At 41.8% G+C, this 218,799-nt stretch carries 203 protein-coding genes, 1 pseudogene and 1 CRISPR repeat array; of the genes and pseudogenes, 99 read left to right on the forward strand and 105 right to left on the reverse strand.

Annotation, left to right across the window (positions count from 1 at the left end):
- The first annotated feature begins 38 nt into the window (after positions 1-38).
- From LC608_RS06425 to LC608_RS06440, 4 genes are all read left to right on the forward strand, one after another.
- Positions 39-890 (forward strand): hypothetical protein, encoded by an 852-nt coding sequence (locus LC608_RS06425; RefSeq protein ID WP_229552739.1) that lies wholly within the window; start codon positions 39-41, stop codon positions 888-890.
- Positions 891-892: 2 nt separating this feature from the next.
- A complete protein-coding gene (locus tag LC608_RS06430) occupies positions 893-1,144 on the forward strand; it encodes a hypothetical protein (RefSeq protein ID WP_229489781.1) in 252 nt (83 codons plus the stop codon).
- Between the two features lie 440 nt (positions 1,145-1,584).
- Entirely contained in the window at positions 1,585-6,135 is a 4,551-nt protein-coding gene (locus LC608_RS06435; RefSeq protein WP_229552740.1) for an ATP-binding protein, read from the forward strand.
- A gap of 103 nt (positions 6,136-6,238) precedes the next feature.
- Positions 6,239-7,141 (forward strand): ABC transporter ATP-binding protein, encoded by a 903-nt coding sequence (locus LC608_RS06440; protein ID WP_229552741.1) that lies wholly within the window; start codon positions 6,239-6,241, stop codon positions 7,139-7,141.
- 2 nt (positions 7,142-7,143) lie between these two features.
- Here LC608_RS06440 and LC608_RS06445 read toward each other — a convergent pair whose 3' ends face one another.
- Positions 7,144-7,824 (reverse strand): tetratricopeptide repeat protein, encoded by a 681-nt coding sequence (locus LC608_RS06445; protein ID WP_229552742.1) that lies wholly within the window; start codon positions 7,822-7,824, stop codon positions 7,144-7,146.
- A gap of 736 nt (positions 7,825-8,560) precedes the next feature.
- Here LC608_RS06445 and LC608_RS06450 point away from each other — a divergent pair.
- The 3 genes from LC608_RS06450 (at position 8,561) to LC608_RS06460 (ending at position 10,341) form a co-directional block, all read left to right on the forward strand.
- Positions 8,561-8,887 carry a YbjQ family protein gene (locus LC608_RS06450; protein ID WP_100900674.1) on the forward strand — a complete coding sequence of 109 codons (327 nt, stop codon included), beginning with the start codon at positions 8,561-8,563 and terminating at the stop codon, positions 8,885-8,887.
- A 357-nt stretch (positions 8,888-9,244) separates the two neighbouring features.
- Positions 9,245-9,877, forward strand: a complete 633-nt coding sequence (locus tag LC608_RS06455) for a hypothetical protein (RefSeq protein ID WP_229552743.1) — start codon at positions 9,245-9,247, stop codon at positions 9,875-9,877.
- Positions 9,878-10,077: 200 nt separating this feature from the next.
- Positions 10,078-10,341 (forward strand): PQ-loop domain-containing transporter, encoded by a 264-nt coding sequence (locus LC608_RS06460; RefSeq protein WP_229552744.1) that lies wholly within the window; start codon positions 10,078-10,080, stop codon positions 10,339-10,341.
- Positions 10,342-10,464: 123 nt separating this feature from the next.
- Here LC608_RS06460 and LC608_RS06465 read toward each other — a convergent pair whose 3' ends face one another.
- Entirely contained in the window at positions 10,465-10,725 is a 261-nt protein-coding gene (locus LC608_RS06465; RefSeq protein ID WP_190938991.1) for a hypothetical protein, read from the reverse strand.
- An 85-nt stretch (positions 10,726-10,810) separates the two neighbouring features.
- Positions 10,811-11,494, reverse strand: coding sequence for an iron-sulfur cluster biosynthesis transcriptional regulator SufR (gene sufR / locus LC608_RS06470; RefSeq protein WP_229552745.1), 684 nt, complete (start codon positions 11,492-11,494; stop codon positions 10,811-10,813).
- A 250-nt stretch (positions 11,495-11,744) separates the two neighbouring features.
- Here sufR and sufB point away from each other — a divergent pair, with 250 nt between their 5' ends.
- The 6 genes from sufB to LC608_RS06500 all read left to right on the forward strand — a co-directional run bounded on the left by sufB (position 11,745) and on the right by LC608_RS06500 (position 18,255).
- Positions 11,745-13,184, forward strand: a complete 1,440-nt coding sequence (gene sufB / locus LC608_RS06475) for a Fe-S cluster assembly protein SufB (RefSeq protein ID WP_193945658.1) — start codon at positions 11,745-11,747, stop codon at positions 13,182-13,184.
- 92 nt (positions 13,185-13,276) lie between these two features.
- A complete protein-coding gene (gene sufC, locus LC608_RS06480) occupies positions 13,277-14,068 on the forward strand; it encodes a Fe-S cluster assembly ATPase SufC (RefSeq protein ID WP_094351745.1) in 792 nt (263 codons plus the stop codon).
- Complete coding sequence (gene sufD, locus LC608_RS06485; protein WP_229552746.1) at positions 14,068-15,438, forward strand: Fe-S cluster assembly protein SufD; 1,371 nt, start codon at positions 14,068-14,070, stop codon at positions 15,436-15,438. The genes sufC and sufD overlap by 1 nt, the downstream gene beginning before the upstream one ends.
- A 14-nt stretch (positions 15,439-15,452) precedes the next feature.
- A complete protein-coding gene (locus LC608_RS06490) occupies positions 15,453-16,715 on the forward strand; it encodes a cysteine desulfurase (RefSeq protein ID WP_229552747.1) in 1,263 nt (420 codons plus the stop codon).
- A gap of 223 nt (positions 16,716-16,938) precedes the next feature.
- Positions 16,939-17,571, forward strand: a complete 633-nt coding sequence (locus tag LC608_RS06495) for a Uma2 family endonuclease (protein WP_229552748.1) — start codon at positions 16,939-16,941, stop codon at positions 17,569-17,571.
- 51 nt (positions 17,572-17,622) lie between these two features.
- Complete coding sequence (locus LC608_RS06500; RefSeq protein ID WP_229552749.1) at positions 17,623-18,255, forward strand: Uma2 family endonuclease; 633 nt, start codon at positions 17,623-17,625, stop codon at positions 18,253-18,255.
- Here LC608_RS06500 and LC608_RS06505 read toward each other — a convergent pair whose 3' ends face one another.
- A complete protein-coding gene (locus LC608_RS06505) occupies positions 18,256-19,122 on the reverse strand; it encodes an HNH endonuclease (protein ID WP_229552750.1) in 867 nt (288 codons plus the stop codon).
- A 25-nt stretch (positions 19,123-19,147) separates the two neighbouring features.
- Between LC608_RS06505 and LC608_RS06510 the strand changes: the two are divergent.
- Positions 19,148-19,333, forward strand: a pseudogene (locus tag LC608_RS06510) (addiction module protein); the annotation flags it as partial.
- A 35-nt stretch (positions 19,334-19,368) separates the two neighbouring features.
- On the opposite strand, the gene LC608_RS06515 reads toward LC608_RS06510, so the two are convergent.
- On the reverse strand, positions 19,369-20,067 hold the full coding sequence (locus LC608_RS06515; RefSeq protein ID WP_229552928.1) for a Uma2 family endonuclease: 699 nt from the start codon (positions 20,065-20,067) through the stop codon (positions 19,369-19,371).
- Positions 20,068-20,180: 113 nt separating this feature from the next.
- Between LC608_RS06515 and LC608_RS06520 the strand changes: the two genes are divergently transcribed.
- From LC608_RS06520 to LC608_RS06540, 5 genes are all read left to right on the forward strand, one after another.
- Entirely contained in the window at positions 20,181-21,755 is a 1,575-nt protein-coding gene (locus LC608_RS06520; protein ID WP_229552751.1) for a CPBP family intramembrane glutamic endopeptidase, read from the forward strand.
- Between the two features lie 723 nt (positions 21,756-22,478).
- Positions 22,479-22,754 (forward strand): TM2 domain-containing protein, encoded by a 276-nt coding sequence (locus tag LC608_RS06525; RefSeq protein ID WP_100900662.1) that lies wholly within the window; start codon positions 22,479-22,481, stop codon positions 22,752-22,754.
- Positions 22,755-22,880: 126 nt separating this feature from the next.
- Positions 22,881-23,090, forward strand: coding sequence for a hypothetical protein (locus LC608_RS06530; protein WP_229552752.1), 210 nt, complete (start codon positions 22,881-22,883; stop codon positions 23,088-23,090).
- A 135-nt stretch (positions 23,091-23,225) separates the two neighbouring features.
- The gene (locus LC608_RS06535) at positions 23,226-25,697 is read left to right on the forward strand and encodes a cation-translocating P-type ATPase (RefSeq protein ID WP_229552753.1); all 2,472 of its coding nucleotides are present in this window, start codon (positions 23,226-23,228) and stop codon (positions 25,695-25,697) included.
- 192 nt (positions 25,698-25,889) lie between these two features.
- Positions 25,890-26,387 carry an FHA domain-containing protein gene (locus LC608_RS06540; protein ID WP_229552754.1) on the forward strand — a complete coding sequence of 166 codons (498 nt, stop codon included), beginning with the start codon at positions 25,890-25,892 and terminating at the stop codon, positions 26,385-26,387.
- A 72-nt stretch (positions 26,388-26,459) separates the two neighbouring features.
- Here LC608_RS06540 and LC608_RS06545 read toward each other — a convergent pair whose 3' ends face one another.
- Positions 26,460-26,807: a hypothetical protein gene (locus tag LC608_RS06545; protein ID WP_229552755.1), complete on the reverse strand. Its 348-nt coding sequence runs from the start codon at positions 26,805-26,807 to the stop codon at positions 26,460-26,462.
- A gap of 202 nt (positions 26,808-27,009) precedes the next feature.
- Here LC608_RS06545 and LC608_RS06550 point away from each other — a divergent pair, with 202 nt between their 5' ends.
- Entirely contained in the window at positions 27,010-27,930 is a 921-nt protein-coding gene (locus LC608_RS06550) for a TIGR01777 family oxidoreductase (RefSeq protein WP_229552756.1), read from the forward strand.
- 143 nt (positions 27,931-28,073) lie between these two features.
- Here LC608_RS06550 and LC608_RS06555 read toward each other — a convergent pair whose 3' ends face one another.
- The 3 genes from LC608_RS06555 to LC608_RS06565 all read right to left on the reverse strand — a co-directional run bounded on the left by LC608_RS06555 (position 28,074) and on the right by LC608_RS06565 (position 29,457).
- Positions 28,074-28,319, reverse strand: a complete 246-nt coding sequence (locus tag LC608_RS06555; protein WP_229552757.1) for a hypothetical protein — start codon at positions 28,317-28,319, stop codon at positions 28,074-28,076.
- A gap of 169 nt (positions 28,320-28,488) precedes the next feature.
- Entirely contained in the window at positions 28,489-28,911 is a 423-nt protein-coding gene (locus tag LC608_RS06560) for a M48 family metallopeptidase (RefSeq protein WP_229552758.1), read from the reverse strand.
- Positions 28,912-29,100: 189 nt separating this feature from the next.
- Entirely contained in the window at positions 29,101-29,457 is a 357-nt protein-coding gene (locus LC608_RS06565; protein WP_012407303.1) for an iron-sulfur cluster assembly accessory protein, read from the reverse strand.
- A gap of 328 nt (positions 29,458-29,785) precedes the next feature.
- On the opposite strand from LC608_RS06565, the gene LC608_RS06570 reads away from it, so the two are divergent.
- The 4 genes from LC608_RS06570 (at position 29,786) to LC608_RS06585 (ending at position 35,964) form a co-directional block, all read left to right on the forward strand.
- Positions 29,786-31,423 carry a hypothetical protein gene (locus LC608_RS06570; protein ID WP_229552759.1) on the forward strand — a complete coding sequence of 546 codons (1,638 nt, stop codon included), beginning with the start codon at positions 29,786-29,788 and terminating at the stop codon, positions 31,421-31,423.
- 2,140 nt (positions 31,424-33,563) lie between these two features.
- Positions 33,564-33,740, forward strand: a complete 177-nt coding sequence (locus LC608_RS06575; RefSeq protein ID WP_229552760.1) for a CopG family transcriptional regulator — start codon at positions 33,564-33,566, stop codon at positions 33,738-33,740.
- Between the two features lie 274 nt (positions 33,741-34,014).
- Complete coding sequence (zds, locus tag LC608_RS06580; RefSeq protein WP_229552761.1) at positions 34,015-35,454, forward strand: 9,9'-di-cis-zeta-carotene desaturase; 1,440 nt, start codon at positions 34,015-34,017, stop codon at positions 35,452-35,454.
- A gap of 66 nt (positions 35,455-35,520) precedes the next feature.
- Complete coding sequence (locus tag LC608_RS06585; protein ID WP_229552762.1) at positions 35,521-35,964, forward strand: SRPBCC family protein; 444 nt, start codon at positions 35,521-35,523, stop codon at positions 35,962-35,964.
- Between the two features lie 315 nt (positions 35,965-36,279).
- Here the strand turns inward: LC608_RS06585 and LC608_RS06590 are convergent, their stop codons facing one another.
- The 4 genes from LC608_RS06590 to LC608_RS06605 form a co-directional block, all read right to left on the reverse strand.
- A complete protein-coding gene (locus LC608_RS06590; RefSeq protein ID WP_229552929.1) occupies positions 36,280-36,471 on the reverse strand; it encodes a type II toxin-antitoxin system HicB family antitoxin in 192 nt (63 codons plus the stop codon).
- 64 nt (positions 36,472-36,535) lie between these two features.
- The gene (locus tag LC608_RS06595) at positions 36,536-36,772 is read right to left on the reverse strand and encodes a 2Fe-2S iron-sulfur cluster-binding protein (protein WP_229552763.1); all 237 of its coding nucleotides are present in this window, start codon (positions 36,770-36,772) and stop codon (positions 36,536-36,538) included.
- Positions 36,773-36,848: 76 nt separating this feature from the next.
- Entirely contained in the window at positions 36,849-38,327 is a 1,479-nt protein-coding gene (gene cobQ / locus LC608_RS06600; RefSeq protein WP_229552764.1) for a cobyric acid synthase CobQ, read from the reverse strand.
- A gap of 297 nt (positions 38,328-38,624) precedes the next feature.
- Positions 38,625-39,026 (reverse strand): Npun_F0494 family protein, encoded by a 402-nt coding sequence (locus LC608_RS06605; RefSeq protein WP_229552765.1) that lies wholly within the window; start codon positions 39,024-39,026, stop codon positions 38,625-38,627.
- 195 nt (positions 39,027-39,221) lie between these two features.
- Here LC608_RS06605 and LC608_RS06610 point away from each other — a divergent pair, with 195 nt between their 5' ends.
- A complete protein-coding gene (locus LC608_RS06610) occupies positions 39,222-39,659 on the forward strand; it encodes a peroxiredoxin (RefSeq protein ID WP_229552766.1) in 438 nt (145 codons plus the stop codon).
- Positions 39,660-39,737: 78 nt separating this feature from the next.
- Here LC608_RS06610 and LC608_RS06615 read toward each other — a convergent pair whose 3' ends face one another.
- The 5 genes from LC608_RS06615 to LC608_RS06635 all read right to left on the reverse strand — a co-directional run bounded on the left by LC608_RS06615 (position 39,738) and on the right by LC608_RS06635 (position 44,930).
- Positions 39,738-40,133 (reverse strand): hypothetical protein, encoded by a 396-nt coding sequence (locus LC608_RS06615; protein ID WP_229552767.1) that lies wholly within the window; start codon positions 40,131-40,133, stop codon positions 39,738-39,740.
- Between the two features lie 36 nt (positions 40,134-40,169).
- Positions 40,170-41,057, reverse strand: coding sequence for an ABC transporter permease (locus LC608_RS06620; RefSeq protein WP_100900645.1), 888 nt, complete (start codon positions 41,055-41,057; stop codon positions 40,170-40,172).
- Between the two features lie 95 nt (positions 41,058-41,152).
- Positions 41,153-42,172 carry an ABC transporter ATP-binding protein gene (locus LC608_RS06625; RefSeq protein ID WP_229552768.1) on the reverse strand — a complete coding sequence of 340 codons (1,020 nt, stop codon included), beginning with the start codon at positions 42,170-42,172 and terminating at the stop codon, positions 41,153-41,155.
- Between the two features lie 135 nt (positions 42,173-42,307).
- Positions 42,308-43,291: a choice-of-anchor A family protein gene (locus LC608_RS06630; RefSeq protein ID WP_229552769.1), complete on the reverse strand. Its 984-nt coding sequence runs from the start codon at positions 43,289-43,291 to the stop codon at positions 42,308-42,310.
- A 157-nt stretch (positions 43,292-43,448) separates the two neighbouring features.
- Positions 43,449-44,930, reverse strand: coding sequence for an aminotransferase class I/II-fold pyridoxal phosphate-dependent enzyme (locus tag LC608_RS06635; protein WP_229552770.1), 1,482 nt, complete (start codon positions 44,928-44,930; stop codon positions 43,449-43,451).
- Between the two features lie 60 nt (positions 44,931-44,990).
- Here LC608_RS06635 and LC608_RS06640 point away from each other — a divergent pair, with 60 nt between their 5' ends.
- The 3 genes from LC608_RS06640 to LC608_RS06650 all read left to right on the forward strand — a co-directional run bounded on the left by LC608_RS06640 (position 44,991) and on the right by LC608_RS06650 (position 46,354).
- Complete coding sequence (locus LC608_RS06640) at positions 44,991-45,335, forward strand: DUF6883 domain-containing protein (protein WP_229552771.1); 345 nt, start codon at positions 44,991-44,993, stop codon at positions 45,333-45,335.
- Positions 45,322-45,582, forward strand: a complete 261-nt coding sequence (locus LC608_RS06645) for a DUF4926 domain-containing protein (RefSeq protein WP_229552772.1) — start codon at positions 45,322-45,324, stop codon at positions 45,580-45,582. The genes LC608_RS06640 and LC608_RS06645 overlap by 14 nt, the downstream gene beginning before the upstream one ends.
- Positions 45,583-45,646: 64 nt before the next feature.
- Positions 45,647-46,354 (forward strand): M15 family metallopeptidase, encoded by a 708-nt coding sequence (locus LC608_RS06650; protein ID WP_229552773.1) that lies wholly within the window; start codon positions 45,647-45,649, stop codon positions 46,352-46,354.
- Positions 46,355-46,536: 182 nt separating this feature from the next.
- Here LC608_RS06650 and LC608_RS06655 read toward each other — a convergent pair whose 3' ends face one another.
- Both LC608_RS06655 and LC608_RS06660 read right to left on the reverse strand, forming a co-directional pair.
- Positions 46,537-47,010, reverse strand: a complete 474-nt coding sequence (locus tag LC608_RS06655; RefSeq protein ID WP_229552774.1) for a TspO/MBR family protein — start codon at positions 47,008-47,010, stop codon at positions 46,537-46,539.
- Positions 47,011-47,193: 183 nt separating this feature from the next.
- On the reverse strand, positions 47,194-47,667 hold the full coding sequence (locus tag LC608_RS06660) for a TspO/MBR family protein (RefSeq protein ID WP_229552775.1): 474 nt from the start codon (positions 47,665-47,667) through the stop codon (positions 47,194-47,196).
- A 328-nt stretch (positions 47,668-47,995) separates the two neighbouring features.
- On the opposite strand from LC608_RS06660, the gene LC608_RS06665 reads away from it, so the two are divergent.
- Together LC608_RS06665 and murF are read left to right on the forward strand one after the other, a co-directional pair.
- Positions 47,996-48,565, forward strand: a complete 570-nt coding sequence (locus LC608_RS06665) for a DUF3611 family protein (RefSeq protein ID WP_229552776.1) — start codon at positions 47,996-47,998, stop codon at positions 48,563-48,565.
- Positions 48,566-49,643: 1,078 nt separating this feature from the next.
- Positions 49,644-50,999, forward strand: a complete 1,356-nt coding sequence (murF, locus tag LC608_RS06670) for a UDP-N-acetylmuramoyl-tripeptide--D-alanyl-D-alanine ligase (protein WP_229552777.1) — start codon at positions 49,644-49,646, stop codon at positions 50,997-50,999.
- On the opposite strand, the gene LC608_RS06675 is transcribed toward murF, so the two are convergent.
- The 7 genes from LC608_RS06675 to LC608_RS06705 all read right to left on the reverse strand — a co-directional run bounded on the left by LC608_RS06675 (position 50,968) and on the right by LC608_RS06705 (position 57,141).
- Entirely contained in the window at positions 50,968-51,165 is a 198-nt protein-coding gene (locus LC608_RS06675; RefSeq protein ID WP_229552778.1) for a hypothetical protein, read from the reverse strand. The two genes, murF and LC608_RS06675, sit on opposite strands and share 32 nt — an antisense overlap.
- A gap of 178 nt (positions 51,166-51,343) precedes the next feature.
- The gene (locus LC608_RS06680) at positions 51,344-51,679 is read right to left on the reverse strand and encodes a hypothetical protein (protein ID WP_229552779.1); all 336 of its coding nucleotides are present in this window, start codon (positions 51,677-51,679) and stop codon (positions 51,344-51,346) included.
- A 205-nt stretch (positions 51,680-51,884) separates the two neighbouring features.
- Positions 51,885-52,286: a fasciclin domain-containing protein gene (locus tag LC608_RS06685; protein WP_229552780.1), complete on the reverse strand. Its 402-nt coding sequence runs from the start codon at positions 52,284-52,286 to the stop codon at positions 51,885-51,887.
- Positions 52,287-52,478: 192 nt separating this feature from the next.
- Positions 52,479-53,795 carry an FADH(2)-oxidizing methylenetetrahydrofolate--tRNA-(uracil(54)-C(5))-methyltransferase TrmFO gene (gene trmFO / locus LC608_RS06690; RefSeq protein WP_229552781.1) on the reverse strand — a complete coding sequence of 439 codons (1,317 nt, stop codon included), beginning with the start codon at positions 53,793-53,795 and terminating at the stop codon, positions 52,479-52,481.
- A gap of 554 nt (positions 53,796-54,349) precedes the next feature.
- Positions 54,350-55,066, reverse strand: coding sequence for a Uma2 family endonuclease (locus tag LC608_RS06695; protein WP_229552782.1), 717 nt, complete (start codon positions 55,064-55,066; stop codon positions 54,350-54,352).
- A 64-nt stretch (positions 55,067-55,130) separates the two neighbouring features.
- A complete protein-coding gene (gene panB / locus LC608_RS06700) occupies positions 55,131-55,901 on the reverse strand; it encodes a 3-methyl-2-oxobutanoate hydroxymethyltransferase (protein ID WP_229552783.1) in 771 nt (256 codons plus the stop codon).
- A gap of 127 nt (positions 55,902-56,028) precedes the next feature.
- Positions 56,029-57,141, reverse strand: coding sequence for a two-component regulator propeller domain-containing protein (locus LC608_RS06705; protein WP_229552784.1), 1,113 nt, complete (start codon positions 57,139-57,141; stop codon positions 56,029-56,031).
- A gap of 815 nt (positions 57,142-57,956) precedes the next feature.
- On the opposite strand from LC608_RS06705, the gene LC608_RS06710 reads away from it, so the two are divergent.
- The 7 genes from LC608_RS06710 (at position 57,957) to LC608_RS06735 (ending at position 63,192) form a co-directional block, all read left to right on the forward strand.
- Positions 57,957-59,387 (forward strand): form I ribulose bisphosphate carboxylase large subunit, encoded by a 1,431-nt coding sequence (locus tag LC608_RS06710; protein ID WP_229470486.1) that lies wholly within the window; start codon positions 57,957-57,959, stop codon positions 59,385-59,387.
- 100 nt (positions 59,388-59,487) lie between these two features.
- On the forward strand, positions 59,488-59,895 hold the full coding sequence (locus tag LC608_RS06715) for a chaperonin family protein RbcX (protein ID WP_100900844.1): 408 nt from the start codon (positions 59,488-59,490) through the stop codon (positions 59,893-59,895).
- Positions 59,896-59,941: 46 nt separating this feature from the next.
- Positions 59,942-60,280: a ribulose bisphosphate carboxylase small subunit gene (locus LC608_RS06720; protein WP_229552785.1), complete on the forward strand. Its 339-nt coding sequence runs from the start codon at positions 59,942-59,944 to the stop codon at positions 60,278-60,280.
- Between the two features lie 249 nt (positions 60,281-60,529).
- On the forward strand, positions 60,530-61,156 hold the full coding sequence (locus tag LC608_RS06725; RefSeq protein WP_229552786.1) for a GDSL-type esterase/lipase family protein: 627 nt from the start codon (positions 60,530-60,532) through the stop codon (positions 61,154-61,156).
- Positions 61,157-61,216: 60 nt separating this feature from the next.
- Positions 61,217-61,444 (forward strand): type II toxin-antitoxin system Phd/YefM family antitoxin, encoded by a 228-nt coding sequence (locus LC608_RS06730; protein WP_229552787.1) that lies wholly within the window; start codon positions 61,217-61,219, stop codon positions 61,442-61,444.
- A gap of 133 nt (positions 61,445-61,577) precedes the next feature.
- The gene (locus LC608_RS37480) at positions 61,578-61,826 is read left to right on the forward strand and encodes a type II toxin-antitoxin system VapC family toxin (protein ID WP_374108379.1); all 249 of its coding nucleotides are present in this window, start codon (positions 61,578-61,580) and stop codon (positions 61,824-61,826) included.
- 91 nt (positions 61,827-61,917) lie between these two features.
- The gene (locus LC608_RS06735; protein ID WP_229552788.1) at positions 61,918-63,192 is read left to right on the forward strand and encodes a ribulose bisphosphate carboxylase small subunit; all 1,275 of its coding nucleotides are present in this window, start codon (positions 61,918-61,920) and stop codon (positions 63,190-63,192) included.
- A gap of 405 nt (positions 63,193-63,597) precedes the next feature.
- On the opposite strand, the gene LC608_RS06740 is transcribed toward LC608_RS06735, so the two are convergent.
- Entirely contained in the window at positions 63,598-63,894 is a 297-nt protein-coding gene (locus LC608_RS06740) for a hypothetical protein (RefSeq protein ID WP_229552789.1), read from the reverse strand.
- Positions 63,895-63,922: 28 nt separating this feature from the next.
- Entirely contained in the window at positions 63,923-64,390 is a 468-nt protein-coding gene (locus tag LC608_RS06745) for a VOC family protein (protein ID WP_229552790.1), read from the reverse strand.
- 76 nt (positions 64,391-64,466) lie between these two features.
- Between LC608_RS06745 and LC608_RS06750 the strand changes: the two genes are divergently transcribed.
- The gene (locus tag LC608_RS06750; RefSeq protein WP_229552791.1) at positions 64,467-64,940 is read left to right on the forward strand and encodes a DUF4385 domain-containing protein; all 474 of its coding nucleotides are present in this window, start codon (positions 64,467-64,469) and stop codon (positions 64,938-64,940) included.
- 45 nt (positions 64,941-64,985) lie between these two features.
- Complete coding sequence (locus LC608_RS06755; RefSeq protein WP_229552792.1) at positions 64,986-65,171, forward strand: hypothetical protein; 186 nt, start codon at positions 64,986-64,988, stop codon at positions 65,169-65,171.
- Between the two features lie 271 nt (positions 65,172-65,442).
- Here the strand turns inward: LC608_RS06755 and LC608_RS06760 are convergent, their stop codons facing one another.
- From LC608_RS06760 to LC608_RS06770, 3 genes are all read right to left on the reverse strand, one after another.
- Entirely contained in the window at positions 65,443-66,462 is a 1,020-nt protein-coding gene (locus tag LC608_RS06760) for an aldo/keto reductase (protein WP_229552793.1), read from the reverse strand.
- A 372-nt stretch (positions 66,463-66,834) separates the two neighbouring features.
- A complete protein-coding gene (gene petJ, locus LC608_RS06765; RefSeq protein ID WP_229552794.1) occupies positions 66,835-67,170 on the reverse strand; it encodes a cytochrome c6 PetJ in 336 nt (111 codons plus the stop codon).
- Positions 67,171-67,225: 55 nt separating this feature from the next.
- Positions 67,226-67,450, reverse strand: a complete 225-nt coding sequence (locus LC608_RS06770; protein ID WP_229552795.1) for a hypothetical protein — start codon at positions 67,448-67,450, stop codon at positions 67,226-67,228.
- Positions 67,451-67,638: 188 nt separating this feature from the next.
- On the opposite strand from LC608_RS06770, the gene LC608_RS06775 reads away from it, so the two are divergent.
- Positions 67,639-68,439, forward strand: coding sequence for a histidine kinase (locus LC608_RS06775; protein WP_229552796.1), 801 nt, complete (start codon positions 67,639-67,641; stop codon positions 68,437-68,439).
- Positions 68,440-68,826: 387 nt separating this feature from the next.
- Here LC608_RS06775 and LC608_RS06780 read toward each other — a convergent pair whose 3' ends face one another.
- From LC608_RS06780 to LC608_RS06795, 4 genes are all read right to left on the reverse strand, one after another.
- Positions 68,827-69,018, reverse strand: a complete 192-nt coding sequence (locus LC608_RS06780) for a YqaE/Pmp3 family membrane protein (RefSeq protein WP_094353212.1) — start codon at positions 69,016-69,018, stop codon at positions 68,827-68,829.
- A 133-nt stretch (positions 69,019-69,151) separates the two neighbouring features.
- Positions 69,152-69,547: a phage holin family protein gene (locus tag LC608_RS06785; RefSeq protein ID WP_229552797.1), complete on the reverse strand. Its 396-nt coding sequence runs from the start codon at positions 69,545-69,547 to the stop codon at positions 69,152-69,154.
- A gap of 276 nt (positions 69,548-69,823) precedes the next feature.
- Positions 69,824-70,165 carry a 2Fe-2S iron-sulfur cluster-binding protein gene (locus LC608_RS06790; RefSeq protein WP_229552798.1) on the reverse strand — a complete coding sequence of 114 codons (342 nt, stop codon included), beginning with the start codon at positions 70,163-70,165 and terminating at the stop codon, positions 69,824-69,826.
- Between the two features lie 13 nt (positions 70,166-70,178).
- The gene (locus LC608_RS06795) at positions 70,179-72,338 is read right to left on the reverse strand and encodes a Tex family protein (RefSeq protein WP_229552799.1); all 2,160 of its coding nucleotides are present in this window, start codon (positions 72,336-72,338) and stop codon (positions 70,179-70,181) included.
- Positions 72,339-72,875: 537 nt separating this feature from the next.
- Between LC608_RS06795 and LC608_RS06800 the strand changes: the two genes are divergently transcribed.
- From LC608_RS06800 to LC608_RS06830, 7 genes are all read left to right on the forward strand, one after another.
- Positions 72,876-73,130 (forward strand): hypothetical protein, encoded by a 255-nt coding sequence (locus tag LC608_RS06800; protein ID WP_229552800.1) that lies wholly within the window; start codon positions 72,876-72,878, stop codon positions 73,128-73,130.
- 1,789 nt (positions 73,131-74,919) lie between these two features.
- Complete coding sequence (locus tag LC608_RS06805; protein WP_229552801.1) at positions 74,920-75,333, forward strand: EamA family transporter; 414 nt, start codon at positions 74,920-74,922, stop codon at positions 75,331-75,333.
- A 3-nt stretch (positions 75,334-75,336) separates the two neighbouring features.
- On the forward strand, positions 75,337-75,693 hold the full coding sequence (locus tag LC608_RS06810; protein ID WP_229552802.1) for an EamA family transporter: 357 nt from the start codon (positions 75,337-75,339) through the stop codon (positions 75,691-75,693).
- A 91-nt stretch (positions 75,694-75,784) separates the two neighbouring features.
- Positions 75,785-77,089 (forward strand): NAD(P)/FAD-dependent oxidoreductase, encoded by a 1,305-nt coding sequence (locus tag LC608_RS06815; RefSeq protein WP_229552803.1) that lies wholly within the window; start codon positions 75,785-75,787, stop codon positions 77,087-77,089.
- 39 nt (positions 77,090-77,128) lie between these two features.
- Positions 77,129-77,956: a glycosyltransferase family 2 protein gene (locus tag LC608_RS06820; protein WP_229552804.1), complete on the forward strand. Its 828-nt coding sequence runs from the start codon at positions 77,129-77,131 to the stop codon at positions 77,954-77,956.
- Between the two features lie 266 nt (positions 77,957-78,222).
- A complete protein-coding gene (locus LC608_RS06825; RefSeq protein WP_229552805.1) occupies positions 78,223-79,695 on the forward strand; it encodes a TldD/PmbA family protein in 1,473 nt (490 codons plus the stop codon).
- A 244-nt stretch (positions 79,696-79,939) separates the two neighbouring features.
- Entirely contained in the window at positions 79,940-81,280 is a 1,341-nt protein-coding gene (locus LC608_RS06830; RefSeq protein WP_229552806.1) for a TldD/PmbA family protein, read from the forward strand.
- 70 nt (positions 81,281-81,350) lie between these two features.
- On the opposite strand, the gene LC608_RS06835 is transcribed toward LC608_RS06830, so the two are convergent.
- The 6 genes from LC608_RS06835 to LC608_RS06860 form a co-directional block, all read right to left on the reverse strand.
- On the reverse strand, positions 81,351-81,791 hold the full coding sequence (locus tag LC608_RS06835) for a pentapeptide repeat-containing protein (protein ID WP_229552807.1): 441 nt from the start codon (positions 81,789-81,791) through the stop codon (positions 81,351-81,353).
- A gap of 202 nt (positions 81,792-81,993) precedes the next feature.
- Positions 81,994-82,986, reverse strand: coding sequence for a pentapeptide repeat-containing protein (locus LC608_RS06840; protein WP_229552808.1), 993 nt, complete (start codon positions 82,984-82,986; stop codon positions 81,994-81,996).
- A 71-nt stretch (positions 82,987-83,057) separates the two neighbouring features.
- The gene (locus LC608_RS06845; RefSeq protein WP_229552809.1) at positions 83,058-83,948 is read right to left on the reverse strand and encodes a hypothetical protein; all 891 of its coding nucleotides are present in this window, start codon (positions 83,946-83,948) and stop codon (positions 83,058-83,060) included.
- 543 nt (positions 83,949-84,491) lie between these two features.
- The gene (locus LC608_RS06850; RefSeq protein WP_229552810.1) at positions 84,492-85,544 is read right to left on the reverse strand and encodes an aspartate carbamoyltransferase catalytic subunit; all 1,053 of its coding nucleotides are present in this window, start codon (positions 85,542-85,544) and stop codon (positions 84,492-84,494) included.
- A 73-nt stretch (positions 85,545-85,617) separates the two neighbouring features.
- Complete coding sequence (mgtE, locus tag LC608_RS06855; RefSeq protein ID WP_229552811.1) at positions 85,618-86,970, reverse strand: magnesium transporter; 1,353 nt, start codon at positions 86,968-86,970, stop codon at positions 85,618-85,620.
- A 661-nt stretch (positions 86,971-87,631) separates the two neighbouring features.
- The gene (locus LC608_RS06860; protein ID WP_229552812.1) at positions 87,632-89,641 is read right to left on the reverse strand and encodes a cytochrome-c peroxidase; all 2,010 of its coding nucleotides are present in this window, start codon (positions 89,639-89,641) and stop codon (positions 87,632-87,634) included.
- 569 nt (positions 89,642-90,210) lie between these two features.
- Between LC608_RS06860 and LC608_RS06865 the strand changes: the two genes are divergently transcribed.
- Complete coding sequence (locus tag LC608_RS06865; protein ID WP_229552930.1) at positions 90,211-91,005, forward strand: DUF2993 domain-containing protein; 795 nt, start codon at positions 90,211-90,213, stop codon at positions 91,003-91,005.
- 359 nt (positions 91,006-91,364) lie between these two features.
- Here the strand turns inward: LC608_RS06865 and LC608_RS06870 are convergent, their stop codons facing one another.
- The 8 genes from LC608_RS06870 to LC608_RS06905 form a co-directional block, all read right to left on the reverse strand.
- Complete coding sequence (locus LC608_RS06870; RefSeq protein WP_229552813.1) at positions 91,365-92,756, reverse strand: UDP-glucose/GDP-mannose dehydrogenase family protein; 1,392 nt, start codon at positions 92,754-92,756, stop codon at positions 91,365-91,367.
- Between the two features lie 147 nt (positions 92,757-92,903).
- Positions 92,904-93,854: a UDP-glucuronic acid decarboxylase family protein gene (locus LC608_RS06875; RefSeq protein ID WP_229552814.1), complete on the reverse strand. Its 951-nt coding sequence runs from the start codon at positions 93,852-93,854 to the stop codon at positions 92,904-92,906.
- A 568-nt stretch (positions 93,855-94,422) separates the two neighbouring features.
- The gene (locus LC608_RS06880) at positions 94,423-96,561 is read right to left on the reverse strand and encodes a cation:proton antiporter (protein ID WP_229552815.1); all 2,139 of its coding nucleotides are present in this window, start codon (positions 96,559-96,561) and stop codon (positions 94,423-94,425) included.
- Between the two features lie 143 nt (positions 96,562-96,704).
- Positions 96,705-97,361, reverse strand: a complete 657-nt coding sequence (locus LC608_RS06885) for an HAS-barrel domain-containing protein (protein ID WP_229552816.1) — start codon at positions 97,359-97,361, stop codon at positions 96,705-96,707.
- 65 nt (positions 97,362-97,426) lie between these two features.
- Complete coding sequence (locus LC608_RS06890) at positions 97,427-97,624, reverse strand: NAD(P)H dehydrogenase subunit NdhS (protein WP_109007085.1); 198 nt, start codon at positions 97,622-97,624, stop codon at positions 97,427-97,429.
- Positions 97,625-97,712: 88 nt separating this feature from the next.
- The gene (rodA, locus tag LC608_RS06895) at positions 97,713-99,026 is read right to left on the reverse strand and encodes a rod shape-determining protein RodA (RefSeq protein WP_229552817.1); all 1,314 of its coding nucleotides are present in this window, start codon (positions 99,024-99,026) and stop codon (positions 97,713-97,715) included.
- Between the two features lie 179 nt (positions 99,027-99,205).
- Positions 99,206-100,276, reverse strand: coding sequence for an Mrp/NBP35 family ATP-binding protein (locus tag LC608_RS06900; protein WP_229552818.1), 1,071 nt, complete (start codon positions 100,274-100,276; stop codon positions 99,206-99,208).
- Positions 100,277-100,541: 265 nt separating this feature from the next.
- Entirely contained in the window at positions 100,542-101,066 is a 525-nt protein-coding gene (locus LC608_RS06905) for an SRPBCC family protein (RefSeq protein ID WP_229552819.1), read from the reverse strand.
- A gap of 731 nt (positions 101,067-101,797) precedes the next feature.
- Between LC608_RS06905 and hemF the strand changes: the two genes are divergently transcribed.
- Positions 101,798-102,838 (forward strand): oxygen-dependent coproporphyrinogen oxidase, encoded by a 1,041-nt coding sequence (gene hemF / locus LC608_RS06910; RefSeq protein ID WP_229552820.1) that lies wholly within the window; start codon positions 101,798-101,800, stop codon positions 102,836-102,838.
- A 275-nt stretch (positions 102,839-103,113) separates the two neighbouring features.
- Entirely contained in the window at positions 103,114-103,482 is a 369-nt protein-coding gene (locus tag LC608_RS06915) for an STAS domain-containing protein (protein ID WP_012411454.1), read from the forward strand.
- A gap of 81 nt (positions 103,483-103,563) precedes the next feature.
- On the opposite strand, the gene LC608_RS06920 is transcribed toward LC608_RS06915, so the two are convergent.
- The gene (locus LC608_RS06920; RefSeq protein WP_229552821.1) at positions 103,564-104,166 is read right to left on the reverse strand and encodes a chromophore lyase CpcT/CpeT; all 603 of its coding nucleotides are present in this window, start codon (positions 104,164-104,166) and stop codon (positions 103,564-103,566) included.
- A 205-nt stretch (positions 104,167-104,371) separates the two neighbouring features.
- On the opposite strand from LC608_RS06920, the gene psb29 reads away from it, so the two are divergent.
- A complete protein-coding gene (gene psb29, locus LC608_RS06925; protein WP_229552822.1) occupies positions 104,372-105,079 on the forward strand; it encodes a photosystem II biogenesis protein Psp29 in 708 nt (235 codons plus the stop codon).
- 88 nt (positions 105,080-105,167) lie between these two features.
- Here psb29 and LC608_RS06930 read toward each other — a convergent pair whose 3' ends face one another.
- The 3 genes from LC608_RS06930 to LC608_RS06940 form a co-directional block, all read right to left on the reverse strand.
- Positions 105,168-105,530, reverse strand: a complete 363-nt coding sequence (locus LC608_RS06930; RefSeq protein ID WP_229552823.1) for a phage holin family protein — start codon at positions 105,528-105,530, stop codon at positions 105,168-105,170.
- Positions 105,531-105,812: 282 nt separating this feature from the next.
- Positions 105,813-106,511, reverse strand: a complete 699-nt coding sequence (locus LC608_RS06935) for a biopolymer transporter ExbD (protein ID WP_229552824.1) — start codon at positions 106,509-106,511, stop codon at positions 105,813-105,815.
- A 42-nt stretch (positions 106,512-106,553) separates the two neighbouring features.
- Complete coding sequence (locus LC608_RS06940) at positions 106,554-107,282, reverse strand: MotA/TolQ/ExbB proton channel family protein (RefSeq protein ID WP_229552825.1); 729 nt, start codon at positions 107,280-107,282, stop codon at positions 106,554-106,556.
- A 366-nt stretch (positions 107,283-107,648) separates the two neighbouring features.
- Here LC608_RS06940 and LC608_RS06945 point away from each other — a divergent pair, with 366 nt between their 5' ends.
- Complete coding sequence (locus tag LC608_RS06945) at positions 107,649-107,975, forward strand: YkvA family protein (protein ID WP_229552826.1); 327 nt, start codon at positions 107,649-107,651, stop codon at positions 107,973-107,975.
- Positions 107,976-108,072: 97 nt separating this feature from the next.
- Here the strand turns inward: LC608_RS06945 and LC608_RS06950 are convergent, their stop codons facing one another.
- On the reverse strand, positions 108,073-108,450 hold the full coding sequence (locus LC608_RS06950) for a GxxExxY protein (RefSeq protein ID WP_229552827.1): 378 nt from the start codon (positions 108,448-108,450) through the stop codon (positions 108,073-108,075).
- A gap of 86 nt (positions 108,451-108,536) precedes the next feature.
- Positions 108,537-111,743: a glycoside hydrolase family 15 protein gene (locus LC608_RS06955; RefSeq protein ID WP_229552828.1), complete on the reverse strand. Its 3,207-nt coding sequence runs from the start codon at positions 111,741-111,743 to the stop codon at positions 108,537-108,539.
- 320 nt (positions 111,744-112,063) lie between these two features.
- Between LC608_RS06955 and LC608_RS37485 the strand changes: the two genes are divergently transcribed.
- On the forward strand, positions 112,064-112,465 hold the full coding sequence (locus LC608_RS37485; RefSeq protein WP_374108378.1) for a hypothetical protein: 402 nt from the start codon (positions 112,064-112,066) through the stop codon (positions 112,463-112,465).
- 187 nt (positions 112,466-112,652) lie between these two features.
- On the opposite strand, the gene LC608_RS06965 is transcribed toward LC608_RS37485, so the two are convergent.
- Positions 112,653-112,874, reverse strand: a complete 222-nt coding sequence (locus LC608_RS06965) for a type II toxin-antitoxin system HicB family antitoxin (protein ID WP_229552829.1) — start codon at positions 112,872-112,874, stop codon at positions 112,653-112,655.
- 2 nt (positions 112,875-112,876) lie between these two features.
- A complete protein-coding gene (locus LC608_RS06970) occupies positions 112,877-113,488 on the reverse strand; it encodes a hypothetical protein (protein ID WP_229552830.1) in 612 nt (203 codons plus the stop codon).
- A 208-nt stretch (positions 113,489-113,696) separates the two neighbouring features.
- Here LC608_RS06970 and LC608_RS06975 point away from each other — a divergent pair, with 208 nt between their 5' ends.
- Entirely contained in the window at positions 113,697-113,951 is a 255-nt protein-coding gene (locus tag LC608_RS06975; RefSeq protein ID WP_229552831.1) for a hypothetical protein, read from the forward strand.
- A 64-nt stretch (positions 113,952-114,015) separates the two neighbouring features.
- On the opposite strand, the gene LC608_RS06980 is transcribed toward LC608_RS06975, so the two are convergent.
- Together LC608_RS06980 and glyA are read right to left on the reverse strand one after the other, a co-directional pair.
- Entirely contained in the window at positions 114,016-115,266 is a 1,251-nt protein-coding gene (locus LC608_RS06980) for a competence/damage-inducible protein A (RefSeq protein WP_229552832.1), read from the reverse strand.
- 129 nt (positions 115,267-115,395) lie between these two features.
- Positions 115,396-116,679, reverse strand: a complete 1,284-nt coding sequence (glyA, locus tag LC608_RS06985; RefSeq protein WP_229552833.1) for a serine hydroxymethyltransferase — start codon at positions 116,677-116,679, stop codon at positions 115,396-115,398.
- Between the two features lie 580 nt (positions 116,680-117,259).
- On the opposite strand from glyA, the gene LC608_RS06990 reads away from it, so the two are divergent.
- Complete coding sequence (locus LC608_RS06990; RefSeq protein WP_229552834.1) at positions 117,260-118,351, forward strand: exostosin family protein; 1,092 nt, start codon at positions 117,260-117,262, stop codon at positions 118,349-118,351.
- Between the two features lie 100 nt (positions 118,352-118,451).
- On the opposite strand, the gene LC608_RS06995 is transcribed toward LC608_RS06990, so the two are convergent.
- Entirely contained in the window at positions 118,452-121,232 is a 2,781-nt protein-coding gene (locus tag LC608_RS06995; protein WP_229552835.1) for a pitrilysin family protein, read from the reverse strand.
- Positions 121,233-121,740: 508 nt separating this feature from the next.
- Between LC608_RS06995 and LC608_RS07000 the strand changes: the two genes are divergently transcribed.
- The 3 genes from LC608_RS07000 to LC608_RS07010 all read left to right on the forward strand — a co-directional run bounded on the left by LC608_RS07000 (position 121,741) and on the right by LC608_RS07010 (position 123,180).
- A complete protein-coding gene (locus LC608_RS07000) occupies positions 121,741-122,223 on the forward strand; it encodes a hypothetical protein (RefSeq protein ID WP_229552836.1) in 483 nt (160 codons plus the stop codon).
- 278 nt (positions 122,224-122,501) lie between these two features.
- On the forward strand, positions 122,502-122,756 hold the full coding sequence (locus LC608_RS07005) for a YlcI/YnfO family protein (RefSeq protein ID WP_229552837.1): 255 nt from the start codon (positions 122,502-122,504) through the stop codon (positions 122,754-122,756).
- On the forward strand, positions 122,749-123,180 hold the full coding sequence (locus LC608_RS07010; RefSeq protein WP_229552838.1) for a type II toxin-antitoxin system VapC family toxin: 432 nt from the start codon (positions 122,749-122,751) through the stop codon (positions 123,178-123,180). The genes LC608_RS07005 and LC608_RS07010 overlap by 8 nt, the downstream gene beginning before the upstream one ends.
- A 166-nt stretch (positions 123,181-123,346) precedes the next feature.
- On the opposite strand, the gene LC608_RS07015 is transcribed toward LC608_RS07010, so the two are convergent.
- The 3 genes from LC608_RS07015 to LC608_RS07025 form a co-directional block, all read right to left on the reverse strand.
- Positions 123,347-125,440, reverse strand: coding sequence for a prolyl oligopeptidase family protein (locus LC608_RS07015; RefSeq protein ID WP_229552839.1), 2,094 nt, complete (start codon positions 125,438-125,440; stop codon positions 123,347-123,349).
- Between the two features lie 204 nt (positions 125,441-125,644).
- Positions 125,645-125,860, reverse strand: coding sequence for a DUF2839 domain-containing protein (locus tag LC608_RS07020; protein WP_229552840.1), 216 nt, complete (start codon positions 125,858-125,860; stop codon positions 125,645-125,647).
- Positions 125,861-126,019: 159 nt separating this feature from the next.
- Positions 126,020-127,576: an ATP-dependent DNA helicase gene (locus LC608_RS07025; RefSeq protein WP_229552841.1), complete on the reverse strand. Its 1,557-nt coding sequence runs from the start codon at positions 127,574-127,576 to the stop codon at positions 126,020-126,022.
- 146 nt (positions 127,577-127,722) lie between these two features.
- Between LC608_RS07025 and LC608_RS07030 the strand changes: the two genes are divergently transcribed.
- Positions 127,723-128,685 (forward strand): M48 family metallopeptidase, encoded by a 963-nt coding sequence (locus tag LC608_RS07030; protein WP_229552842.1) that lies wholly within the window; start codon positions 127,723-127,725, stop codon positions 128,683-128,685.
- A 459-nt stretch (positions 128,686-129,144) separates the two neighbouring features.
- Positions 129,145-129,570, forward strand: a complete 426-nt coding sequence (locus LC608_RS07035; protein ID WP_229552843.1) for a hypothetical protein — start codon at positions 129,145-129,147, stop codon at positions 129,568-129,570.
- Between the two features lie 144 nt (positions 129,571-129,714).
- On the opposite strand, the gene LC608_RS07040 is transcribed toward LC608_RS07035, so the two are convergent.
- Complete coding sequence (locus tag LC608_RS07040; protein WP_229552844.1) at positions 129,715-130,155, reverse strand: Uma2 family endonuclease; 441 nt, start codon at positions 130,153-130,155, stop codon at positions 129,715-129,717.
- 127 nt (positions 130,156-130,282) lie between these two features.
- Positions 130,283-130,690 carry an IS200/IS605 family transposase gene (tnpA, locus tag LC608_RS07045; RefSeq protein ID WP_229552845.1) on the reverse strand — a complete coding sequence of 136 codons (408 nt, stop codon included), beginning with the start codon at positions 130,688-130,690 and terminating at the stop codon, positions 130,283-130,285.
- 24 nt (positions 130,691-130,714) lie between these two features.
- On the opposite strand from tnpA, the gene LC608_RS07050 reads away from it, so the two are divergent.
- Together LC608_RS07050 and lysS are read left to right on the forward strand one after the other, a co-directional pair.
- Positions 130,715-131,974 carry a transposase gene (locus tag LC608_RS07050; protein ID WP_229552846.1) on the forward strand — a complete coding sequence of 420 codons (1,260 nt, stop codon included), beginning with the start codon at positions 130,715-130,717 and terminating at the stop codon, positions 131,972-131,974.
- 215 nt (positions 131,975-132,189) lie between these two features.
- Positions 132,190-133,875, forward strand: coding sequence for a lysine--tRNA ligase (lysS, locus tag LC608_RS07055; RefSeq protein ID WP_229552847.1), 1,686 nt, complete (start codon positions 132,190-132,192; stop codon positions 133,873-133,875).
- A 302-nt stretch (positions 133,876-134,177) separates the two neighbouring features.
- Here lysS and LC608_RS07060 read toward each other — a convergent pair whose 3' ends face one another.
- Together LC608_RS07060 and LC608_RS07065 are read right to left on the reverse strand one after the other, a co-directional pair.
- On the reverse strand, positions 134,178-134,633 hold the full coding sequence (locus LC608_RS07060) for a DUF29 domain-containing protein (protein WP_229552931.1): 456 nt from the start codon (positions 134,631-134,633) through the stop codon (positions 134,178-134,180).
- Positions 134,634-134,940: 307 nt separating this feature from the next.
- Positions 134,941-135,537: a glyoxalase-like domain protein gene (locus LC608_RS07065; protein WP_190735826.1), complete on the reverse strand. Its 597-nt coding sequence runs from the start codon at positions 135,535-135,537 to the stop codon at positions 134,941-134,943.
- Between the two features lie 196 nt (positions 135,538-135,733).
- Between LC608_RS07065 and LC608_RS07070 the strand changes: the two genes are divergently transcribed.
- Together LC608_RS07070 and LC608_RS07075 are read left to right on the forward strand one after the other, a co-directional pair.
- A complete protein-coding gene (locus tag LC608_RS07070; RefSeq protein WP_229552848.1) occupies positions 135,734-136,363 on the forward strand; it encodes a sigma-70 family RNA polymerase sigma factor in 630 nt (209 codons plus the stop codon).
- A 97-nt stretch (positions 136,364-136,460) separates the two neighbouring features.
- Positions 136,461-137,543: a tetratricopeptide repeat protein gene (locus LC608_RS07075; protein ID WP_229552849.1), complete on the forward strand. Its 1,083-nt coding sequence runs from the start codon at positions 136,461-136,463 to the stop codon at positions 137,541-137,543.
- A 65-nt stretch (positions 137,544-137,608) separates the two neighbouring features.
- Here LC608_RS07075 and LC608_RS07080 read toward each other — a convergent pair whose 3' ends face one another.
- Both LC608_RS07080 and LC608_RS07085 read right to left on the reverse strand, forming a co-directional pair.
- A complete protein-coding gene (locus LC608_RS07080) occupies positions 137,609-138,277 on the reverse strand; it encodes a hypothetical protein (protein WP_229552850.1) in 669 nt (222 codons plus the stop codon).
- A gap of 373 nt (positions 138,278-138,650) precedes the next feature.
- Entirely contained in the window at positions 138,651-140,117 is a 1,467-nt protein-coding gene (locus tag LC608_RS07085) for a cell wall metabolism sensor histidine kinase WalK (RefSeq protein ID WP_229552851.1), read from the reverse strand.
- 523 nt (positions 140,118-140,640) lie between these two features.
- On the opposite strand from LC608_RS07085, the gene ppk1 reads away from it, so the two are divergent.
- Positions 140,641-142,821 (forward strand): polyphosphate kinase 1, encoded by a 2,181-nt coding sequence (gene ppk1 / locus LC608_RS07090; protein WP_229552852.1) that lies wholly within the window; start codon positions 140,641-140,643, stop codon positions 142,819-142,821.
- 190 nt (positions 142,822-143,011) lie between these two features.
- A complete protein-coding gene (locus LC608_RS07095; RefSeq protein ID WP_229552853.1) occupies positions 143,012-143,428 on the forward strand; it encodes a response regulator transcription factor in 417 nt (138 codons plus the stop codon).
- Positions 143,429-143,557: 129 nt separating this feature from the next.
- Here the strand turns inward: LC608_RS07095 and LC608_RS07100 are convergent, their stop codons facing one another.
- Complete coding sequence (locus tag LC608_RS07100; protein ID WP_229552854.1) at positions 143,558-143,731, reverse strand: hypothetical protein; 174 nt, start codon at positions 143,729-143,731, stop codon at positions 143,558-143,560.
- Positions 143,732-144,039: 308 nt separating this feature from the next.
- On the opposite strand from LC608_RS07100, the gene LC608_RS07105 reads away from it, so the two are divergent.
- Positions 144,040-144,609: a DUF2854 domain-containing protein gene (locus LC608_RS07105; protein ID WP_229552855.1), complete on the forward strand. Its 570-nt coding sequence runs from the start codon at positions 144,040-144,042 to the stop codon at positions 144,607-144,609.
- 335 nt (positions 144,610-144,944) lie between these two features.
- Here LC608_RS07105 and LC608_RS07110 read toward each other — a convergent pair whose 3' ends face one another.
- On the reverse strand, positions 144,945-145,205 hold the full coding sequence (locus LC608_RS07110) for a chlororespiratory reduction protein 7 (protein WP_229552856.1): 261 nt from the start codon (positions 145,203-145,205) through the stop codon (positions 144,945-144,947).
- Positions 145,206-145,801: 596 nt separating this feature from the next.
- Here LC608_RS07110 and LC608_RS07115 point away from each other — a divergent pair.
- Positions 145,802-146,002 carry a hypothetical protein gene (locus tag LC608_RS07115; RefSeq protein ID WP_229552857.1) on the forward strand — a complete coding sequence of 67 codons (201 nt, stop codon included), beginning with the start codon at positions 145,802-145,804 and terminating at the stop codon, positions 146,000-146,002.
- Positions 145,990-147,015: a PleD family two-component system response regulator gene (locus LC608_RS07120; protein ID WP_229552858.1), complete on the forward strand. Its 1,026-nt coding sequence runs from the start codon at positions 145,990-145,992 to the stop codon at positions 147,013-147,015. Before LC608_RS07115 ends, LC608_RS07120 begins: the two co-directional genes overlap by 13 nt.
- Before the next feature lie 196 nt (positions 147,016-147,211).
- Here LC608_RS07120 and LC608_RS07125 read toward each other — a convergent pair whose 3' ends face one another.
- Positions 147,212-148,417, reverse strand: a complete 1,206-nt coding sequence (locus LC608_RS07125; RefSeq protein WP_229552859.1) for a histidine kinase — start codon at positions 148,415-148,417, stop codon at positions 147,212-147,214.
- A 574-nt stretch (positions 148,418-148,991) separates the two neighbouring features.
- Here LC608_RS07125 and LC608_RS07130 point away from each other — a divergent pair.
- Positions 148,992-149,210 carry a hypothetical protein gene (locus LC608_RS07130; RefSeq protein ID WP_229552860.1) on the forward strand — a complete coding sequence of 73 codons (219 nt, stop codon included), beginning with the start codon at positions 148,992-148,994 and terminating at the stop codon, positions 149,208-149,210.
- Between the two features lie 331 nt (positions 149,211-149,541).
- On the opposite strand, the gene LC608_RS07135 is transcribed toward LC608_RS07130, so the two are convergent.
- Positions 149,542-150,417, reverse strand: coding sequence for a phosphodiester glycosidase family protein (locus LC608_RS07135; RefSeq protein ID WP_229552861.1), 876 nt, complete (start codon positions 150,415-150,417; stop codon positions 149,542-149,544).
- 300 nt (positions 150,418-150,717) lie between these two features.
- Positions 150,718-150,971: direct repeats of the CRISPR family, unit length 37 nt; unit sequence GTTGCAAAACACCTTATCCCTTATAGGGATTGAAACT.
- Between the two features lie 43 nt (positions 150,972-151,014).
- Here LC608_RS07135 and LC608_RS07140 point away from each other — a divergent pair.
- Positions 151,015-151,335, forward strand: coding sequence for a hypothetical protein (locus LC608_RS07140; RefSeq protein WP_229552862.1), 321 nt, complete (start codon positions 151,015-151,017; stop codon positions 151,333-151,335).
- A gap of 282 nt (positions 151,336-151,617) precedes the next feature.
- Here LC608_RS07140 and LC608_RS07145 read toward each other — a convergent pair whose 3' ends face one another.
- Positions 151,618-153,786, reverse strand: coding sequence for a PAS domain S-box protein (locus LC608_RS07145; RefSeq protein ID WP_229552863.1), 2,169 nt, complete (start codon positions 153,784-153,786; stop codon positions 151,618-151,620).
- Between the two features lie 593 nt (positions 153,787-154,379).
- Here LC608_RS07145 and LC608_RS07150 point away from each other — a divergent pair.
- The 7 genes from LC608_RS07150 (at position 154,380) to LC608_RS07180 (ending at position 161,401) form a co-directional block, all read left to right on the forward strand.
- Positions 154,380-155,156: a DUF4198 domain-containing protein gene (locus LC608_RS07150; protein ID WP_229552864.1), complete on the forward strand. Its 777-nt coding sequence runs from the start codon at positions 154,380-154,382 to the stop codon at positions 155,154-155,156.
- Positions 155,157-155,824: 668 nt separating this feature from the next.
- The gene (locus tag LC608_RS07155; protein ID WP_229552865.1) at positions 155,825-157,168 is read left to right on the forward strand and encodes an adenylosuccinate synthase; all 1,344 of its coding nucleotides are present in this window, start codon (positions 155,825-155,827) and stop codon (positions 157,166-157,168) included.
- Positions 157,169-157,237: 69 nt separating this feature from the next.
- The gene (locus LC608_RS07160; RefSeq protein ID WP_229552866.1) at positions 157,238-157,843 is read left to right on the forward strand and encodes a 50S ribosomal protein L25/general stress protein Ctc; all 606 of its coding nucleotides are present in this window, start codon (positions 157,238-157,240) and stop codon (positions 157,841-157,843) included.
- A 99-nt stretch (positions 157,844-157,942) separates the two neighbouring features.
- On the forward strand, positions 157,943-159,472 hold the full coding sequence (locus tag LC608_RS07165; protein WP_229552867.1) for an AAA family ATPase: 1,530 nt from the start codon (positions 157,943-157,945) through the stop codon (positions 159,470-159,472).
- 161 nt (positions 159,473-159,633) lie between these two features.
- Positions 159,634-160,140, forward strand: a complete 507-nt coding sequence (locus LC608_RS07170; protein ID WP_229552868.1) for a hypothetical protein — start codon at positions 159,634-159,636, stop codon at positions 160,138-160,140.
- 154 nt (positions 160,141-160,294) lie between these two features.
- Positions 160,295-161,086: a YdcF family protein gene (locus LC608_RS07175; protein WP_229552869.1), complete on the forward strand. Its 792-nt coding sequence runs from the start codon at positions 160,295-160,297 to the stop codon at positions 161,084-161,086.
- A gap of 93 nt (positions 161,087-161,179) precedes the next feature.
- Positions 161,180-161,401, forward strand: a complete 222-nt coding sequence (locus LC608_RS07180) for a hypothetical protein (protein ID WP_100897176.1) — start codon at positions 161,180-161,182, stop codon at positions 161,399-161,401.
- Positions 161,402-161,406: 5 nt separating this feature from the next.
- Here the strand turns inward: LC608_RS07180 and LC608_RS07185 are convergent, their stop codons facing one another.
- Positions 161,407-161,628, reverse strand: coding sequence for a ferredoxin-thioredoxin reductase variable chain (locus LC608_RS07185; RefSeq protein ID WP_374108380.1), 222 nt, complete (start codon positions 161,626-161,628; stop codon positions 161,407-161,409).
- 907 nt (positions 161,629-162,535) lie between these two features.
- Between LC608_RS07185 and LC608_RS07190 the strand changes: the two genes are divergently transcribed.
- Positions 162,536-162,796 (forward strand): hypothetical protein, encoded by a 261-nt coding sequence (locus tag LC608_RS07190; RefSeq protein WP_229552871.1) that lies wholly within the window; start codon positions 162,536-162,538, stop codon positions 162,794-162,796.
- 29 nt (positions 162,797-162,825) lie between these two features.
- Positions 162,826-165,375, forward strand: coding sequence for an S-layer family protein (locus LC608_RS07195; protein WP_229552872.1), 2,550 nt, complete (start codon positions 162,826-162,828; stop codon positions 165,373-165,375).
- A gap of 116 nt (positions 165,376-165,491) precedes the next feature.
- On the opposite strand, the gene LC608_RS07200 is transcribed toward LC608_RS07195, so the two are convergent.
- Entirely contained in the window at positions 165,492-165,935 is a 444-nt protein-coding gene (locus LC608_RS07200; RefSeq protein WP_229552873.1) for a molybdopterin-binding protein, read from the reverse strand.
- A 475-nt stretch (positions 165,936-166,410) separates the two neighbouring features.
- Between LC608_RS07200 and LC608_RS07205 the strand changes: the two genes are divergently transcribed.
- Complete coding sequence (locus tag LC608_RS07205) at positions 166,411-167,856, forward strand: deoxyribodipyrimidine photo-lyase, 8-HDF type (RefSeq protein WP_229552874.1); 1,446 nt, start codon at positions 166,411-166,413, stop codon at positions 167,854-167,856.
- 181 nt (positions 167,857-168,037) lie between these two features.
- On the opposite strand, the gene LC608_RS07210 is transcribed toward LC608_RS07205, so the two are convergent.
- From LC608_RS07210 to LC608_RS07230, 5 genes are all read right to left on the reverse strand, one after another.
- Positions 168,038-168,298: a hypothetical protein gene (locus LC608_RS07210; RefSeq protein WP_229552875.1), complete on the reverse strand. Its 261-nt coding sequence runs from the start codon at positions 168,296-168,298 to the stop codon at positions 168,038-168,040.
- 223 nt (positions 168,299-168,521) lie between these two features.
- Positions 168,522-169,499 (reverse strand): hypothetical protein, encoded by a 978-nt coding sequence (locus LC608_RS07215; protein ID WP_229552876.1) that lies wholly within the window; start codon positions 169,497-169,499, stop codon positions 168,522-168,524.
- 92 nt (positions 169,500-169,591) lie between these two features.
- A complete protein-coding gene (locus LC608_RS07220; RefSeq protein ID WP_229552877.1) occupies positions 169,592-170,812 on the reverse strand; it encodes an MFS transporter in 1,221 nt (406 codons plus the stop codon).
- A gap of 763 nt (positions 170,813-171,575) precedes the next feature.
- The gene (locus LC608_RS07225; RefSeq protein ID WP_229552878.1) at positions 171,576-172,478 is read right to left on the reverse strand and encodes a hypothetical protein; all 903 of its coding nucleotides are present in this window, start codon (positions 172,476-172,478) and stop codon (positions 171,576-171,578) included.
- A 163-nt stretch (positions 172,479-172,641) separates the two neighbouring features.
- Positions 172,642-174,045 carry a calcium-binding protein gene (locus tag LC608_RS07230; RefSeq protein ID WP_229552879.1) on the reverse strand — a complete coding sequence of 468 codons (1,404 nt, stop codon included), beginning with the start codon at positions 174,043-174,045 and terminating at the stop codon, positions 172,642-172,644.
- Positions 174,046-174,692: 647 nt separating this feature from the next.
- Between LC608_RS07230 and LC608_RS07235 the strand changes: the two genes are divergently transcribed.
- Positions 174,693-174,926 (forward strand): hypothetical protein, encoded by a 234-nt coding sequence (locus LC608_RS07235; RefSeq protein WP_229552880.1) that lies wholly within the window; start codon positions 174,693-174,695, stop codon positions 174,924-174,926.
- Positions 174,919-175,200 carry a hypothetical protein gene (locus LC608_RS07240; protein WP_229552881.1) on the forward strand — a complete coding sequence of 94 codons (282 nt, stop codon included), beginning with the start codon at positions 174,919-174,921 and terminating at the stop codon, positions 175,198-175,200. Before LC608_RS07235 ends, LC608_RS07240 begins: the two co-directional genes overlap by 8 nt.
- Positions 175,201-175,467: 267 nt before the next feature.
- Here the strand turns inward: LC608_RS07240 and LC608_RS07245 are convergent, their stop codons facing one another.
- The 3 genes from LC608_RS07245 to LC608_RS07255 form a co-directional block, all read right to left on the reverse strand.
- Positions 175,468-176,685, reverse strand: a complete 1,218-nt coding sequence (locus tag LC608_RS07245; RefSeq protein ID WP_229552882.1) for a glycosyltransferase family 4 protein — start codon at positions 176,683-176,685, stop codon at positions 175,468-175,470.
- Between the two features lie 373 nt (positions 176,686-177,058).
- Positions 177,059-177,691: a response regulator transcription factor gene (locus LC608_RS07250; protein ID WP_229552883.1), complete on the reverse strand. Its 633-nt coding sequence runs from the start codon at positions 177,689-177,691 to the stop codon at positions 177,059-177,061.
- A complete protein-coding gene (locus tag LC608_RS07255; RefSeq protein ID WP_229552884.1) occupies positions 177,688-178,524 on the reverse strand; it encodes a S1C family serine protease in 837 nt (278 codons plus the stop codon). The genes LC608_RS07250 and LC608_RS07255 overlap by 4 nt, the downstream gene beginning before the upstream one ends.
- A 71-nt stretch (positions 178,525-178,595) precedes the next feature.
- Here LC608_RS07255 and LC608_RS07260 point away from each other — a divergent pair, with 71 nt between their 5' ends.
- Positions 178,596-178,964: a hypothetical protein gene (locus tag LC608_RS07260; RefSeq protein WP_229552885.1), complete on the forward strand. Its 369-nt coding sequence runs from the start codon at positions 178,596-178,598 to the stop codon at positions 178,962-178,964.
- Positions 178,965-179,001: 37 nt separating this feature from the next.
- On the opposite strand, the gene LC608_RS07265 is transcribed toward LC608_RS07260, so the two are convergent.
- Positions 179,002-179,913, reverse strand: a complete 912-nt coding sequence (locus LC608_RS07265) for a S1C family serine protease (protein ID WP_229552886.1) — start codon at positions 179,911-179,913, stop codon at positions 179,002-179,004.
- Positions 179,914-180,331: 418 nt separating this feature from the next.
- On the opposite strand from LC608_RS07265, the gene LC608_RS07270 reads away from it, so the two are divergent.
- Together LC608_RS07270 and LC608_RS07275 are read left to right on the forward strand one after the other, a co-directional pair.
- Positions 180,332-181,186: a uroporphyrinogen-III synthase gene (locus tag LC608_RS07270; RefSeq protein ID WP_229552887.1), complete on the forward strand. Its 855-nt coding sequence runs from the start codon at positions 180,332-180,334 to the stop codon at positions 181,184-181,186.
- A 145-nt stretch (positions 181,187-181,331) separates the two neighbouring features.
- A complete protein-coding gene (locus LC608_RS07275; protein ID WP_229552888.1) occupies positions 181,332-181,631 on the forward strand; it encodes a ferredoxin in 300 nt (99 codons plus the stop codon).
- A gap of 227 nt (positions 181,632-181,858) precedes the next feature.
- Here LC608_RS07275 and LC608_RS07280 read toward each other — a convergent pair whose 3' ends face one another.
- The gene (locus LC608_RS07280) at positions 181,859-182,305 is read right to left on the reverse strand and encodes an Hsp20/alpha crystallin family protein (RefSeq protein ID WP_229552889.1); all 447 of its coding nucleotides are present in this window, start codon (positions 182,303-182,305) and stop codon (positions 181,859-181,861) included.
- Between the two features lie 489 nt (positions 182,306-182,794).
- Between LC608_RS07280 and LC608_RS07285 the strand changes: the two genes are divergently transcribed.
- Positions 182,795-183,115 (forward strand): multidrug efflux SMR transporter, encoded by a 321-nt coding sequence (locus LC608_RS07285; RefSeq protein ID WP_229552890.1) that lies wholly within the window; start codon positions 182,795-182,797, stop codon positions 183,113-183,115.
- Between the two features lie 521 nt (positions 183,116-183,636).
- Here LC608_RS07285 and LC608_RS07290 read toward each other — a convergent pair.
- Positions 183,637-184,710: an iron ABC transporter permease gene (locus LC608_RS07290; protein WP_229552891.1), complete on the reverse strand. Its 1,074-nt coding sequence runs from the start codon at positions 184,708-184,710 to the stop codon at positions 183,637-183,639.
- Between the two features lie 27 nt (positions 184,711-184,737).
- On the opposite strand from LC608_RS07290, the gene LC608_RS07295 reads away from it, so the two are divergent.
- Complete coding sequence (locus LC608_RS07295) at positions 184,738-184,986, forward strand: hypothetical protein (protein WP_229552892.1); 249 nt, start codon at positions 184,738-184,740, stop codon at positions 184,984-184,986.
- Positions 184,987-185,016: 30 nt separating this feature from the next.
- On the opposite strand, the gene LC608_RS07300 is transcribed toward LC608_RS07295, so the two are convergent.
- Complete coding sequence (locus tag LC608_RS07300) at positions 185,017-185,640, reverse strand: 4Fe-4S single cluster domain-containing protein (RefSeq protein WP_229552893.1); 624 nt, start codon at positions 185,638-185,640, stop codon at positions 185,017-185,019.
- Positions 185,641-185,822: 182 nt separating this feature from the next.
- Between LC608_RS07300 and LC608_RS07305 the strand changes: the two genes are divergently transcribed.
- Entirely contained in the window at positions 185,823-187,016 is a 1,194-nt protein-coding gene (locus LC608_RS07305) for an NAD(P)/FAD-dependent oxidoreductase (protein WP_229552894.1), read from the forward strand.
- A 104-nt stretch (positions 187,017-187,120) separates the two neighbouring features.
- A complete protein-coding gene (locus tag LC608_RS07310) occupies positions 187,121-187,768 on the forward strand; it encodes an HAD family hydrolase (RefSeq protein WP_229552895.1) in 648 nt (215 codons plus the stop codon).
- Positions 187,769-188,040: 272 nt separating this feature from the next.
- On the opposite strand, the gene LC608_RS07315 is transcribed toward LC608_RS07310, so the two are convergent.
- Complete coding sequence (locus LC608_RS07315; RefSeq protein ID WP_229552896.1) at positions 188,041-188,295, reverse strand: DUF433 domain-containing protein; 255 nt, start codon at positions 188,293-188,295, stop codon at positions 188,041-188,043.
- Positions 188,296-188,561: 266 nt separating this feature from the next.
- Here LC608_RS07315 and LC608_RS07320 point away from each other — a divergent pair, with 266 nt between their 5' ends.
- The 3 genes from LC608_RS07320 (at position 188,562) to LC608_RS07330 (ending at position 193,886) form a co-directional block, all read left to right on the forward strand.
- Positions 188,562-189,422 (forward strand): Tab2/Atab2 family RNA-binding protein, encoded by an 861-nt coding sequence (locus LC608_RS07320; RefSeq protein WP_229552897.1) that lies wholly within the window; start codon positions 188,562-188,564, stop codon positions 189,420-189,422.
- 334 nt (positions 189,423-189,756) lie between these two features.
- On the forward strand, positions 189,757-191,070 hold the full coding sequence (locus tag LC608_RS07325) for a TldD/PmbA family protein (protein ID WP_229552898.1): 1,314 nt from the start codon (positions 189,757-189,759) through the stop codon (positions 191,068-191,070).
- Between the two features lie 209 nt (positions 191,071-191,279).
- Positions 191,280-193,886 (forward strand): chloride channel protein, encoded by a 2,607-nt coding sequence (locus LC608_RS07330; RefSeq protein ID WP_229552899.1) that lies wholly within the window; start codon positions 191,280-191,282, stop codon positions 193,884-193,886.
- Positions 193,887-194,056: 170 nt separating this feature from the next.
- Here LC608_RS07330 and LC608_RS07335 read toward each other — a convergent pair whose 3' ends face one another.
- The 8 genes from LC608_RS07335 to LC608_RS07370 all read right to left on the reverse strand — a co-directional run bounded on the left by LC608_RS07335 (position 194,057) and on the right by LC608_RS07370 (position 204,571).
- A complete protein-coding gene (locus LC608_RS07335; RefSeq protein ID WP_229552900.1) occupies positions 194,057-194,251 on the reverse strand; it encodes a hypothetical protein in 195 nt (64 codons plus the stop codon).
- A gap of 543 nt (positions 194,252-194,794) precedes the next feature.
- On the reverse strand, positions 194,795-195,094 hold the full coding sequence (locus LC608_RS07340; protein ID WP_229552901.1) for a WGxxGxxG family protein: 300 nt from the start codon (positions 195,092-195,094) through the stop codon (positions 194,795-194,797).
- Positions 195,095-195,457: 363 nt separating this feature from the next.
- Positions 195,458-197,515, reverse strand: a complete 2,058-nt coding sequence (locus LC608_RS07345) for a serine/threonine-protein kinase (RefSeq protein WP_229552902.1) — start codon at positions 197,513-197,515, stop codon at positions 195,458-195,460.
- Between the two features lie 426 nt (positions 197,516-197,941).
- Entirely contained in the window at positions 197,942-198,994 is a 1,053-nt protein-coding gene (locus tag LC608_RS07350; RefSeq protein WP_229552903.1) for a serine/threonine-protein kinase, read from the reverse strand.
- 435 nt (positions 198,995-199,429) lie between these two features.
- Entirely contained in the window at positions 199,430-201,664 is a 2,235-nt protein-coding gene (locus LC608_RS07355) for a glycoside hydrolase (protein ID WP_229552904.1), read from the reverse strand.
- 77 nt (positions 201,665-201,741) lie between these two features.
- A complete protein-coding gene (locus tag LC608_RS07360) occupies positions 201,742-201,972 on the reverse strand; it encodes a NifU family protein (RefSeq protein WP_100897064.1) in 231 nt (76 codons plus the stop codon).
- Positions 201,973-202,402: 430 nt separating this feature from the next.
- Positions 202,403-204,163, reverse strand: a complete 1,761-nt coding sequence (locus tag LC608_RS07365; protein ID WP_229552905.1) for a cell wall metabolism sensor histidine kinase WalK — start codon at positions 204,161-204,163, stop codon at positions 202,403-202,405.
- Positions 204,164-204,334: 171 nt separating this feature from the next.
- Positions 204,335-204,571, reverse strand: a complete 237-nt coding sequence (locus LC608_RS07370) for a hypothetical protein (protein ID WP_229552906.1) — start codon at positions 204,569-204,571, stop codon at positions 204,335-204,337.
- Positions 204,572-205,156: 585 nt separating this feature from the next.
- On the opposite strand from LC608_RS07370, the gene lepA reads away from it, so the two are divergent.
- Positions 205,157-206,968 carry a translation elongation factor 4 gene (lepA, locus tag LC608_RS07375; protein ID WP_229552907.1) on the forward strand — a complete coding sequence of 604 codons (1,812 nt, stop codon included), beginning with the start codon at positions 205,157-205,159 and terminating at the stop codon, positions 206,966-206,968.
- Between the two features lie 290 nt (positions 206,969-207,258).
- Here lepA and LC608_RS07380 read toward each other — a convergent pair whose 3' ends face one another.
- Positions 207,259-207,504, reverse strand: a complete 246-nt coding sequence (locus LC608_RS07380; protein ID WP_229552908.1) for a hypothetical protein — start codon at positions 207,502-207,504, stop codon at positions 207,259-207,261.
- Positions 207,505-207,749: 245 nt separating this feature from the next.
- On the opposite strand from LC608_RS07380, the gene LC608_RS07385 reads away from it, so the two are divergent.
- Both LC608_RS07385 and LC608_RS07390 read left to right on the forward strand, forming a co-directional pair.
- Positions 207,750-208,937 carry a glycosyltransferase family 4 protein gene (locus tag LC608_RS07385; RefSeq protein WP_229552909.1) on the forward strand — a complete coding sequence of 396 codons (1,188 nt, stop codon included), beginning with the start codon at positions 207,750-207,752 and terminating at the stop codon, positions 208,935-208,937.
- Between the two features lie 371 nt (positions 208,938-209,308).
- Positions 209,309-210,376 carry a cyanophycinase gene (locus LC608_RS07390; protein WP_229552910.1) on the forward strand — a complete coding sequence of 356 codons (1,068 nt, stop codon included), beginning with the start codon at positions 209,309-209,311 and terminating at the stop codon, positions 210,374-210,376.
- Here LC608_RS07390 and LC608_RS07395 read toward each other — a convergent pair.
- Together LC608_RS07395 and LC608_RS07400 are read right to left on the reverse strand one after the other, a co-directional pair.
- Positions 210,342-210,875 carry a hypothetical protein gene (locus LC608_RS07395; RefSeq protein WP_229552911.1) on the reverse strand — a complete coding sequence of 178 codons (534 nt, stop codon included), beginning with the start codon at positions 210,873-210,875 and terminating at the stop codon, positions 210,342-210,344. The two genes, LC608_RS07390 and LC608_RS07395, sit on opposite strands and share 35 nt — an antisense overlap.
- Positions 210,876-210,961: 86 nt before the next feature.
- Entirely contained in the window at positions 210,962-211,741 is a 780-nt protein-coding gene (locus LC608_RS07400) for an SDR family oxidoreductase (RefSeq protein WP_229552912.1), read from the reverse strand.
- 753 nt (positions 211,742-212,494) lie between these two features.
- On the opposite strand from LC608_RS07400, the gene LC608_RS07405 reads away from it, so the two are divergent.
- The gene (locus LC608_RS07405; RefSeq protein WP_229552913.1) at positions 212,495-213,451 is read left to right on the forward strand and encodes an aldo/keto reductase; all 957 of its coding nucleotides are present in this window, start codon (positions 212,495-212,497) and stop codon (positions 213,449-213,451) included.
- Here LC608_RS07405 and LC608_RS07410 read toward each other — a convergent pair.
- The 4 genes from LC608_RS07410 to bcp form a co-directional block, all read right to left on the reverse strand.
- Positions 213,399-214,607 (reverse strand): cysteine desulfurase family protein, encoded by a 1,209-nt coding sequence (locus tag LC608_RS07410; RefSeq protein WP_229552914.1) that lies wholly within the window; start codon positions 214,605-214,607, stop codon positions 213,399-213,401. The two genes, LC608_RS07405 and LC608_RS07410, sit on opposite strands and share 53 nt — an antisense overlap.
- Positions 214,608-214,612: 5 nt before the next feature.
- Positions 214,613-215,239, reverse strand: a complete 627-nt coding sequence (locus tag LC608_RS07415; RefSeq protein WP_229552915.1) for a restriction endonuclease subunit R — start codon at positions 215,237-215,239, stop codon at positions 214,613-214,615.
- A gap of 75 nt (positions 215,240-215,314) precedes the next feature.
- Entirely contained in the window at positions 215,315-215,968 is a 654-nt protein-coding gene (locus LC608_RS07420) for a type I restriction endonuclease (protein WP_229552916.1), read from the reverse strand.
- 109 nt (positions 215,969-216,077) lie between these two features.
- Positions 216,078-216,557 carry a thioredoxin-dependent thiol peroxidase gene (gene bcp, locus LC608_RS07425; RefSeq protein ID WP_229552932.1) on the reverse strand — a complete coding sequence of 160 codons (480 nt, stop codon included), beginning with the start codon at positions 216,555-216,557 and terminating at the stop codon, positions 216,078-216,080.
- 100 nt (positions 216,558-216,657) lie between these two features.
- Here bcp and LC608_RS07430 point away from each other — a divergent pair, with 100 nt between their 5' ends.
- Together LC608_RS07430 and LC608_RS07435 are read left to right on the forward strand one after the other, a co-directional pair.
- On the forward strand, positions 216,658-217,461 hold the full coding sequence (locus LC608_RS07430) for an FAD-binding domain-containing protein (RefSeq protein WP_229552917.1): 804 nt from the start codon (positions 216,658-216,660) through the stop codon (positions 217,459-217,461).
- 526 nt (positions 217,462-217,987) lie between these two features.
- Positions 217,988-218,799: reverse transcriptase N-terminal domain-containing protein (locus tag LC608_RS07435; protein ID WP_229552918.1), on the forward strand; the 812-nt coding region annotated here is incomplete at its 3' end.

Below are 218,799 nucleotides of genomic sequence, written 5' to 3' on the forward strand. Positions count from 1 at the left end.
CCACTTTCCAATTTTCCAATGGCTTTTGAGAACAGCTCATGGGCAGAAATTTAAAAATTACAATTGCAGCTATTTTAACTTTGGCGATCGCTGGATGTGCTTCTGAAGATACACCACAAGCGATCAACCCTGCGCCAATTCTCAAAATAGCAGCAAAGTCGCCAGCAACAGATCAATCCTTTAAGAATCCAGTGATACCTGCCAAACAGATTTCACAAATTACTCCTGCATCTGCTAATTTGATTCAATCCACTAATGCTACAGAGCGGGCACGGTTTGTTCAGGTATCAAAAGACCGGGCTGACCCGTTTGCACAACTTTTCGGGCAAACGGTTCTCGGAATGCCTAAAACATCTGTAAGACCTGTTCCCGTGGTGCCTAAGCTACCTACTCCATCGATAGTAGTCCGAAAACTTCCAACACGCAGCATAGCTTTAAATCAGAAAAAAAATAACATTGCTTCTGTACCAAAAAAAGTTAATCCTACTTTGACTTCAGTCTTGCCTAAGGTTTTACCTCAAGTTGTCCCCAACCCCGCTTTAGTATCTGTATTGCCAGCGCCAGCACAACCTGAGTTAGCAAAGGCAGTTGTTGTGACTGGTGTAGTTCTAATTAGTAAGGAACCACAGGCAATTATCAAAGTACCGGATGAGCCGACGAGTCGCTATGTGCAGGCGGGACAGCGATTAGCAAATGGCGTACTAGTTAAACGGATTGAAATGAATCAGGGCTACAATCCGATCGTGATTCTGGAACAATATGGTATTGAAGTTGCCAAAATGGTAGGAGAAGGGGCTGTCAATCCAACGCCGTCAGCTGCATCTGCTAGCGGCAATCCTGTTTCAGTGACAACGCCCCCCTCAGATCCTGTTAATGTTGGAGCTTCATAAAGATGGAGACTAAGGAAAAAATTGAATTTGCTGGTTTGCCTTTAGCTGTCTATAGAGAGATAGCAGCTCATTTACATCAAGTCGAAGGGGTAGAAGTGGAGTTAATTCCCCAGTCATCCCAAGAGTTTGATTACAATCAAAGTCAAATTGGTGGCTTGTGTATCTCGTGGACAGCAAACTCTGGTTTAGAAAGTCGGCAACGAGTTAACCAAATTTTGGCTTACTATCAAAATCGCTATATGAATCCTATTTGATTTGTGAAAATTCAAACCTTAGATTCCCGATTTTTCCAAGAAGTCGGGAATTTTGTTGTTCACGAATGACTAAGTAGAGCTATAGTGTATGACGACTTCTTACTAATTCTTTGTGCAGTTTCACAAAGAATTAGTAAGACAACTTGCTCTGAACAAATTATTCGGGAGCAACCTCACAGGTAATCGGTTTCAGTTAATATCAAAAAAGGCAGGAGGCAGGAGGGAAATCTCTCCCATAAAGGGAAGACGTATGAAAGGGGCATATCTTTTCTCGTGCTACGCATCTTGCAAAGAATATTTTTAATTTTTTGCCCACAATTCGGCTTAGTTTGTACCTTCTTCTTCCTCCAGCCTCCTGCCCTGTGCCTGTCTTCTCATCAAATTATTGAATTTAGCTGAAAACTTGCGTACTCAAAAACTAGCAATCAGGACTAGCAGCGATGGCATCTGAAGGAGAAAGTCTAGCTGTTAACAGTGTTTTTATTGAAGGTGGCGAAATTGGAAGCCTGATGCGATCGCTCGATTGGTCGCAGACTGCTTTAGGTTATGTAGCTGATTGGCCCCAGAGTTTACGGAGTGCTATTAGCATCTTGCTGGCTTCTAAAGCTCAGATTTGTCTCTTCTGGGGTTCGGAGTTAATCACAATTTATAATGATGCCTATCGCCCTGCCCTTGCCTCAAAACATCCTTGGGCGCTCGGCCGCCCTGCCCATGAAGCGTGGAGCGAAGTTTGGAATGTTGTAGAACCTTTACTCAAAGGAGTTGTTGCGACAGGAGTTGCATTCTGGGCGCAAGATTATTTATTTTTCCTGAATCGACACGGTTACATTGAAGAGACTTACTTCGATGTCTCCTACGACCCCGTGCGAGATGAAAGCGGGAAAGTTGGCGGAGTTTTTTGCATTGTTAGTGAAACAACAGGACGAGTGCTGGGCGATCGCCGTTTACAAACTCTGAGCTTACTAAGTAGAGAAACGGCTCAAGCAAAGACGGTAGAAGCGGCTTGTCTCTCTGCAATTCAAGTCTTAGCAACTAATTCTCATGATATCCCTTTTGCCATGCTGTATGAGGTGGAGGCAGATGGCAGCAATGCAAAGCTGGTTGGAACTACTCCAATCGAGGAAGCAGGAACAATTCTATTGAGAGTGAATTTAACTCAACAGAGCGATGCATGGAAACTCGCACAAGTTTATCATACCGGGGAAGCAGCAATCGTTGATGATTTGACAACTCGGTTTGGAGCTTTGCCCACAGGAGCTTGGGACAAGCCCCCCTCTGCTGCTTGGGTCGTGCCGCTCATCCCAGCTGGACAACAACAAATCGTTGGATTGCTGGTATTGGGTATCAATCCCCACCGGGCTTTTGAGGAGGAGTACCGAAAGTTCTTCGATTTGCTGGTAGGCAACATGACGATCGCGATCGCTAATGCCCGTGCTTATGAAGAAGAACGCAAGCGACTGGAGGCATTAGCAGAACTGGATCGAGCCAAAACCACCTTCTTCAACAACGTCAGCCACGAATTTCGCACTCCCCTAACGCTGATGCTATCGCCACTGAAAGAGGCGTTAACCGAATTAGATGGAATTATTCCACCCAAAGCGCAAGCGCAATTAGAGATGGTGCAGCGCAATGGCACACGGCTGCTCAAGCTAGTCAATACGCTGTTAGATTTCTCGCGCATTGAAGCCGGACGCAGCATAGCTAGTTATGAACCAATTGATTTAGCTACTTATACCGCAGAACTGGTAAGTATTTTCCGATCTGCTGCTGCCTCGGCGGGACTGCAATTAATTGTGGATTGTCCTCCCCTAGCAGAACCCGTTTACGTAGACCGCGAAATGTGGGAAAAGATTGTATTAAATCTGCTCTCCAATGCATTGAAGTTTACCTTTGTTGGAGAGATTGCAGTTTCTTTGCGCTCAGTCGGGATGATGGTGTCATTGGTAGTGCGGGATACTGGTACTGGGATTCCCACAGATGAGCTTCCCCGGTTATTTGAGCGGTTTTATCGAGTTAAAGGTGTCAAAGGTCGCACCTTTGAGGGTACGGGCATTGGGCTGTCGCTAGTGCAAGAATTAGTCCAGATGCATGGTGGGACAATTACCGTTGATAGCACCTTTGGTCAAGGCAGTACATTTACTGTTCAATTGCCAACTGGGACGGCTCACTTACCCCTAGATTGCCTCAATGCTAGCCAAAGCAGTGTTTCTACTGCTTCTGGAGCAATGTCTTATGTTGAGGAAGCTTTAGGGTGGCTCCCGAAAGAAATTCTTGAAGAGGAAGAATTTTCCCCTGCTTCTTCTGCCCGGATTCTATTGGTGGATGACAACACCGATATGCGGAATTATTTGCGACGGATTCTTAGCGAGTACTACAAAGTAGACGTGGCAATTGAAGGTGAAACTGCTTTAACTGCGGCATACAACGATCCGCCTGATTTAATCCTCAGCGATGTCATGATGCCAGGAATGGATGGCATTGAGTTGCTGCGGCAGTTACGGGCTGATTTAAGAACGCGCGAAATTCCCATTCTGCTACTGTCTGCCCGGGCTGGAGAAGAATCGGCAGTGGAAGGATTGGAGTCTGGGGCAGATGATTACTTGGTGAAGCCATTCAGCCGACGGGAATTACTGGCACGGGTTGCCGCCAATTTAGAGTTAGGACGAGTGCGCCTTGCTGCGAGTCAGCAACGTTTTCGTTTTCTGGCTGAATCCATTCCCCAAATGGTGTGGACGGCTGATGCAATTGGTTGGGTAGATTATTACAGCCTTCGCTGGCTTGACTACACTGGGTTGACGCTAGAGCAAATCCAGGGGTTCGGTTGGCAGAACCTCATCCACCCAGAAGAACGAGAACATACTATCTCAGTGTGGACTCAAGCCGTTCAAATGGGCACAAGCTACGAGGTTGAACATCGCTTGAGACAGGCAGATGGAACCTATCGTTGGCATCTCACCCGTGCTTTACCAATGCTGAATGAAAACAGTCAAATTATTCGCTGGTATGGCACTTGTACAGATATCAGTGAGCGAAAACTTGCAGAATCTGCCTTACGCCGATCTGAGGAACGCTATCGAATGCTGTTTGAGTCCATTGACGAAGGATTTTGCGTGATCGAAATGCTGTTTGATGAAAATGACACGCCGAACGATTACCGCTTTTTAGAAATCAATCCGTCCTTTGAAAAACAAACAGGACTCAAAGACGTACAAGGCAAAAGGATACGCGATCTAGTTCCGAATCATGAAAAGCATTGGTTTGAAATTTACGGCAAAGTAGCGATGACGGGCGAACCGATTCGCTTTGAGAATCGCGCTGTTGCCCTACAACGTTGGTTCGACGTTTTTGCATTTCGCATTGGGCAATCGCAGCAGCGACAAGTCGCCATGCTTTTCAAGGATATCAGCCCTCGCAAAGTTGCCGAAGCAGCCCTGCAAGAAAGTGAAGAGTTAAAGCAACGAATTTTGGAAAGCAGTCATGATTGCATCAAAGTTTTAACGTTAGATGGGCGGGTACTCTACTTGAATCAAGGCGGGCTGCATCTTCTAGAAATTGATGATCCTGCGTCCTTTCATAACGTCGAGTGGATTAGTTTATGGCAAGGCGAAGGCCGAGAAAAGGCCAAAGCGGCGATCGCAACTGCCAAAATAGGTAATGTTGGTCAATTTCAAGGTTATTGCCCCACAGCAAAGGGTAAGCCGAAGTGGTGGGATGTAATTGTTACTTCCGTCCGAAATGCATCAGGAATTATTGCACAACTCTTAGTCGTCTCACGCGATATTACCAAGCAAAAGCAAGCGGAAGCTGAACGCGAACAACTGTTTTTGCGTGAGCAAGCTGCGCGTGAACAAGCTCAGACAGCGAATCGAATTAAAGATGAGTTTTTGGCAGTGCTATCACATGAATTGCGATCGCCCCTCAATCCTATTCTGGGTTGGTCTAAGTTACTTCGCAATGGGACATTAAATGTCGCAAAAACGGCTATTGCTTTGGAAACAATCGAGCGCAATGCCAAACTCCAGGCACAGTTAATTGAAGATTTGTTAGATGTCTCTCGCATTTTGTCTGGTAAACTCAATTTACAAATGGCTCCTGTTAACTTGGCATCGACGATTGAAGCGGCTATTGAAACCGTGCGTTTAGCAGCAGAAGCGAAGTCAATTCAAATTCAAAGAGTATTTGACCCAAATATTGGGCAGATTTTGGGAGATTCTGCTCGTTTACAGCAAGTATTTTGGAATTTGCTTACTAACGCTGTAAAATTTAGTTCCACTGGTGGACGGGTCGAAATTCGGTTAGAGTGCCAAGATTCGCAGGCTCAAATTACTGTTAGCGACACGGGTAAAGGTATTAATCCTGACTTTTTGCCCTACGTGTTTGAATCCTTTCGTCAGGCGGATGCAACAACAACTAGGAAGTTTGGCGGACTAGGGTTAGGGTTGGCGATCGTCCGTCATCTAGTTGAACTGCATGGAGGTACTGTTCAAGTACACAGTCCTGGAGAAGGACAGGGAGCCATCTTTAATGTAAGGTTTCCCTTAATGAAAACACAAAGTTATAGCCAAGCAGAAGAAGACTCCTCATTATTAACTTTTAACACCTCACCTCTGACAGGAATACGGTTACTAATCGTTGATGATGATGAAGATATCCGTGATTTTTTGGGCTTTGTCCTTGAACAGGCGGGAGCAGAGGTTTGTATTGTGACATCGGCAATAGAAGCACTGGAAGCGGTGGAGCAATCACCACCAGATATTTTGTTGAGTGACATTGGAATGCCAGAGATGGATGGCTATATGCTGATTCGACAAATTCGAGCCATGCCACCTGAACAAGGTGGGAAAATTTTGGCTTTAGCCCTCTCGGCTTATGCTGGAGAAGTTAATCGTCAACAAGCACAAGATGCCGGATTTCAGCAGCACGTTGCCAAGCCAATAGACCCAGACAGATTAATTGCAGTCATTCTAGATATAATCGCCAAGAGAAATTAAATTTCAAGATAAGTGTGTAGATGCTTCTACGGCTTCTGGCAGGGAGGGTCAGCTTGCGATCCTGAATTGGGGATCTTAAATTTTTAATTGGAGCAAAATAACTATGACTGCTGCTGTCTTACTAGAAAATGTCTACAAGTTTTACAACAATGTACCTGTAGTTAATGACCTGTCATTCCAAATTGAAGCGGGGGAAATATTTGCTCTACTTGGCCCGAACGGTGCGGGTAAATCAACCACAATTCGGATGTTGACTACACTAACGAAACCCTCCCAAGGACGGATAAAAGTAGGTGGATATGATGTGATGAGCCAAGCAATGTTGGCAAAACAGAGTATTGGCGTAGTCTTGCAGCAAACTAGTGTGGATAACGATTTAAGCGTTTGGGAAAATATGGAACTGCATGGGAGGCTACATCACATTAGCAACCCACAACGACAAAAACTAATTAATCAATGGCTAGAGTATGTTGAGTTAGCCGAAAAACGTAATGATTTAGTAAAAACTCTGTCTGGGGGTATGAAACGACGATTGCAAATTGCGAGAGCTTTATTGCATCAACCGCAAATTCTGTTTTTGGATGAACCAACGGTAGGACTAGACCCCCAAACTAGGCGACGGCTTTGGGAAATTATTCGGGATTTGAATAAGCAGGGAATGACGATGCTACTAACGACCCATTATATGGATGAGGTCGAATTTTTGTGCGATGCTTTTGGTTCTAACAAGCCAGGACGTATCGGTATTATGGATAGCGGTAAGCTGATTTCTTTAGGAACTTTACAACAGCTGCGTTCTGCTCACGGTGAAGGTTTGGTGATGAAACAATTAGGTGTGTCTGATGTGGGAAGTGATGGCGCTCATAGTTGGGAATATCTGTTTTTCCCATCTTTGGAAGCAGCAAATATCTACTTGAATGAACAGCCTGATAAAACCGGAATGATGGTGCGTCCCTCTAATCTGGAAGATATTTTTGTGGAATTAACGGGACGCCAGTTAGATTAACCTCATCCTCCTAACTGTCGCAGCATGGCTTCTACCCTGTTGACGCCATCTGAGTCATTGCGCCGCTTGTATAAGTCACGGGCTTTCTGAAGCAAGCTGTTTGCTTGTTTGGTTTGTCGGCGCTGTTTATACATCGAACCCATTAACTCATAAGTCTGGGCGTTGTTCTTATCCAATTCGATTGCTTGTTGGTATGCCCAGCTAGCAGCATTATAGTCTCCCATGCGAGATTGCGTCACAGCCAATCCTAAATAGGCATTAACGTTGTTACGGTTTAGCTGTATGGCCCGACGGTAGCCTTCTTTTGCCCCACGCGTGTCGCCCAAATTCGCTTTGATGTAACCCACGGCGTAGTAAAAATCACTATTGTTAGGATTGATACCGATCGCACGACGATAAGCTGTTAATGCCGCCTGGTAATTTCCCTGTTGAGCGTATAAATACCCAATACCTGAATGGATTTTAGCATTTTTAGCATCGAGCCTAGCTGCTTGCTGATAAACTGCGATCGCACCACCATAATCGCCTGTATCCACTAACCTCCGTCCTTCTTCTAGTAGTTGCTTTAACTCTGGGTTTTTGCTTTGTGCCACTAATACCTGAGCCTGAGCCACTGAAGGTATAGTCAAAGAAAAACATCCTAATAACACCACACTCAGCACAATTGATGTTGGCTTGTACACAGTAAATTTCCTGAAATTTTAGAGGACTTTTTTCTTGTACATTAAAACAAAAATATAGACTTTTGAAAACTGTATTTCTTCGTATTAATATAAGATGTTAATAATTCATTGAGTCTTTCCTTTACATTAGCGCCACATTACAGAGTTTTTACTGAATGATGAAGTGTAAGATATCAAGTTTAGATGAAGTTACTTACATATAAATCATTAGGCTAACAAATTAACACTTTTTTTCTCAGTAGTTATACGTGCTGTTCATAAAAATCAAATAGGTATCTAGTACCGCAAGGCGGAAGTCAAAAGTCAAAAGTCAAAAGAATTGTATTTTAAGCTTTTGCGCCATTTGAAATGGTATGTTTATTTCCGCGACCGTTGTACTAGCTTAATTTTAGAAAGCAACCCACCAATTTAAGAAAATTTAAGATTTATTCTTGTTTGTTGTTTTTTGGAACAATTTGCTGACTCTGTATCCAATTGTTTACACTTTTATACTACCCTATAGTAAGCCCCAATTCAGGCATTTATATCCTTTTTTGACATTACACGGTAAGATAAATTTAACAAGCTAAATGTTTTTTCAAATGCTAGTTTTTAGCCAGGAAGTGAGAGTGCAAATGCAATAGTAATCTAAAATTATATGAGAGGATGTTTATCAAGCTTGTATCAATAAAAACTAGTTTTGTATGTGAATCTTAATAATAAATATCAACTTATATACAATCTGGGAGGCTAATTTATGATTATAACTACCACTGATGTAATTCAAGGAGCCGTTATTGAGTCATATTTAGGTATTGTCACAGCAGAAGTAGTCTATGGTAGCAATTTCTTGCGGGATTTTCTGGCGGGTATTCGAGATATTATTGGTGGACGCACTGGTAGCTATGAGCGTCTATTTGAGCAGGGTCAACGCAAGGCATTAGAAGAATTAGAACAACGAGCACAACGTTTAGGAGCAAATGCTGTGATTGGGATTGAAATTGATACTGGCACAATCAATCTTGACCAGTCAGGAGTTCTTTTGCTGATTACTGCCACAGGTACTGCTGTAAGGATGCGTTAATTTTTTGTTGGCTGTCTAATTACTTTGTTAGGATTTTCTAATAAGGGTTACAAAGTTTTGTATTAAGTCTAATTTTTTCAAAATCCAAGATTTATTTTTGTAGCAAGTTAATAAGTGTATTTTAACCTAATAATTTATCTATAAAAGCTCTAAAGAATTATTAAATAATTAATAAATAAATACAGAGTTTTATTAAAAATTGTTAAACGCGTTTGTTTTTTTATCACTAAAGATAGATTAATTAAATATTTCTATTGATAGATACTAAAGCAAATGATTTAGTTATTTAATCTTAATCATAAACATGAATATACACTAAGCAGCAAATTGCTGAAACAGGACTGGAGAACATAAACTATGTCATACGTAAATCGGACAGGTAATGAAGGTATTGCTACTGAGCCTGTGGTAGCCGGCCGAGTAGCTGAGTATCATGATCTTGTTCGCTGGGGGCCAATTATTTCTGGTTTGTTGGTTGCTTTAGCTACTCAATTAATTTTGAGCGCTATAATTGGTGCTTTTGCGGCAGGCACAGTTGAAGGTTCAGGTGCGCCTAGAACAATTGCCTCTAACGCTGCGGGTAATGCAGGACTTTGGTCAACTATCGCTTTACTAATTTCCCTATTTACTGGTGGTTGGGTTGCAGCCCGTGCTTGTGGGCCGATGAACCGCAATACAGCTCTTCTTAACGGCGCAATTCTTTGGGCAACGACTTTGGCAGTTAGCTCATGGCTGTTAGCAAATGGAGTATCTGGTGCTTTTGGTGTTGCTGCTTCTAACGCTGGGGAAGTCATAAACCAGGTACAACAGCAAGGTGGTGTTAATGTACCACAAGCAAACATTAGTGCCCAACAAGCTCGTGATGCAGCAGCTAATTTACGTTCGGGATTGTGGTGGTTTGTGTTTGGTTCTTTGTTGGGTTTAATAGCCTCAATGATTGGAGCCGTAACTGGCGCTCGCAGTCCTCGTGCTAACAATTACAATGCTTAAATAATTGTTTGACAAATTCAATCTAATCAATTTCTAAAGCACTTTTCAAAAGGTGCTTTCTATTTTGTGATTAATACTGTCTCACTTCCTCGAATGGAAAGGTATGTTCTTAATACTTGTGTAGCGACTTTATAAATATCCTTTTAGTTGTATTCAAACAACGGTTAAATCTTTTTAATGGTTAAGTCAAACTAAAAAATATGAGAGAAATAGTTACTTTTTTATTTGGCTTAGGTTTTGTGTTCAACGCTAGTTTATTTGTCCCCCAAGCTATCAGAATCGTCAGAACTAAAAGTGCTCAAAATATCTCTTTAATAACTTTTGCTGGCTTTAATATTATTCAACTTAACAGTGTTCTTTATGGTTATTACTACAAAGACCAAATTTTGATGTATGGGAATTTAGTTAGTTTTATCGCCTGTGGAACAGTAACATTATTAGCAATATATTACAGAAAAGGATAATCTATTAATTTAGTTAAATCCAAAATACTCCTATAAGATTCCTATCTATTTTATTTTTAAAATAATAGGGTAAGCTTTGCCCACCCTACATTTATTGAAAAAAATTTCCTACATATCTTTAAATCACCACTTTAGATATGCAGCTTCAATGCCCTGTTCACGTCGGATTTTGCCATCTTTTTCAAACCAAGCAATTACTTGCTGTGCTGTCAAATCTTCAATAGCAACGCTGTATTCTTGAGCGATATGTTTTAAAACCTTCAGTGATGAAATTGTCAATCTTGTTAAAAACTTTTCTGGGGAAGACAACAAGGCCGCGTCTACTTTTGCTGACTCTTCAAGGGTTAAAAATTGTGTTGATGGTTGCTGTGGTGGTACATCCATAAATGAAATGCTATCTCAAATTTAGTTGATTATTAGGTATTGGGTATGGGGCATTAGTTATTAAAAAAAGACTAAGCACTAATGACTAATGACGAATTTGCACCAAATAGCCACAACGATGTTCGCCATCAATAATCCAGTGGGTGCGTTCTACGGTACAATCTGGTAAGACGGCTGCAAACATTTCTAATTCGTGACCACAAATGCTGGGGAAAGACTCGGCAACGTTGGAAATGGCGCAGTTATGCTCCATTAAGATAAAGCGATCGCTCTCAAAGCAGTCATTCACATCAACAGGGTGATACTCCGCCATGAAGCCTTCTGCTTTTCTCAACTCTACTAAGTTGGCTACACGTTCTCGCAGTGAACCGTTACCAACGCGATCGCGGTATTCTAGGGCTTTGCGCTGCCACTGTTTCTCTAAAATCGATTTAAATTGGTCGTGTCCTACCGTTTCGGCTAAGGTGTCTAGCAACGAAACCGCAAAATTTCCGTGGCCATCACCAAAGCGATCGCTCATTGTTCGATGCAAGCGATCGCGTCCTTGACGACTCAGTTGATAAAGATGCTGCGGACGCCCCATTCCCGCCGCCTGCACTGATGTCGAATACAAAACTAGCTCCTCCGTCTCCAAATCTTTGAGATGGCGACGAATCGCTTGGGGGGTAACGTCTAAAACTTCAGCTAGCTCCAAAGCCGTTGCTTTTTCGTGTTTGTGCAGATATTCTAGGATATCTTCCTTGGTTGAGGACTGGTGGGTAGTCGCCATCTTCATGTGGTGCGAGACGTTCAGCGAACGCCCCAAAAATTTATTTGAAAATTTGACTTTGACAACATTGTTGTTGTTAATTTAGCGTAAAATGAAGATAGATTAAACAACATAGCTGTTGTTTTACTCTCCACCACTATTCTAGCAGCCGTGTAACCATTCCGTAACGGTAGATGGGAATCGGCTAAAGAAAGCCCGTCTCCCATCCTTATAGAGAGATTCAAGTTCCGAACACGAGAGATTATTACTGATGAGTGCCACTGTCAAAACCTTAGTCAACCAACCCTACAAGTACGGCTTTGTCACAGACATTGAGTCTGACACCATACCGCGTGGACTAGACGAGGACGTTATCCGCTTGATCTCCTCTAAGAAGAACGAGCCGCAGTTCATGCTGGACTTTCGCCTCAGAGCTTATCGCCAGTGGCAAAAAATGACGGAACCAACTTGGCCTAATGTCAAGTATCCGCCAATTAATTATCAGGATATCATTTACTACTCAGCGCCAAAACGCAAGAAAGAAAAACTAAACAGCTTGGATGAAGTTGATCCAACCCTTTTAGAAACCTTTGAAAAGTTAGGCATTTCTCTATCTGAACAGAAGCGGCTGGCAAATGTCGCCGTTGATGCAATTTTCGATAGCGTCTCTGTCGCCACTACATTTAAAGAAAAACTAGCGGAAGATGGTGTTATTTTCTGTTCGTTTTCGGAAGCGTTGCAAGAACATCCAGAATTAATTAAAAAATATCTGGGTAGCGTCGTTCCCATAGCTGACAATTATTTTGCCGCCTTAAACGCCGCCGTATTTAGCGATGGTTCTTTTGTCTACATTCCTAAAGGCGTGAAATGCCCAATGGAACTATCTACCTACTTCCGCATCAACTCTGGTGATACGGGACAATTTGAGCGGACTTTGATTGTCGCCGAAGAAGGTAGTTATGTTTCTTACCTCGAAGGTTGCACCGCACCGATGTATGATAGCAACCAATTGCATGCAGCAGTTGTGGAACTCGTCGCTCTCGACAACGCCGAAATTAAATACTCTACTGTGCAAAACTGGTACGCTGGAGATGCTAACGGTAAAGGCGGTATTTACAACTTTGTCACCAAGCGCGGTTTGTGTCAGGGCGTAAATTCCAAGATTTCCTGGACTCAAGTAGAAACAGGTTCGGCAATTACTTGGAAATATCCTAGCTGTGTGTTGGTGGGTGATAACTCTGTGGGTGAGTTTTACTCGGTGGCGCTGACAAATCATCAGCAGCAAGCTGATACGGGTAGTAAGATGATTCACGTAGGTAAGAATACCCGCAGTACAATTATTTCTAAAGGAATCTCCGCAGGTAATTCTAGTAATAGTTACCGGGGTTTGGTGAAAGTCAATCCGACGGCGAAAGGGGCGAGAAATTATTCTCAGTGTGACTCAATGCTGATTGGGGATAATGCCCATGCCAACACTTTCCCTTATATTCAGGTGCAAAATAACGGTGCGAAGGTGGAGCATGAAGCTTCTACTTCTAAGATTGGGGAAGATCAGTTATTTTACTTTGCTCAACGAGGTATTTCTTCAGAAGATGCTATCTCGATGATGATTAGCGGCTTCTGTAAGGATGTTTTCAATCAGCTACCGATGGAGTTTGCTGTGGAAGCTGATAAGTTGTTGAGTTTGAAGTTGGAAGGCAGTGTTGGATAAATGGAAGCAAGGATAAACACAGAACGCGGATGCCTCTGTGTTTATCCTTTGGAAGAATAACGAACCGCAGAGGCGCAGAGAAGGGAGAGAAGATGATTATTGAAAATAGTGAAGTTGTGCTGTCAGTACGGAATCTGACGGCTAATGTTGATGGGACACCGATTTTGAAAGGTGTGAATCTGGAGGTGCGATCAGGTGAAATTCATGCGATTATGGGACCGAATGGTTCTGGTAAGAGTACCTTTTCTAAGGTGTTGGCTGGGCATCCGGCGTATGAGGTAACTGGCGGTGAGGTGATTTTCCAGGGGCAAAATTTGTTGGAGTTGGAACCGGAAGAACGCGCTAGAAGTGGTGTGTTTTTGGCGTTTCAGTATCCGTTAGAAATTCCCGGTGTGAGCAATTTGGATTTCTTGCGGGTGGCGTACAATTCCCGGCGCAAGGCGCAAGGTTTAGAGGAAATAGACGCTTTTGATTTTGATGATTTGATTGAGGAAAAGCTGGATGTGGTGAAGATGAATCCCAGTTTTCTCAGTCGGAGTTTGAATGAAGGATTTTCTGGTGGTGAGAAAAAGCGGAATGAAATTCTGCAAATGGCGTTGCTGGAACCAAAGTTAGGAATTTTGGATGAAACTGATTCGGGTTTGGATATTGACGCGCTCCGAATTGTGGCGAATGGGGTAAATCAACTGGCAACTCCAGAAAATTCTACAATTTTGATTACTCACTACCAACGCTTACTCGATTATATTGTGCCTGATTTTGTGCATGTGATGGCACAGGGGCAGATTATCACGAGTGGTGGTAAAGAACTGGCGCTGGAATTAGAGTCTCGCGGTTATGACTGGGTGCTAGAAGAATTTGCAGCTGCTGAGGTGGGTGTGTAATGAATATTCAAGTATCTCCTAGTGCAATACCTAATTCAAATGCAGTCAGTTTGACATCAATGTTAGATAGAGATGATTATCTGACTGGGTTGTTAAATCAAGTAACGGCAACTAAAACAGAAGGTTGGTTGCAGGAATTAAGCCAAAGTGCTGCTAATTGGGTACGCCACTCGATTATCCCGACTACCCGCGAGGAAGAATGGCGATTTACTGATTTGTCGTCTCTACGAAAGGTGCAATTTAATGTAGAGGCGGGAAATTTTGCGTCTCTAGAATTTAATATTTTGCCAGAAGCGGCTAATAGTCGTTTGGTATTTGTGAATGGCGTTTATGCGCCGGAGTTATCAGCAGTTTCAGATTTACCATCTGGAATTGTGGTGAGTAATTTGGCTGGTTTGTCTGTGGTTGAGCAGCAAGCTGTACAGCAGTATTTAGCTCAAGCTGAGGGAGCGCAAGAAGTTTTTACTGCTCTCAATACGGCTGGGATAACTGATGCAGCTGTGGTGTGGGTGAAGAAGAATGTGGTAGTCGAAACGCCAATTCATTTGGTGTTTATTTCGGTTGCGGGGGAAACTGCGACGATTTCGCAGCCGCGTTGTTTGGTGGTGGCGGAAAGTGGTTCGCAAGTGACGTTGGTTGAAGAGTATACGAACCGCAGAGGCGTAGAGAGCGCAGAGAAAGAAGTTTACTTAACTAACGCGGTTACGGAAGTTTGGGTTGGTGACAATGCCCAAGTGAGTCATACTAGGGTTGAGCGAGAAGGTGCAGAGGCTTTTCATATTGGGAAAACTGCGATCGCACAGGCTCGTGATAGTCGATATACTTGTCATGCCATAACTTTAGGTGCGAAGTTGTCACGGCACAATTTGGAAATTTTGCAAACTGGTGAGCAGACACAAACTACTCTCAATGGTTTGACGATAATTTCTGGTAAGCAGTTGTCTGATACTCACAGTGCGATTGCACTCAACTATCCCCACGGTACAAGTGACCAATTGCATAAATGTATTGTAGGCGATCGCGCTCATGCGGTGTTCAATGGTAAAGTTTTTGTACCCAAACTAGCGCAGTTAACAAATGCATCCCAGTTGAATCGCAATTTGCTGCTATCATCGAAAGCCAGAGTTGATACCAAACCCCAATTGGAAATTACTGCGGATAATGTAAAGTGCGCCCACGGTGCTACCGTTAGCCAATTAGAAGATGATGAAATATTTTATCTGCAAAGTCGGGGAATTGATGAAAACGATGCTCGGAAGTTGTTAATTAACGCCTTCGCTGCTGAAGTTATCAACAAAATAGCGATTCCCTCTCTGCGAGAAATCCTTTTAAACACAGTGAATAATCTCAAGTCCCTGACTAATGAGTAATAACTAATCTACCAATGACTTTTACTCCTACCAAAACCCTTGCTGATAAAGTTCGCGCTGACTTCCCGATATTGCATCAGGAAGTCAATGAGAAACCCTTGGTTTATCTCGATAACGCTGCGACATCGCAAAAGCCTTTGTTTGTACTAAATACCTTGCGGGATTATTACGAGCAATATAATGCTAACGTGCATCGAGGTGCCCATTCCCTGAGTGCTAAAGCTACCGATGCTTATGAAGGTGCTAGAGATAAAATTGCCAAATTCATCAATGCTGCATCGCGTCAGGAAATTGTCTACACTCGCAACGCAAGTGAAGCGATTAACCTAGTCGCTTATAGCTGGGGAATGAATAATTTGCAGCCGGGAGATGAAATTATTCTTTCGGTGATGGAACACCACAGTAATATTGTACCTTGGCAATTGATTGCACAAAAAACGGGTGCAGTACTTAAGTTTGTCGAATTAACACCAGAAGAAAGTTTTGATTTAGAACAGTTTAAAAAGCTGATTTCTGAGAAAACTAAGCTGGTGTCGGTGGTGCATATTTCTAATACTTTGGGTTGCATTAACCCAGTGGAAGAAATTGGTGCGATCGCACACAGCTACGGTGCTAAATTCTTAGTTGATGCTTGCCAGAGTGTTCCCCACTATCCTGTGGATGTGCAGAAGATAGATTGTGATTGGTTGGTAGCTTCCGGTCATAAAATGTGCGCTCCAACTGGGATAGGATTTCTGTATGGCAAGTTGGAATTGTTGGAATCAATGCCACCATTTTTTGGTGGTGGTGAGATGATTGCAGAAGTGTATTTAGACCATTCAACTTATGCAGAATTACCGCATAAATTTGAAGCTGGTACACCTGCAATTGGAGAAGCGATCGCACTTGGTGCTGCAATAGATTATCTTAGCAGTATCGGCATGGATAAAATTCACGCCTACGAAGCAGAATTAACAGCTTATTTGTTCCAACAATTAGAGCAAATTCCCCAAATTAGAATTTACGGCCCCAAACCAAATGCTAAAGGCGAAGGGAGAGCCGCTCTTGCGTCGTTCACCGCCGGAGAAGTTCACGCTAACGACTTATCTACATTATTAGATCAAGAAGGCGTTGCTATCCGTTCTGGACACCACTGTACTCAACCATTACACCGTTACTTAGGACTTCCTGCAACCGCACGAGCAAGTCTATCTTTCTACAACACCCGCGAGGAAATTGATATTTTCATCAAAGCACTGAAAGAAACTCTCGACTTTTTTGCAGGTTTCCTTGCTTAAAGTTACAAAATATTTAGATACTAATTGTGCCAATTATCAGCAATATATCTTGCTAATAGTTGGCACAATTTAATTATCTGGATTATTTATAGATAAACTAAAGTTTTTGAAACTTCCTTTCTTGGTCAAATGGTTGAAATTGACTTGAGCGAATATTATATTAATTACATAGGTAAAATTATCAGGATTTTATCTAACATCCTGACAGAAAAAGTATTGTAATATGCTTGTCAAGTCAACGCCTGCGGAACAAAGAACAGTCTTACACAACGTTAGCTGGGAAACCTTTGAAGCCTTACTCAGAGATACAGGTGAAGATAGAGGTTCTCGGTTTGCTTACGACTGTGGCACTTTAGAAATCATGACTCCACTTTTTGAACACGAAAATCCTAAAATTCACTTTGACCGATTGATATTCGCTTTAGCGGTGGAATTAAAAACTAAAATTAGAAGTGCTGGTTCTACAACATTAAAACGTAAAACAATAACAAAGGGAATAGAACCCGATACTTGCTATTATATTCAAAATGAGCCAGCAATTAGAGGTAAGCAAGAATTAGATTTAAAAACAGACCCAGCACCGGATTTAGCAGTTGAAATTGATATTACTAGCAGTTCTGTTAATAAGCTTAATATTTATGCGGCTTTAGGTGTAGCAGAATTATGGAGATATGACGGTGAAGTTTTAAAATTTTATCAACTAATAGAAAGCGAATATATTGAGATTAAGTTGAGTATAGCTTTTTCTTTAATTTCTGTTAGTGATATAAATAGATTTATCCAGCAAAGTAAAACTATGGATGAAATTGATCTGGTGCAATCCTTCAGCGCTTGGTTGCGTGGAAAGATAGTTTAAAATCATAAATTAATTACGAATTACGAATTACGAATTACGAATTATTTTAATATGCTTGTTAAGTCAACGGTTGCTGAACAAAGAACAGTGCTACATAACATTAGCTGGGAAACCTTTGAAGCCTTGTTGAAAGATACAGGTGAAGATAGAGGTTCTCGGTTTGTTTATGATTGCGGTGTTTTAGAAATTATGACTCCACTTTTTGAACACGAAAACCCCAAAATTCAATTTGACCGTTTTATTCTAGTCTTAGCTGAAGAATTAGGAATTGAAATTAGAAGCGCGGGTTCTACAACATTGAAGCGGAAAATATCTAAGCAGGGAATAGAACCAGATACTTGCTATTATATCCAGAATGAACTAGCTATTAGGGGTAAGCAAACTTTAGATTTAGAAAATGATCCGCCGCCTGACTTAGCAATTGAGATTGACATTACCAGCAGTTCAGTTAATAAATTGGGGATTTATTCAGCGTTGGGTGTAACTGAACTTTGGAGATATGATGGGCAACATTTAAAATTTTATCAGTTGATAGAAGGGCAATATGTCGAGTGTAAGTTTAGTATTGCCTTTTCTATAATATCGGTGACTGAGATCAGCAGATTTATTGAGCAGAGTAAAAGTATGGGGGAAATTGCTTTACTCAAATCCTTTCGCTGTTGGGTCAAGGATAAAATAAGATAGTTATTTATAAATTATGAAATAATCTTTTCCATTAATTTTTACAAGACGTTTATTGTTCTCTTTATCTTGAATTGGTTCTACTTGGGCATAATGTAGCATTCTATGATGATTGGGACATAAAATAACAACATTATTTTCGTCTTGCGAACCTTCGTGAGATAAAAGATTTAAATGATGTGCTTCCGAATAAAAGCCTCCATTGTTTTTCATAAACCTAAACCCACAATTTTCAAATTGGCAGCAATTATTGTATTTATTTTTAATTTTTAATACTATCTGTTGAACCCTTTTTATTCTTTTTATCAAAACTTCTTCTATCTCGTTCTTCAGTTCGGGGTAATCTTCAAGAAAATTATTTTTTATTTTTTGGTATTCTCTTGTATTAATTGCTTCTAATATTTCTTGAGGATGTTTAAATTCATAAATAGCTGGAGGAAGGCGACTTTTTTGTATTTTTTCATTAAGATATTCTAATTCTAAAGGTTCACCTAAAATATTATTACAACTCCATCTGCCTATAACAGTACGTTCTTTTGTGCTATCACTTCGTTCAGTTATATCAGTATTTGCAAAACACCACCACAACTTTTTTTCAAAAATAGTTATCCATAAAGTATTTTCATCAGATACATAAAAATTGCTAATTTGCTTACAACGTTTAACCACTTTATTTTTAGTGAAATATTTCTTTAATTCTTCTTCAACTTCACTCCATTTATTCTTTGACTTACACTCAAGACAAAGTTGATGAGATACTTCTATGTGTCCTAAACGAATAGTATTATCTGTATAAATGCAATCCTTACGCCATTTATTATCTGGCCCAAGATTTATATATAAAATTTTATTGGGAGTAATTTTCATCATCTGCTCTATTAGTCAAAAATTATAAAGTGTATCTGAACGTATACAGCTTGCCGAGGATTTATGGGACAGCATTCTTACCACACCCGATGAAGTTCCTCCCAACTATGAGCAAAAACGAGAATTAGATAGAGGCTTGGAGATGCATCGCCAAAACCCAAACCAAGGTTCAACCTGGCAATCCGTGAAGCAAAGACTAGGTTTATCTAAATAAGCTATCAGTTAATAAAGCGATCGCACCCCACAAAATCAATTCAAAGAATCTGGATCTATCCCCAACCTTCGTAATTCTTGTGCCAGCCTTTGAGTGCGTTGTTCAGCAGTGTTAGCGCGTTGTTCGGCAGCGATCGCTCGTTCTTCTGGTGTTAAATATCTGACTCCTTGTTTGTCATACCAATACAACCAATCCCGCGTAATTCCCTGATAGGTTCCCCGTTCATAACCAATTGCTAAACCTATCTCTGATAACCAAACTAAATTTCCTGGCTGCAATACATATTCACCATTTACAAAGCGATAAACTTCTAAAGGTGGTTTTCTCCGGCGTTGGGGATTGTAAACAACATAATACAAAATCTCCATCTCAGCATAAAGTTTCTTTTTGCTGGTGTATTCCCCATGCCGTCTGTGAGAAACAACTTCTAATGCCATAATCGGCATCACCTTTTCTTCCCACAACACATAACTTAAACGCAAGTTCTCATCAAAAACTCGCTCGACTCCTAAACTTAAAAACCCATAGGGTACAATCGGTGGTAATTCGGGATCGTAATATATCCCCATATCAACGCCAAAAAACCAATCCATCCGGCTTGTCCACAGCCAAGCTAAGATCGCTTCTAACAAGCCCGGAATCAAATGTTGTAGTTGATTATCCAGAGGTTCATCGTCAGAATCGGGCAAATCCTCGGCAAAGGGTAAGCAGTGCAATGGGTTGTAATTTAACATGGTGGGTGCAAGCGCAAACTTATAATATTGATGATATCTATCCACCTCTGACTTTTTCTTGCGATAATTCCCAAGGGGGACGCGCTCTCCAATGGTTAGTAAAAGAGGGATAGATGACACTCAAGCGATTAGTTTTAATTTTTATACTGACGCCGATAGCACTTCTGTTGGCAGTTTCGGCTTTATTCAGTAGTTGGCAAGAACCTCAGTTCCAAAGTCGCCTAGAACTATACCAAACTAATATTGCTCTACAAGCCCAAGCTTGGCAATCAGAAGATAGCAGCGATAACAATCTCAAAGCGGTTCAAGAAGCAATACTTGGTGAGCAACCCCTGGAGGGCGCCACAAAGCAGTATCAAGAGGCGCGTCAATCAGTTGAAGCTAATTTAGACAAAGTTAACAATAAACTTGCACAATTACGCTCTCAACCTGAAATAACTCCCATACCTCCGAAACCTCTACCGGATGTTCCTCCCACTACTAAAACTTCTAAACAAGGACAGCCACAGGTACAGCAGTCCCTCAAGCAATTACAAAAATTACTGGCTGAATTAGACTTGCGCCTGGGAATTTTACAAGCACAGCAAGGACAGACGGATACAGCTCTTAAAACTTGGAGCGAATTACAACAACGCTCAGATATCAATCCAGAATTTGGAGAAACCGCAGCTGTATTAAGTGGACTGTGGAGCAATCCTCCTCGTCTGCTCCAAAATTCTCAAGAACGGATTCAAAAGAATTTAGAAGGTTGGTTTCGCTCTACTGCTTTGGTTCAGCTATACCAACTCCAGCAACGACAAGACGCTTTATCAGCAGTTAAAGCTGCACAACAAGAATCTGCTGCTCAAGCGGTGATCAAATTAGCAGTTATTGGCACTATCCCCACCTTGGCAGCTTTAATTGGTCTAATACTGCTGATTTTCTTAGTTGCTCAACGCTTATTGAAAGGAAAAACCTCGTTACTAGCTCAAAATGCTGATGTCCTTTGGTCAACACCTTGGGATGGTGAAACAATTTTGCAGGTTTTTATCGTCGGCTTTTTCTTCATGGGGCAAATTTTTGTCCCTTTATTATTATCGCTACTCCCGATCCCTCGTCCTGTGGGTGATGTGCGACTTCAGGCTTTTTATGTTTTAGTTAGTTACTTTCTAGTAGCATCGGGTGCGCTGTTAGTGCTGTATTTTTCTCTCAAGCGCTTTTTTCCATTACCAGAATTTTGGTTTCGCTTCCGTTTTCAAGATAACTGGTTTTTGTGGGGACTAGGAGGCTATTGCGCGGCTTTACCTATAGTTGTGGTAGTATCTTTAATCAATCAACAGCTATGGCAAGGACAGGGTGGTAGTAACCCCCTGTTGCAATTAGCGCTGGAGAGCCAAGATGGCGTAGCACTTGGTATATTTTTCTCTACAGCAGCGATCGCAGCTCCATTTTTTGAAGAAATTCTGTTTCGCGGCTTTTTGCTACCCTCTCTGACTCGCTACTTACCCGTGTGGGGAGCGATTCTGATCAGTAGCTTATTGTTTGCGATCGCTCACCTCAGTTTGTCGGAAATTCTTCCCCTCACTGCATTGGGCATTGTCTTAGGGGTCGTTTACACGCGATCGCGCAACCTCCTTGCTCCTATGCTCCTCCACAGCCTCTGGAATAGTGGTACATTATTAAGCCTATTTGTATTAGGTAGTAATTAGCACTAATTCTGTACTGTTGTCAAAAATAGAAATATCTGATTTTATCTGCATAAGTAAGAACAATTTACTAGTTATATCTCGTTATTGGTGCGATAGCGTTTCATGCCTCGTGGAAGCGATGTCTACTAAAGGCTACGCCTATGCAAAAAAAATCCGGAAATAATACTGATGGGGTTGTAAAAAGTGGTGTAGCAGTTTTCGCTCATTCTTGAGGTTCATTCCTCTCAAGATAAATGTCTTACTTAAAAATCTGCAAAATTGCCGCACCAGGGTTTGCGATCGTCAAATCTACCAGAAGTTATTAAGGAGCGCCAGATTTTCCGGCATAGCCGGAAGACACTTTAGCGTACCCTCTGGAATAGAAGTACGCTGATTTTGGCTATTTATCTTGGGGCTTATTTGTACTTAAAAAATTAAAAATATATGTATTGAGCAAGTAAATATATAGGACTCATATTTGATTTTTGAACAAAACTCAGTACACCTTTATTCCTTCTTCCCAGTCCCCAGTCCCCAGTCCCCAATCCCCAGTCCCCAGTCCCCAGTCCCCAGTCCCCAGTCCCTTACCTCTACGAGTGATTCAGAAATCAAAGACGCTCGATAGCGCAGCGTTAGCGACGCAGGAGCGTCTGACTCGCTACCGCTTCGCTATCGGATTGCTATATTTGCTTTGATTACAATAAAGACTTTATTTTTATACCTCATTTATCAAGGAGCAGCACTATGTCAAATCTCAACCCCAGTCACCCTACCAAACAACTTCTAGCTGGTTACTGTGCCATTATCCTTGGAGGATTTGGGGTTCATAAATTTATTTTAGGATACGCTCCAGAAGGCTTTATCATGTTGGTGATTTCTGTAGTCGGAGGTTCTTTTACCTACGGAATTGCCTTGTTAATTATGCTACTTGTAGGTTTAATTGAAGGCATGATTTACTTGAATAAGCCCCCTGAAGAATTTGTAAATACCTACTTTGTGAATAAGCAGGGCTGGTTCTAGTGTAAGAAGCCAGTTCATGCTGGAGGCACATTATATTTCTTTTTATTCATAAACAGTTTTTGATACATACCTCGCCCCTTGCGATGCCCTGAGCAAGGGAAGTGGTTTCTCTTGGACTAATAACTAATGACTAATGACTTTGCGAAGCAGTTTGATATGCTCATTTTCAAACCTAAACAGCTTAACTGGGCAATATTCTTCTTGTTGGGCATAGGGTATTTCAGCGTTATGTCTCATTTGGAAATCAACTATTTCTTAAAAAGCCTGATTGCGATCATGCCAATGCAAGTAGTAGCTATTATTTATGTGACTTATTTACGCTGGAGCCGTCATTGACCCTCAGCGAGATACGATAAATTAAGAAATTTAATAGGGTTGACATACAGTCGTAGTTCCATATTTCGCCTACGCTCAAATTAGAGACGCTTTTAGTCAGGCGTTGAATTTCTGTAGCGAATCTAAACACTTGCCATGCAACTTGTCCCAAAAACTAAGCTAGCCCCAGAATTTGACCCAATCCTAGAGAAAATTATTCTCGATGTTGGAGGTATGAAGTGTGCGGGGTGTGTGAATGCAGTAGAGCGACAGCTAACCCAACATCCAGGAGTCAAGAGCGCCTGTGTGAACCTGGCCACAGAGGTAGCAGTTGTAGAGTCAGAAACTGGTGCGGTAGATGCAGATGCACTAGCACAGAGATTAACAGCCGTTGGATTCCCGACTCAACCCCGAAAACCTAATGGCACAGTCGCAGGCGAAATATCTACCTTACCAGATCCAGCAGAACGACAACGCCGAGAAATGCGCTCTTCTGTTAGGCAGTTAGCGATCGCTGCAATCTTACTATTATTGTCGGGAAGTGGACATTTTGGTAATCTTGGTAGCTCAGTATTACCAGTGCTAAATAACATCTGGTTTCACTGTGGACTGGCGACAGTAGCGCTATTAATTCCCGGTCGCCCGATTATAGTAGATGGCTGGCTAGGTTGGCGGCGAAATGCGCCTAACATGAATACGCTGGTGGGATTAGGAACGCTGACAGCCTACATTGCTAGTTTAGTCGCGCTACTCTTTCCGAAAATGGGTTGGGAGTGCTTCTTTGACGAACCAGTAATGATGCTGGGCTTTATTCTTTTGGGAAGGACATTAGAGCAACAAGCTAGAGGTCGTGCGGCTGCTGCATTTAGGAAATTACTAGCACTCCAGCCACAGGTAGCGCGATTAATTGCCAACCCAGAGAAAGGAGGAATGGGATCTTCTAGTGTAGAGATTCCTGCTGAACAAGTGCGTGTTGGTGAATGGGTACAAGTGCTGCCAGGTGATAAAATCCCTGTCGATGGAGAAGTGGTGGTTGGTAAAACAACGGTGGATGAATCCATGTTGACTGGGGAAGCCGTGCCAGTGATTAAGCAACCAGGCGACCCGGTAACAGGAGGGACGCTAAACCAGTCAGGAGCGATCGCTATTCAGACAACCCGTACTGGAAGTGATACAACTTTAGCTCGAATTGTCGCCCTAGTAGAAGCCGCCCAAACTCGGAAAGCCCCAGTACAGAAATTAGCAGATACAGTAGCTGGTTACTTTACATACGGAGTGCTGACAGCATCTGTATTAACATTTGTCTTTTGGTACTTTTTCGGTACTCACATCTGGGCTGATGTCAGCATGTCTGGTGGCATGGAAATGATGGGCCACGCTACACATGAAGCTCCCCACTCCCCTTTATTAATTAGTTTAAAACTAGCGATCGCAGTTATGGTAGTCGCCTGCCCCTGTGCTTTAGGACTTGCCACACCAACAGCCATTCTTGTTGGGACTGCTATGGGCGCAGAACGCGGACTGTTAATCAAAGGCGGCGACGTTCTAGAAAAAGTACACCAGTTAAACACCGTAGTCTTTGATAAAACCGGTACTTTAACCACGGGTAATCCCATCGTTACAGATTGTCTGTTAATTGAGGAAATGGGAAGTAAGGAACCCCACCCCCCACTCCCTACTCCCTACTCCCTAATCCAACTAGCAGCAGCCGTAGAAAGCGGTACTCACCACCCCCTAGCCAAAGCGATTCAGCAAGAAGCACAGCAGCAACAGTTATCTATTCCAGAGGCTGTGGACTTTCACACAGAACCAGGACTAGGAGTGTCTGCTGTAGTAGAGGGCAAAATTGTACTATTGGGTAACTGGGACTGGTTGAGTTGGCACGGCATTGCCATCAACGAAACTGCACAACAGGTAGCACAGGATTTGGCAACAGATGGTAAAACGGTCGTTTGCGTAGCTGTTGGGGGAACTTTAGCCGGGTTAATTGCTGTTTCTGATACCCTTAGACCAGATGCCCAATCCACCGTAGACAAGTTACGTCAGATGGGCTTACGGGTAATGCTGCTCAGTGGCGATCGCAAAGAAGCAGCTAATGCCATAGCCAAACAACTAGGTTTAGATAGTGCTGATGTAATAGCAGGTGTTCCCCCAGCGAAAAAAGCGGCTGCAATACAGTCTCTCCAGTTAGAAGGCACAAGCAGACAAGGAGACAAGGCGACAAAGAAAACTCCTAACTCCTCACTCCTAACTTCCCACTCAGTAGTCGCAATGGTAGGAGATGGAATCAACGATGCTCCAGCTTTATCCCAAGCAGATGTAGGAATTGCTCTGCACTCCGGGACAGATGTGGCAATGGAAACTGCTGAAATTGTCCTAATGCGCGATCGCTTAAACGATGTCGTCGAATCTATTCAGCTTAGTCGCGCCACTTTCAACAAAATCCGCCAAAATTTATTCTGGGCTTTTGCATATAATACAGTTGGGATTCCTTTAGCAGCAGGTGTTTTGTTCCCTAGTCTGGGTTTTGTTCTTAACCCCTCTGGTGCTGCTGCATTAATGGCTTTTAGCTCTGTTAGCGTCGTTACAAACTCAATATTATTACGGCGATTAACTCATCACCCGTAGAAGTTGCATCTCAACCATCTCAAGTTAAACTGAGTCGCCCCGTCAGCTTTTACACAGCCCATAAAGCCTCTTGAAACACTTACCAAAGCTATCATAGCTAGTGGAGTAGAACGAATATGTTCTACTCTTTCAAGGTATTATGCAACTTTAAAGCTTACTTAGATCAGCACCACAGACTTATGGTGCGCGAAAATGGCAAGATACGATACTAAACAAATATTGATTAATCACAGTTCCACCAATTTGTCAATGGCAGCACAAACCAATGAAAACCATCTACTGATTATTGAAGACGATCAAGGTCGCAAAGAATTTTCTCTGGAGCACCCCGTCTACTCTATCGGTAGAGATCGTGAGTGTAATATCCGTTTGATGTCGCAGTTTGTCTCCCGCCGCCATGCCACATTAGTGAGATTGCCACGAGATCATAATAGTCAGAGCTACTATTACCGGATTGTAGATGGCGATGCCAAAGGCAAGCCTAGTTCCAACGGTTTAATGATTAATGGACGTAAGATACCAGCTCACGATCTCAGAAATGAAGATGAGATCGTTTTTGGACCTCAAGTACGTGCTATTTATTACCTTTTAAGAAACACTCAGCGTTTGGGACAAACGGATTCAAGTGAGTACGATATTACACTAATAAACCCCGGTATGGCCGAGGATTTAGAGGATCTGGAAGAGTGAATTATAACTACCAATAACAGCTTGATAATCCCACGACTTGAAGACGTGGGAGTGTCAATTCAATCACCAAAGCTATCCTGCAAGACTTTCAATCAAATGCCAATGGTGGCTACTTTCAATTGACTGCTTGATGACTTCAAACATTTGTCGGCAGTAATTATCTAGTTGGAGTGGTAGTTCTTCATTTTTAATCACAATGCTCATTCGGGTTTCTGTTTCAGTACATTTTGATTTATCAATCAATACTTCTACTGTGATCAATTTAGGAAAAGGAACATGGCCGGGGACCTCACGAGCGATAATATAATCGCCAGTGTAGTATTGAATATCCAACTGACAGTCCTGTAGAAGTTCTACAAGTAACGGCAACAGATGGTCACTAGGAACAGAAACGGTAAATGAACAGGTATAGCGAGCCATAATAGCCCCAAGCCTTGCAACACTCTGTCCATCCTATAATACCGAAGCATCTAAACGAAAAGTGATTCAAAAAGCAAACTTTTTGAGTTTTGAGATCAGGCATTACCGGATATACAGTCACATCTGTTATATCCCCAACGAAAGTGCCGGAAGTTGAAGTTTGATAAAAAACTTTACAATAAAGTTTTAGCTGAGGTAATAAATGAAAGTAGCAATTACTGGAGCAACAGGATTTATCGGTAGTCGTTTGGTACAACGACTCCACGCAAAAGGTCATAAAATAGTAGTATTAACTCGGAATAGCACCTTTGCTCAAAAGGTTTTTCCATCTGAGACTTTCCCAAATGTAGAAATTGTTGCCTATACGCCAAATACATCTGGTTCTTGGCAAAGTGTCATCGCTAGTTGTGATGGCGTAGTTAATTTGGCAGGAGAACCCATTGGCGAAGGACGCTGGACACCAGAACGCAAACAAGAAATCCTCAATAGCCGGAAGCTAGGTACACAAAAAATAGTTGAAGCAATAACCAACGCTAACCCCAAACCAACAGTGTTAATTAACGCTTCGGCTATTGGTTACTACGGCACCAGTGAAACGGCAACCTTTGATGAAACAAGCCTATCTGGTAGCGATTTTCTTGCCCAAGTCTGCCAAATCTGGGAAGCGCAAGCTAGAAACGTAAAAGAAGCTGGTGTGCGGCTAGTAATTCTGCGTTTAGGGATTGTTCTGGGTAATGGTGGTGCCTTGGATAAAATGATTATGCCTTTCAAACTCTTTGCTGGTGGCCCCATTGGCAGTGGTAGGCAGTGGTTCTCATGGATTCACGTAGACGATTTAGTTAGCCTAATTCTGGAAGCTTTAACTAAACCGGAAATAGAAGGTGTATATAATGGCACTACCCCTAACCCAGTCACGATGGCAGATTTAAGCCAAACCTTGGGAGAAGTGATGAATCGTCCTTCTTGGTTGCCTGTTCCTGGTTTTGCGATCGAAGCTCTTTTAGGAGACGGGGCTATGGTAGTTTTAGAAGGTCAACAAGTCCTTCCCAAGCGCACCCTGGAAACAGGTTTTGAGTACAAATATCCTAATTTGCAATCAGCTTTAGCACAAATTATTAAATAGCTTGAAAGGGAGTGGGGAGTGGGAATTTTAGATTTTAGATTTTAGATTTTGGATTAAATTTGAATCTAAAAGACGCTCGCAGACTCGCTAACGCTGCGCTATCATCAATTTAAAATCTAAAATTGAATTACCCAATCCCTTAACTATTGACTTGATAGAAATTTTCTGGAAACCCAACTGATAATACCACTGAGAATGGCACCACCCATAAGGATACCGATCGCTGGGTTAAACACGGGTTGCCACAGTTTATGCCACAAATCCAAACCCAAGTTTATTCCTACAGAATCACCGATCGCAGCGATCGCTAACCAGATAAAGCCAAACAAAACCAAAAAAACATCGGCGACTAAAATCGTGTTTAGCCAATTTAATAATTTATCTTTCATGATTGGAATGGGGAATGGGGAGTGGGAAATGAGGAATGAGAAATGAGGAATGGGGAGTTGGTATTAATAAGAGACTAGGTAGACAAGGGAGAAGACTTATTCAATAAATTCTCCTTGTTCCCCGCTCCGTACAGACGCGATTCATCGCGTCTCTCCCGGCTCCCCATCCTCATTCTTCAAACAGCCAATTTTTGACTTTTGTTAAACTCTGCCAATCTGGTTTTCTACTTAAACCATCTTCAATACTGGTTTTTATTTCATCGCGCCATTCTTCATTGACAAAAATTAGCTGTTGTGCTACGTCAATATGCTCTCGTAAACCTTTTTGACCTGTTTCCAGCATTGCTAAGGCCAGATTGACTCTAGCCTGTGGGTCTTGTGGATTTAACTTGACTCCTTTCTGTGCAGCTTTGTAAGCCAAATTGGGTTTGTTATCGAGTAGATATAACCACGCCAAACAAATCCAAGCAGCACTAGTTTTAGGAGCGCGATCGCACACTTCTTTAAACACAGGGATTAAAGAATCTACTGCCTCTCCTGCTTTATAGCGTTCTAAACCTGTATCAAACAGGGATTCAACTGTATTAGTCATTGGTCATTAGTCATTAGTCATTGGTGAGCCAGTGCGGTCTTCTCCCAAAGGGAGAGGCTAGCGCCAAGGGGGTTTGCCCCATGAGCAACTGGTGCTAGCGTAGCGGTAGCGAGGTACGAGCGTCACCCGAAGGGTCATTAGTCATTTGTCTTTCGTCCAATGACAGGGGACAAATGACAAATGACAATATTACACCCCAAATGACTTGCCGCAACCACAAGTTTGATTGGCATTGGGGTTAGTGAATTGAAAGCCACCGCCAATCATAGCATCGCTGTAATCGAGCATTAAACCGTAGAGATATAATAAACTCTTGCGATCGCTGACAATTTTGAAGCCATCATAGTCAAAAACTTCATCCTGTGGGGTGATCTTGCTAGTGTCTTCAAAGTCCATCATGTAAGACATCCCTGAACAGCCACCCTGGCGGACTCCTACCCGTAAGCAGAAGTCTGTGCCTTGCTTGTCCCGGAGGGATTTTACCTGGTGCAATGCGGCTTCGCTCAACAGAATTCCGCGTTGTTGAGACTGAATTGCTTGTGTCATCTGCTTTTTCAACTCCTTAATTAGTATAAGCTTTACCCTATATCGGCTTGTTAATGCCTCTAGGTTGCCGTTAGTGTTTTTGTATTCATTCTAGCGGCTTAGATGCCGTTAGATACCAAATTGTAAACACTCCGTCAAAAGCAGCCAAACATTTTTATTCTAGAATTGAGAGACTCAGTGTGTTTAGAGATTCGGTATTTTTGGAATTCAAGTCTGGCGGCAGTCACCAGAAGCAACTATCTTTCAGGTGCAGCCATAAAAACCTAATCCGAGGCTAGCTATCCCCCAAAGTCTACTTCTAAATTGCTTCTTTTGATTAACTTATTCTATGACAAGTTTTAATCGCTCTACCAGTCGTCGGTTGAAGAAATTAACTCAAATTCCTTCTATATGGGAGGGCGATCGCCGTCCGTTGTCATCACCAAACCAGCATTCAGATGAGGAAAAGGGAGAATGCATTCTTTGGGTAGATTACTCCCAAGGTGTGGTTCGAGGAATGGACGTGGTAGCTTCAGATATCGGGCCAGAAGCAATAGTTCGGACTTTAATGCAAGCAATGGAGCATCCCCACAGTCCGGCAAGACCTGCTAGACCTCAAAGAATTGTAGTCAAAGACCGCGAGATTCAATTTTACCTGCGGGGGGTGCTGCAAGATTTGGATATTGCCATTGACTACGCACCAGAACTGCCTTTAATTGACGAACTGTTTCGTGGGTTCGCTGACATCCTCGATAGTCAAACCCCCGACTTACCCCCACAATATGCACAAATCTTGCGAGAGAAAGCATTTGCAATTTGGCAAGCAGCACCTTGGGAATTTTTGGAAGAACAGCAAATTTTGTCAATCGAGATTAATAAGTGGGATGTTGGCACACTCTACGCCTCAGTCATGGGAATGCTGGGAATGGAGTATGGGATTTTGTTTTATCGCTCAGAAGAGTCTTTGAAACAGTTTCGCGCCGCAGTTTTAACGGATCAAGAATCAACGGAGCATCTAGAAGAAGCGTTCCTTAAGCAAGATTGCTTATTTCTCACCTTTGAGAGTGCTGATGAAACTGATGAAGATGAGGATGAAGAAAGTGATTTGGCGGATCTGCCATTATCAGAAATTGACCCCACCTTCGGTAATATCCACCCCTTAGAAGGACTACGTTCTGTTTTGTATGACGAAGAAGCACTGGTAATCTTCGTTGCGATCGAAAGCTTAATCCGCTTTATTCGCGATCACCGTCGCCAGCTTCATGAGGACATCTTCCCTCCCCTCAGCCGTCGCTATCGCATTTCTCTGCCGCAGCCGGAAGAATCAACTAAATCTCTGCCTGTTACAGTCTCTACCATGCCACAGTTAGCAGCACAATTAGAGGAAATGGCAGGCTTTGATGTCGATGACGAGGAGAGCGAAAACCTTGACTCCCCAAATTTCCAATCATTGCAAGATGACTTGATACCAGAAGATTCCTTCCTCAGCTTAGGGGTGGTGTCCTGGGAAATGTTGGAGTCTCTGCGTAAAGGGGTTAGCTACCATCCGGCTGGTGAAATCAAACAAGTGGGTGACGGTTTGCCGGTGATTTTAATTCAAACTTCCCGACCCAAGGCTAAGACTGTAATTGAAAGAATTGAAGCAATAGGCGGACTCAGAGCAATTTGCTTTAATCCAGGTGCCGATCCCTTCGATGGCGATCGCTACGACCTGGGTTTATTACAAACTCAAAATGGCGAATTATTTCTATTTGGGGAATTTCTAGATGAAGATCCTATTCATGTAGAAGCCCGGAAAAAATGGAATCAGCGCTGTAAAAATACTAAGGGCTACTGTGGGTTAATTATTGCCAAAGGGCTAACCGGAGCTTCCCGTGGCAATCCTCAGTTACGAGATATGATGGCTTTGTTTGAAGCGCGATCGCTTTCACCTAAAGATTTAGGTATTGGCACTCTTCAACTGATGCCCCAACTTAAATTTGAATAGTTGCACGAATTGCCTCAATCCTCAATCTAAAATTGTACTTATGACAAATTACAGCAGTTTTCCTTTGCATGAAGTATAAAGCTACGGGTTTTGAAGCAGGAGGTACAAACTCTTTATATCTGATGCGTGAATCTTGCATTTTGTACCTCACTTGCTTGCAAACTGCTGTAAGTTGATGGGTATTTGATTCACATATTGACTAAAACTGCATTTGTCAGAAGAAAAAGGGAAAGCTTTATCTTTTAAGGTTGACCATTCTTCTTTTTACAAACTGAGTCCTGAGTAAAGTAAAAAGTACTTAGGATTTTTGCATTTGTATATACCTCAACCTTTGTGGGCGATATTTTCACAATAAATAATGCGTCTTTGTTACAGTACCCATAAATTTATGTATGGGGTTTCCCCTGTCCCCTTTCCTCTTTTTAACTCAATAGGCTTGGGTTAAGCCAGAAAAATAAATTTGCGTAGGTTGGATTGAGGAACGTAGACCCAAAGGGGCTTCACGCAGGGTAAACCTACATTTTCGGGCATTTGTTGGGTTTCACTTCGTACCCCTACGGGGATTTTGCTACAACCCAAGCGTATTGCTTTTTAACTCTTCAAACTTCCGATTCTAAGAAAGCCAAAGATTGAAAAATCCAGAGCAGAGAAAATCTCCGCTCTGGATTTTCCTTTAGCTCAGAGTTCTCTCTGAATACTGCTATATATCAACAGCACTAGGTGACCAAAGATTAGAAGCTAACTTTACCTCAATTTCATGAAGTAGCTGTATTTTGAAATTTTTCCAGTTATTTTATATGAATTATTACTAGTATAAATCACTACAAATCACTAAAAAGTTCTCCGCAAAGTTCTGTTTAATAAAATCTAGGTGATGTACCTAGATGTCAAAATATTTTTTTAACCATTTTCTGAGTTTTTCATCTTTTTATGTATCAATATGATTAAGCAAAATATCAGAACATATCTTTTTCTTTGTAATTTTTTTATAAAGTATGAGAATGAGTTTATCTAGTTGCTAAATGAAGATTATTTAAAGTGTATAAACAATAGATATAATGAATACATACATTGAAAAAATACGGAACATACAATTGTGTTTATGGTTATACTTACTAAATAATAAATCTTTGCAAATCCAAAGTATATTAGCAGTAATTTATTTTTTAATTGTGAAAAATTTACTCCCTAATTTATGGTACAAAAATTTGAAAAAAATAGTTTGTTTAATCTTTCAATAGATACATACTATGAATGGGAAACAAAGCACTGACTCTAAGAAAAACTATTTCACTAGAGAGAAGATAAAACACATCTCAGATTGCATCCTATTTTTACGGCAAGTTAGTGTAAAAGCATGAAGCAAAAATAAAATATTGTCATCGGCAACAGTCAACTAACACCATATATGTTTGGCGAGCATCTATCTGTGTAAAATTACAGATAATGCTGTTAAAATTTACCAAACAACTCAGCTATTTGCACCCAGAAAACTGAGTATTATACCCTTTTTAGTAGTTACTATTTTGGCGCAAAGAAGCAATTAGCTTGATCCAGATAGCCAAAATTCATAAACGTTGAAGTAGCTATTAACTTCGTGGTTACAATAATGGGTTCAGATGGGTGTTTGTTTTAGAGCAAGCGCTTATTTGCCTACTTTTAAGTGATTATTCACACCCTCTATAGACAATTGTAACCCGCCTGCTAGAAAGCATTTCAGCATGGTAACCATTCTAAAGCTTTATTTTCTAGTGTTATCTGAGATGTTCTCTCCAAGTGGCTTTGGCAAACTTGGTTAAGAGAGAAGGTGAAATATTTCCGATGGAGAATAAATTTGGAAATCTTGATTGAGTCAACAATAGATGTCTCAAATTCATTTATAAAATTTCATTGTCAGGCTTTACTCATGATGTTAGTAGCGTTATTATCTTCAAAAGCAACTATGTGGTCTTTATCCTGTCATAAGACTAACAAATAAAGTGTAGTTTTTTAATTTTTTTAGGAAATGATGAATACTTTGACTAAACGAACATTTTTAATATTAATAATATTACTTGTTTCGTGAGACAAATTCTGATAACCTTATCGGTTCCCTCTTTAATTTAAAATTTTTCGACGATCTAAATATCCAGCAGATAGCATGATAATGACAAACAAAAAATGGGCTGTTAAACGTATCACCGTTAATCTGGCAACACAGGAAGCGGAAAAGCTAGAAAAATATTGTCAACAAACAGGTAGACCCGCAACCGATGTGATTCGCGAACTGATTAGAAGTTTGCCTGCCTCCGATGACGACAAAGATGTAAACAAGTAAGAAGTTACTTTTACGGCTAACCAGATAACTGCTTTGTTACCAAAAAATAGCTATGATATTTTTTTGAGTCTGCTGCTATGGACAAGAGTTTGTCTAGCTGATACAGACGCGTTTTTCTCGCGTCTGGTCAATTGCCGGGATTAAAACGAGTGATCAAAAAGATTTTAGTATCGAAATTACGATGCTTTAATATGCTGGTGGAGTTGATATTAAGTAGCAAATTCCGACACCAACCCAGTTACAATCTGTAAAGAAACTGAAAAGGAACGACGGAATGCGTGTTGCAATCGTAGGTGCGGGACTGGCTGGGCTAGCAACCGCAGTAGATTTAACTGATGCTGGTTGTGAAGTAGAGATCTTTGAGTCTCGTCCGTTTGTGGGTGGTAAAGTTGGCAGTTGGGTTGATGGCGATGGCAACCATATAGAAATGGGTTTGCATGTATTTTTCGGCTGCTACTACCAACTATTTGACTTGATGAAGAAAGTGGGGGTGTTAGAAAACTTACGCCTCAAAGAACATACCCACACTTTTATTAATAAAGGAGGGCGCACTGGTGGTTTAGATTTTCGCTTCTTTACAGGTGCGCCTTTCAATGGCTTAAAGGCATTTTTCACGACTTCCCAACTATCGTTGCAAGATAAGCTGCAAAATGCGATCGCTTTGGGTACTAGTCCCATAGTTCGCGGGTTGGTAGACTTTAACGGGGCGATGAAAACCATCCGCAACTTAGATAAAATCAGCTTTGCCGACTGGTTCCGCAGTCACGGTGGCAGTAATGGCAGCATCAAACGCTTATGGAATCCCATTGCCTACGCATTGGGATTTATTGATTGCGAAAATATGTCTGCCCGTTGTATGTTAACGATATTCCAGTTATTTGCAGTCCGAACTGAAGCCTCAGTTTTGCGAATGCTGGAAGGTTCTCCATCTGAGTATTTGCACAAGCCCATTCTGGAGTATTTAGAAGCCAGAGGCACGAAAGTTTATACGCGTCGGCAAGTTCGGGAAATTCAATTTACTGAGTTAGAGGAACAAACTCGCGTCACTGGTATAGTAGTTGCCCAAGGTGATACATTAGAAACTATTACTGCTGATGCTTATGTCTTTGCCTGTGATGTTCCAGGAATTCAACGCATCCTACCTCACGAGTGGCGTAAGTGGTCAGAATTTGACAATATCTACAAACTGGATGCAGTACCAGTGGCTACAGTACAGTTACGCTTCGATGGTTGGGTAACGGAATTGAACGATGGAGAGCAACGTAAACAACTTTTGCACGCGGCTGGAATTGATAATTTACTTTACACAGCCGATGCAGACTTTTCTTGTTTTGCCGATTTGGCGTTGACTAGCCCTGCTGATTATTATCGCCCAGGACAGGGTTCATTGTTACAGCTAGTGCTGACACCGGGAGATCCGTTTATTGCACAAAGTAATGAAGCGATCGCACACCATGTCCTCAAGCAAGTGCATGAACTGTTTCCCTCGTCGCGCGAGTTAAATATGACTTGGTACAGTGTAGTAAAACTTGCTCAGTCTCTCTACCGAGAAGCGCCAGGGATGGATGCATACCGTCCCAACCAAAAGACCCCAGTAGATAATTTCTTCCTTGCAGGGAGTTATACTCAGCAAGATTACATCGACAGCATGGAAGGTGCTACTATTTCTGGACGGCGGGCGGCAAAAGTGATTTTGGAGAGTTTGAAGAGATAACTAACCGCGTACTCCTGCAAAGAAGCAAGTTACGTAAAGCATCTCAAAGAGAAGGAAGAAGAGAGAATGTCAGATTGGTTAGAGCATACTGTGCAGGTAGAAGTAGAGGCTCCCATAGATTTAGTATGGAGCCTTTGGGCCGATTTAGAGCAAATGCCCCGGTGGATGAAGTGGATTGATTCGGTGAAAATTCCGCCAGATAATCCAGATCTATCTCTTTGGAAATTGAAGACAGGCAGTCTAGAATTTACTTGGAAATCTCGAATTCTCAAAGTTATTCCCAACCAAATTATCCAATGGGAATCGATTGATGGTTTGCCAAATCAGGGAGCGATTCGGTTTTACGATCGCAACAATAGTAGTATTGTTAAAATGACCATTTCCTATGCTATCCCCGGCATTATTGGCAAAATTATGGATAACTTGTTTTTGGGGCGGGTAGTTGAATCCACAATTCAAGCTGATTTGGAAAGGTTTAAAGAATACGCGCTGAATGTTAAAGCTAATTGATATAGGGACTTCCAAATAAAAAAATATCCCATCCCTGCGGGACGCTACGCGTAGCTTGCTTCCCCAAAGGGTACGCTTTTAGCGCAGGGGAGCAGTGAGCAGGGGGAAGAAAAATTATTTTGATTCCAAAAATTGGATAATTTATTTTTTGGAGTTCCCATAGATAGCAAAAACAGGCAGTAAGAAACAATGTATAAAAAATATGGATTTTTTAAATACAAAATAACCGTAATAATACACAAAAATAATATCCTAACCAAAATAACCCGCGATCGCGCAAATTGTTCAGCATTAGTTACCACCTACTCAATCGCCTTAACGCACTCTACTTACTGTTGGTTGTGGGAGTGGATCACCTACAGCTTCGTAAGCAATAATTAGAGACTCTAAAACTTCAATTCCATTTGCCACAGCTAACTCGTAAGTATCCCCATGAGTTCGCCAGCGTTGCCGTGGAAAATCAGGGAATCCTACCAAAAGGCAATTATCTTCTTCAGACCACTGAATAACTCATTTTGTCTTTTTTCCTCTATTTCTTCATCTGATTTTCTGAACTTAGAGGGTTAAAAAACTACCAAGTTGGGTCACTAAACAAATTAATCGTCAATTCCTCGTGTGGTGGTACTGCGGTGATACAAGCGCGGATGATTTCTCCATCCTCTAATTCGACGGTGCAAGCGTGACAAGACCCCATTAGACAACCGGTGGGAATAAATACCCCACCCCGGTCTGCTACATCTAATAGGGCTTCTCCCACTTCGGCATCTACTGTGACATCATCTGGTAAAAAGCGGACACGAATAATCATTGGTCATTGGTCATTAGCAAATGACTAATGATACTTACTGTAAGCGAAAAAATGTGCGATTTTTATGCACTTTAGTTTAAGACAAAAATGGAGTTAAGTCTAAATGGCTTTCTACTTCAGTGGCTAGAGCGTCCAAAATCTGCTCTCGCTGTTCGCGGTAGTTGGCAACTCCGGTGGGCAAAGATTTTAAACCACGTTGTTGACGGAGGCGATTTAACCAAGCGCGTCGCCAAGGGCCATTGTCAAAAAGCCCGTGTAAGTAACTTCCCCAGACTGATTGACAACTATCCACTAACCCTAAATTAATATCGTCAAATAGGGCGTGGTACGATTGAGGGTCTACACCTTGCTGTTCAATGCGCGATCGCCCTTGGTGAATTTCAAAGCCATTTACTGGCAAGCCCTGTTGCGGATAATTTGAGCTAACTTGGCGCTGGCGGGCGATTTTTTGTCCGGTAATTACGGTTCTTATTGGTAAAAGGTTTAACCCCTGATACCTGCCTGCTTGTCCCTCTATCCCTTCAGGATCAGCGATAATTTGACCGAGCATTTGATAGCCACCGCAGATACCTAAAACGGTTCCACCAGAAGCAGCATAGTGTTGGATAGCTTCTGCCATACCGCTTTTTTGCAGCACTAGCAAATCAGCAATTGTGGTCTTTGTCCCTGGAAGAATTACGGCATCAGGATGTCCTAAATCTTGCTTTGGGCTGAGATATTTTACTGAAACAGTGCTTTCTGATTCAAGTGGGTCAAAGTCGGTGAAATTGGCAATTCTGGGTAAGCGAATGACGGCAATGTTGAGGTCAGTTTGACCTTTATGGGATTCACGTTCTAGCAAATCAAGGGAGTCTTCTGCTGGAAAAACTTGTTGTAAGTAGGGTATAACACCAACTACCGGGATACCTGTGCGTTCTTCTAACCATTTTATCCCCGGATCTAGGAGCGATCGCTGTCCTCGAAACTTGTTAATTACTATACCCTTAATTAAGGCGCGTTCATCTGGTTCTAATAACTCTAAGGTTCCAACGACATGGGCAAAAGCACCACCTCGATCAATGTCAACTACTAACATCGTTGGCGCATTTAAATGTTTTGCCACCCGCATATTAGTTAAGTCACGGTGCTTGAGGTTAATCTCTGCTGGACTACCGGCACCTTCACAAACCACCATGTCAAATTCTGTTCCTAAATGCTGTAGCGATTCTTCAATTGTCCGCCACCCCAGGTCAAAATATTGCTCGTAGTAATCTGAGGCACTAACTTTACCAACAGACCTACCTTTGATAATTACTTGGGAAGTCATATCCCCTTGAGGTTTGAGTAAAATTGGGTTCATTTCTACCCAAGGCACAATTCCCGCCGCCCAAGCTTGCACTGCTTGGGCATAGCCAATCTCTCCACCATTGGCAGTGACATAAGCATTTAAAGCCATATTTTGACCTTTAAAGGGAGCCACTCGCCAGCCACGCCGCGACAGAATGCGACAAATAGCTGTAGTTAAAAGTGATTTCCCTGCATGGGATGTTGTCCCCACCACCATAATTGATTTCATAGTTGTTATTAGTTAGTTTTCAGGATACAGGGTGAATTTTTAGGAGTTAACAATTATATGGCAATCCGTCCATCAGTTAAAAAACAGGGGAGCAGGGAGTAGACAACAGGAGGAGAATTCCTGTATAGTTTGTCTCCCTCACAACAGTATTACCCTTATCCTCTGCCTCATCTCTTTCCCAGTACCATCAGAAATTTCAATTAGATGAATTATGGTAAAGACTTCATAAATAGATGTGACGTTTCCGTATATATTGTTCCCTTTGATTCCCTAATCCTAACTTTTTAGTTTTTTATTCTAAAAAGGTATTCGTAACCAACGAATCACAGCATCAGATAAATGATCGCGCCATGAAGGTGTCCGCCAATTTTTTCCCTGATATTGTTCTACCAACTGGCGACCCAAGGGAGTGAGGCGAAAACTATCTGTAATCCCCTGACCATCGACTTCGCGGCGCAATACACCCACTTGGATCAGCCAGCCCAAGGCGTTGTCACAGGCTAATTCTGATAAAGGCCCTTTAGTATAGCCCTGCTTGAGGCCATTTTGTGCGATCGCAGTTAATGAGACACTCTCGTGTCCCATGACTTCAAATAAAGATAAATTGAAGGGTGAACATACTAGCGATCGCTCGGCTCTGTCTACTGTGCTTTGAGGATAGACAAAAATATTTGGGTTTTGGGAATCAATAGCAGGCATTGTATATGGGTAGTAATTTTTCTTCTAATAAAAATTAATATAAGAATATATTTTTACTTGTAGCAACTACCTTATTTAAGCAAAAATTACTTACCTAAAATATAGTTATACTATTTTTTAGTAATTATATTTAATCATTATAAATTAATGTAAAATTTCAAGTGCATCAACAATCTGAAATAGGAAAGGTTAATTATGCCTCTAGCAGTTGGTACGGATGCACCTGCATTTACCGCCAAAGATACAAAGGGCAACACAGTCTCGCTATCTGATTTAAGGGGAAAGACGGTTGTTTTGTATTTTTACCCCAAAGATGACACGCCAGGTTGCACCAAACAAGCCTGTAGTTTTCGGGATGCCCAGGCTCAATATCAAGGTAAAGATATTGTAATCTTGGGAGTCAGTGCTGATGATGAAGTCTCCCATCAAGCATTCACCCAAAAATATGATTTGAATTTTCCTCTATTGGCTGACACCGACAAATCCCTCATCACAGCTTTCGATGTGGATGGCGGTGGTTATGCCAAGCGCGTCACCTACGTAATTGATCCCAACGGCAAAATTACCCATGTTGACACTAGTGTAAATACCACCACCCATGCTAGCGATGTTTTAGCTGCACTTGGGCTGTAGTTTTTTACCTAATAATTAAGGATTTTTTAAATAGTCTCAGCCCCGAGCCTCTAGAGGCTTGGGGTTCTTTGCTTGAATTCAGTTACCTGATTGTGGTGTAAGCGATGGCGGCGTAGCTGATGGTAGTGTAAACGATGGCAAACTGGGGGTTGCTTGCTGTTGTTCACCTCGAATTAGTTTTTGTTGCCTTGCTTTAAAGGCTGCTGCGGCTGAGTCTAGTTGTTCGTTCTGTTGGTTAGAATCCCAGTTGAGAGTGCCAAAATTCGCCCGATGAATCAGGTCAAACATGTTGAAGTTGTCTGAGTTTGAACGGGAGAAGGGATCGGTATTTTGGTCTGTTGTACTATTACTGGGAAAAGCATCAGCTGGGCTGACTTGTTGAGCCGAACTTGGTTGAGCTATAAGCAAGGAAGCAAAGCTAATTCCTGCCACGGTAGCCACAATGAGTCTAGGAATTTGTAATGATTTTTTCATGGGATTTGGAGCCTAAAATTGCTCTATTTTATCTCTTTAAGCAAGAGTTCGCCGTAGTTGGGGTTGAATACTCAGTAAGGCGACAACGGCAAAGCCAAACAATACCAGCAAGGCTCCCCCGAAGGTAACATCACCCCAAGGAGCTTGCATGACTACGCTACCTAGTTCCCAACTACTGTGGAGATACAGATAGCGAATGGGTTCGATCGCATAGCTGAGAGGATTTAGGGTAGCCACAACCTGCAACCACTGAGGCATGAAGGATAAAGGAGCCAAAGCTGTACTAGCAAACAATAATGGTAGGTTAGTGACGAAAATCACCGCAATCAATTCAATGTGTCCGGGTAGAGCGAAAGCTAAACCAAGGGAGATGGCTGTTACGCCCAAAGCTAAGAGGAAGACTATTAGAGCGATCGCACATAAACCCGTTGCATCTGGTAGTCCAGCCCCAATAAACGCTGCTGCTGCAACAATCACGGCTGCTTGCAGCAAACTTTGGCTGATGATAAAGATGGCTGAAGCAAAGACAATGGAAAACCGTGATGCTAACGGTGCTACCAGCAAACGATTCAAAAATCCGAACTCGCGGTCAAACATTACGGGCAACCCAGCATTCAGCGCCCCAGCAAAGGCTGTAAACACAATTACTCCAGCAGCTAAAAATTGCCCGTAATTTGTCGTACTGCCGAACAATCCTTTGGGTGCATTTTGAAATAAAGCACCAAATAGCACCAACCACATCACCGGCTGAATAATTCCGGCAATCAATGTGGAGGGACGGCGTTGCAATTGAATAAACAAGCGACGAGTTAAAGCCAACGTCTCTTGTACCAATTCACCGAAAAAGTTAGGTGCAGCATTAGCATCTGCTTGTGGCGATGCTAACGGCTGCCAATTGATATCAGATTTAGGAGTAACGCTCATGATTGGGGATTGGGGATTAGGGATTGGGGATTGGGGATTGGGGATTGGGGATTGGGGATTGACAAAACTTTTTCCCAGTCCCCAGCCCCCAGCCTCTATCTCATATTCTGCTTTTTCTCAGCTTTAGGATCGCGAGTGGCAACGGCTGCTAGTTCTGCATCCATCAGTGTGCGTCCTGTAGCGGCGAGGTAAACGTCATCGAGGCTGGGGCGAGATTGGGCTATGCCAAATATGGGCAAGCCAGCAGTATTCAGCGCTTGCTGTATGTTGATCAAAACATCGTTTTGAGGTGTCACCACCAAGTTGAGGGAATTACCTTGAGCGCTGTTGATGATCACTTCTTGCACAAACGGCAAAGGTTGCAAGAGGTTTTTAGCAATTTCTGCTTCCTCAATCGGGGAAAACTCGCGGATTCGCAAAGTGATGCGATCGCCCCCTACTTGATCTTTCAATTGTGAAGGTGTCCCAGCAGCAATTACAACGCCGCGATCTATAATTGCCACGCGATCGGCTAAAGCGTCAACCTCTTCTAAGTAATGGCTGGTAATTACAACTGTCGTCCCAGAGGCGCGTAATTTTCTTAGGAAATCCCATACCACAAAACGAGTTTCTATGTCAAGCCCTACTGTTGGCTCATCTAAGACTAAAACATCCGGTGAATGGAGTAACCCAGCAGCCAAGTCTAGGCGCTTGCGTAAACCGCCGGAATAGGTTCCTGTCTTTTTATTGGCGTATTCTTGCAAACCGAGTAAATCTAATACAGTCTCAATGCGCTGTTTGGCTACTGCGCCTGGCAGGTGATAAAGTGCGGCTTGCAGTTGCAGCAGTTCTCTTCCAGTCAGCACCTTATCTATAGCGACTTCCTGAGCTACGTAGCCTAGTCGTTGTCTTGCCAATCTCGGATTATCTAACACAGAGATGCCAGATACTTCGATTTTGCCAGCATCCGGTGTGGTGAGTGTACATAAAGCACGCAAGGTAGTAGTTTTCCCAGCACCGTTGGGGCCAAGTAAACCAAAAATTTCTCCTGGTTCTACCTGAAAGGAAACATCTTGGACGGCAACCACTGTACCGTAACGTTTTTGCAAATTTTGAATGAAAACGGCGGGAGCCATGACAGCTTATCCCCAACTATACAAATCTCAATAAAGTCTATCTTTATTGTAGAAGGTAGAGAGCAAGGAAATAGCGCATGAGCGAAAATCTGTAAACAAGTTCGTATAATGCGCTATGCTGCCAAAAATTTTTAGTTATTCTAAACAAGTAGCTTGATTGCGGTTGTAGCGAAATAAACCAAATGCTATAGCAATTAATCCTAAACCTGGAAGATTTGCAGGCTCTGGAACCTGAGTATGAGTGGGAGGCTTAGGCGGAGTGTAGTACTTAGTTGGGACAGTTGGCACATCGCCATTAAATAGATGGTTATGAGACTCGCCATTTCCTTTCAAAGAAGCTACTACTACATTGCCGTTAACTTGACCGTTATTGAAATTGAAATTAGCCAAAGGCGCAAGAATACTACCTTGAATGCCAATGCCACTGGCAGTTAGGTTTGTTGCTTCATAGAAGTTGTAAATTACCTTTTGTTTATCTGTACCAATGATATTAAACCCAAAGTTTTGTAGCGACACATCGTTACCGCTGATATTCACAAGGACAGTTGAATTTGCGTCTCCCTTAATTTCAAAATAGTTTGTCTTGGAGAAAGATGAGCCTGCAAGATTAAAAACATTGAAAGCAGTACCACTGCCACTAAGGTTAATAGCACCCCAAGGTTGAACTGTTGTTTTACCAGTAGGAGTTAAGGTTGCCAAATATTCAGATAGCCCTCGCAGTTCTTTCCCTGCTTCATTGAAGTCAATGGGATTAGCCTTGCTGAGAGTTCCTTGGGGAAATCCCACATTGCTGGATACATTGGCGCTGCCTCCATAGACAGCATTACCGTGGTAAACCTGACTGTTGCTCAGAGTTAAATTCTGTCCAGCTATTACTACGTTGCCGCTATTGCCAGAAAGTTTGCTTCCAAGTCCACCGACGAAATTTATGTTACCGCCAGCAGCAACTTTTCCTTCGATATCTGTATATTTTTGAGAGATATCTCCCAAAACAAATACATTGTAATCAGAGGCAGCACCTAACTCAACTGCATTCGCTCTTGCTGAAAAACCCAGCGCTAGAGTGACTACAATCGGGGCTGCTATTTGCACCCAAATATAATAGGTTTTTGATTTCATCTTCTAGTTTCGGAATCATCAAGATGATCCTATGGGTATAAATCAAAGATTGCACTAGTCTACTAGCTATGTTTATTGAAGTTTCACATTAGTATAACTACTGTATGTTTGACTTTATCAATTAAACTTTGAGGAAGAGGAATCAGTAGCTATAAGGTTATTTCACAACTTTCAAAGTTTTGAGGCTAATGTCATTGCAACCGCTAATAAATCCACCCATAGTCTGGATTTGTTGTAGATATTCAAGGACTGATTGGGTGATGACTTCTCCCGGCATTAACACAGGAATTCCTGGGGGATAGGGACAGACGATTTCAGCACAGATGCGTTTATTGGTTTGTGTCAAAGGTAGTATTTCACTGACAGCAAAAAAAGCTTCACGGGGAGAAAGTTGTAGAGCATAATCTAGTGTTCTGTTTAGATTTAGCCAGACCTGGTTTTTAACAGTCAAGTTGCTTCGGTAATATTGTTTGGCGAGGGTGATAAAACCTTGCACTAATTGTTCAATATCGGCTGGGGTGTTGCCCAAACTAATGATAAAGGTGAGATGTTGCAGCGAGGCAAATTCAGCAGTAACAGCTAATTTTTCATCAAGAATTTCCTCTGCTTCAAATCCGGTTAAACCTAAACCAGAAACAGTGACAGTTAGTCGCGTTTCGTCTAAAGCTAGAAAGCCGGGAGATCCCCCTAACCCCTCTTGATAAGCAGGAATCTGTAAAATAGATAATTCAGGAATTTGACTAATTCTTGTTCTAGCTTCATCTGCTAGTTGCAAAGTGCGAGACATCAGCATTTTTCCGTGGAGTGCCATTTGCTGACGCGCTGCATCTAAAGAAGCTAAAAGTAAATAACTAGGACTAGTAGATTGTACGAGTTGCAAAGCTTTACTGATGCGATCGCAATCTATCCTGTTACCTTGGATGTGCAGCATTGATGCTTGTGTCATTGCACCAAGTACTTTGTGGATGGATTGTACAGTCAAATCAGCACCTGCGGCTAAGGCTGAAGTGGGTAATTTGGGATGAAAGGCAAAGTGGGCGCCGTGTGCTTCATCTACGAGTAGAGGGATATTGTATTGATGTGTGATGTTGGCGATCGCACTCAAATTTCCACAAACGCCGTAATATGTTGGGTAAACTGTCAACACTGCTTTAGCGTCTGGATGTTGTTGGAGTGCAAATTCTACGGCGTTGGGTGTGATGCTGTGGGCAATATCTAAAACTGGATCGTATTCAGGATTAAGAAAAATTGGTATTGCACCAGAAAGAATTAAACCAGCGATCGCAGATGAATGGACATTGCGAGGCAGAATGATTTTATCGCCTGTGCCACAGGTAGCAAGAATTGCCGCTTCAATCCCACAGGTAGAACCATTGATAAGGAACCATGTTTGTGAAGCGCCAAAAGCTGCTGCTGCTAGTTGTTGTGCTTCTTGAATAACGCCTTGGGGTGCAAAGAGATTATCTAAATCTGCTAATTCGGTTAAATCAGCGCGAAAGACGGCTTTACCAAGTAAATCAACTAAGGATTGAGAAATGCCCTCACCTTGTTTATGTCCTGGGGTGTAAAAAGGCGTATGTGGTCTTGCTGCATTGGCTTTTAAGGCATCTAATAAGGGTGTTTGGTTTTGATTGAGCATTTAAAAGAAACAAACCGTTAATGATAAAATTTAAAGTCTGTTAGGGCATATTCATAGACTATGAAATTACCCAACGGCGAGCAAGCAGAGATTTCTATGCAAAAGCTCATAGGTTATTGTCTAAACCCAGAACATCCGAGTGGGAAACATAAAGCTAGAGTTTTCGCATCAATTCTAGGAATCACACTAGAAAACGCCGATGTTTTGCGTGAACTTATTCAAACAGCAGCAGTTGCGGGTGAAGTTGTTCAGCAAAGTACTACACAATTTGGTCAACAATTTAAGGTAGATTGGATAGTACCTGATACAGACGGAATCAGACTGCGGACAATCTGGGAAACTACCGCTAATAATCTTTATCCACGTTTGATTACTGCATTTCTGAAGTTAAATGAAAAAAGTTAAACTTTTGGATACTATTGCTACACTCAAGCCTATTCCCATTGAGAGATTACAACTAATAGAAGAAGATTATACTTCTATCGAAAGCTTACCTAGTGGGCAAGTTGGAACAATTGTAGAAGTGTATGAGCAAGAAGAAGAATATCATTATTTAGTCGAGTTTGCTGATACCCAAGGTTGTGAATATGCAATGGCAACTTTGAGAGCAGATGAAATTTTAGTTTTACATTATGATTTGGCAATTGCTTAAATTTAAATTTTTACCAAAATGCTATGCTTGCGTTAAAATCCGTAAGTCCTGTGTAGCTGACTAGATGAGACCTTATCATCAAATCCCAATTTTCGAGTGTGGTGAACCGCTAATAGAGATTCCTTTAGAATTGTTTGCGGTGGAATCTCCCCATCCTTATGAAAAATTAGGTGCGCCTTATGGCGATCGCTCTCCCTATTATCTCCGTCAAAGCGTTATTGAAAATTTGCTCCAAGCGCAAAATTATCTTCAACTGTTGCATTCAAACTGGCGTATCCAAATTTTTGATGCTTATCGCCCAGTAGCAGTCCAGCAGTTTATGGTAGATTACAGCTTCGCCCAAGCAGTGCAGGACAGGGGACTGACTCAGGTGGAGTTATTACCAAACCAACGCCAAGAGATTTGGGAAGCAGTTTATGCAATTTGGGCTGTACCAAGTTTGGATGAAAAAACTCCGCCTCCTCACAGTACTGGTGCGGCGGTGGATGTGACGCTGGTAGATGATGCTGGGCAAATAGTGAATATGGGTTCGCCAATTGATGAAATGTCAGAGCGATCGCACCCAGATTATTATGCTAATAGCGATCGCCCAGAAGCCCAAAAGTATCATGCTTACCGTCAGCTATTGCAAGATGTAATGTTAAAAGCCGGTTTTCAACGCAATCCTAGAGAATGGTGGCATTTTTCTATTGGCGATCAAATGTGGGCTTGGCTGAATAATCAATCTAATCCAGCCAATCCTGTCAAAGCACGTTATGGGCGTCTTACATAAATGTGGGCAGAAGAATTTTAGATTTTGGATTTTGAATTTTGAATTGAACAATCTAATGCTATTACCAGAAACTCTTTGACAATCCAAAATCTCAAACTAGTACGCCACGGTGCAAATAGAGCGACCATTTTAAATCCCTAAAGAGCTTATTTCATAATACTTTTGACTTCCGCCCTGCGGTACTATGCATCTTGAGGATTTAACTCTTTTAACTCATCGGTAGTGTAAGTACCAATAGGAGTCCAAATTAAATAGGGAAGGAGTAACAGCGCCGCCATTGGAGAAATCGGCAAAAGGCAGATTGCCAGGACAACACCTGAAATCAAACCGATTAGCCCAAGGATTTCACCAACTTTGAGACTACGGAACCTCAACATTGCAGGTATGTAGGCGACGGTGATAATTTCCACCAAGAGGTACAAAGCCATTAGTAGCCAAGTAATTATGCCTCCTGGATTTTTTTCCCAGACAACATAAGCTGAAGCTGCACCGCAAATAAAAATCACAGTCCAGATAACCGGAATGAGCGGCTCAAAAACTAGCCAACGAGGGCGACTTAACTTTGCAAACCATTTAACATCACGCGGCGTGATCAAGAAACTACCAAGGGCGACGAAGAAAGTTACAGCCCCAATTATTATCCAAGATGGAATCATAATGCACTCTCGCTTGTGTATTTTGTCAAGTCATACACTGCAAGTCTGACAATTTAGGCTATATGTTGAATCATTCCCTGGTGCGAATCTTAGACCAATCTAAAAAGAATTGTGACCGATGTATTCACAAAATCCAGATACAGAAAACAATTCCATAATACTTTTAACTTCCGCCCTGCGGTACTAGGCATCTTGAGGATTGAGACTGATCATCTTCCAAGTGGTATAAGTACCAATGGGACTCCACAGCAAATAAGGAACTAGTAATAGTGCTGCCCAGCCAGAAATATTTAAAACTGCAAGTATCAATAAAGCAGAAATGATAAAACCTGTGCCACCAAGAATTGTACCGACTTTCAGGCTGCGAAGCTTAAACATTACAGGTGTATAGGCAATGGTTACAATTTCTAAAAGCAAGTATAAACCCATGATTAGCCAGGTTGAAGTGCTTCCTGGATCTTTTTCCCAGATAATATAAGCTGACCAAGCACCGCAAATAAATATTACAGTCCAGATAATAGGAATCGCACCCTCAAAAGTTAGCCATCTCGGCCGTCGTAAGCGCTTGAACCATTGGCGATCGCTAGGTGTAATTACGTTAGCTGCTAAGGCAACTAAGAAAGCGACACCCCCAATCACCATCCAAGATTTAATCATGGCCGTTATCCTTTACAAGCGCTATCTATCGCTTAATATCACTTTTTATAGTGTGATTTTGTCAATTTAGTTGCTAATTACTCATCACCCCTGAGTTTGAAACCTTCACATCGTTTGGCAGGATTTTAAATTATGGGCATTGAGAATTGGGCACTTGTACCGAGCGAAGTTGAAGTATTGGGCATTGGTTATTTCTCCCCCTGCCTCCCCTGCTCCCTCATCCTCCACTCCCCACGAAATTATGTCTAAGGATGGGGGTATAGGGCGAACCGTGGAAATATTCTTGATAATAGGGGAATAAGGCAATTAGGTTTAATGGTAATTTATTATGCAAACTAAATCAGAAACGCGTTCGCAAGCATCAGAAACTCGAGGAATTGGTAATACTATTCGGCTCACAGGCTGGATTGGTTTCTGGATACAATTGGGGCTTGCAATGGTTTCTAGTTTAGCTTTGTTATTTGCCTTGACTGGCCGTAGCTTTGCGGAACAACCGAATGCCGGTCTTGGGGTAGGTATATTTTGGGCTGTGTGCGGTGTTGTAGTTTTGTTGTTCTCTGTCTATTGGGATTTCCGTTACACTCGCATAGGCAAAAGTCTAGAAAATCTTAATCCAGCGTTGCATCTCAGTAAAGCAGATACAACTAAAATCATCCGATTGGGAATAATTGCAGGTTTGGTGGGAATATTATTAACTCTTTTGGGTGCTGGATCAACTGTGTTAGTGCTAGTGGCAAAATCTATTTCTCAACCTCCAGGAGTGGCAATCACTGACCCCTACAAGATTATTCGGGCGCTGGATGTTTTTGTGGCTGTGGCAAACATCAACGGGATTGCTGCTCACTTTGTGGGTACTATCGCTTCATTATGGTTACTAGAGCGAGTGCATCAACACTAATAGTTAGTGCAAGGTGGAAGTCAAAAGGAGCCACTGCGCCCTAGTGCCTCTGCCGACTTGTACCTCTATGGGGAAGCAATCTAGACTCTTAGGCAGGGTAACAACTGGCTCTCAAAAGTCAAAAGGTTTTAATGAGTATTAAAATTTTGCTGATGAATCTTTGCAATTTCCCTTGTCTTTAGGTTAGTTGTAATTATTCTTATTTTTACCTAAAGATTCAGTTTCAAGGTAGTTTCTTACTACTTATGACAGTTACTTCAAATCATCCTGATGAGTGAAAGTATATATACTTAATAACTGAGGTTCAAAGCATGGACTCAACAGGTAAGGTTCAAACTGGGGACTCGTCCTGGTCTCTTCCACTGCCGTTGAAAGAGTATGCAATGAGCCGAGTAACTGTCTACTTTTATAGCGACAGATGGGTTCCGATTAAATATTGTTCTTTGGGAAAGGCAATTTTGCTTCACCAGAAGGCAAACCTAGAAGGCAAGGAAATTTTATTATTTCCTGTTAATCTAGACCCTAATCAACTCTCAAACTCTTTTAACTAAAATGCATTGAGTAGACCGTTTTTCTAATATTTTAGCAAAAAATGAATTGGCTATAGAGGCGTACCTAAATAAGTAGTACGCCTTTATCTATAAATGGGAGAGAGTGAACTAGTCCACCTATAGACGGAGGTAGTCCTAATTAATCAGAAATAGCCAAGAGAAATCTACAGTTCTATTGGTCTGACATTCCCTCGTCTTGTCAGGAGTCCTGATTCCCAAGACCTAATTCTTCTTGGCTCTGGGGGAGAAATCAATTCAAAATGACGTTCACGTACTCGCTCTAAGCGTACTCCTAGGTCGAACCCAGCTACGTGCAGCGTCTGGTAGAGAAGGCTTTACGCTACGGTAATAAAATTCAAAATTAAAGAACTTTGTTCTTCACCAATAACTGCCCCCTACTCCCTTTATTCTCCTGTGATTAGGCTTAGATTTGCATCTTTTTCAAGAATCGCAAATCTTGTGGTTTAATGCAGTATTATGCCATAATTCGATTTTATAATTTTGAACTTTATAACTGTAAATTACTTATGCATTGTTCTGCCACCCTAAACCAACTGGTTGAAGTTCTTTTGGCCAGTTCTGTAAACTTATCTGAAAATGCTTTAAAACAAGTAAGTTACGGTATACAAACAGATAGCCGTACCCTGAAGCCGGGTGAAGTATTTCTAGCTTTACGAGGCGATAAGTTTGATGGACATGAATTTGTGCAAACTGCGATCGCAAAGGGTGCAATAGTGGCAATTGTGGATTTTGAATACGAAAATCCGGGACTTCCTGTATTACAAGTAAAAGACACCCTCAAAGCATATCAGAAACTTGGCAGATGGTGGCGCGATCGCTTTGACATCCCTGTAATCGGTGTAACAGGTTCCGTAGGTAAAACTACAACTAAAGAATTAATTGCCGCAGTTTTAGGAACAAAAGGGCGAGTTCACAAAACTTATGGAAATTACAATAACGAAATCGGTGTCCCGAAAACTCTCCTAGAACTTGGTGCAGAAGATGACTACGCCGTGATTGAAATGGCGATGCGGGGTAGGGGACAAATTGCCGAACTGACGCAAATAGCACGTCCAACAATTGGAGTCATTACCAATGTAGGGACAGCACATATCGAATTACTCGGTTCGGAAGAAGCAATCGCTGAGGCAAAATGTGAGTTATTAGCCGAAATGTCTGCTGATAGTGTGGCAATTCTTAACCACGACAATCCTTTATTAATGGCCACAGGAGCAAAATTTTGGCACGGAGAAGTTTTAACTTACGGCTTTTATGGTGGGGATATCCAAGGGCAACTAATTGATAACGACACTGTAGAAGTTGCCGGAATCCAACTACCTCTACCTTTACCTGGTCGTCACAATGCAACAAATTTCTTAGCAGCTTTAGCGGTAGCAAAGGTGTTGGGGATCGATTGGGCAAGCCTCAAAGCAGGTGTAATGGTGGATATGCCCACAGGGCGATCGCAGCGATTTACCTTACCCAACGATGTGGTAATCTTAGATGAAACTTATAATGCTGCACCAGAAGCTATGATTGCAGCGTTGCAATTATTGGCAGACACACCCGGAAAACGGAAGATTGCTGTGTTGGGTGCAATGAAAGAATTGGGAGAGCGATCGCAGCAGTTGCACCAGCGAGTAGGAGAAACAGTGAAAAAGTTGAATTTAGACGGCTTGTTGGTTTTGGTAGATGGACAAGATGCCGAAGCAATCGCTCTTAGTGCCGAAGGTATCCCATCGGAGTGTTTTGCAACTCATGCTGATTTGGTGGCTAGGTTGAAGACATTTGTGCAAGCAGGCGATCGTTTATTGTTCAAAGCCGCCCATTCTGTGGGACTAGATCGAGTAGTTAATCAGTTACGTGCAGAATTTTCCAGATGATACCACTAGAAAGCCAACCATCGCCGTTTTGGTCAATATCTGCCGTAGTCAGTTTGCCATTGGCATCATAGTTATAACTGGTAATCTCGTCAGCGATGCCATCATTATTTTTGTCAGCTACCTGTGCAGCTAGTTTGTTATTAGCATCGTAGCTGTAAGCAGTCACCTCAACAATGATGCGATCTCAGCATTACAATTATTGGCAGACACACCCAAAAAGGGCAAAATTGCCCTCTTGAGTGCTATGAAAGAATTCTAAAGAGTGATGTCTAACTCCAAGCTGAAGAAGCATCTATGCACTAGCGAGTTGAAGAAGTAGTGCGATCAGAGACTATGTGTAGATTTCAGGCGTTGTTGGAAAGACTAGGGTTATTACTGTAGCGTCTTTGAAAAAGAATTGCTGCTAAATTAGTTACCAAACAGGTGATTGCTAGCCACAGCAAGATATAAGTAGGAGCCATCACCACGCCAATCAGGAACCAAGTATATACGTGCAGTATCATTACAGAAGCGAAAAAGCTAGCAATTCCCGCAGATTGCCACACTTGATACGATGGGCGACGTAACGCTACCAGGCTTATCGTTAAAATTGTGACAAGCAAGTTCGCTGGTACGAGAAATGTACAAATACTAATGCAATTGCCACGAGAGAACTCAGCTAAGTTGTTTAAATCGAGCATTAATTTGTTGGGATAGGTGTTAGCTTTTTAAGAATTTAATTTATTTGATTTTAAAATAATGAAATCAAAATTAATATATGAGTGAGTAATCACATTGTAAATATAACATAAATTAAACTATTGAGTTGCGTTTTGATACTTCCAATAGTTAGTTAATTATAAAGATTTTGGATAAGTAGGGTGGAAAATAACCACCCTAGCTGAATTAACCCGGTAAAATCACCGTATCGATAACGTGTATCACACCATTATCAGCTTCGATATCTGCTGCTAAAACTGTGGCGTTTTTAACTTCAAAACCATCAGAAGAACTAATTTTAATGGGTGAACCTTCCACAGAATTAACCGTACCAAGTTCTGCCAAATCAGCCTTTAGCAGCTTTCCTGGAACGACATGATACTTTAATATCCGCGTTAACTGGGGAATATTCTGTAACAGAGTTTGGATAGTTCCCGGCGGTAACTTGGCAAAAGCATCGTCATTTGGTGCAAAGACAGTGAACGGGCCAGGACTTTTTAATGTTTCTACTAAACCAGCAGCTTGTACAGCCGCCACCAGTGTTTTAAAAGACTCAGCCGTAACTGCAATATCAACAATATCAGCCATATATCTTACCTAGAATCTCTGCAAAAGATTTTAAAGGATAATAAACCTATTTGAAGTTTTATTAAACAAAATAAATTTAAAATCAGGCGTTAAAAAAGAGGCAGGGGAGCAGGGAGCAGGGGAGACAAGGGGGGGACAAGAGGTGAGAACTTGCAACAAGTCTTTTTCCCAATGCCTCATGCCCAATGCCCATTAATTATGATTAACTTTCCAGCTTGCTAAATCAGTTAAAGAGCGATCGCGGTAACGTCCATAACGCTCCTGCTTACTCTTGATTTTCGCACCCAGTTCGGGAAAAATCCCAAAGTTGGGCGGCATTGGTTGGAAATGCTTCGGCGAAGCGGAACTAATAAATTCCAATAACGCACCCATCATTGTTGTTGGTGGTAAAACCAAAGCTTCTTTACCCAAAGCTAGCCGCGCTGCATTAATTCCCGCCAAGCAGCCACCCGCAGCCGCAGCAGTGTAGCCTTCAGTACCAATCAACTGTCCAGCAGCTAACAATGTCGGACGCTCTTTAAATTGCAGAGTCGGATGCATTAGCTGAGGAGCATTAATAAAAGTGTTGCGGTGCATCACTCCCAATCGGACAAACTCTGCCTTTTCCAAACTGGGAATTAGCTGAAATATTCGCTTTTGCTCACCCCAACGCAGATTAGTTTGGAATCCTACCATATTCCACAGTTGACCAGCTTTATCTTCTTGTCGTAACTGCACCACAGCATAAGGACGTTCCCCTGTGCGAGTATCTGACAATCCCACTGGCTTTAGGGGGCCGTAGCGCATGGTATCTTCCCCACGCTGTGCTAGTTCTTCAATGGGTAAACAAGCTTCAAAAAATTTTGCCGTTTCCCGTTCAAAACCTTTGAGTTCTGTTTGTTCCGCTTTACAAAGTTCTTCTCGGAACCGCAAGTACTGCTCTTTATTCATTGGGCAGTTGAGATAAGCGGCTTCACCTTTGTCATAACGTGATGCCATAAAAGCAACGTCACGGTTAATCGATTCTCCCACAATAATCGGACTAGCCGCATCGAAAAAGCTGAGGTATTCCATCCCCGTAAAGCGCTGCAAATCTTCGGCTAAGTCGGGACTGGTTAAAGGCCCAGTTGCCAAAACTACAATCCCTTCCGGAATCGTAGATACTTCACCCCGGCGAAATTCAATTAAAGGATGATGTGCTAAAGTTTGAGTCAAATCTTGGCCAAATTGTCCCCTGTCTACCGCTAGCGCCCCACCCGCAGGAACGGCGTGTTCATCAGCTTTGGAGATGACGATAGAACCGAGTTGGCGTAATTCTTCGTGCAATAATCCAGCCGCGCGATCGCTTGCCATTGCCCCAAAGGAATTACTACACACTAATTCTGCCAAATGTTCTGTATGATGAGCAGGGCTGAAGCGTTTTGGACGCATTTCATGGAGAATTACCGGTACTCCAGCTTGGGCTATTTGCCACGCTGCTTCAGTTCCAGCTAGTCCACCTCCAATTACTTGTATCGGTTGTTGTTCCATAGTTATATTTTTAACGCTTCGCGGAAGTCCCCATCTTCAAGGTACTCCTTAAGATAGGGATTGTGATCTCTTGGTGAGGATTACATCTGGAATTGATTTTTTACTTGGTAAAAACAAATTCTGGATGGATGACGAATCCCCATCGCCCTTGGCATCTCCCCTTGGGAGAGGATTTTCTGGTAAGATATTCAATGTCTTGACCATCAATGCCATAAGCGAAAACCAAGCTAATAGGTACATGTTGCAAGAAAAAGATTTGGGTCTTGGGAACCAGGACTCCTGCCCTTGGAGGGAATGTAAGACCAAAAAAACTACGGAGTTTTTGAGGCTGTTACCGATGAATGGGGAAGCTCAGACTTCAGTCGTAGGCAAGTCTGAGTAGTTCACTTCCTATATCATAAGTATCGATCAGCATTACAGAAGTAAAATTAAATAAAAAGTCATGCTGACTATATAATTCAGCGTAAAATATGGTGAAGCAACAACACCAGATAATCTCTGCTATGCCTGTATTCTATGTAACCTTCAAAAAATAACTGATTTGGAGTCAAAAATTAGAAATTATCTGTATCGATTCCCTTTTCTTTGACTTTAGCTAACAATTCTTGATAGCGATTGCGCTCTTTTTCTAATTCTTCTAAAGCCGCTTCCTTTGCTTGACATTCCCGTTCTGCACGTTGGCGTTCTTGTTCCCGCAATTGGTCAATTTCTACGGGTGACAAAAACTTTTGTCCGGTGGTAGAAAAAATTTCCAGAGTATCCGGTGTCAGCGTAAAACGCATTCCGAAACGCGGACTTACCCAGCCATTCATCTCTTCAATAACTTCAAAACTATCCCTAGAACGGAGCAAGCCATTTAAATCGTTCTTAGCCGGATCATAAATATAATATTCTTCCACGCCGTAACGCTGGTAAAACTGCAATTTTTTGGTCATTTCTTTGAGCGTTTTACCTGGCGAGAGAATTTCAAATACTACCTGTGGGGGGATATTATCTTCATCCCATTGTAAATAAGAACCCCGTTTTATTTTTGGTCTGCCAAAGACCACCATTGTATCCGGCGCTTGTTTAATATTCGGGCTTCCTTTAACTGGATACCAAAACAAATCTCCGGCGATAAATACATCAGCTTGCGATGCAAATAGGATTTCTAAATTTTCTTTAATTTTGACAATCCATGCAAATTGTTCTGTATTATCCGCCATTGGCTGTCCGTCGCTTTCTGGGTAGATGACTTCGATGGTAGTTTCTGGTGTGACTTGTTGTACCATTGCTACACCTCCAAGTATCGGGTTTAGTAGTCATAGAAATTTGGACTTAACTCAGATTCTACTATTATGGAAATTTCCGATCGCGCACTTCCCCGGCATAATCTTGCACGGCTTTGGTAATCGTCTCCCGCAAGTTGGTATAAACTTTGGCAAATGGTGGATGCTTTTCAGCAAGTCCGAGGACATCTGAGGTAACTAAAACTTGTCCATCGCAGTGAGATCCTGCACCGATACCAATTGTCGGAATGCTTAATTTTTGTGTAATCTGCATTGCCAAATCTGCGGGGATATGCTCTAAAACGAGAGAAAATACACCTGCTTGTTCCAGAGCGATCGCTTCTTGTAAAATCCTCTCACTCGCTTCTTGCGTTTTCCCTTGTTGTCGCAAACCGAGTTGATGTACTGATTGCGGTGTCAAACCGACATGACCCATTACCGGAATTCCAGCTTGAACCAAACGAGCAATAGTTTCTGCGATCGCTGGATAGCCACCTTCTAATTTTACCGCTTGAGCGCCCGTTTCCTTCAGTACCCGCCCAGCTGAGTGCATTGCTTGCTGGAGACTTTCTTGATACGTCAAAAATGGTAAATCTACCACCACTAATGCCCGCTTAACTCCTCGACGTACAGATTTGGCGTGGTATATCATCTCATCCAAAGTTATCGGCAGTGTTGTTTCATACCCTAGAACTACTGCCATAGAGTCGCCCACAAGGATTAAGTCTACACCAGCTGCATCGAGGAGTTGAGCGATCGCATAATCCCAGGCCGTCAACGCTACAATTGAACGCCCCTGTTGTTTCCATTGAATTAATTGCTGGGTAGTGATTGCCATTTTTTTAGTGTTAAGTGCTGAATTAGAAGTGCTGAGTTAGGAGTGATGAGTTAGGAGTAAATAGCTCAGGATTTCATTTAATTCATAACTTCTAATTCCTAACTCTTAACTCTTAACTCCTAACTTGTTACTTCACGGCGCGACTGAAAGCAATATGGGGTTTTGCACTGTCGGTTTTAGGCATTAACCAAGCTAGACCTTCACTAGTGCCGATCCATAATTTATTGGCGATGTCAGGTGCAAGGGCAAGAACCCGACTAGAAGGAAGTCCAGCAACTTCTGCATCTAACACAGCTCCTGTATTTGGATTTAATCGTAACAAACCATTGTTGGTCCCAACCCAGACACTACCATCTTTAGCAAAACGTATCGCACTCACGTCACGCCCACGCAGACGAGTTACAGACCGCAACACTGCACCAGTTTTTGGGTTAATAACTAGTAAATTATTTGGCATTCCCGCCCAAATTAACCCTTCTGGACTCATAGCTAAAGCTTGGACAGTCGTCCCTGGTAAATCGGCTATCCGCTTCATAATCGCAGCACTAGAAGTATTTACCCGTACCAATCCATCAAGAGTGCCAACCCACAGTTGACCTTCAGCATCTAAAGTCAGGGTGTTGGCGCTGACACCAGGCAGATTTTTTAATGTTGTCATAATCAAGCCTTGGTCGGGACTAATTAGGGCTAAACCGCTATCGGTTCCAGTCCACAAATAACCCCGTTTGTCAACTAACAATGACAACACCCGTTTAGAAGGCAAAAATAAATTCTGCGCGGTGATTTCGCTAGTACGGGGGTCTACTCGGAACAGTCCATCATAACTTCCTACCCACAAACGTCCTACTTTGTCTTGGGCTAAAGCACCAATGGCAACATTTGGTAAACTAACACGAGAAATAATCTTGCCAGTTTTAGGATCAATCCGCGATAGTCCCCGCCAAGAACCTACCCAAAGATTGCCAGTAATATCTCCCAGTAAGTTCCCGACACGATAATCAGTTTTTGGCGAATTTTCTTGCACTCCTCGCTCATCGGGCAAAGGTTCTACTCGCGGTGGCGGTGCAGAAGATGGGTAAGGAGGAGTTAGATCAGATGAATTAATATCAGGGGTTTTTTGTGCCCATCCTATACTTGGCAAAGCTATCAACCCCAGCAAGATAGAAGTAGTCAATAAACTAGTACGCTTGCAAAACAATACCACGGTGACATTTCCTTTGGAGACAGTACCCATAGCCATTACCTAAACTGGCTTTGGGTTAGTTCCAGTGTTCCCCTAGTCAGGATTTTTTAAACATTGGGGACTGGGGACTGGGGAATAGGAACTGGGGAATAGGAAATAAATATTTAGGAATACTTTCTCATTACCCAATACCCAGCCCCCAATACCCAGTCCCCAGTCCCTAAACACTACTGATGACACCTTGTAAAGCATCTGTAACAAAATGTTAAATCTTTATGTAATAACAAAATTAAATATATAAGTTAAAAACTTTCAAAGAATAACTTATCGAATTATTGATATATTGTGGAATAAGTTACAAATTACGTGGTGTGCAATTTTTTATCTTTACGCTCACGACTCTGCTAAATCTCTGTCAAGTAAATTTTTTTCTGGTATCTTTTCCATCAAGGGAGAAGATATAGGGAGTGTAGAGGCGGGAATGTGTGCCAGCCAGCCCAATCCCCTGAATACCCCGATTTGTAGGGAAATTATCTAAATCAAGCCGCAAAAGCGGAAGTTTTGGTGAAATTGAGAAGGTTTAGTTGGATGCGAAGAAGAGGTAAAAAAGAATTTTGATTCGTAGGGAGAGGGAACAGTAGAAGCGCTAGGTCGCGTACCCCTAGAAGGGGATAACACTGGTGAGGAAGGCTACCACCGCTACCAAACAAAGTGTCCGCCGCAAAAAAACTGCTACCCTCTGCCAAAAAGAACCCTTAACAAAAATTTTTACCGTTCTTTTCCCCGATGAAGGGGGGAAAAATGGGGTGAGGGGAAGTTGCACAAAACGTGATTTGATAATTAATAAGAGTGATTTCAGGGAAGGATAAAATATGTCTTACGCTCAAACGAAGACTCAGAGCAAGTCTGGGTATCAAGCCGGGGTTAAAGATTACAGACTAACTTATTACACACCCGATTACACACCAAAAGATACCGATCTTCTAGCTGCGTTCCGCATGACACCCCAGCCTGGTGTTCCTCCCGAAGAAGCAGGTGCGGCTGTAGCGGCTGAGTCTTCCACAGGTACTTGGACAACTGTGTGGACAGACTTGCTCACCGACCTCGATCGCTACAAAGGTCGTTGTTATGACATCGAACCAGTTCCCGGTGAAGACAACCAGTACATCTGCTACGTTGCCTATCCTCTGGACTTGTTTGAAGAAGGTTCTGTAACCAACGTGTTGACCTCAATTGTAGGTAACGTATTTGGTTTCAAAGCTCTGCGGGCACTGCGTCTAGAAGATATTCGCTTTCCTGTTGCTTACATCAAGACCTTCCAAGGGCCTCCTCACGGTATCCAAGTTGAGCGCGACAAGTTAAACAAATACGGTCGTCCTTTGCTGGGTTGTACCATTAAGCCCAAATTGGGTCTTTCTGCTAAGAACTACGGACGCGCTGTATACGAGTGCTTACGCGGTGGTTTGGACTTCACCAAAGACGACGAAAACATCAACTCCGCACCATTCCAAAGATGGCGCGATCGCTTCTTGTTCGTAGCTGAAGCTATCACCAAAGCCCAAGCAGAAACCGGTGAAATTAAAGGTCACTACCTAAACGTTACGGCTCCCACCTGTGAAGAAATGCTGAAGCGGGCTGAGTACGCTAAAGAACTCAAACAGCCCATCATCATGCATGACTACCTCACCGCAGGTTTTACCGCCAACACCACATTGGCTCGTTGGTGCCGTGATAACGGTATTCTGTTGCACATTCACCGTGCTATGCACGCTGTAATCGACCGTCAAAAGAACCACGGTATCCACTTCCGTGTATTGGCTAAAGCCCTACGTTTGTCTGGTGGTGACCACATCCACACCGGCACCGTAGTTGGTAAGTTGGAAGGTGAGCGTGGCATCACAATGGGCTTCGTTGACCTGTTGCGTGAAAACTACATTGAGCAAGACAAGTCTCGTGGTATTTACTTTACCCAAGACTGGGCTTCTCTACCTGGTGTAATGGCAGTTGCTTCTGGTGGTATCCACGTATGGCACATGCCCGCACTGGTAGAAATCTTTGGTGATGACTCCGTACTACAATTCGGTGGTGGTACTCTGGGACATCCTTGGGGTAACGCTCCTGGTGCAACCGCTAATCGCGTCGCCTTGGAAGCCGTTGTTCAAGCTCGTAACGAAGGCCGCAACTTGGCTCGTGAAGGTAACGATATCATCCGCGAAGCTGCCAAGTGGTCTCCTGAACTGGCTGTTGCTTGCGAACTTTGGAAAGAAATCAAGTTCGAGTTTGAAGCAATGGATACCGTCTGATCTGAGTTAACAGTTAAGAGTTAAGAGTTAAGAGTTAGGATTTGCATTAATTCATAACTCATAACTCATAACTCATAACTCTTCAGGGCTGGGGTCAAGCATGAATCTTAAGCAAATTGCGAAGGACACAGCCAAGACTCTCCAAAGCTACCTGACTTATCAGGCTCTAAGGACAGTATTGGCACAGCTAGGCGAAACGAATCCTCCATTAGAACTTTGGCTGCATAACTTTTCTGCTGGCAAAATTCAAAATGGTGAATCGTATATTGAACAACTGTTGCGAGAGAAACCAGATTTGGCTTTGCGAATCATGACTGTCAGGGAACACATTGCGGAAGAAATCATCGAATTTTTACCGGAAATGGTTACCACTGGCATTCAGCAAGCCAACATGGAACAGCGTCGCCAGCATTTAGAACGCATCACACGAATAGACACATCGAACCCCAGTCTGCAACCAGAACAGCAAGCAACTTCAGATCCGAATTTGGATAACTTATCTAATTAGTTCGGTCAACCTAGTAGTCAAAATCGCAACTCATTATCAAAAAGCTATGCAAACTTTACCAAAAGAGCGTCGTTACGAAACCCTTTCTTATCTGCCACCCCTGACTGACGCTCAAATTGCCAAGCAGATCCAGTACATTTTGAATCAAGGTTACATTCCAGCGATCGAGTTCAACGAAACTTCTGAGCCAACAGAATTATATTGGACAATGTGGAAGCTGCCTTTGTTTGGTGCTAAATCCACTCAAGAAGTATTGAGCGAAGTTCAAGGATGCCGTTCTCAATTCAGCACCAGCTTTATTCGTGTTGTGGGTTTTGACAACATCAAGCAGTGCCAAATTCTCAGCTTTCTTGTTCACAAACCTAACAAAACCAACAGATACTAAAGCAAACGTTGCTCTAAGTAATTAGTTTATCCCCATAGGAGAGGTGGAATTATCCGCCTCTCCTATTTACTAGGTTTGTTTTGAAACGCAGAGGGACGCATTCGCATTAGCGTTCGCGCAGCGTCTCGTAGAGAAGCGGTAGCGACGTTAGGAGCGTCAGCGTCTCGCAGAGAAGGAAAACGCAGAGCAACGCAGAGAATAACTCGGCATCCCTTTGCGTAAACCTCTGCTTTCTTTTAAATATAATAAATGGAATTACAGCATCTGCCGGAAGTAAGAATTTGCTTTGTTGGTGACTCTTTTGTTAATGGTACTGGCGATCAAGAATGTCTTGGTTGGACAGGGAGAGTATGTACTAATGCTAATAAAAAAGGTTATGACATTACTTACTATAATTTAGGAATTAGACGTGATACGAGTACTGATATAGCAAAGCGTTGGTTACAGGAAGTATCACTACGATTATCCAAAGAATATGATGGTAGAGTTGTGTTTTCTTTTGGATTGAATGATACAACATTAGAAAATGGTAAAACTCGTATAGATTTGGCAGATTCGCTCAAAAATGCCCATGAAATTTTAAGTGAAGCTCAAAAGTTATATCCTGTTTTGATGATTGGGCCTGCACCATACGCAGAACAAAAAGATAGTCAAAGAACGAACAAAAATACTGGTTTATCTAAACAGTTTACTTTAATTTGCAATGAATTAAATATACCTTATTTAGACGTTTTTCCGATATTAGAAAAATCAAATATCTGGATGAATGAAGCAAGAGCTAATGATGGTGCTCATCCTAGAGCAGGCGGTTATGCAGAATTTGCTCAAATAGTAGAAAATTGGGAAGCTTGGTTAAATTGGTTTCCTCTGACTTAATCGAGTATTCAAAGTTAGGATAGTGGTAGCACCTAATTTTTATATCCAAAGGTGGTAACTATGCAGCAAATTACTCTAGCTGAAGCATCTCAAAATTTACCCGACTTAATTGAAGCAGCACTCAGTGGTGAGGAAATTATTATTATCAAAGATAATCAACCTTTGGTGAAATTAACTCCTGTGTCGCCACTTAAACAACGCCGTCAACCTGGAAGCGCAAAAGGTTTAATTACAATATCTGATGACTTTGATGCACCACTCGAAGAGTTTAAGGAATATATGGAATGAGATTACTGCTGGATACACATACTTTTATTTGGTATGTGACTGATAATTCAAGACTTAGTAATCAAGTAGTAGAGTAATCAATGATGAGAATAATGAAATTTTACTAAGTATAGCTAGTCTATGGGAAATAGCTATTAAGCAGAATTTAGGAAAGCTTAGTTTCAATCAGCCATTTGAGATATTCATCACACAGCAACTCAACCTCAACGATTTTAGTTTACTCGATATCAAAATTAGCCACGTTACTGTTGTTGCTACACTACTCTTACATCATCGCGATCCATTCGGCCGAATTTTAATTGCACAAGCACTCGCAGAAAATATACTTATACTGAGTGCTGATAAAATTTTTGATGCATATCTAATAAAACGTGTGTGGTAGGTAGCGTTGCTTTTCTACCAAAAGATAAATAAACAGTCATCACCAAAAAAACTTAACATTACTTTAAGCAGTGCTAGGCAAAAATAATTTTATGGGTTACTACATCGCTCCCCGCTTTCTGGACAAACTGGCTGTCCACATCACCAAAAACTTTCTAAAGCTTCCTGGCGTCCGAGTCCCAGTGATTTTAGGTATCCACGGACGCAAAGGAGAAGGCAAAACATTTCAATGTCAATTAGTCTTCGAGAAAATGGGTATCGAAGTGACTAACATTTCTGGCGGCGAATTGGAAAGTCCAGATGCAGGAGATCCAGCGCGGTTGATTCGGCTGCGCTATCGGGAAACAGCAGAACTAATCAAAGTACGTGGCAAAATGTGTGTACTGATGATTAACGATTTAGATGCGGGGGCTGGACGCTTCGATGAAGGCACTCAATATACTGTAAATACACAGTTGGTGAATGCCACACTGATGAATATTGCTGATAATCCTACAGATGTACAATTACCTGGAAGCTATGATTCCACGCCTTTACATCGTGTACCGATTATTGTCACAGGTAATGATTTTTCCACCCTCTATGCACCGTTAATTCGGGATGGACGGATGGAGAAATTCTACTGGGAACCAGACAGAGACGACAAGGTGGGAATTGTCAAAGGGATTTTTGAACCGGATGGACTGTCACAAAAGGAAGTTGAACAGCTAGTTGATACATTTGTCAACCAGTCCATTGACTTTTTTAGCGCTTTGCGATCGCGCATTTATGACGAACAAATCCGCAACTACATCCATCAAGTAGGTTTTGAGCAAGTATCCTTGAGTATCGTTAACAGCGTTGAAGGGCCACCAGAATTTAAAAAGCCAGATTTCAGGCTGTCTCACTTAATCGAGTCTGGTAACTTCCTCGTTGGTGAACAAAAACGGGTGGAAAATTCCCATTTGGTTGATGATTACAACCGACTCAATCGAGGTAGAAATTCTCAATCTGCACAACCTACTGCTGTAACACCAATTAATCAGCCGTCAAGCAATGGTGCAACTCAAGAAGCAAAAACTAATGGATTCCAGAAGCACGAAGCATCGAGTCCACATTTGACCCTAGATACACAAGCTCAAATTAGGCAATTATTATCTCAAGGTTACAAAATTAGCATTGAACACGTAGATGAACGCCGCTTCCGCACAGGTGCTTGGCAAACTTGTGTTCATAGCCACATTGATGCAGAATCTGATGCCATCTCAAATTTGGAATCAACTTTGACAGAATATAGCGGTGAATACGTGCGCTTGGTAGGTATTGATCCAAAGGCCAAGCGCCGGGTGGTGGAGACGATTATTCAACGGCCGAATGGAAAAAATTAGTCATTAGTCATTGGTAAAAGAAAGTGGGCGGAAAAACAAATGACTATGAGCTATAGTCATTTTCAATCCGGTGAGGTACAGGTATACAAATAGAACTAATCCCCTTCCCGCCTTGGGAAGAGGGTTAGGTCTGTATTGAACTCAACCCAGAAGCGCTATATAGCGCTTTTTTGACGAATTTGACGCTCCTAGGTCGCTCTAAGCGTACTCCTACGGAGAAGCAAGCTACGCGGTAGCGTCTGTCTGCGACACGCTACGCGAACGTAGAGAAGCCATGCCGTTGGCGGAGCCTCTCGTAGAGAAGGCTTTACGCTGCGCTAAGGTAATTCGTAATTCCCGATAGAAGACAGGCATTTACTGTGGACTATTAATTAGGAATTATTCGGTTACAGCAATTTTTTGGCATTAGTCTATTTTTTTGGGAATGAGACTGGCGCTTTTTGTTACACTATCCCAAACAATCCAGCTAATAGAATTATCTAAATCATCGGGGCTATTGGAAACTTTAAAATATAGCTTTTCTATACCTTTTGTTTCAATAGCAAAGTCGGCATTTTGAGCATAAACGACTATAAAACCTTTATCTCGCAAACAATACATTGCCCAGCCTTTCAATGATTGCTTGTATGGTTCGTGTGGAATTGGTGGTTTTGTAATTGTGTCTTGAATTAGTTTAAATATTTGCGTGATTTTCGCGGTCATAGTAGATACTTTTGTTATTACCCTTAAGTTAACTAGCTTCTGGATCGCAACGAATTTCAATCATAAAACCATCTGGATCGTAAAAATACACACCTCTACCAGTAGGACGAGTCACTGGGCCATGTGCGATCGCTATTTTATTTTCTCTGATCACTGTCACCGCGCGATCAAATAACTGCGGATCGATGTCAAAAGCTAAATGGTACGCTCTGGTAAAAGTCTTCTCTGGGTCTGGATTTGGTGGTGATAATTCTGGTTCCCCAAATAAATCCAGGATTGTACCATCCGGGGTGATGAAGTTGGCTACTTTCCCAGATGCTACAAGTTCCACCAGGGTTGCGGGTACTTCGTCGCCTGTGAGTTCATGCAAACCCAGGATAGTGCCATAAAAGTAGCGCGAGGCTTGCATATCCTGGACGTTGAGGGCAATGTGATGCACTTTACGCAGATTTCCTGGCGCAAGGACACTGTTCACGGATTGGGTGCTAGATAGCATAATAGAACAAAATCTCAATACTTAGATAGAAGTTGAACTTTGTTTTAAAGTTTATTATTCCTAATAAAAATCTATCATGGCTTTTGATTATTCTTTAGACTTTAAAAATATTGATTTTCGCCAACATCCTGAACTCTATCGTGTTGGGAAGGGTGAGCAGGGTGTACTTTTGGTTGAACCATACAAGTCAGAAATTCTTCCTTACTGGCGGTTCAAAACTCCTGATATTGCTAGAGAGTCAAGTGAAAAAATCTACGAAATGTTTCTTGATTATTTAGAGAAAGATGATTTTATTGGCGCGGATATGGCACGAAAGTTTATCCAAATGGGCTATACTCGCTCTCGCCGTTATGCTAATCATAAAAGTGGCAGGAAGTATAAACAAAATTCTGAAACTTCAGATTCCAAAAAAGAAATTCTTCCCTATGAAGTAGACTTAGTGAAAGCGGAATCAGCAGCAATATTTAAAGTCAAGTGGGTAGAAGCAAAGACAAATGAGAAATATCAACAGCTTTTAGCCAAGCATAAGCAGATGTATGAGCTAGAGTAAAACATTATTAACTTTCAATTGAGCGGCTTTCAGAAAGTGTGTTACGTGAATGAACCTTTTAGCTTCGTGAATGAACCTCTGAGCTTCGTCGATGAACCTTTTAGCTTCGTGAATGAACCTCTGAGCTTCGTCGATGAACCTTTTAGCTTCGTGAATGAACCTCTGAGCTTCGTCGATGAACCTTTTAGCTTCGTGAATGAACCTCTGAGCTTCGTCGAGATGAGCTTTTGAGCTTTGCGAATGAACCTTGGGGAGTAATTGCAGAATCTTGTCACTCACATTGTGGCTTACGAAAACGCTTGTTCAGCTAGAATTTTATCGTGATTTACTGACGTATCTTTAAATCCACTTCCCTTGGATGCAGGAGTTAGGCGTAAACCTTGCTTTTGTGGAGGTAAATTAGGCAAAGTTTAGCGGCATGGTTTGGAGGGGTAGATTGCACAATAACCTTCACCGTATTATCAGTAAATTCAATCGTCAACAAAGCCAACGCCTTATATAGTTATCGGCGATATTCGTCGCCGCAATCGCCGATTAGCTGGTACAAGTCTCGTGATTGGCGAGATACAGCATTGATGCGATCGCGATCGTCAGCATCTAAACTAAAACTAAATACTTTGGCGTTATCTTCTATATGTTCAGATACACCAAGTTTTGCACCAACTATCACACCGCCCACAGTTGGCTGATCTAAAATGTAACGCACTGCCACGTTAGAAATGCTTACCCCATGCTTATTAGCAATTTCCTTTAGAATAGCCAGCAACTCTTGAAATAATCGCCAACCACCCCAAGCATCGATCATATTTTTATATTTTTTCAAACTAGCAGTGGATAAATCAAAACCTTGCGGTTCCGGTTTTCCCAAATAGTTTTCTGATAACAAACCGCCGCACACTGTACCGTAAGTAAAAAGCTTTATGTCATGCTGTTGACAAAACTGCACCATATTAACTTCGGGACGACGGTCAACCAGGGAAAATTGCACTTGGTTAGAAACAATTTTGATACCTGCTTCGGTAATCAGCTTCAAGTTTTCTGTGTCAAAATTAGTTAAACCAAGATGCTTAATTTTACCCTCAGTCTGAAGTTCTGCCATATATTTGAGAGCATCCAGGTAATTTTTATCCTGATATTCCCACCAGTGGAATTGCATCAAATCTAACGATTGTACATTCATCCTTCTCAAGGAAATATCAATATTTTCCTCAACGAGTTTTTTCGTCATTTTGCCAGGACGAGGCACCCATTTTGTAAAAGCTTGTACCTGAGATAAAGCATCTTTACCACGAGTGTCAATTAGTTGACAGCGAAACTCACCAATAAAGTCTTCTGCGGGGCCATAGTGGTCTGCTAAATCCCAAGTGGTAAAGCCTGCATCTACATATTTGAACATAGTCTCAATAGCGGCTTGGGGATTGATCTGTCCGTGTCCGCCGGAGACTTGCCACATCCCATTTAAGATCCGGCAAATGTTTAAATCAGGAGTGAATTGGAGACGGCTAGCTGCGGGTAAGTTCATTTTCAAGTTTAGGAGTGAGAAGAGACGCAATTAATCGCGTCTGTACAGGAGTGAGAAGAACGAAGAATTAGCGAGTTCGTAAGCATCTTATTAGAGGATGTTTGAAAAGTATTTTTGGTAACATTTAAGCTCTCGGAAAGCTAAACCCCCGCGCCTTCTTTCCTACAAAATAATGGGGGTTTCAAAGCCTCACGACCTTTAGGCAAGAGGAATGGAAGCGGGGTTTTGAGTATCCTTTACAACTTTTCAAACAACCTCTTACAACATTCTTAGACTTTATACTTTTTTAAGAACCATTTATAACAGCGATAATCAATAACTCTTAAATCTTAACCCTTAATTCCTAACTTTGAACTCCTAACTCCTAACTTTCTAACGCCAATCTTTTTCAGCTTGTTCGAGAACGTAAGCAGCAACATCTTGAATTTGCTGTTCAGTGAGGCGTTCTTTGTAGGCTGACATATTATTTTTACCATTGGTAACTATAGATGTAACTGCCTCTATTGAATCCATACCATACTTTTTCAGCGCTTGCTTTTTGAGATTTTTACCTCGCCTGATGATGTTGCTGCCGTTGATATGACAACCAGCACAATGAACACTAAATATTTGTTCACCGTTAACTGTGTCTGCTGCACTAGCAGGTAAAGTAAAAGTGCTTATCAATAACAAAAACGTTACTAATACTAATGTAAGTAATCTTTTCAATTAACTTCTCCTAATTTGGACATATTGGTTGCAGAGATTAGTGTCATAACCAATACTACAAGGATTCAAAGTCAGTTGTAAATCCAGCAAAATTTGCACAATCTTCTTGAAATGCTTCGGCATCGCTAACATCTTCAATTTTATAAGACATGATGCGCGTCCCATCTGGCATTTTTTTGGAACCAATCAATTCACCTTGATATTTATCTGCGATCGCTTTAAATTCAGTACCATAAAGCTTCCAGGCATCGGCTGAACAAGTAATATTTACTCGCCACATATTTGCATCTCAATTACTACTAACAATTAATCATCTCACGAATGGGCAACATGCTACACATCACCTCCTTAGGGTTATTATTTTCTATCTAAAGGAAGTGCCGAGCCTTCTCAGACTACGCCATAATGTGGGTATGGGAACATGTCTAGAAAATATTATCCAAAATAGTTAAACCCTAAGAGTTGAAAATGTCTAACAATATCAAACAACAAATTCAAGCAGACCTGCAACAAGCTAAAGAAACTGGACAATTAAGAACTGAGCGGATTCGGGAAATTGTAAAATCCGCAGTTTCTCAAGTAGGTTCTGAGTTTAAAGAAGGCTCTAGTGACCTTCGTAACCTTGTTAAAGATGCTGTTTCTGCTGTAATTGAAAACTTCCAAGAAAAAGGTGGCGAACTCAAAGATGAAGTGACAGCTTCCATTGAAGGAGCGCTGGAAGGGATTAATAGCAAAAGACACGAAAGCATTGCTAAAACTCAGACAGATATAAAACGGCTACAGGCTCAACTAGATGGTGAAGAAGAACAACTTCAGCAAGAGGTTGATGTAATTTTGGCAGAGATTGAAGAGACGGGTAAGGAAAAACCTGCTAGTACCAAAACTGCAATTAATTCTGCTGTCAATGCCCTTAAAGATAGTGAAGAAGCAGGATTGTTAAAGAAACGTTACGCACAACTGCAAGCGCAGCTAGCCATTGTCCGAGCTAACTTAGCTGCACGCTATGGCGGACGTAATATGGAAGTTCAAGATTATCTAGACGAAGCTAAACACTGGTACGATAAAGCTCGTCCTCAAGCAGAATCTATGGCTGTGCAGGTAGGAGAGAAGCGATCGCAGCTTGAAGATAAACTGGGTGAAGCTGGTACATCTCTAGCGAGAAAAGAGCGCCAAATCAAACAAACGTTAAGGGAATTACTCTTAACGGCGGCTGACTTGTTTAAAGATAAGGAACCTGCAAATAAAGAGCGGGATACTATTCATAAATAGACTAGACTGCTTTTCACAAAACTCTGATACATATAGAATTTTAGTAGGGACACAGCATTGTCGTGTCCCTACTAACGTATTTGTAAATTATTAAAGACTCAGCTTTCGTAGGGTGTGTTTGCCAAAGCCTAACGCATCGCTTGATAAGCTGAAAAATATCTAAATTACTATAATCGTAGGACTATCGTTATAGCGCTTCTCCACAAGGCTGAGGTACAATTTTGACCTCTCTCCTTTTAGGGGAGAGGCTTTGAATTAATCCCCCTTCCCGCTTCGGTAAGGGGCTTAGGTCTTATAACTTCTAATTCTACTAGAAACTAAAATGGTGCGTTACGGCTTAAACCATAACGCACCCCACTCAAGATTCCCTAAAATTCATCTTGCGTATTAGTAAATATTTCCTTCTCTATTGAGTTGTTCATCATGCTTGGCAATAACCCAAATTGCATGAATACTACCGGGTAGCCAACCTAGAACTGTGAGCAAGATGTTAATAAAGAGAGTTGGGCCAACTCCAACTGTCAGGAAAACGCCTAAAGGAGGCACTAATAAACCTAGAAGAAAACGAACTAATTTCATGATTTTGCTTGCTGTATTTTTGTGATTTTCTTTAATTACATTCTGCTGAAGATACCGAATTAGGAAATCCACCTTCGGATATTTATTTGGAGTAGAGATGTGAGAAAACTGGTATTTCTACTCTTTATAATACTTATCTAGAAGGTAATTCACCTTGGGCTTTTTCGCCACTGCCGGTTAACAGGTTTTTTTCAACAAAGTAGTTGTTAATGAAGGTGTTAGCAAAGGTTAGGATCACTGGCCCAAGAAGGAAACCAATAATTCCGCGAACTGCGAACCCAGGAACTAGCACTGCTGCTAACCAGAAACACAAACCGTTGACGACGAGCGAAAATGCTCCAAATGATAGAAAGTTAAGTGGTAGAGAAAGAGCAGACAAAACTGGTTTAACTGAACCGTTAATTAGACCAATTACTAAAGCAGCAATCATAGCTGCGGGAAAGTTAGCAATATTAACGCCTGGAACAACTAAATCAACAATCAACAGGCTTAAAGCTGTAGCTAGGGCGGTTAATAATGGTGTTAACATTTTTCTTACCTAATCACTAAAGATTTTTTGTAACTTCTTATCTACATCTTCAACTATCTGCGAGGTTTTAACCTCTCTTGCAAGATAGAATTTGCTTCTACCGTTAGGCCGATCATTAAGAAAAAGATAGCGCTTTGAATACTACGTAAGTTTTACTTAAAAAAGCACTCCAGGGTAGGTTGGGTTGAGGAATGAAACCCAACATTTTCACCGATTTGTCGGGTTTCACTACCTTTAACCCAACCTACAAATCTTCTTAACGGATTAGTATGTCAATCACTTAGATTTTCCAGACTCAGGCTGATAGTAAAGAGCTGATTTATACAAGATTTGTTCTTGATGGGTTTCTAAAGTGCAATTAGACAAAGGGTAAGTTACACAAGTAACAACATAACCAGCCTGTACTTCACTTGGGCGCAAAAATTTTTGCTCACTTTGATCAACTTCACCGCTAATGAGTTTGGCGACACAGGCAGAACATTCGCCTTGTTTGCACCCTGATGGTAGGCGAATACCAGCATCTTCTGCCATATCCAGAATATATTGATCGTCTGGTACTGGAATAGTGCGATCTAATCCAAGTGTAGTATTAATGAATTGAACTTGATAAACTGCCATCTGCTGTTTGTAATTATTGTTTAACTGCTTTCATCGACAAACTAATCCGCTTGAGTTTCTCGTTGATTTCTAGCACCTGCACTTTGACTACTTGTCCGACTTTGACAACTTTTTTGGGATCGTCTACAAATCTATCAGCCAGTTGGGATATATGCACCAAGCCATCTTGATGGACGCCGATATCAACGAAAGCGCCGAAGTTGGCGACATTTGTGATCATTCCTTCCAGTTCCATTCCCACCTTTAAGTCCCTGATTTCCTTAATTCCTTCTTTGAAGGTGGCATACTTAAATTCTGCACGGGGATCTCTACCTGGTTTTTCTAGTTCGCCGAGGATGTCGCGCAGTGTGGGTTCGCCGACGCTATCGGTAACATATTTCTTCAAGTTGGTCTTTTTAAGTTTTTCGGCAATTTGTGTCACCTGATTTAATGGCACATTTAGATCAGATGCGATCGCTTCTACTAGAGAATAACTTTCTGGATGCACTGCTGTATTATCCAATGGGTTATCACCGCCGCGAATCCGCAGAAAACCCGCCGCTTGTTCAAAAGCCTTTGGCCCCAGCTTCGGAACTTTCAAAAGTTGTCGGCGATTTTTAAAGGCTCCATTCTGGTTACGATAGGCGACAACGTTATTGGCAACTGTTGCCGTAATCCCAGAGACGGAAGTCAGAAGTTCTTTAGAGGCCATGTTCAAGTCTACGCCGACGTAGTTAACGCAGCTTTCTACAGTCTCATCCAATTTCTTTTTCAGCAACTTCTGATCGACATCGTGCTGATACTGTCCCACACCAATAGATTTGGGATCGATTTTCACCAGTTCCGCCAAAGGGTCTTGCAAACGGCGGCCAATGCTAATCGCACCGCGCACGGTAATATCTAAATCGGGAAACTCTTCTAGCGCCACAGTACTGGCAGAATATATAGATGCGCCAGATTCATTCACCATCACCTTAACTGGTTTGCGTTCTATAGTTTCCAATACTTGTATGACAAACTCCTCTGTCTCGCGGGACGCTGTACCGTTACCAATGGCGATTAACTCAATCTTGTATTTTTCAATCAGATTTTTGACAGTTTGTGCAGCTTTAGCGCGTTGTTCAGCCGCTTGGTGAGGAAAAACCGCTTGGTATTCCAAAAATTTCCCCGTTTGGTCGAGGACAGCAACTTTACACCCAGTCCTAAATCCAGGGTCTATCGCCAAGGTGGGTTTCATTCCTGCTGGTGCAGATAGCAGCAACTCTCGCAGATTAGTTTCAAACGTCTTGATTGATTCCATATCTGCATATACTTTAATCTCAGAAATTACCTCTCCCATTAGAGAGACTTTCATCAAACGATTGAATGCATCCTTCAACATCGTTTGATAAAAATCCCGAATTGTCCGAACTTTGGTTTTAATTTCTTTCGACTCAAGATAGTAAAGTACCGTATCTTCATCAAAAGCAATTTCAAAGCTTAATACTTTCTCCGTTTCACCCCGACACAACGCCAGCATATTGTGGGGTGCAATATTTTTTACCTTAATTTGATAGTTACGGTACATCTCAAATTTGGTTGTACCTTCGGGATAATCATCTTTGATACGGGAGACAAATACCCCTTCTTCTAGCAGAAAATCGCGGATATATGCCCGTAATTCAGCTTTCTCAGCCACTTCTTCCGCTAAAATATCAGCAGCACCTTTGAGTGCTTCTTCTGCTGTTTTTACCCCCTTGGCTTCAGAAATATACTTAGCCGCTTCTTCTTCCAGAGAAGCCGTTGCAGCATTTTTTACATTTAGCAACTTGATAAATTCCGCCAGTGGTTCGAGTCCTTTTTCTCTGGCGATAGTGGCGCGGGTGCGTCGTTTTGGGCGATAGGGTAAGTATAAATCCTCAAGTTCGGTTTTTTGTAAGCAGGATGAGATTTTGGCTTTGAGTTCATCTGTGAGTTTACCTTGTTGGGCGATCGCACTTAAAATCACAGATTTTCGTTCTTCCAGTTCTGTTAGATAAGTATATCGATCAGCCAGTTCACGTAGTTGCACTTCATTCATCTCATCGGTGCGCTCTTTACGATAACGTGCAATAAAGGGAATCGTTGCACCCTCCGCCAAAAGTTCCAGCGCGTTTTGCACCTGATGGGGTTTGAGGTTTATTTCACTTGCCAGTAATTGAGGAATGTTCAGCATTGAGTGTTTAAAATGAAAAAATGAAAATGCTACTTCTAAAGGTAATATGCTAAATCCTTATCCTGCCGCAAGGCCAAAGTTTTAAGCTAATTTACCAGATGATTACTCACAAAAGTGCAATTAGCTAAATAGACAAAACCCACCTTCGCAAGTTTTAAAGGGTTCCAATCTGCGTGGTTAAACAATACTTTGTATAGCATAGCGCAGCTATACTGAGTCGGGATGTCACCAGAAGGAATTTTGCACTCCTCACCAAGCTACGTCTAGCGTCTGGTAAGCTACTGTTAAAAGGAGTTTGGCTCACCATCGACTACAGAAAAAGGAGTTATTAGCCAAGGTTTTGGGCGCTGCTTCTGTCGCAAGAATTATTCCAATTTGTGTAAGATACGACGTTGCGTAATCTTGATTTTCTATAATATTTATTTCAATGGGCTGTTGTAGCTAAAACCTCATTGGATGTAAAATTAACCACAATTCCAAAAAACAATTTCAGTTTGTTTTATAAGCACAACAACTTATAGTTCAGAAGTTAGTAAAATGGCTTTGTTCTTTTTGATACCACTGTGTACGGCTTTAGCCACTGGCTACTTCTTTAAAAAGAGTAATGATGAACTTGCATATATTGCAGGTGTATTTGCAGCTATTAGCTTGATTTTCAGTTTAGTATTAGCACCCTGGCAGATTCAGTTTGGATTGTTAATCATTGTCTTAATTATTACCAACAGACTTTTGCAGGAAAATGAGTCAAAACAAACTCAAAGCAAAAGACAACAATTTAGACAAACTAAATAAGATCGGTTCTTCATTACATATTGCTAAATATGCTCCACAAAAACCATGAAACCCTTGCTAGCCAATAAAAATTGACATTATATACTAACGTTTTAGGCGTTTAGGATTGATTTTGGTTTTTGACCTTGATTTTTAAGCCAAGTTTTGATGTTTAACTAATAATTTGGCATAAAAGGTAGTGAAGAACCATAAAGTTTGATAAGAGAATTCAGAAATAGAGTCCTCCGGCTTACTTAGTGTCTAAGTCAACCTTTGACTAAGTTTTGTCTGAGATATCTGAATTTGAAGATTTTCATGGATAAATAAAAAACGATTCAGACTATCGGCTAGCATATATGATCCTTGATACATTAAGTATCTGGTTATACTAAAAAACACTTATTTACACTATTGTTCAAGTTTCAATTCTGCTTTATTAAACTCTTAACTTTGCACTTTTATTAGCTATAAAGTGGTACATGAATGTACAAATTATTAAAAATAGAGATTTCTCAAGAGGAAAGTCTAGATTTTATAAAGTTTTTGTTTAAGTATATTTTCGTAAAATGAATTTTTGATGAAGTGTGGCGATAAATTTGCAACATTGTTTTCTCGTGGTATTCTAGTAAGTAAGTATATGTAAAAATTAATTTTGAGATAAAGCTCCTAGTTAAAATTACATATAGTTAAGAACAATCAAACAACAGTAATACTTAAGATAATGTAAAAACATTTTAAACCCACTTAACTCAACATAAGTAAGCTGCGAGTTGATTACCAAACGCTAGTTTACATTAACCCTTAATGTCGTCAAAAACTCCATTTTGACATTCAATAAAATTCCCAAAAAATCTGTCAAGCAAATCACTGTAGAGTTATCTCTCAATGGTTTTGGCTCTCAGGCAGATTTCTGTTATCCATTGTGTTCCAATGTCCAAAAAGAACACCTATGCACGCTCAATTTGAGTACAAATTTTTATGAATCGGCTTAGTCTCCAGCCGAAATTGCAGATATGTCTGTGAGCCTAGATAAATTCTATGGTATGTCATAAAACTAATAAACACTTCCTGGAGAGAATTAAAAACATTTATCAAACCAGCTTAGTTTTGATGCACAAGTTAATTGCTTGAGAAGTTGAGTAGTGTCTTCAACTAGGTTTCTATAGCAGGATACAACTGATGAAAGTTAATGAATGAATTAATCAAAAATTGCGGAAATCCATTATTATTCGCTTAACTCCATCTGTTGAACATGGGGGACGAATCCGAGTTCAGCATAAGCGATGTCTGACTGCTAAATTTTGTTAACACATTTGTGGCAGAGCACTCAATATTCGCTATATATGCATTCACGATGACGTAGATATTGCGATCGCCTACGGCGGGCGGATACGCCATCGCACTAAAACTAGTCTGGAAACATAGCTGGCTGATACGGAAGACATCTGCAATTCATAATTGGGCAAAGCCTAAACCGATTGCGCCAATTGTCAAGCAATTAAACTGTTATGTCTGCGAGTGTAACTCAGTAAGCAAATTTAGCATATTCTACTCCGATAATATCTGGTCTTGCCAAAATACAGCAACCGTCCTCCAAGCTGCATAGTATCTACTTGCTAACTCTTAGACATGAGCTTCTATGATCATTTTGATATCAATCCCTTCAAGATAACCTTCCTAATTTTGTTGTCTATTTACTGAAGTGTAAATTCAATTGTAAATAAGGTATGAGCGAAATCTGAAACTTTTAAAACGATAGATTGTTTACTGTCCGGTTCATACTTAATATCTCGATTAAGGCAAATGTACTATGAAATCTATCTCGCAAAGTTCAAACGTTAAAATAATTCCTTATATTATATTGTTTGTTAGTATCTTATTTAGTATTTCTGGTCAATTGCTTATGAAGCATACGATGAGCCATACAAATGAGGGACTATTTAATTGGGTATTTATTCAAAAATTAGTATTAGCTATTAGTATTTATTGCTTGGGGGTAGTAAATTGGATATTAGCTCTGCGATCTGTAAAATTGAGTATTGCTTATCCACTAACTAGTTTAAATTACGTCGGTATATTTTTCGGCTCATACTACTTTTTTAATGAAGAGATTACACTAACTAGAATAGCAGGAGTAATCACTATTTTCGTGGGTGTTCTTTTAGTAGTTATCCCCTTGAAAAAATCTACATCAATGTACAGCAAATCTCATCAAGAAGATTGAAAAATGAACATCACTACTTGGCTAGTCTTAATGCTTGTGGTTTTATTCGGAACAACAGCTAACCTATCACTAAAGTATGGACTTCACCTTTCTAGCCATACTAAAGGAGCAAGCGCATCTATCCAAAATTTGTTATTGTCTCGTTATTTTTGGATTTGGTTTGTTTGTTATACATTTATGACTATATTGTGGCTTTATGTATTGCGGACAATTCCTCTGAGCCAAGCATTTCCAGTTTTAGGATTAATGTATGCATTTGTACCAATTGCTTCTCACTATCTTCTAAAAGAGCGGGTTGTATTTAGCCAGTGGTTAGGAATTTCCATTATTATAACTGGTGTAGTTCTTGTTGTAAATTAATAGCTAAAAAGTAGATAGCAAGGCTATTAATACTAAACTTCTTTGAAAATATAATTTCAAAATCATCATTACAAAAATCTAAGTTAAATTTATGAATATAGGCATCATTGGTGGAGGTATAACTGGGCTAGTATTAGCCCAACGTCTTTCAAATCAAGGACATAAGGTAACTGTTTTTGACAGTAACAAGCAGCTTGGTGGACTTACCACTTATCATGATTATGGGTTGTTTACCTGGGATAGATTTTATCACGTTATCCTCCCTTCTGATACTCATTTAATAAATTTTCTCAGAGATATTGGTCTTGGAGATAAGCTGCGTTGGCATCGAAGTTTAACAGGCTTCTACGATAATCAAAAATTTTATTCTATCAGTAACTCTATAGAATTTCTCCGCTTTCCTTTGTTCGGACTTATAGGTAAAATCAGATTAGCTTTCACTTTATTGTATGGTTCACGCCTTAATAACTGGCGGCGCTTAGAGAAGATATTAGTTGAAGATTGGCTCTTGAAACTTGGTGGTAAAAGCACATACGAAAAACTCTGGAAACCCTTGCTTCTATCCAAACTAGGAGAGAACTATAAGCGAATATCAGCAGTTTTTATCTGGGCTTATATTAAACGGTTATTTTCAGCGCGAGATTCTTCATTAAATAAAGAACAACTTGGTTATGTTTCAGGCGGTTACAAAACTGTTTTTGACCATATAGAAAAATTAATTTACGCAGCTGGGGGTCATATCCACACAGGTGTTGCGGTGGAATATATTGCACCTCATCCAGAGGGGGGAATGTGGGTAGAATATCAGGGCAAAAAGGAACATTTTGATAAAGTCATCTTTACTGGTCCAGTTAATATTTTGCAACAGGTTGCTGCCAAAGAACTGGTGAAAGTTTCAGAGACCGGTGAAACAGTAGAATACCTCGGCGTAATCTGCATGGTACTTATTACTCGCAAGGCTCTAGTTCCTTATTACGTAGTAAATATTGCCGATAGGAATGTTCCCTTTACTGGAGTCATCGGTATGAGTAACCTAGTTTCTTTGCAAGAGACAGCCGGATATCACATGACATTCCTACCAAAATATATCCTTTCCACTGACCCGTTGTTAAAACAGCCAGATGATCAATTGCGCCAAGTATTTTTCCAGGGTATACGTTTGATGTTCCCAGAACTCAAAGCAGATGATATTGTCGCGGCACACATTAATCGAGCTATTAAAGTACAGCCACTACAAGTTTTAAATTATTCTAGCCTTGTTCCAAAAGTGAGTACTGAAAACGATGATTTTTTCGTTGTCAATACCTCGCAATTGGTCAATGATAGCGTCAATAACAACGCAGTCGTCCGACAGGTTGATGAATTTCTCAAGAAATCAACATTACTGAATTCTTGAGATTAGAGAATAATCTTTTGAAAATTACACGAGGTACTTATGAGTCTTTTTGTTCTTTTACCCGCATACAATGAGCAAGAATCAATTCGCCCCTTGTTCAAAAAGTTTCAGGTATTGCAGCAAATATCTAATATGGATATCCGGCTGATTCTTGTTGATGATGGTAGCAAGGATGCAACTGCTCAGACTGCTTTAAATGAATCTCAATCGTTAGGGATATCACTGAAATTAGTCCAACATCCCAAAAATGCTGGTTTAGGTCAAGCAATTAAAACAGGTTTCACAACTTTCTTAGAAATTTCTAAAGAAGGTGATTTTTTAGCCGCGATGGATTGCGATAACACTCAACCACCAGAACTATTAATCAAGATGTATGAGACGATGATAGCTGGTAGCTATGATATTGCGATCGCATCTAGATATCGAAAAGGCTCCAAAGTCATAGGCTTATCAAAATTTAGAGAGGTGATGAGCTACGGAGCAAGCTGGCTTTTTAGAATTGCAGCCCATGTACCAGGTGTAAGAGATTACACTTGTGGTTACAGACTGTATAACCGTACTTTCGTCAGCAAACTAGATATCTATTATGGCGAGAGTTTATTCACTGAAAGTGGATTTGCTTGCATGATAGATTTATTGCTGAAAGCCAAACCGCTCAAACCAAAAATCGTAGAAATTCCAATGGTTTTGAGATATGACGAAAAGCCGAGTGCCAGCAAAATGAAAATTATTAAAACTATTACTCGAACTTTAAAGCTATTGTTTAAGAATTTAACATCGCCAGCGCCAACTGCTGCTAATGTAGGTCAGACTTTCAATCAGCAAGAAACAGCGAGAATTCCACTGAAAATAACAAATCGTAAATAAACCTGAGAAGGAATAGGCTCTTACCAAGAATTAACTGGATGGGAAATAGTAATTTATCAACGGTATCATTCCATCCAGTATTGTATCGCTCTCCAAAGGACGTTACTTAAATATTTCACTCACGCTTAAGAGAGGAAAGTAAATTTCCAAGGTGAGGAAACCCCTACTACTTAATTGCCAACTCTGACTTTCACTGATTTGTTAGACTGAACACACCGGGATTTTTCAGTCAAATCTCTGAACTACGCCAGCAGACGAGGCTACCCATGCTTACAAGTACGCTACTTCTCTCGAATCAACTTCCCACCCTACAATATTCCTCCACACCAGAGCGTTTCGATGAAACCTGGGAAGCCCCCCTGGCTACCCTCCTGGGACTAGGACGCGCCGCAGGTGCTGACTTCATCGAATTATTTTTAGAACGTCGCAACTATATTAGTTCTCTTGCAGAAGACGACTCCATCACTAGTATTTCACCCAGTCTGTCTACAGGCGCGGGAGTCAGAGTATTTCGTGGCAAAGCTGATTGCTACGTCAGCACCAATGACCTTTCGTTTTCCGGTTTGAAAGCAGCTTTAGAAAAAGGTCTTTCTATCCTGGGATTGCAACTACCCACTGCTAAAGCTTTCATCCCAGAAATCAACCTAGAATTATTGAGAGATTACGCCACCAAAAGAGGCAAAGATGCCTGGCTACCAGTGTGTAGCTCCATCCGAGAAATGGGAGAAGTCCTCCTTGATGGTACTGCCAACCTGAAGCAAAAAGCTAGCCACGTCCAATCGCGCCGTGCTACCTATTTCCGGGATTGGCAAGAAGTTTTAATCGCCGCCAGTGACGGCACTTTTGCCCGTGACATTCGCCTCACTCAGTCAGTAGGATTTAACCTGTTGTGTGCTGATGGTGCTAATCGTGCTTCCATCGGTGAACGCGCTGGTAACACTAGTGATGCCAACTTCTTGAGGACTTGGGATTCTCAACAAGCCGCCGAAAAAATAGCAGAATCTGCTGGCAAAATGCTCTACGCCGATTACGTAGAATCAGGTACTTACCCGATTATTATGGCCAATCACTTTGGCGGCGTAATTTTTCACGAAGCTTGCGGACACCTGCTAGAAACCACCCAAATTGAACGCAATACCACACCCTTTGCTGACAAAAAAGGCGAAAAAATTGCCCACGAAAGTTTGACAGCCTGGGATGAAGGGCGTTCTGAAAATGCCTTCGGGACAATTGACATGGATGACGAAGGTATGCCTGCTCAAAGAACCTTATTAATTGAAAAAGGCGTTCTCAAAAACTTCTTAGCAGATAGAACAGGTTCTGCACGCACCGGACACCCCAGAACTGGAAGTGGACGCCGCCAAAATTATACCTTTGCTGCTGCTAGCCGGATGCGTAATACTTATATTGATTCTGGCGAATATAGCATTGATGATTTATTTACCTCTGTTGATAAAGGTATTTACTGTAAAAAGATGGGTGGCGGAAGCGTTGGTGCTACAGGTCAATTCAACTTTAGTGTTGATGAAGCTTATTTGATTGAAAATGGCAAAATCACTAAACCGCTAAAGGGAGCAATTCTAATTGGTGAAGCTAAAGAAATTATGAATAAAATTTCTATGTGTTCCCAAGATTTGGAAATTGCACCAGGTTTTTGTGGTTCCGTCAGTGGCAGTATTTACACCACAGTAGGGCAACCCCACATTAAGGTTGATTCTATTACCGTCGGTGGAAGATAATAATTTTGGATTTTGGATTGTGAATGATTAGGATATTACGTCAATAAAAAGCTACGAGACAAATATAAGTCATAAGCTAAACCACATCTAGCGTAATACTCTGTTGTAGGGTGGGCGTCTCGCCCGCCCAAAAAATACAAGCAAATTTTCTGGGGAAAAGCTTAACATCCAAAATCCAAAATCTAATATCCAAAATAAAATTGCTTCCAATCAAAAATCTAAAATTCAAAATCCAAAATTGACTATGCCAAATATCAATGAGATTGCAAATTCCGCCAAGGACAATGCTGAGAAGCTTGGTATTAAGAAATTCGACATTTATGGCTCAACAGTAGATGATACTAGCGTGCAAGTAGACCAAGGTGAGCCAAAACAAGTCAAAGCTTCAAACCGCTCTGGTGTTACTGTTCGTGTCTGGAATGAAGATAATACGATGGGTGTCACCAGCACCACAGATGTAGACCCCAAAGGGCTGGAATTAGCTTTGAAAACTGCCTACGAAGCCAGTTTTTTTGGTGTTAAAGAAAATGTTCCTGATTTTAGTCCAGAAGCTACTGCTCCTATTGCAAATAAACCTCAAGATAAGACGCCCCAAGCACCTGTTGCTGCACTCATAGAGAGATTGCTAGTAGCTGAAAAAGAATTGCTTGCAGCTCATCCAGCAATTAAAGGTGTGCCTTATAATGGGTTATCGCAAAGAGATATTGACAGATTTTATCTTAATAGCGACGGTGCAGTGAGAACTGAATCTCACTCTTTAGCATCAGTTTATCTTTACAGCAAAACTGAGGAAGAAGGAAAAAAACCTCGAAGTGCAGGTGCTTTTAGAATCAACCATAATTTAGATAATCTAGACATCAATGGTTGCATCAAAGAAACCGCAGATAAAACTATCAGTCACTTGAATTATGAAAAAGTCAAAACTGGTAAATATCGGGTTGTTTTTTCACCGGAAGCTTTCTTAAGTCTGTTGGGTGGTTTTTCTAACTTATTCAACGCTCAAAGTATTTTGGACAACCAAAGCTTATCTACTGCTGATGATTTAGGTAAGGAAATTGCTTCTCCTCTACTTTCAGTGTTTGATGATGCACTTCACCCAGCTAACGTAGGCGCAGAAAGTTTTGATGGTGAAGGAACTCCTACTCGTCAGGTTTCGCTGATTGAAAATGGTGTTTTAAAAAGCTTTCTCCACAGTGCAGGCACTGCTAAAAGGTTCAATACCCAGCCAACAGGTAATGCCAGTATTGGTGCAAAGGTAAGCGTTAGTCCCAATTTCTATCACGTTTTTTCAACAGCAAATCCTGAAGAAGAGTTAAGTTTAGAAACTGCTGAAAATGTGATTTTTATCGATGATTTACAAGCTCTCCATGCTGGAGTTAAAGCTTTGCAAGGCTCCTTTTCTTTGCCGTTTGATGGTTGGCTAGTTAATAAGGGTGTGAGGACAAGTATTGAATCAGCAACTGTAGCTGGCGATTTCTTAGAAGTTCTGAAGTCAATTATCTATGTAGAGAAAGAGCCAGAGTTAACGCCAGGGGGAGTTTGCCCGAAAATCTGGGTTAATGAACTATCGATTACTGGTGAGTAAAAGTTAAAAAGTAGAGAGTTAGGAGTTGAATATAACTCTTAACTCATCACTTTTAAATCATTACTCACCATTAGTATTCACCACCAATGCTAATGGCAGTATTAAATACATCAGCTCCGCTTAAATCAATATTAGCCATAACAGCGCCATCTACGTCACTATTATATAAGCGGGAATTGCTCAAATTAACGTTGGTGAGATTGGCATTATTTAACATAGTATCGCTGACGAATGCTTTTGTGAGATTAGCAGACTTCAAATTTGCACCAGTTAAATCAGCACCTTCTAAGTTAGCACCTTCGAGATTAGCTCCTTTTAAATTTGCATTTCTCAGGTCAACACCTATCAGGTGAGCGCCTTTGAGGTTTGCTCCTGTTAAATTACATCCAGAACATTCTCTAGTTTCGAGCAAGCGCCGGACAGGGGCAGAGTTTTCTGCTTTGACGGAAAGGGGAGCAGCTAAAGATAGCGTGCTGAGTATGGCTGCTGCCGTCAAAAAAATTACTTTCATATTTACCTCCGACACTTCTAAAAGTCATTAAATTCTTGACTTCTACGATACCAGTATGCCAAGGTTACAAAATTCTGCCCTCATGCGATCGGAGTAATAGATAATTTCTATGAGAATAGGTATTGTACTGTAAGCTAGTCCGATCGGACTAATAGTAATATTCTTGGACTCAACTGCAACAATTGCAAACCGCTAGATATTTTTAGTCGTTAATTGTTCCATCAGGCATAACGGCACCACGCAAATCTGCACCAGTCAGATTTGCACTACTCATTTCTGCTCTGATTAAATTTGCTTTACTTAAATTAGCACCAGTCAAGTTTGTCCTAGCAAGATAGGCATCAACCAAGTCTGCTTCAGTGAGGTTAGCCCCACATAGGTTAGCGCGACTTAAATCAACTCTATTTAGCCTTGCAAAACTCAGGTTTACTCTACTCATTTGGCATCTAGTCAGTTTAGCATCTGCCATAATTGCACCGTACAAGTTAACACCTGTAAGTTCTGCATCAATGAGATTTGAGCGTTCTAGTCTAGCGTTCATCAGGTTAGCACCTTTCAAATTAGCACCCCCGATGTTAGTATCTGCCAGAGACGCATTATATAAAATAGCTTCACTCAGGTTGGCATCACTCAAATCGGCATAACGTAGCGTTGCCTCACTCAAGTTAGCACCACTCAAATCAACTTTAGATAAGTCTACACCAGTTAAATCAGCGCCCCGCAGGTCAGCCTTATGGAGGTTAGCACCCCGTAGACTAGCAGAGTACATTCTCTTTTCTTCTCTGAAGTTAGCACCACGCAGGCACGCACTAGTTAAATTTGCACCACTCAAATTTGCACCACGCAAATCGGCGTCCATCAAGTTACTATCTAACATATATGCCAAAGTTAAATTGGCATTACGCAAATCAGCACCCTGTAAAGTTGCACCATGTAAATTAGCATCATGCAAGTTGGCATCGATTAAACTTGCCTGATTTAGGTTCGCGCCACTTAGCTTGGTACAAACTAGATTTGCCTTATTCAGGATTCCCCGATTTAGATAGCTAAAAATTAGGATTGCATTAGACAAATCTGCCTTATTCAAATTTATACCAATCAAGTCTGCACCAAACAAATTTACGCTATTTAAGTTTGCTTCAAAAAATTTTGTTTCTCCATTTTCATATCGCTTAAGAAGTTCATTGGCATCCATATTTATTCTCCCTATCAATTACCACAATCGTTTCAGATTTCCCCAGGATTAATAATAGTCAAAAATTGCCATTATTCTTTGATAGGGGGTACTATAAATTGACAGGTATTATTGTCATCATTGAATGCCATTTTATGATAAGGATTAACCAATGTTTTCGTTTCTAGAGATGAATCGCTGTTAAACGGTTGATATCCGTTGGTACTGGATGATATATTGCCATATAGACCTCGCATAGATTGGATGATTGCACTAGCTGCTTGAATATTTTCATCCGGTTTACCTAGAGATATAACAACATTATTTAGTTTAGATTCAAGCTCTCTGATAGTTGGACAAGTATTAAATAATTTCAGCAATAAATCATCAAGTTTTTCAGCTTTCAGTTTCAACCAGTCTTCTTCATTGAAAGTAAATTTTTTGTAAAATACAGAAAATATAATTATTTTAGCCCTAAGTGGGTTAGTATACTTCATAATATTTTGCCGTAAATCAAACTGATTATATTGATGTTTGATTTGACTGTTTTGGGATTTATCTATAGGATTTGATGAGATTTGTCCAGAATTATAAAATGTCTGTTCCTCTTTACAAGGTTGATTTAATAATATTCCTGTTAATTCTTCTTGATGAGGTTGATTTAATAATATTCCTGTTGATTCATTAGATGTTATATATAACTTCTGCATCTCTTGAGAAATAACACTGGCGATTAGGGCGTATTCGGCTTGTTTATTGAGGGTTTTTACAATTTCAGATAAACTATAATTTAAGTTATTTATAGTTAGATTTAATCTGCATAACTCTTGAATTAATTCTTGTAGTTTAACTCGCTCTAGCGTATCTTCATCATTCTCCCAAATATTTCTACAAGCTGAGTATATTAATTTTTTAATCCGTTTTGAGTTTTCATGCTGTTCTAAATTTTTAGTTACTGCATCGAGGCTAGATATAGTTTTCATCGGCAAATCTCCGGCACAGGTATCAGGTAGTAATAAATGATAGAACTAGCTCTTTAAACGTAACTCGTAAAATCTCTTTTTCTCTGATTGCTCTCTGTGTTATAAGTGGTTAAAAGTTATTTATTTAACCGCCGAGGCATAGTAGAAAGTCTGAGGCAGGGGGAAACCTCCGTTGGTGCAGCCCGCCGCAAGCATCAGGCTTTATAAGGCAGAGAACACAGAGAAAAGAGATTTATATTATGTTCGCTTAATTACTTATTAAACCCGAAGAACCCCACCCCGGCAAAGCTACGCTTTGTCTCCCCTATCCGCAAGCGAGGAGGGGATTAAAGGCTAGCGTGCAACGGCTCTGGGAATCACAACTAATTATGCGGACATAATATTAGAGAGGAATTCACTTGCGAGAATTTCTACTTTCTTTAAAAGGGCTGGTCTTATGTTATACCCTTTTTATCTAGCTTGTGTAGTCATGTCAAACCACTTTGCCAACGGTTGCCTCAACAGCCGAATTCTGATGGTCATTGCCTGTGAGAGTTAAATTACTTAGACCTTACTGCTTCCTATCAAATACAACAGCGCCATACGAACGGCGACACCACTAGTAACTTGCGATTGTATGAGACTAAATTCTGGGTCATCCATCAACTCAGAACTGATTTCGACACCACGGTTAACTGGGCCTGGATGCAAAACTTTGACGTTAGGTTTACAAAGTTGTAACTTTGTACGGGTAATGCCAAATAGCTGATGATATTCTCGCAAACTTGGCAGTAAATGAGCCGTCATACGTTCCTTTTGCAGGCGCAAAGTCATTACAAAATCGGCATTTTGCAAAGCTGGTTCTAGTTGCCAGTGGAGAAATAGTTGGGGAGTGGGGAGTGGGCAGTCGGGAGTGGGAGATGAGGAGATAATAAACTGCTGATTCTTGACTCCTACCTCTTCCAAGATATACTCGGCAAATAATTTGGGTAAGAGGGTGGGTGGGGCTGCTAGATGTACTTCGGCACCACTGGCGATTAAACTCCAGATATTCGATCGCGCTACACGAGAATGGAGAATATCCCCAACAATGGCAATCTTTTTACCCTTTAAAAGTTCTAGTCGGGGACTAGCTGGATCAATTAGAGTAGTTATGGTAAATAAATCTAGCAGTGCTTGGGAAGGATGCTCATGTTGACCATCACCAGCATTGAGGACGCTAACTTTCACACCTAAACGATCCATTTCAGCCGCGATCGCATTCGGTACTCCTGCCTCTCGATGGCGGACTACCATAATATCAGTTCCCATTGCCAAATAGGTTTTCGCCGTGTCGAGAATTGTTTCTCCCTTAGTCATAGAAGATGTGGCTGCGGCGAAGTTCAGTGTATCTGCACTTAAGCGTTTTGCCGCGAGTTCAAAACTGCTACGAGTGCGAGTAGAGGATTCAAAAAATAAATTCGCTACCACTTGTCCCTGTAAGGTTGGTACTTTCTTCGTCCGCCGTGATAGCACCTCTTGAAAACTGGCAGCAGTTTGCAAAACAGTATTATATTCAGCCGCCGTAAAGTCAGCTAGGGAAAGAACGTGATGACGATTCCAGGTGGTAGTAGGCATAAAATTTGGAGAGTGGGGACTGGGCATTGGGGGAGATAAGGGAGAAATAATCAATGCCCAATGCCCAATTCTTTTACGTTGGTAAATGGAAAACGTTTAAAGCTAGAGAAATTAGGCTGAGGAACGTTAAAAACCCAATTGTATCTAGCATTGTAGTCACTAACGGGCCACTAACTAAAGCAGGGTCAAGCTTCAGCCGTGTCAAAGCCATTGGCAGTAAAGTACCGAGTGTAACAGCCACAATTGTATTAGTTGCCATTACCATGCCGGCAATTAAAGCTACCCATCGTTCTTGGGGGCGCGCCCAAATTAAGGAAAGCAGGATCATTGTTGTGGCTAAAGCTACGGCTGTACCTAAACCAGCGAGAAGTTCCTTGCGAAGAATTTTTAAGGTATCTTTAGGTGTTACCTCGCCTACCCCTAAGCCGCGAATTGTCACCGTTAATGATTGAATCCCAACAGTACCACCAGTGTTAGAAAAAATTGGCATGATGACTGCTAAAACTGGCACTGCGGCAATTACAGATTGAAAAGGTGCGATCGCACTGGCGGCACCAATATACATTGCCATAATCCCCAACAGCCAAGGTAAGCGGTTGCGGATGGTGAGTAAGGGAGAGGACAAAGCAGCTTCATCACCACTGACACCCGCCAGTTTTTGGATATCTTCTGTGGCTTCTTCTTGCAAAATATCCATGACATCATCAATGGTGACGATGCCAACCAATCTGTCTTCCCGATCAACTACGGGGATAGCGATTAAGTCGTAGCGCTGCATGATTCGCGCCACTTCTTCTTGGGGAGTTTCAGTTGTAACTTTGATGACGCGATCACTAGCAATATCTTTGATGAATACATCGGGAAAAGTAAACAACAATTGCCGCAGTGAAACTACTCTCACTAGCGTCCGGTTGTCATCTGTGACGTAAGCGTAGTAAATCGTCTCCTTATCTTCATCCTGACGGCGGATTTTGCTCAAGGCTTCACCTACAGTCAATCCTTGCCGTAACCGGACATATTCGGTTGTCATCACCCGCCCAGCCGTGCCTTCTGGATAGCCGAGAATCGTTGCTGTTGCTTGCCTTTCTTCTGGACTTAGTTGTTGTAATAGCCGTTTGATTACTCCAGCCGGTAGTTCATCAAACAATTCTGCCCGTTCGTCGGGACTCATCGCTTCTACAAGTTGCACTACCTGGACATCATGCAGAGAATTAATTAGTTCTTCCTGCACCTCTGTGGGCAGATATTCAAATACATCAATTGCCTGAGCTTTATTGAGTAAACGAAATGCGATCGCGCGTTGTTGTTCAGGCAATTGTGTAATGTAGTCTCCCACATCCACAGGTTGCAAGCGATTTAAATCCCATTTCAACTGGTTTAAATCGGTAGTATCAGTCAGCAAATCACGAATATCTTGTGTGAGCATGAGATATATCTCCTAAGTCTCCCCCTCGCTGGGAGACTTCCTCACCAGCTCAGAGGAGGTTGATACTGCCATCTGGTGGACTATTGCCCATAAAATTTCAACAATTCAATATCGATATCTAAATTAAGGCATCGCTAGTGATCATCCTAACCCGGAATAGCGCTCTCCAGGAAATACTGAATATTAGCATTCAGTATTCGTGATATTTACCACTAATAGCTAAGTTAATTACCCCGAATTATAAGTAATTTTTGTCTAGCTTAAAGTAGATTTTACTATTGCTATAAGCTATGTGTCTTGGCAGTCAACGAGTTTTTTCGCAAACTTTATACAGTTAAAATATTTACAACATCAATAAGCAATATTTGGTATCAAGCAACTTCATGCATAGTCATACCATTTCTTTGTGAGGCTGCGCCAAATTTTCTTGGAGACGGTGTGTTTCGGTTCCGCAACCTGAGTTGGGGGGGTTATTTATGGCTTCAGGTAATCTTGATGTCGGCTGCTGGAACCGTTCAGGAAGTATACGAAGGTAACAAGGTTTGAGACACTATCAAGCCCATAAATTTGAGGAAATAAGGCTAAATAATTCCATTAAATCGTTTGTAACCCTTATTCTATCGTTGATCTCCCTGAACGATTATGTTTCAAGTCCAGAGTCTTACTCTAAAAAATTCGGCTTGGGAGTAGTGACACCATTACGACCAACTGCGGGTATTTCCACTGGCTGATCTGTAGCAGTAGGAGTTCCATTAGTATTGCCACTGGAAGTCACTGAATTTTGATTGCCGGGATGTCCATTGGGGATGAACAATTGTGGATGGTCAAAGGGTGCTTGTTCAAGGAGGACTCGCTGATCAGTAAGTCCCTTTCTTAAGAAAGCGACCAAATCAGCTTTTTTAGCATCGGTTAAGTTCAACGGTGGTACACCAGGACCACCGTCATCACCTCGACCACGATTGTAAAAGTCTACCACTTGCTCTAGAGTTGCCATTCCACCGTTATGCATATATGGAGCTGTCAAGCCGATGTTACGAAGGGCAGGTGCTTTGAACAGTGATGTGGTAGTGTTTCCGGCTCCTGGGTCATCTGAGGCCGGTCTGACACCGTAGTTACCGAAGAAGCCGTTAGTCGCATTACTAATGAGCGGATCACTTGGATCAGTTGAAGCTACTCCTGCGGTTCTTCTCACCGAAGCCCTGGTGAATTCTGGAATCGTATGGCAGGTGTTACAATTACCGCCACCATTAGCCGTGTTATTCACAAACACAGTCAGACCGCTTTTTTCCTGATCGGTGAGAGCATTGATATTTCCCGCTTGGAATTTATCAAAAGGTGTGTTGCCAGACACAAGAGTAGACATATACTTTTGCATTGCTAACCCAGAGAATAAGGAGAAGTTCCAATCCCTGAGCGAAAACTGATTTGCAGGTAAAGTCTGTCCTTCCTCACTCTCGTTATCATCATTATTTTTGGCGAGGATTGTTGGTGTTCCATTACTGTCAACTTGAATGATTGACTTTGACTTCCACCATTCCTTCTTAAAGGCTTTCCGAATCAGTTGATCATAAGATGCGATCGCCAGACCGGTCTGAGGGGATCGACTGTCAGATCCTAAAACACTATCTTGCTGATGTACAAGTTGTTTACCTAAAGGTCTGAGGCTTTTGATCCTCTGACCTTTTTTTCGCAGAAACTTAGCACCGACTTGAGGTAAGGTACGTCCCTCAGCAGATGTTTCAAATTCACTCAATAGTGGCCCGGTTACTAGGGAAGCTATAGAGGAATTGTTGAGCGAAACGGAAACAGCAGTTAGTTGGTTTGGTTTTGTAGCTTTGTAAACTTTAGCACTAGGGTCTGCTGCTCCCTTTATATTCACCCCATTGAAGCTTTCTTTGGCGCGACCATCCCAAAACTGGAGTTTGTTGAAAATTGTATCAATTACCGTTGGAGTATTACGCGGCTCAACTCGACGCACATTAATTCCATTGACTTGAAAGCCGTCTGAATCTGGCTTAGATGTAGTAGAATCCACTGCTTGACCCGGAACAGTGTCCTTAATAACACTGTAAAACACACCTTGGGATGAGGCGACATCGTTAGAGTCAGAAATAACTGTACTGGTTCGATCATTAGGATCTGCCAGTTTGTGAAATGGAAAATCTGCCGCCGTGAGTTGATAGTTTGCACCACCACCGACCTGGAAAGTTTTATCTTTCACTGATGCCAAAACACCAGGACTAATTTGATTTTTTGATCTGTTATCAACTCCGGCATGAAAGTGACAACTAGCACAGGACTGAACGCCGTCACTACCAAGCTGCATATCCCAAAATAGGGCTTTTCCTAGCTTGAGTAGAGCTGTCTGGTCGGCAACAAAGTCTCCGAGATTGCTTGGTTCGGCCACTGCTGTCAGGAGTGGTGGGTTCGCCGGGGTAGGGTCTCCAGATGTAGTCGGTGGCAAACTGGTTATGTTATTTAAGGGAGTTGGGTTCCGTGTTACTTGCGCGGATACGATACCTCCACCAGCGCTCACCAGAGAAACTATGACGAAAATTGCCAGAGGGCGTGAATATCTTGATAATATTCTGGTTTTATACCTTAAATAAATCCAGAAAAGCATCAAAATTAGCACGATTAAAATTGCTAATGCGGTATTTGAGCGTATCATAAGACCTCGCGATACGTTTTAAACCATGAGGTTTAGGCTGACTCCGGAAGACTCAGCCGTCCTTTAGGTAGTATTAACGTACTAATAATGCATTGTAACCATATGCAAAATACCACGCCGCAGTAATGTGATTCTCTATGGATTGCGACAAGATTAGGTAAAGATTGTGTAATCTTGTAGTTAAATTATTATTTTTAATAATATATAGTCTGAAACAAATGGCACTAAAAATGGCTGATTTAAAATGCGTAAGTTCTAATTTTGTTGGGCAAGCGAAGTCTACAACGGGCTGCGCCTACCCAGCTTGGTTAAAAGTCGGACTTGATCCTCAAGGGTAGGGTATTTACTCTGAACCCTTTAGCCCATATACTTCAACGTATAATTGCTAATGTTATGAATGCTGCGACCTTCTCCCTGTCCAAGTGAGATTTGTAATATTTAATACATTAACCCATCAACCATCAGGCATCCTATACCTACCCATCAGCACAATTAATCACGGGATCGCTTGCTGTATTCTTCACAGTTTGTTACAAAAGTACAAAGAACTTCTAGAGACCCAAAACCACATGTTCGGCGGACTTACTGGTTTACAAGATCCTAAAGGCACAGATTGGGGAGAGCGGATGCTCAACACGGTTGCCAGCCAAACGATTCGCCACCTGTTTACCCAAAGCGAGTCAGTAGAAGTCTTTGTGCGCTGCTACCCCTCCAGCAAACTGTTGCAAGGCAGCATTGATAGCTTTAAGATGAGCGGTCGTGGCTTGGTGATTCGGAAAGATTTTGCGGTAGAGGAGATGTCTTTTGAAACCGATGCGGTTGCCATTGACTTCGGCTCGGTTTTAAGTGGCAAACTCAGTCTTAAGCAGCCTACTCAAGCGATCGCCCAAGTGATTTTATCAGAAGCAGGCATAAACCAAGCCTTTAACGCGGAACTGGTGAAAAAGCGCCTGCTTAACCTCACCGTACCATCACTGACAGAATTATCTGGCGGTGAACCAGTTTCCTTTACGGAAGTACAGGTACAGCTATTGCCAGGAAATCGCTTACAGCTTGTAGCAAAAGCAGATTTAAATAATGGGGAACTCGTTCCCCTGAACATGAGCCTAGCTTTAGGCATTGAAAGGCGGCGGCGAGTTTCCTTCAAAGATCCAAAAATCGAACTTGACCAAGTGCCAGAAGCACAACGGGAAATCTCGCAAACCTTGAGCGTGGCACTAGTAGAAATTTTAGATAATATGGTTGATCTTGATCGTTTTGACCTCGATGGAGTGAAAATGCGGCTCAACCGATTAGACACTGAAGGTCAAAAACTTATTTTCAGTGGTTATGCTGAAATTGAACGTATTCCACATAGCGCTTGATTTGATATTTTCACGTAAGCAAGGTAAGTAAAATTTTTTTAACGTGAGTTCGATGAACCTCTCCCTGTTTTAAACTAAAGTTCAAGTTTCCTCCGTCCGTCGGAGGGAAACGGTTTTACGTAGTAAAATCTCTTAGCGGTCTTTTGATTGAGCTAATTAGACGTACAGTATATGAACAGTCGAATTCACGTTTTTTTAGGGTCTTTGCATGAAGTCCTAAAACAAAATTAAATACCGCCTAAAGCAATTTAGGCGGTATTATAATTCTTTAGTTTTTAAGAGAGTTAGAGTTAGGAGCTATGGATTATAAGTTGTAAGCAATTCTTATCCATCATTGATCGCTTCTAACTCTTAAATCTCTATCGTCCTACACCTACATATTGGAATCCAGCGCGTATCATTACTTCAGGGTCGAGGAAGTTACGACCGTCGATGATAACGGGGTTGGTCATCAATTTTGCCATCTTCACATAGTCAAGAGTGCTGAACTGCTGCCATTCGGTGACAAGTACCAACGCATCACAGCCATCAGCTAGTCTTTCGGCATCGGTTTCTACTAGCACTCCAGAAAGCCCATGACGTAAACCTGTTTGAGAAACAATCGGGTCAAAGGCTTTAACTTTGGCTCCCAATCGGTTGAGCTGCTCAATTAGGTTGAGGGCTGGAGCGTCGCGCAAGTCGTCGGTATCGGGCTTGAAGGTCAGTCCGAGTAGTCCAACTGTTTTGCCTTTGAGAATTTTCAGAACTTTTTGGAGTTTTTCTAAAGCAATCAATCGCTGGCGTTCGTTGACACTGACAGCAGCTTTGAGTAACTGGGCTTCATAGCCATAATCATCAGCAGTGTGAATCAGAGCGGAGACATCTTTGGGGAAACAAGAACCACCCCAACCAATACCAGCTTGTAAAAATTTGTTACCAATACGGGAGTCTAGACCAATACCTCTAGCTACTTGGGTGACATCAGCACCGACGCGATCGCAAATATTAGCAACTTCGTTAATAAAACTAATCTTAGTGGCTAAAAAGGCATTAGCGGCGTATTTAATCATCTCCGCCGAACTCAGGTCTGTTGCCAGAATTGGCACAGGGGGTAAAGATTGATCCTCAGCGTACTTGCGTTCCACAATTGGGGCATAGAGTTTTTGCATTAAGGCTACTGCTCTTTGACTATTGCCTCCTAGTACAATGCGATCGGGGTTGAAGGTGTCGTGAACTGCCGAACCTTCGCGCAAAAACTCTGGATTGCTAATTACATCAAACTCGGCTGCAAACTCAGGTAATTTTTCATTACTCGGAACCCCTCCTGCGGGTACTAATACTTTCTGCCGTTCAGCAACACCATCTAGAACAAGCATCCGCACCCAGTCACCTGAGCCAATGGGTACTGTAGATTTATTCACTATGACTTTATAACCACCGTTGAGATTTTCCCCAATCCCACGGGCTACAGCTTCAACATAACGAGTATCACTTTCACCAGTGGGTAAAGGTGGCGTTCCCACAGCAATAAACAGAATTTCGCCGTGGGAAACTCCAGCAGCGAGATCGCTAGTAAAATGAATTTTCTCTGTTTGAATGGCAGACTGGATAATTTCTGAAAGTCCCGGCTCAAAAATTGGGGACTGCCCAGACTTCATTAACTTAACTTTTTCTTCGTTGTTGTCTACGCAAATTACATCATGCCCAATATGAGCCAAGCAAGCACCTGTAACTAAACCAACGTAACCAGTACCAATCACGCAAACACGCATTTTTTAACTCCTCACTTTTTTGGGGTTAGTTTTCTAAAAGAAGTATCAATATGACACTTAAACACTGACAGTTAACTCAGCCACTAAACATACTAGCTACCGATAGGGTAGAGCCTGCATGAAATTTAGAGCAACGCTAGGCGCTACTCAGGTGGTTGAATTATTTGCATCGCTTTGAATGCGATCGCGAAAATCTTCTATTGTTAGTTTTAACCCCTCTTGCAGAGCAATAGTCGGTTCCCAATTTAACCAAGTTTTTGCCTTTGTGATATCAGGTTGGCGACGCCGGGGATCGTCCGAAGGTAGTGGCTCGAATTTAATCTGCGCGTCTGGATTAATCATATTTTGCACAGCTTGTGCCAATTGCAAAATCGTATATTCACCAGGATTACCCAGGTTTACTGGGCCTATGTAGTCGCTATTCATTAGACGGATGAATCCTTCCACTAAATCGGAAACATAGCAGAAACTACGAGTTTGCGAACCATCACCATAAACGGTTAAAGGATTACCCCGCAAGGCTTGAACTATAAAGTTGCTCACCACACGGCCATCGTTTTCTAACATTCTTGGCCCGTAGGTGTTAAATATCCGAACAACTCGAATATCAACTTTATTTTGCCTATAGTAATCAAATGCTAGAGTCTCAGCAATTCTTTTACCTTCGTCGTAGCATGAACGTATCCCAATGGGATTAACACTACCCCGATACTCTTCGGGTTGGGGATGAACTTCTGGATCACCGTATACTTCACTGGTTGAAGCCAAGAAAAACCTAGCTTTAACACGTTTAGCCAGCCCCAACATATTGAGTGTTCCCATCACGTTAGTTTTAACGGTTTTAACTGGGTTGTACTGGTAATGTACTGGTGAAGCAGGACAAGCTAAATGATAAATTTGATCCACTTCTAACCGAATTGGTTCAGTAATGTCGTGGCGGATCAGTTCAAAGTACGGATGACCTAACCATTTAAGGATGTTCCTTTTGTGACCAGTGTAAAAATTATCCAAGCATATTAATTCATGCCCATCATTCATTAGTCGGTCGATGAGATGGGAACCAATAAACCCAGCACCACCCGTCACCAAAATTCTCATAGTTTCCCAGTTATTTACAAATATTTTCGGTAGCTATTGCACTTACTTTTAGATTACCCAGATTGGGGACAAAATATACAAAACGAAAAAAAGAACAAAGTTCAATCTAAAAGTGTTGTTGAATTTACGTATTTTTCTACGGTTATATTTTTGTTATTTTTTATTTGCTTCCTTAATAATTTAACTAGTAAAATAACAAAAATTGCCAGTCTTCCACCTAAAGTTCATCAAATCTTTAACAATACAAAGTGTTTTTATGAATACTACTGTTTTCAGTTGGATGCAGGAATAGGTTGACACTTTCCACAGTTCAAGGTCTTACAATTAACCATATTTGTACAATACTCAAGTTGTCGGATTTACCAACATTCTGCCCTTTATTTAAGTGCAGAGACTTATATCATTTCAGGATATTCCTGCGATAAATACATAGATAAGTTTGGAGGGACATACATCTATATGCCCCTACGGATGATTCATTTCTTGCAAAGTTTGTTGTCAATGCGATGCCTCCGACGGACTACACCAACGCAGCATAAGTCCATGTGAGTGGACTAAATGCCTCATATCATACAGCAGAGGTAATGCTAGTAACCGTTTTAGACATAACTAAATTTGTGGTTTGAGTGCGTTGCGGTTCTCCAAGCATGATAATGGAGCAGGTGAGTTGTCTAGCTAACTGAGTTGTGACATCGCTAATGGCTAATCCTCCAGGGCTGGTACGATTACGTATAAAAGGTAAAACTACTAAATCATATAATCGTGCTGCCTGCAAAATTGCTTGGGCAACATTCTCATGAGCGATAATTTGAATTTCTGGGGCATTAGTTAAAGCTAATTGAGATACCAATAGGGAGAGATGCGATCGCCTCCAAGCAATTTTACTAGAACTAGTGCGGCGATCGCACACATTCAGTACAGTAATGTGGCTCTGATTTGCCTCAGCCAGCATCTGGGCAAATTGTACAGGCTGTAATGTCGGTGCTGTTAAGTTTTCTACTGGTACTAAGATGCGCTGAATTTTTTTTGGTGATTCTACTAGACGTGTTACCGCTACTGGACAATGGGATGCCCAAAGTACACCATCAATCACATTCCCAAATAAACGCGCTCGTAACCCAGTCCGTTTACCCCAACCCATAACGATTAAATTAGCCTTTTGTTCACGAGCCGCTCTGCTAATTCCTTGAGCAAAAGCATCATCAATCCGCAGCATTGGTTCTGCGGCTACGCCCAATACTCGACTGTGTATTGTGGCTTTTGTTAATAATTGTTCACTCCGTTGTAGAGACGCTTCTAACTGCGGTGCATCCATTTGACCAGTGGCATTAGCGATCGCAAGCGGTATAATTTTGCCTTTACACTGACGCGCTAATAACGCCGCGATTTCAATCAAATACTGCTCAGTATGAGGATTATAGACAGGTACGACTATAGTAAAAGCACTGTCTGTTTTTGGTGCGTTTTGGTCAGGTTGGGGTGGTGCTGGATCTTCGGCAGGTGAGGAATTCAAACCAACAGCTATTCTATTAGTGATCAATGGCCCCAAGCTTGATGTGACAACCATTAAGACAATCACGCTGTGTAATACTTCTAGTGGCAGCAACCCAGCCCGGTATCCCACTAACGTTGCTGCTAATGTTGTCGCAACCTGGGGAAGCGATAGCGACCAGATGGTTAGCATTTCTTGCCAGTTATAGCGGTAAACCAGTTTTGTGAAAAAAGCTGCAATCAATTTACTGACAATGAAACTGATTATCATCAACAGCGTTAACTTGAGCGTGTCTAGGTTGTTCACAAGGGCGGGTAGATTGATCGTTAACCCAAGGTCAACAAAGAAAATGGGAATGAATAGCACACTGCCAATAAATACCATTTTTTGTTTGACTGGGCCTTCCCCTACAGCTTCATTTACCGCCAAACCCGCTAAAAACGCACCAACAATTTTCTCTATCCCAATCAATTGAGCGCCCACAGCCGCCAGAAACACAGAAAGCAAGACAAACAAAAACTTGTTTCCTTCGTCGTCTCCAGACCGTTTGAAAAATTCTTTGCCTGCCCAATCAAAGCCTGCCACAACGGCAACAGAGTAAATAATTAACCAACCTGACAAGCTGAGTAGTTTCGCAAAGCTGAATGTTCCAGCATGAGCGACGCCTACACAAACGGCTAAGATGAGTATTGAGCCAATATCTGTAAAAATTTTAGCTCCAATAGTGACCGTAACAGCTTCGTTATTGATCACTCCCAAACGGCTGATTATGGGATATGCCAAAAGAGTATAGGAAGCGAATAAAGAGCCAACTAATATTGAAGTATTCCAGCCATAGCCTAAAATCAGCCCTACCAAGGTTCCCATCACCAGGGGTACACTGAAAGTTAAGCTAGCAAACCCGAAGGCACGACTTTTTTGCCGACGAAACTGTTCTAGATCAACTTCTAGCCCTGCGACAAACAGCAAGTAAATTAACCCAATGTCTGATAGCAGGTTAATCATCGACAAGTCTGACTGAAATAGATTCCAGCCTGAGGGGCCGAGTACTAACCCTGAGAAAACCAAACCCACTAATCCTGGTAATCTTAGCCGCTCAAACATGATCGGTATAACTAAGATCACCACCAGCAAAATAGCAAAGGGAACAATTGGTTCCTTGCCAAGAACTTGGGAAGTTGGCTCCAGAGCAAGAACTTGTGATATGAGTTCCATAGGTAGGAATGAAGGGGCTATGGTAAAACTACGATTCCCTTGGGGCGATCGCTTAATCGATATAAATAAATAGAGAAGCCACCTGAGGAAAAATCAAATATATTAATTTACACTAACTAGGCAATTGTCTCAGAACTAACTACCTACGGATGGATTTGACTCAAAATGAACCGTAAGCGATCGTAGTCGTCTTTAAGTAGCACACTTAAGCTACGTCCAGCTTTAATTAGCCATTCTCGGTCAGCTTTGCGTAACTGGTATATATCTCGAATGGCAGCTGCGGCCAAAGACTCTACTGGCGCACCGTTAATACAAAGGAGTGTCCGCAAAAAATCTAGTTCTTCAGTAAATTTAATGATTGCTTCTGGTTCGCACCGATAAACAGCTTGATGAATTTGCGGGGGACGCGGTGGTAGATATTGATATATTCTTTGGTTATAACCTCGATTCTGGGAGGATTGCTCAAATCCTACGATCGCAGCCCTAAATTCTGTTCTGAGCATGGCAAATATCTGGGGCTGTTCTTCGCGTAAGTCTTGCAATGACAAGCCCAAAGCTCTGGCCCGATGTATGGAATCTATGGGCATAGTGGTGGCATAATATACCACAGCATAAACTTGATTGCCCGATTCTTCATCTACAGAACAGACCCAGCTACCAAAGGGTGGCATGGAGGGAAAGCTTAAATCGTCTGGTTCTAAACACTGAGCTAAAAATTCCGTACTAGTAGTTTCAATCACCTCCGCAATGTGGTTGGGATGGCGATCGCCAGTAGCAAACTGTGGTAGGGGGAGGCGCATAGTAATTTAGTCATTAGTCATTGGTCATTAGTCATTTGTTTTTGCCAAATGACTAATGACTAATTTTATTTGGCTTTTTTACGTCCGGCTGTGGTTTCTACGAGTTCCAATTCGCTCAGGCGAAAGGTAATTAATTTATCCCAGTTACCACCTTCAAATAATACGGCTACTTTGCCATCGGTCAGCCGTTGTACGAGTCCTTCGTAGCGATAATAGGTATCTGCGGGATTCTTGACGCGAACAGTTGCTCCAGGCAGAATCATGTTTTTAGCCTCGCTTGTTTCCTTTTAATAGCTTAATACTTCTTATTAGTCATTTATCCTTGGGGAAGTGCAAATGATTAATGACGAATCAATAATACTTCTGCCTTTGGCGAAAATTTGCTACTGATTCTACTATTCCCAAGGAAATGAAGTTAGTCAGCATAGCAGAACGCCCATAACTCATCCAAGGTAGGGGAATGCCTGCCACAGGCGCTAAACCAACTGTCATGCCAACATTGACAATTAGCTGAAACACAATCATGGACAAAACGCCAATAGCCAACAAGGAACCAAAGTTATCTTTGGCGGTTTGGGCAACATGCAGTAGACGGAAGCAAATTAAGCAGAAGGCAAACAGCACTACCAAACAACCAACAAAACCGAATTCTTCCCCCACTGCGGAAAAAATAAAGTCTGTATGCTGTTCAGGTACGAAATTAAGTTGCGTCATTGGCCCCTTGAACAGACCCCATCCCCAAATTTCACCAGCACCAATAGCAATGCGAGATTGGATTAAGTGATATCCAGCACCGAGTGGATCGTGATCGGGGTTCATGAATACAGTTAGCCGATCTTTTTGATACTCTTTCAAAACATGGTTCCAAGCGAAGACTCCTAATTCGCCACCGAGTATATTGAGAGTCCACGCACCAATAGCACTTAAACCAAATTGACGCCAGGGAAGAGTTTGCCAGCCTACAATAGCCATCGCAAATGACCAAAGTATTCCTAATGGGCCAAAAGATAGTTCTTTGAATAAAACTATCGGCTCTGATAAAGGCCAAGATATACTAAACAAAATGGCAGCAACCACAGGAGAAATCATCAGAATTAACCAGCCTGGGTTAGCATTTGCCCAGTAAAGCATTCCTAAGACGATCGCACCAAATACCAGTGATGTTGCTAAATCTGGCTGCAAAAATACTAATCCCCAAGGTATAGCGGTGATTGCCAGAACCCGAAAAACACCTTCGAGGGTAGAAGCAGTACGCCTATGTAGTAAAGCTGCTAAGGTGATGATCATGCCGATTTTGGCAAATTCTGAGGGTTGCACGTTAAAGCCGGCAATACTAATCCACCGTTGCGCCCCTTTGGCGCTAGTACCAGCGATCATCACGGCAATTAAGCTGAAGTTCGTTAGTGCATAAGTTACCCAGTGCCACTGCATCAAGAGTTCATAACGGATGCGAGCTAAAAACAGGGCTATAAGCACGCCGATACCCGCTACCATCCAGTGCCACCACCAGTCAGTTACTGGCTGCTTCAGTTCCGTACTGAGAATCATGACACCACCAAAGATACTGACAGCAATCGGCAAACAAAATAGTAGCCAATCTACATTCTGCCAAGGCTTAACCCAAGACTTCCAGCGAATTTTGGGGAGCGATCGTTTTAACAACATTGTGTAAGTTTAGACTTTAGCTTTAATTGTTGGGAATTGAAAAGAGGCAGAGGGGCGGGGGGCAGGGTGCAGAGGAGAAAATTCTTCTCCCTTGCTCCCTACTCTCCTGCTTCTTCCCCACTCCCAGTCCCTAGTATTCCCAGGACATAGCCCAGGAAAAAGATAGAAATTAAAATTAATTATGTCAAAGCAGCAACTGATACTTTACCAGCAATGGTAAGAGCGATCGCTGTTAATGCTTTTGCTGAAGCTGAATCTGGATCACCAACAACTATTGGCACACCACTGTCACCGCCAACTCGTGTGGAAATTTCTAGCGGTACGCACCCCAACAGTGGCACTCCCAATTCGGCAGCTGTTTTTGAGCCACCACCGGAACCAAATATGTCATACTGCTTATCTGGTTGATCGGGGGGGATAAAATAGCTCATATTTTCAACGATCCCTAATACCGGGACATTCATCTGCTGGAACATCCGCAATCCCTTGCGAGAATCTAACAGAGCTACAGTTTGCGGTGTGGTAACAATTACTGCCCCTGCCATCGGCACTGCTTGAGTTAAAGTTAACTGAGCATCTCCGGTTCCCGGTGGCATATCTACAATCAAATAGTCCAGTTCTCCCCATTGCACTTGATAGAGAAACTGGCGAATTACACCATTGAGCATAGGCCCCCGCCAAATCACTGGCTGATCCCGGTCAATCAAAAAGCCCATTGAAACTAATTTGACACCGTGATTAAAAGCAGGTTCCAGGATGTCACCTGTTTCACTGGAACGCACAGTAATTTGGGCATCAGCTAGACCTAGCATGGTGGGGTCATTAGGGCCATAAATATCAGCGTCTAGCAAACCGACTTTCGCCCCAGTTTGAGCTAGAGCCACTGCTACATTCACTGCCACCGTACTTTTACCAACGCCACCTTTGCCACTGGAAACAGCAATGATATTTTTCACCCCAGAAATACCAGTGCGGTCAGGTAAACTTTTTTGTTGCGGTGTTTCTGCCGTCACTTCTATGCTAACATCTGTAACCCCTGAGAGTTTTTTGACAGCTTTCTTACAGTCTTCAACGATAAATTCACGTAAAGGACAGGCAGGAGTGGTTAACACTAAAGTGAAACTAACCTTGCCACCGTCAATTTTCACGTTGCGAATCATATTCAGTTCCACCAGACTTTTGCGGAGTTCTGGGTCTTCCACTGGTCGCAAAACTTCTAAGACAGAGCGAGAATCGAGAACATCGTACATAAAAATTCAAAATTCAAAATGAATAAATACACTTGTGGCGAACATCTTAGCTATTAACTGGATGCTTTCTTAAGTAAGGTCAGCTTAGTGTTTTCACTGTCAATGCCGTAATAAAACTTAGCAAATTGCATTATCACCTAATAGAATCTTAACTTTCTTTGGGCATTGGGAAGAGGCAGAGGGGCACTTAGCAGGGAGCAGAGGGGAAACAGGTAATTTTTTATTCTCCCCCTTGTCGCCTTGTCGGCTTGTCCTCTTCCAGCACCTAAAAATCCAAACAACTGTCATTAAGGGATTTTTTCTTACCAGATACCGTTGGCAATGCCGCCTTTTCTACTGCTTCTACTAAAGACCGGGCTACGCGGTCTGCATAAGGACGGGATAAAGACCAAATTAGGGGCGATAACCAACCCCGTAGTGTTACAGAATAAGACAAACAAGTACCACAAACCGTTGACTCTACTTGATAAGTCACCCGTTCCTCTATCCCAGGAATCGCTAGCACTCGGATACTCAGCATCTCCCTGTGATTGACGCGTTCCACAAAAATTCGGATGGGAATCGGCCAAAAGCGTGTTACAGCATGAAAAATTAATCCTGGCTTGGGTACTAATCCGTAGGGCACGTTAGTACTCTTAAGTAGTGGATGCCAGGAAACATCAGTTAAATCAGCGACTTTTTGCCACAGTTCATCTACAGAAGCAGAACTTATCTCTCGATACGTCCGCACCAGAGAAGCGCAAAACCGACGACGTTTGCGGTGGATGAATTTGGATAACCAACCTTGCATTTTCCTAATCCTCCTCGCTAGACACTTTCTGGTAACTCTGGTATTGTGGGCAACTACCCTCAAATCCTAATAGGACTTACGCAAAACTATATGCACTCAGGGGCAACTCATGTAGACGCAAAGCGGTGAAGCAGCGCGGTCTTCTCCCAAAGGGAGAGGCTAGCGCCTGCCGTAGGATGCCCGAAGGGCTGTAGGGGGTTTCCCCCATGAGCGACTGCTGTTAGCGCAGCGTTAGCGTTCGCGCAGCGTCTCGTAGAGAGGTACGAGCGTCACCCGGAGGGCTTCCCGCAGGGTATTGCCCTAAGAAGAACATTCTTTTCAATTATTGTTTGCGTAACTCCTGCCTAAATTAAAACTTTCTCAGAAATGCCCTAAACATAGCAAGCCTATATTCGATACAGACGCTAACAGATAATATAAGCAATATGGCAAAGAAGTTTTGATCAGGCCAGTTAAACCCTTGATAATTCAAGGGTTACGACTAAAGTCTAGTATTTATACCAGAATGTTCCAATTAAGAATTTCAAAAAAAACTCAGTCAATATACAAGCCTATACGCATTTGAGGGAAAATAAACTCTAGTGATGCCCATCAATCGTATAAATGCTTAACCAGTAAGAAAAAGCGGGTTGGGCAAATAGAGCTTGATTGTCGGCGCGTGTTTCCCCCAAATTTTAAGATAAGAAATTTGTGGCTTTCTGGAAATTGTAATTTTTTAGGTTCGGGAATCTATGTTGACCAACTCGCAAACACCAACTGTATCAGCAGAATCATCCAAGTCTTTGCCAGCACCTGACGCTCAGACTAGAGTCAGTCAGTTTATGAAACAACTGCAAGACGAAATTACCGAATCGTTAGCAAAACTAGATGGTGTGGCTAATTTTCATGAAGATAGTTGGGAACGCCCAGAAGGGGGCGGAGGTCGATCGCGCGTGCTGCGAGAAGGTGCAATATTTGAACAAGCTGGTGTAAATTTTTCTGAAGTTTGGGGTTCTCATTTGCCAGCCTCAATTTTAGCCCAACGTCCTGAAGCCGCAGGGCATGGCTTTTATGCCACGGGCACTTCAATGGTATTACATCCTCGTAATCCTTACGTGCCAACAGTTCATTTAAATTATCGCTACTTTGAAGCGGGGCCAGTATGGTGGTTTGGTGGTGGCCTTGACTTGACACCTTATTACCCCTTTGCTGAAGATGCGGCACATTTACACAAAACGTTAAAACAGGCTTGTGACAAACACCACCCAGACTATTACCCTGTGTTTAAGCGGTGGTGTGATGAATATTTTTACCTCAAGCATCGTGATGAAACACGGGGTGTAGGTGGTCTGTTTTTTGATTACCAAGATGGTCAGGGTGCTTTATATCACGGACCAAATCCCAATGGAGAAGCGGCTATTCATAGCAACCAGGTGGGAACACCAGCAACCCGTAATTGGGAAGATTTGTTTGCCTTTGTGCAAGACTGTGGTAGTGCATTTTTACCAGCTTACGTACCAATTGTAGAACGGCGTAATGGGATGGAGTATGGCGATCGCCAACGAAATTTTCAACTCTACCGCCGGGGACGGTATGTAGAATTTAACTTGGTTTATGACCGAGGCACCATTTTTGGTCTACAAACTAACGGACGTACCGAATCAATTCTCATGTCCCTACCACCCTTAGTGCGCTGGGAATACGGCTACCAACCGGAACCCAATACACCCGAAGCCGAGTTGTATGAAACTTTCCTTAAGCCTCAAGATTGGATCAACTGGACACCCAAATAGTGCTGAGTGCTGAATGCTGAGTGCTGAGTTGAGAGTCAAAAGTTAAGAATCAGGAGTTATGATAATTATCTTGATCTTGCCAGGCTCCCTAATTTCCCCCACTCCCCATTCCCCACTCCCGCCTTCCCCACAATTTTGCTGAGTTAGACTACTAAAGTTAAGCACTTAGCAAAAAAAGGTGACAATTTTAGCTAGAGCTTGTTAATCTCAAGTGGCAGTATTAGAAAATTCTGTAACTAGTTAATCTTTAGAAAAATGTTACGGGGAGGGCTTTAGTGATTCATATAGACCAAAAAACTTATACAACCCAAGACGGAAACACCGTTATTGTCCTGACACCAGCAGGTCGCCTAGACATTACTACTGCTTGGCAATTCCGCCTGAAGTTACAAGAGTGTATTTCCAAACTCAGCCGCCATGTAGTTGTAAATCTGGCTCAGGTAAATTTTATTGATAGTTCTGGTCTGACGTCTTTGGTTGCTGGGATGCGTGATGCTGATAAAGTCAAGGGCAGTTTCCGCATCTGTAATGTACATCCAGAAGCCAAACTTGTGTTTGAAGTGACGATGATGGATACTGTCTTTGAAATATTTGAAACAGAAGAGGAAGCTTTAGAAGGTGTACCTCGTAGTATCGCTAGCTAAAAAAGAGTTAGGAGACGCGATTAATCGCGTCTGTACAGGAGTTAATTCAAAATTCATAACTCATACTCATGAGTTATAACTTTATGTTATGGAATACTGGTTTCGCTTGGTGTAGCGATAAGGTCCCATAATGGCTCCCCAAGTTGCTTTCCCAGTTGCTGGCTCGATTCCTTTGTCGTAGCTGTGGAATTCTGCCGCAGTAGCTTCAAAACCGAGGGAAACATTGATGCTATTGCCGAGATAAGTAAAACTGCAACAAGTCTCTGGTAATGGGGTGGCGGTAAACTTATAGCGATCGCCAGCTAGGGTTTCCTGAGTAACTGTTAGGATACAACCTGGTAGTAAATCTAATTTTTCGGATGTCAGTGTGTTAAGGAGAGCAGGGTTATTGCCTGCGCCTATTAATGCACCTGGATCTTGAGGCATGTAGTATTGTACTTCCAAAGATGTGTCATTGCTGCCCTGGCGCAACCGCATAATTCGCTGGCGGTAAGGTTTATCTAGGTTAACAACGTTAGCCTGTTCGGCAAACAGGGTGATGCTATCTTCTGTGAACAGATTAATTGGTCTTTGCCACAGCCGGAGATGGACATACCAAATTGGTTCTCCTATGGCTTGTTCCTGATTATCAAATTCACCAGCTAGATACTCACCTAAAGCAATTAACTGTGGCGAAAAGTTCATAAATGCGATAAACAAATTATTAAGGATAAATATTTTTGGCTAGTTTTTTTAGCGGAAAGGTTCTTAATCCCTTGTGGCTACTAGTTTATAAAATACTTTTGATTTGTCTACATTGTAAATGAAACCGTCACCAGCCAAAAGCTAAACTTGGCAAAGTAGCCTTAAAGCGAGAAAATAAAGATACGTCGCCCTTAACATTTTCTTTGTGAACAACGTCCGTACTGTCTCTGATACAAAACGAACTTTTTACAATCTTCATACCCGTCCGATCAACACTATTTATCGTCGGGTAGTAGAAGAATTGATGGTGGAAATGCATCTGCTGTCAGTAAATATCGATTTTAGCTACAATTCAATTTATGCCTTGGGCGTCGTCACTACTTTTGACCGCTTCATGCAAGGCTATGAACCAGAACGAGATCAAGAATCAATTTTTAACGCCCTATGTCGGGGTATGGAACAAGATCCGCAACATTATCGACAGGATGCCGAAAGATTGCAAACTGTAGCTAAAGGTTTGCCAGCTAAAGATTTAATTGGGTGGCTAGGCCAAACTACTTTTTTAGATCGAGATAGTGACTTGCAAGCACAACTGCAAGCGATCGCCAACAATCCTAACTTTAAATACAACCGTTTGTTCGCAATTGGTGTATTTTCGTTATTAGAACAATCAGATCCTGAATTAGTCAAAGATGAAAAGCAACTCACAGAGGCGCTAAAAGCGATCGCTGCTGGCTTGCACCTTTCTGATGACAAACTCAACAAGGATTTGGAGCTATATCGTTCTAACCTAGAGAAGATGGCGCAAGCGCTAATAGTGATGGCAGATATGCTCTCAGCCGATCGCAAAAAACGCGAACAACGTAAACAACAATCGACTACCCCCGTTGCTCCCCCAAGTTCCAACGAATAGTTAGGAGATGGAAGTAAGGAGTGATGAGTTAAGAGTTAAGAGTTGTTAATAACTCCTAACTCATAACTCTTAACTCCAAGTTTTAATTTTAGACACCCAACAATTTGTAGATTAAACTGTTAATTATAGTTAGCGCAAATGCCCCAACAACGGCACTCCAAATCCCGTAACGCAAGCGGAAGCCGTCTACGAACCAAGCAGCAAGACTAAAACAAACCACGGCAATCATAAATGTGAAAATGCTGGATAGCAATTCCAATGTGAGTAAATTTGGAACTGCAAAAATGAGGCTTAAAATAGGTCTGACTATTGCCGTCACGATACCAAGCACTGCGGCAGAAAAGAAGGCTTTACCTGGAGTATCAATTTCAACTCCCAAAGGTAATTTACTAATTATTAACAAGCTGATAGCTGTTACTAACCAAACAATTAAAAGCGTAACGATATTCATGCCACAACCCCTGAAACGTGAATGGCAATTGGTGATAAATTACTTCAGTTTGTCGGTGAAAAAATCTTTCAAGCTCAACCAATTATCTATAAATTAGCAGGAAATTTTTTTATAAGGGAATTTTATTTTAGATATCTTTAGGATTGGGAAAAGTTTGAAGTGGAGTGGGGAGTGGGGAGTAGGGAGTGGGGGATGCAAGAAAAGCAGGGGAAGAATAAAAATTACCTCTTTCCCCTCTCCTGCAAGCTTTGTGCCCCTTTGCCTCTTCCCCATGCCCTATCTCTATCTTTTGGGATTAGGTTGGGTTTGTTTAGGTGCTACAGGCGCTTGGGATACTGGTGGGTTTGAAATAGCAGGATTGATAGGGCTGATGCCTTGCCCCGTTGGAGGCTGAGTTATGCCAGGAAGAGGTACAGGATTAGGTGCTAAGGGAAATTTCGGGGTAAGATTCCCTTCGGGATTGATGCCTGGAAATGGTGCGGTGGTGGGTATTGGTGCTGTACCAGGAGCGATTGGGAAAGAGGGAATATTAGGCTGGTTAAGTGAGTTTGTGGGTGGTTGAGATGGGCCAGGAATAATTCCCAAAGAAACGCGATCGCCTCCTACTTGCCTTAGCAAATCCAATGTTTCAATCACATCATTATAAGTTGCTGTCCGCGAAGCATTCAGCACCACAACAGCGCTGGGGTTTGCTTGGAGATACTGTTTTAATCTCGCTCCCAAATCATCCCGTTGTACAGGCTGTTTTTCTATGTAAGTATTACCAACGGCATCGATAGTTACAATCAGACTTCCGCTCTGTGATGTTATTCCAGATACTGAACTGGCGCTGGCTTTGGGCAAATCAACATTTATTGCCTGTTGGCGCGTAAATTGTAATGCCGCTAATAAAAAAAACGTCAGAATACAAAAAACAACATCTATTAAAGGAATGATTTGAATTTGGACTTCTTCAATTGGGGTATGTAGATTAACTTTCATTTTCTCAATTTAAACGCCTAGTTCGGGGGTTGAATTACTTAACTAATTAGGTGAATTCGGGGGTTCAGGAGGCTCAGGTAACCTAGTCTTTCCTGGCTTGCGGGGTGGAGTGAAATTTTCCCGCACAATTGCTGATGTACTATTACTAAAATCAGGGGGGGACTGACGGTAGAGCAATTCCATCTCATTCCCAGCCTTCCGAAAAACCTTGACTTGGTTGACTACAAAACTTTGAAATAGGCGATAAAATACCAAACTAATAATGGCAACTATTAGCCCTGCTGCCGTACTAATTAAGGATTCACCAATACCAGTAGTTACTCCGGCGGTAGATTCAGTTCCCAAATCACCAATCCGAATTGAGCGCAGGGACTGGATTAGACCCAAAACTGTACCTAACAATCCCAGCAGAGGCGCGAGGGCAATTACGGCTTCTAAAAGTTTTTCGCCCCGCCGCATTCCAGCTAATTCATCTTCGGCTGTGGACTCAAGTGCTAGTCGAAAGGTTTCTGCATCAGTTTTTGGAAAACGTAAGGGAGCATAGAGAAAACGCCCCACAGGCTGATTGCTTGCAAGTCTAGCAATGTCAGCAGCTTCTTGCCAATTATTCTGGGCAGCATCCAAGATGCGATCGACTATTTGCTTTTCCTGAGTCAAAATTCGCAACCAGAACCACAAACGCTCAAAAATCACACTCAAGGACAGAATCGAGAGAACAAGCAAAGGCCACATCGCTGGCCCGCCCTTATAAAATAAATCTAAAATATCCACTGTTTAAATTTCCTCCCTCCATGACTAAAGCAAATGTGCTAGGGCATTTTAATTCTAGAGATTAATTCAAAATGAGGGACTTCCAAAACATAAATTTACCGAAAATCTAAAAAGATAGTGTAAGCATGGGGTATTGAACTTAGACTAGTGGACAAACTTGCTGCTGGATTGCCATAATCCCGAAATTAATACAATTATTGTCTAATTTGTCAAACCCTTGCGGTATTAAACTCTTATGGAGAATTACAAAATAGGTTTTTGATGACAGATTACGAGTAGCGTCTTCCATACTAACTAGGGCGGTTATTCGCACCAGAAGTTTTTAGGATAATTTGTCAAAATTAAAGATAACTGGAGGTTCAAAATATGAAATTTTCAATCGAATCACTTTACACCTGGTATCGCAATGTGCTTCGTAACCCGAAGTACCGTTGGTGGGTAATTTTAGGAACGTTAGCCTATCTGGTCAGCCCATTTGATATTCTTCCAGATTTTGTACCCGTTGTGGGACAGATTGATGATGTTTTCCTTTTGACTCTGCTAGTTTCTGAGGTATCTGGGCTAGTAATTGAAGGCTGGAAGGCTCGTAAGGGTGAGGTGGGTACTGAAGTGCCTAATACTACCGAGGGTTCTACCTCTACTCCAACCTCTAACGCAAGCACCATTGACGTTGATGCTATTTCTGTTAAATAGTTTTAACAAAACCCCTGCTTTTGGAATCTGAGGTGGGGGATATATTTTTTAACGCAAAGGGGCGCAAAGGGAAGCGCAGAGGTTCGTAGAGGGGGAGTTAGAGGTTGTTGGCTACGCCTTTGATACCTTCTTTGAGGTGAAGGACGTTAAAGTTGAGGAGAAGACCTCGTTTGCAGTTTGCTAGTTTGAGATAGGTTAGGAGTTGGACGCAGTGAATCGGGTGGAAGGATTCTACAGATTTAATCTCTACAATTATTTGGTTTTCGACAATCAAATCTAATGGATAAACGCATTCCAATTTCACTTCTTGGTAAACCAAAGGCAATGGAATTTGTTTACCAACATTCAACCCGGCCTTCTTCAACTTATAATGCAAGCACTCCTGATAAGCCGACTCCAATAAACCAGGCCCCAAAGCAGTATGCACCCTCATTGCACACCCAATAATCACCCCACTCAAATCATTCTCCCTCATCCTCTGCGCTCCTGTGCGTTTCCCTCTGCGCGACGGCAGTCGCTACAACGGGGGAACCCCCGCAACGCGCTGCCTCCCCTCTGCGTTTAAAAATCCTTTACAAATTCTGTCAAGAACCTGAACGCCTTCAAAATATAACTAGCGCAATCGCTAGGTGAAGTATTGTAAAACGATCGCCACGCAGTCGCCTTATCCTCATCATACCGATCGCTTCGTTGACTATGATTTTCCAGCCACGCCAATCGCACTGCATGGCCAATTAACACATCCAATACGATATATTCTTCAATTTGCAGCTTTGGATTATTGGCGGCGATCGCAGCTAATTCAATTAATGCTTCAATATTTACTTGGCGGTATTCTGGAGCTTCAATTTTATTTAGCAGATGCTCAACTAACAGAGCAAAATTTCTTTCCCCGGCTGTCATTTCCGACAGCATTATCTCACTATCTAAACGATTGCGCCGCTCTAATTTATCGCCAATTACTATACCCTTGCAATGTTGCATTAATAGCCAAACTTGTTTAAAAAATTCTTTTGGTACGCGCCCCGTCGCACCCTCGGCTTGGCGAAACCGTCGCCAACCTCCAGGCGGAACTTCTATCTCTTCACCGATTCCTGGTAGCACCACCCAAGCAATATCACTTTCTTTTTGTTTGACGTGCAGTGATTCTTGCTGACGTAACAAGTTACTCATCCCAGTATATCCAGTTAATACCTGACGCAAGCGCACTTTAACTTCAAAGGGTGAAAGTTGCATTAAGCGATCGTAAGCTTCATCTTGAGTGACATGCAATTCCTGTGCTAGTTCGCTGGTGATCAATAAGATGAGATAGCCGACTCTCAGCGTTAGTAGTCCCTGGAATAGTTCGGGTTCTGAGCGAATTAAGATACCAACATAGATTAAAATCTCTTGGGTGAGGACGCGATCGCGGATATCCTCACGACAAAAATGATTAATTTTATCGGCAATTTCATCGTGAGACATGGGTACGGTAATCAAGGACGCTTCACTGTAAGCTTTACCTACAGCAATTTGCTTACCTCGCACCAAAATACTCGTGACTGCATCTGATAGGCTGATATCAACCATTTGCCTTAACCCCGCAGCCCGGCGTACCACTGCCCAAATACCTAAATCTCCAGCTTTGGTATAAACCTCATCGAGTAAATCGCCCACGGTGACAGGATATCCTGGACCACCGTAACCTGTATCAAATTCCATTCCCTGCAAGCGAGTTAATGTTTGCAATAACTCAATTTGCTCGTAAATATTTTCTGATGAGCGCAAAGAAGAAAGTAATAATCCGAAGTTAGTTTCATACTCCATTTGAAATTCTTGGGTATGTCCTAAGCGCCAGTTTTTGTCAGGATGATAAGCTAGATAATAGCAACGTGGGCTAGCATTTTTTACTGGCGATCGCGAAAATTCTGCATTGGGAAGAAAATCAATTCTTTGGATTCCAGCTGTTAGCATTAGCTGATTTAGCCGCCCTAATTTCACTCGCACACCGTTACATACACCATCTTTCAGCTCTTGCATCAATTCCAATAATGCTTCCGAACCGACTTTTAACATGGTGTGCGTCAACATTAAAGTTAAGGTAGGACGACCTAAATCGCTCCAATATTTTTGAATATAAGCTAGTTCGCTTCTAATTTGATCCAGCAGAAAATGGTAATCAAGGGTTAAGTAAAACTGTTGAGAGTCTGAGAATGCAGGCAAAAATACAATTGTTTCACCGCTAATCCGAAAGATTCTAGATGTTGTCAAACTCCGCAACCTTCGCACTGGCCGCCCAGTTAAACCAAGCTTATCGTTACGTCCAATTTGGGTATAAATAGCTGAAAATTCCCCAGCTTTTCTCACTTGAATCGGTTCTACTTGAGTAGGCGTTTGTGCTTCAATTCCGTGAACTTCTAGTTTTGTTTGTAAATCCTCATCTTCTGCTAACAACGCAATTTGTACCAATGCCTCGCGCTGTTTACCCACACACAAATGTCTTCCTAAAGGGTCGATATCACCAACCGCAAGTAACCCTTCACTCAACATTTCACCGAGAAAATACAAACTCTGCGCCCACACCAAGGGAATATTTTCATTGGGCAAACGTAGTTGCGTTTGAGGTGCTAACTTTTCTGCGTCTATGTTTTCGGCTGGAACATAATAAAGTTCTGGCAATAAACGCAAGCCGTTTTGTTCTATGAGTAATGATTCTAAAAGAGTTTGGTATTTTTTAACTTGTTCTGGTTCGCCGCGAAATAATCCATCTAGAACTAAATAAGTAAAAAATAACGGCCATTCGCATTCAATATGCTCAAATTGTTTGAGTTCCCACGGTTCGTAGTGTAAGCGCTGGCTATCTTCTAAAACCGTTTGGTGTCCATCACGCAGAAAGCGTTTGCAGCCGTATTTACCTGCGAGTTTATTGATAATATCGTTTAAGGTGCGATCGCGTAACTCCAAATCTTCCACTGCAAAGGCAGGATAACTAATAATACTTAACAGCGCCGCATCAATTTCTTTAGAACCAGATTCCCTCGGCAATAAGGATTCTAAAGTAATCCGGGCGCGGGCAATTTCATCTGGTAGCACATGAATTACCGATGCTTGACTACCACGCACACCAAATAAATCCAGTCCGTTAATAGCTTCTAAAGCAGCTTTTGCCATGCCTACAGAACTGGCATTTAACTCAGCACTACCACGATTTATTTTATTCCCACGTTCCCAAATGCCGTAATCTGGTGTGCGGTAAGCTCGTCCAATGTAGTAAACTAAATTCTGGACGAAATTCACTTCATCAATGCTATAAATTATTTGCAATCCGGCTGCCGTCATTTGACCCAACATCAGCAAAAATATAGATGTGGCATCAAGTTGCAAATGTCCCCATTCATCATCACCAACAACAATATCACCAGTCGCAGTATTATATTTGGCGTGTAGTCCATCTAGTAGCGACTGAGTATGTTTAAATGTCTCTACTTTATGAGCTTGTCGCATCATTGCAAACAACAATCCGCGCATGAGTTTGATGACACTGTGTTCTAGCTCATAGGTGCGTCCTTTGTCGTCGTCAATCTTGCGGTATGCAAGTCCTAAACCCCAAACTGCCAAAATGCTGTAAACGTTGTCTCGCACCCAGGCATCAGTATAATCGCCGTGGGCTGTAATCGCTGTACTCGCAGGTAGTAAACCAGTAATCGGATTCTGGCGAGTCAGAATGATCGTTTTGATTTGCTGGTAGTAATAGTCCAGGCGAGATAGCAATTTAGTAGATGTTTTCATAACTTGGTTTAGAACAACTTGCAAAATTTGACCCTGTGACTGTCAAGTGAATTACCTAAACCAAACCAGAATAACTTCTGTGATGGTTGATGGGAGAACAGCTAAGGGTGGTGTGAGTTTATTATTATCTCCTGTTAATACGTCTCTGGGTACTGGATTTTAGCGATTCCGAACTAAAATATGATATTTTTCAAACATCCATTCATACGTATAGTTATTTATACATAAACAATTGTTATTTTATGGGCTAGACAACAAAGCTAGATAGCGGAAAATTTCTCGAAGCCGCTATTTCTCAAGAAAAGATTATCGATCAGATTTTGGTTCACATTGTCTTAGCAGGTAATCCAGATAAATCTTGGGAAGATATTTTACCAGAATTACAAGCTGCCAACCTTAGCCCTGCGTCAATCGATGCGATCGCTTCTCATATCAAATCTCCACCATCTTTAAAAACTTTACTTGAGCAAATTAATAGTGATTTTGCTGTACCTTTACTGGCGCAATGTCAAAAAATTGCTCATCTAGACGGCAATACAGTTCAGTTAACGCTAAAAACCTTAAACTGTGTAGGTTGGGTTGAGGAACGTAGACCCGAACGCGAGTGCGTCTCCAAGAGTTGGGGCTTCCCGCAGGGTAACCCAACATTTCCGGGGCTTTGTTGGGTTGCGCTTTGCTTAACCCAACCTACAATTTTTCTTAACCCAAGCGTATTGATCTAGACGGAGTAATTACGCCAGAAGAAGCTAAGGTGTTAGAAACGATTAACAAAAAGTTAAGCTGTAATTTGGCTGCTATCAAATAACCTAAACATTGGTGTTAAGATTTTTTACCAAAGTGCGATCGCAACCTCTACACAAAGTGCGTAGACGCGGAGCGGCTTATCGTCAGACATCGCCTCTCTGCTAATCATGAAGCTATCTGATAAATTGCAGGACGATATCTCGGTTCAGGAATTAGTTTTCCCTCCTTTTTCGCAGCATCTAACCATGCTTCTTTTGCTTTCAAAACTTCGTGAAGTGCTTCTTCTTCAGTTGAACCAAATGCTGAACAGTATTTCAAGTCAGGAATATCAGCAATGTAGCCATCATCTTCTTCACTATAGAAAATATTAATGTGATAGTGTTTCATCCTTAGCTCAGTATCGCCACCAAAATCCGAAGCAAGTCGTCTATGTCAGCAGGAACACGATATAAATTCAGGTTTTGAGTTATTTGTTTACTTTCTCGATTCAATAAAGCAAATTGCCAAATATCCCCTGTAGAAACAGCCCCTTGTAAATTTGCCTCTTGAGAATCAGTCCACGCATCAATAGCAATCAGTTCTACCGCAAGCTGGGTAAAACCTCTTGCTAAATCAGCATTTTTAGCTTCTACAACTAAGAGTTTATGGTCTGTGTGCAAATAATAATCAAGGGAACCTTTTAATTGTTCTGTAACTATAAGAGGATATTCGATTCTAAGTTGGGCGTGAGTGTAATGAACAACATCCAATAAAATTGGCGCAATTAGTAATTCTCTGCGGGCTGCCTCACTAGTCAAACTAATATATGGCAAACTCTCCTCAATCCTATATTTGAGATTTGCAAGTCTGTCTAATTCAATGCTGGACTTTTGTAGATTAAGAGAGGAACGTTTTAAAGAATACCCAAATTCAGCCAGGATATCTTCTGGCTCGAATGACATTTCAAAATAGCTTCTGAAAGTGTATGAGTTATTTGGTTGGAGGATGGGAATTTTGCTCATAGCCTTTAATGTAAGATGATTATGTCGAAAGTTTTGAATAAAGGTCAGACAAGTATTTATGGTTTTTGATTTCAGGTAAGAGTGAGGATTGAGGGATTAAATAAAAGAGAGGGAACTCTTGTAACTCACTGGCAGATTGATAATGGAAAAGAGATTCCCCGACTAATTACAAACTGGCTGGAAGTAAATAAACCAGAGGAAGATAATAATGAAAGCTAAACTTTACGATCAAATAAAAACATTAGCACAAGTGCAACCAGATTTTGCCGACTTGATGATTCCTAAAAATACATTGGGAACAATTGTAGAATGCTACGAAAATCCTGAAGGTTATGCAGTAGATATTGCCATACCCAATCAAAAGTTAGTTGGAGGCTATGAATACGTAAATGTTATTCTTAATGCTGACCAATTTGTGGTTGTGAATACTGTCTCGCAACCACTGAATGTTGTTACTCAGTAATAGCAAAACCTGATCGTGTCATGTGTAGGAGGATAGAGACGCGGATACCGCGCTCTTAAGTTACTTACCTCGTCAACAACTTCCGCCGCAGATTATCTAACGCTGCATTGGCGCTGACATGACGAATTAGAGCGCGACCTCGCACTGTACCAAACTGATACTCAAAACTTGCCACTTCATCCTTTGGCCCAGCTAAACCAATGTAAACTAAACCCACCGGTTTAGTATCTGTCCCTCCAGTTGGGCCAGCAATACCAGTAATACTCAATCCCCAAGTTGTTGCAAGGCGGGTTTTAACTCCAACAGCCATTTGCTCTGCAACAGTTGCACTTACCGCCCCAAATTTATCTAAGTCTTCCTGGTTAACCCCTAATAGTCCAACCTTCACCGAATTGTCATAAGAAATTACTCCACCCCAAAAGTAATCAGAACTACCAGAAATCTCAGTCAACATTTGCCCTAAACCGCCACCAGTGCAAGATTCTGCCACAGAAAGCGTTTCTTTTGATGCCCGCAATAACTGACCAACCACGGAAGCAAGAGTATCATTATTAACGCCGTAAAAATCCAGTCCGGCAATTTCTTTAAGTTGTTTTTCAATGGGCGCAATTAGGTCTTCTGCGGCTGCTTCTGAAGTGGCTTTAGCACAGACTCGTAATCTTACTTCCCCTTTACCTGCATAAGGGGCTACTGTGGGATTTGGCAACTTCAAATAAGAAGAAACTTTTTCCGCTAAAGCAGATTCACCAATACCCCAAAACTTTAAACTCCGACTGTAAATAATTTCTTTACCCCAACCTTGACTTTTGAGAAATGGCACGGCTGTTTCTTCCCACATCAAGTGCATTTCACTAGGAACACCGGGAAAGGTAAAAATCGTGATTTCAGGGCGAGGCTGCCAAATAATACCGGGTGCTGTTCCAGTGGGGTTGGGGAGAATTTCTGCACCTTGGGGAATCAAAGCTTGCTTGCGGTTACTTGGTGACATAACCCGACCACGTTGCGCGAATTTTTGGGTTATGTCTTCAATGATGTCAGAGCGTTCTACCAACGGGACTTTAAAAAAATCGGCGATCGTTTCGCAGGTGAGGTCATCTGGTGTTGGCCCGAGTCCACCAGTGAAAATGAGAATTTGCGCTCTGGAAATAGCAATTTCTATAACTTGCTTTAACCGTTCTGGATTATCCCCAACAACTGTTTGATAGTAATGGGGAATTCCTAGCTGCGCTAATTGTTGCGCTAAAAATTGAGCATTGCCGTTGAGGATATCTCCTAGCAGCAGTTCTGTACCAACACAAATAATTTCTGCACTCATTGGAAGGAATAGTTAGGAGTTAGAAGTTAGGAGTTAGGAGTTAGGAGTTAGAAGTTAGGAGTTCAAAACTTAAAACTCATCACTCTTAACTCTTAACTCCTAATTATTAACTCCTAACTATCTATAATGTCAGGCTAGTGCTGGTACAGGAATTTCTAGGTGAGGATATAAGGGGAAGCGATCGCACAATGCTGCTACCCGTTGCCGGCAATCTTGGGTTACTACGTCGGAATCTGGAGAAAGCAGGCGATCGCTAATAATATTTGCAATCTCGGTAAATTCTGCTTCTCCTAAACCTCGCGTGGTCATTGCTGGCGAACCTAACCTCAGACCACTGGTAACAAATGGTGATTGCGGATCGAAGGGAATAGTATTTTTGTTAGCAGTAATATTCACAGTACTAACTAGCTTATCTGCTTGTTTACCAGTTAGACCAACAGAGCGTAAATCCACGAGGATTAAATGGTTGTCAGTACCATTAGATACTAACTTTAAACCCCGATTTTGTAGTTGTTCTGCCAAAGCACGAGCATTTTCAATCACTTGGGCAGAATAGGTTTTAAACTCAGGCTTTAGGGCTTCTCCAAAAGCTACTGCTTTTCCAGCAATGACGTGTTCCAATGGCCCGCCCTGACTGCCAGGAAAAACAGATTTATCTAGCTTTTTACCTAGTTCTGCGTCGCTGGTCAAAATTAAACCACCTCTAGGGCCGCGTAGAGTTTTATGTGTAGTTGTTGTTACTACATGACAATGGGGGATGGGATCGGGATGAAGACCACTCGCAACTAAACCAGCGATATGAGCAATATCGGCAAGTAAGTAAGCGCCGATTTCATCAGCAATACTACGGAACTTTTCAAAATCAATTATCCGGGGATAAGCTGAATAACCACAAATCAGCAGCTTAGGACGCTCCCTCAGCGCCAGCTCCCGAATTTGATCGTAGTCAAGTTGTTCTGTTTGTTGGCTGACACCGTAGTGGCTAACTTGGAACCACTTACCTGAGAAATTTACAGGGGAACCGTGGGTGAGATGTCCCCCATGAGACAAATCCATTCCCATAATTTTGTCTCCTGGTTGCAGCAGGGACAGGAACACTGCAAAATTGGCTTGTGCGCCAGAATGAGGTTGCACATTCGCATGAGCAGCGCCAAATATCTGTTTAGCACGATTGATCGCTAGCTGCTCGATTTTGTCGATATACTCACAACCGCCATAGTAGCGTTTACCAGGTAATCCCTCGGCATATTTATTTGTCAGTACTGAGCCTTGAGCGGCTAGTACCGCAGCAGAGGTAAAGTTTTCGCTAGCAATCAACTCCAAGTGATCTCGCTGACGCTGTAGTTCGTCGTTGATTAACTCCGCGATCGCTGGATCGGTGGAGGCAAGAAAATCTGAGTTAGTCTTAGTCACTTCAATTATCCTTATGGAAATTTGTACAACGGCTAATTTTGGTTGGACGCAGCACCTAACAGTCCACTCTCAACAGTCCATAGCCCAAAGTCTATAGTTCAATGATTTTTGACTGCTCTACAGAGGCGATTAATCGTCTCCGTACTATTGAGGTTTATTTGTGCCAACTTATTTATTATTAGACGATTAATTATCATAACGTTGCTTGTTGAGGCTACGCTAAATAAAGCTTGTTGCCATCGCTCCCCTGCAAGACAAAAAGCTGAACGCTTTCAGCAATTGCGGAACATGGCTGCGAAGTTCTACGCTGCAAAACTTAAGCACTCAGCATTAGCGTTAATACTAGAAGGTTAGTTGTTGTGATTGCTGGTAGTGCTAGAACCGCAGATATACTTACAGATGCCTTGCGTGGACAGGCTAGCGATGAACGAGCTAAAAAGGTAGTTTTTAGTATATTACAATACATGTATGTTCATAAGTTATTAATATAAAAAGAAATCTATCCAAAGGTTGTTTTAAATTAATTCAATTTATTGTAAAATTTGCCAGTTATTTAAGTAGTTAGAATTCAGGTTAAAATATGCCATTAAGTATCTATTCTGATAAAGATTATCTTCCTAAAGGAATGGAGCCAGTTCCAATGCTTTATCCCTTTTGGAGAGAATTTATCCCTACTGAAGAATACCCTTGGTCTAGATTGTATGGCAAGTATCTAGAGATAAGTCATTCCCTTTTTAAAATGACTTCCCTACAGGAAGCTGACTTAGTTGTAATGCCTATAAACTGGAGAATGATCAGAGGAGAGAGTTGGAAAAGTAAAGTTAATAAAGAAGCAGAAAGTCTATCTATTGAATTTGCAGAAAAAGTAGCTAATAGCGGCAAAGAATTAATTATTTTTTTTGCAGGTGATTGTTGCGCCGAAAAAATTCCTGTCAAGAATGCAACAGTAATGCGGATGGCAGTATATCGGTCAAAAATGAGGCAAAAGGATATTATTATGCCTTCTTTTACTGAAGATTTTGTTGAAGAATATTTAGGAGGGGAAATATCTCTCAGGCAGAAATCTGATAAACCTGTTGTTGGATTTTGTGGTTTAGCAGTACCGGATTCATGGGAAAAGAAATTAAAAACGGTTTTATTTCACGGGGTAATGTTAACCAAATCATTAGAGCTTGGGGTTTCGCCTTACAAAGGACAAATTTTGCGTAGTCAGGCTCTGAAAATACTTGCAGAAAGCCCCTCTTTAGTAAACACAAACTTTATCATTAAAGACGAAACAGTATTTCTAAATACACAAGATGTAGAGCAAAGACAGAAGGCTCGTGCTGAATATGTGAAAAATATGGTTGAGAGCGACTACATTTTGTCCTGTCGTGGTTCTGCAAACTATTCCATTCGATTATATGAAATCCTCAGTTGTGGTCGTATTCCAATTTTTATTGATACAGACTGCGTTTTACCTGACGATTCTATAATAGACTGGAAAAAATATTGCGTATGGATAGATGAGAAGGAAATACCACATATTGCAGAGAAAGTAGCTGAATTCCATAGCAATATTTCAGACCAAGAATTCTTAGATTTGCAGCATGAGTGCCGAAACCTGTGGAAGAGTAGGCTTTCTGCTGAGGGATTTTATACTAATTTTCATCATCATTTTTCGACAAAATAATTCATTCAAATAAGTATTATGTCTAGAACGAAATAGCCTTAAGCTAAAACACAAAGGCGTAAAGCAAATTTTAGCACCTTCGTGTTTTAGCTTGAGGTAATTAGCTGCCCTTGGGTACAGTCTCTTCAGGGCCAGCAGTGACAATTATCAGACTTTCTGGCTTAATTAAATCTTCAATTGCCTCTTGCATCTGAGTCATTGTGACTGCTTGTATTCTCTGGGGAAAGTCTCGGATTTCTGAGCGTGAAAGTCCTAAGACAGCATTATCCAAAATTATGGTTGATACATCACTAGGATTAGCTAAATCCACAGGATAGCTATTAGTAATTGACCGTTTGGCTGCGTTGAATTCAGCCTCAGTCACTCCTTGTTCGCGCAACTGTTTGAGTAAAGCGAGAGTACTAGCGATCGCTTTTTGGGCATCACCAGGAGCAGTCTGCATCTGAATCAAGAACGGGCCGGGATTGATTCCGGCGGCAAAACTACTATAGATACCGTAGGTTAGACCCTGGCGATCGCGCACTTCCGTACCCAAACGGCTCGATAAGGTATCACCACCTAAAATTTGATTCAGTACCAGTGCTGCATAATAACGTGGGTCTTTCCGAGAGATGCCGTTATAGCCAATGTAGGTAACAGCTTCGGATTTACCAGGTATCACTTTGTTCAGGCGTGTCAAAGTTTTTGGTAATGGCACGGTCGGTATTTCGAGAACAGGTGGCTTACCCGTGGCTGACCATTTGCCAAACGCCTGATGTAGCAACAATTTTACCTTAAGTGGATCAAAGTCTCCAACTAAAGCGATCGTTGTGCTATCTGGTCGGTAGTGTGTCTGGTAGAAGCCAAGCAAATCATCACGAGTAATACTCTTTAAACTCTCGGCTGTGGGGAAGCTGTGGAATGGATGATTTTCAGGGTAAATTGCCTGCTGAAATACTTGTCTTCCTAAACCTCTGGGGTCATCTAGCTGGACTTTAAGACTTATCAACGCCCGTTGGCGACTCAGTTCTAACTGGTCGGCTGGGAAAGTCGCGTTTTCTAACACATCTGCCAGAGTTTGAATCAATATCGGCAGGTTCGCTGAAAGTCCCTCACCGCTAACGCTAACTCCCTCGCGGCTAGTACCGAAGTTCAAATCGGCTCCCCGGTCTTCTAAGGTTTTTGCTAGCGTCAGAGCATTTTTAGTCTGCGTCCCATTCATTAAGTTGGCGGCAGTCAAATTCGCTAATCCAGCTTTTTGGTTGCCATCAAATTCAGTACCAGCGTCAATTTGTCCACTCAGGTTAATGGTGGGGAGGTTGCGATCGCGCAAAAGCAAAACCCGCAAACCATTATTTAAGGTAAACTCTTCTGGTAATGATTGTTTGCCCGAATCTGTAGCTGATGTGGCAGGTGGCAGATATTTCGCCAGTTCTGCTGGATCTACAGGCTTACCAGGGCTAAAATTTTCTACTGTGCGACCAGAACCAGCGCTGGAAGCCCCTGGTTTACCATCTGGTTGAGTTGGCTCAAAGAAGCCGATGGTTTGTTTAGCCGGATTGAGGTAAGTTTTTGCTGCTTGCTGTACTTGGGCTGGCGTGACTTTAGCGATCGCAGCCAGATACTGTTCAATAAAATGATAATCACCGGCCACAATTTGGTTATATCCTAGCTGGATTGCCTGACTAGTGATGTCTTGGTTCCCCAAAATAAAGGAGGCTTGCAGTTGTGTCTTCGCCCGGTTCAATTCTTCAGTAGTAACTGGCTGCTGTTGCAATTTTGTTAAAGATTCCTGAAGCACCTGAGCAATTTTCCCTAACTCCTGACCCGGAGCCGCTGTAGCATTAATTTCATACCAACCTGGTTCAATGAGTTCAGCAGGACTGCCACTCACTGAACTAGCGAGTCCAGATTCCACCAAAGCTTGGTAAAGCCTAGAACTACGTCCGCCTGTAAGGATGGCATCCATCACATCAATTGCCGGCACATCAGGATGCTTGATATTTGGTAAAGGATACACTGCTTGCAATAGTGCTGCACTTCCAGGTTGCTTCAAAACAATCGGTGCTTTTTTAGTAGTAGGGGCAACCGGAGACGCGGCGACATTTCCTCTGTCCGTGTTCTGGCGTAAAAGTGTCCCCGTGTCCTCTTTCCTTCGTTTTGCCAACTTCCCATAAGTTTCTTTAACAACTTTGAGTACAGGTTCTGTGGCAAAATCCCCTGTAATCACCAACGTGGCATTTTCTGGGCTGTAGTAGGTTCGGTAATAATTCCGCACCTGCTCCACCGTGAATTTTTCTACATCAGCTTTTGTGCCTCCCACAGGTAAGCCATAGGCTCTATTAGGGAAAGCATCTCGCATCACTGCCCGACTCAGACGATAGCCTGGTGAGTTTTCGTACCCCTGTAACTCAGAGATCACCACCCGCTTTTCACTTGTCAGTTGTTCAGGCCCAATTAAAGAGTTTTCCATGCGATCGGCTTCCAGTGTCAACAATGCTTCGAGTTTGTCTCGTTGCACTGTGCCAAAGTAAGCTGTTTGGTCATAACTAGTAAAAGCATTGAACTGGCTACCCAAGGCACTAAATAACCTTCCAAACTGCACAGGACGGTCAGTTGTACCCTTGAACATTAAATGTTCTAGCTGGTGAGAAATGCCATTTTCTCCCTTAACTTCGTTACGTGAGCCAACTTTATACCAAACTTGTACGCTCACTACTGGAGCGGTATGGACTTCTTTAGTTAGCACCGTTAAGCCGTTGTCTAATACCGTTTTTTGCACCCCTTGAGTGAATGAGACAGCAGATACAGGTGCGACTGCTGTTGGTGTTACAGCATTGGTGAAATTGCCCGAAAAAGGCACAATACTTAGCACAAGGCTAAGAAAAAACCCTACAAGCATATATGAACGTAGCTTCATAAGCAATGGGAAATGCAAAATTTCTAATTATAAAACAAAACCTTAGTATCGCTTTTTGGAAGTCAAAAGACTTACATCCTCGGCTTTTTTACCATTTTTAATGGTAGCTTTATTTCCGCTATCCGTAATGGTCGGTTTTCAAGTTTACCTATTTGCAAAAAACCTACGAGCAATAGCTCGCAACGAAAGTATAAAAATCCCTTTTATTATTTATTGCCACTTATTCTCTATTTTAAAGACAGTCCCGATGAAGCAGGTTTCACAACCAAGCATGAAAGTGGTCTTTCCCCACTCACCACTCCCTACTCCCAACTTTAAAGTCAGATGTAACTCTACGCACTATTACAAAATATTACAAACATCTTAACAACGATTGCGATGTGTTTCATTTGACAAGTTTTCCGGAATATCCACTTTTAAAATTGGTTTTATTCCTTGTCATTCCATCGGCGTAGATATCTTCGTCAAAGTAGCAATAACTTTTTAAAATATGCAAACAAGAAACTTAATTGCATCATTTACATTAGGCATAACCTTAGCCGCAATACCTGTATTACAATCTCATGCCCAAGTACAAATAACACCGAACTTGTATAATTTCAATGGGTATAATTCCAAAGGTGAGAAAGTCACTATTAATTACTCAACATCAAGCTTTACTGGTAAGCCCCTTTTCAACTATCAAGAGCAGAAACAGACATTAAACTTTACCGGAGATGAGATCCGTACTGTAGATACGGAAATTGGTACACTAGTGACTGTGACTATTAAAAAAACAGTAGATACTGGCAACACCACATTTACCTTGCTCATACCTCGTGTAAACCTTGGATCTAGCAACGAAGTAAAAGTTGAAACTAAAGGAATCACCACAACAAATCGCTTTTCTGTGATTCCTCAATTCAACCAGGGGCAGACACAAACTTATACAACAATTAATCTCAGGGGGACAGCCCAATCTGTTGCGTTTTAAGCACAAGAGGGATTAAAAAATTAAACTTCTTGCTCAGATGGAGGAAAGCGGTAAGGGTGAAGGTAAATAATTGTTTCTTTCCACCCTTACCCCTGAAACTGATTGCCTAGAAGTGGAAGCGATCACCTTTATAAAATTGATGGAGCAGTCAATACTAAGTGTGTTGGGTGAGCGGTATCAGCAGGCGATTTAACTCAAGGCAACAGGTGAAATAATTAGAGACTGTGCCATAGAGCGGTTATAATAAATGGTATCAACATTTGGTTGCACTTCTCGCTATGGAACGCGAAGCCCTAACAATTCGGTTTCCGGCTGATTTACTTGTCAAAGCTAAGAAGATTAAAGAGGGTAGTGAATCCCTGAATGATTTAGTGGTTGAGGCTTTGGAACGTGAGGTAAGCCGCCGCAGGGGATGGGCAGCCCATCAACGGATAATTGATCGTAGCGAAATAGTGAAAGCTAAAACTGGGATACAACCAGCCTCTACAGATTTGATTCACAGCCTCAGAGAGGACGAAGGGCGACGTGACTAGAGTTTTGTGTTTAGATACCAGCGTTTGGATTCCTTATCTTGTACCAGAAGTTTATCAACCCCAGTCCAGAAAACTAGTAACAGAAGCCTTAAGTCTGAGTATAGGGTTAGTGGCTCCAGCTTTTGCTTGGGCAGAAGTAGGATCTGTGCTAAGAAAGAAAACCCGCATGGGAGTAATTACAACAGAGGAAGCGCAAGGTTTTTTTGAAGACTTCTGTGAACTGCCTATTGATTACATTGAAGAAGAGGCAATTAGGGTAATAACCTGGAAAATTGCCGATAAATACGCATTATCTACCCTTTATGATGCCGCCTTTCTTGCTTGCGCCGAGAGTGTGTCTGCGGAGTTTTGGACGGCTGATGCTGCACTGGTTAGACAACTCATGCCCCGACCTGCTTATCTCCGAGAAATAGGAGAAATATAGGACAAAAAATGTATGTAATTGGCGATTTTTTATTCAAAGGTGGTAACTTAATCCGTGCTAACGCTCCCTCAATTGTTCTGAATTTAGATGCACTGAAATAATTGAGGTTATAGAAATAATTTGGTGCGTTACACTGCGTTAACGCACCCTACAAATAAATTAACCCCTAAACTTCAACATCCAAAGTACGCACCAAAAAAGCCCATTTATCTGCGGCTTCCTCGATAATTTTAGCCGTGGGTTTACCCGCACCATGTCCTGCTTTAGTCTCAATTCTAATTAGCGTTGGCGCATCACCAATGTGAGCCTCTTGTAAAGCTGCGGCAAATTTGAAACTATGAGCAGGGACAACGCGATCGTCATGATCGGCTGTGGTAATTAAGGTTGCTGGGTAAGTTGTATCTGGTTTGATGTTGTGTAGTGGCGAATAAGCATACAGCGCTGGAAACTCTTCTGGATTATCTGCTGAACCATATTCGGAAGTCCAAGCCCAACCGATGGTAAATTTGTGGAACCGCAACATATCCATTACGCCGACTGCTGGTAAAGCTGCACCAAACAAATCGGGACGTTGCGTTATACAAGCACCCACTAATAAACCGCCGTTACTACCACCTGCGATCGCTAGCTTATCTGTCTTAGTATACTTATTCGCAATCAACCACTCAGCAGCGCCAATAAAGTCATCAAAGACATTCTGCTTTTTATCCTTCATTCCTGCTTGATGCCATTCTTCGCCGTATTCTCCACCGCCGCGTATATTAGGCATAGCATAGACACCACCCATCTCCATCCATACCAAAAGACTTACAGAAAAACCAGGTGTCATTGAGGCATTAAAACCACCATAGGCATAGAGATAAGTCGGGTTATTTCCATCTAACTTTATGCCCTTTTTATGAGTAATAAACATTGGTACTTTAGTACCATCTTTGCTATGATAAAAGACTTGTTTCGTCTCGTAATCATCAGGATTAAAATCTACCTGTGGCTGGCGGAAAATGCTACTTTTACCAGTTACCATATCATAGCGATAGATAGTTCCTGGTATGGTGAAACTGGTGAAACTATAAAAAGTTTCGGTATCATGACGCTTCCCTCCAAAACCTCCGACTGAACCGAGTCCAGGTAATTCTACCTCACGAATAAACGCACCTTTGAGGTCAAATATTTTAATTTGGCTGTGAGCATCTTTGAGGTAATCAGCAACAAATTGGTTATTGAGTATCCCGACACTTTCCAAAGTTTCTGCTGATTGGGGAATGATTTCTCGCCAATTTTCTGGTGCAGGACTTTTGCTGTCAATAGCAATCACTCGTCCCCGTGGTGCATTTAAATCCGTGCGGAAATAAAACACGCTATCATCATTGTCGATAAAGCTGTAATCTGCCTCAAATTGGTTAATTAGTTCTACGACTTCAGCATTAGGGTTAGTTAAATCTTTAAAGAAAACCAAGTTTTTGGAGTCAGTACCTAGCCAAATTGAAATTATTAAATAGCGTCCATCTTCAGTAACACCGCCACTAAAACCCCATTCCTTTTGGTCAGGACGATGATAAATTAGTACATCTTCTGATTGGGGTTTACCTAGCTGATGATAGTAGAGCTTTTGATAATAGTTAACATCTTCTAATTGAGTTTTTTCATTCGGCTCATCGTAGCGACTGTAAAAGAAACCTTGATTATCATGTGTCCACGATGCACCAGAAAATTTAATCCATTTTAGGTGGTCTTGGAGGTCTTCACCAGTTTCGACATTGCGTACTTTCCATTCTTGCCAATCAGAACCAGAGGCAGATAGACCGTATGCTAAAAGTTTACCATCCTCGCTAATAGACAATCCTGAAAGAGCAACAGTACCATCTTCTGAAAGTTTATTAGGGTCGAGTAAAACTTTGGGTTGGTCGTCGAGGGTTTTCAAAGTGTAGAGGACACTTTGGTTTTGCAGTCCATCATTTTTAAAATAAAAGTAGCGTTCGGTGGAACCGTCTCGCAGAGATTCGCCTTCTTTAAAAGGGATACCATATTTTTCATAATCCCAAAGTTTGGTAAGGCGCTGTTTAATTTTTTCCCTGGTAGGAATTTCGTTCAAGTAGCCAAAAGTAACTTTATTTTCTGCCTCAATCCAAGCCCTTGTTTCTTCAGAGTCAGGATCTTCTAACCAACGGTAAGGATCTGCGACTAAATTACCGTGGTAGTTATCGACTTGATTGCTTTTGTGGCTGGATGGGTAGGTGAGGGGTTTTTTAGAGGAGGGCATAATCTCAGGTCAAAAGTGCTTCTTTACATACTACAAAGATAGACCCAAGACGTAGAGCATGTACTGACCAAACCTGCGGGAAAATTCCAATTTAGAATTTACGCATTGACAGAAAATACCAAATATGTTGATTGTAAAAAATCACATCTGTCGTAGGGGTAAAGCCCATTGCTAAACCCCTACAACGCGAGTCTACAGTAGCGTTTAGTAGACTACTTGCCACCAACCGAAGGCTGGGCCAATAAAACGGATAGTTGCCCATGCTACAACCATAAGACCAATGCCTATCCAGGCACCACGAGTTGTCCAACTAACAAATAATTCGGCTTGCTTTTTTGTGATGGGAAGCCAAGGCAAGATGCGAGTTTCTTGACCGTATGTTTCCCCTTGTGTGATTTTACGACGCTTTGCTTCACCCATAATCAGCAACTCAAATTTTTACTTAGGTTCTATCTAAATTTATCTTGCCAGGAATCATAACTACAGAGAGGCAATAAACTGATAATAGTGCTTGCTTTTAGACGATCGCGCTTTGGTTGACAAAATGTAAATTGGGCATTGGGCATTGATAACTGAACTCTAAGCAGAATTTTCTTCATCGGTATTAGAAAACAGACTGGGGTCGAGATAGTTAATGCGGGCTAGAGGACTTAAAGCTGCAAGAATTTGAGCGCCGTAGCTGCGATTAACTACACGACTATCAAGTAAAGCAACAATACCTTGACTTTCTCGGACTGGAGCGATCGCTCTTTGTAATTCACTCAAGGCAGCTGGCAACAAATATAAACGAAACCAATCTTGATGCAATCGCTTATAACGAGCTACCCTACCAGCTACTAGCGGATTTTCTAAAGATGGTAAAGGTAAAGTAGCAATAATTAACAGATGGGGTGCTGGTAAGACTCGCTGATGTTCTCGCCAAAATTCCCAACCGCTAATCAAAATACCATTTTCATCTAAACAAGTTTTTTCTACCTGCACCCGCGAACCAAATTCTGAAGCCAGAATTGCCGCAACTTGAGACTTGAGTGGTACATCCCCCACCAAGACAACCGTTAATCCTGGTGCTGTAGCACTAAGACAAACCAGTGTGCGGACTTTGTGAATAAATGCCGCTTGAAATTCTGGCGTGTTAGGTAGGGGCAATTTATAAGGTACATACAGTTGAATTGCTTCCGCTTGTCTCTCTGCAGAGAACTTCAGACAAGTTAAATCGTCCAAACCAAGGCGCTGTCGGAAAAGAGGAGCCTCAGTTTCCGGTTCGATAGCGCTGCCAATTAAAACTACTGGTTGTCGCTGCCAAATAGGTGAGAGGATTTCACCTAATTCCATTGGGGCGTAGTGTAAAGAAAATAAACCTTGTCGATGGGCAATAGTCGCCCAGAAGAGGGCAGGGGGACCAGGGGGGGAAAGATTTTCATCAAGGGTTTGAAATTGCTGCCAGAAATTTTTCCAATTATCTGGGAGGTTGGCTTGATCTAAAGCTAAATAGAGACGGCTTAAAATTTCTATTTCTGGCTGGGAAATTAGGTAGCACTGATATGGATTAACAGGATGCTGAAAAAGTTGGTGTGTAAGTTGTATCCTTGCTTCACGAATTACCTCAGCCTGATTTGGGCAAGCCAGCATCAGTTGCTCCCAATCATCGGGTTGAATATCTTGGGTAAGTTGATGACGTACCCAATCTTCTAGATTATCTACCCCATCAATAATTGTAGGGATGCCTTGGGGAAAGCGATCGCCACCAGCAAATTGTCCTTTTAACCAAGCTTCTGGAGAGGTCAACAGTAGCCCTTGAAACTCAGCATTAGGCCAAGCGTCACCTGTCCTAATCGCTTTGTTGGCTGGTAGCCACTGCTGTAGACGGGGAATTTCCACCCGCAGCAGAAGTTGCTGCACCGCTTCTTGAGCAACAATAATTACAGGGCCATGCCACATCAGGGCTGATGCTATGAAACTAGTACGATATCGCCCTTGATAGCCACAAACCGCCCCTACTTGAATTAGGGCACTACGTCCCAGGCGCAAGGCGCGTGCTACCAACCGTGCCATCGTCAAATGATGGGGCCAGGAAGGGAACCCCGCCTGCGATCGCAAAAAGTTATGTAGTGAAAAATGAACTTCTGCTTCAATCACACGCTTTTAATTCCATACAAAGTGACTTTTACTTCCAATTGCCCCACTTCTATTATGTTGTCCTTTGTCCTTTGTCATTTGTCCTTTACTAATGACTAATGACCAATGACCAATGACCAATGACTAATCACCCAACACCCTGAATTATGCCAACTTACACAGGAATTTCCAGCGAAGCCTTCAGGCATCCACTAGACCGCCAAGCCGAGCAAGCTTTACGAAATTTACCAGGATTTGATTTAATTGCTCGTAAATTTGTGGAATTTATCTACGAACGCCCTCAGTTAGTCTATCTAATGGGTAACACCATCCAAGTCGGGCCGCGTCAATATTCCACTATTTACCAGATGTTTCGGGAATGCGTCCGAGATTTGGACATTTACCCAGAACCGACACTGTTTGTCTCGCAAAATCCCCAAGCAAATAGCTATGCGCTGGGGCAAGAGAATCCTTACATAGTCATAAATACAGGGATACTAGACTTACTAGACGAAGCCGAGATTCGGGTGGTGCTAGCCCATGAACTAGGGCATATTAAATGTGGTCATACTATTTTAATTCAAATGGCGATGTGGGCGATGAGTGCTGCTTCCGCCTTGGGAGAATTGACCTTCGGTATCGGTAATATTGTCACACAAGGTTTGATTTACGCCTTTTTTGAGTGGCGGCGGAAAGCCGAGTTATCGTCAGATCGCGCCGCACTACTAGTCATGGATGACTTGAATCCCGTCATGTCAACGATGATGAAACTCTCTGGCGGTAGTAACAAATATGCCAATGAATGTAGTTTACAAGAGTTTATCAAGCAGTCAGAAAATTATCAGGCACTGGATCAAGATGGATTGAATCAGGTGTATAAATTCTTAATGTACAATGGCGCTCAAGGTACGATGTTGACCCATCCTTTCCCAGTGGAACGCCTGCATTACTTACGGGCGTGGGCAGTATCCGAAGAATACCAGCAAATTCGCCGAGGAAATTATCAGCGATCGCCTGCTTCCGGCTCAGTAAATGTTGCAGCCGATTCTTCCCCAAATGAAACAGAAACTTTACGCCGTCAAATTGAAGAATTACAACGGGAAATCGACAGAATGAAAAGGTCTGAGTAGTTTTGAGTGCTAAATGAACTTATATATAGTGCGTTAGATTTGCCTAATGCACTATTTATATCTCTTTTAGCACATACTTTGTCTGAGGGATTTCCAGAAATTAAATTTAGAAATTACACATTGACAGATAATTAATATTATGCATTTAAGCCAAATTTCTGTGATAGGTGTTCTAAAATAAAGTCACGAGCTAGTTGCAAGACTTAGGCATTGACAGATTAACAGAAATGAGCAATCAAGTGATAATTTTGTAAAAACTTGAATTTGAGTCTGGATTTTAGCAAAAATAATTCAGTTAAGTTTGCCATTCTAGTTTTTTTGGATTCCCTTAAAGCGGATAATATTTTCTAGGTGAACTACTATCCTCTTGGGGGTGGATAAATTCAAGATTCAAAATTAAAGACTTGAAGATTGCTTAACTATATCTCAGCATTAAATTAGATGTAGGCATTTCTGAATATGGCAATTCACTTGACAAAACGGCTTTCTGTGTTCGCTGCTATTCTAGCTTTTGTCCTTTCCATGCCGGGAATTGCCTTAGCTGCACCCGTTCAACTCCATACTACTTCTGGTGTCATTTCCGCCCAAACTACCAAAACTGCAACCTACTCCACCTCGTCGGAGATTAACCTGACTCCCTTACAACGCCAAGAACTCCAGGCTGTGCGCCAGCGAAGAAATAGGGAAATTGAGGCAGTCTTAAACACATCGCAACGTGCCCAACTTAATCACCATCTCCGGGCTGGTAATAATATCAATCAAGCCCTAGAAAAACTGCATTTGCAACCAGAACAGCAAGATTTTGTAAAGGCGATCGGGCAATTTACTAACTTGAAAATGAAAGCTATTTCATCTAGGCATTCGCTAACAGTAGATCATAAATAAAGGTTTGACTTGTACATTAAATTATTGAATCGTTGTCATAGAAGATATCAATCATATTTTCTATGACAGTCTTTTGGATAAAATGCGATCAAGCGATCGCACTTTTTATTTAAAAAATTTCATACTCAATTTCTGTTACCTAACTTATGGAAACAGTTGACTGATCTGGACTTCAACTTCTGGAAATGCAATCAAGGATAACGTTGCATCCTCCTGCAAAATAAATTGTTGATTGTAGCCTTGCAAAAGTGGTTCGCCCAAAACAAAAACCTGACGCTGATTCACATCCAAAATCCAGTAGTCAGTAATTCCTGCATTAGCATATAAAGGTGCTTTCTGTTTCCGATCCGTGTCTAGCGTTGTATCTGCTACCTCAATCAATAAAAAGATTTCATTGGGTGCAGCATGATGATTAATGTACTTTCGCGCATCAATGCGGACAACAGCAATATCTGGTTCAGGTTCCGAGTATTGGCTTAATTGAATCGGATCTTGCACCCGAACTAAGGCAACTTCTGCTAGCGAACGCTTGAGATAATCAGACGCACACAGCGTTGTTGCTGCATGGGGGGGATTATTTGGCACTCATGGGGATAACTTGCCCATCTAAACCTCCGGGGTACTCCCGCCACATTGGTACTCCAATTGGCGGTGACGGGGGATAGGAGGGCTGATTGAGTGGGGGTCAATGCCTCCGAAATCAGCATTTTTCTTAATTATTTGGACTGCTTTGCTTCTCAACATAAGACTTAAGTTGTTCCAAGGTAACGCCTCCACATGAGGCGACAAAGTACGCACCTGTCCAAAAAACAGGTTTGCTATAAAACTGGCTAACGTGTTCATGAAATTCCTTCCGAATTAATCGACTAGACACTGTTTTTAGGTTGTTCACTAGCTTGCTTATTTCCACGTCCGGCGGGTAACTAATAACCAAGTGAACATGGTCTGACTCTGCGTTGTACTCTGTTACCTTGCTCCTCCACTTAGCGCAAGTGCTTTCAAATATTTCTTGCAGTCGTTTGAGCATTGCTTGGTTTATAACTTTCTTTCGGTACTTAGTGACAAGCACTAAATGAATATTAAGGCTATAAACTGCTCTGTGCCCTGTATTGTAAGTCATGCCACCAAATGGTATTATGACTATATGTTACTAACTTACCAGTTCAAACTCAACCCTACTCCCGAACAAGTTGTCATTATTGAGACTTGGGGAGAGTTGCTGCGCCGTCACTGGAACTACGCACTAGGGGAAAGATTGGACTGGCTAAGGCGTACAAGGTCGCAGATTGACCGATGCAGCTTAGTTTCTGAACCAATTGGGAGGATACCAGACAAACCTGATTACTATACACAAGCGTCAAATCTCAAAGAAACTAAAGAGTTATTTCCTGACTACAAAAACATTTATGCCGACTGCCAACAACAAAATTTGATCAGGTTGGACAAGGCGTGGAAACGATGGCTCATACCTGATAAGAAAGGTAAGAGAGGAGGTAAACCACGTTTTAAAAAGCGTGGTGATATAAGTTCATTTACTTTCCCGCGTGTTAATTCACCCAAGGCTGGCGCACATCTAATAGGTAATACTCTCAAGCTGTCCAATATTGGTGAGATTGAAGTTATCTTGCATCGACCAATTCCAGAAGGATTCGAGATTAAGCAAGCAACAATTTTAAGTAAAGCTGATGGGTGGTATTGCAGTTTTTCTCTTGAGGATAAAACTGTACCTGAATTGCTGCCGATTGACGAAATTAAAACTGCTACTGGCATAGATGTCGGGTTGGAAAAGTTTTTAACTACTGCTGATGGAGAAAGTATTGAAGTGCCGCAGTATTACCGTAAGGCACAGTCTACATTAGCCCGTCAACAACGCAAGCTTGCACGTAAAATTAATGGGTCTAAGAATTACAAAAAACAAGCCAAGAAGGTTGCTATTACTCATCTGCACGTTGCAAGACAAAGGAAAGAGTTTCATTATCAAGTTGCTCATTGGTTGGTTAATTCATACGACTTAATTGTTTTTGAAAACCTGAACATTAGAGGATTGGCTAGAACACGACTAGCTAAATCAATACTAGATGTTGCGTGGGGCGCATTCCTCCAAACTATGGAAGCAGTAGCGGTAAGACGCGGCAAACATACAGTAGGAGTTGACCCCAGAGGCACAAGTATTAATTGTTCGAGTTGTGCTGAAAGGGTAGAAAAAACCCTTGCAAAACGCGAGCATAGTTGTTCTTGTGGATTGGTCATTGACCGCGACTGGAATAGCGCATTGAACCTTTTAAAGCGTGGGTCGGTTGGACTACCGACTCCTGTCTGTGGAGGCTTAGACAGTAGTCAGCCTGTGAAGCAGAAAGTCTCTTATGTGAATTTGAGTGTCGGACGCTACATTGCTTGCAATTAGCGGTGAGAGTTGTCACCAATCAGTTCTACCCGTTCATCAACTGTGATAATACCCGTCTCAAGCATCCGGTGATATTCATCTACATTCCACAAGCGCACTCTAGTTTGCGTCATTGTATTTGGTTTGGCGATATTATCATCTGCAAAGTGCAAATATCTCTTACTCTCAACTTTTGCAGCATCTATAATTAATCTTGCCCTATTTAGTTCGTTACCATGTCGGAAGAAGATATCCGAGCCGCTAGGCTGGAGAAAGTAGAACAACTCAAGCAGCTAGGGACTAATCCCTACGCCTATCGTTGGGAATCTACCCATCATGCAGCGCAGTTGCAAGAACAGTTTGCCGATTTAGCCAGTGGTGAAGAAGTTGATTTAGAAGTTGCGATCGCTGGACGCATTATGGCGCGTCGCGTTTTTGGTAAACTGGCTTTCTTCACCTTGCAAGATGAAACTGGCACAATTCAGCTTTATTTGGATAAAAATCGCATCCAAGAAAGCATGGCAGATATTGATGCTGATGCCTTCAATCATTTAAAACAACTCACAGATGCAGGCGATATCCTGGGAGTTAAAGGTACTATTAAACGGACTGAAAAGGGCGAGTTATCTGTCTACGTTAAACAATATACTATCCTGACTAAATCCCTGTTGCCGCTACCCGACAAGTGGCATGGATTAACGGATGTTGCCAAGCGCTACCGTCAGCGCTACGTTGACTTGATTGTTAACCCGGAAGTGCGGCAAACTTTCCGCCGTCGCGCCCAAATTACTGCTGGTATTCGCCGTTATTTAGAAGAACGAGATTTTCTAGAAATTGAAACGCCAGTTTTGCAAAGTGAGACTGGGGGTGCAGATGCGCGTCCATTTATCACTTACCACAACACCTTAGAAATGGAGTTGTATCTGCGAATTGCCACAGAACTTCATCTCAAGCGGTTGATTGTGGGTGGTTTTGAAAAGGTTTTTGAATTAGGGCGGGTTTTTCGTAATGAGGGAATTTCAACTCGACACAATCCCGAATTTACAACGATTGAACTTTACCAAGCCTACGCCGACTACAACGATATGATGGCGCTGACTGAGGGGATTATTACCACTGTCGCCCAAGACGTACTCGGCACATTGCAAATTACCTACCAAGGGGAACCTATAGATTTAACACCACCTTGGCGGCGAGTGACAATGCACGATTTAGTTAAAGAATTTACAGACTTGGATTTCAATTCTTTCCAAACATTGGAAGAAGCAAAAACAGCAAGTAAAAATGCAGCTATTCCTGGTGTAGATGAAGCCAAATCAATTGGAAAGTTACTGAATTTAGCTTTTGAAGAGAAAGTAGAAGCTAATTTAATTCAACCTACCTTTGTAATTGATTACCCAGTAGAAATTTCGCCCCTAGCAAAACCCCACCGTTCTCAACCTGGTTTGGTAGAAAGATTTGAGTTATTTATAGTAGGGCGAGAAACTGGCAATAGCTTCTCAGAACTTACAGATCCCATCGATCAAAGAGAACGCCTAGAAGCCCAAGCTGAAAGAAAAGCTGCTGGCGACTTAGAAGCTCAAGGTGTAGATGAAGACTTTTTGACAGCCCTTGAATACGGTATGCCGCCTACAGGTGGTTTAGGGATTGGGATTGATCGGTTGGTAATGTTATTAACTGATTGTGCCAGTATTCGGGATGCGATCGCCTTCCCGCTACTTAAGCCTGAAGGCAGCGTTATTAAGCAATTTACCTATGAGCCAAAAACTCAAACACTGACTATTGAATTTGATAGTGGAAGTGTTTACGAGTATTTCAAAGTACCTCCCAGTGTCAAGGAAGACTTTGACAATGCACCGTCTAAAGGTCAATACTTTAACAAGTTCATTAAAGGTAAATTTAAGTTTGAACAGTTGAGTTGAGCTAGGAATTATAATTCAAAAATAATTACTAATTCGTAATGGGCTATGCCCTCTACGCTAACGTAATTCGTAATTAAAGCTTCAACTCTGTTTAACAGTCGGGTGCGTTATGGTTTTGCCTAACGCACCATTTTTATTTGCCACAGTTTACGGTGATATAGGACTCATATTTGATTTTTGAACAAAACTCAGTACACCTTTATTCCTTCTTCCCAGTCCCCAGTCCCCAGTCCCTTACCTCTACGAGTGATTCAGAAATCAAATCGGATTGCTATAAAAGAAGTATTGAGGTAATTACTCGGTTACTCATCAACCTGATTTATATTTGGTAAAAATTCAGTATTCAGAGTTTGGTCTAAAGTGTAGGGACATATTTCTGGAAAAACCTGCTCACCCAACTCAGTTTCTCGAATCGCTAAAGCCAAGCCTAGTTCATAAACAGTCAGAAAAACTTCATCAAGATAGGGTTTCAAACTAGGGCTATCTTGCAGAAGCAGCTTAATTTGAATACGTTGCTCTCTAATCGTACTCAACCAGCTATTGCTACGTTTTTCAGGTTGAAATTGCCATTTCAGTAAGTGTCCTAGCAATACTCCTAGACGGTTCCTCAATTCTTGTCGTTCTCTTCTACCCAAAGTTTCAATTTCTTCAATTAGGTTAACTGTATCTAATTGCTCCCATTGTTGAGTTTTGAGCAAGCTAACCTGCTCTTGAGTCCAAGTATAAAAGTCTGTTTCATAGAGATGAGATGTGTACATCTTTTCAAGGGTCATAAGTTTCTACCTAGCAAAACCCTATAAGTGATCGATTCATCGTTCATAAGTAGTCAGACAGAATTAATTACACAATATCATTGCGAATGGAGCCAACCGGAATGTTCGCGGAGCTTGCAATGACTGTAAATATTTTTGTTTGATTACTGAGCAAGGTTTATCTGGACTAAAGTCCCTACTACAAACTTTAATTTATTTACGACTAGCCACTTAAAAAAAGATTGGGTGGAGCGATGCCTACGACGGCAAATTACGCACCCCACCCAATCTAAAACGATCTAAAATCTAACGACTAATTCGCTACTTCAGCCACCTCAATCACGCGCCCTTCATAGTCCTTGACCAAAAAATTCAGGGGCTTTTGGTTGCGAATCTTGAATTTCAAACCGCGCACTTCGACTCGCATTAAAATCATTTCCAAGCAGTCGTGATCAAAACAAACGTGGCGTTGCTGATTTTTGCTGCCTAAACTCGCGCCAGTAATGACATGTAGCTGGGTGTTTTTCTTCAATTGATACCACAGCCCATCATTGGCATTATTCATCATTTTGCTAGACAAGCTCGGCCCAGTAGACATATATAGTGGATCAATGCCAGTTGCGCCGATAGTTTGTTCGTAATTGTAGTAGTAGTGCAATGGCACCTCAGCTGCTGGCAAATCTAGCAGCCCTTCATACAACTGTCGGGCAATCTCCAAATCCGACACCATTACAGTGTGTACTTTTGGAGCACTGGTGAGAAACATCCACATTGCGCCAGCGTAAGCTGCTAGCAGCATCACCATAATGCCTTGAGTGGAGAACAGGCTATCTAAGGGCAGAGAAGGCAGAAAGGAGCCTAAGGTAAGGGGACTGAGCAGGAACGATATCACACTAACTGCTATAACCATGAACAAATAAGGATTCTATAAGGGAGCCGATTTTATGATTGTCGATTAAGACTAAAATTAAGTCTTTGTTTCTAGTTTATCAATACTCAAGTAGTCTGAGCTTGGGCTACAAACTGGGCAACACCAAGATATTATGCGATTAGCTACCGGAGTGCAATTCCCAAAACTATTTTAACAACTATCCATCGAAAGGCTTATGCAAATTCCTCATTTCCCGGAAGCTAATCACCCCCTGGTAAAGTCGCTGTTCCATCACAGTGACCATGAACTACTGACTCTGTTTCAGCAAAATCCAGATGCCGGAAAGTACTTCACGGTGATTTTTTGTCGCTATAGTCCCATAGTGTATACCTTAATTCGTCATTCGGCGCGATCGCCTGTGCAGGCAGATTATCTGTTTGCCCTCACCTGGCGACATATTTACTACGAACTCGGTGGACTAAATTTAAGCGACTCTGAATCAGGTAAGGAAGCCCTAACCATGCAAAATTGGTTAATCAATATGACAGCTTTTTGTATTAACGAGATTAAAGTACCACCCACAGAAGCAATTCATTATTCTCTGCGAGCGACTTCGCCGCCATTATGGTGCTATGTACAACAGGCATTAGACCAACTACCACCTGTTTTGCGATTAATCGTGTTAATGGCTCAAACTTTCCACTGGAGCGAAACTAGAATCGCCGCCTATCTGCAAGCCGAAGGAGAAGCGATCGCTCCAAGCGAAGTAGCCGATTTTCTCCAGGAAGGCTATCGTATGTTAGAGGACAAATTACCCACAGATATCCGCACTATATACTTTGGAGAAGATTTAGTGCAATCATAACTTAAGTATAAATCCGTATATTGTTTGTCTTCAATTAAAAAATTAAAACTTTTTCTTAGACCTTCTACTTAAACCCGCAACTTTAGGGGTAATTTTTATGAAACAACGGCTTGTATTTCCCAGGCAAAAGGTAGGCTTAATTTGTGTAGGTGCGATTTCTCGTCCCCAAATACTTTTACAGAGCTTTTTACTATTTACTTTTTTGCTGAGTCCCATAGCTGCGAGTGCAGCTGATATTACGCAACAACTCCACCGTCCAATAAATAGTTCCGTTGGACGACAATCAAGAGATGAAGCAGATAGCTTGCTGACTATTGGTAAACAACAATACGCTTCAGGATATGCCGATAAAACAATTACGTCTTGCTTGCGGGCATTAGAACTATATCACGCAATTGGCGACCTGAAAGCACAAGGTCTAGCTTACAATTTACTTGCTAAGGCTTATATCCAGCTTGGTAGTCTAAAAGAGGCGGAAGATTCTTTAAGAAGAGGATTAGCGATCGCTCGTGATACTAAAGACTTCCAATCTCAGGTTTTTGTGCTAAATAATATCGGTACATTTTTCCTGCAACAAGGAGAATTTGCTGCTGCCAGCAATTCTGTTGAAGATGCACTTGCAATTGCTCAGGGTGTCAAAAACATTGAAGGAGAAGGACTATCTTTAAGTAATTTGGGTTTAGTAACTGCCAGGTTAGGAGATTATAACAAGGCAATTAAATTGTATGAAAATGCTTTAATTTTCCGCCGTCAGACTGGCGATGCCATCGGTGAAGCAAATACTTTGAATAATTTAGGAGATGCTTACTTAGCATCTGGAAATTATCAAGATACCATTGGCACTTATGGGGCAGCAATGCAGATAGCTAAAACCAACCGCGATCGCACTAATGAATTACGGGCAATTGACGGTTTAGTTACTGCTCACACTGCTGTCGGACGTTATGAACGGGCTTCTGATTTACTAGAGCAACGTTTAGCACTCGCTAAAGAATTGCAAAATTTGCGAGAAGAATTAAAATCTTTTGAGTCTTACGCTCAGTTATACAAGCAACAAGGTAATTACCTAACTGCCCGCAATTTTTACGAAAGGGCGATTATACTGGCGCGGACATTGGAAGACAGCAAGCAAGAAGTGCAATTGCTCGATCAGCTAACTATAATGCTTCAGCGCAAGTAGGGGCAATTCATGTAGACGCAAAGCGGCTTCCCGCAGGGTATTGCCCCTACTTTGGTACTATTTAATTAATTCAAGAACACTGAACCGTTTCTTTCGATTCTCATAGTACTTCTACCCTGTGCTGCATTCGTAGCTTCGTCAAATCTAACTTCCAAACTTCCTGTCTCTGAAGAGGGTTGGGGAGTTACTATCAGCTGTCCGCCATCTTGTCGTTCAAATGTGACTGTTACTGGTGCCCGTAGACCTTGTAGTGTTACATAAGATTTACCTTGTAGCGATCGCGGTGCCGTATCGCCAATTACTTGGTAGGTTACATTAGCCGCAGTGTCATTTATCAACCTGATATTAACTCTACCATTACTCAGTGCGATCGTAGCGCTGGGGGTTTGCCGTGGTTGTAGTAGTGGTTGATCGGTGGAAACCCCTCCTGGTGAGGGCTGTTGAGTTTGATCTCTAGGGGCTGGGCGTGCTGGTCTAGCACCTGGCTCTGGTGGTACGGGAGACATTTGCCCCTCACCCGGAGGAACTGGGCGTGCTGGTATAGCACCTGGATCTGGTGGTACGGGAGCCTGAGAGCGGTTATAAGGTGGTTCGCTAAAAATACTGGGACTTGGGTTAACCTTGGGAGTAGATTCTTGTGCTACTGCTTGAGGAATTGCTGGCAGACTAATCAGTAATCCCCCAAAAATAGCGCCAAATAACTCAGCAGACTTGCGAAATTTTTGAAACTTCATATTCTTTCTTGGCTCCTAGAAAAACTTCAATTTTTATTTTTTACAAAGATTGATACAGCAGAAAATTAAATTAGTTTTTCTCAGTCGTTAAATACATCTAATATTTAACAAACCACTCGATTTTTTATATCTAGCTAAGGATGCGAAAATCATCTAAATAAATACATATATTTCATTCTCAAGACTGAAAGCCTCAATCATTCAATAAGACCACAGACTTTAATCATTGTCATTAACCACATTTTTGTAACAGTTAAATTGTCTTGTTTAACAACATACCGCTATAAAATAAATTTCCTGACTAATAGTTAAAGTCCAGTTGAGTGGACTGAAATCTTACATCTATCACAGGAAACAAATATTTCTCGCAGAGTTAAGACTCAAGAGTTATTGGTAAAGTGACAGTAAAGGTGGTGCCAATGCCTTGAGTACTTTCAACTTGAATATGACCCTGGTGATGTTCGACAATAGCTTGAGCGATCGCTAATCCCAATCCTGAACCAGTAGCACTGGCTGTAGCTGTATTCGCAGTTGTATGAGTCCGTGCCGGATCTACCCGATAAAACCGGTCAAACAAGCGTGGTAGTGCTTCTGCTGGAATTCCAACTCCGGTATCACTCACTTTAACTTGCAACTGGGCGCTGGTATAACGTAGTCCAGAAACGCGATTTATTCCTTCTATCCGCGCCAATTCCACTTTCACCCGTCCACCTGCTGGAGTGTAATGCAAAGCGTTAGCAATTAAATTTGTGAACAGCCGCACCAGTTGATCCCAATTGCCCACAAGGGTAAACCAATTTTCCAGTAATTCCGGGCTAGTTTCGGAAGCTGGAGGATCAACTAAGTCTAGAGAAAGAGCGATTTTTTTCTCCGGGACTAACAATTGTTGTTCTTCAACCACTTCCATCAGCAAGGCATCTAGCGGACAAGGTGAAAAAGTATCTTTGCTAATACCACTATCCTGTCGTGCTAAGAACAGTAAGTCATTAACTAACTTACCCAAACGCTGCGTTAACCGTTCCACTACTTTTAATTGTTGTCGATACTGCAAAGAATTAGTCGTTTCTGTCTCTGTTAAATCCAAGTCAGCAAGGGCGACTTGCACATTTGTTTGAATCAAAGTAATGGGACTTCTAAGTTCATGAGAAGCATCAGCAGTAAATTGTTTGAGGCGTTGGTAAGACTCTCCTACAGGCTCCATCGCTTTACCCGAAAGAAACCAACCACTTGCGCCCACAGAAAGCACCATTAACCCAATACCTAGCGCCAAATCAAAAATTAACTGGCGACTGGGTTTAGTGACTTCAAACCAGGGATGACTAACACGCAGATATCCTAATACTTGCCGCCCCACTTCCACCCGTTGGGTAACTTGTCGTAATAACAGTGGGGAGTGGGGAGTGAGGAGTTTATCATCTTTGCCTTTTTCTTCCTCGCCCTTAACTACGCGCACAGTTTCACCAGTGCGGTTGGCATGAATGGGAATATTTAAGGGTTCAGATAGCGTTGACCAAATTAATTCACCAGTCGGACTAAACCATTCTAGGTCGATGTGGTCATCTTCTACGGTGTCGGTATTGTCACGAAAACTGGCTTCTAGATTATTAATGCGAAATTTATCTGCATCAGCATTAATTGGTTCAAATATGAGCTTAGATGCACAGGGGCTGGTTGTAAGACAACGCTCCACTATTTCTACTACATGATTAAGGGTATCGTCAATGCGCTCAATCAGTGTACTGCGGACGTATAAATAAACGCCACTGGCAAACAGTAGTAGTAATACAGCAGTGACAGTAGTATACCAAAGGGCGAGACGGCGACGAGTAGCTTGAAACATATTTTTTCAATCGATTTTTTGACTGAATATACCTAATTTAAGTATTTATACTGATCAAAATACCGGGTGCGGCTGCATCAATAGCCTATAGTTACTCTGGTAGAACTTTAGGTTTCGGTAGTTCGCTACGCCTATTCACTGACAAATATGCCAAATTAAGCTTAAGTGCGTTACACTATAGACCAAACTTAGAAACTAATGCCTTTATATCTGCAAAGTGTTAGCGTAGCGTCTCTACTCTAGTCCATTAATGCCAGCAGATGGCTTGATAATAGCTGCTGCCTCATCAATGGTGAGAGCTTTTACACCAGTGTTAATACCTTTGAGGATACCTGGAACATTATCAGAAATATGGTTTGCGGATCTAAGTCTCTCGAAAACCTGTATTTCAGATGATTAAAAGCTGCTGTAAAACTTAGCTATTACTAACTGTTGTCTCAGCGTTACACTCAAGCACCATTTAACTTACTATGTTTAGTATCCCCCAGTTAAATGGGCTATATCTCCCTGCCTTTAAGTCATTATGGCAAAATCGAAAAAAAGCGCCAATCCCATCAATCTAAACGATCCACAATATTATCTTAACCGAGAGTTAAGCTGGCTAGAATTTAATGGCAGGGTATTACATGAAGCCTGTGACGATCGCACACCCCTTCTAGAACGCCTAAAGTTTTTAGCAATTTTCAACTCTAATTTAGATGAGTTTTTCATGGTACGCGTTGCTGGTTTAAAGCAACAAGTAGAGGCGAAAGTCAGCTTGTTAACTTCCGATGGGCGGACACCACAACAACAGTTAGACGATATTAGGTCTACCCTCACTCCCCAGGTAAAGAAAGAGCATCAACATTTTGAGCAAGTACTTCGTCCCCTATTAGCAAATCACGGTATCCATATTCTGGATTACATAGATTTGAATCAAAAACAACGGACTCATCTCAACAGTTATTTTGAGGAACAAGTCTTTCCAGTTTTGACTCCTCTGGCTGTTGATCCTAGTCATCCCTTTCCTTTTATTTCTAATCTCAGTCTGAATCTGGCTGTTGTGGTCAAAAACCCAGACACCGAAGAAGAATTCTTTGCCAGAGTTAAAGTCCCCAGTGTTCTCCCCCGATTTTTACCGATACCGCCGGAGTTGGGAGATCAGAAAAACGACAAACTTGCCCACTGGACTGGTGTACCTTTAGAACAAGCGATCGCTCATAACTTGGAATCTCTATTTCCAGGGATGAATATTCAAGAATATCATCCGTTCCGCATTACTCGTGATGCCGATTTGATCTTAGAAGAAGATGAAGCAGATGATTTGTTGTTTGCCATCGAACAGGAATTGCGAAAACGGCGCTTGGGTGGAAGTCCAGTCCGGTTAGAACTTCAATCCCAGACTCCTGAAATAGTGCGATCGCGATTATTGCATGATTTGGAATTAACAGAAAGCGATCTCTACGAAGTAGACGGTCTTTTGGGACTGCGGGATTTAATGTATTTTATGTCCTTGCCATTGCCGGAACTCAAAGATCCACCACGCCAATCTGTTGTACCATTACGTTTGCAAAGACTCAGGGAACCGAGTTTAGACCCAGATACGCTGGAGACGGACGAAGGAAAAGACTTTTTTGCTGTGATTCGGGAAAAGGATTTGCTTGTACACCATCCCTATCAATCCTTTTCGGCTACAGTAGTGCGTTTTATTACCCATGCTGCCTACGATCCGAATGTTTTAGCCATCAAAATGACCCTTTACCGGACTTCTGGCGACTCGCCCATCGTCAACGCCTTAATTGCCGCCGCCGAAAATGGTAAACAGATATCCGTACTGGTGGAATTAAAAGCACGATTTGATGAGGAGAATAATATTTACTGGGCAAAACGACTAGAAAGAGTCGGGGTTCATGTTGTCTATGGTTTAGTGGGGCTGAAAACCCACAGTAAAACCGTCATGGTGGTACGACGGGAAAAAGACCGGATACGTCGGTATGTGCATATTGGTACTGGTAACTATAACCCCAAAACGGCACGACTGTATACAGATTTGGGATTGTTCAGTTGCCGTGAAGAATTAGGTGCTGACGTCACAGATTTATTTAATTTCTTGACAGGCTACTCCCTGCAAAAGTCTTATCGAGAGTTGCTGGTTGCGCCTGTGAATATGCGCGATCGCTTTTTGGCACTAATTCACCGCGAAATCGAAAATGTTCAAAATGGATTTTCTGGACGCATCGTTGCCAAAATGAATTCCCTAGTTGATCCGCAAATTATAGCCACTTTATATGAAGCTTCCCGCGCCGGGGTGCAAATAGACTTAATTATCAGGGGCGTTTGCTGTTTGCGTCCAGGACTCAAAGACATTAGTGAAAATATTCGCATAATCAGCATTGTGGGTCGCTTTTTAGAACACTCTCGGATTTATTATTTTCATAACAATACACAGGAAGAAATCTATATTGGCAGCGCCGACTGGATGCGCCGCAATTTAGATCGCCGAGTGGAAGTAATTACCCCAGTCAAAGACCCAGATATTGCCAAAGATTTGCAAGAAATTATGGGAATTATGCTTGCAGATAATCGCCAAGCTTGGGAATTACAAGCCGATGGCACTTACGTTCAACGGCGTCCTTATGATGATTCTCCAGAAGCTAATTCACAAAAAATTCTCATTAACATGGCATTACGCTCAACTGGTATACCCTCAAACCTGATTGATTAAAAATAAGTTACTTCTACCTTGACAACTAGCTCAACTTAGTTTTTTTAGAAAACTTGATTTTTCTGAGAAGTTATCTAAGTTATTTGTCATGGTTTAACACAAGTTATTCAACCATAGGATAGAGTCAGTACTGGCATTTTTTCTCATAAACTAGAGAGGTTGTTCTGAAATAATTTCGTCTTTCCCCTTAATGTTAATGTTATCCTGTGAGCTTTCTACCTTGCGTGTTCTAGTAGTTGATGACCACGAACTGACTCGTTTAACCTTACAATTAGTTTTTTCTTGTCAGGAAAATATTCAAGTAGTAGGTTTAGCCAGTAATGGTGAAGAAGCTATAGAAATGGTTAAACGTTGCCATCCTGACGTAATTGTTCTAGATTTACAGATGCCAGTCATGGATGGCTGGAGTGCGTCTAGTCACATTAAAGCTATATCTCCCAACACCCAGATCCTTGCTTACTCCTCAGTAGAAGACGTAAATTTTCAGGGGACAAAGGCAATGTCTAACTTTGATAACGTTTGCAAGAAAGACGTACCTACAAGCGAACTTATTGCACTAGTTAGGCAGTTAGGTCAGCGTACAGGAGATGGTTCGGTTGCAGGATAAATTATACAGCTATATTGCTTCGCTAACTCACACTTAGTTGAATTCTGGGGATTTGAGGACATGATAATACTAAGAAGCGTCGGTATAACCTGAAGTTTACGGTTAAACCGACGCAATTTTTGATAATTTCTACTCTACCGGAATGGTGCGTCTAAATTCATCAATTAATTCATCCAGTTCTTCCAAAGCCTGATTTACGTCAACTCTCAAACTTCCCAAATTTGGCTGCTCCAGTAGACCTAACAGGTACTCGCGTTTGCTTTGAACTACAGCAATTCGTTCTTTTATAGTCTGTATATCCATTATTTTTTTCCTATCTTTAACTACCTTTAAATTTAAAGTTAACTCAAAATCCAACATTCTGGGGCAATAATACGCCCTTACTAGTCTACTACACGAACTTTGTGCTTTAGAAATCCGTGTTCTTGCGTCTACGCAAATTCTTATACAAAGAAGGCAAAACCCCTTGACTTCTTACCGTGTCAGTCTTAACCTACCAATTTGGAGTTGGTTGAATATTACTGTCTAGGAAGGATGTTCTTCCCTAATTAGTTATTTATAGCCGATGATAATAAAACTGAGGTATTCAGAATTTATATTAATTTAAGCTCATGCTACGCAAAATCTCTTTGGGAACACTCGGTTTAACTATCGGCGGCATATTAACCATTATGGGTTTCGTCGCCTATGGTGTTAATAATGCCACATTAAATCTTGTCGGATTTTTTTACGGAATTCCTCTATTATTGGGAGGATTGGCGCTGAAAGCTAATGAACTAAAGCCAGTGCCCTTTACTGAAACTACGTCACCGTCAGCATTGATATTGCGGGAACAGCAAGCAACTGACACCCAAAATAAAATTCGCAAAGACATCACCCGATATTGTTACGGTCAAGATGCTCATCTAGATACAACACTTGCTTTTCTGGGTTTGAGTCCTTCAGATCAGGAACGACCAACAGTAACAGGCTTGCGAGAAACAGAAGTTAATGGCAGCTATGCCCTAGTTTTAGAATTTGATTCACCGCTAATACCAATTGATGTCTGGCAACAAAAGCAGGAAAAAATGACTAACTATTTTGGTCCTGGATTGGAGGTTCAAATAACCCAGCCATCTGAAAACAAAATTGAGCTAGCACTGATCAATACTCAAAAAGAGTCACTAGTCACTAGTCAATAGTCAAGAACAAAAATTCTCGTTACCCAAATTCGATTCTTTTATGTACCAATCCTGAATCAAACGCGCATCTCCCAAATTATCAAAGAAGTTGGGGATTTGCCAATACGGTTCGAATAAGCAGGGTGAGCAGGGCATAAAAGAGGGTATTTTTGAGTAATTCTTCTCTCATCCTGCTTCCAATACTGCGTAGGTTAAGCCTAAAAAATAACTCCAATGTAGGTTGGGTTGAGGAACAAAACCTAACATTCTCAGGACTTTGTTGGGTAACACTTAAGTTCAACCCAACCTACAAATCTATTGTCTGTTATGCTACTTTTTAATCGCTAACTAAAAAGTTACTTTTCTAAACGAACTGCATACCACTGCAAATATTGCCCAGGAGCAATATCTAATTCGCAGGTAGTGTCAAGTAAATATTGTGCTTGAGCTTCCGCATTATCAAATTTTTGTAAGTCAGGCGGCAAATCTTGAATTACAAGTTGTTGAAGAGTTGTTTTGAGCTTTTCTAATAACTCTGATTGTGTCAGAAATTGTTCTGGTTGATTTGTTTCTAGAACAACAAAGTGTTCTTGCTGATACATTAATGAATCTGGCATTTTGAATATTTAGTGAAAGTGAATGGGAATAGGTTTTGATTTTTGGTGAAAGAAAATGGCAGTTTTATATGCTAATTCTGAATTAATTGTAAGATTAATCTATTCAATAAGTCTTAATTTAGCATATCTAAATTTTATAGAGTATTATTTATTAATTTGGTGTATTTATTTTAGAATAAATAACTATAAGTTTTTATTTAGCTAAAATATATTCCCAATAAAATAATAATTTTTAATTATTTTATTAACCCAATATTAATCTACAAAAAAGCTTTGTTTAAGGTCAATTTATATTCTATGTAATTATACTAGAAATCTCTAGCCGTTGTCGAATAGACTAAATAAATTTGAGTCAAGCGATATTAATATTTAGTGTTAACTATCTTTTGAGCGCACTTGTGATTTTTGCTTTGCGCTGTATCTTTAGGTTTCTAAACCAACTACAGAATTAAATAAATAAGGTATGGATTTGCAATTTTTTTTAAAATCGCAATTTAACTTTAACAATGGGGAAATATAAAAGTAATATTTCCTCTCCTAACCATAGGCGAACAAAAAGGTAAGAATTGCCTTCGTGTTCCAATTATAGATTGTCTATGCAACTTAGTTATCTACCGCTTGCTTGGCTCATTAACCTTGAGCAGTCTATTATCAAAAAACACTTGATTGTGAAGTCAGACACACCTTTGCCGCAAATCCTGGCATTGATGAAAAGAGCGATCGCCCCCACGCGATTGAGTTGCACAGCCTTTTTCAGGATAGTTCTGCAAGTGGAAGGCAACTCATGTCAGGCATAACTCCATTTTCTGTTTCTAAGCAACCACCACTGATTCTAGTAGCTGATGATGACAAGACCATCCGAGTATTGTTGCGTAAAGTTATGGAACAAGAAGGTTATCGAGTGGTCGAGGCCAATGATGGTAAGCAATGTTTAGATGCTTACGAGATTATCAAACCGGATATAGTTTTGCTAGATGCTGTAATGCCTGTGATGGATGGTTTTACCTGCTGTAAGCACTTGCTCCAGATTGCCAGGAATAATTTAATCTCAGCCCTTGCAACCTTTGATACTGACTCTGGACTTAATAATACTGTGATATCCAAGATATGGAAGCGCACTCCCATATTGATGATCACATGCTTGGATGATGAAGAATCCGTAGACCGTGCTTTTGAAGCAGGGGCGACTGATTATGTCACTAAGCCAATCCACTGGCCTGTATTACGCCAGCGATTGCGTCGCCTGCTACAGCAAGCACAAGTCTACAAACAGTTGGAGGCGGCAAACCAAGCTTTATACCACCTCGCCAATGTAGATGGCTTAACTGAGTTGGCAAATCGCCGCCGTTTTGACGATTATCTCAATACTCAGTGGATTAATCTGGCACAAGAGGAATCTCCTCTGTCAATGATTTTATGTGATATCGACTATTTTAAATTTTATAACGATAAATATGGTCATCCTGCTGGAGATGTCTGTTTACAAAAGGTAGGTGCTTTATTAAGCCTCAAGGTGCAAAAACATCAGGATTTAGTAGCGCGTTATGGTGGCGAAGAATTTGCTGTGATTCTGCCATATACGCCTACATCTGGCGCACTTCACGTTGCCGCAGCGATACAAGAGGGAATCAAAGATTTGCAAATTGTTCACGATGGGTCTGCGGTGAGTCAGCATGTCACGCTAAGTATGGGCGTGGCTACTGTTGTGCCCACTTGGGAATCCTCACCTTCAGATTTGATTGTGCAGGCAGATAAAGCACTCTACCAAGCAAAGACTGAGGGGCGCGATCGCTTTGTCTCAAGTTTTTAATTGTCATTTGTCATTAGTCATTTGTGAATGGCCAGAAATAAAAAGTACAGAGCAAATAAATTTATTTATGGAAAATAAAAAATGTATTTCGAGACACGTAGTGCAAGAAATACTACCTCAGTTGACTCAGAGCAAATAAATTTATGGGCTTGGTAAATTTTTGACTTTTGACTTCCCCAAAGGGGCTGACCAATCTCTAAGAAGGATAAACTGGTAGTGTGAAGTGGAACCATGCTCCGTTATTGGGGGCAGAATCTACCCAAATTTGACCATAATGTGCCAGGATGATGCGTTGGCATAAACAAAGACCAATCCCGTAACCTTCTGTACCTTCATCCCGTTGCAGGCGGAAGTGATTTTCAAAGATGCGATCGCGATTCTCTATAGGAATACCAGGCCCGGTATCGCCGATACTAAACTGAACTTTTTGGGTAGTGCGATGCAATCCGGCAATGCTAATCTTGCCACCTTCTGGGGTATATTTGATGGCATTATCCAACAGATTCACTAACACTTGCCGGATGCGTTCTGGGTCAGCATATACATAAGGCAAGTCATTAGGAATATCTGTTTCTACCTCTTGGGATTTGGCGGTGTAGCGATCGCACAATTCTTCTAGTACATCTAAGCACACTTTACCCAGTTGTACTTTTTGTGGTATAATTGGCAACTCTGTATCTTTGCCACGACCAACCTCTAAAAGGTCAGCAATCATCCGGTCAATAACCTTAGTTTGATTGCGGGCTTGTTTTAATAAATGCGTCGTCATTGATGGCTTGAGGCGCTGGAATTGCCCAGTCTCTAAATTGTAATTAGATTGGAGAGTTTCAATAGCGATCGCAGCAGCAGTTAGCGGATTGCGGAGATCGTGCGCCAGCATAGCAATCACCCGGTCTTTAAACTGTAGCTGCTCTTGGAGGTTATCTTTTTCCTGTTTCAAGCGAAAAATTTCGTCTGAGAGTCGAATTAGTTCCGCAGAAACAGCAACTGAACGGATAGTGGATTTGGGTGATGTCGCCCTAGGATTGTCGTCGATACGTTCTTGTAAGTCTTCCTGTACTTTTAAGTAGGCGTCTACAGCCGCTTGCCAGCGAGGCCACCAGTTTTTTAATTGCGCTATGATATTACTCCCAGCCAGAACCTGTCGTGGTTCGGGATGGATTTTAATTAAAGCTGGCGTTGCGATCAATTTAAAGTGTTCTGCTAAGTAAGGTTGTTGTCCAACATCAATAGTTTCAACTTCAAAACTATACTCAGCCTGCAATTCTTTTAAGTAAGCACGGATTCGCTGCACTTGTTGTCGGGACTTGGGTCGTCCATCGACAAACAGTAGCAGTTGGAGTGGAGCCTCAGAATAAATAGGCTGATCCTGGGAAACTTGCATGTAATCGTGTTTCAGCACTGGTAACAACCCGGCGACGCTTTACAGAAAGTAAAATAGACTGACGGTTGTCGATGGTCGTTGTTTTTTCTTCAATTTAATATCTATTTTAGATTCTTAATACTCCTATCAGTTCTGCGTTTTTGACATCAGATATATCTTTTTCACCCTTTTGCCCGGTTTTGGTTAACTTTATCTCCAAGAAACACCCAAGTCCGTTGAATATAAGTCTTAATTTGCCCTGAAGCAAAAATTTTCGCCAGAGCTAGCAGGTGAAAAGTTTAACACTGTGTCAATTTGAGTACTTGTTTTGAACAAGTAACCACCGAAGCAAACGCAGACGCTAATTGTATCTAATCTATCAGGAAGTTGTTAACTGTTCAGACCAAATTTGTAGAGGGCTTTCTCAACCGTCAGTGCATCCGATGAAGTGTTTTTTTTGCCTCTACCCAATCCTAGTAATAATTGGGAAAACAGTCACAGCTAAGTATGTACTGTCTCTATAACTTGCGAAGCGCACCTTTTGTCGAGCCTTCCTACAAGAACCCCCACCCTATACCAGAAGAACAGGGGATGGATTGCCAAAGAGAAAACTTTGGATAACATAGAGGCGATGCCTACGGCGGTAAACTACGCACTTTTAGAGAAAGCACTCACTGCTTTCGAGGCTGCCAAGAAAGTCTTGACTATAGCACAAGTAGCACTTTTCCTAGAAAATCAATCTAGAGATACTAGAGAAACTGCCGTGACACTTGACTACTTTGCCTATTATCACCCCGACCCCAAGAACCACAGACTTACGCTAAGTTCCTGAAATTGCTTAATAGTGGCATTTTTCACCTATTGCCTTATTCAGCTTACCATCGTCAGATGAATAATTTCCAGAATCGATTGTCAGCGGACGTTAGCGAACTTTATCCATTCCCCTCCTTGAGTGAGGCTAAAGGGGCCTTTAGTCCTAGTCTATCACTTCAGTTGCTTGGCGAGCGCATTACAACTAGTGCATCTGGAAGAAGATTAGAGCTTTTGCTAGCTACACTGTTCTTTGGTGAGTTAACAATCAGTTATCGGCTATGTCAACTGAATATTTCCAGAACTCTTTAAATCGCAGAGAACTTAAAAGGTAAAGTTGGCTTGACACAGTATTAGTTTTCCTGAACCAGCAAAACTGATTTCACAGGACGCTTTATAGGATTTCCTTCCAAATCAACCTTCCCGTAAAAAGTTTTGCCATTGTAATAAAGCGAAGACGAACTCCCCCCATCAAGATTCATCGCTTGATCAGCACCAAGAGTTTTCATAAAATCAGCTAATGCTGGCAAAGATATCCCATTAGCGGGAGCCGAGGGTTTTTGAGCCACCATCACTAAAACAACGCTCCCATCACGGGTAATACCCACGGCAGTTCTGGCGTTAGGTTGGTTGCTGCCAAGTGCATCTCGTTTATTGGTATTATCTACAAAGCCCTCTTTTGCTAACGTGAGTTCTGGTAATAGGTTTGGGCCTGCGCCTATAGAATCGACTAACTGACAACCTGCTGGCGGTGACTGATTGTGTAGAGCAATGGCATAGCGGTTAGTTTGCCCACATAAGTAGCGGCGGAATTCTGCGCGATTGAATATTTTACCCAGGTAAGGTTTTAAGTTGGGATTATTCACTAATCGCTCGTTTTCCTTGGGGTCAGCAACCAACTTCCCGTATAAGATGACATAAGATGTAGATTTTTGGTTAACTGGGTCAAAAAAACCTGCGTTCAAAATAGCTACGGCTCGATGCTTTTGGGCAAATTCCTCTACAGTGGCTACCTTCTGTGATAATGCAGGAGTTACCAAAAATTTGCTATTAGCTGGAATCAACAGAACGTGAGCAATGCTTTGGGGTAAAGTGCGCTCGAAGTAGCGGATAGTTTTTGGTGGTGAAGATGCAACAGTTGGTATTGACGGTGTTGAGAAACGCAAGTTCAACCACAACACCATTGCCAAACTAATTAATATCAAAGCCAATAGTTTGATTTTTCTCACATTTAAACTCACTTGCAGTTAGCTCAAACAGGACTTAGGCAATAATACTTCGCAAACTCTTATTCCTCCGTGTTCTCTGTGCCTCTGTAGTTCGATTTTCGTTAAAGCGATCGCTAATTTTTAACTGATAGTAAAAATGCTCTCAAAAGCCCTACTCGATTAGAACTGTCGCACACCTTGCTGTATAAGCATTTTAAAGACTTTTCACTCTTATAAGAGCTTGAAAACTTTGCTATTATGTACACATCCGCGAAACTAAACCTTAAAACCCAAATACAGCAAAGCTTTCAAAGGTCAGCCGTTGCAAAACACCTTATCCCTTATAGGGATTGAAACTTTTGGAGGCTTTGGAAACTCGACCAAAATAAAGGTTGCAAAACACCTTATCCCTTATAGGGATTGAAACTCTCAAGTGCATCCCCATAGAAAGATTCATCGACAAGTTGCAAAACACCTTATCCCTTATAGGGATTGAAACTATTTGGGTTGACAGTTAAGGTGAACCAGAGTTAAACGTTCCAAAACACCTTATCCCTTATAGGGATTGAAACGCTTGAAACTTACTAAATCTAAATCCCTATCGAGGATTGAAAGACGATGTTAGAAACCACAAACCTGAAAAATATCTCCAAAAAATTCGCTATAGCTAGAAATTATGCTTCTTTCAAAGAAAATGAGGCAATGAGAGCTATTGCTTATAGCATGGATTTACTACTACCTGGTTTGTATATATGGCTACTTGGTTTTAGTATTCGCATTGGTGGGAGCGTACCAGATGATATTCCCTATAAATATCCCGGTAAAATTCACAGTTACACTGGAATTGCTTTAGTATTACCAGGATATAGAATTTTTACGACTTACCAGGGTAGCTATGACCCTAAACAGACATCAAATACAGGGACTAACGGCTTTTAATTGTACGGTTCTTGACTCAAATAGTTTTGAAACCCTAATGACTCAGGCAGGGTATTCAATCTCAGGTAGCGCACCTGCACAGTCTAATAGAATAAAAGTATGGTGGATTCATAACCAATACCCAAGAGTCGAGTCCGTATATAGTCCAGGCAAAAGAATAGTGATAACGGCGTATCATATTAACTGATATATTTTATTTCTATTAACCAATTTCCAACATGAGCAGAAAATTTTGGTTGATAGGATTTTTTTTGTCTGTAATACTTTCACCACCAAAATCTATTAGCCATCTCCTGCAACTGATTCTAGTTCTGGAGAGAGTAAATGTGTGTCTCTGAATCTTGAGGCAGGCAAGTACACTGTAAATTGAGTACCTCTGCCTACCTGACTGTAAACATTGACAAAACCACCGTGATTTTTAATGATACCCAGAGTCGTGGAAAGTCCTAAACCTGTACCTTTGCCTACTTCTTTGGTAGTAAAAAATGGTTCAAAAATCCGTTGCTGAACTTCCGAGGACATCCCCATACCAGTATCCGTTACCACGATCGCAATATAAGAACCCACTTTAGCATCAATATTGATCCGGGCAGAATGTTCACCAATCACCAGATTTTCTGCCGCAATCCTCAATGTACCGCCATTGGGCATAGCATCGCGGGCGTTGACTACTAAATTTATCAGCACCTGATGTAGTTGAGTTGCGTCTCCACGGACATACCACAGATTTTTAGGGATATCTATCTGGCAAATGATGGATTTGGGGAATGTTTGAGTGATAATTTGCTCAATTTCTGCCATCAAAGGCTGAATTTGGACTATTGTCTGTTTGCCTTCGATGCCCCGTGCAAAAGATAATACTTGCTTGAGCAAATTAGCGCCGCGTTTCACATTATTTTCTAAAGTTTGCAGTATTTGCTGACTTTGTGAATCGGGCAATTTCTTCTGCAATAGTTGAACTGACATTAAAATTGGGGATAGTATATTGTTCAGGTCATGCACGATACCCCCAGCTAGAGTACCGATACTCTCCAAACGTTGCGATCGCAGAAGTTGAGCTTCCAGTTGTTTCTGCTGCGTAATCTCGGTGTTCACACTCAAGATGGATTTGGGTTGTCTATTATCATCTCGGATCAGTAACCACCGACTTTCAACGATAATTACTTTACCTTCCCTTGTCAGTTGATGCAACTCACCCCGCCACTCACCCGTATTTATCACCCTCAAGTAAGCATCTTCTAGCTGTGGTGAAATGTCTTTATACAAAAGTTGCAAAACATTTTTACCGACAACTTCCTCAGTCTTCCAGCCATACAGACGTTCAGCACCTTGATTCCAAAACAAGATTTGGTTGTGGATATTTCGCACCGTAATCGCATCACTTGATACATCCAGCAGCAACCCTTGTTCACGGATTTTCTGTTCTGCCTGTTTTTGCTGGGTTATATCTCGCATCAATGCCAAATGGATGAACGTGCCATCAAATTCGTTACGCAATGGTACAGCATGAGTTTCCATGTAGCGACGAGTACCTTTAAATCCCACGATTTCAAACTCCAAAGTCCCCTTATTACCTTGGCAGACACTTTTATGCAAGTCGGCAAATGCTGCTCTATACTCTGGTACAATTACGGCATCAATAGGTTTACCAATTAAGACATCGGCACTTTCCACTTCCATCATTGCCAGTCCTTCTGCATTAATTTCTAAAAGGATGCCATCGCCGCCAATTAACTTGATGCATTCTGGTTCTGCATCTATCATGGCTCGTAAACGATTTTCACTTTGGCGTAAAGCCAGTTCCGTCTGCTGAAGTTGCCTGATATAACGCCACAACAAGTCATATAGCAGCGTCACTAGCACTAAATCCACAACAGCAGCGATAAAAAATGTAACTATTGCTTTTTGGGAACTTGCTTGCGACTGCTGCATTCCCTGGTGTAATAAATTTTGCTCTACCTCTAAAGAGTCGTGAATAAGCTGTTGGATTTCTTTGCTGCTTTGCTTGTCTTTGTCAGATAAGATTTGCTGCCGAACTGCTTCAAATCCCTGGTTTTGTCTGAGGGAAATCTCTTGTTGTAGGATGTTGAGCCTGTTGCTAATTTTTGGCTCCAGCAAAGAAATCCACTGCCGCTTTTGATGGCTATCAGCAGTTAACTTGCTAATAATTTGAATATTGCTATTAGTTTTTTGATAAGCCGCAAGATAGGTTTGTAAATCATCTGCATCTACTGTAATTAAGTAATTACGTTGTGCAGTTTCACTATCTTTGAGGTTAGATTTAATACTTTCAAGTTCAGTAACCACTTTATATGAGGATGTCACCGATTCTTGATTGGAAATCAGCTTAACAGTATTGCTATATGAGACTACAGCATTAGTAAATACAACTGCCAATGCTAGGATGAATATTGCTTTTAGCTTTTGGACTCGATACCATTTTTTGCTCATGCGATCGCCCTTTCTGCCGCAGATGCCCTCCATCAGTTAAGATTAAACGTTAAAAAAAATACTGACAATATTTTAAAGATTTTGATAACACGGGTAGCAAAATACAATCTGTTATAGTTGTAATATCTGGATTTTTTTGGATGATTATTTATACATAATAGTTATCAATAAATCCGCTAATTTTTAATATAAATTCATTTTTAGCCGTAGTGTTACAAAGCCTATCCATGATATTTGTAGATACGCTGCAATGCAACATATTTTGTTGAGAATTTTAATTAACCGCAAAATTACAGGGATTTCCTGATTGGTACTAATTCCCAGTCAGGCAGGCAAAGGTGTGTAATTATCGGCTCACTATCTCCCGGTTTTGTAGCCGGGTTATTCACGATAAAACACATTAGCATTTTTCTATTCGTGCAACAAGGCTATTTATTGTAAAAAAGTATTGTATCACCGTTAACAAGAAATATTTTTAAAAAATCAATATTTATTATTTATGATTATTCTGAATAAATATCCCTGGTAGGGGGATTGTTATACATTAAATATTATGTTTTTAATTACTTATTACCTGATTTAGGACAATTTAGATGTTTACCAAAATCTGGAAACAATTTATATTAGCAGTGGTAGTTTTACCTTTAATTAGTCAGCCCGTCTCAGCACACGTTATCTGGTTTGATTACAAAAGCGGAGAATATAATCTCTTATTTGGTCATCCAGAAGATGGCCCAGAACCTTACCAAACATCTAAATTTAAGGAAGCTACTGCTTATAATGCTATCAGACAGGAAGTTCCATTTAATATTAACCAGACAGAAGATGGATTATCTCTCACTCCTAATAGTGAGATTGCAGCCTTAACTGGATTTTTTGATAATGGCTATTATGCTAGGATATCCGACAATGAATCTCGCAGTATTTCCGAACAGGAAATTGGGCAATATCAAGACGTAGGCCATTATCTGAAATATACAAAAGCTCTTTATGATTGGTCTGAAACTCTGGCTAAACCATTCAATTTACCATTAGAAATCATATCCTTACAGAATCCTCTTACAGTCAAAGCAGGAGATAACTTAAACGTTCAAGTTCTTTACGAAGGAAAACAAATTCCAGATGTTACAGTAGAATACTTGGGTAAGAAAATAACCGGAGATCAAGACGGTATCTTCTCCATTCCCATCGGTGAGGGAGGATTACAACAAGTTGAAGCTAGTTATACGGTTGAGTCGGCTACAAACCCTAAACTTTCTTACGAAACTAGTTTGACAGCACAAAAAATTTCTGTTCCCGAACCATCGGCATTAATTGGTCTTGGCGTACTTGGATTACTGACATTACGCAAAAAAAAGTTTTTAATTTGAACTTAATGGGAAAAGTCAGATTTTGGATGGGCTGCTTCATCACTTACTTTTGCTGCTAGTGAACCACCACAAGGCAATAATGAAAAAAATTCAGTTTTATTGAGGCGTAAATTTGTGTTGGTTATCACAATCCTTCTTTAAAGGACATTCAAACTTTTGAAATGTTTTTGTCAGCGAGGCGAACACTAGCATTGTAACTAATAGGTTTAATATTATTTTCTGACTTTTAGCCCCCGCTCGTTCGGGGGATTTTTGTTAGTAGGTAATCAAATGCTCTCCTAGCAAATGGCAACACCATCTGATGGATGCGACACATGCTAACCATTGGTTATCATTAGTGACCACAATTGTAATGGTGAGTGCATGGGCAACTGCGAATTCAAGAGAGATTTACTTTTGTATACCAGATTAATGATTTTTTTAGTTTTAGTAAAGAGTTATATATTTGAAGAAAATCTCCCATTTATTTTGTTTATAACCTAGTCAACTTTTACAGTTATTTTAAATAATTTGGGAATCCTTTTTAGTTTTTATTTAGTAAATAACATGCATTTGCACTGCTTATCACCCAATATTGATGTGCGCCCCTACTGCAATAAGCTTGACATGATTTCAATAATGTGTTAATAATTATAGTTTGTGGAAACTTTACTTCTTAATTTAAGCTCTTGGCTAACGTCATTGTCATAGGTGCCCAATGGGGCGATGAAGGAAAAGGTAAAATAACTGACTTACTCAGTCGTTCCGCAGATGTTGTGGTTCGTTACCAAGGGGGTGTCAATGCTGGACACACGATTGTAGTTAAAGGTCAAACCTTTAAGCTACACTTGATTCCCTCTGGTATTTTGTATCCAAATACCGATTGCATTATCGGCTGTGGAACAGTCATCGATCCACAGATTTTGATTGCAGAACTCGACCAATTAAAAGAACTAAATATTTCCACTGACCACCTGCTGATATCTGAGACAGCCCACGTAACAATGCCTTATCATCGTTTGATTGACCAGGCATCGGAAGAACGACGGGGAAGCCATAAGATCGGCACAACAGGTCGGGGCATTGGGCCGACTTATGCTGACAAATCTGAACGTACAGGCATTCGGGTTTTAGACTTGATGAACCCCGATGAGCTACGTGAGCAGTTGGAGTGGACGATTAATTATAAAAACGTCATTTTAGAAAAGCTTTACAACTTGCCGCCTCTAAATCCACAAGAAGTGATTGAGGAGTATTTGGGATATGCAGAACGGTTGCGCCCTTACGTTATTGATACATCGTTAAAAATATCCGATGCGATTGGGCGACGGCGGAATATTTTGTTTGAAGGCGCACAAGGTACGCTCCTTGACTTAGATCATGGGACTTATCCTTATGTCACCTCCTCTAATCCTGTGGCCGGAGGGGCTTGCGTTGGTACAGGGGTAGGTCCGACAATGATTGACCGAGTAATTGGAGTGTCGAAAGCCTATACGACACGGGTGGGAGAAGGGCCATTTCCCACAGAATTGGATGGAGAGTTGGGAGAAATGTTGTGCGATCGCGGTGCTGAATTTGGGACAACTACCGGACGCAAACGGCGTTGTGGCTGGTTTGATGCCGTCATTGGTCGCTATGCTGTGCGGATAAACGGCATGGATTGTATGGCGCTCACCAAACTGGATGTCCTCGATGAATTAGAGGAAATTCAAGTTTGTGTCGCTTATGACATAGATGGTCAACGCAGCGAACACTTCCCCACAAGTTCTCGTCAATTTGCTAGATGTCGCCCCATCTACAAAACCTTACCAGGATGGAAAGTGTCAACGACCGACTGTCGCACCCTGGAAGACTTGCCACCGCAAGCACTGGACTATCTAAAATTCCTCGCTGAATTGATGGAAGTCCCGATCGCGATCGTCTCACTAGGAGCAAGCCGCGATCAAACCATAATCGTAGAAGACCCCATTCACGGGCCCAAACGTGCTTTATTGCAGACTGACGGTACACCTGCTACCCTGCTTAGTGCGTAAATCGACCATTAGTCCTTTGCTAATGACTAATGACTAATGACTAATGACTAATGACAAAGGACAACTTCTATGGCTATTACAGTCGAATCTCAAAAACGTCCAGAAGGCAGCAAGCCAAGAGCTTTGCGCCGTGCTGGACTGATACCTGCCAATTTGTATGGTCATAAGGGTACAGAATCCATTTCTTTGACCATTGATGCCAAAACTGTTGAGCGTTTGCTCAAAAGAGCTTCCGTCAACAATACCTTGATTGAGTTGAATGTTGCTGATGCACCTTGGCGTGGCAAAACCTTGCTGCGGGAACTTCAGATCCATCCAGCAAAAGGTACGCCTTACCACCTCAGCTTTTTCGCAGTTGCAGGCCACGGCGACACAACTGTAGAAGTTCGGTTGCGTTTTGTAGGAACTGCTGTTGGTGTTAAACAAGAGGGTGGTGTATTAGACACCGTAATCAGCGAATTGCAAGTGACTTGTGCGCCAGAAAACATCCCAGATGTAATTGAAATCGATGTCTCTAACCTGCAAATTGGAGACAGCTTGAGTATTAGTGATATACCCTTTCCTGAAGGTGTAACACCTCTAGCTGAATCAGAGCGACTTGTTGTGAGCGTTTTGCCACCACAAATTAGCGCTGAAGATGCTGGGTTAGAAACTGAAACTGAAGCAGCTTCTTAAGCTAGGTAAACTGTGTAATAATTTTTGATGGCACCAGGGGGAAACTCCTGGTTTTTTTGTATTTGAACCGCAGAGGCGCAGAGAGCGCAGAGGACAGAGATGACAGAAGCGACTCTTCCAGCTTTAATTCAGCAAATGTTGCAGCCTGGATTTTATCCCCATCCGGTAACAGAACCTATTCAATTAATTCAAACCCATATTTCTTATGTGCTGCTGACTGGGGATTACGTCTATAAGCTGAAAAAACCGATGAATTTTGGTTTTTTAGACTTTTCCACATTAGAGAAGCGGCAACATTTTTCTCAGGAAGAGTTGCGGTTGAATCAACGGGGAGCAGGTGAACTGTATTTAGAAGTTTTGCCCATAACTTTGATAAGAGAGCAATACCAGTTAGGGGGAACTGACGAGGCTGTAGAATACGTGCTAAAGATGCACCAGTTTCCTCAAGAGTCGCTATTAAGCACACTATTTGAACAGGGTAAGTTGAATGAGACACACCTAGATGAGTTGGGACGGGTGGTGGCTCAATATCATGCCGAAGCACAGACGAATGATTATATTCGCAGTTTTGGTGAAGTACCAAAAGTTCGGGCTGCATTTGATGAAAATTATCAGCAAACTGAAAAGTATATTGGTGGCCCCCAGACTCAGGAGCAATTTACAGAAACAAAGCAATATACAGATAACTTTTTTGCCGAACGTCCAGAATTATTTGCTAGCAGAATTCACAACAACTATATTCGTGAATGTCACGGGGATTTACACCTGAGAAATATAGCCCTGTGGCACGATAAAATTTTGCTGTTCGATTGCATTGAGTTTAATGAGCCGTTTCGCTTTGTCGATGTGATGTACGATGTAGCGTTTACGGTGATGGATTTGGAAGCTCGCCAGCGCAAAGACTTGGGTAATGCTTTTTTGAATTCATACATAGAGCAAACTGGAGACTGGGAAGGCTTACAGGTGCTACCTTTGTATTTAAGCCGTCAAGCTTATGTTCGGGCAAAGGTAACTTCATTTTTGCTAGACGATCCGAGTGTACCCGCGACGGTAAAGGAAGAAGCAACAAAAACTGCTGCTGAGTATTACAAACAGGCTTGGGAATACACTAAACCAAAGCTGGGAGAAGTAATTTTGATGTCGGGGTTGTCAGGTTCTGGTAAAAGTACCACAGCAAGGCATTTAGCTCGTCAACTAGGAGCAATTCACCTGCGTTCTGATGCGGTGCGGAAACATTTAGGGGGAATTCCTCTGTGGGAAAAAGGTGGCGATGATTTGTATACCCCTGAGATGACCGATAAAACTTACACACGGCTGTTGGAATTGGGAATTATCCTAGCTCAACAAGGTTTTCCGGTGATTTTAGATGCCAAATACGATCGCCAGCAGTTGCGGCAAGAAGCGATCGCTCAAGCTACAAAGCACCAACTTTCCGTTCAGATTATCCAATGCACAGCACCGCTAGAAGTTATAAAAGAGCGTCTGAACAACCGCACTGGTGATATCGCTGATGCCACCGCCGATTTATTAGACTCGCAAATTAAACAAGCTGAACCTTTCACTGAAGAAGAACAACCTTACGTAAAGATTTTGGATACAACTCTGCCACAGCAGGCACAATTAAAATAATTCGTAATTCGTAATGGGCTACGCCCCGCTACGCTAACGTAATCCATAATTTGTAATTGAATTGAAAATTGGAATTACGTTAGCGAGTTAGACGTTCCTGCGTCGCTAACGCTGCGCTATCGAGCGTCATTAGTAATTAGTTAATAGCCTTTTTTTACTTTATGGCAGACAAAAAGAGCGACCTTTTCAGTATTTCTCCCAGCTTCTTTTCTCAGTTGTTATTTGGGGCATTTTTAATATTTATATTAATAATGACCGGCTCCTCACCAGCTCTGAGCATCTTCTTAGGTATCATGGGCGGTTTCATCCTCACCTGGATCACAAATGTAACTGATAATAGCCCCCAAGCATCAACTGTAGCCTCCTCTGATGGTGTCGATACAGGACTGAAATACTGGTTATTTTTCATGCTTGGCTTTGTATATTTGGGCTATCCAGCACCCATGAGTATCTTGCTAGGTGGAATAGGCGCTTTAGCTGGAGGCTGGATTACTGCTTGGTGGGGAAGTAAGGAAGAAACTAGAACTCAGTTGCAAGTTGAAGAATTAGAAGAAGGCCAAATTGAACCAACGAACGACAGGATGAACAAACGGCAAACAAGAAAAAGCGCCCGGCGTTACCGTCGCGCCCCTGGAAAGAGTATCAATTTCAGGTTTTGGGAAAAGTAGTAATTTGGGAATTGGGCATGGAGCAAAACAGTGATGAGTTAGAAGTTAAAAGTTATTCTCCCCTCTCCCCTACTCAGCGCTCTTGAGGGGCATTGAGCAATAATCAATATTTTTTCTTCCCATCTCCCTACTCCTTATTCCCCATTCCCTAATTATGTTTTTATATTTTTCCAAATTACTGCCACTATTTTTTTATCCACTAGGATTAGCCTGCGTGAGTTTGGTAGTAGCATTAGTCACGTTGTGGAAACGACCGCGCACTGCGGCGATCGCAATTGCTTTTGCTTTGACTTTATTGCTATTTTGTAGTAATGCTTGGATTGCTAAATCATTAGTGCGATCGCTAGAATGGCAAAATCTTCCACTCGCCCAAATACCAGTTGCAGAAGCGATTGTGGTTTTGGGTGGCGCAACCAAATCAGCTTTTTTCCCAAGACCTACCGTCGATTTGAGTGAATCAGGCGATCGCGTGATTTATGCTGCACAACTGTATCGCCAAAAAAGAGCGCCTATAATTATTCTTAGTGGGGGGCGTATCGATTGGCGTGGTAGTGGTTCCTCAGAGTCGGCAGATATGGCAACAATACTGACATCTATTGGTATTCCATCTGAGGCAATTATCCAAGAACCTGAATCTCTAAATACTTATCAAAATGCTGTAAATGTCCGCAAAATTTTGGAGTCTCGTGGCATTCATCAGGTATTATTAGTTACTTCTGCAATGCACATGCCGCGATCGCTTAAAATTTTCCAACGTCAAGGAATTAATGTTATTTCTACACCGACAGACTTTCTTGTTAGTGAGGGTGAACTGCAAGAACTCGGCAACACTCCTAAAGCCGCTATACTGAATTTATTACCTGATACCGACAACTTGCACCAATTTACCAGCGCTTTAAAAGAGTACATTGGTTCTTTAGTTTATCGTTTACGCGGTTGGATTTAATGAAAGTTATGAGTTATTAATTATGAAATGTAGTAATTACCTAAACTCCTAACTCTTAACTCCTAACTCCTAACTTCTAACTTTATTAACTTGATGTCTAAAAATTTACCTTATATTATGCCATCCCCTCAACCCCAAGTTGAGGAAGCATTTGCCACTTACCAAACAACTCATCAGTTCTACCACGAAGTTCGTTCACGGTCAGAGTTTCAGCGTTATTGTGAATGGTATTATACAACGGCAGAACAAAACCGCCAAGAGCTTAAAAGAATGCGCGGCGAACTGAATATTTTTCAGTGGTTTCGCCGCCGATAAGTGATTTAGATGACCTCTAACTCATTTTCGCGTAAATGGGCTTTAAACTTTTTACTAAACTGGACTACAATCGGCAAATTAGCGCTTACGGGTCTGTCTCGCCATTGGGTGGCAATACTTACTACATCGCCTTCACTGCCTTTGATGTCAAAAGGCTGATTCCGATGTTCAGGATGATGATACACTACTACCGAATCTTTAACGCGGACGCGATCGCCAACTTTCATAACAACATTTACATCTAGCATTTTCTTTTCCACAAGTATCTGCTACAAAATATATGATTAAATCGCTTAGAATTTGATTTAATCAGCTATTTCTTGACGCCTCATCGGGGTGCAACAGCGCATTTAACCCTCTGCGTCCAGGCACGTTTTAGCAATCCGTGCGTACTTTTTTTAGTTTTTTGTCGCGTTAATACCTATCGCCCTTACCCTCTGTGTTTACCCCAAAACTAGGGAAATGAAAGGAAATAAGCCGATATTAGATGCGCTTACTACTGTGACAAGATATCTAACCCTTTTATCTTCACTCTAGGATGTTCCCCAGGTCAACTCTCTGACTAATTTTCGTGCATAGCAGACGCGCCGTTATTATCGAATGCACTCTAAGCTCACTTCTATTCCTCTCTCCGAAGCGGCTACAGTGGTGTACACAAGTCTTCTAGAGTTGCCCTACAGGCTTCGATCTCCCCAATTCCCGATCAATTAAACTTTCAAAGCCTATGCGCTTCTTGCAGTATGTTTTGGGCAGTGTTTGACTTCAACTGTGAGTGTAAGTAGGTGCAGAGATTGTGACAGGCAAAGACAAATCTCCGTATTATGTTCATATTTCACCAATATTTATATCTTTAGATAGATACCTACACAATGTTGAAAGATAAATATCTACGACAGGCTACGTTTACACAAAAACTTTACTTTGCACGTTATAAAGTTAACTATAACTTTACCAGAATTACATTTAGCCTATTGACACTACTTACATATTCATCAGAGTATCTAAATGTTTTAAAAGATATCAAAGCATTTCAAAGATTTAAAAGTCAAGTTCTTTGACTAAAGGATACCCAAAGATTGCTATCAACATAATCCGTAATTTAATTTCTTAATTACGAATTACGAATTACGAATTATGATGTGCAGTCCAATTTTAGAGGGTAGCAATAGCGATCGCATTATCTACAATACTGTGAATAAGCGGTTATTGTACAGACCCAAAGCCTACCTGGTTGTGGAAGTAGCAGTTAATTGGCAGTTCTTAAATACCGCAAGTCATCGAAGGGGACAACAGAAACTCTATCCCCTTGTCTCTTCATTGGCACCAATGTATATCTGTGCGCCCCTAGTTGGAACACGGAACTTCAAGCTTAGAGCCTTAAAGCCCACTCCCTGACTAACAACACATAAACACAGGAGAAAATCATGGCTAATTCATTCTTCAATCTCAGTGACCTGAATGGTAACAATGGCTTTAAAATTAACGGCATTGCAGTAAATGACTTCTCAGGCCACTCAGTCAGCAATGCGGGAGACATCAACAACGATGGCATTGACGACCTGATTATTGGGGCACTTTTTGCCGACCCCAACGGCAAAGATGATGCTGGGCAAAGCTATGTAGTGTTTGGGAGGACGAATCTGGGCAGTCGCGGCACCGGCACCTTCTACCTCTCTAATTTGAATGGCACTAATGGCTTTTTCATTAACGGCATTGCAGCAAATAACTTCTCAGGCACCTCAGTCAACAATGCAGGGGACATCAACGGTGATGGTATTGACGACCTGATTATTGGGGCAAGTGGCTCTGTTGCTGGGCAAAGCTATGTAGTGTTTGGGGGCAAGAATCTGGGCAGTGGCGGCAGCCTCAACCTCTCTGATTTGAATGGCACTAATGGCTTTATAATTAACGGCATTGTAGCAAATAATGCAGGGGACATCAACGGTGATGGCATTGACGACCTGATTATTGGGGCAGCTGGTGTCGACTCCAACAGCAACTCTGATGCTGGGCAAAGCTATGTAGTGTTTGGGGGGACGAATCTGGGCAGTGGCGGCAGCCTCAACCTCTCTGATTTGAATGGCACTAATGGCTTTATAATTAACGGCATTGTAGCAAATAATGCAGGGGACATCAACGGTGATGGCATTGACGACCTGATTATTGGCGCAAATGGTGCCTCCCCCAACGGTATCACTCAAGCTGGGCAAAGCTATGTAGTGTTTGGGGGCAAGAATCTGGGCAGTGGCGGCACCCTCAATCTCTCTGATTTGAATGGCACTAATGGCTTTATAATTAACGGCATTGCATCCCTTGACTTTTCAGGCACCTCAGTCAGCAATGCGGGGGACATCAACAACGATGGCATTGACGACCTGATTATTGGGGCACGAGGTGCCTCCCCCAACGGTATCACTCAAGCTGGGCAAAGCTATGTAGTGTTTGGGGGCAAGAATCTGGGCAGTGGCGGCACCCTCAATCTCTCTGATTTGAATGGCACTAATGGCTTTATAATTAACGGCATTGCAAAAGGTGACGAATCAGGCACCTCAGTTAGCAATGCGGGGGACATCAACAACGATGGCATTGACGACCTGATTATTGGGGCGCCTAATGCCTCCGCCAACGGCAAAGATCATGCTGGGCAAAGCTATGTATTGTTTGGGGGGAGGAATCTGGGCAGTGGCGGCAGCCTCAACCTCTCTGATTTGAATGGCACTAATGGCTTTTTTATTAACGGTATTGCAGAATATGACATATCAGGCAGCTCAGTCAGCAATGCTGGGGACATCAACAACGATGGCATTGACGACCTGATTATTGGGGCAGTATTTGCCGACCCCAACCGCAACTCTGAGGCTGGGCAAAGCTATGTGGTGTTTGGGGGAAGGAATATTGCTAGTAGCAACACCTCTGTCAACCTGACTGGAACTCCTAGTGCAGATAACTTATTTGGTTCACTTAGCAACAATATCATCGATGGGTTAACTGGTGACGATACCCTAACAGGCAACGGCGGTCAAGATAAATTTTTTATTCGCCTTGGCGATGGCAATGACACCATCACCGATTTTGGTGGCGTTGGCAAAGGTACAAATCCTTCAGCAGAAGTCATTGCAAATGTTGACACCTTGGAATTTAGAGGTTCGGGTTTGACTGCCCAAAATCTGCAATTAACTCTTCAGGGTAATAACTTAGAAGTTACCTTTGAAAATGTGGCTTCTACCAAAGTCACTCTGCAAAACTTCAAATTAGAAAACCTCGATAATCTGCCTGCTTCTCAAGCAAGCCCTGCGATTGGCAATATCCTGTTTGATGGGCAAAGCAACATCGCCGATAGCTTTGATGTAATTAATGCCAACTCTACTCAAGCTAGGATTTTCAACAAAAACACTGTCACCTTCCTCAATGATTTAAACAATAACATCGCAGGTTTTGACAACTCCAATGATGTAATTAATGGTCAAGGGGGTAATGACATCATTAATGCCTTCAGTGGCAATGACCTGTTGCGGGGCGGGTCAGGCGATGATATTCTCATCGGTGGAGAGGGCAATGATACTTTGGTGGGTGGTGTCGGCAATGATACTTTGGTGGGTGGTGTCGGTGCTGACAGATTCCTTTACAACACCGATGCTGCTTTTGCTCTGACTGCTGTTGGTGTAGATGCGATGTCTACGACGGGCTACGCCTACGCTGATTTCAACAGTTCTCAAGGCGATAAAATTATCCTGGATAAAACTACCTTTAATGGTATTATTTCAACTGCGGGAACAGGTTTTAGTAATGCCAAAGATTTTAAAATCACTTCGCAAGCAGCGACCAGCACGGCGAAAATTATCTACGACGCTGTGAGTGGGCAGTTGTTCTACAACCAAAATGGCAGTGCAGCAGGTTTTGGTAGCGGCGGTCTATTTGCAAGTCTCACTGGTGCGCCAACTCTGAGTGCATCAGATTTTGTCGTGCAAGCGTAGTATTATAAGCATCGTATCAACTATATACTCAATTTATCTTGCAGCTTTCCAAGATCAAAGATGTTAGTGTTAATAATTCATCTTTTTAATATCTAACCCTTAAAAGCAACGCATTTCTATTCTCTAGCAATGACAATATCGTTAGATTTAATGACTGCATAAGCTTCCTTTCCCTCAGATAGTTCCAAGTCTTCTGCGGAAGCTCTAGTGATAATCGAGGTTAATTCTACTTTATGAATAATCTCTAGAGTCACCTCACTATTAACTGCTCCATAGACAACTCGTTTAACGACACCTTTAAGAATATTGCGAGAGCTAACTTTTAGTGATTTCCTTTGAATACTACTTTCTATATCAGGCTTTTGAGTATAAATATCTTCCTGTTTTTCCTGCTGAATTGATGGCAATATTGGTGCTGATGAGTGCTGATTCAGACTACGCACGAGTTCCCGCAGAATCTCAGTCTTGGTGCGTTGAGACTGTTCGCAGAACTCCTCCAGAATTTTTCGCTCGTCCTCTGAGGTTTGAAACGTGACCCATCCTTGTTCTTTTCTTGGCATAATGTTATCAGTTTTAGTTATTCTTGGTATGATTCTACCAAGTATCAATTCGATGTGTTGTTTTAATAAAAATATTTTTTATGGAAGGATTTTCTCGATTTTTATAGAGAATTTATCGACTAATCTCATACATTTAACTACATAAATATTTATTTTTTGTAGGGACAAAACAATTTGTTACTTAATATTAAGTGAGATTGCTATTTTATACCAACTTAAATAGTACAAAATTTATACTGGCTTGATTTGGGATCAAAATTATGATTATCTGCAAGCCTTGCTGTCGTAATATCCTTACTGATGAACGCTACATCTTGCAATCTAAACAGGGAGATCAAAGATATCCGCCACAAATTCTCCACCCCAACTGAAACAATTGCTGATGCCCACCCACAGAAAAAATTTATCGCCAGCATGATGTTCATTGGTACCACTAGCATTTAAGCTAGTACGGGTGAACTATATATAGCATGGAATGTCTGACTTAATTCTGTTTTGGCATCGGCGCGATTTACGCATTTCTGACAATACGGGACTGGCTGCGGCAAAACAACAGAGTCCGAAAGTGGTGGGCGTGTTTTGCCTTGATCGGAATATTCTGGAACGGGATGATGTTGCTCCTGTGAAAGTAACTTATATGATTGGCTGTTTGCAGAAACTCCAAGAGCGATATGCTCAAGTTGGTAGCCAGTTGTTAATACTCCACGCCAATCCTGTACAAGCGATACCAGCTTTAGCAGAAGCAATAAATGCCAAAGCTGTTTTTTGGAATTGGGATGTAGAACCTTATTCGCAAGAACGCGATCGCACCGTTATAAATGCCCTCAAAGAAAAAGGCATTCAGTTTCTTAACCAAAACTGGGATCAAATCCTCAATTCCCCAGAGCAATTACGTACCGGTAGCAATCAACCTTACACGGTTTACACCCCCTTCTGGAAAAATTGGATTACCAAACCGAAAGCGAACCCAGTAGAAACTCTCCAAAATGTTGAGGGTTTAACAGAAGCTGAACAGGAAATTGCTAAACTTGCAGGAGCCTTAACGCTACCTTCAGCCAAAGATTTAGGATTTATTTGGGATGGAGAATTGATTCTTTCACCGGGAGAGGTGGCGGCGCAAGAACGGCTAGAGGAATTTACTGCTAAAGCTATTACTGAATACCAAGAACAACGAAATTTTCCCGCCGTAGATGGAACATCACAACTGAGTGCAGCTTTAAAATTTGGCGTAATTGGCATTCGCACCGTTTGGAAAGCCACAATAGAAGCATTAGAAAACAGCCGCAGTGAAGAAACAGCAGTTAATATTCGCACATGGCAACAAGAATTAGCTTGGCGAGAGTTTTATCAACATGCAATGTATAACTTTCCCGAATTAGCTGATGGTGCTTTCCGTGACACCTTTAAAAACTTTCCTTGGCAAACTAACGAAGAACATTTCCAAGCTTGGTGTGAGGGGAGAACAGGCTATCCCATCGTGGATGCAGCAATGCGCCAGATGAATGAAAGCGGCTGGATGCATAACCGTTGTCGAATGATTGTTGCTAGTTTCCTTACCAAAGACTTGCTAATTAATCCCCAATTGGGTGAAAAATACTTTATGCAGCACCTGATTGATGGTGATTTATCTGCCAATAATGGGGGTTGGCAATGGAGTGCTTCTAGCGGCATGGACCCTAAACCTGTGCGGATTTTTAACCCAGCCAGTCAAACACAAAAATTTGATCCAGAGGGCGAATATATTCGGCAATGGGTATCAGAATTGCGGTCTGTAGATACAGAATATTTAGTTACTGGGAAAATTCCATCTTTGGAACGTCATGCTGTTGGCTATCCTGACCCAATTGTGGATCATAAAATACAACAACAGCAATTTAAACTGTGTTATCAACAGCAAAAAATTGTTAGTAGTGGTGAGTAAAATAGTTAGTTTTTAATGTTTCTTCCATAGTATGTCTGGCTAATCTAAGGATTAAGTTGCACATCGCGTAAAATCTATCAATTGTAGCGACTGTTTTAAAAGTCAAGCGTAGGCGTAGCCCGTTGTAGACATCGCTTTGTTTGTGGAGATTTATGAAAGCAATGCCTACGGCGGGTTACGCCTACGCACCTGTGTACTTGATCGCGGTGCGACAAAGTTTGAAGTACTCCAACACGACTTCGGAGTACCTCAACATGACTTCGGAGTACCTCAACACGACTTCGGAGTACTCCAACACGACTTCGGAGTACCTCAACACGACTTCGGAGTACTTCAACACGACTTCGGAGTACTTCAACACGACTTCGGAGTACTTCAACACGACTTCGGAGTACTTCAACACGACTTCGGAGTACTTCAACACGACTTCGGAGTACTTCAACACAACTTCGAGGTATCTGTTGCTTATATAGCAGTTTTAAATCATTCGTGAGAATTTGAGATCGTTTTAACCCTCCTGTAGTCCCCCTTTACCAAGGCTACGGTGTATACACAAGTCAAATTACCCCCCTTAATCCCCCCTTGGAAAGAGGGGAAAAAACAAATCTAGTTCCCTCCCCTTTCTAAGGGGAGGGTTAGGGTGGGGTAAAAACCTGAATATTATATTATGTCTTGATAGGTAAACGAGAAATTGTCCATAAGATGAGCAGGAAGATTAAGTAAATTATGCCAACTAGCCCAAACTCAATCAAAGGAATATAGGTTACTTCGTAAATTCTGCCCAAGCCGCGTTCAGTCAGCCCATAAACGGCCATTACACTCACTAAAAAAGCTCCGTAGATAGTACGTTTAGTCAAGATATTCACAGGTAGACCGTGGAGTTGAGTTAGTACTAAAATGCCAAGAAAACCAAAGAGAAATGTTGGCCACTTGGTTTGTCCTAGCATGAACGATACAATAACACTATGCAATAACACTGAAATTTCTAAAGTAAATGTCCACCAGCGATTTACATGGGTGCGGTTAAAGATCAATGACGATTGGAGCAGAAGCAAGAACATATAGAGAAAACCAATTAAGTGCCCCAAAGTCGCTTCCATTGGATGATACCAAAAGGTATAGATAGCGGCAAAGGAGAAAAAGTAGCCGTGGTACAGCTTGATAATTTGCAAAAACTGTTGATGAAAGGGAACAGAATTGCCAAAAAACAAACCGCGTCGAGGCGTTTCCAAAATCAGCACGAAGACCAGTAGGAGGACAACCGCACCTTGAGAAGCCCAGATTGAGGTATCTTGAGCTAGAGCATCGTACCAAATATAGGTCTGGAGAAAGTGTAAAGCGATGAATGCACCATTAATAGCAAGCATGAGGTAGTTAATCGGGTGCAACGCTGATTTGTATTTCAACTGCGATCGCTGCGCCCACAAGATACACCCCCAGATGCTAAACTGATGCCCAAGGTACATACCCCAAGCCGTCGCTCGACTCCAAAAGGTTGGTTGGGGAAGTTTCCAGTAGTACCAGTTTAATCCCTGGTCAGGAAGTTTGGTGATGCTTGCAGGAATGCTCCCACCTACCCAAATTGCGTAGGTGAGGAGGATGCTTACAAAGATGCCTAAAAATAATACTCGACGACCAGTCATAGTAATTTTAGATTTTAAATTTTAGATTTGAGGTTAAAAATCTTTAATACAAGGCTGTTTCAAAAAACTATTAAGTTTTGAAATCAAGATTGTCAAGCGATACGTTCTATGTTTGGTTCAGATGCACTTTTCGTCACTCGCAAACTAAGAGTCAAAGCTATTAGCATTACTAAAAATCCACTCAAAAAAGGAGCAGAACTCCCAAATCTCATAAAACTCAGCCCTGCCCAGATTGGGCCACCAATCCGTGCCAACGCAGAGCAAGAACTAGCAATACCTAATATTTGTCCTTGTTCTTCTGGGGCTGTCATTTGAGAAATCAGGCTGTTCAATATTGGTTGGCTAACACTAATTCCCCATGCTACAAGCGCGGTGGCGACCAACAATAAAATTAAGCTTTGCGAGAATCCAATTAACAATAATCCTGAACCTAACCCTAATATCCCCAAAATCAGTAACTTTATTTCACCGAAGTATTTCTTGAGGAATCCGATCAGTCCTCCTTGAATGATTGTGCTGACAATCCCCATGAAGGCAAAAAGGTAACTAGTTTGTTGAGGGCCCCAGTTTAATTGCTGCTTAGACCATAAAGCCAATGTAGAGTCCATAGACGCAACAGCAAAGGTAACAAAAAAGTAGATGCCAGCAAGCAAGCAAAACTGTGGACGTTGTGACAGTTGTAGCAAGTTCAGCCGTCGCTGACGGTAGCGATGAGCTTGGATTTTGGCTTTAGTCTCAGAATTCAAAGATTCTGGAAGTAATATCAAAGCACAAAGCAATGCCAATAAAGATAATCCGGCTGCGAACAACGATGGTAGATGGAAGTTAGCGTTGTCTGGATCTGACCCGATCAGAATACCTCCAATAGCTGGGCCGAGAATAAAGCCAAGACCAAAAGCAGCTCCGATTATGCCCATGCCACGAGCTCGATTAACTGGCGTGGTAATATCCGCTATGTACGCCTGAGCAGTACTAATATTCCCTGCCATAATCCCGGCAAGACTACGAGCAATAAATAAAATCCATAATGAGTTGGCAAAGCCTAAGCCTGCGTATGCAATTACAGAACCGAATAAAGTGAGTAACAAAATCGGACGGCGACCGTAGCGATCGCTAAACTTGCCCCATAATGGTGCAAATAAGAACTGCATTAAAGAATAAATAGCTACAAGTAAAGTCGCTTCATTAGGTTTTGCGCCGAATTGTTCAGCATATAAAGGTAGTATCGGCAGAATAATTCCGAAGCCGAGCAAATCTATAAATACAGTTAAAAATAAGACGAATATAGCCCTGCTATTATTTTTAGTCTCCATAGTAGAATTCATTTTTATAAAAAATATGTATAACTTTGATTAATTTTATAGACATTAGAAAACGCTTGATCATAAAAATCTATTGAACGCAACCAGTAATCATCTCAAGCAATATGATTGAATTTGAGAGTGGTTGAGCAAAATAGCATGGAACAAACCCAATATAAAAATTAACCCAATAATACTACTAATAAAAGCAACTATAACCTCGTGCTTCCGTATAGCTTTTTGTATTTTAGCGTCTATGATGTGTTCTAATTCTTTGTATGACATTGACTTTAATATTGCTGATAAAAATTATGTTGAGCTTACGTTTGACAGAAGTTTCAGTATGCCCGAAACCTCGAATTTATTCAATGACGAATTATTTCGACGCTCGCTGTGAGAGTGTCAAAATAATTCTTCAGTGATAATACTCGCCTCTGGCGAGAAACAAGCTAAGTAATTTTTGACTACAATCACTGTTAGGCGATTTCCGGAAAATAAATTATTTGATATAAGACTTTTATTTGATTACGTAAAAAAACTCGCCCTCAAGTTGAAAAATCTGATTTCCTACTCTCTACTCCCTACTCCCTGCCTAACGAAAAAGCAAGTTTGCGTACCCCTACGACAATCTTGCTAGGCAGAGCGTCTCGTAGATAGCGTTTTCCAGATCACCCAATTAAAGCTTTTGATGTGGGTTGCTGTACCATTCTTCAATTACGAATTACGTAGCTTGCTTCTCCCTGGAGGTGAGTGTTACGAATTAGCAATTATTTGGTCAAGAGCGTTGGCGTAGTTTTAAAACAGCACCTGAAATACCAAAAGCTAATATAGCTAAGGTCAAAGTTGGTTCAGGAGCTGCAACAATAGTTACCTTATTAATAGCCAAACCGTATTCTGGATTAGAACTGCTAAAAACGAGTCGTGAGATGTTTGCAGTGTCACTACGAACCCCCAAGAATACTGCTGAGTTATCTAATGCTAGCGACGAAGTACTGAGAACTGAGAAACTACCCAACAAGTTATTGCTGCTATCAAAAGCGTTGATAAAAGTTTCTACTTCTAAATTACTAATATCTATAGCTATCTGAGTACCAGCGCCATAAACAGGCTGGGCAAAACTAATGCTCAAAGGTTCTCCGTTCCCCTGAGTACGAGGATCAGGAGAACCAGGAGGAAGAGGTTGAAATCCTGTTGGGTTTATACCTCCGAAGAGAATAAAATCTCCTTGGGCGAAGTTAGTCCGAATACCAGGTGGAGGTAACGTTTGAAATATAAACGGTGGAGTAATCTGAGGATTTTTAGCTGGAGTTATATTTACATCTAAGCCTAAACCACCTTGGGATGTTGCTGAAAAAGAGTTAGGTAAAAAAACAGAAAAGTCAGGCGTAGAGGGATTAAATACTTTACCTAAACTTTCCCAATCAACTTGATCATTACCTCCTAAAAGAGCGCGTTCATTTACTAAAAATGTAGCTGCTCTAACTGGTAATGGCAGAACCGTTATTATTGCTGTAATTGCTGTTAAGTATCTAGCAGATAACTTGAATAATTTATTTATCGTAAATGCCACAAGGTTGAGTCCTAATTTTTTTAGAATAATATCATCAAAATGAAGTAATTCAACACTCAGGATGAGGCAGTGCCTTACTCTAGTCGAAAGAGCTAAAGCAACTGCCATGTTCAATAGTTATGTTGCAAAAACTTTTTCAGGGCTAGCATCTGAGAACTGATAAGATTTATACTTGTATCAGCCCAACCTCTTTTTTTGCAACATAACTTTTACTCTGGAAACAAATTGCGAAAAGTTTTAACTTGTGATGGAGTTGTGCCTTTTAGGAATTTTACACCAACTGAATATTCACATTGGGTGAGAGATTTTCAACGAAGGCAAGTTGATTTCCTAAGAAAGACAAGTTACCAGTAGAGGCGTTGTAGGAAAAGTCGCTACTATTAGTAGTACCAAACCCTACTTTAGAAACTTGGATCACGTCGCCCTCAACAAAGTTGTAATCTTTGATGATGTCAACACCCTCGTTAGTACTGTTGAAAGTAAAGTTATCTGCACCAATGCCACCTGTAAGAACATCGTTACCTTCTCCACCAATAATGGAGTCATCGCCATCATTACCGAATAATTGGTTATTTTGGTCATCGCCAGCAATGATGTCACTTTCATTGGTGCCGATGACATTGACAAAGTTGAGTACATTAAATGTCAATGTCCCAAGTTGGGGAACGTTATTGGCAGAGATACTTTCGGCTTCTAGGTCAGCGGTGATAGATACGCCAGCCAAAGATTCGGACGCATCTATGGTATTGTTGGCAACGCTGGCATCAGCAATAACTGTTTCTATTTTGAAGATTTGGTCTGTTCCAAATCCATCAGCTTTGGTAATTGTCCCTACACCTGAGAGGGTAATGCCTACACCTAGTTCGCTGTAGTCGGCGGTATCAATACCATCTCCGCCATCGATGCTGTCGTCACCCTGACTGCCCTTGAAGATGTCATCGCCATCATTACCGAATAATTGGTTATTTTGGTCGTCGCCAGCAATGATGTCACTTTCATTGGTGCCGATGACATTGACAAAGTTGAGTACATTAAATGTCAATGTCCCAAGTTGGGGAACGTTATTGGCAGAGATACTTTCGGCTTCTAGGTCAGCGGTGATAGATACGCCAGCCAAAGATTCGGACGCATCTATGGTATTGTTGGCAACGCTGGCATCAGCAATAACTGTTTCTATTTTGAAGATTTGGTCTGTTCCAAATCCATCAGCTTTGGTAATTGTCCCTACACCTGAGAGGGTGATGCCTACACCTAGTTCGCTGTAGTCGGCGGTATCAATACCATCTCCGCCATCGATGCTGTCGTCACCCTGACTGCCATTGAAGGTGTCATCGCCTGCACCACCTATTAACGTGTCATTGCCCAGTCCACCGTCAATCACGTCATTGCCACCTCTACCATCAATTAGGTCATCACCAGCCAGACCAGTTAATTGATTATTTTGACTATCGCCCTTAATGCTGTCAGCATTATTTGTGTTCCCATCAAGAATATTACCACTATTGATTACGTTGTTTTCCTGCTCAAGCAAGCTTGTAGCATTGCTTCCATCAAAAAGATTACCACCAAGGATTAGGTTATTTTCCTGGTCAAGCAAGCTTTTAGCATTGCCTCCAAAAACAAGATTACCATTAAGGATGGAGACAGTATCTTCAGGAGTTAGAACAGTAAGCATAATATATACCTTTGTATTTTTACATATCAAATGTATTTGACCGTTGTAATACTTGCATGATAAAAGCCCTTAAATTATAAATTTTTCATGAAATCATCTTAAACATAATTAATGTTCTTTTATATATCTGATCAACAAAAGATGCATAATGATTTAGGTTTCTCAAAATTGCGTTCTTACATCGAAAACATGGAGAAGTAATAACATTAGGAATTATATACTTTAGGACTTTAGGATTTACGCATTGACAAGAAATACCAAATATGGATAAAGGTTAAAAACCATATCTTTTGTAAAGGCAGAGCATTGCTTAACACCTAGAGCATGGTATATTTACGATAATTAAGAAAAGCCTGAAAACTTCCTATGCATCGTTAATTTAATGCACATCACTATGCTGTATAGTACGTAAGTCACACACTTATCTTATTTACGACACATTGCGCGTAGGAAGACGCTCAAAGGGGTACGCCAACGTCTTCTGGTGTATCTGCTCGCATCTCCGACTTACTTGGATAATTTCGGATGCATTACCGCAAATGCGCTGATACTTTATTTTTGCCTCTTCATAAAATCCGCAAAAACACCGTTACGCTATTTGAACTTGTGATCAAAACTTAGAGCATCCAGTTTATTAGGGCGTGTTTATGACCAACCCTGTAAAGACGGTTATCCAAGTCAATCTGGAGATGGCTCTAGAAGTAGCTCATGAATTGGAGCTTGCTCCATACACTCAACTCGGTGCTTATTGTTTGGAGATTTTGCGGCAGATAGGATGTGCTGGTACTGAACTCCCACTCAACTTACAAACTCGCGATCAGCAACTAAACTTTATCACAGGCTTTGCGTCTTATGCTTTTGGGGAGGTACAAAGTGTATAAAGCATTAATTGAAGATATATTTTCCGATCGAGAAGAGGCAGAAGAAACTACTTTTCCTGCCACAGATAAAGATTTGTTAGTTTTAACAGAAAAATTTTTAGGGTTTGAAATCCCTTCAAAGGTTTTCTTACAAGCTATAGCCATTGCTGATTACGATGGTGCAGGTGCTTTTCGCTACGTTGATAATTATTTGACTACTCTCAAAAATAAGAAGAAACTTAAGCATAAGAAATTACTTGTGTTAGGTGCTTCAACTAAATACGACAATAATTGATGTGTTTCTTTACAAGTTAACCTTGAACCCATCCGATTTAAATAAGATAATTTGTACAGCCGATGTAGAGACGTTGCAATACAATGTCTCTACACACATCTCTCGCACACCGACAAGAAAGCACAATTAGAGTTTATCTAGAAGCTAGTACCTCTGCGCGGAAGTCAAAAGTCAAAACGCTTTTTCATTGATTTCAAATGGTTGTGCTATTTTCCACCGTATTGTAATAGTGCTGGGATTTTGATTAAATCAAATATTTTTAGGTTATTACTCTCTTTTAAGACACACTTGCTCATAACTTTTACCAGCAATATCCCAAGTGAATTCTGTTTCTACCAGTTGTCTGCCTTTGTGAGACAACTCTGAACGCAGATGTGGATGCTCAAATAGTTGACTAATAGCGGTGATGTACTCTGCCGGTTTATTTGCTCGTAATGCTCGCAATGGATGACTAGCACCATCTACGGCTAATCCTTCTAAACCGCGATCGCTAGCTACTATCGGTACACCAGCTGCCATTGCCTCTAAAGTTTTATTTTTAATGCCAAACCCTGTCCGCATCGGTACAACGCAGATGGTAGATTGATGTAAGTATTCTACCATCGAAGGTACACGCCCAATTACATTAATTCCTAGTTTTTGATCAAGTGCTAAAACTTCAGGCACCGGATGAGAACCGACAATATCGAAAGTTGCATCAGGATACAATTTTTGGATTTCTGGCAAAACTTCGTTGCTAAAAAAGCAGACAGCATCAATGTTTGCTAAATTATCCATTGCACCGATAAAAATTAAACGGTGTCCACCTGGATCGGTGGTACGCTTGGGGAAAGAAACTAAATCTACACCATTAGGAATAACTGTAATTTCACTATTGGGATTAAATTCTTGTAGTTGAATTTTATCTTCTTCTGTTGTCGCAACAATTGCCGAAAACTTAGCACAGTAGTTTTGCTCATAACGCCGCAAAAGGGGCAGATTAATTTTGTCTCTGAATGAATTTTCTGAAATTCCTGTTGCTAGTTGGTTTAGACAAGTAGCGTAAACAGAACTATGAATATTAACTATAGTTTTTAGTTGTTTGGGAAAATGCGAACGTACATAAATTTCATTGACGCTATGTTCGCAGGTAATTACATCACATTTCCCCGCCTCCACCCAGTTATCAACCCATGTTTGCATCTCAACTGAGTAGCGGTTGAGTACGCTTGGTGGTGTTCCCTGTTGCAAAAATTTACCAAATCGCTGTATTTTCTTCAATATTCCGGTAGTTTGAGAATCTGGCGGGCGTTCAAAAATGGCTAGATGATCCACACAATCGCGTAATCCTGCTACTTCTGCGTCTGTAACATCACCCTCGCGTTGAGTCGCCAGGGTAATACTATGGCGTTGACTGAGATATTTAAGTAAATTAAATGTCCTGACTTGGGTTCCCCCGCGCGTTGGTGGGTAGGGAAAGGTGGAAGAGAGCATTAAAATGTTCATATAAGTGATGCATTAAATGTGATATATACAGCATCACCTCATTGAAGGCTGTATGTCATTATTTGATTTACAGCAGTTTTCAAATGAATAGACCTCTCTCATTTTAGGGACTTCCAAAAAATAATTTATCTTAACCTGAAAGCTATGTCCCGCAAGGAACTAAAGTTCCTTGCTAATAGCGAAAGTCATCTGAAGATGACTAAATATATATCTAAAAATCTTTAGTCTACTTGAGTAGACTTTAGCTAAAAGCCAAAGAACTTTAGTTCAAGGCGGGTGAGTTAGGCAACAGTTAAGCTATTTGTAACTTAAGTTGACACAGGTGACAGATGTACGCCCCTATAATGGGATATTTTTTGACTTTGATTACAGATTACAGCATAATCAAACCCAATCTGACACCCACAGCAACAGCCTCGGTACGGCTGGAGACACTGAGCTTTTGAAAAATGGATGAAAGATGAAATTTGACAGTATGCTCCGAAATGTGCAAGCCTTTAGCGATCGCTTTATTCCCCAACCCAGAACCAAGCATACCTAAAACCTCTATTTCGCGTGGTGTCAAGGTTTGTACGGGATTCGCCACCACTTTTTCTCGGATAGACAGTAATTCTATAGCATCCGGGTGCAACACCACCAAACCAAAAGCGATCGCTTCCACAGCAGCAACAATTTCTGACTCCGTGCTAGTGCTGGGCAATATCCCCCGGATACCAGAACGTAACCCCGTCTCTAAATCGATGCTGTCAAGTTCCTCAACAATGACGATCATTCCTAATGGATATTGCTGTTCTTGAATAACCAGCAATTTTTCCCACACCGATTGTTGAAGATTGCCACTCAAATCTACCAGCACCACATCTGGTTGTAATTGCCCAATTTCACTCGCCAATACATCCAAATCGGATGCACTCCCCACAACCGTTAGCCGAGGATTGGTAGTTACTACAGCTGATAACCCTGCCCGCACTACAGGGGAAGTGGCAACTACCATCACCCGGATCATGTCGCCTCCACAGCAGTTTTACCAGACTGCACCTCAACATAAATCACAAATTGTTGTCTACCGCGTAGGAGTTGTAGCGGCACAGAACCTTTACTGTCATGGAGATATTTAGTTAAATCATTCATGCTAGTGAATAATCGCCCCGAAACTCCAATTAAAACATCACCGATTTGCACACCAGCAATTTCTGCCCCACTGCCAGGTAAAATTGATAACACCAATAAACCCAAGCTACGCCTACTTAAAAGCACAGGTTGCAGTGTAACTCCCAGTTGCGGACGACTATTTCCCTGTAAAAAACGCTCAACGGTATTGCTGGGAACTGCCACAGCCAAACCATTAACAATCATCGTATTAATTCCTACGACTCCGCCTTGACAATCGGCAAGTGGCCCTCCAGAGTTTCCAGGATATAGCTGCAAATCAGCCATAACAGCCCGTGGATTATTTGCATAGATAATTCCAGTTGTCACAGCACCACTGTCAGCAAAGGGATTACCCACCGCTAAAACTAATTCACCCACTCGTAGCGCCTCAGAATTACCAATAGTTGCAGTAGTTAAATTAGCGGCGACAATTTTTAGGGCTGCTAAATCCTGCTGTGGATCAAATTGTGTACGCACCGCATCAAATACCCTTCCGTCTGCCAATTCCACAGTTGCGCGGTTGCTGGTTGCGACATGGGCATTAGTAATAATTAGTCCGTCAGGTTGCCAAATTACACCGGAACCGACTCCCAGAGAGCCGCTTTTCACTTTAACAGTGCAATCGCGTAGTTTAGCAGCTACCTCTGTCAATTCAGCAGCGATGTTAGTTAATGTTGTGTTTGCCATGTTATACAATTTTTCCCCATGTCAAAGTAGAATCTATTGGCTGACAATAGTTTTTAGTCGGGTTGGGATAATTGAGAATACTGCAAGATATCAGTCAACCCAACTTTAAAAAGCAAATTCTGACGGTTCCGAGTTTAAAGCTTGAACGTTTGAGTAAAAAGGTAGAAGTTCCAAGTTCAGAAGCTCAACGTTCGAGTAAAAAGGTAGAAGTTCCGAGTTCAGAAGCTCAACATTCGAGTAAAAAGATGGAAGTTCCGAGTTCAGAAGCTCAACGTTCGAGTAAAAAGGTAGAAGTTCCGAGTTCAGAGGTTCAACGTTCGAGCAAAAAGGTAGAAGTTCCGAGTTCAGAGGTTCAACGTTCGAGCAAAAAGGTGGAAGTTCCGAGTTCAGAGGTCAAAGTTTCGAGTTCAGAAGCTCAAATGAATAAAAAATTTAGATAAATCTTGACAGAGCTAGTTAAACCCATCCCAAATTGGATTATTCTTCCTTGGTAGGTCGTTCGCCAACTGCGATCGCTAACTCAATTAACACTCCACCTCGGACAGCTTGTACATTGAGAGTTTTACCGATGCGATCGCTACTATTGAGCAGCGCCAGTACATCACCTGTATCGCCCACAGTTACGCCATCGAACGTTACCAAAACATCGCCAAGCAGCACACCTGCATTGTCAGCAGGCCCAGAAGATTCAACATTAACGACAATTACCCCAGTTGCAGAAGTTAAATTGAGAGCGGTTTTCAGATTCTTAGGTAAGCGTACAGGTTGCATTCCCACACCCAAGTAGCCTTTTGAAATGCGTCCTTTTGCTACTAATTGGTCAACCACGCGATCGACTGTAGCAGTGGGAATAGTCAAAGCAGTACCACGCCGCCCCGATGTATTCATGCCTACAACAAAACCAGCAGCATCTACGAGCGGCCCGCCTGCAAAACCAGAGTAAAGGGTGATGTCTGGGCGGATGAATTGGTCAATATTCCCGCCATTCATACTGCGCCAAGCACCGCTAACCACACTCACCGCACCCATCGCCGCCCTTAAATCACCTTCGCTACCTCTCGCCAGTCCTAACACTAGATGACCAACTTTGAGTGTTTTGGCATCGCCAACTTTTGCCACAGGAATTTCTACATTTTCTAGCTTAAAAACAGCGATATCGGTGCTAGAGTCATGACCAACGAGTGGTACTGGTGCAGTACTACCATTTGATAGAGTGATAGTGATGTCGTCATAGCGCTGGAGTGACTCATCAGAGGTAACAATGATGCCATTACGCCAGTGAATACCACTTGGGGAAACACGAGTACCCGCATTAACTGCAACCACAGCACTTCCAGCTTGTTCTACGGTATCAGCTAAACTGTTGGATAAAGCCAGTAATGAAGACATAAGATTTTCCGCAAACGTTCTTAGATGTTCATATCGTCCCGTTTTATCAACCCAGATGGCATCGGAAAAATGGGGAGAATTCATCCTAGAAAAATGGCTAGTGGCCCTTTGGGGAAGTCAAAAGTCAAAAGTCAAAAATCAAACTACTTTCTAGTACAGACGCGATTAATCGCGTCTGTACCTACCCAAAGAAATTCAAAAATCAAATCGGATTGCTATACAAGATTTGAAGCCATGTACGTGGCTATCCTTCGTGAAAGGGAAAATCTCACTCCACTTGAGTGGACTTGAGCTATTAGCCTGGGAATTTATTTCAAGGCGGGATATCGGTCAGCACGACACTTTGACTATTACAAAAATGTGGGCAAAATATCACGAACACCAAGTGTATTGCATTCTAAGCTTGAATAGCAATGAAATGGCAGATAAACAAATGCACGCTCAATCAAGAGAAATAAATTTGCTCACTGCATCTAGAGAATTACCTCTATATGGCAAAAGAATTTTAGTCACAGCACCGAGAAATTATGCTTATAGGTTATCTGAACAAATCATCAAAAAAGGTGGTTTACCTGTTTTTATGCCTACTATCGAAACCTGCTATTTATCAAACTACACTAAGTTAGATACTGCTCTAAAGCACATAGATGAATTTGATTGGATTATCTTCACAAGTAGAAATGGCATCACTGCATTTTTTCACCGGATGAATGATTTAAATATTCCTGTATCTGTGGTGCAAAAATGTCAATTATGTGCTTTAGGAAAAGATGCAGAAAGCCTATTGTCTTTTTGTGGAAAAGTAGATTTAATTCCCACAGAATCTAGTCCAGCCGGAATTGTGGCTGAATTAGCGAAACTTCCGCAAATTCATGAGAAAAAAGTACTGATCCCGGCTCCAGAAGTTGTTGGTTTGCCTGAGCCTGATATTGTACCCAATTTGATTACCGATTTGCAGCAATTGGGTATACAAGTAACTCGCGTACCCACGTATATTACACAGGCCTTAAACACAAGTATCTACAGTATTGAATTAAATCTGATTCGTCAAGGAATAATCGATGTAATTGCCTTTAGTAGCACGGCAGAAGTAGAAAGCTTTTTAACAATGGTCAGTTCGCAAAGCGATTATGAACGCTGTATAATTGCATGTTTCGGCCCTTATACAAGTGCTAATGCGCGAAAATTGGGTGTAAATGTCTCCATCGTGGCTAAGGATTATAGTTCATTTGAGGGATTTGCTCAAGCGATTGCAACATTTTTTTCTGTGTGATTTTCGTCTGAAGCTTTTGCTATATGTAAACTAGCCCCACTAATCGCTTGAGAATCTAAAATAGTCAACCACAATCAACTCTAGACTAGCAGCACATAAACCCTTAGTATCGAATATGGAGTTTATATGAGTTAGGGATTGTTACATGGCAACTTATAAGGTCACATTAAAGACCCCAGACGGTGAACAAGTAATTGACGTTCCGGATGATGAGTACATTCTAGAGATCGCTAACGAGGAATATGATCTTGACTTGCCCTATTCCTGTAATGCTGGTTCTTGCTCTACCTGTACCGGGAAGCTAATTTCAGGTACAGTTGACCAATCAGATCAGAACTTCTTAGACAACGATCAAATGGACGAAGGATTTGTCCTCACCTGCGTTGCCCGCCCCACTTCTGATTGCGTTATCGAAACCCATCAAGAAGAAGCCCTTAACGGTTAACTAAGAAATGTGGATTTAATAAAGAGCAACTTTTGTAGGGTGCGTTATAATATTCGCCCTAGCGCACCAAAAATCTGTGGTGGTGTATAATACACTATAAAAGATTTAAAACTTTGCACTTTCCTATAAATCTGTATAGGCTGAGTAATTCACACTAAAAAGCGCTCTCCAAAAGGGGAGCGCTTTTTATTTAGTTTAATGGATAGCTAGGAGATATAAAGCTGAAATTATCCAGATGATGCTAGATTAACTTTGACAACTTTATTCTTTTCTTCTTCAGCTTTGGGTAGCGTCAAGTTCAAGATGCCATCTTTATAATCTGCTGTAACATTGGTATTTTGAATCCGAGCAGGTAAAGGAATTACACGTTGGAATTTCCCATAGTGGAATTCGCTTTTAATCATACCTTTATCTTCAGATTTTGCTTCAGACTTCCGCTCACCGCTCAGGTATACAGCTTTTTCTGTAACTTGCAAATCCAATTCTTTAGCTTCAATTCCTGGAAGTTCTAGCTTCAGAAGAATTGCATCTTCGGTTTCTTTTAACTCAGCAGGCGGAACTCTGGATAAGCCTCTATCCGAAAATGCAGTTGGCATATCTTCATCAAATAAGCGATTGATTTGGCGTTGTATTGCGTTAAATTCTTGCCAGGGGTTCAAACGTACTAATGTCATAGCTCTACTTCGGATAACCAATATCTTTGCTGTTTAAAGATTGAAGGATTTGATTCCTTTCTTTGTTCTCATAGTATTTAAAAATAAGAGTGGGGTAAATTCGGTTTTTATCACTTGAGTAATGATGATTGCCGAACCAAGAATTTCTTTACTATCAATATACGGTAAACTGAACTATTGGGGTTCGGTAAATTCGGCAAAAACAGACTTAAAATATAACAATTCTATTTAAAATGTTGCTAGAACTGTTACCCGCACCCCTGCTATGAAAGGTTGTTTTAAAAGTATTTCGCTGTGACTTTAGGTAATCCAAAAAATTTAATACTGACAATAGGACTATTAAAATATCCTCTTAAAGCTTACAATGCGTAGCGTATCCTACAAAATTTTAGTAGATTCACGCGAATAATGATAATAATTATGTTGTATTTTTTTCCTTTCACAGAGATAAGCTAATAAGAGATTTCTCACAAACTGCTGATAACATATATGTCAACAAGTTGGATTTACCTTATCGCCGCAATCCTCTTTGAAGTTTCAGGCACAACTTGCATGAAGTTATCGCAAGGATTTACTAAAATAGGCCCTTCCATATTAATAGCTGTCTTTTATGGACTTTGTTTTACTTTTTTGACCCTTGCTCTCAAGAAACTTGAAGTGAGTGTGGCTTATTCTGTTTGGGCTGGATTGGGAACTGTCTTAATTGCTATTATTGGTATTATTTGGTTTCGTGAATCTGCCACACTTATTAAGCTCATTTCCATCGGCTTAATAATCATGGGGGTAATTGGCATAAATGCAAGCCAATAAATGAAATAGGTATGAGTCTACAAAAGTATCTTTGGATTAAAAAATAAAAGCGTAGATACGCCAGAGCTTGCGGTTCTATCGTATCCGGCTAATCACTTATGATTAGAATCTCTTTGTGTTAGCCGAAAAAATAAGCCTTTAAGCTGACTTTTACCTCTCAGATGGAAAACCTCACTTCTTGCAGTAGAGAGGCTTAGAATTCTCCCCTTACCTTGTAGAAAAGGGAGCTGGGGGGTTAGATTTCGCTCTCTTCTTTTCTAGATAAGGTGAAAAGTTAGGTCTTTAAGGAGAAATGATATTAGCCATCGCCTCAAATAAAAAATACCTCGTCCATGTTAAAATAAAGGAGGTAAATAAACCAAAACTGATCATTCTGCTTGTTGCTGTTGTAGCGAATACACCAGCAATTTTTATTGTTCTGCGAGCAGAGCAACATGAGCAGACTTAGCTAAATGCTATTAAAAGTCGGGATCTAAAACTTTTGATAACGACAAGAGGACTTTTCAAAGATCTTCTTTAGCTCAAAATTTATTAAACCCAGCAGAACGACGATAAAGTAACCAGATAAATAGCGGTGAACCTAGCAACGCAGTGACGGAACCTACTGGTAGTTCCACTGCTCCTAGTCTAGAAAGTAAATCTGCAAAAGTAAGTAACCATGCACCCGCAAGGGCGGAAAGTGGTAAAACAAAGCGATGATCTGTACCAACGATGAGGCGGACACCGTGAGGGACAACAAGACCAACAAATCCAATTAAGCCACTGATGCTGACTGCACCTGCGGCTAATAAAGTGGCGACACCACCAATTAACAGGCGCGATCGCGTCAACGAAACTCCCAAACCCACAGCCAAATCATCCCCCAAAGCCAGCACATTTACCGATCGCGCCAGCAAGCATCCCCCTAACAATGCAACGATGATGTAAGGCCCAGCCGTCGCAATTTCTTGCCAACCCCGTCCGTTAAGACTACCAACCAGCCAACTCAGCGCAATTTGAATTTGACCATCTTCAGCTAAAAGTAGCAATGTACTTTGGACAGCACCTAATAAAGAACTTACCGCCACTCCGCCTAAAATCAACCGCTCAACAGAAATTCCCGACCCCGCACGACCGAGCAAAATAACGATCGCAGAAGTTAAAATTGCTCCCATCCACGCAGCTAAAGGAATTGCGATCGGGAATATTTGCCACACAATCATCAGAATTACAATTAATCCTGCACCTGCTGAAATGCCCAAAATAAATGGATCAGCAAGACTATTGCGTAACATCCCTTGCAGCAGCGCTCCTGACATTCCCAAAGCTGCGCCGACGATGAGAGCAGCGATAATGCGTGGGAGGCGCAAATCCCAGAGAATTGTCTGTTTAACCGGATCACCTTCCCGGAGTATGGCTTGCCAAAATTCCGACATACTTAAAGGTACTGCTCCTTGAGAAAGCGACAGCGCTAGCGTTATCACCAGTGCTGCACTTAGGAGTAAAACAGCCCAAAGTACCCGGTGTTCAGTAAAAATTGTCTGAAATGGTTTAGTCAAATTTAGATATGTATTTTTTTTAATATAATCTGTCTCAAACACAGATGCATTGGACATTGACCACGAGGCAAGGAGAGTTAAAAGTTGAACGTCGAGCCTCAGAAGGTCAAAGTCGAGCCTCAGAAGGTCAAAGTTGAGCCTCAGAAGGTCAAAGTTGAGCCTCAGAAGGTCAAAGTTGAGCCTCAGAAGGTCAACGTCGAGCCTCAGAAGGTCAAAGTTGAGCCTCAGAAGGTCAACATCGAGCCTCAGAAGGTCAAAGTTGAGCCTCAGAAGGTCAACGTCGAGCCTCAGAAGGTCAACGTCGAGCCTCAGAAGGTCAAAGTTGAGCTTTAATTCTCTATTCCCAATGCCCACAATGGCTCACTACGTCAATTCCAGCCCACCTTGGTAGCCAGTAACAATGCGGCCACCATCCTTGAGAATGTGGACTTCTATCTGGTCGCTGGCCCAGGTAATCTGGTCTTGGAAAGCTGGGTTTAACACCCGAACCCGTTGATTACTAGAAGAAACTGGAGAGTTAGGAGAATTAATTGCTAGAGATTGTACAAAAGGCCCGTCAATCAAAATATCAAGTTGTTCTAACAAAGCTTGGGAACCTGGCGGCGCTGATTGAGACTGTAGTTGCTTGAGAGTGAACCCAGTAAAAGACATTACATTTAATCCAGCAGCTTTTACCTTACGAGCTAAAGACGCTAGTGCAGTTGCTTGCCAAAACGGTTCTCCACCAGAGAACGTTACACCCGTGTTGTGGGGATTGCTGAGAATATTCTCGGCAAGGGTATCAACAGCAATCAATTGGTTAGCTTCAAAAGACCAGGAGTTAGTATTAAAGCAGCCAGGACACTCACGCAGACAACCTTGTACCCAGATGACTGCACGACAACCAGGGCCATTAACTTCTGACTGATCAACATAACCCATAATGTTGAGATAGCCAGGGGGAATTTCCATGAGTGCTAGCGATGGGTCAGTTGGCTTAATTTCCATCTCTTTAACTCCTTTTAGCCGTTGTCTGTTAACCCCTAACTATAGCTAATCTCCAGTTATATAACTGTAACTAATGACAAATGACTAATGAAAAACTTAATGGGATTTTGAAAAGTCCGCTTTAACTGACTAGACTGAAGTTAGTTGCCCAGCTAGCATTGACCGTCCCATAGATAGAAACAATGACTCAACAAACTTCTAGAATTTGTATCCTTGGCGGAGGCTTTGGTGGTCTCTACACAGCCTTGCGCTTAAGCCAGTTACCTTGGGAATCTACGCAAAAACCCGAAATTGTTCTGGTAGATCAAAGCGATCGCTTCCTATTCTCTCCCTTGCTTTACGAATTACTCACTGGCGAACTGCAAACCTGGGAAATTGCCCCACCGTTTGAAGAACTTTTACAAAGCACAGGGGTGCGTTTTTATCAAGGGGTTGTGTCTGGAATTGACATCGACCAGAAACTGGTAAATGTACATGAAGGGCCAGAAATCCCTTACGATCGCTTAGTGTTGGCACTAGGGGGTGAGACACCGCTAGATTTAGTGCCTGGTGCAACATCCTACGCCTACCCATTCCGTACAATCTCTGATGTCTATCGTTTGGAAGAACGTCTGCGATTTTTAGAAGAATCGGATGCTGATAAAATTCGGGTGGCGATTATTGGGGCTGGCTACAGTGGTGTAGAGTTAGCCTGTAAGTTAGCCGACAGATTAGGTGAAAGAGGACGCTTTCGGATCATTGAAATTGCTGACCAAATCTTGCGAACTTCCCCAGAGTTTAATCGGGAAGCAGCAAAAAAAGCAATAGAAGCCCGTGGCGTGTTTCTTGATTTAGAAACCAAAGTCGAATCAATAGAGCAAAACTCCATCTCCCTAGAGTACAAAAACCAGTTAGACACGATTCCCGTGGATTTGGTAATTTGGACTGTGGGAACTAGGGTTACTCCCGTAGTGAAATCTCTTCCCCTCAAGCAAAACCAGCGTGGTCAAATCAGTACTACATCTAATCTGCAAGTCCTCGATCATCCAGAAATCTTTGCCTTGGGAGATTTAGCAGACTGTCATGATGTTGAAGGACAGCAAGTCCCCGCCACCGCACAAGCGGCTTTCCAACAAGCGGATTATACTGCTTGGAATATCTGGGCAAGTTTAACGAATCGTCCCCTGCTTCCCTTCCGTTATCAACAGTTAGGAGAAATGATGGCACTAGGAATAGACAACGCCACTCTCACTGGTTTGGGAATTAAACTAGATGGCCCCTTGGCATCCGTCGCCCGGCGAATTGCCTATTTATATAGATTGCCAACTTTAGACCACCAACTCAAAGTTGGTTTTAATTGGCTAGTCCGTCCAATCATAGAAACACTTTCTCGTTAACTTTCAAGGTTGGAAATTAGTCATTAGTCATTAGTCATTAGTGACTCTTCCCAATCCCCAATCCCCACTTCCTACTCCCCACTCCCCAATTCAATCAAACTTTGATGGAACAACCGAAAGTTATTTTTTTAGATGCTGTGGGTACACTCTTCGATGTCAAAGGTAGTGTGGGCGAAGTTTATAGTCAGATAGCCCAGGAATTTGGCGTTACAGTTTCAGCCGAAACATTGAATACAGCTTTCATCAAAAGCTTTAAAGCAGCACCGCCGCCGATATTTCCAGATGCAGAACTGCAAGATATTCCCCAGCGCGAGTTTGATTGGTGGCGGATAATTGCCCTGAACACTTTTGAAAGTGCTGGAGTTCTTAAGCAATTTTCTGACTTTTCGGCTTTTTTTAGCGAACTTTACATCCACTTTGGCACTGCTGAACCGTGGTTTGTCTATCCCGATGTTTTACCAGCTTTAATCAACTGGCGGCGCTTGGGAGTTACCTTGGGGGTGCTGTCCAATTTTGATTCTCGGATTTACTCAGTATTGCAAAGTTTGGGATTGAGAGAGTTTTTTACCTCCGTCACCATTTCTACCCAGGTACGTGCAGCTAAACCCGATCCTCAAATTTTTGCCATTGCTTTAGATAAACATAAATGTTCCCCAGAGGCAGCATGGCATATTGGCGATAGCGTTGTAGAAGATTACCACGGAGCTAAAGCAGCTGGACTCAGGGGCGTTTGGATCAACCGTGGAAAATGAGGGGATACTTTCAATTTAGCAACGCAAAATTTTTAAAGTGGAATCCAATCCAATCCATCAATCCACTCTTCTGGCTAAGTCGCTTCCCACTGTAACCAATATACGTTGGGATAATTCCAGGTAGCGCAGGATATCTGGATCAAGCGTACCTAATGGGGGTGCTTCGGCATCGCCTACGCGCAGAATATCTAATCTATTGCTGGATTGAGGCGCAAAACAGATGTCTTCAGCTTGGGCGACAAGTTTTCATCAAGGAGAAAAACGTACTTTCATCAAGAGTTTAGCAACTCCTGCTCACGTTGCGCCTTTAATGCTCTTAAACGTTGCATTAAAGGTGAAGGATTAGCTAATGATTCTTGATAGCGCTGTTCTCGCCACTTTGCTAGCCGTAACATATAAGCATCTATAATTTCCTCTGGTGAATATCCTTGCAAGTAATATTGAATCACATTATCAATACCAATGCGATGGCCTTTGATACGGATGGCATCTGGGTCTAAAAACTCAAAATAATCTTCTAGTTGCATCCATCTACCTCTGAAATGTCTTTTAGTATTATCCTAATTACCCTTGGCTAATTCCATACGATCGCTGGGGTACTGGCTGCATTTTTTCCAAGTTTTAAAGCGTCAGGGACATAAAACCTTTAACTCTGACATCCTTTGTATTTATATTATCCACCTCAAAGACTGATTCATCCCCCTTGTCCCCACTCCCTTATTCCCCTGTTGCCCCAACACTCGTATGATCAACATATCAGGAAAACATAACAGCCAGATTTTTACCGCAAAACATGGGCAGTATTTGGGAAATCGATTTTTACTCCCGTCCGATTTTGGACGATAATCAGAAAAAAGTTTGGGAAGTCTTAGTCTGCGAAAGCGCCTTGGATATCAGTACAAAAGTAGATTCTTTGTTTCGCTATGCTCAGTATTGTCCCAGTACCCAGGTAAATTCGGGCTGGTTGCGGACAGCATTACAAGAAGCTATTAACCAAGCTGGAAAAGCACCAATTAAAATCCGCTTTTTCCGCCGCCAAATGAACAACATGATTACTAAAGCCTGCCAAGACTTGGGTATTCCCGCCCAGCCTAGCCGCCGTACTTTGGTTCTCAACCAATGGTTAGAACAGCGCATGGAAGAAGTGTATCCTCAAGAGGCAGGGTATCAAGGAGGGGCTAATCCCTCAGTCCGCTTGGAAAAACCTTTGCCGCAACGTTTACCAGATGCTTTGGAAGGACAGCAGTGGGTATTTGTTACCTTAGATGCTGCGAATTTGGCAGAAATGCCAGAGTGGGAAATTGGCTTTGGTGAAGCTTTCCCCATAGAGTTGGCGAAAGTTTCACCCGAAACCCGTATTCCTGGGATTTTAATTTTCTCAGCGAGAGCGTTGCCCTTGGCAGGCTGGATGTCTGGTTTGGATTTGGCTTTCTTAAGATTTGATACCAGCCAAGAGGCGAAATTGCTTTTAGAAACTGGTGTAACCGAAAGCTGGATTGTGGCAAATATTAAAAAACCTCAACTTTTAGCAGAAGCCAAAGGTTTTGAAGAAGCCAAGCAAAAAGCTAACGGAGTGCATTTTATTGGTGTACAGTCCGATCCTAAAGCAGAAGCTTTTGCTGGTTTTTGGCTGTTGCAAGAGGTGAATCTTTGAAAATGGGGCAGGGGGCAGGGGGCAGGGGGCAGGGGGCAGGGGGCAGGGGGCAGGGGGCAGGGGAGAATAATAATTCCTAACTAATGACCAATGACAAATGACAAATGACGAATGACTAATGACTAGTTGAGACATGGCAATGATTTGGGATAATTAACTGCGTCCATCAGTGTTGATCTGTGGTTCCAAATCGTAACTGTAAGAAACGCTGATGATTTTTGGATAGTTATCTGCGTTCATCACGTAGAAAGTTTAATCGTCGGTTTTTGACGATCGCACTTTTCAAGAGAGGGCGTTGATATGCGGTTCAAAATCCACAATTGCACTAAGAGTCATGGGTTCTGAAAATTTGTCACAAGATACACTAGCAGAACAGCTGCTGGAACTAGCTATAAAATCTGGAGCAGAAGCTGCTGAAGTGTATCAGTCGCGATCGCTTTCTCGTCCAGTGTTTTTTGAGGCAAACCGACTCAAACAGCTAGAAACTAACCAATCTGAAGGCACAGCACTACGACTTTGGCGAAACGGGCGTCCGGGACTCACGGTGGCTTATGGTTCTGTCCTAGCCGAAGTAATGGTGGAAAAAGCTCTGGCTCTAAGTCAACTGAATCTACCTGAAACAGTAGAATTAGGCTCTAACTCTCAGCCCTCTTACCCAGATTTAGGCGAAAGTGTGCCGATAGAAGTTTTGGTAGACTGGGGCAAAGAAGCGATCGCACTCATCCGCGATGCCTATCCTGATGTCGTTTGCAATGGTGACTGGGAATGTGATGCTGAAACTACCAGAATAGTCAACACTAAAGGTTTAGATTGTTACTACACTGATACTACCCTCAATTGCTACATATCAGCTGAATGGGTACGCGGTGATGATTTTTTAAGTGTTGCCGATGGCCAAACTAAGCGGGGCGAACTCCACCCGGAAATATTAGCTAACCAAATTTTACAACGGTTAATTTGGGCTAGAGAAAATGTCTCATCTCCTAATGGTCGCGTCCCGGTTTTGTTTACTTCTAAAGCTGCTGATATGCTTTGGGGTACTGTGCAAGAAGCTTTGAATGGCAAGCGAGTTTTAGAAGTAGCTTCCCCTTGGGGAGAACGTTTGGGTAAGGCTGTAGTTGCACCCAGTCTCACCCTCTACCAAGATCCAGAAGCCGGCCCTTATAGTTGCCCTTTTGATGATGAAGGCACTCCTACTCAATTTTTAGTATTTATCCAAAACGGAATTTTACAGCATTTTTATGGCGATCGCACCACCGGACGCCAACTGGGTACTGACACTACTGCAAATGGTTTTCGCCCTGGTTTAGGTAGCTATCCCACCCCTGGTTTATTTAATTTTCTGATTCAGCCAGGTTCGGCATCTTTACCAGACTTAATTCAAGAACTGGATGATGGCATAATTGTGGATCAAATGCTGGGCGGTGGCGGCAGTATTTCTGGAGATTTTTCAATCAACGTTGATTTAGGCTACCGCGTCAAAAATGGTCAGATAATTGGGCGCGTTAAGGATACTATGGTTGCAGGTAATGTCTACACTGCCCTTAAGCAATTGGTTAAACTAGGTAATGATGCTGATTGGAATGGTTCTTGTTATACTCCATCTCTAATAGTAGAAGGACTATCCACGACGGGGAGAAGTAATTAAATTGGGGATTGGGGATTGGGGATTGGGCATTGAGGTAGAAGAATGGAGTTCAAAGACTCACTAATGGAGTTCAGAGGTTCATTAACGGAGTTCAAAGCCTCATTAACGGAGTTCAAAGCCTCATACGCTATTCCCCCTGCACCCTGCACCCTGCCCCCTGCTCCCTTCTCCATGCCCCATGCCCCATGCCCTAATCCCCAAAAAATAATATGTCTCTTCCTGTTCTGAATCAGCGCTTTCGCACCTGGTGGCAGCCTAGAAGAGGTTTAGCGATCGCCGAAGCTTGTGTTATCGGTCTGGTTGCTGCCCTATCTGCGGTATTTTTGAAAGTAGGATCGGGATGGCTGGGAACATGGCGAGTCCATAGTACCCACATTTTCCCGGTATGGCTAGCACTACCAGCAATTGGTCTTGTACTGGGATTTGTGGCTGGATGGTTGGTGGATAGATTGGCACCAGAAGCTTATGGTAGCGGTATTCCGCAAGTAAAAGCAACTCTAGCCAATGTGCCGATGAAATTATCCTGGCGCGTGGCAGGTGTGAAGTTACTCAGTGCCATCATCGCCATAGGTTCGGGCATGACTCTGGGACGACAAGGCCCCACTGTTCATGTAGGGGCAGGTTTAGCAGCAGGGATGAGTCGCTGGGTTCCTACTTCCCCAGATCACCGACGACAAATGATTGCAGCAGGTGCGGGTGCGGGTTTAGCAGCTGCTTTTAATGCCCCGATCGCAGGTGTATTGTTTATTGTTGAAGAGTTACTCCAGGATTTATCAGGATTGACTTTGGGTACTGCGATTATCGCTTCCTTTATTGGTGGGGTGATATCCCGACTTTTAGGCGGTGGCTCTCTTGACCTTAACCTGCAATTGGTAAAATCTTCCAGCCAATTCTCTATCCCAGAAATTCCCTTTTTCGTGCTTTTGGGTATTTTGGCAGGCTTATTAGGTGCATTGTTTAATTGCGGCTTAATATTTAGTATTAAATTTTATAGAAAATTACATATCAGTTTACCGTTGCGGGTAGCTTTGGCTGGATTTCTTTCTGGTGTTATCGTGTCCATGCTCCCCGCACCCTTTCGTGATAATACGGGTTTACGAGAGTCTTTAATTACTGGAGGTTCCCAACCTACTGTAGCAGCGATCGCCTTTGTGGCACAGTTCATCCTCACACTCATAGCATTTGGTTCAGGAGCGCCGGGAGGATTATTCGCTCCCAGTCTGATTTTGGGTTCTTGTTTAGGACACATCATCGGTGTATCTGAGTTCTACATCACCGGAGCGGGTTCTCCTACTACTTACGCACTAGCGGGTATGGGGGGATTTTTTAGTGCTGTTTCCAAAGTGCCAATCACAGCAATTGTGATTGTGTTTGAGATGACTACAGATTTCAATCTGGTGCTACCTTTGATGATTGTTTCTGTAGCAGCTTACTTAGTTGCGGATAAGGTAGTGCCTGGTTCGCTTTATGAGAAACTTTTGGAATTGAAAGGCATCACTCTAACTAAAGAAGCTCCTATGGAAGGAGCATTAACTAAGTTAACTGCAAAAGATGTGATGCAAGAACGGGTAGAAACTCTAGATGCACAGATGAGCTTGGAAGAAGCAATGCAGTCCTTTGCTCGTTCTCATCATCGCGGTTTCCCTGTGGTAGAAGATAACAAGTTAGTAGGGATTGTAACGCAATCAGATTTGCTGAAAATACGCGATCGCAACCTAGCCAATGATATTTTCTTAAAAGAAATTATGACGCCTGTCCCGATGACAGTAACACCAATCCACACTCTGAGCAATGTGCTGTATTTACTCGATCGCTATCAAATCAGTCGCTTACCTGTGGTGGATGGACGAAGACTGATCGGGATTATTACTCGTGCAGATATTATTCGGGCGGAAGCAGATCATCTCAATTGTGATAACCGGACTCCGAAACTGCGACCAGAACCTTCTTATATAGTTTACCAAACGCGATCGCCCAGCACCGGCAGTGGTAGATTATTAGTGCCAGTAGCAAATCCCGAAACAGCAGGTATTTTATTACAAATGGCAGCAGCTATTGCCCGCGATCGCCATTATGAAATAGATTGTGTGCAAGTGATGCTGATACCCCGCCACAGTTCTCCATCAGAAACACAGGTAAGGACGGCAAAAAGTCGCCGCTTGCTACGACAGGCGGAAGTCTTAGCAAAAAAGTGGAAAATTCCCTTACACACGCAGATACGAGTTACCCACGATGTAGCGCAGGCAATTTTAGAGACAATCAATGAACAACACATCGACCTAATTTTAATGGGATGGAAAGGAAACACATCTACCCCTGGTCGGATTTTTGGTAACGTTGTAGACACCGTAATTCGCCAAGCCACATGCGAAGTAGTGTTAGTAAAATTAGGCACTACTCAGCAATCCTTCAATCGCTGGCTAGTCCCGATGGCTGGTGGCCCCAATTCTCCACTGGCGATTAAATTGCTACCGGCTTTAATTACATTGGGAAATGATCCGCAAATTCATCTTACACAGGTATTTAAGCCATCTGAACTCAAGCCAGATATGTCAGTTTCAGAACAAGCTATCCGCCATTTGATGCGGCGGCGAAAGTTGTCAAGTACTGTAGTTGCTCTCCCAGTCCAGGCTAATTCAGTCGCTGAAGGTGTGATTAACTTAGTTAAAACCGAAGGTTACGATGTTGTAGTTTTAGGAGCATCGCAAGAGGGATTGTTGCAGCAGGCGATTCAAGGTAATATTCCAGAAGCGATCGCCTCTGGTGTAGAAAGTACAGTGATTTTGGTTAGGGGTGCAATTAATGCACAGCGTTAGGAACTTCCAAATAAAAAAATATCCCACCGCTTTTAAGCAGGGGAGCAGGGAGCAGGGAGCAGGGGGAGGAAAAATCGTTTTAATTCCAAAAATTGAATAATTTATTTTTTGGAGTTCTTTTAGCGAGGAACTATCGTCTTGATTCTGGCTCCTGACTTCTAACTTCTTCTTCAATGCTTATAAAATATACCAATAATAAGAGAAACAATTATTGGTATTAAGATTGGAATAGCAACTATAAGTCCCCACTTACCAAACTTAATTTCCTCACCCTCGGATTTTAAAAACGCAATCCAACCTACAACTCCCATCAAAATCCAAATAAACCCAAAGCCAAGGAATATAATAAATACTGAATCTTCCATTTTTTACCAATTAAATGTATATAAAAAGCTAAAAAACAAATTTTAATTCATTTATTTGTTGACTAACTAGCTGAGATGTTAACTGTAAACTCATAGCCCGCCTCAGAATGAATTCTGAGTCTAATAGCGAAAGTCGTCTAAAGACGATTCAGAAAAAGTTATAGTCCATTTTAAAGGACTTTAGGTATAAAAGAGGAATTTTATGGGCGGTTTATGTCTACAACGAAATAGCCCTAAAAGAATATTAATTATTAAAGAAGTCAGAAAACAGAATGGGCTAAACGCCCCGCTACCGCTAACAGAATTCAGAATGTAATTAGTGGAGGATTCAGACCTGCGCTATCCGCCAGTTGCACAAAATTCATACTGAATTCTGGCTCCTGACTCCTGCATTCTTTCTTCTTAACAATTCAATTGTGCAAACTTGGCACGCCCTCACTCCCAAGATTTGAAGTCATGTATAGACACAAACAAAGCCTGCCGATGCAGGCTTTTACCATAATTATCTTTAAGACTTACGCGAAATTAGAACGCAACTCATTATTAAAAGTTAGAACGGGAGCTAGAAGTGCCTACAGCATTAGGGTCACGATAAGCTACATTATCATTGGCTTTGCGGCTCTTACGACCAAATAAACCAAATAAACCGAGCAAGCCCAACAAACCCCAATCGCCATCCTGATAATTTCTGTCGGTAGTAGAAGTGTCTGTAGTAGTATTTGTAACAGTTCCGTCAGTAGTGCTTGTTGTCTGAGCAGAAGCAGGAAGAACTGTAGGCAAGGTAGCCAAACTTAGAGCAAGAGCAGTACTTCCGATAATTTTAGAGACATTAAAGCGTTTCACGATCACATTCCTCAATTGAATTGCTGCAAGTTATAGTTAAAGCATATTAAGTTCTGACACGGACGGCATCAATCTTTAGCTACAAATATGAATCCGCTTAAAGATGCATTAATGATTGAGTAAATAAGCATTTTGGCATAGATTATATTACAGAGCATGGCCAATTATGCAATATTGAAGTCAGCGATCGCATTAAAACAATCTCGATTGCAAAAGGTAGAATTTTTCTTTATAAAATCAAAAATTACGTCTTCAGGTAGGACAGATGTCAATAATTGAAGGTAATATTTCGGCAGCGATCGCATAAAATTGTGAACCTGTATTTTTCTGCTCCAAACTATCGGGAAATGTCAAAATTCCTCTTCACTGAGACAATTGCCAAATTTTAATAGTATTATCTTCGCTACCACTGACAAGGGTTTTCCCATCAGGGCTGAAGGTTACAGATGTCACGGTGTTGCTATGCCCCGTCAATGTCAGAATTTCTTCGCCTGTGGCTGAATTCCACAATTTGATGGTGCGTAGGCGTAGCCCGTCGTAGACATCGCGGCTACCACTAGCAACAATTTTACCATCGGCGCTAAAGGCTACGGATGTAACTGTGTTGGCATGTCCCGCTAGTGTGCGAATTTCTTTTCCCGTAGTTAGATTCCAAAGTTTGATGGTGCGATTGCGGCTAGCACTGGCTAAAGTTTTACCATCTGGGCTGATAGCCACGGCTGTTACCGTTTGATAATTTCCCTCCAGTGTGCGGATTGAGTACCCTTTTGTCAGATTCCAGATTTTGATAGTCTTGTCAAAACTGCCACTGGCAAGAATCACACCATTAGGACTAATAGCTAGCGATCGCACCCAAAATGTATGCCCTGTGAGTGTCCGAATTTGCTCTCCTGTTGCCAGATTCCAAATTTTGATAGTGTTGTCATCACTACCACTAACCAGAGTCTCGCTATCAGCACTGATGGCTAAGGCATGAACTGAATCAGAATGCCCCGTAAGAGTGCGAATTTGCTTTCGCGTTGCTAGATTCCAGATTTTGATGGTGTTGTCATCACTTCCACTAACCAGAGTTTTGCCATCTGGGCTGATCGCTACCACATTCACCTGCTGAGAATGCCCGTCGAGTGAAGAGATTTGTTTTCCGGTTGCGAGATTCCAAAGTTTGATTTTCCGGTCGCCCCCACTGCTGACAATGGTTTTGCCATCGGGGCTGATGGCGACAGATAAAACTGAGTTTTCATGCCCTTGCAGGGTATTAACTAAGGAAACCTTACCCAAAGTAATCTTTAGTGGTTGACCTAAAAATGCTTCATCTTTGCCAGAATTATTGTGCTGAGTCAGCCGAGAAACCAAACTGGTCTGAATCCGGCGAAAATGTCTATACCAAGATTCTTGAAATCCAAACAACAGAATAAAAGCACTTACCAAGATTACAATTCTCACTAAGGGATAACTTTTTGGTAAATCTGGTGCTTTCGTTGGTGGTATTTTCCCAGAAGACTTCCCGGCTGGTGGTAGTGCAAGGAGTTGTTTTGGACTCAAATCTCTAAGAACTTCATCGGCTGACTGGTAACGTTCATGGATATCTTTTTTCAAAAGCTTGTCGATGACAAAATCCAACTCAGGATTTAATGGACTCCGCAAATATTCCCGCCAATTACTCACCCAGGCATACCCAGATTCCATCCACAACTGAAAAGGGGAATTTCCCGTTAGCAGATGAAAGCAGGTAGCGCCCAAACCGAACAAGTCACTGGCGGGGAAAGCTTTACCATCTCTAATTTGTTCCAGGGGTGAATAACCATGTGAACCAATGGATGTGCCAGATTTCTGCTGAACTTTGGCGGTGAATTGCTTTGAGGAACCAAAATCAATCAGACTTAATCGCCCATCACTTTTATTGCGGATAATATTTTCTGGCTTGATATCTCGATGAATTACTTTGCGATCGTGGATAAATTTGAGGATGGGCAGTAAATCTAGCAAAATAGATTGAATTTCCCTAGCGCTATAAGCTTTGCGCTGTTGCAACTCCTTTAATAAATTTTCTCCATTAATAAACTGCTGCACTAAATATAGACAGCCGTCTTGCTCAAAGTAAGCTAGCAAAGTTGGAATTTGGGGATGTTCCCCAAGGTCTTGTAGTCGCTGTGCTTCTTCAGCAAATAACTCCATCGCCTTTTTTTGCGACCAAGTTCCTTGAAACTTTGGAGCTAATTGCTTGATAACACAACGTTCATTGAGTTTATCGACATCTTCTGATAGATAGGTTCTGCCAAATCCCCCCTCATCTGAAAGGACTCGGATGACACGGAAGCGATTTCTTAAAAGTGACACCAACGGGGTGCTACAACTTTGGCAAAACTTCTTTCCATTGGGATTCAGGGGATTTGAGCAATCGGGATTTAAGCAGCAGATCATGATCTGACAGGCGCGACTGCATGACAACTTAGGCTAAGTTTGCCCCGAACTTTCCCTTAAGAAAATTGACTCTCGCTTACTCGTGGTAGAAAACCCTGTTCTGGGGATTGGGGAATTACTTAATATAGTTAGCGTTTGTAAATAGTGTCAGTCTTCCTCATCTGTGGAAAACTACGAGAGTCATAAGATTAATTATTCTCTAGATTATATAATAATTTGAATAAAAAATTTTTCGGAACTTTTAAACCTAGTAATTTTGCTTGTATATTGGCAAGCGATAACTCACTAAGTATTAAAGATAAAGCCTGATTAATTAACCATCATGACTATTAAATGTGGTTAAAATGCTTACTAAATTTGTTTTTGATATTTTAAATCACCCATGATTAATTGTTAATTTGATACTTTAGGCAATTGTGACCTTGTTTACTTTAGCTTTGCTCTCAATCTCCGAATAGCGTCAGCAGTTCTGTTAACAGGTGGTAAATATACATCAGGAGTTTCGTAAGAATTTCCGTATTGTGCAATACTTTTATTATTTAATTTTTGGGTAGTTAAACAGTCAGCTAAAGTAGGCAAATAGCTTTCATGACCTAAAGCTTTCATCACTTCATCGACAGTTTTAAAGCGATCAGTTAACGAAATTTTTACCATTTTTCCTAAAATCTGGACGAAACTATTGCTAATATTTACCTCTTTTCGCCAGCATATTTCACCAGTATTTTCGTCGTAGTCAAATTCTAAAGGACTTTTAGCAGTCAACATAAAAATACAAGTTATACCCAGTGCATAAATATCACTGGCATAAACTGGACGTAGAGAAAACTGTTCTGGTGGTGCAAATCCTCTGGTTCCGATAAAGTTGGTGTTTGCAACTTGATTGCGAGAGTTTTCACAAGCATCAGTTAATTGCTCTTTCACCGCCCCAAAATCAATCAGCACTATTCGTCTGTCATACTCACACCGCAATAAATTCTGGGGCTTAATATCCCGATGAATCACATGATGTTTATGAAGATATTTTAATACAGGTAATAATTCTTGCAAAAACTGTTTAACTGAAGCTTCACTTTTGGGGCCAGTTTGTCGCACTTCTCGTGCCAAAGTCAAACCCGGCACATATTCTTGAATTAAAAAAAACTCCCCATTTGCCTGAAAGTAGTCTAATAGCATGGGGATTTGCGAATGACTACCGAGTTGGCCCAGAGTTTTTGCTTCTTTTTCAAAGCGCTTACATGCCCTTTGCCAGGTTTGAGGATTAGCCACTTTCGGACAAAGCTGTTTAATAACACATAAAGGATTCCCAGGTAATACAGCATTTTTGGCTAAAAAGGTGATCCCAAATCCACCTCGACCCAAAATTTGCAATATTTCATAGCGATCGCGAAACAGCTTCTTGGAACCACACATCTGGCCAAGTTGAGTGTGCTGTGAAATGCTCTCTTGAGAATTCGTTATTTTCTGAGAAAAGCGATCCATTAGCGTAGAATATCTGTTATGAAATGTTTCTAATCTTACGACAAATATTCCCTGGTTTCAGTAAAATTACTGCAACTTTGCTAAATCATCAAACTTTTTCAAAAAATAAAACTAAATTTTTGTAGAAATTACAGATTGACAAATAATATTAAATATGTAAGAAAATACTTCGCCACAAATGAATCAGCTATAGGGGCGTACATCTGTCATTTGTGTAAACTTAAGGTGAAAGCCAGTCTATAACAAGCTTTTAGGATTGTCTCTGTGTCCTCTGTGCCTCTGTGGTTAAATAAAAGATTTTTTAACCGCAGAGACGCGGAGGAGGACACTTGCGTGGGCGGGTTTCCCGACTTGAGCAAAGTGTCCGTAGCGCAGAGAGAAAAAAGAGATTTTACAAGTCACCTTGAAAGGGCTAAACACCAAACCTATTGAATTTTAAGGCACTTCAATAGAAATCAAAGCATTTTCTGGTAAATAGTTGCAAAAACGCCCTTCATCTGCAAGCACCAAAATCAGGCGCAAAGTATAATCTGGCGGAACTTGCAAATCTGCCCACGGTACTGCCAACTCTAAACAATTATTTAAAGCTACTTGAGCGCGACTGAAACGGGGATGCCATTGATAATTGTCTCCAGCTTCCCGAAACTGAATCGATTGCGTCAGCAAGTTAACTTCTAAAAGATGGTGGAAATGGTAATTAAGTGGGGCTGCATCTGGTACATCTGCCAAGGGAACTGGGCTATTAACCATTGTTTTTTCTGGATAGAACCAGAGCAAATTCAACTCTGCTGGAAAATCCCGCCCTGGTGCAGCCCCACTTTTAAAGTCCAGCCGCACATAGAAATTCAGGTGATCCACCCCATACCAAAGTCGCTGGATGACACTGCTATTGTGCATTGTCCCCCGCGCCCCGCCGATTTCTATGCGCCCAGCTTTATCCCAATCTTGTTCATCACCCCTACCATCGATGACAGGATGAATAAACCCTTGTGGGCTGTGGTTTCCCTGCGCTTCGTGAATTTCTACTGGTTGCTTGAGGTAGGGCGGTACAGGTTCATTTAATGCCTTGTAAATGCCAAACAGATGTTCTCGAAACAACTGATCAAAGATGGCATCCTGGTTTGAGGAGTGTCCTGCACCAAACCACCAAAACCAGTCTGAACCCTCTGCGGCATACAACGCTTCCCATGCTTCTGGGTTGTTTTCTTCCGTCGCTTCGGGATGACTTGCAAGCATTTCCCTTGCTTCTGTCAAGTAATCCCAAGCACGGTTTTTGGCAGGATCGCCAATCCAAGTGGTGAAACTGCCATCTACCCAAGAACCACTATGTAGTTGTCCTCCGGGGATGGTGGCTGTGGCTGGAAATTCTTCCAGAAATTCGGAGACAGTGACGAGTTTGAGGTGGGGTTCATCGCTCAAGCTTTGATATAAAGCTTCTAAAAAGGGTTTACCGTCTTGGGGATAAAATTCCCAGCAATTCTCCCCATCCAAAGCGATGGTAACTAGCCAAGGTTCTTCACTTTGACTTTCTCTTTGCATTTTAGCGATCGCTTGCAAATGTCCCACTAAATCTGCTGCTGCCTTTTTTGCAGGCATTGCGCTATAAGTAAAGCCAATCAAATCTGATAATCTGTGGTCACGAAACACAATTGACAAGTCACCTTCGGCGGTTTGCAGGCGATAGGGTCGATACAACAGTTCTGGTTGCTGCACATTCCCCGCCCCATCCCGATGAAAAAAGTGTTTCAGCGTCCACCCTAAGACGGCTTCATCTGAGCATATCCACTTAAATCCTTGGTTAATAATATCTGGAAGGATTGCCGGGCTTACTGATTGTTCCGAAGGCCACAAACCACGAGGTATCTGTCCAAAGCGGTCTTTATATAAGTTCCAAGCTTTCCGCAAGTGGCGGGGAATATCTTCTGCCCACTGAAAACGTTGCTTAGGTAGTGCCATATTAGGCACAGCTACCCGACCGGAGTTAGTATCAGCGAGTAAGGGTAAAATTGGGTGAGTGTAAGGCGTGGTGGTAACTTCTAACTGCCCCGCCTCCTGCATTTTGCGATGTTGGGGGATAATGCGGCTGAGGATTTCTCGCTGTTTGGAATAAATGCGCTGGCGATCGCTTAAAGTAAAATTCCGACCCTGTTTTAACCAAGCAGCAATTTCCGGGTCATCCCAAAACAACGGATCGATCCAAGCTAAGTTGTGCCAAGCTAACAAATCGCCATAATCTGGCAATTCCCAATTTGCTAAACACCAAGCTTGCCCTTTTTCCTGCCTTTGCTGGTACAACTCAGAATAACGGGGATGAGGGTCAATCAGAGTATGGTGATTGGCATCAAAAAAGTGTTGGATAATAAATTCGCGCTGTTGCTGCGTGAGTTGTTCATCCGGTGTCAAGCTGGCTGTGAGGTAAGGATCAAAAGCAGTGCCAGCAATATAATCTTCGAGTTGCAATATCAGCGATGGAACCAAATTTACTGTTTGGTGTAACTTAGGATACCGCTCTAAGAGCAATACTAAATCCAAATAATCTTTAGTCCCATGCAAACGTACCCAAGGAAGCCGATACTGCTGACTAGAAGATAGCGAAACGCCGCTGCCAGGAGATTTGTACAGCGGCTGATGTTGATGCCAAATAAAAGCGATGTAGAGAGGATGGGACATAGGAATAGTTAGGAGTTAAGAATAAGGAGTTAGGAGTTGATTCAAACTCATAACTCCTAACTTCTAACTCCTAACTTTTACACCACTTGTTCAATTTCTGCAATTTCGGGAATCATTTCCTTTAAGCGGCGTTCAATACCCATTCTCAGAGTCATTGCAGAACTGGGGCAAGAACCACACGCACCTTGCAGGCGCAATTTTACAATAGGCCCTTCGAGTTCTACGAGTTCCACGTTGCCGCCATCAGACATGAGATAAGGGCGCATTTCATCTAAGACTGTTTCAACGTTGTCAATTGTGAGTTCCATAGTTTTAGACCTGCTAAGTTAATGATGGGGATTGGGGAGGCAGTGCGGTCTTGGGGTCTCCCCAAGTGGAGCAACTGCCGTCATGAAGCATAGGGCATGGGGCATTGAATAATGATCTCTGTGCCAGATGCGCGGTTACTCATTAACCATTATCCAAAATTTTATTTTTCAGCTTTGTTAAATCGATCGTGAACTACCCACACTAATTTCTCGTGCAAGCCCTCCTACTCTACTTTAGCGGTTAAAGTCCTGAAGAGAACGCCAGAAGGTGAGGACAAGGAAGTTTTTTCCCAATACCCCATGCCCAATATGCTTATTAAATAATAATTCCTAAAATAATTCCTAAAAAACTTTAAACTTTAAAACTCAAAACCCAGTACTGGTAATCTTCCAAATGACTAATGACCAATGACCAATGACCAATGACTAATCATTCAGCACTACTTGTTGAGTCGCCATCATTGGATGAAACCATGACTGGTTGTTGATATAGTGGCACGGTGAATGTGACTGTTGAACCAAGTCCTTCGCCCAGACTATAAAAATGTACCTCGCCGCCCATTGCTTCCACTAGCTTTTGGGATATTGCCAATCCTAAACCTGTACCGCCGTAGTGGCGAGTGCGGGAACCATCCACCTGAGAGAATAATTGAAAAAGTTTATCTTGTTTGTCTAAAGAAACACCAATCCCAGTGTCTGCTACACGTACTTTCACCATGCCAGGAAACTGCTGATCTTGAAAGTTTGCCTTTTTGAGTACTAAATCGGCGCTAACGGTGACACCACCTTCATGGGTAAATTTGATAGCATTCCCTACCAAATTGAGCATCACTTGTAGCAACCGTTGATAGTTGCTTTGGACAATAATTTCATCCGAGGTAGGAGGCATTTGCATCTGGAAGCTGAGGTTTCTCATTTCTGCTTGGGGACGCATGAAATTTTCGACATCATGGAATAGCTCATCTAGCTTGACTGGAGCGTAAGTTAGCTCCATTTTGCCAGCTTCGATTTTAGCGATGTCCAAAATGTCGTTGATAATATTCAGCAGATGTATCGATAATTGGTGAGCTTCTGACAAAAACTGGTTTTGTTCTTCTGGATCGTCTGCCATCCCTTCTAAAATCAGCTTCAAGAAGCCAATCATGCCGTTGAGGGGAGTCCGAATTTCATGGGATACATTAGCCAGAAACTCGCTTTTGAGACGGGAAGCTTCTTCGGCTTTTTGACGCGCTACTTCTAATTCTTCATATAAAGTAGCATGAGCGATCGCAGTTCCCAATTGATCTGCTGCTTCTTTTGCCAGTTCTAATTCTGATTCTGTTAATGTGTAGCATTCATCCTGCCAACTCAAGGCAACCAATCCATTGGCCTGGTCTTGATAGCAAGTTGCAATCACCAAAGTTTTCTGCTGCCCAGACTGTGCATATCCAGGCACTTGCATTATAACTGGTTCTAGGGTTGCCAAAGCTTGAGCAAAGGCAGACTCTGAAGCTATATCTATTTCTAAGCCAAGCATTGATTTGAGTTCTGCCTGATGATACTCAGCCTTCACCTCAACTTTTGAGCTAGAGGGCTGATAAGGGCAAATAATACAGCGCTCTAGCCGCAGTGCTTTCCCTAAACTATCAACTGTTTGCTGCCAAATAATATCTAAATCCAACGTTCGGCGGATATTTCTGGTAATGCGATTTACCACTTTTTGGTGTTGCTGCGATCTTATTGCCACCTCTATTTGTGTGGGCGTTTTTGATGGCACAGGGACTTGTTTTTTGTTGAGTGTCGCTTGCACTAACCGTCCCATCACTAACACTGTAGTGGCAGTCGTTCCCAGACTCGGCATAATCGGACTAATCACCAATTCCAACTCAAATAATTCCTGATGGTAGCTAAACCAACACTGAAACCTTTCTGGCACCAAACTTGTCAAAATTCGGTGCAATCGTTCCAAATAAGTAACTTTATCTACCGGGACAAAGGTTTGGGTCTGGTTCAGTTCATCAACTATTTTTTCGGTATTTAACCCCAGGAGTTCGCTGTGCTGCCAACAAAAGGTCAGATAGCGCCCTGCCCCATCTTGCGTATACACCAACTCGGCTCCTAGAGTTGCTAATGAGCCATCAGTCTTACTGGGAATAGATTCCAGATTTTGGGAAAATACATTTGACAATTGGGAATTGGCAGTAATAGTCATTAATGGAGTTGGATAGACAAAGGGTATCCGACCGTAATTTTACTAAAGCTGCTCAAATTTTTGCATAAATTCTTACAGCTTTTTCGTTTTTTATTGAGTATTTCTTAGCGATCTGAAATCAAAATTGGCAAACTTCACTTTTTAACTTGCATTAACAGCTGATTAATAGCGTCAATCATTCCATTCACCCCGAGGAGGAACGGGAGTACGCACAGGGGTACGCGTCAGTTCGTCATCTCTAAGGATTTCACCCCGCAACCACTGACGAATCGCCACCTCGATCACTTTACTTGGGTCATTAGTGAGATGCTGAATTTGCTCTAGTAGCTCGGAGTCCAAGCGGACAGCAATTTCTACCTTATCGGTTGGTATATTTTCCGCTTCGGTAGTTTTCTTTTGCATATTCATAGGTTTGATATACTGTGAATTGGTTTTGTCTAAAGCTTTGTAAAGTAGTTATATTCATAATTTGGGCTAATTCACTGAAAAATCTTCAATGGGACATTTACATAGTTCCCCGAAATAGCACCAAAGTAACAGCTTTAAGTTTTAAATCGCATTTTTCATATAACTTACTAGACAATGGCTTTAGAAGTTTTGCCGATAAATCAGTGATTATGGGTAATTACGGGTAGTAATTATCCATTATCCTTACATGCATGATCCCTACATGTACTTATTTATATTTATTGTACGCTCCTAGTTGTTGAATACTAGCAACGACAAATAGACTTTCATAATATTCTTAAAAGTCCACCTATTTAGATCAAAAGTTAAAGATGGGGTGAAGAGGAGCAGGGAGGAGGCAGGGGAGCAGGGGGCAGGAGGCAGGGGAAGAATAATAACTCCTAACTTTTAACTCTTAACTTTTAACTCTTAACTGAGCACTTGGAACTCAGCACTAAAAACGGAGCGTCTTGGCTAAGAAAGCATTAAAATACATTAAGTAAATTGCTCTTTTAACTTTGGTTGCTGCTAAGGCAAAGATAGTATATGACTGACGTTCCCGCAGTTCGCATTCGCAATTTTTGTATTATTGCTCACATCGACCACGGGAAATCAACCCTCGCCGATCGCTTGCTACAAGCTACTGGCACTGTTGAAGACCGACAAATGAAGGAACAGTTTCTCGACAATATGGATTTGGAACGGGAGCGCGGCATTACAATTAAGCTGCAAGCTGCCCGGATGAACTACACAGCTAAGGATGGTCAGCAGTATGTGCTGAATTTAATTGATACTCCTGGGCATGTGGATTTCTCTTATGAAGTCTCCCGTTCTCTTGTTGCTTGTGAAGGAGCGCTATTGGTAGTAGATGCGTCCCAAGGTGTGGAGGCGCAAACTTTGGCAAATGTATATTTAGCGTTAGAGAGTAATCTGGAAATTATCCCGGTTTTGAATAAAATCGATTTGCCTGGGGCAGAACCAGAACGGGTAATTGGCGAAATTGAAGAAATTATCGGTCTAGATTGCAGTGGTGCGATTCTTGCCTCTGCTAAAGAAGGAATTGGTATTAATGAGATTTTAGAAGCAGTTGTCGAGCGGATACCGCCACCGCCGAATACCATAAATGAGCGCTTACGGGCGTTAATTTTTGATAGCTATTACGACAGTTACCGGGGAGTAATTGTATATTTCCGGGTGATGGATGGCACATTGAAAAAAGGCGATCGCATCCATTTAATGGCATCTGGTAAAGAATTTGAAATTGATGAGTTAGGCGTTCTTTCCCCCACTCAAAAGCAAGTTGATGAACTCCACGCTGGGGAAGTTGGCTATTTGGGAGCGGCAATTAAAGCTGTAGCTGATGCACGGGTAGGAGACACGATTACCCTCAGTAAGGCGAAAGCTGAGTCACCCTTACCAGGTTATGCAGAAGCGAACCCAATGGTTTTTTGCGGGATGTTCCCCATTGATGCTGACCAATTTGAAGATTTGCGGGAAGCTTTAGAAAAACTCGAACTCAACGACGCAGCGCTGCATTACGAACCAGAAACTTCGAGCGCGATGGGGTTTGGCTTCCGTTGCGGATTTTTGGGCTTGCTGCACATGGAAATCGTTCAAGAACGTCTAGAGCGAGAATATAACCTAGATTTAATCATTACAGCCCCCTCGGTGGTTTATAAGGTGATTACCTTGAAAGGTGAGGAACTGTACATTGATAATCCTAGCCGCTTACCTTCTCCCAACGATCGCGAAAGAATTGAAGAACCCTACGTCCAAGTAGAGATGATTACGCCGGAAACTTATGTCGGCGCTTTGATGGAGTTGTCACAAAATCGCCGTGGCATCTTTAAAGATATGAAATATCTCGCCCAAGGACGAACCACCCTCACCTATGAGCTACCCTTGGCGGAAGTTGTGACTGACTTTTTTGATCAAATGAAATCGCGATCGCGCGGTTACGCTAGTATGGAATATCACATCATCGGCTACCGTGAAAATCCTCTGGTGAAGCTGGATATCATGATTAACGGCGATCCTGTGGATTCCTTGGCAATGATTGTACACCGCGATAAAGCTTACAACGTCGGGCGGGCAATGGCAGAAAAACTCAAGGAACTAATTCCCCGCCATCAATTTAAAGTGCCAATTCAGGCATCTATTGGCAGTAAAGTTATTGCCAGCGAACACATCCCCGCTTTGCGAAAAGATGTCTTAGCCAAGTGCTACGGTGGTGACATCAGCCGGAAGAAGAAACTATTACAGAAGCAAGCAAAAGGTAAAAAGCGGATGAAATCTGTGGGTACTGTGGATGTACCGCAAGAAGCCTTTATGGCAGTACTACGCTTGGATCAAAACTGATTTAAGAGTGCTTAATGCTTGCGGCGACATCTCAAAGATCGAATAAATTCGTTCATTCGCTTATAGCCCCCGAATAGAATTTGGGGGCTTTACCATCACGTCTCGTCAGAACTTTAGTCCTGATAATCCTTGTTTCGAGCGATGAATCGCTCACTACGAACTAGGATTTTATTTTATGTTTAACAAAGTTTGGGGGTTTAAGTCCTCTGCAACTATCAAGCAGGGCGTTTTTTTGGCCTATTCCATAATACTTTTGACTTTTGAGAGCCAGTTGCTACCCTACAGGAACGTTAAGAGCGTAGCTTGCTTCCCCGTAGGGAAGTCGGCAGAGCCGACAGCAGTTGCTTCAAGTCGGGAAACCCACCCAACGCACTGCCTCCCCAACGCACTGGCTCCTTTTGACTTCCGCCCTGCGTTACTGCCAGTCTAGGTGTTGCAGCATTGTGCCAAATTCCGGAATTTCGCCGCAAGATTTGATTAATGCTGCGGACAAAGCACTTTATATAGCCAAACAGCAAGGGTGCAATCGAGTTCATGCTGTTGGTTTTGTTAGCCCTTATTGACACATGAGTTGCGAAGGGGATGCTAAATTGTTCTAATTACGAATTACACCTTGTTTGTTATCCCTATCCCACGGTTGATAACCTTTGATAAGCTTTAACAAAATAACTGTTAAAAAATCTCAAAATTTTAGTAAACATACTCACTATATTTGCCACCCTTGTATTTTTAGGTAAATGTAATTTTTTAGATATTTGTAAAGTGTCGGGGAATCTAGCAGATGAAGATACTGGTACTGAGTTGGGAGTTTCCGCCAAGGATTATTGGGGGAATTGCGCGGCATGTAGCGGAGTTGTACCCGGAACTGGTAAAGCTAGGGCATGAAGTCCACTTGATTACAGCAGAGTTTGGCCATGCGTCGATGTATGAGGTGGTTGAGGGAGTAAAGGTGCATCGAGTGCCAGTGGCACATGGTAACGACTTTTTCCACTGGGTAGTCAATCTCAACCTGAGTATGGGAGATCACGGTGGTAAGTTGATTTTAGAGGAAGGGCCTTTTGATTTAATTCATGCCCATGATTGGTTAGTTGGAGATGCTGCGATCGCTCTCAAGCATAATTTCAAAATACCACTAATTGCCACAATTCACGCTACGGAATACGGACGCTATAACGGTATTCACACAGATATTCAAGGTTATATAAATGGCAAAGAAATCTTGCTGGCTTACAACGCTTGGCGGATTATTGTTTGTAGCGACTATATGCGCCAAGAAGTAGAACGAGCGCTATATAGTCCTTGGGACAAAATCGATGTCATTTATAACGGTATCCGAGCCGAAAAGAAACAGCATAACGTAGATTTTCATGCTCTGAATTTTCGCCGCCAATTCGCCACAGACGATGAGCAAATCGTTTATTACCTCGGTCGCATGACCTATGAAAAGGGTGTACCTATATTGCTCAATGCCGCACCTAAGATCCTTTCTCAAATGGCAGGTAACGTTAAATTTGTAATTGTTGGTGGCGGCAATACTGACCATCTCAAGCGCCAAGCCTGGGATTTGGGAATTTGGCATCATTGCTATTTTACAGGTTTTCTCTCCGATCAATACTTAGATAGATTTCAAACTGTCGCTGACTGTGCCGTTTTTCCTAGTCTCTACGAACCTTTTGGGATTGTGGCTTTAGAAAGCTTTGCTTCTCGTGTTCCTGTAGTAGTTTCTGATACTGGTGGTTTTCCAGAAGTAGTGCAACATACCAAAACAGGCATTGTGACTTGGGTGAACAATCCCGATTCTTTAGCTTGGGGAATTTTGGAGGTTTTGAAAAATCCAGGATATCGGCAATGGCTGGTGGATAACGCTTATGAGGATTTAAAGCGACGGTTTAGCTGGCCAAAATTAGCCAAGCAAACTCAAGAAGTATATCAGCGAGTTGTACAAGAGCGATCGCAAATTGCGTGGTAAGCATAGATCCCCGGCTTCTTGAAGAAGCCGGGGATCTAGAATTTTATTTTTTGCAGAAGCGCTATAAACGACATAAGCAATATAGAGATTTTCGCAGAGTAGAGCAGAGAATAAATGATTACTCCGCGTTATTTTGAGTTAACAAACAGTACAAGCCCTGTACGCTGGAAATTCTACCCTCTCTAGTGCCAAAGTTAAGCTAGTGCGCGTTTAAGTTGCAGATTTTTTCGTTAAAACTGTCATTTGTCATTGATTATTCATAAAAGACAACTGATAAATGACTAATGACAAAGGACGAATTTCACGGAAAAATAACCAATTAAAGTGCGTAACAGCCTAGCAATAATTGCAGTTTGCTCCAGAAGCTTAGTATGACAAAGGCATTCCCAAGCATAGCAAGGCGCTTGAAAAGTACAGGAATCAAGTTGTTGAAAATGGGAACCTTCCTAATAAACCGTTTTATTGAAAGCTGGAAACGCTACTTCCTGGGTGACACTGTTGATGATATCCGTCCCTCCCCCTCCCCTTCTGGCTCTCCCTCTTTCGACAATCCTAGACCCTCCTTAGCAGGCCCAGTCCTTACCTTAGGTGGGGGTGGCCCCGATGTCGATGATGCAATCCAGTGGATGATCAACCAAGTTCGGGGAGGTAGTAACTCCGGCACTAGAGTTAATGTTGTAGTTCTCCGCACCAGTGGTAATCACGATTACAATCGGCTAATTTATGCCATGAAGGGCGTAAATTTTGTGGAAACTCTTCTAATTCGCAATAGAGAAGAAGCAAACAAAGCTGAAATTTATGAAAAAGTTAGAAATGCTGACGTGATTTTCTTTGCTGGCGGCGACCAATGTCAATACATCCGCAACTGGAAAGATACCAAGCTTGAGGCTGCTGTTAAGTCAGTTTATCTTAAGGGAGGTGGTATTGGTGGCACCAGTGCGGGTGCAATGATCCAAAGTGATTGTGTCTATGATGCTTGTGCGTCTTCTGAAAAAGGCATTGAAACTAGAGATGCACTCGATGATCCCTACCGAGACATTACTTTTACTTACAACTTTTTCAATTGGAGTAATTTGAAGGGAACTATTGTAGATACGCACTTCGACAGGCGGCAAAGAATGGGTCGAATTATGGCTTTCATTGCCCGTCAAATTAAGGACGGTGTATCTAACAGTGTTTTAGGCATAGCGGTTTGTGAAAGTACATCGGTTCTTGTGGATAAAAACGGTTTGGTGAAAGTTATGGGTAGGGGTGATGCGTACTTTGTACTTGGCAATCACATACCGGAAGTATGCGAACCCCGAACGCCTTTGACGTTTTCCAATTACAAAATTTGGAAAGTTCGCAGTGGCGACACCTTTAATTTGAAAAACAGACCAACCTCTGGGTACTATCTCAGAAGTGTCAAAAGGGGACGGATTGATTCAAATCCATATTAAATGGGGAGTGGGGAGTGGGGAGTGGGGAAAAGAGGACAAGCAGACAAGCGGGATGAACCGAGATAAAAGGTGGATTCATCCAGTTCAAAGGCTCGTTAACGGAGATAAAAGGTGGATTCATCCAGTTCAAAGACTCGTTAACGGAGATAAAAGGTGGATTCATCCAGTTCAAAGACTCGTTAACGGAGATAAAAGGTGGATTCATCCAGTTCAAAGACTCATTAACGGAGATAAAAGGTGGATTCATCCAGTTCAAAGACTCGTTAACGGAGATAAAAGGTGGATTCATCCAGTTCAAAGACTCGTTAACGGAGATAAAAGGTGGATTCATCCAGTTCAAAGGCTCGTTAACGGAGATAAAAAGTGGATTCATCCAGTTCAAAGACTCGTTAACGGAGATAAAAGGTGGATGAATCGAGTTTTCTAATTCCTGCTCAATGCCCCATGCTCCCTTAGGGAACTCCAAAAAATAAATTATCCCAATTTCTGGATTCAACACTACTGTTTTTCTCCCCTGCTCCCTGCCCCCTGCTCCCCTGCCCTAAATGCGATAGGATATTTTTTTAGTTGGAAGTCCCCTACTTGCTACCAAGGAACCACGCCATTCTCATCAAAAAACCCTCCGCTAGAACCATCATCAGGTAGAGTGGCAAGTTTCACTGCTGCGTAGGCGTAGCCCCCCGTAGGGATCGCTCCTTGCTCAACAGTGCGGTATCCTTGGTATTGATTAATGTCTGTTGCTGTGAAACCTGGGTCAGCAGCATTGATTTTAATTGGGGTATCTTTAAGTTCAGCAGCCAACAGAACTGTGAGCGCATTTACTGCTGTCTTTGATGAGTTATATGCAAGAAGCTTAAAATCAGCGAACTCATAATTTGGATCGGAGTTCTGAGTTAGAGAACCTAAACCACTTGATAAATTTACTATTCGCCCTGCTGTTGACTTCTTTAAAAGTGGCAGCACCGCTTTTGTAACTGCAAACACTCCAAATACATTTGTATCGTAAGTGTGTCGCAATGTTTCAATATCAACTTGACTCGGTGGAAGGCGTAGTTTACCGCCGTAGGCATCGCCATCACTGATTATCCCAGCATTGTTTACAAGGATGTCAAGTTTTCCGAATTCGCTCTCGATTTGTTTACCCGTAGAATCGATTGTTTTTTGGTCGGTGACATCAAGTTGAACTGATCGAGCATCGATCTCATTTAAACGAAGTTTATTCGCCGCTTCTTCACCACGTTTGATATCTCTTGCACCCACCAAAACAGTAGCGCCTCTAGAACCTAGTTGGCGTGCAATCTCATACCCAATATCTTTGTTTGCACCAGTGATTAGCGCAACTTTGCCTTTTAAATCTTCTGACATATTGCTTCTCTATTTTGATAAATAGTGATACCAATTCACAAAAATCCTGATACATGTAGATTTCTCGTAGGGGCATGGCGCAACGCCCATTGGTGTCAACTAAGTTCAAACGCTTATCCCACAGACGTTTTACCCCCCTTAATCCCCCCTTATAAAGCAGGGCTGTTTCATTCCATTTCAAACAGGATTTGTCAAGATGGTTAGCGATAAAATTGTAAGTAAGGGTGACGATGAGATGAACATTTAAGCACTTGAATATCAGTAAAATAGTTCATTTTCTCAGTACGCTGGTAACAAAATAACCAATTTTTAATTGCTTGAACCCTTGATTTTTAAAGCTCTTTGGGGGATGAAACAGCCCTGCCCTTATAAAGGGGGGAGAAAAGAAATCTAGTTCCCTCCCCTTTATAAGGGGAGGGTTAGGGTGGGGTAACGCGGTGATGGGAAGCCAGAGAACTCAATATCACGTCTTGACAAGCGTTTCACGTTAAGTTGACACCAATGGGTATTGCCATGTCCCTCTACTTGTCTTGTTAATTGAGATAATAGCTGGATTTACGCCGTGTTGTACCAATGTATAAGTAGTATGTATCAAGACAACCTTCAGGATTTAGTAATCCTACATAAGTAGTGATTTGCTGTTGTGTTCTCACTAGTAGTCATTCACACTTCAGATAGCGGTTGAGAAAATATTTGCAACCTAAACTAGCAATTGACTCAAAAATTCTTGGAGATATTTGGAGATATATAGATATGCAAACCAAACAGCTCGGTAATTCGGAGCTTCACATTACCCCAATCGGCTTTGGAGCGTGGGCGATCGGTGGCGGTGGATGGGCTTTTGGTTGGGGAGCGCAGGATGACCAGGAATCGATGGAAGCGATCGCTCGCGCTCTCGACCTCGGCGTTAATTGGATTGACACCGCAGCTATCTATGGTCTGGGACATTCGGAGGAAGTTGTTGCTAAGGCGCTCAAGGGTCGAGCTAATCGCCCTTACATTTTCACTAAATGTTCAATGGTTTGGGATGAGAAGGGCGAAATTGGTCGCAGCTTGAAGGCGGATTCTGTGCGGCGGGAAGTTGAAGCTAGTTTGCGCCGACTCGATATTGAAACCATTGACCTCTACCAAATCCATTGGCCTAACCCAGAATCAGAAATTGAAGAAGGCTGGACGACTCTCTCCAAGCTCAAGGACGAGGGTAAGGTTCGTTATATCGGGGTTTCAAACTTCAATGTAGAACAGTTGAAACGTATTCAGGAGATTGCACCAGTTACCTCATTGCAACCACCTTATTCACTGGTTAAGCCTGATGTCGAAAAGGAAATTCTGCCTTTTTGTCAGGAAAATAACATCGGTGTGATTGTTTATTCACCTATGCAATCTGGCTTACTTACAGGAAAGATGACACCTGAGCGGGTTGCCAATTTACCAGATAATGATTGGCGCAGGAATAGCGGTGAATTTCAGGAGCCACGTTTATCTCGTAACCTGAAGCTGGTGGAGGTGTTACAGGATATTGGTAAGCAACACGATCGCTCTCCCGGTGAGGTGGCGATCGCTTGGACTTTAAACAATCCGGCGGTGACGGCTGCGATCGTTGGCGCACGCAATCCCAAGCAGGTGGAAGGAATCATCGCTGCTGGGGAATTTCGCCTCAATCAGCAGGAGCTAGCTCAGATTGGCGCTTTCCTTGGCGAGAATCCATAAAAGAGGTTTTGCGTAAGCTTTGAATAGTAGCGATCGCATGTTTCGCCACAATATCAATTTCTTCTTGGGTATTAAACCGTCCAATCCCAAACCGCACTGAGGCATAAGCTAGCTGTTGGGGGTTTCCTAGTGCTGTCAGAACATGAGAGGGTGCAGTACTTGCCGATGAGCAAGCAGAACCAGAAGAAATCGCCATTACTGGCTGCAATCCTAGCAAAAGTGCGGCTCCATCCACTCCCTCAACGCTGATATTCAAGTTTCCCGCCAATCGGTCTTGAGGGTGTCCGTTGAGATGAATTCCTTCAAGTTGGGAAAGCTGTTCCCACAAGCTTTGCCTTAACTGGGTGAGGCGTTGGGTTTCTGTTGCTTGTTCTGTCAAAGCGATTTCTACAGCCTTCCCAAAGCCGACAATTTGCGGTGTATACAATGTCCCAGAACGCATCCCTCGTTCATGTCCGCCGCCGTGCTGCTGGGGAGCTAGTTGCACTCTAGGGTCGCGCCTGCGGACGTACAGCGCCCCAATTCCCTTTGGGCCATATACTTTGTGTGCGGTTAGCGACATCAAGTCAATTTTCATCGCTTGCACATCCAGGGGAATTTTGCCAATAGCTTGGGCTGCATCGGTGTGGAAAATGATGTTGTGTTCATGGCACATTTCCCCAATTTCTGCTAATGGCTGTAACACACCAATTTCGTTATTTGCAGCCATTACCGACACCAAAATCGTCTCAGGACGGAAAGCTTTTTTTAACTCACTTAAATCAATCAATCCATCTTGTTTAACTGGTAGAATAGTAATTTCAAAACCGAGAGTTTTTAAATAATTACAAGGGTCAAGAACTGCATTATGTTCAGTGGCAACAGTAATAATATGCTGACCTTTTTTAAAATAAGCTTCAGCAACACCTTTAATAGCTAAATTATTCGCTTCTGTTGCACCACTGGTAAAAACAATTTCTTCTGGTGTAGCGTTAATTGCTGCTGCTAAAATCTCTCGCGTTTGCTTAACAGCAGCTTCTGCTTCCCAACCGTAAACATGACCAATACTAGATGGGTTGCCAAATTTTTCTGTGAAGTAGGGGAGCATTGCTGCTAATACTAGTTCATCTACGGCTGTAGTAGCGTGGCAATCAAGGTATATAGGACGAATAGACATAATTATTAACTCAAGCTTTGACTCAAATTTTTTAATACACTTAGAACTTGATACAATTCATTTTTTCTTCTCAACAGCGTAAATTCATCAGACAACGCATACTTTGGTATATTTTGTTTAGTCAGTTTTACAAAAATGAAATGACTACCATTTGTTACTAATCCAAAAGTAGGTTTGTCTTGATTAGGATTAGCTAACATATAAACAAGTGCTTGAGGTACGGCTTCTAAAAGAGAAAAGCTAGACCTTTTAGATTCAATTACTAACAACCAAAATTGTTCTTGAATAACTAAAACATCAATTCTACCTCTAATGATTTCTCCTTCATCTTCCGCAGAAATTTGTATTGATTCCTCGCCTCTCATATAAAAAGGCTCATCATAAAATCCAGCTAAATTGAGTAAAGGAGATAAAACTACTAATTTCACCGTTTCTTCTGACAAAGGAGGACGCTTGACTAAACGGAGAAAATGGAGTTTTATTCTGTCTAAATCTTGCTTTTCTAAATCTGTAATTTCCGGTAAATTTTCAAACCATTCTGTGAAGAATGCCTCATCTTCGGCTACCTGTAGACTAAATTTTTCCTCCAAGTAGGCAAGCCCGACATTTTGTGCTTGGATAAATTGAACCATAATTTCTTTAAAAGATGCAATATAACTATTATGACACTGTTACAGTTTTAACCTAGATAGGAATAGCAAAAATAATTAACTTACAATTTGATCTATTTTTTTTAATATATTCAAAACTTTATATAATTCATTTTCGTGTCTATATAAAGTGAATCTATCAGATAAAGCATATATTGGTTTATCTTGTTTTATCAGTTTAATAAATTGGAAATCTTCTCCATTCATTACTAATGAATAGGCAGGATTTTCAGGGTGAGGATTTGCCAGCATATAAGTCAGTGCTTGAGGAATCGCCTTTGCCAATGAAAACCTAGACCTTTTAGATTCAATTATTAGTAACCATAGCTTATTTTGAAGAACTAATACATCACTTTTGCCTTTGATAATTTCTTTAGTCTCTTCTGTGTTGACTTCATTATTAATGATAACTTCTTCGCTAATTTCTACACTTTCCTCTGTAGTGATGTAAAAAGGATGACGGTAAAAACCAGCTAAATCTAGCAACGGAGATAATACTACCAATTTTACTGCCTCTTCTAAAAGTGGGGCATTTTCAAGCACATTGAGATAGTTATTTTTAACTCTGTCTAAGGATTGCTTTTCTAATTCGGAAATTTTAAGTATGTAGTCACACTCTGTAAAAAATTGCTCATCTTCAGATTTATGTAGAGCAAATTTTTCCTTTAAGTACGCAAGAGTGACATTTTGGGCTTGGATGACTTGAATCATGTTTATTTAAAATTGCGAAAAGTCTAATTCCTTGCTTCAATCATCACGCTGGCAGTTTCTAGAGCAATTTCACATAGCATTGCTGTAACTATACCTGCATTCAGTCGCGTTATGTGGCTGCTAATTCCCGTAATTTAGTTAAAACTGCCAGAGCATGACCTTTAGTTTTCACATTCGGCCAAGCATAAACAATCATTTTATCAGGTGAAATTAGAAAAGTTGAGCGAGCAACACCCATATATTCTTTGCCCATAAATTTTTTTAAGCGCCAAGCACCGTAGGCTTCTGTCAAAATATGTTCTGGGTCACTTAAGAGGGTGATTGACAAGTTATGTTTGCTGATAAATTTACAATGGGACTTACCCAAATCGGGACTCACGCCTAAGATTTTCGCTCCCAGTGCGCTGAAGTCTTGATACAACTCGGTGAAATCTTTCGCTTCGGTGGTACAACCGGGTGTGTCATCTTTGGGGTAGAAGTAGAGAATAACCCATTGACTGCTGAGGTCGTCGAGACTGACTGAATTACCATTTTGGTCAGGAGTGGAAAAATCTGGCGCTGGTTGTCCGACTTGGGGAATGTTGCTCATGATGGAGGTGTAAGAGATTGCGACCGCTTTAGAATTGTACATATATTGAGCGATCGCCTGCGGCAAGCTATACTTACCCACCCATTTATATTTCCTTACAATGTCTAAAGATATGCAACGCGAATTTACCAACCGCGATGAGTTGGTAGCCTACCTGCGCGAACAATTTCCAGATGCAGCACAACGCGATGACCACATCAGCGAAACCGTAGGGGGACGCAAAGCTGCACAAAAAGCACTGCAACAAATAGACCCAGTAAGCTACGGGCAAACACGTAATTTTTTCGCAGGTGCAGTCACGCGACTTTCCCCTTACATTCGTTATGGCGTTTTGAGTTTGCGAGAAATTCGAGATTATGTCCTTGAACGGGTACAGCACCAAAATGATGCTACAAAACTAATTAACGAATTAGGTTGGCGCGACTACTGGCAACGGTTATATGTCAAGTTAGGAGATGGAATCTGGAAAGACCAGGAAGAATACAAAACTGGTTACACTGTGGGCGAATATGCACCCGAATTGCCGCAAGATATCATACAAGGAACCACAGGTAGAGTTTGCATCGACAGTTTTAGTCGTGACTTGAAAGAAACTGGCTATCTACATAACCACGCCCGAATGTGGCTAGCGGCTTACATTGTCCATTGGCTGCGTATTCGTTGGCAAGCAGGAGCCAAATGGTTTCTCGAACACCTTTTAGATGGAGATCCTGCTAGTAATAATATGTCATGGCAATGGGTTGCTAGCACCTTTAGTCAGAAACCGTATTTTTTCAATCGTGAGAACTTAGAACGCTACACCAAAGGCATTTATTGCCAGAAATGTCCCCTTTACGGTCATTGTGATTTTGAAGGCAGCTATGAAGAATTAGAGTGCGATTCGTTGATTAGTGAATCACGGTAGTCAGTCCGTAAATAACTAAGCCAGCCCGACAGCAGATTACTGTCATTAAAGGCTGAACTCTCGGTCAGATGCAAGTGAAAGCCTTGCCATTCAGACTCAGAATTGACTCCTTATCTGCCCACACCGAACAAGCTCGGTTCTTGTAGAGTGAAGCTGGGAACAGGGCACAATCAGACGACCGTTGCGGGTTGACACTGGTGCTAACAGGGAGTTCCTACGGTGAAACCGAGCCTTAAAAAGCAACCTACTTCGGAGCGTGGCGCAACACAAAAACCACGACTTTATTGGATTAATTCCCGCCGCCCATTCTAATAGAAGCGGTAAGAGTCTAGGGAATCCAATGGTTGAATTGGCTACACCTAACGGAACAATCAATCTCTCCGAGGGAACGAATAAAAACGAGTTGTGGGTCTAGGGGCGGTCGAACCCCAAGTAGCCCAGACGAGCGGAGGAATCCCCACAATTCGGGTAGGACAGTCCGTAATTGGATTGAGGTGTTCAGAATACACTAACTAGAGAAGAGAAAATGATTAGACACAGTTACAAAACTAGTGAATCTTGGAAAGCACTACCGTGGAAGAAATTCCGCCGAAATCTTTTCCGCCTTCAAAAGCGCGTGTACAAAGCTGTTCAAGTTGGAGACAAGCGGAAAGCAAGGTTACTCCAAAAGCTTATTCTTAAATCCACCTCGGCTCGATTTCTTGCAATAAGACAAGTATCTCAGCTAAATGCTGGTAAAAAGACGGCTGGTATTGATGGTAAGAAATCCCTCAAATTTGAAGAACGCTTCAACCTTGAAGAACTACTGAAAATGAACAGTGGAAATTGGAAGCATCAAGGACTACGGGAAATCCCCATCCCCAAGAAGGACGGGACTACCAGAATGCTTAAAATACCAACCATCGCGGATAGAGCTTGGCAATGCCTCGCAAAATATGCACTTGAACCAGCTCACGAAGTGACTTTCCACGCTAGGAGTTACGGGTTCAGAACTGGGCGCTCTGCCCATGATGCACAAAAGTACATCTTTCAAAACCTATGCTCCAACGCTAACGGAATAGGAAAACGAGTAATCGAACTCGATATCGAAAAGTGCTTCGATAGGATTAACCACTCAGCAATAATGGACGAACTCATTGCCCCCAAAGGTCTAAAACTCGGTATATTCCGATGCCTCAAGGCAGGAGTCAACCCAGAATTTCCCGAACAGGGTACACCTCAAGGGGGAGTGGTCAGCCCACTACTTGCCAACATCGCACTCAACGGGATTGAGAGTATCCACAGATACCACGCTCAATACAAAGAGGGTAGAAGGATTACAACTAAAACATCGGCAGA

The sequence above is a fragment of the Nostoc sp. XA010 genome, from assembly GCF_020829625.1.
Lineage (GTDB): Bacteria > Cyanobacteriota > Cyanobacteriia > Cyanobacteriales > Nostocaceae > Nostoc.

Excerpts from the sequence above, each read along its gene's own strand:
- LC608_RS06425 (WP_229552739.1), top strand. The coding sequence starts at position 39 with ATGGGCAGAAATTTAAAAATTACAATTGCAGCTATTTTAACTTTGGCG.
- LC608_RS06430 (WP_229489781.1), top strand. The coding sequence starts at position 893 with ATGGAGACTAAGGAAAAAATTGAATTTGCTGGTTTGCCTTTAGCTGTC.
- LC608_RS06435 (WP_229552740.1), top strand. The coding sequence starts at position 1,585 with ATGGCATCTGAAGGAGAAAGTCTAGCTGTTAACAGTGTTTTTATTGAA.
- LC608_RS06440 (WP_229552741.1), top strand. The coding sequence starts at position 6,239 with ATGACTGCTGCTGTCTTACTAGAAAATGTCTACAAGTTTTACAACAAT.
- LC608_RS06450 (WP_100900674.1), top strand. The coding sequence starts at position 8,561 with ATGATTATAACTACCACTGATGTAATTCAAGGAGCCGTTATTGAGTCA.
- LC608_RS06455 (WP_229552743.1), top strand. The coding sequence starts at position 9,245 with ATGTCATACGTAAATCGGACAGGTAATGAAGGTATTGCTACTGAGCCT.
- LC608_RS06460 (WP_229552744.1), top strand. The coding sequence starts at position 10,078 with ATGAGAGAAATAGTTACTTTTTTATTTGGCTTAGGTTTTGTGTTCAAC.
- LC608_RS06465 (WP_190938991.1), bottom strand. The coding sequence starts at position 10,725 with ATGGATGTACCACCACAGCAACCATCAACACAATTTTTAACCCTTGAA.
- sufR (WP_229552745.1), bottom strand. The coding sequence starts at position 11,494 with ATGGCGACTACCCACCAGTCCTCAACCAAGGAAGATATCCTAGAATAT.
- sufB (WP_193945658.1), top strand. The coding sequence starts at position 11,745 with ATGAGTGCCACTGTCAAAACCTTAGTCAACCAACCCTACAAGTACGGC.
- sufC (WP_094351745.1), top strand. The coding sequence starts at position 13,277 with ATGATTATTGAAAATAGTGAAGTTGTGCTGTCAGTACGGAATCTGACG.
- sufD (WP_229552746.1), top strand. The coding sequence starts at position 14,068 with ATGAATATTCAAGTATCTCCTAGTGCAATACCTAATTCAAATGCAGTC.
- LC608_RS06490 (WP_229552747.1), top strand. The coding sequence starts at position 15,453 with ATGACTTTTACTCCTACCAAAACCCTTGCTGATAAAGTTCGCGCTGAC.
- LC608_RS06495 (WP_229552748.1), top strand. The coding sequence starts at position 16,939 with ATGCTTGTCAAGTCAACGCCTGCGGAACAAAGAACAGTCTTACACAAC.
- LC608_RS06500 (WP_229552749.1), top strand. The coding sequence starts at position 17,623 with ATGCTTGTTAAGTCAACGGTTGCTGAACAAAGAACAGTGCTACATAAC.
- LC608_RS06505 (WP_229552750.1), bottom strand. The coding sequence starts at position 19,122 with ATGATGAAAATTACTCCCAATAAAATTTTATATATAAATCTTGGGCCA.
- LC608_RS06515 (WP_229552928.1), bottom strand. The coding sequence starts at position 20,067 with ATGTTAAATTACAACCCATTGCACTGCTTACCCTTTGCCGAGGATTTG.
- LC608_RS06520 (WP_229552751.1), top strand. The coding sequence starts at position 20,181 with ATGACACTCAAGCGATTAGTTTTAATTTTTATACTGACGCCGATAGCA.
- LC608_RS06525 (WP_100900662.1), top strand. The coding sequence starts at position 22,479 with ATGTCAAATCTCAACCCCAGTCACCCTACCAAACAACTTCTAGCTGGT.
- LC608_RS06530 (WP_229552752.1), top strand. The coding sequence starts at position 22,881 with ATGACTAATGACTTTGCGAAGCAGTTTGATATGCTCATTTTCAAACCT.
- LC608_RS06535 (WP_229552753.1), top strand. The coding sequence starts at position 23,226 with ATGCAACTTGTCCCAAAAACTAAGCTAGCCCCAGAATTTGACCCAATC.
- LC608_RS06540 (WP_229552754.1), top strand. The coding sequence starts at position 25,890 with ATGGCAAGATACGATACTAAACAAATATTGATTAATCACAGTTCCACC.
- LC608_RS06545 (WP_229552755.1), bottom strand. The coding sequence starts at position 26,807 with ATGGCTCGCTATACCTGTTCATTTACCGTTTCTGTTCCTAGTGACCAT.
- LC608_RS06550 (WP_229552756.1), top strand. The coding sequence starts at position 27,010 with ATGAAAGTAGCAATTACTGGAGCAACAGGATTTATCGGTAGTCGTTTG.
- LC608_RS06555 (WP_229552757.1), bottom strand. The coding sequence starts at position 28,319 with ATGAAAGATAAATTATTAAATTGGCTAAACACGATTTTAGTCGCCGAT.
- LC608_RS06560 (WP_229552758.1), bottom strand. The coding sequence starts at position 28,911 with ATGACTAATACAGTTGAATCCCTGTTTGATACAGGTTTAGAACGCTAT.
- LC608_RS06565 (WP_012407303.1), bottom strand. The coding sequence starts at position 29,457 with ATGACACAAGCAATTCAGTCTCAACAACGCGGAATTCTGTTGAGCGAA.
- LC608_RS06570 (WP_229552759.1), top strand. The coding sequence starts at position 29,786 with ATGACAAGTTTTAATCGCTCTACCAGTCGTCGGTTGAAGAAATTAACT.
- LC608_RS06575 (WP_229552760.1), top strand. The coding sequence starts at position 33,564 with ATGATAATGACAAACAAAAAATGGGCTGTTAAACGTATCACCGTTAAT.
- zds (WP_229552761.1), top strand. The coding sequence starts at position 34,015 with ATGCGTGTTGCAATCGTAGGTGCGGGACTGGCTGGGCTAGCAACCGCA.
- LC608_RS06585 (WP_229552762.1), top strand. The coding sequence starts at position 35,521 with ATGTCAGATTGGTTAGAGCATACTGTGCAGGTAGAAGTAGAGGCTCCC.
- LC608_RS06595 (WP_229552763.1), bottom strand. The coding sequence starts at position 36,772 with ATGATTATTCGTGTCCGCTTTTTACCAGATGATGTCACAGTAGATGCC.
- cobQ (WP_229552764.1), bottom strand. The coding sequence starts at position 38,327 with ATGAAATCAATTATGGTGGTGGGGACAACATCCCATGCAGGGAAATCA.
- LC608_RS06605 (WP_229552765.1), bottom strand. The coding sequence starts at position 39,026 with ATGCCTGCTATTGATTCCCAAAACCCAAATATTTTTGTCTATCCTCAA.
- LC608_RS06610 (WP_229552766.1), top strand. The coding sequence starts at position 39,222 with ATGCCTCTAGCAGTTGGTACGGATGCACCTGCATTTACCGCCAAAGAT.
- LC608_RS06615 (WP_229552767.1), bottom strand. The coding sequence starts at position 40,133 with ATGAAAAAATCATTACAAATTCCTAGACTCATTGTGGCTACCGTGGCA.
- LC608_RS06620 (WP_100900645.1), bottom strand. The coding sequence starts at position 41,057 with ATGAGCGTTACTCCTAAATCTGATATCAATTGGCAGCCGTTAGCATCG.
- LC608_RS06625 (WP_229552768.1), bottom strand. The coding sequence starts at position 42,172 with ATGGCTCCCGCCGTTTTCATTCAAAATTTGCAAAAACGTTACGGTACA.
- LC608_RS06630 (WP_229552769.1), bottom strand. The coding sequence starts at position 43,291 with ATGAAATCAAAAACCTATTATATTTGGGTGCAAATAGCAGCCCCGATT.
- LC608_RS06635 (WP_229552770.1), bottom strand. The coding sequence starts at position 44,930 with ATGCTCAATCAAAACCAAACACCCTTATTAGATGCCTTAAAAGCCAAT.
- LC608_RS06640 (WP_229552771.1), top strand. The coding sequence starts at position 44,991 with ATGAAATTACCCAACGGCGAGCAAGCAGAGATTTCTATGCAAAAGCTC.
- LC608_RS06645 (WP_229552772.1), top strand. The coding sequence starts at position 45,322 with ATGAAAAAAGTTAAACTTTTGGATACTATTGCTACACTCAAGCCTATT.
- LC608_RS06650 (WP_229552773.1), top strand. The coding sequence starts at position 45,647 with ATGAGACCTTATCATCAAATCCCAATTTTCGAGTGTGGTGAACCGCTA.
- LC608_RS06655 (WP_229552774.1), bottom strand. The coding sequence starts at position 47,010 with ATGATTCCATCTTGGATAATAATTGGGGCTGTAACTTTCTTCGTCGCC.
- LC608_RS06660 (WP_229552775.1), bottom strand. The coding sequence starts at position 47,667 with ATGATTAAATCTTGGATGGTGATTGGGGGTGTCGCTTTCTTAGTTGCC.
- LC608_RS06665 (WP_229552776.1), top strand. The coding sequence starts at position 47,996 with ATGCAAACTAAATCAGAAACGCGTTCGCAAGCATCAGAAACTCGAGGA.
- murF (WP_229552777.1), top strand. The coding sequence starts at position 49,644 with ATGCATTGTTCTGCCACCCTAAACCAACTGGTTGAAGTTCTTTTGGCC.
- LC608_RS06680 (WP_229552779.1), bottom strand. The coding sequence starts at position 51,679 with ATGCTCGATTTAAACAACTTAGCTGAGTTCTCTCGTGGCAATTGCATT.
- LC608_RS06685 (WP_229552780.1), bottom strand. The coding sequence starts at position 52,286 with ATGGCTGATATTGTTGATATTGCAGTTACGGCTGAGTCTTTTAAAACA.
- trmFO (WP_229552781.1), bottom strand. The coding sequence starts at position 53,795 with ATGGAACAACAACCGATACAAGTAATTGGAGGTGGACTAGCTGGAACT.
- LC608_RS06695 (WP_229552782.1), bottom strand. The coding sequence starts at position 55,066 with ATGGTACAACAAGTCACACCAGAAACTACCATCGAAGTCATCTACCCA.
- panB (WP_229552783.1), bottom strand. The coding sequence starts at position 55,901 with ATGGCAATCACTACCCAGCAATTAATTCAATGGAAACAACAGGGGCGT.
- LC608_RS06705 (WP_229552784.1), bottom strand. The coding sequence starts at position 57,141 with ATGGCTATGGGTACTGTCTCCAAAGGAAATGTCACCGTGGTATTGTTT.
- LC608_RS06710 (WP_229470486.1), top strand. The coding sequence starts at position 57,957 with ATGTCTTACGCTCAAACGAAGACTCAGAGCAAGTCTGGGTATCAAGCC.
- LC608_RS06715 (WP_100900844.1), top strand. The coding sequence starts at position 59,488 with ATGAATCTTAAGCAAATTGCGAAGGACACAGCCAAGACTCTCCAAAGC.
- LC608_RS06720 (WP_229552785.1), top strand. The coding sequence starts at position 59,942 with ATGCAAACTTTACCAAAAGAGCGTCGTTACGAAACCCTTTCTTATCTG.
- LC608_RS06725 (WP_229552786.1), top strand. The coding sequence starts at position 60,530 with ATGGAATTACAGCATCTGCCGGAAGTAAGAATTTGCTTTGTTGGTGAC.
- LC608_RS06730 (WP_229552787.1), top strand. The coding sequence starts at position 61,217 with ATGCAGCAAATTACTCTAGCTGAAGCATCTCAAAATTTACCCGACTTA.
- LC608_RS06735 (WP_229552788.1), top strand. The coding sequence starts at position 61,918 with ATGGGTTACTACATCGCTCCCCGCTTTCTGGACAAACTGGCTGTCCAC.
- LC608_RS06740 (WP_229552789.1), bottom strand. The coding sequence starts at position 63,894 with ATGACCGCGAAAATCACGCAAATATTTAAACTAATTCAAGACACAATT.
- LC608_RS06745 (WP_229552790.1), bottom strand. The coding sequence starts at position 64,390 with ATGCTATCTAGCACCCAATCCGTGAACAGTGTCCTTGCGCCAGGAAAT.
- LC608_RS06750 (WP_229552791.1), top strand. The coding sequence starts at position 64,467 with ATGGCTTTTGATTATTCTTTAGACTTTAAAAATATTGATTTTCGCCAA.
- LC608_RS06760 (WP_229552793.1), bottom strand. The coding sequence starts at position 66,462 with ATGAACTTACCCGCAGCTAGCCGTCTCCAATTCACTCCTGATTTAAAC.
- LC608_RS06770 (WP_229552795.1), bottom strand. The coding sequence starts at position 67,450 with ATGTGGCGAGTAAATATTACTTGTTCAGCCGATGCCTGGAAGCTTTAT.
- LC608_RS06775 (WP_229552796.1), top strand. The coding sequence starts at position 67,639 with ATGTCTAACAATATCAAACAACAAATTCAAGCAGACCTGCAACAAGCT.
- LC608_RS06780 (WP_094353212.1), bottom strand. The coding sequence starts at position 69,018 with ATGAAATTAGTTCGTTTTCTTCTAGGTTTATTAGTGCCTCCTTTAGGC.
- LC608_RS06785 (WP_229552797.1), bottom strand. The coding sequence starts at position 69,547 with ATGTTAACACCATTATTAACCGCCCTAGCTACAGCTTTAAGCCTGTTG.
- LC608_RS06790 (WP_229552798.1), bottom strand. The coding sequence starts at position 70,165 with ATGGCAGTTTATCAAGTTCAATTCATTAATACTACACTTGGATTAGAT.
- LC608_RS06795 (WP_229552799.1), bottom strand. The coding sequence starts at position 72,338 with ATGCTGAACATTCCTCAATTACTGGCAAGTGAAATAAACCTCAAACCC.
- LC608_RS06800 (WP_229552800.1), top strand. The coding sequence starts at position 72,876 with ATGGCTTTGTTCTTTTTGATACCACTGTGTACGGCTTTAGCCACTGGC.
- LC608_RS06805 (WP_229552801.1), top strand. The coding sequence starts at position 74,920 with ATGAAATCTATCTCGCAAAGTTCAAACGTTAAAATAATTCCTTATATT.
- LC608_RS06810 (WP_229552802.1), top strand. The coding sequence starts at position 75,337 with ATGAACATCACTACTTGGCTAGTCTTAATGCTTGTGGTTTTATTCGGA.
- LC608_RS06815 (WP_229552803.1), top strand. The coding sequence starts at position 75,785 with ATGAATATAGGCATCATTGGTGGAGGTATAACTGGGCTAGTATTAGCC.
- LC608_RS06820 (WP_229552804.1), top strand. The coding sequence starts at position 77,129 with ATGAGTCTTTTTGTTCTTTTACCCGCATACAATGAGCAAGAATCAATT.
- LC608_RS06825 (WP_229552805.1), top strand. The coding sequence starts at position 78,223 with ATGCTTACAAGTACGCTACTTCTCTCGAATCAACTTCCCACCCTACAA.
- LC608_RS06830 (WP_229552806.1), top strand. The coding sequence starts at position 79,940 with ATGCCAAATATCAATGAGATTGCAAATTCCGCCAAGGACAATGCTGAG.
- LC608_RS06835 (WP_229552807.1), bottom strand. The coding sequence starts at position 81,791 with ATGAAAGTAATTTTTTTGACGGCAGCAGCCATACTCAGCACGCTATCT.
- LC608_RS06840 (WP_229552808.1), bottom strand. The coding sequence starts at position 82,986 with ATGGATGCCAATGAACTTCTTAAGCGATATGAAAATGGAGAAACAAAA.
- LC608_RS06845 (WP_229552809.1), bottom strand. The coding sequence starts at position 83,948 with ATGAAAACTATATCTAGCCTCGATGCAGTAACTAAAAATTTAGAACAG.
- LC608_RS06850 (WP_229552810.1), bottom strand. The coding sequence starts at position 85,544 with ATGCCTACTACCACCTGGAATCGTCATCACGTTCTTTCCCTAGCTGAC.
- mgtE (WP_229552811.1), bottom strand. The coding sequence starts at position 86,970 with ATGCTCACACAAGATATTCGTGATTTGCTGACTGATACTACCGATTTA.
- LC608_RS06860 (WP_229552812.1), bottom strand. The coding sequence starts at position 89,641 with ATGATACGCTCAAATACCGCATTAGCAATTTTAATCGTGCTAATTTTG.
- LC608_RS06865 (WP_229552930.1), top strand. The coding sequence starts at position 90,211 with ATGTTCGGCGGACTTACTGGTTTACAAGATCCTAAAGGCACAGATTGG.
- LC608_RS06870 (WP_229552813.1), bottom strand. The coding sequence starts at position 92,756 with ATGCGTGTTTGCGTGATTGGTACTGGTTACGTTGGTTTAGTTACAGGT.
- LC608_RS06875 (WP_229552814.1), bottom strand. The coding sequence starts at position 93,854 with ATGAGAATTTTGGTGACGGGTGGTGCTGGGTTTATTGGTTCCCATCTC.
- LC608_RS06880 (WP_229552815.1), bottom strand. The coding sequence starts at position 96,561 with ATGGAACTCATATCACAAGTTCTTGCTCTGGAGCCAACTTCCCAAGTT.
- LC608_RS06885 (WP_229552816.1), bottom strand. The coding sequence starts at position 97,361 with ATGCGCCTCCCCCTACCACAGTTTGCTACTGGCGATCGCCATCCCAAC.
- LC608_RS06890 (WP_109007085.1), bottom strand. The coding sequence starts at position 97,624 with ATGATTCTGCCTGGAGCAACTGTTCGCGTCAAGAATCCCGCAGATACC.
- rodA (WP_229552817.1), bottom strand. The coding sequence starts at position 99,026 with ATGTTGTTAAAACGATCGCTCCCCAAAATTCGCTGGAAGTCTTGGGTT.
- LC608_RS06900 (WP_229552818.1), bottom strand. The coding sequence starts at position 100,276 with ATGTACGATGTTCTCGATTCTCGCTCTGTCTTAGAAGTTTTGCGACCA.
- LC608_RS06905 (WP_229552819.1), bottom strand. The coding sequence starts at position 101,066 with ATGCAAGGTTGGTTATCCAAATTCATCCACCGCAAACGTCGTCGGTTT.
- hemF (WP_229552820.1), top strand. The coding sequence starts at position 101,798 with ATGTTGACCAACTCGCAAACACCAACTGTATCAGCAGAATCATCCAAG.
- LC608_RS06920 (WP_229552821.1), bottom strand. The coding sequence starts at position 104,166 with ATGAACTTTTCGCCACAGTTAATTGCTTTAGGTGAGTATCTAGCTGGT.
- LC608_RS06930 (WP_229552823.1), bottom strand. The coding sequence starts at position 105,530 with ATGAATATCGTTACGCTTTTAATTGTTTGGTTAGTAACAGCTATCAGC.
- LC608_RS06935 (WP_229552824.1), bottom strand. The coding sequence starts at position 106,511 with ATGAAAGTTAATCTACATACCCCAATTGAAGAAGTCCAAATTCAAATC.
- LC608_RS06945 (WP_229552826.1), top strand. The coding sequence starts at position 107,649 with ATGAAATTTTCAATCGAATCACTTTACACCTGGTATCGCAATGTGCTT.
- LC608_RS06950 (WP_229552827.1), bottom strand. The coding sequence starts at position 108,450 with ATGAGGGAGAATGATTTGAGTGGGGTGATTATTGGGTGTGCAATGAGG.
- LC608_RS06955 (WP_229552828.1), bottom strand. The coding sequence starts at position 111,743 with ATGAAAACATCTACTAAATTGCTATCTCGCCTGGACTATTACTACCAG.
- LC608_RS06965 (WP_229552829.1), bottom strand. The coding sequence starts at position 112,874 with ATGAAACACTATCACATTAATATTTTCTATAGTGAAGAAGATGATGGC.
- LC608_RS06970 (WP_229552830.1), bottom strand. The coding sequence starts at position 113,488 with ATGAGCAAAATTCCCATCCTCCAACCAAATAACTCATACACTTTCAGA.
- LC608_RS06975 (WP_229552831.1), top strand. The coding sequence starts at position 113,697 with ATGAAAGCTAAACTTTACGATCAAATAAAAACATTAGCACAAGTGCAA.
- LC608_RS06980 (WP_229552832.1), bottom strand. The coding sequence starts at position 115,266 with ATGAGTGCAGAAATTATTTGTGTTGGTACAGAACTGCTGCTAGGAGAT.
- LC608_RS06990 (WP_229552834.1), top strand. The coding sequence starts at position 117,260 with ATGCCATTAAGTATCTATTCTGATAAAGATTATCTTCCTAAAGGAATG.
- LC608_RS06995 (WP_229552835.1), bottom strand. The coding sequence starts at position 121,232 with ATGCTTGTAGGGTTTTTTCTTAGCCTTGTGCTAAGTATTGTGCCTTTT.
- LC608_RS07000 (WP_229552836.1), top strand. The coding sequence starts at position 121,741 with ATGCAAACAAGAAACTTAATTGCATCATTTACATTAGGCATAACCTTA.
- LC608_RS07005 (WP_229552837.1), top strand. The coding sequence starts at position 122,502 with ATGGAACGCGAAGCCCTAACAATTCGGTTTCCGGCTGATTTACTTGTC.
- LC608_RS07015 (WP_229552839.1), bottom strand. The coding sequence starts at position 125,440 with ATGCCCTCCTCTAAAAAACCCCTCACCTACCCATCCAGCCACAAAAGC.
- LC608_RS07020 (WP_229552840.1), bottom strand. The coding sequence starts at position 125,860 with ATGGGTGAAGCAAAGCGTCGTAAAATCACACAAGGGGAAACATACGGT.
- LC608_RS07030 (WP_229552842.1), top strand. The coding sequence starts at position 127,723 with ATGCCAACTTACACAGGAATTTCCAGCGAAGCCTTCAGGCATCCACTA.
- LC608_RS07035 (WP_229552843.1), top strand. The coding sequence starts at position 129,145 with ATGGCAATTCACTTGACAAAACGGCTTTCTGTGTTCGCTGCTATTCTA.
- tnpA (WP_229552845.1), bottom strand. The coding sequence starts at position 130,690 with ATGACTTACAATACAGGGCACAGAGCAGTTTATAGCCTTAATATTCAT.
- LC608_RS07050 (WP_229552846.1), top strand. The coding sequence starts at position 130,715 with ATGTTACTAACTTACCAGTTCAAACTCAACCCTACTCCCGAACAAGTT.
- lysS (WP_229552847.1), top strand. The coding sequence starts at position 132,190 with ATGTCGGAAGAAGATATCCGAGCCGCTAGGCTGGAGAAAGTAGAACAA.
- LC608_RS07060 (WP_229552931.1), bottom strand. The coding sequence starts at position 134,633 with ATGTACACATCTCATCTCTATGAAACAGACTTTTATACTTGGACTCAA.
- LC608_RS07065 (WP_190735826.1), bottom strand. The coding sequence starts at position 135,537 with ATGGTTATAGCAGTTAGTGTGATATCGTTCCTGCTCAGTCCCCTTACC.
- LC608_RS07070 (WP_229552848.1), top strand. The coding sequence starts at position 135,734 with ATGCAAATTCCTCATTTCCCGGAAGCTAATCACCCCCTGGTAAAGTCG.
- LC608_RS07075 (WP_229552849.1), top strand. The coding sequence starts at position 136,461 with ATGAAACAACGGCTTGTATTTCCCAGGCAAAAGGTAGGCTTAATTTGT.
- LC608_RS07080 (WP_229552850.1), bottom strand. The coding sequence starts at position 138,277 with ATGAAGTTTCAAAAATTTCGCAAGTCTGCTGAGTTATTTGGCGCTATT.
- LC608_RS07085 (WP_229552851.1), bottom strand. The coding sequence starts at position 140,117 with ATGTTTCAAGCTACTCGTCGCCGTCTCGCCCTTTGGTATACTACTGTC.
- ppk1 (WP_229552852.1), top strand. The coding sequence starts at position 140,641 with ATGGCAAAATCGAAAAAAAGCGCCAATCCCATCAATCTAAACGATCCA.
- LC608_RS07095 (WP_229552853.1), top strand. The coding sequence starts at position 143,012 with ATGTTAATGTTATCCTGTGAGCTTTCTACCTTGCGTGTTCTAGTAGTT.
- LC608_RS07100 (WP_229552854.1), bottom strand. The coding sequence starts at position 143,731 with ATGGATATACAGACTATAAAAGAACGAATTGCTGTAGTTCAAAGCAAA.
- LC608_RS07105 (WP_229552855.1), top strand. The coding sequence starts at position 144,040 with ATGCTACGCAAAATCTCTTTGGGAACACTCGGTTTAACTATCGGCGGC.
- LC608_RS07110 (WP_229552856.1), bottom strand. The coding sequence starts at position 145,205 with ATGCCAGATTCATTAATGTATCAGCAAGAACACTTTGTTGTTCTAGAA.
- LC608_RS07115 (WP_229552857.1), top strand. The coding sequence starts at position 145,802 with ATGCAACTTAGTTATCTACCGCTTGCTTGGCTCATTAACCTTGAGCAG.
- LC608_RS07120 (WP_229552858.1), top strand. The coding sequence starts at position 145,990 with ATGTCAGGCATAACTCCATTTTCTGTTTCTAAGCAACCACCACTGATT.
- LC608_RS07140 (WP_229552862.1), top strand. The coding sequence starts at position 151,015 with ATGTTAGAAACCACAAACCTGAAAAATATCTCCAAAAAATTCGCTATA.
- LC608_RS07145 (WP_229552863.1), bottom strand. The coding sequence starts at position 153,786 with ATGAGCAAAAAATGGTATCGAGTCCAAAAGCTAAAAGCAATATTCATC.
- LC608_RS07150 (WP_229552864.1), top strand. The coding sequence starts at position 154,380 with ATGTTTACCAAAATCTGGAAACAATTTATATTAGCAGTGGTAGTTTTA.
- LC608_RS07160 (WP_229552866.1), top strand. The coding sequence starts at position 157,238 with ATGGCTATTACAGTCGAATCTCAAAAACGTCCAGAAGGCAGCAAGCCA.
- LC608_RS07165 (WP_229552867.1), top strand. The coding sequence starts at position 157,943 with ATGACAGAAGCGACTCTTCCAGCTTTAATTCAGCAAATGTTGCAGCCT.
- LC608_RS07170 (WP_229552868.1), top strand. The coding sequence starts at position 159,634 with ATGGCAGACAAAAAGAGCGACCTTTTCAGTATTTCTCCCAGCTTCTTT.
- LC608_RS07175 (WP_229552869.1), top strand. The coding sequence starts at position 160,295 with ATGTTTTTATATTTTTCCAAATTACTGCCACTATTTTTTTATCCACTA.
- LC608_RS07180 (WP_100897176.1), top strand. The coding sequence starts at position 161,180 with ATGTCTAAAAATTTACCTTATATTATGCCATCCCCTCAACCCCAAGTT.
- LC608_RS07185 (WP_374108380.1), bottom strand. The coding sequence starts at position 161,628 with ATGAAAGTTGGCGATCGCGTCCGCGTTAAAGATTCGGTAGTAGTGTAT.
- LC608_RS07190 (WP_229552871.1), top strand. The coding sequence starts at position 162,536 with ATGATGTGCAGTCCAATTTTAGAGGGTAGCAATAGCGATCGCATTATC.
- LC608_RS07195 (WP_229552872.1), top strand. The coding sequence starts at position 162,826 with ATGGCTAATTCATTCTTCAATCTCAGTGACCTGAATGGTAACAATGGC.
- LC608_RS07200 (WP_229552873.1), bottom strand. The coding sequence starts at position 165,935 with ATGCCAAGAAAAGAACAAGGATGGGTCACGTTTCAAACCTCAGAGGAC.
- LC608_RS07205 (WP_229552874.1), top strand. The coding sequence starts at position 166,411 with ATGTCTGACTTAATTCTGTTTTGGCATCGGCGCGATTTACGCATTTCT.
- LC608_RS07215 (WP_229552876.1), bottom strand. The coding sequence starts at position 169,499 with ATGACTGGTCGTCGAGTATTATTTTTAGGCATCTTTGTAAGCATCCTC.
- LC608_RS07220 (WP_229552877.1), bottom strand. The coding sequence starts at position 170,812 with ATGGAGACTAAAAATAATAGCAGGGCTATATTCGTCTTATTTTTAACT.
- LC608_RS07225 (WP_229552878.1), bottom strand. The coding sequence starts at position 172,478 with ATGGCAGTTGCTTTAGCTCTTTCGACTAGAGTAAGGCACTGCCTCATC.
- LC608_RS07230 (WP_229552879.1), bottom strand. The coding sequence starts at position 174,045 with ATGCTTACTGTTCTAACTCCTGAAGATACTGTCTCCATCCTTAATGGT.
- LC608_RS07235 (WP_229552880.1), top strand. The coding sequence starts at position 174,693 with ATGACCAACCCTGTAAAGACGGTTATCCAAGTCAATCTGGAGATGGCT.
- LC608_RS07245 (WP_229552882.1), bottom strand. The coding sequence starts at position 176,685 with ATGAACATTTTAATGCTCTCTTCCACCTTTCCCTACCCACCAACGCGC.
- LC608_RS07250 (WP_229552883.1), bottom strand. The coding sequence starts at position 177,691 with ATGATCCGGGTGATGGTAGTTGCCACTTCCCCTGTAGTGCGGGCAGGG.
- LC608_RS07255 (WP_229552884.1), bottom strand. The coding sequence starts at position 178,524 with ATGGCAAACACAACATTAACTAACATCGCTGCTGAATTGACAGAGGTA.
- LC608_RS07265 (WP_229552886.1), bottom strand. The coding sequence starts at position 179,913 with ATGTCTTCATTACTGGCTTTATCCAACAGTTTAGCTGATACCGTAGAA.
- LC608_RS07270 (WP_229552887.1), top strand. The coding sequence starts at position 180,332 with ATGGCAGATAAACAAATGCACGCTCAATCAAGAGAAATAAATTTGCTC.
- LC608_RS07275 (WP_229552888.1), top strand. The coding sequence starts at position 181,332 with ATGGCAACTTATAAGGTCACATTAAAGACCCCAGACGGTGAACAAGTA.
- LC608_RS07280 (WP_229552889.1), bottom strand. The coding sequence starts at position 182,305 with ATGACATTAGTACGTTTGAACCCCTGGCAAGAATTTAACGCAATACAA.
- LC608_RS07285 (WP_229552890.1), top strand. The coding sequence starts at position 182,795 with ATGTCAACAAGTTGGATTTACCTTATCGCCGCAATCCTCTTTGAAGTT.
- LC608_RS07290 (WP_229552891.1), bottom strand. The coding sequence starts at position 184,710 with ATGTCCAATGCATCTGTGTTTGAGACAGATTATATTAAAAAAAATACA.
- LC608_RS07300 (WP_229552893.1), bottom strand. The coding sequence starts at position 185,640 with ATGGAAATTAAGCCAACTGACCCATCGCTAGCACTCATGGAAATTCCC.
- LC608_RS07305 (WP_229552894.1), top strand. The coding sequence starts at position 185,823 with ATGACTCAACAAACTTCTAGAATTTGTATCCTTGGCGGAGGCTTTGGT.
- LC608_RS07310 (WP_229552895.1), top strand. The coding sequence starts at position 187,121 with ATGGAACAACCGAAAGTTATTTTTTTAGATGCTGTGGGTACACTCTTC.
- LC608_RS07315 (WP_229552896.1), bottom strand. The coding sequence starts at position 188,295 with ATGCAACTAGAAGATTATTTTGAGTTTTTAGACCCAGATGCCATCCGT.
- LC608_RS07320 (WP_229552897.1), top strand. The coding sequence starts at position 188,562 with ATGGGCAGTATTTGGGAAATCGATTTTTACTCCCGTCCGATTTTGGAC.
- LC608_RS07325 (WP_229552898.1), top strand. The coding sequence starts at position 189,757 with ATGGGTTCTGAAAATTTGTCACAAGATACACTAGCAGAACAGCTGCTG.
- LC608_RS07330 (WP_229552899.1), top strand. The coding sequence starts at position 191,280 with ATGTCTCTTCCTGTTCTGAATCAGCGCTTTCGCACCTGGTGGCAGCCT.
- LC608_RS07335 (WP_229552900.1), bottom strand. The coding sequence starts at position 194,251 with ATGGAAGATTCAGTATTTATTATATTCCTTGGCTTTGGGTTTATTTGG.
- LC608_RS07345 (WP_229552902.1), bottom strand. The coding sequence starts at position 197,515 with ATGATCTGCTGCTTAAATCCCGATTGCTCAAATCCCCTGAATCCCAAT.
- LC608_RS07350 (WP_229552903.1), bottom strand. The coding sequence starts at position 198,994 with ATGGATCGCTTTTCTCAGAAAATAACGAATTCTCAAGAGAGCATTTCA.
- LC608_RS07355 (WP_229552904.1), bottom strand. The coding sequence starts at position 201,664 with ATGTCCCATCCTCTCTACATCGCTTTTATTTGGCATCAACATCAGCCG.
- LC608_RS07360 (WP_100897064.1), bottom strand. The coding sequence starts at position 201,972 with ATGGAACTCACAATTGACAACGTTGAAACAGTCTTAGATGAAATGCGC.
- LC608_RS07365 (WP_229552905.1), bottom strand. The coding sequence starts at position 204,163 with ATGACTATTACTGCCAATTCCCAATTGTCAAATGTATTTTCCCAAAAT.
- LC608_RS07370 (WP_229552906.1), bottom strand. The coding sequence starts at position 204,571 with ATGAATATGCAAAAGAAAACTACCGAAGCGGAAAATATACCAACCGAT.
- lepA (WP_229552907.1), top strand. The coding sequence starts at position 205,157 with ATGACTGACGTTCCCGCAGTTCGCATTCGCAATTTTTGTATTATTGCT.
- LC608_RS07380 (WP_229552908.1), bottom strand. The coding sequence starts at position 207,504 with ATGAACTCGATTGCACCCTTGCTGTTTGGCTATATAAAGTGCTTTGTC.
- LC608_RS07385 (WP_229552909.1), top strand. The coding sequence starts at position 207,750 with ATGAAGATACTGGTACTGAGTTGGGAGTTTCCGCCAAGGATTATTGGG.
- LC608_RS07390 (WP_229552910.1), top strand. The coding sequence starts at position 209,309 with ATGACAAAGGCATTCCCAAGCATAGCAAGGCGCTTGAAAAGTACAGGA.
- LC608_RS07400 (WP_229552912.1), bottom strand. The coding sequence starts at position 211,741 with ATGTCAGAAGATTTAAAAGGCAAAGTTGCGCTAATCACTGGTGCAAAC.
- LC608_RS07405 (WP_229552913.1), top strand. The coding sequence starts at position 212,495 with ATGCAAACCAAACAGCTCGGTAATTCGGAGCTTCACATTACCCCAATC.
- LC608_RS07410 (WP_229552914.1), bottom strand. The coding sequence starts at position 214,607 with ATGTCTATTCGTCCTATATACCTTGATTGCCACGCTACTACAGCCGTA.
- LC608_RS07415 (WP_229552915.1), bottom strand. The coding sequence starts at position 215,239 with ATGGTTCAATTTATCCAAGCACAAAATGTCGGGCTTGCCTACTTGGAG.
- LC608_RS07420 (WP_229552916.1), bottom strand. The coding sequence starts at position 215,968 with ATGATTCAAGTCATCCAAGCCCAAAATGTCACTCTTGCGTACTTAAAG.
- bcp (WP_229552932.1), bottom strand. The coding sequence starts at position 216,557 with ATGAGCAACATTCCCCAAGTCGGACAACCAGCGCCAGATTTTTCCACT.
- LC608_RS07430 (WP_229552917.1), top strand. The coding sequence starts at position 216,658 with ATGTCTAAAGATATGCAACGCGAATTTACCAACCGCGATGAGTTGGTA.